The organism is Streptomyces sp. Wb2n-11 (genome assembly GCF_001049855.1).
GTDB lineage: Bacteria > Actinomycetota > Actinomycetes > Streptomycetales > Streptomycetaceae > Streptomyces > Streptomyces altiplanensis.
On the sequence record NZ_CVPB01000001.1, the window covers coordinates 5590172 to 5820033 of the forward strand.

Genomic DNA, 229862 nt, shown 5'->3' on the forward strand with positions numbered 1-229862 from the left:
TGGACGAAGCTGGAGAAGGCCGTCGGCGCGTTCGGCCGGAAGGCCGTACTGAAGAAGTCCGCCGGGGAGTTCAAGCCGCTCGTCGCGGGCGGCGACGCGATCCTCAGCGGCAGCGCGCGCTGTTCGCTCGGCTTCAACGTGGTCAAGGGCGGCGCACCGCACTTCATCACGGCGGGCCACTGCGGCAAGGCCGGCAGCCAGTGGGCGGACTCCAAGGGCGGCGCGCTCGGCACGACGGCCGTCTCGACGTTCCCCGGCAACGACTTCGCGCTCGTCAAGTACGACGACGGGGTGGAGCACCCGAGCGAGGTCAACCTCTACAACAGCAGTACGCAGCCGATCACCAAGGCGGGCGAGGCGATCGTCGGCATGGCGGTGCGGCGCAGCGGCTCCACCACCAAGGTGCACGACGGCAAGGTCACCGCGCTGGACGCCACCGTGAACTACGGCAACGGCGACGTCGTCAGCGGGCTCATCCAGACCACGGTCTGTGCCGAGCCCGGCGACAGCGGCGGCTCGCTCTTCACGGAGGACACGGCGATCGGCCTCACCTCGGGCGGCAGCGGCAACTGCACGGCGGGCGGTGAGACGTTCTTCCAGCCGGTGCCGGCGGCGCTGAAGGTGCTGGAGGCGGAGATCGGCTGAGCCCCGGGTCCTGGTACCGGCCCGGCCGGCCCGCCGGTGCCCCGTCCGGTGCGCGTGCGTACCGGACGGGGCGCTGCCGAGGGGCCGGTCCTCACGTGCCGGACGGGAGGGAGCCGCCCGTGTCCGGTCTGCGCAGCGAGGCCATGATCAGGGTGATGACGCTGCCCGCGATCGCCCAGATGCTGAGGACCTGAAGCGGTCCGGAGACCGTGTTGCCCCGGAAGTACGCGATCGAGCGCGCCGCCCAGGTGCCCGCGCCCGGCGGCAGGGCGGGGCCGATCGTCTCCCAGAAGGGAGGCAGCATCGGCAGCGGGAACGCCCCGCCCGCGCTCGGATTGCCCGCGATCACGACGATCAGCACAGCCAGACCGATTCCCACGACGCCGGTGAGCGCCTGGAGGGCGAGCGTGATCGCTCCGACGGAGAAGACGAGCAGGGAGCCGAGACCCCACAGGGCCACGATGCTGCCGGGCAGAGCGCCGAGGACCGGGCCGACGATGATCGCGCCGCCGAGCCCGCCCGCGACCGAGTAGAGCGTCATGGCGCCGAGCCTGATCAGCGCTCGCTCCCTGTTGGCGGGCCGGGAGCCCGCGCTGATCGCCAGGATCGAGGCGCAGAGGTAGCCCCCGACACACCACCCCACGACCAGGTAGAAGGCGGAGAGGCCGTTGAAGTCCCGGTCCGAGGCCGGGGCCACGTCCACGGTTTCCACGGTGCGCTGCTGGGACGCCTCGACCTTGGTGGTGAGCGCGGTCAGGGCCGAGGACAGCACGGTGCCTCCGCCGGAGGCGACCAGCAGGGTGTCGGTCTTCGAGGTGGGGGAGACGATCAGGGCGCCGTTGATCTCACGGTTCATGATCTGCCGGCGGGCGGTGGCCTCGTCCGTGACCCTGCGCGGGTCCAAGGGGTCGCCCGGGAGGCTCTGGAGCCGACCGACGAGGCGCGCGGCCGGCTGCTCGGGGGCGACGACGCCGAAGGGCACGTCCCGGAGTTTCGGGCTGTGCAGCGCTCCCACGTAGGACGTGATGAACAGCAGTTGCAGGGCGAGCACACCTATGACGAGCAGTGCGGCCCGTGGCGTGACGGCGGTCTTCACCTCGTCGACGAAGGTCATGCCCCCACGCTCGGGGGCACCCGGCGTTCGCGCAGGCGGAGCTGGGCCGATCGGCCGAGACCGGGACTACCGGAGCCGTCGCCCGACGGCTGCAGCGGAGCCGCCGCCCCCGCCCGGGAAACGAGGCGGGGGCGGCGGCAGTCGTACGGCCGACCGGGACCGGAACCGGGGCTGGTGTTGAGGCCGGGACCGGGGCTGGTACCGGGGCCGGGTCAGCGGCGGGCGGCCTTGCGGCGGACGGAGCCGAACATCACCGCGGCGCCGACGGCGAGGCGGCGGCGCCACCGATCGCGATGTACGGGGTGGTGCTGTCGCCACCGGTCTCGGCCAGGCTCTCACCGGCGGCGACCGGCCGCGCGGCGCCGGTGCCGTTCGCCTCCGGCGCGTTGACGGCGGGCTCGTCGGCGGCCCGGCCCGTGGCAGGCCGGGAGGAGTCTTCACCGGTGTCCTCACCGGTGTCCCGGCCCGCCTGGCCGGCGTCCTGGTCGGTGGCCCGGCCGGTGGCCCGGCCGGTGGCCCGGCCGGTGGCCGGGGCGGTCACCCCGGCGCCCGTCTCGTGGTCGTCGTCGCCGTGGCCGTTGTGCTCCACGGACGACTTGCCGGCACCGTCCGCGACCTCCTGATCGGTGGGGGCGGACGCGATCGGCGCCGGGGCGGTGCCCGACCCGCCGGTGTCCTTGCCGAAGACCACGCGTTGTAATGACGGGTTCTCAGGAGACCGCTCACCTCGGAAGAGCGAACCGATGCTGTACAGCAGCGACTCCGGAGGGCATGGGTAGTCAGTGGCTGAAATTGACTCTGACCCGCGCGAACGTAGGACTGAGGTCAAGAGCCGACGCATTTCACACGCGGGGGCGCCCAGTAGTGATCGATGCCCGCTGGTGCTGGGCGCGGACCAGTGCCCTTTCTGGCCCTGCTGCACACCACGGTTCACTGCTTGCGGGAGCGCGAACACTGTGGCCAAGCTGGCTACGGGTGTCGCGGACAACCAGGCACTCACACAGGTGGGCGAGGCGATCGGCACCCTGGACCTGCCGGTCGTCTTCTTCCCGCGCGTCAACGCTGCCCACGCCCGCCATCCCACGTGGCGGCGGCACATCGACACGCTTCGCGAAGCGGATGTCCGGCTCGTGTACGGGCCGGACGTCTGGCCGCTGTACGAGCCGCGCGAGGGAGCTGGTGGGCGCGGGCTGCCCTGGGATGCCGTTCTCGCCGCCGTCGACCCATTGACCCCCTGATGGGCCGCCAAGGGGCCTGGCCGGCATGGAAAGAGGACCCGGGCACTCTGTCCGGGTCCTTCGCGCTTCCCGGCCACATGCTCGTTCGCATACCAGGGATCAACGAGCGATCGAACGAGTGGGACGGTCTCACGCCCGCTGAAATCGCTCCGGTCAGAGCGGTTCGGAGTGAAGCACGCGTCACGGCCACACGGTCACTGCTCCGCGCGCATGACTTCATCGCGAAGTCGGCGACGGTTGAGAACCGTCAGCCGATCCACCGGTAGCGGCGCTCCGGCCGTCCCGTCCCGCCGTACCGCAGCGTCACCTCGGCGCGGCCCGTGTCCGCGAAGAACTCCAGGTAGCGGCGTGCGCTGACGCGGGACAGCGATCCGGACTCGGCGCACTCGGTGGCGGAAAGGCCCGAGGGGTGCTCGCGCAAGGTGCGCTCGACCAGCTCCGCCGTGGGCGCCGCGAGGCCCTTCGGCAGCTCGCGCGAGCCCGGTGGGCGGGGCCCGAAGATCTGGTCGACGTCCGCCTGGCGCGCCTCGCCCTGCTCGGCGAGTTCGTCGAAGCGGGTACGCACCGACGCCACGTGCCGCAGCTGCTCCTGAAGGGCCGCCCGGTTGAACGGCTTGATCAGATAGTGCAGGGCGCCGGCCCGCAGCGCGGCCCTGATGACCCCGGCATCGCGGGCGGCCGTGATGAACAGCGCGTCCACGGTGTGCCTGTCCTCCGTGCCGGCGACCCGCTCCTCCGCCGCGCGCAGCTCGCGCAGCACCCTGATCCCGTCCATGTCGGGCAGATACACGTCGAGCAGGACCAGATCGGGGCGAAGCAGTTCGGCCGCGCGCAGCGCCTCGGCACCGCTGTGCGCCACTCCGACGACCGTGAAACCGTCCATCGCGGACACGCAGCGGCTGTGCAGCTTCGCGACCATGAAGTCGTCGTCCACCACCAGCACCTTGGTCACCGCGCCAGGCTAGGGCGCGACCGCAACGACCACAACGTCCGTTGATTGCGGAAGGGAGACAGCTTGTTAACGTGCGGGCAACATGTGGGCCACTTCACGAATTTCCCTGAATTCCCAGTTCAAACGGACAGGTGGTGGCCCAGGTGCGCGTGCGCACTCCCCTCGCCCTGCTCGGGGCGGCACTGCTGGTACTGGTGGGGCCGCCGCTGCTCACGACAGGCAGCGGCGCCGACACCGGCACGCAGATCCCCGGCCTGCGCTTCATGGTTCCCAATACCCCCGGCGGCGGCTACGACATCACGGCCCGTACGGCCGCGAAGAACGCCGAGGACGCCGGCCTCACCCACAACATCGAGGTGTTCAACCTGCCGGGCGCCGGCGGCACCGTCGGTCTGACCCGGCTCGTCGGCGAACACGGCAACGGCAAGCTCGCCATGTCGATGGGGCTCGGTGTCGTCGGCGCCGTGCACACCAACAAGTCGCCCAGGACACTGGGCGACACGACACCGATCGCCCGGCTCACCGAAGAGCAGGACATCGTCGTCGTCGGCAAGAACTCCCCGTACAAGACCATCGACGACCTCGTCGCCGCCTGGAAGAAGAACCCCGCCAAGCTCCCCGTCGGCGGCGGCTCCTCGCCCGGCGGGCCCGACCACCTCGCCCCCATGCTGATGGCGAAGGCCGCGGGCATCGAGCCGAAGTCCGTCAACTACATCCCCTTCGACGGCGGCGGCGAACTCCTCGCCTCCATCCTCGGCAACAAGGTCGCCTTCGGCGTCTCGGGCGTCGGCGAGTACCTCGACCAGATCGAGTCCGGGGAACTGCGCCTGCTCGCCGTCACGGGCCCCGAGCGGGTCAAGGGCCTCGACGCCCCGACCCTGCGCGAGTCGGGCCTCGACACCGACTTCACCAACTGGCGCGGCATCGTCGCGCCACCGGGGCTCACCGACGCCGAGCGCGACAAGCTCGTCGCGCTGGTCGGGAAACTGCACGCCTCGCCCGAGTGGCAGGCGTCGATGAAGAAGAACGGCTGGGACGACGCGTTCCTGACCGGGGAGGAGTTCGGCGACTTCCTGGACGAGCAGGACGAGCGTGTGGACTCGGTGCTGAAGGAGCTGGGGCTGTGACGACCGGAACCGAAACCCCCGCGCCCGCCGGCCGCGGCGGATGGCTGCGCGAGCACTCCGAAATCGGCGTCGGTGTCCTGCTGTTGCTGCTCGGCGTTCTCGTCCTCACCGACGCCCTCACCATGGACGTCGACATCACCCAGCGCGGCCCCGTCGGACCGAAGACCGTCCCGGTCGTCGTCGGCGTCGCCCTGCTGCTCGTCGCCGTACTCCTCACCGTCGACGTCCTGCGCGGCGGCCGCGGCGAGGCCGAGGGCGGCGAGGACATCGACCTGAGCGAGCCGAGTGACTGGCGTACGGTCCTGCTCCTCGCCGGGGTCTTCCTCGGCAACGCCGTCCTCATCGGTCCGCTCGGCTTCCCCGTCTCGGGGGCCCTGCTCTTCTGGGGATCGGCGTACGCCCTCGGCAGCCGCCACTACGACCGCGACCCGCTCATCGCGGCCGGCCTCTCCCTCGTCACCTTCTTCGTCTTCAACAACCTGCTCGGAGTCCCGCTCCCCGGTGGCCCCCTGATGGAGGTGCTCTGAGTCATGGACTCCCTCAACTCCCTTATCGACGGCTTCGGTACGGCCCTCACCCCGGTCAACCTGCTCTGGGCCGCGCTGGGCGTCCTGCTCGGCACCGCCATCGGCGTCCTGCCCGGCATCGGACCCGCGATGGCCGTCGCCCTGCTGCTCCCCGTGACGTACGGGCTGGAGCCCACCGGCGCGTTCATCATGTTCGCGGGCATCTACTACGGTGCGATGTTCGGCGGTTCCACGACCTCCATCCTGCTCAACACCCCGGGTGAGAGCGCGGCCGTGGTGGCGGCCATCGAGGGCAACCCGATGGCGAAGGCGGGACGCGGTGCGCAGGCGCTGGCGGCCGCCGCCATCGGTCACTTCGCGGGCGGCATGATCGGCACGATCCTGCTGGTGGCGCTCGCGCCGACCGTCGCCTCGCTGGCCGTGGACATCGGCGCGCCGGACTACTTCGCGATCATGGTGCTGGCGTTCATCGCCGTGACGTCCGTGCTCGGCTCGTCCCGCATCCGGGGCGCGGCGTCGCTGCTGATCGGTCTGACCATCGGCCTCGTCGGCCTGGACCAGATGACCGGCCAGCAGCGTCTCACCTTCGGCTCGCTCCAGCTCGCCGACGGCATCGACGTGGTGATCGTCGCGGTCGGCCTCTTCGCGATCGGCGAGGCGCTGTGGGTCGCCGCGCACCTGCGGCGCACGGCCGCCGAGCCCATTCCGGTCGGCCGTCCCTGGCTCGGCGGGGCCGATCTCAGGCGCACCTGGAAGTCCTGGCTGCGCGGCCCCGTCATCGGCTTCCCGTTCGGCGCGATCCCGGCCGGTGGCGCGGAGATCCCCACGTTCCTCTCGTACGTCACCGAGAAGCGGCTCTCCAAGCACAAGGAGCAGTTCGGCAAGGGCGCGATCGAGGGCGTGGCGGGACCGGAGTCGGCGGCCTCGGCCTCCGCCGCCGGCACCCTCGTCTCGATGCTGACGCTCGGCCTGCCGACGACGGCCGTCGCCGCCGTCATGCTGGCCGCCTTCCAGCAGTACGGCATCCAGCCGGGGCCGCTCCTCTTCGAGCGCGAACCCGACCTGGTGTGGGGTCTGATCGCCTCGCTCTTCGTCGGCATGGTGCTGCTGCTCCTGCTCAACCTGCCGCTGGCGCCCCTCTGGGTGAAGCTGCTGCGCATCCCGCGCCCGTACCTCTACGCCGGGATCCTCTTCTTCGCGGCGGTCGGCGCGTACGCGGTGGGCGGCGAGGCGCTGGACCTGGTGATCCTGCTGGTCATCGGCCTGATCGGGTTCGGCATGCGGCGGTACGGGCTGCCGGTGCTGCCCGCGGTGATCGGCGTCATCCTCGGCCCGGCGGCGGAACAGCAGTTGCGGCGCGCGCTCCAGATCAGCGACGGAAGCGCGACGGGACTGGTCGACACCCCCTTCTCGGTGACGGTCTACGCCGTGATCGTGATCCTGCTGGCCTGGCCCTGGCTGAAGAAGCTGGTGACGAGCCGTCGCCGTAACGTGTCGGCATGACCGACGACACCGTCCGTCCCGCCGCCTCCGCCGACGTACCGGGGGTGAAGGCCGTGACCGACGCGGCCTACCACCACTGCATCGAACGGACCGGCGTCGTGCCGGCCCCGATGGAAGCCGGTCACACGGCGAACGTCGCGGCGGGGCGGGTGTTCGTGGCGGGCGACCCGGTGCGGGGCGTCCTGGTGCTCGTACCCGAGGCGGACCACCTCTTCCTCGACAGCGTCGCGGTCCACCCCGACGCCCACGGGCGGGGGGTGGGCCGCCGCCTGCTGGAGTACGTGGAGGCGCACGCGCTCCCGCTCGGGCTGCCGGAGGTGCGTCTCCACACGAACGCGAAGATGCGGGAGAACCAGAAGCTGTACCCCCGATTCGGGTACGAGCTGGTGGAGCGGCGGGTGGAGGGCGTGTACGACCGCTTCCACTACCGCAAGCGACTGCCGGCACCGACGGGACAGGAGCCACCGAACCCGGACGCCCGGGGCTTCGGCCACTGAGCCGGCCCGCCGGGCGCGGCGCAGGCGTCCCGGCCGGGCGCGGCCGGCTTCCTGGCGCGGGCCGCCCGCCTCGGTCCGGAACTGAACGCTCCGGTATTCGCGGCCCACGCGTCCCGCTGATCGTCAGCGATTGTCAGTGGTGGCTGCGACGATCGGACGCATGAGGACGACCGACTGGGACGCGACCGCGGACTCCTTCGACCAGGAGCCGGACCACGGGCTGCTCGACCCCGCCGTGCGCGGAGCGTGGGCGGCGAGGATGAGGGCGTGGCTGCCGCAGGACGGGCCGGCCGAGGTGCTCGACCTCGGTTGCGGTACGGGCGGCATGTCCCTGCTCGCCGCCGAGCAGGGACACCGGGTGACCGGGATCGACCGCTCGCCGCGGATGGCGGACCTCGCCCGGATCAAGCTGGCGGGAGCGGCAGAGGCCGAGGTCCTCGTCGGGGACGCCTTCCGGCCGCCGGTCGGGGAGCGGAAGTTCGACGTGGTGATGGCCCGTCATGTGCTGTGGCTGCTGCCGGACACGGGCGCCGCCCTGCGCCACTGGTGCTCGCTGCTGAGGCCCGGCGGGCGGCTGCTGCTGATCGAGGGGATGTGGGACGGCGTGGGTCTCCCCGCGCGCGAGGTGACCGACGCCCTCGCCCCGCTCGCCCCGCACGTCCGGTACTAACGGCTTTCCGCCGACCCGTCCCTGTGGGGCCGCACCGTCGACGACGAGCGTTACGCCGTGGTGGCCCGCCCGGCCCCGCGCCCCCGCCACACCGAAGTGGTCGACGTGCACCTGATCCTCCGCCGGGGCGACGAGGTGCTGCTCGCCCGCCGGGCCGGCACGGGATACGCGGACGGCCTGCTGAACGGGCCCTCGGGGCACGTGGAGGACGGCGAGGACGTCCGCGCGGCGATGATCCGCGAGGCGGAGGAGGAGATCGGCATCACGCTGGCCCCGGACGACCTGCGCGTGGCGCTGGTCATGCAGCACCGCGCGCCGGGCGGCCATCCCAGGACGGGCTGGTTCTTCGAGGCGCGGTACGGCGCAGGCGGCGAGCCGTACAACCGGGAACCGGGCAAGTGCTCCGAGCTCGCCTGGCACCCCCTGAGCGCCCTGCCCGCCGACATGGTCGCCTACTGCCGCGCGGGCCTCGACGCGTACCGGGCGGGGGAGCGCTTCGTCGTCCACTGGCACGAGGACGGTGACTCCATCGCCCACGAAGGGAAGGGCCGGTCGCGAGCGGTCCACCTTCCGGCGACGGGCACACCGGGTGTACCGGGAACACCGTCATGAGCAAGCGTGCGCGTGTGCTCGCCGCTCTGCTGCTTCCGCCGGTGCTCGCTGCCTGCGGTACGGAGAAGGCCGGTGCTCCTGCGTCCGCCGAACTTCAGGCGCGGGCCGGGGAGTCGGCCCTGGAGCTGATCTATGTGACCGAGGTGCCCGGGTACGAGCCGGCCGAGCAGTCCGTCGGCGTCATCGGGAACGACGGCTTCTCGGCCGCGTACTTCTCCCCGGGGACCGGCGGACGGATACAGCTGACAGTCGACCGGGGGAGGCTGGACGAGACGAACTGCGCCACAGTGCCCATGGGGACAGGGGCGGGGGCGCGGTCCGGGGCCGGTGAGGGAGGCGAGTGCGAGCGGGACGGGGACCACTGGTACCGCGCCTCGGGCACCTCGCACGAGTACGCGCGGGCGTACGACGGGCATGTGGTGCGGGTCGGCGCCGATCAGGGCGCCGTGGACCGCGAGACCTTGCGGCAGGCCGCCGAGAAGGCGCACCGGGCGGACAACCGGGAGCTGGACGCGGTGCTCCCGGAGCGTCCGGAGAGCGGCGAAGGCGTCGGCGCGGACGAGATGCCCGAGCGCGGCGACCTGCCCCCGGTGGGGGACGGCGCACCCGGCAATGACGTGGGGGCGACCGGCTGAGCCACCTCAGTGGCTGAGCGCCTCGGCGAAGCCCGGACCGCGGCGGGCGAGGGCTTCCAGGGCGTCGAGTGTGCGACGGGCCTCGGCCGCCGCCTGCGGATCGCGGTCCGCCAGGCCGCTCGCCTCGAACTCGCCCTCGTCCAGCCGCAGGACGGTGGAGCCGTCCGCCGACAGCCACAGGTCGAGGTCCAGGTCCTCGACTTCCACCCGGCCGTCACTCACGACCGCCGGGCGCGTCACGTCGCAGTACCAGCCCTTCAGCGTGCCGTCCGCCGTCCTGACCTCCTTGACGGCGTACCACCGGTCCCGCCAGTAGTGCTCCGTGAAGACGTCGCCGGGCTCGAACCGTACGAAGCCGAAGTCCCGTACCCCCGGCGCCGCCCACGGCGCCCGCACCACCAGGTGTGTGCCGTCGTCGAAGACCACGGACGCCGGGTAGCGGATCTTCGTACGGCCGGCCTTGACGAGGGCTATCTCAACCGAGCTTGCGGACATGGCGTACCTCCGAGGCGCAGATCTCGTATCCGAACCACTGGTTGACGGCGAGCATCGGACCGTTGTCCGCGTCGTTGCTCGTGTACGCGTCCGTGTAGCCGGCGGCGCGGGCGCGGTGCAGGGAGTCGGTCTTGGCCAGCTTCGCGAAGCCCCGGTTGCGGTGGGCGCGCAGGGTGCCGGTCATGCCGGACCAGTAGCGGGTGCGGCCGTCCGTGTGGACCGCCGTGAACGCCGCGACCTGTCCGTCGGCCACCACGACCGTGGAGAGGCGGTGGTCGAGGAGCGGGTTGTTCCAGGTGTGGCTGATCCAGTCGTCGTAATCGGTGAAGTCCGTGCTGATGTCGCCCGGCTCGTCGGAGGTGGTCTCCGCGTCGGCCTCGAACATCGGCCGCGGGTCGTCCAGGAAGTCCGCGGCGGTGCGGAGCTCCACCCCGGCGGGGAGCGGCTGTCGCTGGGGGAGCGGTTCTTGCGCCAGGTCGAGGTGTTGGAAGTGCAGGGAGCGGGTCGGCCGGTAGCCGCGCCTCTCGGCGAAGGCGCGCGAGGGGGGTGCGTCCACCACCCAGGCGTAGACCGACGTGGCGCCCTCCGCGTCGAGATGCTCCTCCGCCGCGCGCAGCAGCAGCGACCCCGCGCCCCGGCCGCGGTGGTCGGGGTGGATGTACGGGGTGACGTACGCCTGGCCCGGATCGGCGCTGTCGTACGCGATACCGGCGAAAGCCGTGCCGATGACTTCCCCGTCCCGCTCGGCCACCAGCATGCGCACCTTCTTGTCCGGATGGGCGGTGCTCCGCTCGAAGGCCACGGACTCCGGGGTCACGACCATGAAGGGGACGGCGGCACGGCGCACCCTGATCCAGGCGTCGGTGTCGGCGGGCACGAAGTCGCGAACGGTCAACGTCGTCATGGGGGGCAGGCTATGCGCGGGCCGATCCCCGGTGCCCCCCTTTTTTTCCACGCGTGGGGGACAATCGGATCGTGACTTTGAAGATCGCCATTGACGGGGACGCGGGTATCGCGCCGTACGAGCAACTGCGCGCCCAGATCGCGGAACAGGCCCGCGCCGGTGCGCTGCCGGTGGGCTGCAGACTCCCGACCGTACGTGGCCTCGCGGAAGAACTGGGCCTTGCCGCGAACACCGTCGCGAAGGCGTACCGCGCGCTGGAGAGCGACGGGGTGGTCGAGACGCGGGGGCGGAACGGGACGTTCGTCGCGGCGGCGGGGGATGCGGCGCGCAGGGAGGCGGCGGGGGCGGCGCAGGCGTACGCGGAGCGGGCCCGGCGGCTCGGTCTCAGCCGGGCGGACGCACGGGCGCTGGTCGAGGACGCGCTGCGGGCGGTGTACGAGGTGTAGTGCGGTGCCGTAGTGCGGTGCGCGGTGGGGGCGGGTGGCGCTGCGCGGGGCTTGTTTCCCCTCCGACCCCCCTCCCCGGCCCTTTCCGCCCCGGACTCCGGTCCTCGAACGCCGGACGGGCTGAGAGCTGCCGCCGCATCGAGCCCGTCCGGCGGTTGGGGTCAACGGCCGAAGGACGCCCGGGGCCCTGGGCGGACACCGGTCACGGGAACGGGCGGGGCGAGGTGGGGCAGGGTGGGGGAAACCGCCGGAGGCTACAGGTAAAGGCCCGCCTCCGAGCCCTCGTGCTGCGGCGGGACCGACGCCGGACCACTGCCGCGGCGCAGCGCGTACAGCTCCGCCAGCGTCGCACCGTCGCGGCCGACGGCTTCCTCCTGGCCGTGGGCCTCCCTGCCGAGCCAGTCCACCGCCTCCGCGCGCGTCAGCGGGCCGACTTCGATGCGCGCCATGCAGCGCCCGGGCCGCACCACCGCCGGATGGAGACGCTCCAGGTCCTCGTTGGTGGTGACGCCGACCAGGACGTTGCGGCCCTGGCCCAGCAGACCGTCCGTCAGGTTCAGCAGGCGGGAGAGCGCCTGGCCCGCCGTGTGCTTCGCCTCGCCCCTGATCAGCTCGTCGCAGTCCTCCAGCAGGAGCAGCCGCCAGCGCCCCTTCGCCGAGCCGTCGTCCTCGCCGATCGCGATGTCCATCAGGTAGCCGACGTCGTTGAAAAGCCGCTCCGGGTCCAGTACGCAGTCGACCTGGCACCAGTCCCGCCACGAGCGGGCCAGTGTGCGCAGCGCGGACGTCTTGCCCGTACCGGGCGGGCCGTGCAGCAGGAGCAGGCGGCCCGCGATGTCGTCCGGTGTCACCTTCATCAGCCGGTCCATGGCGTCGGCCACCGGCGCCGTGTAGTTGGACCGCACCTCGTCCCACGCACCGGCGGCGATCTGCCGGGTGGTGCGGTGCGGGCCCCGGCGCGGGAGACGTACCAGAAGCCCATCGTGACGTTCTCGGGCTGCGGTTCGGGTTCGTCCTGCGCGCCGTTCGTGGCCTGCTTCAGGATCTCCTCCGCGAGATCTGAGGTGACGGCGGTGACGGTGACGTCCGCGCCGCGTGTCCAGCGGGACACCAGCAGCGTCCATCCCTCGCCCTCGGCGAGGGTCGCGCTGCGGTCGTCGTCGCGGGCCGCGCGCAGGACCTTCGCGGACGGCGGGAGGAGGGTGGCGCCGGGTTTGACGCGGTCGATCGACTTGCTGTGGGAGTACGGCTGCTCGCCCGTCGCGAAGCGGCCGAGGAACAGCGCGTCGACGACGTCCGACGGCGAGTCACTGTCGTCGACGTTCAGCCGGATCGGCAGAGCGGCCTCAGGGGGTTCGGACATGGCGCCCATGATCCGGCACGGGGCCGCCCCGTGCACCCGGGTTTCACACGTTCATCCGTTCCACGGAAGGCCGTGCCGTTACATGCCCGTTCCTCTGGTGCCTGCCGGAATGCCACCCCCCGCCGATACGCTGGCCGGTGATGGGACGCCATGGGTGGGACTCCGGGGCAAGGCGGTGGCGGTTCACCGCGCTGATCGGCGTGGGCGTGGCCGCGATCGCCCTCGTACTGACGATGTGCGCGACTCTTCCCGACGGGGACAGCCGCGGCGGCGACGCCGGCACCACCACCGACGGCGACAAGGTGCACGGCACCCCCGTGGTGCCGTCGGCCGCACCGGAGTCCGCACTCGGCTGGGGCTTCACGCACACGCAGTACAGCGCCGACGAGGGCACCGCCGCCACCCTGCGCAGAGCCGAGGACACGCTGTCCGCGACGCCCCTGCCCCAGATCCAGCACATCATGGGGTGGGGCGCGGAGAACCCGGAGCCTTCTCCGGGCCGGTACCGGTTCGACGAGCTGGACAGCCGCGTCGACCTGATCCGCAGGACGGGCGGCATCCCGGTCATCACGCTGTGCTGCGCGCCCGACTGGATGAAGGGCGGCAGAGCGGGGGCGGACAACACCGACTGGAGCAAGAGGTCCCTGGAGACCGCGCCGAGCCCCGAGCACTACGAGGACTTCGCGAAGCTCGCCGGCACGGTGGCCAGACGCTACCCCGACGTACGGCACTTCATCGTCTGGAACGAGTTCAAGGGCTTCTTCGACGACGGCCGCGAACGCTGGGACTACGAGGGCTACACCGAGCTCTACAACCTGGTGTACGCCGAGCTGAAGAAGGCCGACAAGGAGAATCTCGTCGGCGGTCCGTACCTCGTCATGGACAGCTCCGAGCCGCGCGACACGACGTACGCCTCCGCTCTCAAGGGCCCCTGGGGCAGCGTCGACCAGCGGGTCCTCGACGCCTACACCTACTGGAACAAGAACAAGAGGGGCGCCGACTTCGTCGTCGTCGACGGCTCCAGCTACACCCGGGACGACGAGCTGCTGCCCGACGAGTTCCGGGCCACGGACAAGCTGACCGCGGTGAGCGAGTGGGTCCGCGACCGGTCCGGCGGGCTGCCGGTGTGGTGGGCGGAGTACTACGTCGAGCCGGGCGACGACGACGACGACCGCGACGGCTGGAGCGAACCGCACCGCGTCGCCGTGCACGCCTCGGCGCTGATGGCAATGGCCCGCGGCGGCGCGAGCACGGCCTTCTACTGGAATCCGCAGAACAGGGGAGCGCGGTGCGCCGGCTGTCTGTGGCGCCCCACCCAGCTGGCCGACGGCGGCGGGGCGCTGCCCATGCTGGAGCTGCTGTCGCGGTTCGCGAGGGAGTTCCCGCCGGGCACCCGGTACGACGACGCGGTGCGGGTCGCCGCCGACGACGCGTCCGACGTACGCGTCCTGGCCGACGACGAGACCGTCCTGGTGGTGAACACCCTCGGCCGGCCCGTCCAGGCCGAGGTCGACGGGAACTCCTTCGGCATGCGGGGCTACGAGGTGAGGTGGCTGGCGCGCTGAAGCCACGCCGGCCCGCCTTCCTCCGCCCTCACGCCATCGTCATGAAGCGCTGCACCAGCGAGGCCAGCAGTACGGCCAGCAGCGGCAGCGAGAACCAGAACGTGCTCTGCAGCCACCGCAGCTGCCGTACGCCCGGCGCCACCGCCACCCGCACGACTTCCCGCGCCGCCAGCAGCACGATCAGCGTCAGGGCGGCCAGCGCGCCCACCATCGACCACGGCGTCCAGGTGATCTTCGGACCCGGCGGGCCCGGCTGCGGCTTCTCGACCGGGCCGTCGGGCCGCTCGCGCAGCGCGTACATCGACACGCCCGCGTTCGACAGGACCTTCTCGAGCTCGGGCCGCTTGTCGAGATTGGCGGTCAGCCGCTTCTCCCAGGTGTCCGAGTAGCCCGAGTCGAGCCGCAGATAGGTCGACTGGCTCCGGTTGACCATGAGGTACGAGTTCGGGCCCGCCTCCTTGAGCGACTTGACCAGCCCGGCCACCAGCACCGGATCGACGGGGGCGAGCGTCGGCACGTAGGTGACCTTCTCCATGTCCCGTGCGCCCCAGGGGATCGCGGGTGTCACGCTGTTCAGGGTGTCGCTGCTCATCCACAGCAGCCGCACCGACGGGTCGTCGTGCGCGTACACGAACTCCATCGCCGCGACCTCGCCGCTCCTGGTCCGCTCGAAGGACTCGTTGCCCCAGCGGGAGACCAGGAAGCCGCCCATCAGGAGCAGCCCCGTCAGCAGCGCGGCGAGCGGCGCGAGACTCCGCCGGTCCGCCTCCCGCTCGGCGGTGGTGGCGCCGGTCCGCGGGAAGAGCGCGAGCCCGGCCAGCAGGGCCGCGCCCGGCAGCGCGAACATGAAGACGCGCAGGGCCATTTCACCGCCGTACGACTGCATGCCGAAGCCCAGGAACGGCACGAACGCCAGCACCAGGAGCGAGCGCTCGCCGTAGCCGGCGAAGCGCCGCCGCCACCAGCCCCAGCACGCCAGGGCCATCACACCGCCGGCCATCGCGACCCGGACGTACAGCACCAGCTTGTGCGTCGAACTCCCGCCCTCGATACGGCCGGAGACGGACGACGTCACATTGCTGCCGAGGCCGCCGACGCCGCCGAACAGCTCGTCGAAGTGCCCCGACCAGTACGGCTCGGCGAAGAAACCGATCCAGACCGCGACCATGACGGCGAACAGCACCGGCAGCCCGCGCAGCGTCGAGCGGCCCGCCACCACCAGGACGGTGAGCACTCCGAGCATCACGAACGGCGTGAGCTGGTGGGCCGGAACGGTGGCGGCGAAGAGCCCGATCAGCACCAGCAGCAGCACCGCCTTCTCGCGCCGCCCGGCCGGCCTGACCTCGGTCTCGCCGGGGCGCCGGCCGGCCCACAGCACCCGTGGCTCGCGGAACCAGACGAGCAGCACCGCCACGAAGGCGAGGTACATCCCGTATGTGAAGCCCTGCGGCGAGAAGTAGTCCTGGCCGACCCAGCCGCTCAGGACGAAGATCCAGGCCCCCGCCCACTTGGCCCGCCAGCTCGCCCGCATCGAGCGCGTCAGCAGGAACAGCGGCGGCAGGTAGAGCAGCTGCATGGCCAGGGGCCACCACCGGATCACCGGTGACATGTCGGAGACTCCGCACGCCTCGGCGACGAAGGTGGCCAGGGCGAAGAAGCCGGGCCAGCTCCAGCGGGCGTCGAGGTCGGGCGCCGCCGTGCCGGTCCGGTCGATGTAGTCCATGAAGCCCAGGTGCTGCCACGCCGTCGGGAACCGCGGCTCGGCCTCCAGCACGGCGGGCAGCGCGTGCAGCGACACCACCGTGGCGAGCAGTGCCACCGTCAGCAGTACGGTCCGCGGCCGGTCCAGCCACAGCAGCGAGGCGAAGGACAGCGCGAGCAGCCCCGCGCCGAGCAGGGTCGCCTGCGAAAGGACGGAGACCAGCCCGAGGCCGCCGATGTGCTCCAGGTCGTCCTCACCGATGCCCCGCGCGGGCAGCCAGTACAGGGCGAGCGCGGCCAGGAGCAGCAGTCCCACGCCCAGTTCGGGGGCGCGGAGGCGGAGCGGGGTGCGGCGGGGCGCGGGCGGTGCGTCCTGCGCCTGTGAGGCCGTCGCCCCGGCCCCCTCGCCCGCCGTGCGCTCCCCCCGCACCGCGAGTTTCTCACTCGCCTCGGGAGAGGGCGCGGGAGCCGGTACGGACGGGGCGGAGCGGGGTGACGGAATCGCTCCGGGCAGCGGGGGCAGCGGCGACCTGAGCGCCCATGTCGGCCGGTGGCCGCCGCTCCCGTCGGCCCCGCCCGCCCTGCCGTCCGCCTCGGCCGCTCCGCTCCCGCCGTTCACCGGCGCGGGCGTGCCGGCGGCCGGAGTCTCCGGTCCCGGCCGCACATCGGGCCTGCGCTCCGGGTGGTCGAAGTCCAGCCGTGCCCCGAGGGGCATCGTGGGCGGACCGAGCGCCGAGCGCAGCGCCCGGCGTGCTCCGGACTCGCCGCCGGACGGCCTTTCCCCGTCCGTACGGTCACCGCCGGGGGAGCCGGCCGCTTCGCCGCCGGCCTCCGGGCCACCGTCAGGAGTCCCCGCGTCCGCGACACCGGCAGCGGCGGGCGGCGCCGACCGCACCACCCGGTACAGCATCACGCCCGCGACCGAGGCCACGACCGCCAGGCTGGAGACCTCCGCGACACCCGCCCCCACGAGCCCCATGCGAGGCAGCAGCAGCAACGTCAGGCCGAGCACCAGGACGCACAGCCCGCCCTGGAGGTAGGCGAGCCCCGAGGTGCGGCTCTGGGCGCGCAGGACCGCGAAGTACACCTCTATGACGACGCGCAGCAGTGCGCCGACGGCGAACCAGCGCAGCAGCGGGGTCGCGGCGTCCGCGTAACCCTCGCCGAACACGCCCAGGATGTAGGGGGCGCCGAAGAACAGGACGGCCGCGACCGGCAGCATGATGCGTGCCATGCGGCGCAGCGCGGCTCGGCAGTTCTGGGCGAGGGCGGACGGGTCGTGCGCGCCTTCCACGGTCAGCGAGGCACCCATGTTGATCGCGAGCAGGTTGACCGTGCCGCCGATGGTCGTGGTGATGTAGAAGTACGCGTTGTCCTCGGAACCAACCTGCGAGGCGACGATCACCGGCACCGCGTAGACGACGGCCAGCGAGAACAGCGAACCGGTGTAGTCACCGGCCAGGAAACGTCCCATCTGCCGCAGCGTCGGCGGCCGCGCCGTGGCCTCGGTGGCCCTCACATGGCGCGGCACCAGGCGCCGGAAGACCAGCCAGCCCAGCGGGATCACGGACACGGCGATCGCCGCGATCCACGAGACGAAGACGCCCGCGGTCGGGACGGAGGCCGCGATCAGGATCAGCAGCACCAGCTTGACGGCGGAGAAGACGGTGTTGCCGACGGGCACCCACAGGGCGCTGCGCAGGCCCGTCAGCACCCCGTCCTGGAGCGTGAGCAACGACCAGGCGACGACGGCCACTACGAACCCGAGGCCGTTCAGCGGGCCGTGCAGGAAGCTGTACGAAGGGCCCCACAGGCCGAGCGTGGACAGGAAGACCAGGGCCGCGCCCGCGACCACCACGGAGCTGCCCGCGTACGTCTGGAGGACCAGCCGCCCGGTCCTGCGCCCCGCCACCGGGATGAAGCGCGCCAGCGCCCCGGTGAGCGTCAGCGCGGTCAGGCCGGCCAGCAGCTTCATCGCGGCGATGGCCGCCGAACCCTGGCCGACCGCGGACTCCGAGTAGTACCGGGCCGCGGCCAGCCAGAAACCCAGGCCGAGCAGCGCGCTGACCCCCGTGTTGAGCATCAGCGCGTAGGCGTTGCGGAAGAGCGGATTCCCATCACCCTTCCCCGGCAGGCGCAGACGGCGCCCGGACGGCGGCCGGTTCTCCGTCGCCGGGCTCCCGGCGCTCCCGGCCCGGGCGGTGGTCGTGTCAGACACGGATTCTGCTTACCTTCCGGCCGGCCGCCCGGGCCCTGCGGACCATGGCGTATCCCTTGGTGAGGATCCGGTCCCCGGCGAAGTCACGGGCGATCGACCGGCCCTCCACCAGCCGCTCGAACTCCTCGATACCGGTACTGCGCTGTACGGTCACCCGCTCCAGGGCGTAAGGCCCCTGGCGCCGCTCGGCGAGCGCGTTGCCCACGGCGAGCGACTGCGCGAACCCGGCCTCGCGCACCGTACGGCGCACGCGCCGGCTGGAGTAGCCGTACGGATAGGCGAAGGAGACGGGCCGGGTGCCCACCTCCTCCGCGACGATCTCCCGGCAGCGCCGCGTCTCGGACCACAGCTCCTCGTCCGTGAGCTGGTCCATCTGCGGGTGGGTGTGGCTGTGGCCGCCGATCTCGGTTCCGGCGGCCGCGAGATCCCGCACCTGGTCCCAGTCCAGCATGGTGTCCGGAGGCGGTCCCCCGTCGGCGTACGGACCGCGCAGCCAGCCCGTCGAGACGAACAGGGTGGCCGCGAAACCGTGCCGGGCGAGGGCGGGGAGGGCGTGCCGGTGCACGCCCTCGTAACCGTCGTCGAAGGTGATCAGCACCGGCCGCCCCGGCAGCGTGCCGCCGCCCCGCCAGGCCGCGCCCAGCTGCGCCGTGGTGAGCGGGGTGAAACCGCGCGCGTCGAGCAGTTCCATCTGCTCGGCGAACGCCTCGGGGGAGACCGAGAGGCCGTACGTCGCCTTCGCGGGCCGGTGCCCCACCGCGTGGTACATCAGGATCGGTACCGGCCCGTTCACCGTGTCTCACCTCGCGCATGCGGTCCTCCGGAGGCCGGGAGGGCTGCGGAGGGCGCACCCGGCACCGAGAACGAGCTCCCGTTCCTGCGGGCCCGGACGCTCCCGAGCACATACCCGCCCGCCGCGGCCGCCACTCCCGCCACGATGGCCCCGGCCCGGCCCGCGCCGCCCGGCCGGCCGAGGGCCGCGTCGCGCAGCCCCCGGGCGACACCGGCGGGCAGTACCCGTGTCGTGTAGCGGCGCTCGGACTCGAGTCCCTTGCCCGCGCCCACACTCCGCGCCACGAGCGCTTTCGACAGCCCCTCGGCGTAGGTCCGCGTACGGAAGTAGCCGAAGCGCTCCCGGGCGGCCGGAACCTTGTGGTGGATCACCGAGCGGTCGTCGATCAGCAACACCGCGTCCGGCATGGCCCGGGTGAGCCTGATGCACAGCTCCGTCTCCTCGCAGCCCAGCGGCCGCTTGTCGCCGTTCCTGCCGATGCCGGTGGCGAAGCCGCCCGCCACGTCGAACGCCGACTTGCGGAAGGAGGCGTTCCCGCCGAGGACGTTGCGGACCCGCACCCGTCCGGGCGGCAGACCCCTGTACGTACAGCCGACGACCCAGTCGAACTCCTCGGGGAACCAGTCCGGCCTGCGGCCGGACGCCCAGGTGGGCAGGGTCCGGCCCCCGACGGCCATCACGCGCGGATCGTCGTACCCCTCGGCGAAGTGCAGCAGCCAGTCGCGCTCGGCCACGGCGTCGTCGTCGAGGAAGGCGACGATCTCGCCGCGGGCCGCGGCGATGCCGGTGTTGCGGCCCGCGGAGAGGCCGCGGGGGCCCGCGTTGGCGAGCACCCGCACCTCCTCCAGGCCGTTCCCGTACTCCTTGCCGAGCCGCTCCAGCAACGCCGGGTTGTGGTCGACGACCAGCAGCGTCTCGGCGGCGGGCCGCGACTGGCGGCGCACCGAGCCGACCGCCGCGAGGATGTCCTCCCAGCGGTCCTCGGTGTACACGCAGATCACCACCGAGACGTCCAGGTGGCTCAAGACACCTCTCCCCGGCTGGCGCCGGGCGCGAAGGCCGGCGGGCGACGGCGTCCGGCGCGCCGCTTCCCCTGCTCCTTCAGGATCACTCTGAGGACGCGGAACCCGTCCCGCACGGCGCTGAGGTTGCTGATGCCGTGGATGCGGACGTACTCGTGGCTGGGGATCTCCTGCACCCGCAGGCCGGCCTTGACGACCCGGATGTTCATCAGGGTCTCGACCTCGAAGCCGGTGCAGTCGAGGTCGATCTTGTCGAGGCAGTGGCGCCAGAAGGCGTTGTAGCCGTAGCACAGGTCCGTGTAGCGGGCGCCGAACTTGGCGTTGACCACGGCGCACAGCACTCGGTTCCCGAGCTTGCGGACCGGCGTCATGTCGTCCGTGCCGCCGCCGTTGGCGAAGCGCGAGCCCTTGGCGAAGTCGGCCCCCGAGACGAGCGCCGACACGTAGCTGACGATCTCGTGGCCGTCGGCCGAGCCGTCCGCGTCGACCATCACGATGATCTCACCGGTGCTGGCGGCGAATCCGCTGATCAGTGCGTCGCCTTTGCCTTTTCCACGCTGCTTGACGACCTTGATTCCCGGCCAGAGGTCACGGGCCACCTGAACGGTGTCGTCGGTCGAATTCCCGTCGACCAGGATCACTTCGTGGATCCAGGCGGGAAGTGTCTTGAAGACGTACGGAAGATTCTTCGCCTCATTCATGGCGGGGATCACGACGCTCACGGGCGGCGTGATGGCGAGATGCGAAGAGATGGGCCGGTAGCTGCCGGATGTGAGTGGATCTTGCCCCTCGATCGCAGGGCGGAGGAATGAGCTCATGAGTCTTTTCCCTCTCCACCGGTGGACCGCCCGCCCCCGGGCGGTCCGGATGATTTTCCGGTTCGAAAGGGGGGTTCTCACTCGGCCCATGACGGCATGTCGCTCCGTACCGGACGAGCGAGTCGGTACTGCTGGGCGCGCGGCCCGCGACTCGGCACAGTTGTGGTCACCGAGCACGGCACCCCCCTACCGCGCTCCGCTCCGGTACCCATCGCGACGCTCAAGCCCTCCCCTGGAGCCGCTCTGCATGATGGACCGATGCGGGTGGATGTACGACGGTATTGATGAGGGGAACTGTAGGGCAAGACCGGGATCCCGGCCCTGCTTTTTGTGTTTTCGGCCACACAGTGAGCACTTCAGATCCACTGTGGGACGAGTGAAGATCGTTGGCGGTTGACAACGAAGACCGCGTGCGTGATTCCCGTGGCTTTGTTCGGGCTGATGCGGAGACGGTCGAGGACGCGCCACCGCTTGAGTTGGGCGAGGGGGTGCTCGGCTGCCGCCCGCAGCTTGGCGAGCGCGGAGTCGGCCTGCCGTTCCCAGCCGTTGTGTCCCTTCCCCTGGGGTGCTTGATCGGAGTGCGGACGGTGCCGCCGGCTCCCTGGTAGCCGGAATCGGCGGTGGTCTCCACGTCGGCTGCGGTGACCGCTTCGACGATGCCGTCGGCGCGGGCGGCGGTCAGGTCGTGGGTGGAGCCGGGCCGGGCCCCGCCCAGGAGGACCAGCTCGCCCTCGGGTGCCGTCAGGGCCTGGACGTTCACGCCGTGGTCGCGGTGCTTGCCGCTGTAGAGTGGGTCCGGGTTCTGCCCGGTGGCCACAGTGGTGCGGCGCCAGGCCGGGATCAGGGTGCCGTCCAGCAGCGGACGGCGCCGCTCGCCGGAGGCGGCGAGGACCTGCTCCAGGGTCGGGGTGAGCGCGGCCAGGGCCTCAACCGCTTCGTCGACGTAGCGCCAGGCGGTGTCGATGGAGGTGCCGAAGTGCTTTCCGAGCTGCTCAAAGGTGTCGCCCTTGGTCATCCGGACCAGCGCCGGGACCGTCTGGTCCCAGGGGGTGAGTATCCGCCAGGAGCCCTCGGCTTCATCCCTTCGGGCGGCGATCAGGTTCTCCAGCCAGGGAGCCAGGTCGGAGGGCACGTTCGGCGTGGCACGATAAGTGACCATCGAAACTCCCTGTTATGTACGGTAGTTGGCACTCCGCGCGACGACAGGGGGCTTCGCGCCGTTACGGCCGCACCCATCACCCGATCCGGTCACGATCGGAAAGGCTCAGTGACGGTCACATGCGGAACCGTCCCGATCGGAATTCACCGATCCGTTTGAGCAGTCTGTCCGCGGGTTCGAACAGTTCCGGCCGTTCGGCCACGGTATTGCGCAACGCCCGGACCGGAGCGCGGTGCGCCCAACGTCCGAGTGCGATGGGGTGACGGCGCATCACCCAGCCCTCCGAGACCGTTATTTCCCGGGTCTTGAGGGAATCCTTGTACTGTTTCTGGCCGCGTCCGAGATCGATGTACGCGATGCCTTCCGCGGCGGCGGCTTCGGCGATACGCAGGTGCATCAGCAGACCGGGCGAGAATTTCGCGAACTCCGGATCGTAGGCCGGGAACCAGCAGCTGATGATCCTCTCCGAACGCGGACCGAAATGCGCGGCGATCGGCCGTCCGTCCGCGTAGAGCACCGAGAGCAGGCCGCTGAAGGAGTCCGTCCGGGTGTGGAACAGATGTTCCACGAGCCCGGTGATCCAGGGCTGGGCGAAGCGGTCGCTGCGTCCGGTCCTGCGGTACTGCGCGGACTTCCAGCGCATCAGCGTGCGCAGTGCCGCCGGATCGCGCTCGTCGTGCACGTACCTCAGCTCGTCGACCGTACGCAGCAGTCTGCGCTCCTTGAGGAGGGTCGACTTGATGAACTTCGGCGAGTTCTTCCGCAGGTACGCGAGGTACGCCTCGTAGCCGTCCTGGACGTCGATCACGGGTGAGGCGAACGAGCCCGTGGCACCGGCCTCGAACGGCTCCTGCCCCTGCGCCAGATGGTCGAACTCCCACAGGGCGAGCCCGCACGCCCGCAGCAGCTCCTGCGCGTCCCACGTGAAGCCGGGTCCGTGCACCAGGCCCTGGCTGTCGGAGACCCCGAGGCCGACGGCCCGGCCGACGCCGGTGGCGGATCTCTGGTGCGGGAAGAAGGCCGCGGGCTCACCGCCTTCGCGTACGACGGCTATACGCACTCCGCGCCGGTACCGCCCGACGGCCAGTGCGAACTCCGGGGAGAGGAAGGGATTCGCCAGCTCCGGCGAACCGTGGAGGTGGGCCTTGGACTGCAGTGCGGTCCAGGCCGCCCGGTCGGCGGCGCTGAGCTCGCCGGGACGGTACACGTCGATGTCGAGGTCCATGTCAGGAGGTCCGCCTTCTCGCCGTGGGGCCGCCGGGGCGCCGTACCCGTATCCGTGCCCGGGCCGGTGCCAGGAGGAGGAGCAGGGCGCTGATCGCGGCGATCGCCGCGACCCCGGCCCTGATCGACCAGGTGTGCGTGGCCAGCATCGTCTGGGCGACCAGCAGGTTGAGCGCCACCGCTCCCGCAGCCGATGCCACCAGGCGGCCCAGTGGTTCAAGGCCCCGGAGTCCCGCGGCCACGGCACAGGCCGGCGCCACGATCAGGAAGAAGAGAGTGAACGGCGCGCGAAGCGGCGATGCCAGGTCGGCGAGCGCCAGGGCGGCGCCGACCGCCGATACGGCGAGCGCCGCGCCCGCGAGAACGGGCAGCGAGTCCGTGACAGCAGTTGATGGTTCGTTACCGATGGCCTGCATTGGCGACTTTGCCCCCCGACGCGCCGGATGCCGGGCTTCAATGTCGCTCAGTCCACTCGGGCGCGTCAAGGACGCGAAGGGATCGTGCGGAAGATCCTCCGCCAAAGTTCTTGGCATGGACACTTCCGATGAAGTAGGGGGACTGCTACGACAGTTGAGGCGGAAATCCTGCTAAGGGAGGTTCCATGAAACTGTCCCGAATCGTGGCGTTCTCATCCTCACTGCTGCTCGCCGCCGCGCTCGCCCTCACCGGGGCGAGCGCGGCGCACGCGGCCGAACAGGCCGAATCCCCGGACTACGTGGCTCTCGGCGACTCCTATTCCTCGGGTGTCGGGGCCGGCAGCTACGACAGCGCCAGCGGCGCCTGCAAGCGCAGCACGCGTGCCTACCCGGCCCTGTGGGCGGCGTCCCACTCACCCTCGACGTTCGCGTTCACCGCTTGCTCGGGCGCTCGTACGGGTGACGTGACAGCCGGTCAGCTCGGACCGCTCAACGCCTCGACCGACCTCGTCTCCCTCACCGTCGGCGGCAACGACGCAGGCTTCGCGGACGTCATGACGACGTGCGTACTCCAGTCCGAGTCCACCTGCCTGGCCCGGATCGCCGAGGCGCGCGCCTACGTCGACACCACCCTGCCCGGCAGGCTCGACTCCGTGTACTCGGCGATCCGGGCGAAGGCCACCGCGGCGCACGTCGTCGTGCTCGGCTACCCCCGCTTCTACAAGCTCAGCGGAAGCTGCATCGCCGGGCTCACCGAGAGAGAGCGCGCCGCGATCAACGGCGCCTCCGACCACCTCAACGCCGCCACCGCCAAGCGCGCGGCGGACCACGGCTACACCTTCGCGCAGGTGACCGAGGCCTTCACCGGCCACGAGATCTGCTCGTCGGCACCGTGGCTGCACAGCGTGAAGTGGTCCAACATCGGAGAGTCCTACCACCCCACCGCGGCAGGCCAGTCGGGAGGCTACCTGCCGGTCTTCACCTCCGCTGCCTGACCTGCTCATCCGCCGTCCCGCCGACCGGGTAGGAGGCTCCGTCCGTCGGGGCCGGGGCCTCCTGCTCGCAGGTCACCGAGAACGGCACGGTGTTCGAAGTGACCCGGACCGGGTCCCTGACCTCCACACCGATCCCGCCGTGGAGGGCCCCGTCCTCCTCGTACGTCAGCTCGGCGTGGTCCACCCGCTTCGACTTCTCCTCGTCCGCGCCGAAACTCAGCGTCCTCCAGCCGGGACCGGACGACTCGCCGCTCCCGGTCACCCACCGGTAGGCGCCCTCGGCCGGGACGCGGCCGACCGTGAACGTCGCCGTGAAGGACGGCGCCCGCGCCCCGGGCGGCGGGCAGACTCCGGAGTAACTGCCGTGCACCGCCGTGACGCCGACCCTCGCGGACTGCTGCGGCGGGGTGGCCGTACCCCCGTTGCCACCGCCGTCGCCTCCGGTCCCGGTTCCGGTCCCGCCTTTGTTCCCGGCTCCTCCGGTGTCGCCGCTGCCGTTGCCGCAGCCACTGCTACCGCTGCCGCCGCCGGAGCCGGCTGTACCGGAGGAGGCGCCGCACGAAGCCGCCCCCGGTTCCTCGCCGCCGTTCGTCGGCGCCCAGGTGATGCCCCCGACGGCGAGCACCGGCGCGGCCGCCCCCGCCGCCAGCACCGGGGCGGCCCGCCGCGGCCGGTCCTGTGCGGTGGCGGAGGAGCGGGCCGTCGCGGGGGAGGGCGCGGAAAAGGAGCCGGAGGAAGGAGACGCGCGCCCGCCCGCGCCTCGCGCTCCAGCCGTGCGTACAGCCGCCGTACGTCGGTGGAGCCGAGCCGGGGCGGCGCCCTGACCTCCTTGACCGCGACCTCGCGGCCCAGGACGTCGTCGCGGGCGCGCCATGCGACGCCCATGCCGCCCTTGCCCAGCGGTGCCAGCAGGCGGTAACGGCCCGCGACCACCCGCTGCTCGCTGCCCGGCTGTTCACTCACTGGCCGGCCCCCTGTCCGCAGGGGAGCGGCATCACGGCAGAAGCGCTCCAAGCTGGCTCAACCCAAGCCATATAAAGCCCTCTTGAACCTCAAGCCGCTCGTTCGAGGGGCCGCAGTGCGTAAACTGTCCAACTCGCCCTGGAATCAGATGTATTCGGAGAGTGACCGTCAACACCCTTGCTGCGGTGGTGAATCACATGGGCGGGATACATGTGTGTCCGGACGGGGGGATAGGGTTAACCTGCCCGGGCCGGGTGCCCTCGTACGGGTGGGGAGTGACATGGAACAGATAACGGTGCGCAGCAGGCCTCGAGTGCCTGCGATCACATGCGGGAGCAGCGCGACCAGCTCGCGCCTCGACCGCCATCTCGCGGTGCTCGGCGGACCAGCCGTACCGCACGGTGAAACGGCCGAGGCGACACTGTTGATGCGCGAGCTCACGTCACGTGATGTCGCGCACTCGCGGACGGGCAGGGGCGCGCGCGTCTCGCTCTTCGCCCCGCTGCGGCGGCTGCGTCGCTCGCTCTTCGGCAGCCGCCACTGACGCGGGCGGACCGGAGTGGCGGACGCGCTCAGGCGACCACACCGTCCCGGCGCAGCGCTGACACCTGTACGTCCGTCATCCCCAGGCCGTACAGCAGCGCGTCGGTGTGTTCGCCGAGCGCGGGAACCGGGCCCATCAGCGGGTCCGCCCCGCCCGGCATCGTGATCGGCGGCAGCATCGCCCGCAGCGGCCCCGCCGGTGAACCGATCTCCCGCCAGCGGCCGCGCGCCGCCAACTGCGGATGCGCCGCCACGTCGGCCACCGTGTTCAGCCGGGCACAGGCGATCCCGGCCGCGTCCAGCGCCGCGATCGCCTCCGGCGCACTCATCGCCCCCAGCGCCTCCGCGACCACCGCGTCCGTCTTGGCCCGGTTGTCCGTACGGGCGGTGTTCGTGGCGAAGGCGGGATCGTCCGCCAGCTCCGGCCGCCGGAGCACCTGCCCGGCCAGGCGCCGCCACTCCCGGTCGTTCTGCACCGACAGCAGCACCTGGCCACCGTCCGCCGTCGGGTAGGCGTCGTACGGCGAGATGACGGCGTGCGCGACCCCGGTGCGCGCCGGTGCCTCGCCCCCGTGCATCCCGTGGTGCAGCGGATGCCCCATCCACTCGCCGAGCGCCTCCAGCATCGAGACCTCGACCGGTCCGCCGAGCCCGGTCGTTCCGCGTCGCAGCAGCGCGGCCAGGACCCCGGAGAACGCGTACATCGCCGCCGCGATGTCGGCCGCCGGAATCCCCGCCTTGACGGGCTGCTCGGGCGTGCCGGTGACGGACACGAGCCCCGCCTCGCACTGGACGAGCATGTCGTACGCCCGCTTGCCGGCGTACGGCCCGTCGGCGCCGTAACCGGAGATGTCGACGGCGACCAGGCGCGGGTGCGCGGCGCACAGGGTCGCGGCGTCCAGGCCGAGCCTCGCCGCCGCGCCGTTCGCGAGGTTCTGCACGAACACATCGGCTCCGGCGACGAGCCGGCGCACCACGTCCAGGCCGCGCGGGTCCTTCAGGTCCACGGCGAGGGACTCCTTGCCGCGGTTGCACCACACGAAGTGCGAGGCGAGGCCCCGCGCGGCGGTGTCGTAACCACGGGCGAAGTCGCCGCCGTCCAGGCGCTCGATCTTGATGACGCGGGCGCCGAGATCGGCGAGCTGGCGGGTGGCGAAGGGCGCCGACACGGCTTGCTCGACGGCGACGACGGTGATGCCGTCCAGGGGGAGGGGCTGGGGCTGAGTGCTCATGACAGCACTGACTACCGTGTGCGTAACACCTTTGTCACTCGGACACGTTGGCGGAAAACCCGCCGGTGGTGGCGCGCGAACCGGCCGACTCGTACAACGGCGGGCAGCGGGCGGCCGTCCGGGGCCGGAGGCCGCCACTCACCGGCCGCTGTTCGCGTACGCGCGGACGGTGAGCGGCGCGAAGAGCGCCGGCGGTACCGGCGGCCAGGCGGTCGCACACGCCTCCGGGCGGGCCGCGGGCCGGGCGGAGTGCGCGCCCTCTGCGGGAACGCCGCGTCGGCCGCGGCGCATGCCGCCCGGGCGGGTGCGGGCGGGGCGGCCGGCGGCCCCGGTGGGTTCGAAGCGCTCCAGGAGTCCGTCGGTGCGGGCGGTGCCGGCCGCGCCGCTGATGTGCGGCAGCCGGGCGAAGGCGGGCTCGCCCGAGCGGCGGGGGCTTCGCCGTGTCCGGCCCCAACCGTGCCGCGGCCATGTGCTGTGGGTATGCTCGCCACATCTTTTGAACGCGTTCAAAGGGGAGCGGATCATGCCCGAGTCAACCGTGCCCGACCAGGCCGACACGCCCGCCGTCGCCCTGGGCCCCACCTCGCTCGTCCTCGGTGTCGTCTCCGCGGTATGGCCATGGGTGCCCCTGTTCCCGCCGGCGCTCATGGCCGGGCCCCTCGCCGTCACCTTCGGGGTGGCGGGCATGCACTGTGCCGGTCAGGGCGTCGGCCGTATGCGGACCGCCGTCGCCGGAACCGTCCTCGGTGCCGTCGGGTTCATCGGAGTGATCATCCTTTTCCTGCCCTAGCGCCGGGGCCCCGGCCGTCGCCGGGGGCTCGGCGACAGGGCGCCGGCCCGGGGCGGGAGCCCGCCGCGCAGTCCTAGAGCAGCGCGAACTGGCCCTCCGGGCCCTCCTCCTGGTGGTCCAGGACCGACGCCGGGCGGCGCGCCGCATCCGGCACCGGCAGCACTCCCGCCTCCGTCAGCTCGGCACGGGTGATCTGCTTCCCCTCCCGCAATTCCTCCCGGCCCGCGTCCAGTCCGGCCAGCAGGGCCAGGACCGTGACGAGTTCGAGGAGCTCCGACGTCCACTCCTGGGGCCACGCCGACGGGCGGATCGCCTCCAGCGTGCCCGGGCCGCCCCGCGCCGTACGCCGTTCGAACCACAGCTCCAGCATCCGTACCCCGCCCACCCGGAACTCCCAGGCGGTGGCCGGTACGGGCGAGACGCGGCCCTCCCCGACGTGCAGCACTTCCGCCTCGGCGTCGTACCGCAGTGCGGAGGGCCACGCCGGCACGGCCGCCCGTACGTACGGGCGGCGCCCGCCGGGCAGCTTCGGGCGCTCCCCGCCCCGGGCGCCCCGCAGCTGCACCGCCTTCATCCGGCGGCCCAGCTCCACACCCGCCGCCCAGACGTCCGGCTCCGCGGGCAGCGCGACCACCGCGCCCGGCGGTGACGCCTCCGCGCGGGCGACGGCCCACGCCAGTACGTCCTCCGCCGCGACCTCGTGTCCGTAACGGCCGCTCAGCAGCGGCAGCAGCCCCGGCGCCAGGTTGGGTTCGCGTCCGCCGGGGCGGCGGTGCAGCGGGTGGATGCGGCCGGGGCGGCCCGCCGGGGAGCGGCCGGCCGGGAGCAGGGCGCTGACCAGCAGCGCGGGCCCGGCCGCCGCCCCGGGCGCGTACCCCTGCTCGACGGCGAAGAGCTGGTCCGACCCGTCGGCCACCCGCCACAGCTCCGGCCGGGCTGCGTCGATCAGCCGGTGGTCCGGGATCAGCCACTGCTCGTCGAAGGGGCCGTGGAGGACCCGGACCGGCTCCGGGCAGGGGCCGCTCTCCCGTGCGAGGCGGCCCGTTCCGGTGGACTGGCCGGGCAGTGCCGCGACCGAAGTGCGCGTCGTGCGCGCCCGGGTGGGCCCGAACAGCTCCTCGCGCTCGGCGCCCCGGGCTCGTACCAGGGCGTCCCAGCGGGCCCGCAGCGTACGCCTGTCCGATGCGAGCACCCAGTCGCGGCCCAGCCGCAAGGGCGCCACCGACCAGGGCATCAGTTCGCCGAGCAGTGGGGCCGGCGGGTCCGGTGGGGTCTCGGGCCGCGTCGCCGTCATGCGGGCAATCATGCGGGCATCGTAGTGGCGCGGCCGGGGGGCGGGTCAGTGCGCGTCGACCGTCACGGAGAAGGAGAAGCGGTCGCCCCGGTAGCGGATGCGCGCGACGTCCACGACCCGTCCCTCCCGGTCGTACGTCACACCCGTGTAGTGCAGGATCGGACTGAGGAGGGGACCTTCAGCAGGTCCGCCGTGGCCGGGTCGGCCAGCCGCGCCTCGACCGTGTCCGTGATCTTGCTGATGCCGACCCCGACCACGTCGCGCAGCACCTTCGTCATCGGCCAGCGTTCGAGATCGGCGAGGTCGATGCCGGCGGCGACCTCCGGACGCACCGCGTTCTCCGCCCAGTTGGTCGGCTCGCCGCTCTCCCCGTCGCGGCGCAGCCGCTTGTAGGTGACGACCTCGTCCGTGTCCGGGAAGAACTCGACGAGTTCACCGGGTACGGGGGCGGGGCCGTGTCCCAGGATCGTCGTCAGCTCCCCGGACTGCTGGGCCACGATCGCGTCGATCGAGCCGAGCAGCCGGCGCGGGGCGCCGCGCCGGGCGCCCGGCTCGATGAACGTACCGCGCCGCCGGTGCCTGCTGATCAGGCCCTCGGCCTCCAGCTCCTTGAGGGCCTGCCGCATGGTGAGCACGCTCACGCCGTAGTGCGCGGCGAGCTGCTCCTCGGTGGGCAGCCGCAGCGCCGCGTCGGGCGTGCGGCCCAGTATGGAGGCGCGCAGGGACTGCGAGACCTGGTACCAGAGCGGCAGTTTCCGGTTCAGGACCAGCGAGTCGGGGGCGAATGCGGTCACGGTTTCATTTCTCCGTAGGTACTACGACCTGAAGTGGCGTTGCAGACCCTGCCACACGTCGTCGTACGCCGTCTGGAGATGGCCGGCGGAGGCCGCCTGCGCGGTCGCCGTGACCGGCCAGCGCGTCTCGAACATGAAGGCCAGGCCGTCGTCGATCTTCTGCGGCTTCAGCTCGGCGGCGCTCGCCCGGTCGAAGGTCTCGCGGTCCGGCCCGTGCGCCGACATCATGTTGTGGAGCGAGCCGCCGCCCGGGACGAAGCCTTCGGCCTTGGCGTCGTACGCGCCCTCGATCAGGCCCATGTACTCGCTCATCACGTTGCGGTGGAAGTACGGCGGCCTGAAGGTGTCTTCGCCGACCAGCCAGCGCGGCGCGAAGACGACGAAGTCGACGCCCGCCAGGCCCGGGGTGTCGGACGGCGAGGTGAGGACCGTGAAGATCGACGGGTCCGGGTGGTCGTAGCTGATGGTGCCGATGACGTTGAAGCGGCGCAGGTCGTAGACGTACGGGACGTGATTGCCGTGCCAGGCGACGACGTCGAGGGGGGAGTGGTCGTACGTCGCCGACCAGAGGTTCCCGCAGAACTTGTTGACGACTTCGACCGGGCCCTCGGTGTCCTCGTACGCGGCCACCGGAGCCAGGAAGTCGCGGGCGTTGGCCAGGCCGTTGGCGCCGATCGGACCGAGGTCGGGGAGCTGGAAGGGCTGCCCGTAGTTCTCGCAGACATAGCCGCGGGCGCTCTCGTCGAGCAGCTCCACGCGGAACCGCACCCCGCGCGGGATCAGCGCGATGTGCCCGGGGCCGCAGCGCAGCAGGCCGAACTCGGTGCGCAGGAGCAGGCCCCCGCGCTCGGGCACGATCAGCAGCTCGCCGTCCGCGTCGCTGAACACCCGGTCCGTCATGGAGGAGTCGGCGTGGTAGAGGTGAATCGCCATGCCGGTGCGCTGGGTCGCGTCGCCGTTGCCGCCCACCGTCCACAGGCCGGCCAGGAAGTCGGTGCCGGGCGCGGGCCCGGGCAGCGGGTTCCAGCGCAACCGGTTCGGGTCGGGGACGGTCTCGGTGAAGGGCGCGCTGCGCACCGCGCCGTTGTCGGTGCGCACGAACGGCGGATGCGCGGCCGACGGCCTGATCCGGTACAGCCACGAGCGCCGGTTGCGGGCGCGCGGCTCGGTGAAGGCCGATCCGCTCAGCTGCTCGGCGTACAGGCCGAGCGGTGCGCGCTGGGGCGAGTTGCGGCCGTGCGGCAGCGCGCCGGGGACGGCCTCGGAGCTGTGTTCGTTGCCGAAGCCCGAGGAGTGGGCCAGTCCCTCGGCCGTCTTCCTCGCCTGCTCGATGCCGCTCATCGTCCGCTCCCGGGGTGCCGTAGGGATCCTGCCGTGAATCCTATGCATGACAGTAGGATTTGGGAGCGCGCCCGTCAACGGGTGCCACGCCCGCGGGACTGTCGGCATCATGGGCCCGTGCCCCCGACGAACTCGCTCCGCAGACCCCCCGTGCAGCAACGCAGCGCCGACCGGCTCGCCCGGATACTGGACGCCTGCGCCCAGCTCCTCGACGAGAGGGGCTACGAACGGCTGAGCACCCGGGCCGTCGCCGCCCGCGCGGGTGTGCCCATCGGCTCCGTCTACCGCTTCTTCAGCAACAAGCGCGCCCTGGCCGACGCCCTGGCCCTGCGCAACCTCGACCGCTACGCCGAGCGGATCAGCGGCCGGATCTCCGCGATGCCGGGGGAGGACTGGCGCGGCGCCATCGACGCCGTGCTCGACGAGTACATCGCCATGAAGCGCACCACCCCCGGCTTCGCCCTCGTCGACTTCGGCGTCCAGATCCCGGTCGGCGAACCGGGCGCCGACATCGACTACCGCGTCACCGACCGCCTGACCGAGCTGCTCTGCGGCCACCTCGGCCGCACCCCGGACGCCGGCCTGCGCCGGACGGTCCTGGTCGCCGTCGAGGCCGCCGACGCCCTCCTCCAACTGGCCTTCCGCGTACGGCCGTCGGGCGACCCGGACCTCATCGGCGAGACCCGGGCCGTCCTGCACGCCTACCTGGCCAAGATCTTCGACTGATCTCTCCGGTCCGGCCCTCCCCGCCATGCGTACTGGTCGGTATGCTCGGCTGTGCTCCCGCGCCACCGTCGCCGCCGCCCTGGAGGGCCCATGCCCGGTCAAGACGAAGCCACAGCGTCCCGCACCGCCCTGCGCATCTGCCCGCTCTGCGAAGCCACCTGCGGCCTGACCCTCACCATCGAGGGCACCACGGTCACCGCGGCGCGCGGCGACCGTGACGACGTCTTCAGCCACGGCTTCGTCTGTCCCAAGGGCGCCGCCTTCGCGGACCTCGACGCCGACCCCGACCGGCTCACCGGACCCCTCGTCCGCGAGGACGGCGTCCTGCGGGAAGCCACCTGGAGCGAGGCCTTCGACCTCGTCGCCGCCCGGCTGCGGCCGCTGATCGAGGAGCACGGGCCGGACTCCGTCGGTGTCGTGCTCGGCAACCCCAACGTCCACACCATGGCCGGCGCCCTCTACCCGCCCCTCCTCCTCTCCCTGCTGCGCACCCGCAGCCTCTTCACCGCCAGCACCGTCGACCAGATGCCCAAGCACGTGTCCAGCGGCCTGCTCTTCGGCGACCCGCTCGCCATCCCGGTGCCCGACCTGGACCGCACCAGCCACCTGCTGCTCCTCGGCGCCAACCCCCTGGACTCCAACGGCAGCCTGTGCACCGCCCCCGACTTCCCCGGCAGGCTCAAGGCGCTGCGCCGCCGCGGCGGCACGCTCGTCGTCGTCGATCCGCGCCGCACCCGCACCGCCCGGCTCGCCGACCGGCACGTCCCCATCAGGCCCGGTACGGACGCGCTGCTGCTCGCCGCACTGGCCCAGGTCCTCTTCGAGGAGAAGCTGACCGCCCCGGGCGTTCTGGAGGAGTGGACCGAAGGGTTCGCCGAAGTACGGGAAGCCGTACGGGACTTCACCCCCGAAGCGGTGTCGGCGGCCTGCGACGTGCCCGCCGACGAGATCCGCCTGCTGGCCCGTGGGCTCGCCGCCGCGCCCACCGCCGCGGTGTACGGCCGGGTCGGCAGCTCCACGGTCGAGTTCGGCACCCTGGCCAACTGGCTCGTCGACGTACTGAACGTCCTCACCGGCAACCTCGACCGCCCCGGCGGCGCCCTCTTCCCGCTCTCCGCCACCGCCCCCGCGCCCCGCCCCGCCGGACCCGGCAGGGGGTTCGCGCTCGGCCGCTGGAAGAGCAGGGTGAGCGGTCACCCCGAGACCAAGGGCGAACTGCCGCTGGCCGCGCTCGCCGAGGAGATCGACACGCCGGGGGAGGGGCGGGTGCGCGCGCTGATCACCATCGCCGCCAACCCCGTGCTCTCCGCGCCCGACGGCCACCGCCTCGACCGCGCCCTGAGCGGGCACCTCGACTTCATGGTCAGCGTCGATCCGTACCTCAACGAGACCTCGCGCCACGCCGATGTCGTCCTGCCCCCGCCGCCCCCGTCGCAGAGCGCGCACTTCGACTTCACCTTCAACACCTTCGCCGTGCGCAACCAGGTGCGCTACACCCCGGCCGCCGTCCCCCTGGAGGACGGGCGGATGGACGAGGGCGAGATCCACGCCCGGCTGATCCTCGCGGTCGGCGGCATGCACGGCGCCGACCCCTCGGCCGTCGACGACCTCGCCGTCGAGCGCGCCCTCACCAAGGCCGTCGCCACACCCCACTCGCCCGTCCACGGGGGCGACCCCGGGCAGCTCGCCGCCGCACTCACCGGGCGCGGCGGACCCGAGCGGCGCCTCGACATGATGCTGCGCCTGGGTCCGTACGACCTCGTACTGGACGATCTCCTCGCGCACCCGCACGGTATCGACCTCGGCCCTCTGCGGCCGCGCCTCGCGCAGGTCCTCAAGACCCCCAGCGGGAAGGTCGAGCTGCTGCCCGCGCCCATCGCCGCCGACCTGCCCCGGCTGCGGCGCGCGCTCGACGGGCGGCCCGCCGCGCTCGTGCTCGTCGGCCGCCGCCACCTGCGGTCCAACAACAGCTGGATGCACAACATCGCGAAGCTCAACGGCGGCAGCAACCGCTGCACACTCCAGGTCCACCCCGACGACGCGGCGCGGCTCGGTCTCACCGACGGGGCGCCTGCCCGCATCAGCGCCGAGGGGGGCGGGCTGGAGGCCGTGGTGGAGGTGACGGACGCGGTACGCGCCGGAGTGGTGAGCCTGCCGCACGGCTGGGGACACGACCGGGAAGGCGCCCGCATGACGGTCGCCGCCGCCACCCCCGGCGTCAACGTCAACCAGCTGCTCGACGGGAGCCGGCTCGACCCGCTGTCCGGCACGGCGGTGCTCAACGGATTCCCCGTCGACGTAGCACCCATATCGTGACCTGGGGTTTTGCGCTTATTGCTCGCACGTCAACATCTTGTTAACGCCTCGCAGCGGGACCTAACGTCAACGAACCGCCTGGTCTGGTGGAAGTTCAAGGGCGAACGTGAGGTTTCCCATATGCTGACAATCCTCGGATTCGTCATGATTGCGACCTTCCTGGTCCTGATCATGATGAAGAAGATGTCGCCGATCGCGGCGCTGGTACTGATCCCGGCACTCTTCTGCGTGTTCGTCGGACAGGGCGCCAAGCTCGGGGACTACGTCCTCGAAGGCGTCGGCAACCTCGCGCCCACGGCGGCGATGCTGATGTTCGCCATCGTGTACTTCGGCGTGATGATCGACGTCGGTCTCTTCGACCCGATCGTGCGCGGCATCCTGCGCTTCTGCAAGGCGGACCCGATGCGGATCGTGGTGGGTACGGCCGTACTCGCCGCGATCGTCTCGCTCGACGGCGACGGCTCGACCACCTTCATGATCACGGTCTCGGCGATGTACCCGCTGTACAAGCGGCTCGGGATGAGCCTGGTCGTGATGACCGGCGTCGCCGCCACCGCGAACGGCGTCATGAACACCCTCCCCTGGGGCGGGCCGACCGCCCGCGCCGCCACCGCGCTGAAGCTGGACGCGGCCGACATCTTCGTGCCGATGATCCCGGCGCTCGGCGTGGGCCTGGTCTTCGTCTTCGTCCTGGCGTACGTGCTGGGCCGACGGGAGCGCAAGCGGCTGGGCTACCTCACGCTGGACGAGGCCGTCCAGGTGGAGGCGGACGCGGAGGTCCTGGTCACCGCCGGCGGCGGCGAAGAGCCGCGCAGGGGCACCGGCGGCACGGGGGACGCCGCCGACGCGGACGCCGGCCCGGCGTACTCCGCCGACGGCGACGGCTTCCAGGGGCTCGACCCCCACCGCGCCACCCTGCGCCCCAAGCTCTACTGGTTCAACGCCGGGCTCACCGTCGCGCTGCTCACTGCGATGATCATGCAGCTGATGCCGATCCCGGTGCTCTTCCTCATCGGCGCGGCCCTCGCCCTCACGGTCAACTATCCGAACATGGCCGACCAGAAGGCCCGTATCGCCGCCCACGCCGACAACGTCCTCAACGTCTCCGGCATGGTCTTCGCGGCCGCCGTCTTCACCGGCGTGCTCACCGGCACCGGCATGGTCAAGCACATGGCCGACTGGCTCGTCGGAGCGATCCCCCAGGGCATGGGCCCGCACATGGCGATCGTCACCGGTCTGCTCAGCCTCCCGCTGACCTACTTCATGTCGAACGACGGCTTCTACTTCGGCGTCCTGCCCGTACTCGCCGAAGCGGGCGCGGCGCACGGCGTCTCGCCGCTGGAGATCGCCCGCGCGTCCCTCGTCGGCCAGGCCCTGCACATGTCCAGCCCGCTCGTGCCCGCCGTGTACGTCCTGGTCGGCATGGCCAAGGTCGAGTTCGGCGACCACACCAGGTTCACCGTCAAATGGGCCGCGCTCACCTCGCTGGTGGTGCTCGGCGCCGGAATCCTCTTCGGCATCATCTGATGCCTGGCAGGGGGTGGTTGCTGCGCCTCGTCATCGCCTTCGGCTTCGCGCAGGCGGCGGTGTCGATGGCGCGCCCGGCCGTCTCGTACCGGGCCCTCGCGCTGGGCGCGGACGAGCGCGCGATCGGTGTGATCGCGGGCGTGTACGCGCTGCTGCCCCTGTTCGCCGCCGTACCGCTGGGACGCAGGACGGACCGCGGGCGGTGTGGTCCCCTGCTGCCCGTCGGCGTCCTCCTGATCGGGGGCGGGTGCGCGGCCGGTGGCACGGCGAACTCCCTTGCGGCGATGGCCGCCTGGAGCGGCGTGATGGGCCTGGGGCACCTGTGCTTCGTCATCGGCGCCCAGTCGATCGTCGCCCGCCAGTCCGCCCCGGCCGAACAGGACCGCAACTTCGGCCACTTCACCATCGGCGCCTCCCTCGGCCAGCTCGTCGGCCCCGTCGCCGCCGGGCTGCTGGTCGACGGGCACGAGGGCGCGATGGCCCGCACCAGCGCCCTCGCCCTGATCGTCTCGGCGGGCGTCGCGGCGGTCTCGCTCACCTCGCTCTGGCGGATCGAACACCGGGCGGAGCCCGCGGAGCGTACCGACCGCACCAAGGTTCCCGTCCACCGCATCCTGCGCACCCGCGGCGTACCGGCCGGGATCTTCATCAGCCTCGCCGTGCTCTCCGCGACCGACATCCTCACCGCGTACCTCCCGGTCATCGGCGAACACCGGGGGATCCCCCCTTCGGTCGTCGGCCTGTTGCTGAGCCTGCGGGCCGCGGCGACGATCGCCTGCCGGCTGGTGATGACGCCGATGATCCGGCTGCTCGGCCGCACCGCGCTGCTGACCGTCACCTGCCTGCTGGCCGGGCTGCTGTGCGCGGGCATCGCGCTGCCGGTTCCGGTGTGGGCCATGGCGCTGATGCTGGCCGTCCTCGGGTTCTGCCTGGGGGTGGGGCAGCCCCTGTCGATGACGACGGTGGTCCGGGCGGCCCCGCCGGAGGCGCGTTCGACGGCGCTCGCGCTGCGGCTGACCGGCAACCGCCTCGGCCAGGTCGCCGCACCCGCGTCGGCGGGTCTGGTCGCCGGGGTGGCGGGCACGGCGGCCCCGTTCGTGATGCTGGCGGTCCTGCTCCTGGGCGCCTCGGCCCTGGCGGTACGTGACAAGGGCCCCCGCCCCGCGCAGGCTGCCACCGAGACACCGGCCGCGCCCGTGCCTCGCCGTACCCAGGCGAAGTAGGGGCTCCCGAGGGGGTGCGGACGCTCCGGTCGCTCGGGCGGCGGACGGCTCCTGTCGGCCAGTCAGGTCATATCTGACATTTCCTCAGCGTTTCGACGCTTCTTCACGCCGGATATGTGACATCTAATCAGGCGATCGAGTGATCAGTACGACAATCATCTCGGCTTGAAGGAGCCCCGCATGACCACCTCGGCATCTCTCCGCTCCCACGGTGTCCGTCCGGGCACGGCCGCCCTCGCCACGCTGGCTCTCGCAGGGGTGTCCCTGTGGGGCGCGTCGGCGGCTCTCGCCGTGGCCGGCGACAGCGGAGAAATCAAGATCCACAAGGCTGGAACCAGCTTCTCCGACACCAAGGACCACTACGAGGTCTGCACGTTCAACCTGGCCGCTTCCAACTTCGAGACGGTGCAGCTGGTCAACTGGACGATCACCCCTCCGCAGCCGAAGGCGCCCGCCGAGCCCATCCTCACGGGAGGCATCGTCATGGTGAAGGGCGAGGGGCACACCGCGGACTTCTCGCTCCCGAACGGGCACTACCAGCTCAACTGGACGTTCCCGGGCGGCGTCTCCAAGCAGAAGATCTTCAAGGTCGACTGCGCGAAGAACGACGACAAGGCCGTGGAGAAGCCCACCGAGAGGTCCGCCGACAAGTCCACCCCGCGCGGCCCCGTTCCCGCGGGCGGCGGCGGAGCCTCGGGTACGGGCACCGGGTCCGACGCCGGTTCGTCGGGCGTCGCGGCACCCGCACTGGTCGCGGGCGCTGCCGGGGTGGCCGGGGTGATCTTCGTCCGACGGGCCCGCCGCCGCGCCCATGGCGCCGCGTAACACCCCCTACAGCCGTCGGCGCGGACCGAGCCGGGGCTGCCGCCTGGCGATGACGGCGGCCGCGACGGTGTCGCTGGTGGTCGGCGTCGTCCGGGGGTGCGGTGACACGCCCCCCGACGCTCCGGTCGCGGCCGCTCACGACACGACCGCCAAGAATCCGGCGCCGGAACCGGGTTCACCGAGTCCGGAGCCGCCGGTGCCCGAGCCGGCGGCTCCGACGCCGACGCCGACGGAAACGCCGCTGGAGAACCGGCCGGTCGCGACACTCGAGCCGTCCAAGCCGGTGACGCCTACGCCGACATCGACGCCGACGCCGACGCCGAGGCCGAGGCCGGCCCGGGCGTCGCATCCGCCGCTGCCACCCTCTCCCGTGGTCAGGGTGGCAGTGCCCGCCCTCACCATCGAAGCGCCCGTCGTCGGCCTCGGACTCGACCCGGGGGGCCGTCTGGCGACCCCGCAGGTGGACAACCCCCGCCTGGTCGGCTGGTACAAGGACGGCCCGACCCCCGGGGAGGCCGGGACGTCCCTGCTCGTCGGCCACCGGGACACCCGGACCGGCCCGGCCATCTTCCTGAACCTGAACGCACTCGACCCCGGCGACGTCATCAACGTCGCACGGGAGGACCGCCGGACCGCGGTGTTCACCGTCGACGCCGTGCGGACGTACAAGAAGGACGCCTTCCCCGACGGGGAGGTGTACGGCAACAAGACCGGACGCCCGGAGCTGCGGGTGCTGACCTGCGGCGGGGACTTCGACAAGAAGACCGGCTACGGCTCCAACGTCGTCGTTTTCGCCCACCTCACGGATGTGAAGTACGCCTGACGGCTCTGGTTCCGGTTCCGCGGTACGGGAAAGCCGCCGGTCCGGTCGGGGGCTCTCCCGTACCGCGGCTTTTGCCCGACCGAAGGGTTCCACCATGCCGTTCCGGACCGCATCCGCCCGCCTGGCCGCCACCGGCGCCGTACTCCTCGCCGCCGGCGCCCCCGCCGCGTACGCCGTGTTCGGCGACGAAGCCCCGGCCGCCGCTGTCCGGGGCGAGGCGTACGTGCAAACGCGGCTGTTCTTCGGGACCGGGCGCCCCGGCGGCGGCCCGGACGTCACCGACCGGCAGTTCATGGACTTCGTCGAGCGGCAGGTGACGCGCGGCTTCCCGGAGGGGCTCACCGTGCAGGACGGCCGTGGACAGTGGCGGAACGCCGACGGCACGATCGAGCGAGAGCGTTCGTACGAGCTGATCCTGCTGTACCCGGCGTCGCAGGCGAGGGCCCGCGACCCGCACATCGAGCGGATCCGCGACGCCTACGAGCGCGCGTACGCGCAGGAGTCCGTGGCGCGCCTCGACGATCCGGTCCGCGCCGACTTCTGATCACGGCCGGAGCGTCGCCCGCACCGGCCTGCCGGCCGGGGGCGCCCCACGTGCCGGCCGTCGCCCCTGCGGGCAGCGGGCCACGGCCGGTCTCCGGGCCGCTTCGTACTCAGGCGGTCTGTGCGACGGCGGACGCGGGGACCGGCTCACGGCGCGTTCCCGCCGCCCACCGCACCGCCGGCCCCATCGCGTACGACGTCACCAGGAGCAGTCCGCCGAGCAGCAGCCAGCCCGGCACGCCCATCCCCACCAGCAGCGCGGTGAGCAGCAGCGGACCGAGCGTGCGGGCGACGGTGACGCCGGTGCCGAAGAAGCCCTGGTACTCGCCGACGCGCCCCGCCGGTGCCAGATCGAAGCCGAGCTGCCAGGAGCCGGCCGACTGGAGCATTTCGGCGGCGACCGGGAGCACCGAGCCGCCGACCAGGGCGGTGACCGCGACCCAGAGCGGCCCCCGGCCGAGAGGGCGAAGACCCCGCAGGCCAGGAGCGCGAGCGCGCCGGACCGGCGGATGGCGCGGGCGGCCGTGGCGAGCCCGGTGACCGAGCGGGCGGTATGGACCTGGAAGAGCACCACGCCACCGGTGTTGAGCACGAAGAGCGCGGGGACCAGCCACTCGGGGCGTCGGTGCGCTCGGTGATCCACAGCGGCATCCGCAGCAGCACGGTGTTGAGGAGCGTGACGGCGGCGTACGGCCGGTCCCGCAGGACGTCGGACTTCGCGCCCCGGACGGCGGGCACGGGAGCGACGGCCGGCAGCCGCAGCAGGACGAGTGCGCAGAGCAGGAAGCTCGGGGCGTCGATCGCGAAGACCGCGAGATACGCCGGCCCGGTCCCGGCGGACAGTGCGAGCCCGCCGAGTGCGGCCCCCACGGCGAGGCCCGCGTTGAGCGCCGACTGGAGGTGGGCGAGCGCACCGGTGCGCTCCTCCTTGGACATCAGGCCCGCCAGCAGTGCCTGCCGGGCGGCGGCGAGGCCCGACTGCGCGGTGGCGTAGAGGCAGGCGGCCGCGAGGAACGGCAGGAAGTCCCGTACGGCCAGGAAGGACGCGACCGCGGCGCCGGTCGCGAGGGCGAGCAGCACCGCCGTGCCGCGCGGGCCCCGGCGGCCCGCGACCCGGCCGAGCGGCACACCGACGACCGAGCCGACCGCCCGGGCCACGGTGAGGCCGAGACCGATCCGGGCGGGTGCGAGACCGGCGACACGGGTGAAGCAGAGGGCCGAGGTGACGTAGTACGCGCCGTCGCCCAGGGAGTTGCTCAACTGGGCCAGGGCGAGCGTGCGTCGGGGGCCGGCGGGCGGGAGCAGGTTCGGGATGGTTTCGACGCTACGCAGGGACCGGCTCCCCCCTGTAGGACAATGAGGCGCCTCGGGACTGGGCCACTCCGGACGGGGAAGGCCCCCGCTCCCGGGCGCCGCCGAACACGCCGGCGCTCCGGTGGGAGCATTGGGCCGCTCGGGTCCCTGGCGCCTAAAAACTAACAGCGCTAGTTTGGGGCGTGGACGCCAACGCCACCCCTGGAGGAATGCGATGAAGCCCCGCGACGCGATGTACATCGACGGCCAGTGGCAGAAAGCCGCAGGCCAGGACACGATCGCGGTCGTGAACCCGGCCGACGAGCAGGTCATCGGCCACGTACCGGCCGGCACCGCCCAAGACGTCGACGCGGCCGTACGTGCCGCACGCGACGCCTTCCCCCGCTGGGCGCGGACCCTGCCCGCCGAGCGCGCCGCGAGGATCGCCGCGCTGCGCGACGTGCTCGTGGCCCGCAAGGACGAGATCGCCGAGACGGTCACCGCCGAACTGGGCGCGCCGCCCGCCTTCTCGCAGGCGGTGCACGCGGGCGTGCCGGTCCTGGTCGCCGGCTCGTACGCCGAGCTGGCCGCGACGTACTCCTTCGAGGAGAAGATCGGGAACTCCACCGTGTTCCTGGAACCGGTGGGCGTGGTCGGCGCGATCACGCCGTGGAACTACCCGCTGCACCAGATCGTCGCGAAGGTGGCCCCCGCGCTCGCGGCCGGCTGCACGGTCGTCCTCAAGCCCGCCGAGGACACCCCGCTGACCGCCCAGCTCTTCGCCGAGGCCGTGGACGAGGCGGGCATCCCCGCCGGTGTCTTCAACCTGGTCACCGGCCTCGGCCCGGTCGCCGGCCAGGCGCTCGCCGGGCACGAGGGCGTGGACCTGGTGTCCTTCACCGGATCCACCGCCGTGGGCAGGAAGATCGGCGCGACGGCGGGCGCCGCCGTCAAGCGCGTCGCCCTGGAGCTGGGCGGCAAGTCGGCGAACGTCATCCTGCCGGGCGCGGACCTGGCCAAGGCGGTCAATGTCGGCATCGCCAACGTCATGGGCAACTCCGGCCAGACGTGCAGCGCCTGGACCCGGATGCTGGTCCACGAGGACCAGTACGACGAGGCGGTGGCCACGGCCGCCGCCGCCGTGACGAAGTACACCGTCGGCGACCGCGTCGGCCCGCTGGTCAACGCCAAGCAGCAGGCGCGCGTGCGCGGCTACATCGAGAAGGGCGTCGAAGAGGGCGCGCGCCTGGTCGCGGGCGGCCCCGAGGCCCCGCTCGACACGGGCTACTACGTCGCCCCGACCGTCTTCGCGGACGTCACCCCGGACATGACCGTCGCCCAGGAGGAGATCTTCGGCCCGGTCGTCTGCATCCTGAAGTACGCCGACGAGGACGAGGCCCTGCGGGTCGCCAACGGAACCGTCTACGGTCTCGCCGGCGCCGTCTGGGCGGCCGACGAAGCGGAGGCCGTCGCCTTCGCCCGCCGCATGGACACCGGCCAGGTCGACATCAACGGCGGCCGCTTCAACCCGCTCGCCCCCTTCGGCGGTTACAAGCAGTCGGGCGTCGGCCGCGAACTGGGACCGCACGGCCTCTCCGAGTACCTCCAGACCAAGTCCCTCCAGTTCTGATCGGAGCAACGCACACCATGGTCCGCGTCCGTGCCGCAGTCCTGTCCGCCGTCGGTGCTCCGCTGGAGATAACCGACATCGAGCTACCGGAGACCGGCCCCGGCCGGGTGAGGGTCCGGCTCGCCGCCGCAGGGGTCTGCCACTCCGACCTCTCCCTGTCCAACGGCACCATGCGCGTGCCGGTCCCCGCCGTACTCGGCCACGAGGGCGCCGGCACCGTCGTCTCCGTCGGCGAGGGCGTCACGCACGTCGCCCCCGGCGACCGCGTCGTCCTCAACTGGGCTCCCTCCTGCGGCAGCTGCCACCACTGCTCCATCGGTGAGGTGTGGCTGTGCGCCAATGCCCTGTCCGGCGCCGGCGGCGTCCACGCCCGTGCCGCCGACGGCACCGACCTCCATCCCGGCCTGAACGTCGCGGCGTTCGCCGAGGAGACCGTCGTCGCCGCAAACTGCGTCCTGCCGGTCCCCGACGGCATCCCGCTCACGGACGCGGCGCTGCTCGGCTGCGCGGTCCTCACGGGTTACGGAGCCGTCCACCACAGCGCACGGATCCGCGCGGGGGAGTCGGTCGCGGTCTTCGGAGTCGGCGGGGTCGGTCTCGCCGTCCTCCAGTCGGCCCGTATCGCGGGGGCGGGACAGATCGTCGCCGTCGACGTCTCGCCGGAGAAGGAGGAGCTGGCGCGGGCCGCCGGGGCCACCGACTTCGTCGTCGCCTCGGAGACCACCGCGAAGGAGATCCGCAAGCTGACCGGCGGCGCGCAGGGCGTCGACGTCGCGATCGAGTGCGTGGGGCGGGCCGTCACCATCCGCACGGCCTGGGAATCGACCCGCCGCGGCGGGCGCACCACGGTCGTCGGCATCGGCGGCAAGGACCAGCAGATCACCTTCAGCGCCCTGGAGATCTTCCACTTCGGCCGTACGCTCTCGGGCTGCGTCTACGGCAACTCCGACCCGGCGCGCGATCTGCCCGTACTGGCCGGACACATCCGCGCCGGCCGCCTCGACCTGAGCAGCATGGTCACCGAACAGATCGGCCTCGACGGCATCCCCGCCGCGTTCGACAACATGCTGGCGGGCAAGGGGGGCCGCGCCCTGGTCGTCTTCTAGAGCGGGCTCTTCCGGCACGCGGACCCCCCACGGGCACCCCCACGAGCACCCCGGCCGCTTCCACGCGGCCGGGGCGCTCGTGCTGCCCGCACGCGGTTCCGTACGGGTGGCGCGGCGGGGGAAAGTCCTGCCGCCGGACCCGTTGACCTCCGTACCATCCGGTCGGTACGGTCCCGGCACATCACGGCGCCACCCCCTCTTCCACCCCCGCACCCACCGGAGTGTGCACCGCATGGACACGGCACCTTCCCCGCTCGCGGACGCCACGGCAGCCGCACCGGCCGACCGCCACCGGCGCAAGGTGGCCACCGCGGCCGCCCTCGCCTCCGCCGTCGAGTGGTACGACTACTTCGTCTTCGGCATCGCCGCGGCCCTCGTCCTCGGCGACCTGTACTTCCCGTCCGGCAGCTCGTCGGCCGGCGTGCTCGCCGCCTTCGCCACCTTCGCCGTCGGCTTCCTCGCCCGCCCCGTCGGCGGCGTCATCGCCGGGCAGCTCGGCGACAAGCACGGCCGCAAGCCGATGCTGGTCCTGGCCCTGACGATGATGGGCCTCGCGACCACCGGCATCGGCCTCCTGCCGACGTACGAGACGATCGGCATCGCCGCCCCCGTCCTGCTCGTCCTGCTCCGCGTGGTGCAGGGCATCGCCGTCGGCGCCCAGTGGGGCGGCGCGATGCTGATGGCCACCGAGTACGCCCCCGAGGGCAAGCGCGGCCTGTACGGCAGCCTGGTCCAGCTCGGCGTCCCCATCGGCGTGGTCACCGCGAACACGGTCTTCCTCGTCGCGGGCGCCACGACCAGCGAGAGCGCCTTCGCGTCCTGGGGCTGGCGGGTGCCGTTCCTCGTCGGCGTCCTCGTGCTCGTACTCGCCTGGTACATCCACACCCGCGTCGAGGAGACCCCCGCGTTCCGCGAGGCCGAACGCGCCCTGGCCGAGCAGGAGAAGGGAGCGGCCCGCTCGCCGCTCCGTACGATCCTGACCAAGCACCTCGGCACGGTCTTCCTGGCCGGCGGGTCCTTCGCGGTCAACACCGCGACCTTCTACATCATCATCACCGGCGTCCTGGACTACGCGACCCGTGAACTCGACATGGAGCGCAGCGCGGTCCTCACCGTCTCGCTGTGCGTCAGCCTCACCCAGCTCGTCCTGATCCCCGCCTCCGCCGTCCTCTCCGACCGCATCGGCCGGCTGCGGATCTACGCGGCGGGCGCGGTGGGGCTGCTGGTGTGGGCGGTGCCGATGTTCCTGCTCATCGACACGAAGTCACTGCTGTGGCTGGCCGTCGGAACGTTCGTGACCAGCTGCTTCCTCAGTGTCATGTACGGCCCCCAGGCGGCCCTCTTCGCCGAGCTCTTCACGGCGGAGATGCGCTACACGGGCGCGTCGCTCGGCTACCAGATCGCGGCCGTGTTCGGCGGCGGGCTCGCCCCGTTCATGATGGTGCTGCTGCTGGAGGCGACGGGTACGTCGATGGCGGTGTCGGCGTACATCATCGGCCTCGCGGTGATCGCCCTGATCTCCATCAGGATCCTGGCGAACCGGGCACGGGCGGCGGCCGCCGACTAGGGCCGGGGCGGGGGCCCGGCGGAGTCCGCGAGGGCCCCGAAGCCGTACGCGCGCAGCGCCCGACGCGTGGACCTGCGTGACGCGGGCCCCGGGCCCACCCGGGTGACGTCAGGAACTCGTGAGGACGACGAGCTGCCGGGTCGCCCGGGTCATCGCGACATAGCGGTCGACCGCCCCTTCGACGCCCTCGCCGAACGCCTCCGAGTCGACGAGGACGACCAGGTCGAACTCGAGCCCCTTCGACAGCTCCGGGGTCAGCGACCGGACGCGGGACGTCGTCCGGAACGCGGGGTCGCCGATGACGCAGGCGACCCCCTCGGCATGCGCGGCGAGCCAGGTGTCGAGGATCCGGCTCAGCTCCGCAGCGGGCCCGTGTACGACCGGGACGCCGCCGCTGCGGATGGAGACCGGCACGTTGGCGTCCGGGAGCACGGCCCGGATGACCGGCTCGGCTTCCGCCATGACTTCCTCGGGCGTCCGGTAGTTGACGCTCAGGGAGGCGAGGCCGACCCGGTCGAACCCGACCCGCTCCAGCCGTTCCCGCCACGACTCCGTGAACCCGTGCCTGGCCTGGGCGCGGTCCCCGACGATGGTGAAGCTCCGGGACGGGCAGCGGAGCAGCAGCATCTGCCACTGGGCGTCGGTCAGTTCCTGCGCCTCGTCCACGACGACGTGCGCGAACGGGCCGGCGAGCAGGTCCGGGTCGGCGGCGGGCAGTTCGGACTCGTCGACCAGACTGACCCGGGCGTCCTCGCCGCGCAACATCGTCACCAGCCCCTCGCCGTCGTCACCGTCGGCGCCGGAGTCGGCCGCGGCCTCGATCAGGTTGTCGACGACCTGCGCCATGCGCTCGCGCTGGGCGGCGAGGACGGCCTCGTGCCGACGCTTGCGCCGGGCCGTCTCGGGGTCGCCGAGCCGCTGCCGTGCCGCGTCCAGGAGCGGCAGGTCGGACACCGTCCAGGCCTGGGGGGCCTCCCTGCGCTGCAGCTTCCCGACCTCGTCGGGGCTGAGCCAGGGAGCGCACTTCCGCAGGTAGGCGGGGACCGACCACAGGTCCGAGACGAGGTCGGCCGCTTCGAGCAGTGGCCACGCGCGGTCGAAGGCCGTGAGCAGCTCCCTGTTCTGCCGCAGCGACGTGCGGAGCGGGCCGGCCGGGACGTCGTCGTCGTGCTTGTCCACCAGGATCGTGAGCAGCTCCTCCCGGACCTGGTCGCGCGCCTCGTTGTGCGGGGTGCCGGGTTCCGCCGCTTCGAACGCCGCGGCCCAGTCGTCGGCGCTCAGCCAGACGTCGGACCAGTGGGTCCCGACCGTCATCCCCTTGGCGGGCGGCTCCTCGTAGAACCTGATGGCCGCCTCGACCGCCTTCACCAGGTTCGCGGACGACTTCAGACGGGCCACGTCCGGATCGGCCTCGATCACCGCCGAGGCTCCCTCGGCGACGAGGTCCCGCAGGGTGCAGGTCTGCACGCCCTCCTCTCCGAGGCCGGGGAGGACGTCGGCGACGTAGTTCAGGTAGGGCCGGCTCGGACCGACGAACAGTACGCCGCCCCGGCGGTGACCGAGCCGGGGGTCGGAGTGGAGGAGGTAGGCGGAGCGGTGCAGGGCGACGACGGTCTTGCCCGTACCCGGACCCCCGTCGACGACGAGGGCGCCGCGGGATCCCGCGCGGATGATGGCGTCCTGGTCGGCCTGGATGGTGCCGAGCACGTCCCGCATCCGCGGCGACCGGTTGCTGCCCAGGCCGGCGATGAAGGCGGACTGGTCGTCGAGCGCGGCGTGCCCGGCGAACCCGTCCGGGGTGAACACCTCGTCCCAGTAGTCGCTGATCCGGCCGCGGGTCCAGCGGTACCTGCGGCGGCTCGCCAGCCCCATCGGGTTGGCGTGGGTGGCTCCGAAGAACGGCTCGGCCGCCGGGGAGCGCCAGTCGACCAGCAACCGGCGGCCCGCGCTGTCCGTCAGGCCGAGCCGTCCGACGTACACGGGCCCGGAGCCGTCCGCACCGGCCATGTGCCCGAGGCACAGGTCCAGGCCGAAGCGGCGCAGTGCGCGCAGACGAGTGGTCAGCCGGTGGATCTCCGTGTCCCGGTCCATCGCCTGCCGGCCCAGGCCGCCGGGCGCCCTGCGCTCGGCGGCGAGGCGGTCGGACAGGTCGGCGATCGTCTGCTCGAGGCACTCCGCGATGGCCGCGAAGTGCTGCTCGTCGCCGGCGATCAGCGTCGGGTCGGCCTTGGGGGAGAGACGGTCGGGAAGGTCGAACGCACTGGTGGTCAGGGGGTTCACGTCATCAGCTCCGATGAGAGGCCGCTCGCGGCCATGGCGCGCGTCAAGACGTCCGGACCGCGTGACGAACCCGGTGACCACGTCGGGCAGCACGCTGCCCGACGTGGTCACCACGGCCGTGGTCGGTTCCGGTCGCCAGGGTGTACGGGTTCTCGTGTTCCGGGCCCCGGCCCGTGCCCGCGTGTTCCGGGCCCCGGCCCGGCGGGCCCGCGTGGCGCACGCGGGCCCGGGCGGCCTTTCTCAGCCGATCGCGTCGAGCAGCAGCTTCGCGGCCACCGTCGCCCCGTCGGTGCGGATGGTTCCGGCCACGGCCCTCGCCCGTGCGCCGGTCTCGGGGGCCAGGGCCGTCCTGAGCGCGGCCGACAGGGACTCGAAGGTCGGCACCGGACCGTCGTGCGCCGCGCCGGTGCCCAGAGCGGCCACCCGGCCGGCCCAGTACGGCTGGTCCACCCCCTGGGGCACCACCACCTGCGGCGCGCCGGCCCCGGCGGCCGTCGTCGTGGTGCCCGCGCCGCCGTGGTGCACGACGGCGGCCACCCGGCCGAACAGGGCCTGGTGGTTGGCCTCACCGACGCCGAAGCAGTCGTCCCGGTCGTCGATCAGGCCCAGGCCGGCCCAGCCGCGGGAGACGACTACGCGGCGGCCCTGCGCGCGGACCGCCTCGACGGCCACCTGGGCGGCGTCCTGCGAGGCGCGCATGGGCATGCTGCCGAAGCCCACGTACACCGGTGGTTCGCCGGCCTCCAGGAACGCCACCAGCTCGGCCGGCAGCGGGCGTTCGTCCGGCAGGATCCACGCGCCGGTCTGCACGACGTCGAGGCCCGGCGTCTCCAGCCACGGGTCCAGGACCGGGTCCGTCGCCAGCCACGGCCGGTCACCGATGACGTAGTCGCGGACGTTGTCCACCGGGGGCAGGCCGGCCGACGCCCGGTTCGTGTTGAGCGCCTCGCCGAACAGCGCGTCGATGCTCCGGGCGTCCAGGTCCCACAGCACCCGGTTGTCGGTCACCTCCGGCGGGAACGGCCGGCCCGGATACGCCAGCGGCGGGTGGTGCGGCGAGGGCAGGGTGAGCTGCTGGAAGGTCACGGACACGGAACGGATGCCCAGTTTCTCGGCCACCGACCGCGCGCCGGCCGCGGCCGGCATCGCGCCGGTCGCCACCAGCACGTCACACCCCTCGGCCGCCGCGGTGACCACCTCGAACTGGCCGGCGATCAACTCGGCCGCGCGCTGGGGCAGGTTCGCCGGCGACGGCGGTGCCCCGGTCATCAGCGCGCGCGCCGACCGGCCGACCGGCACCAGTTCCACGCCGGCACCGGCCAGCAGCTGCGCGAAGTCCTCGTCCGGCGGCGCGCACACCCGCACCTCCGCGCCGAGTTCCCGCAACCGCACCGCGAGTCCCACCAGTGGTTCGACGTCCCCGCGCGACCCGTACGTAGACAACAGCACACGCATTCAGAGACTCCCGTTCCCGCAGATCCTGGCTTCGGCCGATGATTCTGCGGCACGACGGGGGCCTTGCCGCAAGCCCCCCAGTGCGCTATAAATTAAGAGTGGCAAGGAGTGGGTAATCTCCTTGCCTTTTCCTTTTGCCGGTACCGGAGGCTGTCAGGCCGTCGCCGTTGCCCTTGCCGTCGGTTCGCGACGCGAGGGCAGGGCGGTGAACGTGACGTCTGCGGCGTGAGCGATGATCTCGACCTCGCTGCCGAGGGCCCATTCGGCAACCCGCGCGACCATGGCGGCAGGGACCCCGTCGCTGATTCCGGGCGCCGCGGGGATGTCGTGCGTCGCGTGGGCGTCGTGCGGGACGACGACCCGGTACCCCAGTTCCAGGGCCGTGCGGGCCGTCGCCTGGACGCACATCTCGGACATCAGGCCGCAGACGGTGAGCGCCCCTGCCCCCGCGCCGTCCAACAGGCCGCGCAGAGAGGTCTCTTCGAAGCCGTCGTCGTGGGCCTTGCGGATCACGGTCTCGGCGGGGCCGGCCTCGACGGGGTGGTGGAGTTCCCAGCCGGGCGTATGGGGCTCGTCGTCCGCTCCGGCCGGCCCGTCGTTCTGAAGGTGGACGACGAGCGCCCCGCTCCTCCGTGCCCGTGCGATCAGGTCCGCCGTCCGGTCCAGGAGCAGGGCGGCCCCGGGCACCGCCCCGTCACCGGAGACGAAGGCGGACTGAACGTCCACAACGATCAGGGCTTCCACGGGAAGCGTGCGATTGCTCATGCGGCCATCATGACCGTCGGCGCCGCGTACCTCCACATGGATGCGCACGCCCCGTCCTGCCCCCCCGCACGCCCCCGCCCGCGCTACGTGCCGAGCGCGTCCAGTGCCACGTCCGCCTCCTTCAGGGCGTCCGCCCCCGCCTTGAGCGAGTCGTACACGAAGTGCACCTCCGCGTCCTCGATGCCGCAGTACTCCGAGATCCCGACCCGCAGTTGGCGGCCGACCAGCTCGTCCCACCCCGCCTCCGTGAACGCCTCCTCCTCGTAGGCGGCCAGAGCGAGCCACAGCATCCGCTTGCCGCGCAGGCGGGGGACGGGCCGCCCGTACGCGAAGCCGTGGTTCCACACCCGGTCGATCCAGCCCTTGAGGACGGCCGGCAGCCCGAACCACCACAGCGGGAAGACCACGACGACCGTGTCCGCCGCTTCGACGCGGCGCATGTGGACCCGTACCTCGGGGAGTACACCTTGTCCTGGTCCGCCCAGTCGGGCTCGTCGGCCGGGGTCATCCGCGGATCGAAGTCCTCGGCGTGCAGGTCCAGTACGTCGACGCCGTACCCGTCCGCCGCGAGACGGACGCGGGCCTGCTCCGCGAGCTGCGCGGTGAGGGAACCGGGCCGGGGGTGGGCGACCACCAGCAGTGCGTGCTTGCTCATCGCCGGCCGCCCTCGAGACGGACCAGCATCTTGCCGGTGTTCACACCGCGCATCATGCCGAGGAAAGCGGCCGGCGCCTGCTCGATGCCGTCGGCCACGGTCTCCTCGGTGTGCAGCGAACCGTCCGCGAGCCAGCCCGCCGCCTCGGCGGTCCACTCGGGGAAGAGCGGGAAGTGGCTGCTGACGAGCATGCCGCGCAAGGTGACTTCCCGGGCGGCGGCCCGGAAGAGGTTGTCGGGGCCCGGCACCGGTCCGGTGGCGTCGTAACCGCTGATCGCGCCGACGAGCGCGATCCGGCCGCCGGTGCGCATCGCGCCGATCGCGGCCTGGAGGTGGTCACCGCCCACGCTGTCCAGATAGACGTCGATGCCTTCGGGGGCGGCCTGCGCGAGCTGCTCGGCGACGGCGCCCTGGCGGTAGTCGACGGCCGCGTCGTAACCGAAACCGTCGAGCAGCTTCTTGGTCTTGGCCGGGCCGCCCGCCGAACCGATCACCCGGGACGCGCCGAGCTTTCTCGCCAGCTGCCCGGCGACACTGCCGACCGCCCCCGCCGCGGCGGAGACGAACACCACGTCGCCCTCGCGGACCGGGGCGGTCCGGGTGAGCGCGGCGTACGCGGTCAGGCCCGTGGTGCCCAGTGCGCCCAGATAGTCCTGCGGACGGGCCAGGGACAGGTCCACCACGGTCGCGGCCGCCGCGTCGAGGACGGCGTGCTCCCGCCAGCCCAGGAAGTGCGAGACGGTCGCGCCGACGGGGACGGAAGCGTCGTGGGAGGCGGTCACTTCACCGATCGCGCTGCCGTCCATCGCGGTGTCCAGCGCGAAGGGCGGGATGTATGAGGGGACGTCGTCCATCCGGCCGCGCATGTACGGGTCCACCGACATCCAGGTGTTGCGGACGAGGACCTGGCCCTCGGCGGGCTCCGGAACGGGAGTGGTGACGAGGGCGAAGTCCTCGGGGAGGGGGGCGCCGGCGGGGCGGGAGACGAGCCGGATCTCCCGGGAGACGGGGGCGGTGTCGGACATGGTGTCTGCTTCCTCTTCGGCCGGTACTGCTTCGGTCGGGTTGGTGTGACCACCTTGGAGCGGGCCGCGCACGGACCGCTGACGGACCGCGCACGGCGGCGCACGGCCCGCCCCGACTCCGGTGCCGGCGCGCGCATTGGCGTGGGCGCCATGCGATTCGAAGTGCTGGGCCCGCTGAACGTGGCGACGGACGACGGCTCACCCGTCGTCATTCCCGAGCCCAAGGTCCGCGCGCTGCTCGCCCCTCTGCTGGTGCACCACGGGCGGCCCGTTCCGGTGGACCGGCTGATAGACGACCTGTGGGGCGAGGGCGCCGTGCCGGGCAACCCCGGCAACACCCTCCAGACCAAGGTCTCGGGTACTGGTTCCTGCGCGGGCGCCTCGGCGAGGCGTGCCGGGCGCTGGATCTCGCGCTGGGATGCGCGGGCGGACCGGCGGGGGCCCGGGCCGGCGCCGGGGCGAGACGCGCGGCCTTCGCCCTGCTCACCGGGGACGATTCACTGCTGGGCGGAGACCTGGACGGGCCCTTCGGCGCGGCGGACCCGCGGGCCCGTCTGCTGCTGGAGTTCGCACGGTGCGGCTTCGACAGCGTGGAACTCCGGGACGGCGGACTCGGCGCGGTACTGGAGGAGTTCAGGGCGGCCGGCGACCGCTGGGGCGTGGCGGCGGTACTGGTCGCCCGCGCCACCAGGGCCGGCTACCGGGGCGACCTGCCCGCGATGCGCGCCAGCGCGGAGGAGAGCGCGGCGCTGTTCGGTGAACTGGGCGACCGCTGGGGTCAGTTGCGCTCTTCGGAGCACCTGGGCGTACTGGCGGAGAACGCCGGATCGTACGAGGAGGCGGCCCGCCTGCACCAGGAGGGCGTACGCAGCACGCAGGAACTCCAGCTGTGGACCGACGTGTCCTACCTGCTGGCCCGCCTCGGCCGGCGCTTCGGGCACGAGGAACCGGGGGGCACGGAGCACGGCACGTGGGTTCGGCGCGGGCGTTGTCATGTCCCCGAACGTAACGCCGTGGCAGTTCGGCGCCCACCGAAGAGTGCGGGAGCTCTTCCCCGCCCGCCGGGGCGGCCGGGACCTGTGCGGGGATCCGCGTCGCCCCGGAGGTCCTCGGCGCGAACGCGCAGTGCCCGCAGCCGGCGCCCGGGGACATGGCCGACGCGCCCTGCGCCCGCGTGCGGTCGGGCCCGGCCCGCCTCAGTCGCGGACCGGCGTCCGCAGGAGCGTCCCCGGCTCGATACCCAGCGCTTCGTGCAGCGCCCGGTCCCCCTTGGGCGTCACCCTCACCGCCCGCTCCGAACCGATCCGTACGCACCACCCCGCGTCCAGCGCATGACGGCACAGCGCCGCTCCCGCCACCCCCGCCAGGTGCGGCCGGCGCTCCGTCCAGTCGAGGCAGGCGCGCACCAGCGGCCGTCGGCCCGTGCGCTCCAGGCCGATGCCCAGCGCGCCGAACCAGCCCACTCCGCCGTCCGTGAGGGCGAAGCCGGCGTCCTGCCGCAACAGGCCGCGCGTGGTCATCGCGTCCACGATCACGGTGCCGATCCGCCCGGCCAGGTGGTCGTAGCACGTGCGCCCGCGGGCCATCGCGCTGCTCGCACCCGCCGCCCGCAGCGAACGGGGCGGGTCCGGCCGCTCGTCGGCCGGTGGCGCCGCCTGTGCGGCGAGGTCCTCGACGAGGTGTGCCGCCCGCGCGTCGGCGAGCCGGACGTACCGGTGCCTGCCCGGCCGCTCCTCGGCGAGGAGCCCGCCGCCGACGAGCCTGCCGAGGTGCTCGCTCGCGGTCGAAGCGGCCACCCCCGCATGGCGCGCCAGTTCGCCGGCCGTCCAGGCCCGCCCGTCGAGCAGTGCCAGGCAGAAGGAGGCCCGGGTCTCGTCGGCGAGGAGGGCGGCGAGCGCCGCGAGGCGGGCGGCGGGGGAGGGGGAAGAAGCGGGGGAGTCGTGGTGCGCCATGGTCCCAGGGTGCGTCAGGGACGGTTCGGCGAGGACCGAACCGTCCCCAACTGCGCGTACTGGAGCGCCAAGCCGTCGACGAGCGCGCGCAGCCCCGTCTCGAAGGCGCCCTCGTCGACCTTCTGCCGCCGCTCGGCGAGCAGATGGGCCTGGCCGAGGTGCGGATAGTCCGCCGGGTCGTACGCCGTCTCGTCGTCGACGAAGCCGCTCGCGAACGAGCCGAGCGCCGAGCCGGTGATGAAGTACCGCATCAGCGCACCGATGTACGTCGCCTGGGCCGGCGGCCACCCCGCCCTGACCATCGCGCCGAACACGGCGTCGGCGACCCGCAGCCCCGCGGGCCGCCGCCCCGGCCCCCGGGCCAGCACCGGGACGATGTTGGGGTGCTCGGTGAGTGCCGCGCGGTAGGAGACGGCGTAGTCGTGCAGCGCGGTCCGCCAGTCGCGGCCGTCCTCCGGGTCGAACATCGACAGGTCGACCTTGGCGCTGACCGTGTCGGCGACCGCGTCGAGGATCTCGTCCTTGTTGCGGAAGTGGTTGTAGAGGGACGGCCCGCTGACCCCGAGCTCAGCGGCGAGCCGGCGCGTGGAGACCGCGTCGAGCCCTTCGGAGTCCACGAGCGCACCTGCCGCGCCCACGATGCGGTCACGGCTGAGGAGGGGCTTGCGCGGTCGGGCCATGCGGCACATAGTAGGCGTGCCAACAAGAAACTAGCAGTGCTAATTAAAGGCTCATGAAAAGTGGGGTGCCGGGATGAATCTGGAGCTCAGCGAGGAACAGACCGCGGTGCGGCAGCTCGCCAAGGACTTCACCGACCGCGAGATCGCACCGCACGTCGTCGCCTGGGACCGGGCCGAGAGCGTCGACCGCGCAGTCGTGAAGAAGCTCGGCGCCCTCGGCTTCCTGGGCCTGACGATCCCCGAGGAGTACGGGGGCTCCGGCGGCGACCACCTCGCGTACTGCCTCGTCACCGAGGAGCTCGGTCGCGGCGACTCCTCGGTGCGCGGCATCGTGTCCGTATCGCTCGGTCTGGTCGCCAAGACCATCGCGCACTGGGGCACCGAGGAGCAGAAGCAGCAGTGGCTGCCCGGCCTCACCTCCGGCGATCTGGTCGGCTGCTTCGGGCTCACCGAACCCGGCACGGGCTCCGACGCGGGCAGCCTCGTCACCCGCGCCGTGCGCGACGGCGACGCGTACGTCATCAACGGCACCAAGACGTTCATCACCAACGGCACCTGGGCCGACGTGGTGCTGCTCTTCGCCCGTTCCACCGACGCCCCCGGCCACAAGGGCGTCTCCGCGTTCCTGGTGCCCACCGGCACCCCGGGCCTCACCCGCCGCGAGATCCACGGCAAGCTCGGCCTGCGCGGCCAGGCCACCGCGGAGCTGTCCCTGGAGGACGTACGGGTCCCCGCCTCCGCGATGGTGGCGCCCGAGGGCAAGGGCTTCTCGGTCGCCATGTCCGCCCTCGCCAAGGGCCGCATGTCGGTCGCGGCGGGCTGTGTCGGCATCGCGCAGGCGGCCCTGGACTCGGCGGTGAAGTACGCGACCGAGCGCGAGCAGTTCGGCAGGACCATCGCCCACCACCAGCTCGTCCAGGAACTCATCACCGACATCGCGGTGGACGTGGACGCCGCCCGCCTGCTGACCTGGCGCGTCGCCGACCTGATCGACCGCGGCGAGCCGTTCGTCACCGAGGCGTCCAAGGCGAAGCTCTTCGCCTCCGAGGCCGCCGTGCGCGCCGCGAACAACGCCCTCCAGGTCTTCGGCGGTTACGGCTACATCGACGAGTACCCCGCCGGCAAGCTGCTGCGCGACGCCCGTGTGATGACGCTCTACGAGGGCACCAGCCAGATCCAGAAGCTCGTCATCGGCCGCGCCCTGACGGGGGTCTCCGCCTTCTGAACCGGCGTACGTTCCAAGCTCCGTGACGGAGGGACGACGATGAAACTGCGCTGTGCCGTGCTCGACGACTACCAGGGCGTCGCGCTGTCCACCGCCGACTGGTCCCGGGTGGCCGGCGCGGTCGAGGTGACGTCGTTGCGGCGGCACTTCGCCGACGAGGGCGAACTGGCCGAAGCGATCGGCGACTGCGAAATCGCCGTCGTGATGAGGGAGCGCACACCGTTCACCGCCGGGCTGTTCGCCCGGCTGCCCCGCCTCAGGCTTCTGGTCACCTCGGGAATGCGCAACGCCTCCATCGACCTCGGCGCCGCCGCGCTCCACGGAGTCACGGTGTGCGGGACGGCGAGCAGCTCCGAGCCGCCGGTCGAGCTCACCTGGGCGCTGATCCTCGGACTGGCCCGGCAGGTGGTCCGGGAGAACACGGCCCTGCGCGAGCACGGCCCGTGGCAGAGCACCGTCGGCACCGACCTGTACGGCCGCCGCCTGGGACTGCTGGGCCTCGGCAGGACCGGCGGCAGGGTGGCGCGGATCGGCAGGGCCTTCGGCATGGACGTGACGGCCTGGAGCCGGAACCTGACCGCCGAGCGGGCCCGGGCCGAGGACGTCCGGCTCGCGCCCACCAAGGAGGAACTGCTCGAAACCAGCGACTTCGTCTCGGTCCACCTGGTGCTCGGCGACCGGACCCGCGGGCTGCTCGGTCCGGACGAGCTGAAGCGGATGCGGCCCTCGGCCTACCTCGTCAACACCTCGCGCGCCGCCGTCGTGGACCAGACCGCGCTCGTCCGGGCGCTGCGCGAGGGGTGGATCGCCGGCGCCGGCGTGGACGTGTTCGAAACGGAGCCGCTCCCCGACGGCGACGCGCTGCGCTCGCTGCCGAACCTGCTCGCCACGCCGCACCTCGGCTACGTGACCGAGCGCAACTACCGCACCTACTACGAGCAGGCGGTGGAGGACATCGCGGCCTTCCTGGAGGGGAACCCGGCCCGGCGGCTCTGAGTACGCGAAGTGAGTACGGGAGCGGATGCGGCCCGCGCCGCCCCCGCCCATGCTGGCGGGCATGAGCGACACACCGGTGAAGCAGCAGAACACGACGGCGTACTACGGGCAGGCCGTCGCCGCCTTCGTGACGGCCCTGGGCGCGGTGTCCCTGGGCATCCTCTACATGGACGCCGACCCCTGGGTGCGCGCCTTCCTCGGCGTGGGCATCCTGTACCTGGTGACCTCCGCCTTCACCCTCGCCAAGGTGGTCAGGGACCGGCAGGAGGCCGGGCAGATCGTGAGCCGCGTCGACCAGGCCCGCCTGGAGAAGCTCCTCGCCGAGCACGACCCGTTCCAGAAGCTCTGAGCCCGGGCGATCTCTAAGCGCTTGCTCACCTTCGGGGTATGGTGTGCGTTCCTGCGGGACGGAAGACGGAAGGGGCGAGCCATGAGTGCGGCGGACGAGACGGCCGGCGAGACGGCCGACGGCGTGGACAAGCCGTGGGGCGAAGTCACCCCCGAGGCGGCCAGGAAGCTGCTGGTCGCCGCTGTCGAGGCGTTCGCCGAGCGGGGCTACCACGCGACCACGACCCGCGACATCGCGGGCCGCGCGGGGATGAGCCCTGCCGCGCTCTACATCCACTACAAGACGAAGGAAGAGCTCCTTCACCGGATCAGCCGCATCGGGCACGACAAGGCCCTGAAGATCCTCCAGGCCGCGGCGGAGGGCCCCGGCACGGCCGCCGAGCGGCTCGACGGCGCCGTGCGCTCCTTCGTCCGCTGGCACGCGGAGCGGCACACCACGGCGCGCGTCGTCCAGTACGAGCTCGACGCGCTCAGCGAGGAGCACCGCACGGAGATCGTCGAACTGCGCCGCCGTAGCGACGCCGCCGTACGCCGGATCCTGAACGACGGTGTGAAGGCGGGGGAGTTCGACGTACCGGACGTCCCGGGCACCACCCTCGCCGTGCTGTCGCTGTGCATCGACGTGGCGCGCTGGTTCAACGCGCAGGGGCGCAGGACGCCCGACGAGGTCGGCGCGCTGTACGCCGACCTCGTCCTGCGGATGGTCACCGCCCAGAAGTAGTTCAGAAGTAGTAGCGGGACACCGACTCCGCCACGCACGCGGGCTTGTCCCCGCCCTCGCGCTCCACCGTGACGACGGCCGTCACCTGTACGCCGCCGCCCGTCTCCGTGACCTCCTTGAGCACGGCCGTCGCGCGCAGCCGCGAGCCGACCGGCACGGGGGACGGGAAGCGCACCTTGTTGGTGCCGTAGTTGATGCCCATCCTCGCGCCCTCGACCCGCATGATCTGCGGGACGAGCGCCGGCAGCAGCGACAGCGTCAGGTAGCCGTGCGCGATCGTCGTCCCGAACGGGCCCGCCGCGGCCTTCTCCGGGTCCACGTGGATCCACTGGTGGTCGCCGGTGGCCTCGGCGAAGAGGTCGATCCGCTTCTGGTCGACGTCCAGCCACTCGCTGTGCCCCAGCTGCTCGCCCACCCCGGCGCGCAGCTCCTCGGCGGAAGTGAAGATCCTCGGCTCTGCCATGTCCCGGCCCCTGCCTCTCATGCGGCTGCGTACTCGCGTTCCGACGGCTTGTCTAAGCGCTTGCTCAGCATGGTTCGGCTCCAGTGTTCTGTCAACGACGGGGCCAGTAGGGTTCGAGGAGTGCCGCAGATACCAGAGAAGATCCACGAACTCACCGTCGGCCAGCTGTCAGCGCGCAGCGGCGCCGCCGTGTCCGCCCTCCACTTCTACGAGTCCAAGGGCCTGATCACCAGCCGTCGGACCACGGGCAACCAGCGACGCTACAGCCGTGACGCGCTGCGCCGCGTCGCCTTCGTGCGCGCGGCGCAGCGCGTCGGCATACCACTCGCGACGATCAGGAACGCCCTGGCGGAACTCCCCGAGGAGCGCACCCCCAACCACGAGGACTGGGCACGGCTCTCCGAGGCGTGGCGCTCGGAGCTGGACGAGCGGATCAAGCAGCTCGGCCGGCTCCGCGACCACCTCACCGACTGCATCGGCTGCGGCTGCCTGTCGCTGGAGACCTGTGTGCTGTCCAACCCGGACGACGTCTTCGGCGAGCGCATGGCCGGCTCCCGGCTGCTCCCCGAACACCGGAGCGCGTCGCAGGACTGCAGGGAGCAGCCGAGCGCCTGAGCCGCGGCAGCGCCGTCGGCGGCGGGGCGGGCGGCGACGCGACAGGCGGCGGCGACGCGGTGGAGGGCGGACGCCGGTACGGGCGCCGCGCCCCCGCGCGCTCACGCCACCGACGCGAGTTCCCGGCGCCGTATCCTCTTGGACTCCGCCAGGGCCTCGGGCGTCAGCACGGGCTGCGGCACCAGAATGCCGCAGCCCGTGCAGACCGGCCCGAACCACGGCTCATGGACCAGCCCCTGCTCCCACACGATCTCGCTCTCCGCGCACACGGGGCAGTTCGCCCCGGGCCCGCTCTCCAGGGCGGAGATCAGGCGGCGCAGTACGTCGCCGAGCGGCGCCACCGGATGGACCGAGGGATCGTCGCACCAGGCCACCCCGCACCCTCCCCAGGTGCGGCGGTGCCAGTCGTCGAAGGAGCCGGGCCGCCGCAGCCCGTCGTGCTTCTCGCGCTTGCGGCGCCGGGCGAACTCCGCTTCGTACGCGAGCCAGACGGCCCGCGCCTCCTCCAACTCGTCGAGCGCGGCCACCAGCCGCGCCGGATCGGGTGCCCTGTCCTCGGGTTCGATCATGTGCCGTGAGCACAGATGGTCCCAGGTCGCCCGGTGCCCGTAAGGGGCGAACCGTTCCAGGCATTTGCGCAGCGAATACCGCCGCAGTGCCAGATCGCACCGCGGGTCGCGCACCTGTCTTGCAAGACTCCGGAAACCGGCCATTGCACTTGCCACCTCCGTCGCTGGTACTTCGGCGTCACAGAGTGGACGTACGGGTGCCCCGTTCGGCTCCATCGAAAATTGAATGGGCGTCATCAGCGGAGAAAAACACCAGAACGGGCCGGCGCACCGGGTCGGCCGTCAGCCCAGTTCGCGCTCCCGCGTCTCCGGCAGAGCCAGCACGCACAGCAGCGACACGACGGCCATGGCGCTGACGTACCAGCCGACCGAGGCCGAACCGAACCCCGCCTGCAGCCGGGTCGCGATCAGCGGGGACACCGCCCCGCCCAGGACGCCGCCCAGGTTGTACGCGAGCGAGGCACCGGAGTAGCGGACGCGGGCGCCGAACAGTTCGGGCAGGTAGGCGCCCATCGGGCCGTACACCACGCCCATGCAGAACAGCGCGCCGCCGAGCGCCAGCGCGATGAGCACGGGCTGTCCGGTGTCGAGCAGCGGGAAGAGCACCAGGCCCCAGACGACCGCGAGTCCGCTGCCCGCGAGGACCAGCCGGCGCCTGCCCGCCCCGTCCGAGCGGGTGGCGGCCAGCCACGTGCCGGCCGCGAGGAAGAGGCAGGCGACGAGCGACAGGCCCAGCATGGTGCCGCGGTCCAGGCCGAGCGTGGTCGTCGCGTACGCGAGGCAGTAGGTCGTCGCCGTGTAGAAGAGCCCGTACGCGACGACCATGCCACCCGCGCCCAGCAGCAGCTCCCTGGGGTGCCGCCTGAACACCTCCAGGGCGGGTGCCCTGCTGGCCTCCTGCTGCTTCATGACCCGGGCGAACACCGGGGTTTCGCTGATCTTCAGCCGTACGAACAGACCGACCGCGACCAGCAGGAACGACAGCAGGAACGGGATCCGCCAGCCCCAGCTCGCGAACGCCCGGTCGTCCAGCACGGCCGACAGCAGCCAGAAGAGGCCGGTCGCCGCGAAGAACCCGACGGAAGGGCCGAGCTGGGGAAAGGCCGCGTAGAGCCCGCGCCGTCCGCGTGGCGCGTGTTCCACGGCGAGCAGCGCGGCCCCGCCCCACTCACCGCCGAGGCCGATGCCCTGGAGGAAGCGCAGGAACACGAGCAGCAGGGGCGCCCAGACCCCCAGCGTGCTGTAGCCGGGAAGCAGGCCGACGCACGCGGTGGACAGGCCCATCAGCAGGAGCGAGGCCACCAGTACGGACTTGCGGCCGACGCGGTCGCCGAAGTGGCCGAAGACGAGCGACCCGATGGGGCGGGCGGCGAAGGCGACCGCGTAGGTGGAGAAGGAGGCGAGGGTCGCGTTGAGGGGCGAGAGGTTCGGGAAGAACGCCTCGTTGAGCACGAGCGCGGCGGCCGTGCCGTAGATGTAGAAGTCGTAGAACTCGATGGCGGTCCCGACGAAGCTGGCGACGGCCACCCGGCGCAGGCTCTCGGAACTCTCGTCCCCCGAGGGCGCGTCGGGGGCCGGGGCCCGCTTCGCCGCTGTGTTCATGATGTCGTCGGTCACGACCGGCACTTTCACGTTTCGTGTACTGTGCAGTCAATCCGCGGGACGGTTGGTCCCGCATGCTGAGACCGGCTGTCAGCGGTACAGCAGGTACTCACGGCGCACCGAGTCGAACGCCGCGAGGCCGGACCGCCAGGCGTCCACCACCTCGTCCGCCCCGGCGCCCGCGTCGATCATCGTGCGGACCCGTGTGCTGCCCGTCAGCTTGTCGATCCAGTTGTCGGCCCGCCACGCGAAGCCGCTCCAGCTCTTCTTCGCCGTCACGAGCAGCGCGATGCCCGTGCGCACCGGGTCGTACGCCGCCCGGTCGTGCACGTGCAGCTGTACGCCGCCGACGGTCTTCCCCTGGAACTTGGAGAAGGTCGGCGTGAAGTACGCCTCGCGGAAGTGCACACCGTCCAGTCCGGCGGCGTTCGCGGCCCGGGCCCACCCGTGGCCGACGCCCTCCGCGCCCAGCAGTTCGAAGGGCCGGGTCGTGCCCCGCCCCTCCGACAGGTTCGTGCCCTCGAAGAGACAGGTGCCGGAGTACACCAGCGCGGTGTCGGGCGTCGGCATGTTGGGGCTCGGCGGCACCCACGGCAGACCGGTCGCGTCGAAGAAGTCGCCGCGCCGCCAGCCCGTCATCTTCACCGTCTCCAGCGCCACGGGCCGCGCCAGGAACTCGCCGTTGAAGAGCCGCGCCAGCTCACCGACCGTCATGCCGTGCGCCTGGGCGATCGGTTCACGCCCCACGAACGTCGCGAACGCCTTGTCGAGCACGGGCCCGAGCGCGGCGCGCCCCGACACCGGGTTCGGCCGGTCGAGCACCACGAACCGCTTGCCCGCGAGCACGGCGGCCGCCATGCAGTCGTACAGCGTCCAGATGTACGTGTAGAAACGCGCGCCCGCGTCCTGGATGTCGAACACGACCGTGTCCACGCCCGACGCCGTGAAGACGTCGGCGAGCGGCTGCCCGCTCTTCACGTACGTGTCGTACACGGGCAGCCCGGTCGCCGGATCGTCGTAGCGACCCTCGGAGCCGCCCGCCTGCGCGGTGCCGCGAAAACCGTGCTCGGGTCCGAAGACGGCGGTGAGGTTCACCCGGTCGTCGGCGTGCATGACGTCCACGATGTGGCGCAGGTCCGAGGTGACGCCCGTCGGGTTGGTGACGACGCCCACCCTCTGCCCGGCGAGGAGGGCGTACCCGTCGGCGGCCAGCCGGTCGAAACCGGTGCGCACCCGGAAGCGTCCGCGGCGGCCGGCGGCGGCCGAGGGGGCCGCGGCGGCGAGCGCTCCGGCGGCCCCCGCCGCTCCCGCCGCCCCCGTGGCGGCCAGCAGTCCGCGTCTGGACAGGCTCATCCCGTACCTCCGTGATCGGCGCCGTCTGTCATGGCCACGCACGCTAGCGCGCGGGGCGGCCCCGGGGAACGAGGCGGGCACGGCGGGTTCGGACCTTCTCACCCCTTCCGCCGGTCCATACCGACTGGTTAGTCTGCTGAGGTTGTCGGCAGAGAGGCGGGCCTCAGGGATGAGCCAGTTCCAGGACGCGGGAGTCGTCGTCACCGGTGCGGGAGGCGGCATCGGAGCCGCGCTCGCGCGCAGATTCGCGGCCGGGGGCGCACGCGTCGTCGTCAACGACCTCGACGCGCGGAAGACCAAGGCGATCGCCGACGAGACCGGCGCCACCGCCGTAGCGGGCGACGCCTCCGCGATCGTCGAGGAGGCCCGTGAGGCGCTCGGCGGCACGGTCGACGTGTACTGCGCCAACGCGGGCCTCGCCTCGCCCGGCGACGCCTTCGCCGACGAGGCGGTCTGGGCCGCCGCCTGGGACGTCAACGTGATGGCCCACGTCAGGGCGGCCAGGGCGCTGCTGCCCGGCTGGCTGGAGCGCGGCAGCGGCCGGTTCGTGTCCACCGTCTCGGCGGCCGGCCTGCTGAGCATGGTCGGCGCGGCCCCGTACAGCGTCAGCAAGCACGGCGCGCTGGCGTTCGCCGAGTGGCTCTCGCTGACCTACCGCCACCGCGGGGTCAAGGTCCACGCGATCTGCCCGCAGGGCGTACGCACCGATATGCTGACCGCCGCGGGCTCGGCCGGCGAACTGGTCCTCGCGCCCACCGCCGTCGAGCCGGAGGACGTCGCCGAGGCGCTCTTCGACGGCATCGCGGCCGACCGTTTCCTGATCCTGCCGCACCCCGAGGTCGCCGGGTACTACCAGGCACGTGCCGGGAGCCCCGACCGCTGGCTGGCCGGAATGAACCACCTGCAGCAGAAGTGGGAAGAGGCCGGCCGATGAGCGGGACGACCAGTGAGCAGCCGACGAGCGAGCAACCGACGGACGAGCGGCCGACGGGGGCGTCGGTCTACGCGGCCAAGCCCTGGATCGCCCAGCTCAGCGAGGCCCAGCGGATGCCCGTGGACCCGCCGGCCACTCTGCTGCACGCCTTCGCCGACGCGGTGGACCGCGCACCGGACCACCCCGCCCTCGCCTACTTCGACGGCCGGCTGACCTACCGCGAGACCGACGCGCTCTCGGACTCCGTCGCGGGCCACCTGGCGGCCAGGGGCCTGCGGCGCGGCGACCGGGTCGCGGTCATGCTCCAGAACAGCCCGCACTTCGTCCTCGCGCTGCTCGGCGCCTGGAAGGCCGGCGCCACCGTCGTACCCCTCAACCCGATGTACAAGTCGGCCGAGGCCGGCCACGCGCTCGGGGACGCCGAGGCGACCGCGCTGATCTGCTCGGACCGCGCGTGGGAGGCGTACCTGCGCAGCGCCGCCGCGGACTCGCCCGTACGCATCGCCCTCACCGCCTGCGAGCTGGACCTCCAGACCAGGAACGACACTCGGGTCCTGAACTTCGAGCGGGTGGCGCCGCAGGCCCCGGACGCCGACGACCTGGTGACCGTCGCCCGCCAGGGCCTCGCCGCGCCCGCGGACCGCGCACTCACCGCCGGCGACGTGGCGCTGATCAGCTACACCTCGGGCACCAGCGGCACCCCCAAGGGCGCCATGAACACCCACGGCGGGATCATGTACAACGCCGAGCGCCAGCGCACCGGGCATCCGGTGGCCGAGGGCTCGGCGTACTTCGCCCTGGCGCCCCTCTTCCACATCACCGGCATGGTCTGCGAACTGGCCGCCTGCACCGCCAACGCCGGCACCCTGGTCCTCGCCTACCGCTTCCATCCGGGCGTCGTCCTCGACGCGTTCACCGAACACCGCCCCGCCTACACCGTCGGCCCCTCCACCGCCTTCATGGCGCTCGCCGCCACGCCGGGCGTCACCCGCGAGCACTTCGCGTCCTTCCAGGTGATCTCCTCGGGCGGGGCCCCGCTGCCGCCCGCCCTGGTGGAGAAGTTCCGGGCGGGCTTCGGCCCGTACATCCGCAACGGCTACGGACTCACCGAGTGCACCGCGCCCTGCGCGTCCGTGCCGCCCGAGAAGGAGGCCCCGGTCGACCCGGTCTCCGGCACGCTCTCCGTCGGCGTACCGGGTCCCGACACCGTCGTGCGGATCGTCGACGAGAAGGGCGAGGACGTGCCCTTCGGCGAGCAGGGCGAGATCGCCGTCAGCGGCCCGCAGGTGGTCCCGGCTACTGGCGCCGCCCGGAGGCGACCGCCGAGGCGTTTCCCGGCGGGGAGCTGCGCACCGGCGACATCGGCTTCATGGACGAGGACGGGTGGCTCTACGTTGTCGACCGCAAGAAGGACATGATCAACGCGTCCGGCTTCAAGGTCTGGCCGCGCGAGGTCGAGGACGTGCTCTACACCCACCCCGCGGTGCGCGAGGCGGCCGTGGTCGGCGTCGCCGACGCGTACCGGGGGGAGAGCGTCAAGGCGTACATCAGCCTGCGGCCCGGGGCCGAGGTGGCGCCGTCGGAGATCTCGGCGTACTGCGAGGAGCGGCTGGCCGCGTACAAGTACCCGCGCGAAGTGGAGATCCTGCCGGAACTTCCCAAGACGACGAGTGGGAAGATCCTCAGGCGGGAACTGCGTTCCCGCTCCTGAACCCTCAACCGGTTGTTTCGACGAAAGGCAGGTGGCGGCAATGGCCAGGACGACGGACGGGAGCGGTGTCCCCGTCCCCCAGCGGCTGCTGGCCGCCGCCACCCGCCTGTTCGCCGAGCGCGGCTACGACCGCACGTCGGTGCAGGAGATCGTCGAGGCGGCCGGAGTCACCAAGGGCGCGCTCTACCACTACTTCGGCTCCAAGGACGACCTGCTGCACGAGGTGTACGCCCGTGTCCTGCGCCTCCAGCAGGAGCGCCTCGACGCGTTCGCCGACGCCGAGGCGCCGGTGGAGCAGCGGCTGCGGGACGCGGCGGCGGACGTGGTGGTCACGACCATCGACAACCTGGACGACGCGTCGATCTTCTTCCGCTCCATGCACCACCTGAGCCCGGAGAAGGACAAACAGGTACGGGCGGAACGCCGCCGCTACCACGAGCGGTTCCGCGCGCTGGTCGAGGAGGGCCAGAAGACGGGCGTCTTCTCCACGGCGACCCCGGCCGACCTGGTGGTGGACTACCACTTCGGCTCGGTCCACCACCTGTCGACGTGGTACCGCCCGGACGGCCCGCTTACGCCGCAGCAGGTGGCGGACCACCTGGCGGACCTGCTGCTGCGGGCGCTGCGGCCGTAGGGACGGCGGGGCCCTCCCGGCCGCGGGGGCCCTACCGGCCCGCCCGGGGGCTCGGGGGCTTGTCCCAGTGCGGGAAGGTGCGGGGGCGGAAACCCGCCGCGGGCGCACCGCAGGCCCCCGCCCCCGCCCGCAGGCCCTACACGTACTTCTTCAGCTCGCGCCGCGCCAGCGACCGCTGGTGCACCTCGTCCGGCCCGTCCGCCAGCTTCAGCGTCCGCGCCCCCGCCCACAGCTCCGCCAGCGGGAAGTCCTGGCTGACCCCGCCCGCGCCGTGCAGCTGCACCGCTTTGTCGAGGATGTCGACGACCGCCCGCGGCGTAGCGATCTTGATCGACTGGATCTCGGTGTGCGCCCCGCGGTTGCCCACCGTGTCCATCAGCCACGCCGTCTTGAGCACCAGCAGCCGCAGCTGCTCCACCGTCACCCGCGCGTCCGCGATCCAGTTGTGCACGACGCCCTGCTGGGCGAGCGGCTTGCCGAAGGCCGTACGCTCCACCGCCCGGCGGCACATCAGCTCGATCGCCCGCTCCGCCATGCCGATCAGCCGCATGCAGTGGTGGATCCGGCCGGGGCCGAGGCGGGCCTGGGCGATGGCGAAGCCGCCGCCCTCCTCGCCGACGAGAGCGGAAGCGGGCACGCGCGCCCCGTCGAAGACGACCTCGGCGTGACCGCCGTGGGAGTGGTCCTCGTACCCGTACACCTGCATGGCGCGCCGGACCTCGACCCCCGGCGTGTCGCGCGGCACCAGGATCATCGACTGCTGACGGCGGACGTCCGCACCGTCCGGGTCGGTCTTGCCCATCACGATGAAGATCCCGCAGTCCGGGTTCATCGCCCCGGAGATGTACCACTTGCGTCCGGTGACGACGTACTCGTCACCCTCCCGCTCGATCCGGGTCTCGATGTTCGTGGCGTCCGACGAGGCGACCTCCGGCTCGGTCATCGCGAACGCCGACCGGATCTCGCCCGCGAGGAGCGGCTCCAGCCACTGCTTCTTCTGCTCGTCCGAGGCGAACTGGGCGAGCAGCTCCATGTTCCCGGTGTCCGGAGCCGCGCAGTTGAGTGCCGTCGGCGCCAACTGGGGGCTGCGGCCGGTGATTTCCGCGAGCGGAGCGTACTGGAGGTTGGTCAGCCCGGCGCCGTGCTCCGCGTCGGGGAGGAAGAGGTTCCACAGGCCCTGCCGGCGCGCCTCCGCCTTGAGGTCCTCCACCACCTGCGGGGTGTCCCACGGCGAGGCGAGCTGCGCGCGCTGCTCGTGGGCGACGGCCTCGGCCGGGTACACGAACTCGTCCATGAAGGCGAGGAGTCTGACGCGGAGCTCTTCGGTCCGGGCGTCGTATGCGAAATCCATGAGGGTGTCTCAGCCTTCCTGGAGGGTGGTCAGACCGTGCTCGATGAAGACGGGCACGAGGTCGCCGATCCGGTCGAAGCCGGCGCCGACGGTCTGCCCGAGCGTGTAGCGGTAGTGGATGCCTTCGAGGATCACGGCGAGCTTGAACCAGGCGAACGCCGTGTACCAGGCGATGCCGGAAGTGTCCCGGCCGGACCCGGCGGCGTAGCGCTCGACGATCTCGCGCGCCGACGGGTGGCCCGGGGCGCCGGACGTCGTGGAGACGGGGGAGTCGGGCAGGCCCAGCTCGGAGCTGTACATCACGAGCAGCCCCAGGTCGGTCAGCGGGTCGCCGAGCGTCGACATCTCCCAGTCGAGGACGGCGTTGATCCGGTCGTCCGGGCCGCCGATCAGGACGTTGTCGAGCCGGTAGTCGCCGTGCACGACCGTGGGCGCGGGGGATCCGGGCAGCGAGCGCCCGAGTGCGGCGTGCAGTTCGTCGATGCCCGCCAGTTCGCGGTTGCGGGAGGCGTCGAGCTGCTTGCCCCAGCGGCGCAGCTGCCGGTCCAGGAAGCCCTCGGGGCGGCCGAAGTCACCGAGGCCCACCTCCTCCGGGTCCACGGCGTGCAGGACGACGAGGGTGTCGACGAGTCCCAGCACGGCGCCGCGGGTGCGCTCGGCGCCCAGCGCGGAGAGCTCGTCGGCCGTGCGGTAGGGAACGCCCTCCACGAACTCCATGACGTAGAACGGCGATCCGAGGACCGACTCGTCCTCGCACAGCAGCACCGGCGCGGGCACCGGCACGTCCGTCGGATGCAGGGCGCTGATCACCCGGAACTCGCGCTTCATGTCGTGCGCGGTCACCAGCACGTGGCCGAGCGGCGGTCGCCGCACCACCCACCGGGAGGCGCCGTCCGTGACGGCGTACGTCAGGTTCGAACGGCCCCCCTCGATGAGCCGTGCGCTGAGCGGTCCGCGCACCAGCCCCGGCCGCTCGCGGTCGAGATGACCGCGCAGCCGGTCGGGATCGAGACCTGGCGGGTGGACTGCGCTCACTGCGCTCATGGGGGCACCTCCGGGGGCGGACAATCGTCGCGCCTCATCATGCCGACCAGTCGGTATGCCGTCCAGTGTGCCGACGTGCCCGAGACGGGGATCACGCGTGGCAGGCGACCGGCTTCCCTCCGTTCATGACCGCCATGTCACCGAAGACGAGCACCGGATCGAGCGGCGAGCCCTCCGGCAGGCCGTCCAGTTCCGCGTACGCGCGGTGCAGATTGGCGACGAGCCGCTCGCTCTCGCGCAGTTCGGCGAAGGCCCCGGGGCCGGCCTCCCGGGCGGTTTCCAGCGGCGTACGCCCCTTGGCGTGCCCGGCCTCGGCGAGCTCGGCGACGTACCGCAGATAGCGTTCGGTCGCGTCGTACGCCGACGGGTCGGTGACGGGGCCGTGGCCGGGCACGACGGTGTCGGCGCCGAGCGAGCGGAGCAGGTCGAGCGCGCGCAGGGAGCCGCTGAGCGACCCCATGGGGAGGAAGGGCGTGCCGCCTTGGAAGACCAGGTCGCCGGTGAAGACGATCCCGTACTCCGGCAGGTGGACGACCGAGTCGCCGGTGGTGTGCGCGACGCCCGGGTGGAGGATCCGCACCTCGGTGCCGCCCGCGTGGACGGTGAGCCGCTCGCTGTAGGTGAGGGCGGGGGCGGCGACGGTGATGTCGCCGAAGTCGTGGTGCGGCCACACCTGGTGCAGCTGGAGCCCGGCGGCCAGGACCTCGGCGCGGCAGGCGTCGTGCCCGACGACGGTGGCCCCGGGCAGGAAGACGCCGTTGCCGTAGGTGTGGTCGCCGTGGTGGTGGGTGTTGACGACGGTGCGGGGGAGCGGCGCGCCGGTCGCCAGGAGCGCTTCGCGCAGTGCGTGCGCGCGGCGCTCGGTGGCGGCGGTGTCGACGAGGAGGGTCGAGGCGCCGTCGCTGACGAACCCGGCGTTGTTCAGGCACCACCCGCCGTCCGGCTGGATGTAGGCGTGCACGTGGGGCGCGAGTCGGACGGTGTACGGGGCGGTGGCGGGCAATGGGGTTCCCCCGGTCGGTGGCCGAACTGGTCGGACCGAGCCTGCCAGCCCGTGCCCGCCCGGGGGAAGGGAGCCCGGGGGCCGGACCGCGATCCCGTGCTCAGTGATCGTCCCAATGGCCGCCGTGAGCGGCGTGGCGGTGGCCGTCGTGGACGTAGTCGAGGTGGTCGCCGTGGGTGACGGCGCTGTGCCCGCAGTCCTGGCCGTGCTGATGCGTGTGGCTGCCGTGCGTGATGTGGTCCGCGGACTCGCACTCGTCCCAGTGCCCGGAGTGCTCGCGGTGCATGTGCCCGTTGTGCGCGTAGTCGGTGTGGTCGCCGTGCGGCACCGCGGTGTGTCCGCAGGCCGGTCCGTGCGTGTGCCCGTGGGTGGCGTGCTCCTGGTGGAGGGGGGTCATCACATTCACCTCTGGTGCGGTTCCGGGTGCTTTGCGGTACTTCAAGGCTAATCCCGAACGCCCGCTTCACCCGGGTCCGGTCCGGGTCCGGGTCCGGGTCCGGGTCAGACCACGATCGCCACGGCGAACCCGGCGAGGGCGATCGTGCAGGCCGTCGCCGTCAGCGCGGCGCGCACCGGCATCGGGGCCGGCCGTGCCGTGCCGCCGACAGCCTGGATGCGGCGGTGGGCGACCCGCAGGAACCCCAGCCAGACGAGCGCGCAGAGCGCCGCGGCGACCACCGGGACCACGCCGGTCCCGTCGTGGAGCGCCTGCTTCGCCGCGAGTACGGCCACCACCGTGCAGGACAGCGTGGTCCTGCGCCAGGCCAGCCGGGTCCGCTCCGGCTGGAGGCCGGGGTCCCTGGCGGGGGCGGGGGCGGTCAACGGCTGCCTCCCCAGCCGAAGAGGACCACCACCACCATGGCGACCGCGACGACGGCGACCACGAGGCTCAGCAGCGTCGGGAAACGGGTGACGGGAAGATCCTCGCCGCGCCGCATGGCCCCCTCGCAGCGCACCCAGTGGTTGACCGCCCGCAGCGCGCACAGCACCCCGGCCGCCAGCAGCCCGAGCGCCATGCCGGCGCGGACCTCCCAGACCAGGTCCGGCAGGAACTGGTCGACCGCGAAACCGCCGCCGATGAGAGCCAGCGCGGTACGGATCCAGGCGAGGAAGGTGCGCTCGTTGGCCAGCGAGAAGCGGTAGTCGGGGGTCTCGCCCTCTTCCCTGATGCGCTGCGGCGCGAACCACAGCCGCAGACTCCGCACGAACTCGATCACCCATCGCACCCTACCGGCCGGATTCGGTCGAACCGTCCCTGAAGGCGCGCAGCCGTTCCCACGCCGCCAGGCCGTCCGGCACCCACTCCCACCCCGGGCCGGCGAGCCGCCGCTCCAGCTCCGCCCGGGTCAGGAAGGCGTGCCACGCCACTTCCTCCGGCTGCGGGCTCACCGGCGGATCGCAGCGCACCTCGTAGACGTACGACCACCAGGTCCGCGTGGCGTCGCCGCTCTCGTACAGGAACTTGAACAGCGGCACGGGCGCGGGCAGCCCCGGGACGCCCAGCTCCTCCTCCGCCTCCCGCAGCGCCGCCTCGTCGTACGACTCGCCCGCGCCGACGACCCCGCCCACGAACATGTCGTACATCGAGGGGAAGACCAGCTTCACCGGCGTCCTGCGGTGCACGAAGTACCGGCCCTCGCCGTCCCGCGCCAGGACGAAGACGCAGCGGTGGCGCAGACCGCGCGCGTACGCCTCACCGCGCGGGGCCTGCCCGGTCACCTCGTCGTTCTCGTCGACGATGTCCAGGATTTCGTCAGCGGGGTTCACCGGACTCGCCGGACTCACAGGATTCATACGGCCATCCAATCCCACCCTTGTGGACCTGTTGACGCTCCGCCCACCGCTGCCGAAGATCTGACGCACGAGTAACTTCCCGCTCGGATCGTTCCACTCGCCCCGGCAAGGACGGAAACCATGGCGTACGACGCTGATGTGATCGTGATCGGGGCGGGCCTCGCCGGCCTGGCGGCCACCGCGGAACTCGTCGACGCGGGCCGCAGGGTGATTCTGCTCGACCAGGAGCCCGAACAGTCCGTCGGCGGCCAGGCGCACTGGTCCTTCGGCGGGCTCTTCTTCGTCGACTCTCCCGAGCAGCGCCGCATGCGCATCAAGGACAGCCGCGAGCTGGCCCTCCAGGACTGGCACGGCACGGCCGGCTTCGACCGGGAGGAGGACCACTGGCCGCGCAAGTGGGCCGAGGCGTACGTCGACTTCGCCGCCGGTGAGAAGAGGGCCTGGCTGCACGGGCAGGGCGTGCGCTTCTTCCCGGTCGTCGGCTGGGCCGAGCGCGGCGGTTACGACGCCACCGGACACGGCAACTCCGTACCCCGCTTCCACATCACCTGGGGCACCGGCCCGGGCATCGTCGCCCCCTTCGAGCGTCGCGTGCGTGACGGGGTGGCGCGCGGCCTGGTCCGGCTGAGGTTCCGCCACCGCGTCACCGGGCTCGCCCGCAGCGCCGGATCGGTGGACACCGTCACCGGGGAGGTCCTGGAGCCCTCGGCCGCCGAGCGCGGCGCCGCCAGCAGCCGGGAGGTGACCGGGTCCTTCGAGCTGAGGGCCCAGGCGGTGATCGTCACCTCGGGCGGTATCGGCGGCAACCACGATCTCGTACGCGCCAACTGGCCCCAGCGGCTCGGCACGCCGCCCGCCTCGATGCTCTCCGGCGTACCCGCGCACGTCGACGGCCTGATGCTCGGCGTCACGGAGGCGGCCGGCGGCCGCATGATCAACCGCGACCGGATGTGGCACTACACCGAGGGCATCCAGAACTGGAACCCCGTCTGGGCCAGGCACGGCATCCGCATCCTGCCGGGCCCCTCGTCCCTCTGGTTCGACGCCCGCGGCAGGCGGCTGCCCGTGCCCCTCTTCCCCGGCTTCGACACCCTGGGCACGCTCGACCACATCATGAAGACCGGGTACGACTACACCTGGTTCGTCCTCGACCAGAAGATCATCGGCAAGGAGTTCGCGCTCTCGGGGTCCGAGCAGAACCCGGACCTGACGGGGAAGTCGGTGCGCGACGTCATCGGCCGGGCGCGGGCGGTCGTACCGGCGCCGGTCAAGGCGTTCATGGACAGGGGCGCGGACTTCGTCGTCGAGAAGGACCTGGCCTCACTGGTGCGCGGCATGAACGCGCTCACCGGGGAGCCGCTGATCGACGAGGCCGCGCTGCGCCACGAGATCACCGCCCGCGACCGCGAGATCACCAACACCTTCACCAAGGACCTCCAGGTGATGGCGATCCGCGGCGCCCGCAACTACCTGGGCGACAAGCTGATCCGTACGGCACCGCCGCACCGCATCCTCGACCCCCAGGCGGGCCCGCTCATCGCCGTACGCCTGCACATCCTCACCCGCAAGTCGCTCGGAGGGCTGGAGACCGACCTGTCCTCGCGGGTGCTCACGGAGGGCGGCGGCGCGCTGCCCGGCGTGTACGCGGCGGGCGAGGCGGCGGGGTTCGGCGGAGGCGGCGTGCACGGCTACCGCTCCCTGGAAGGCACCTTCCTGGGCGGCTGCCTCTTCTCCGGCCGCGCGGCGGGCCGCGCGGCGGCGAAGGCGGTGGCGTAGGCGGGGGCACGGGTGGCGGCGAAGGCGGTGGCGCAAGGAGGCGGTACGGGCGGCGGCGCAAGGAGGCGGCGCGGACGGCGGCGCAGACGGAGAGCCGCCGCGAGCGCACCGCCTACGCCGGCTCCGCCCCGTCCAGCCGCTCCACGACCCGGAAGCGCTCGGCGACGACCGGCGTCGTGTCGTCGACCGTGAACTCCGGGTCGCCCAGCGCCTCCCGCATCTCCTCGCTGTGCCAGAACCTCTCGTGCCCCGCGCGCCAGGCGGCGACCGACGTGTACCCCTCGCCCTCGTCCAGCGCGTGCTGGAGGTCCACGTCGCCGAGCGCCAGCACCCGCACCTCGGTCAGCTCGACCACCGCGACCTCGCGGCCGTCCGAGTCGATCACCACGGAGCGCTCACCGGCCGGCGGCAGCTCCTCCTTCTCCGCCTCGTACTCGGCGAGCAGACCGGTCGTCGACACTTTCTCGCCGGCCAGCACGGCGGCGACCAGCCGGTCGCGCAGCGGGCCGGGAAAGGCGAACAGGCACGGCGGCAGCGGTGAGCGTTCAGACATGCGACAAGACTAGGTGCCGGGGCAAGCGGGGCGCGGGAGATAGGGCTGAGTTCAACTACCGCGCCGCAGCTCAAAGTTGGTCCAGACCGGCCTTGACGTGAAGCGCCCCCTACCGCTTTGCTGTGCGCGATCAGATGCTCGCACTCTGCGCCGTGGAGGACCCGCGGATGCCCCCACCTCCGCCACCCCTCGGCCGCTCCCGCCGCCGGACCGACCACTCCTTCGACCCCGCCCTCGACGACACCGAACTCGTCGCCGTACGTGCCCAGTTGTCCCAGGGCCGTTGGACCAGGGCCCGTTCCCTGATCGCCGCGACCGGTGACGACTGGGACCGCCGGGGCCACCGCCTCGTCGTGCTCGCCCAGGCCGCCGGCGCCGCCGCCTGGGCCGGGGACTGGGTGCTCGCCGAGCCCGAGAGCGCCGACGCCGTCACCCTCGTCGCCTGCGCCGCCGTCCTCGGCGCACTGCGCGGCAAGGAGCCCGAGGCCCTGGCGCGCGAGGCGTGCCGCCGCGCCGCCGCGCACGCGCCCGCCGACCCGACTCCCTGGCTGGCCCTGCTGCTCCTGGCCCGTTCCCTCGGCACGGAGGAAGAAGTCACCCAGCTCTTCGACCAGGTACGGCTGCGCCACCCCGAGCACCACCACGCCCACCACCTGATGGCGGCCCGCCTCGCCGAACGCAGGCCGGACACCGGCAGCGACCCGCTCCACGAGGTGTACGACTTCGCCGCCTGGGCCGCCGAGCAGGCCCCGGCCGACTCCCCGCTCGCCGTACTCCCCGTGGTCGCCCACGCCGAGCGCTACCGCGCCCTCGCCGTCGCGGGCCGTGAGTCGAAGGACCCCGGGGCATCCGGCCACTGGACGGGCCGCCGCGCCCGCCAGGTGATGAAGACGGCGTTCGACTGGTGGCTGGAGTGGGAGCACGAGGGGCACCCGCGCCGCCTCGTCGACCTCAACTTCCTGGCCCACGCGAAGCTCTGCGAAGGCAGGTCCGCCGAGGCGGCCGCCCTCCTCAACCGCATCGGCCCGCACGCCACCGAAGCCCCGTGGTCGTACCCCGACCGGGACCCGCAGCGGGCTTTCCGCGCCGCGCGCCGTGCCGCGCTCGGCATCGCATGACTCCGCACGGCACGTCACCGAATCACATGACTCCGCACGACACGTCACCGAAGCGAAGGGACAACCCCGCCATGTCGACGGGCAGTTCGAGCACGAGCGAGAAGAGCAGAAGCGCCGGCGCAAGCGGCGAGATCCGTACGTACAAGGGGCAGGAGCGCGCGCTGCGGGCCGGCCGCCTCGGCACGACGGGTCTCCTGCTGTCCGTGCTGGCCGCGAGCGCCCCGCTCATGGTCGTCGCAGGTGTCATGCCCACTACATACGGCGTGATGGGCGTCGTCGGACAGCCCCTCCTCTTCGTCATCCTCGGCGTGGTCCTGATGCTGTTCAGCGTCGGATACGCCGAGATGAGCCGCCACGTCCACAACGCCGGCGCCTTCTACGCCTACATAGCCCGCGGCCTCGGCCCGACCGCCGGCGCCGGAGCCTCCCTGGTCGCCCTCGTCGCGTACAGCGCCATGCAGGTCGGCATCTACGGCATCCTCGGCTTCGAGATCTCCGGGATCTTCGCCACCTACCTCGACATCACCCTCGCCTGGTGGATCCCCGCACTCCTCGCCGTGCTGGTCGTCGGCGCGCTCGGCTGGCTCAAGATCGACCTCAACGCCAAGGTGCTCGGCGTCCTGCTGGTCGTCGAGTGCGCGCTCGTCGTGATCTTCGACGTGGCCGCGATCGCCGACCCGGCCAAGGAGGGCCTGTCCCTCCAGGCGTTCAACCCCGAGACCCTCACCGGAGCCGGACTCGGTACCGCGCTCTGCTTCTGCATCGCCGCCTTCGTCGGCTTCGAGCAGGCCCCGGTGTACGCCGAGGAGACCAGCCGCCCGCAGATCGTCGTCTCCCGCGTGATGTTCCTCGCCGTCGGCTACGCCGCGCTCTTCCTGGCGCTGAGCGCCTGGGCGCTCAGCGTCGCGGCCGGCCCAGGCCAGATCGTCAAGGTGGCGGGGGAACAGGGACCCGGCCTCCTCTTCGCCCTCACCGAGAGCAGGCTCGGCCCCACCTTCACCGACGTACTCCACATCCTCTTCGTGACCGGCATGTTCGCGGCGCTGCTCAGCTTCCACAACGTCGTCGCGCGGTACGCCTTCGCGATGGGCCGCGAGGGCCTGTTGCCCGCATCCTTCGGACGTACGAACAAGACGAGCGGCGCGCCCGCCGCCGGCTCCCTGCTCCAGTCCGGTGTGTCCGCGGCCGTCGTCCTCGCCTTCGCGCTCACCGACGACACACCGGCCGGCGACCCGACCGTGCCGGTGCTGCACCTGTTCACCTGGATGGGCAACGTCGGCGCGCTCGGCGTCATCGTGCTGATGGCCGCCGCGTCGCTCGCGGTCATCACCTTCTTCGTACGCCGCGGGGCCGGCCGGGCGCAGGCGGGACGCCTGGTGGCCTCCGGCACCGCCGGGGCGGCCCTGCTGGTCATCGCGTTCTACACGGTCAAGGACTTCGGCGTGCTCGTGGGCGCGGGCCCGGGCTCCGCACTGAACTGGGTCCTGCCGGGCGTCATCGGCGCCGCACTCGCCGCGGGCCTGGTGTACGGCGCCGTACTGCGCCGCGCGAAGCCCGAGGTGCACGCCCGGATCGGCCTGGGCAACGAGGCGTTCCAGCTGGAGAAGCAGGCCACCGAAGCCTGACGGCGTCCGGGGCGGGTCGGACGGAAGTCCGACGGGCACCCGCGGTCCCCGGCCCCTGCGGCCGCGGGTGCTCGAATCGTCCTGTGACTCCTCAGCCAACCGGAGGCCCGGACGGCGGCGGCGCTCCCGTCGGCCGCCGCCCCGTCCCCGGTACGTGCAGCGGGAGCCGCACCCTCCGGCAGGCCCGCCGGGCGGACGTACCGCTCGCGCTGCGCGCGCGGGTCAAGCCGCTCGGCCACGCGCACGGCGGCCCGGTGCAGCCACCTTCGTTTGCGGCCGGCCCGACTTCGCCATGGGGGCGGCGGTCGCCGGACACATGGGGACGGCCCTGATGCGCCGCAGTCCCGGCGCGGCATGCGCACCGGGACTGCGGACCGTCAACGGGCGGAACGGGAAAACCCGTTGGGGGCGGCGGAGCACAGGGCCCCGCCGGCCAGGGCCTAAAGGACGAGTGACAACAGCAGCACGAAGACCAGCGAGACCACCGAGATGATCGTCTCCATCACCGACCAGGTCTTGACGGTCTGGCCGACGTCCATCCCGAAGTACTCCTTCACCAGCCAGAACCCGGCGTCGTTGACGTGGCTGAAGAAGAGCGATCCCGCCCCCACCGCGAGCACCAGCAGCGCCGTGTGCGACGTCGACATGTCGGCCGCGAGCGGGGCGACGAGACCGGCCGCCGAGATGGTGGCCACGGTCGCCGAGCCCGTCGCGAGCCGGATGGCGACGGCGATCAGCCAGGCCAGCAGCAGCGTCGGGATCGCCCAGTCCTCGGAGAAGTCCAGGATCATCTGGCCGACGCCCACGTCGATGAGCGTCTGCTTGAAGCCGCCGCCCGCGCCGACGATCATCAGCACGCCCGCGATCGGGGCGAGCGACTTCTCGACGGTCGAGGAGAGGCGGTCCTTGGTGAACCCGGCGGCGCGGCCCAGCGTGAAGAGTCCCACCAGCACGGCGGCGAGCAGCGCGATCAGCGGCGAGCCGATGACGTCCGTGACCCGCTGGACGACGTTCTCGGGATCGTTGACCACGATGTCCACGAGCGCCTTGGCCAGCATCAGCACGACCGGCAGCATCACCGTGGCGACGGTTGCGCCGAAGCCGGGACGGCGCTCCAGGTCCTCGGACGGACGCTGAAGGACCATCTTCTCGGGCACCGGTACGTCGACCCAGCGGGCGGCGTACTTCGAGAAGAGCGGCCCCGCGATGATCACGGTCGGAATCGCGACGAGCACACCGAGCGCCAGCGTGACGCCCAGGTTGGCGCCGATCGCGTCGATCGCGACCAGCGGGCCGGGGTGCGGCGGGATCAGCCCGTGCATCACGGACAGACCGGCCAGCGCCGGGATGCCGATCCGCATCAGCGAGTAGTTGCCGCGCTTGGCGACCAGCAGCACCACCGGGATCAGCAGCACGATGCCGACCTCGAAGAAGAGCGGCAGGCCGATGATGCTCGCGATCAGCACCATCGCCCAGGGCATCGCCCGGCCGCTCGCCTTCGCGAGGATCGTGTCGACGATCTGGTCCGCGCCGCCGGAGTCGGCGAGCAGCTTGCCGAGGATCGCGCCGAGCGCGATCAGTACGCCGACGCCCGCGACCGTGTTGCCGAGGCCGGTCGAGAAGCTGGAGATGGCCTTGTCGAGGGGGGCACCCGCGAACGCCCCGAGCGCCAGCGACCCGATGGTCAGCGCCAGGAAGGCGTGGAGCTTGAACTTCGTAATGAGCAGGACGATGACGGCGATGCCCGCGAGGACTGCTATCCCCAACTGGCCGTTGCCCGCCGAGGTGATCGGCTCGACGGCGTCCGCTGCCAGCGTCTCGACGCTGAGACTGGTCACGGTCTTCTTCTTTCTGAAGTTCTTCCTGAAGTCTTACTGGCCGCCGTCGAGCCGGCGCAGGGCCGCGACGGCTCGCTCGGTGATGTCCTGGGGGGTGCCGGAGACGTCCACGGACACGCCCGCCTCGTCCTCCTGGAGCGGCTCCAGGGTGGCGTACTGCGAATCCAGCAGGGCGGTGGGCATGAAGTGGCCCTTGCGCTCCCGCATCCGCTCCTCGATCAGTTCCCGGTCGCCCGTGAGGTGCAGGAACACGGCGCCGGGGGCGGCCGCCCGCAGCCGGTCGCGGTAGGACCGCTTGAGCGCGGAGCTGCTCACGACGCCGCCGAGCCCGGCCCTGCCGTGCGCCCACCGGCCGATCGAGTCGAGCCAGGGCCACCGGTCCGAGTCGTCCAGCGGGGTGCCGGCGGACATCTTGGCGATGTTGGCAGGGGGGTGGAAGTCGTCACCCTCGGCGTACGGAACGTCGAGCCGTTCGGCGAGCAGGGGACCGATGGTGGTCTTGCCGGTCCCTGCCACGCCCATCACCACGACGACGTGGGGGCTGTTCATGAGTCGAGTGCCTCGCTGTCTTCTTCGACATCGGTCCGTCGCGCTACTGAAACCTATTAGGTACGACGTATTCAAGAGGCTGTGACATAAACGTCGTACTTTTTGTTTCCGCAGGGTGCCCCGTACGCTGACCCCATGACCAACCAGGCCCGGGGACTGCACGCCCAGCTGCTGGAAAGCCTCGGTCCCGCGATCACCGCCGGTGAGTACCCGCCCGGCAGCGTGCTGCGTACGGACGAGCTCGCCCAGCGCTTCGACGTCTCGCGCACGGTGGTCCGTGAGGCGGTCCGGGTCCTGGAGTCGATGCACCTGGTGGAGTCCCGGCGCCGGGTGGGCGTGACCGTGCGCCCCACCGAGCAGTGGAACGTCTACGACCCGCAGGTCATCCGCTGGCGGCTGGCCGGCGCCGACCGCCCCCGCCAGCTGCGCTCCCTGACCGTCCTGCGCTCCGCCGTGGAGCCGGTGGCCGCCGGACTCGCCGCGCAGTTCGCGACCCCGGAGCAGTGCGCGGAGCTCACCGAGCGCGCACTCGGCATGGTCGCCACCTCGCGCGGTCGGCAGCTCGACGCGTACCTCGTGCACGACATCGCCTTCCACCGCGTCGTACTGCGTGCATCAGGCAATGAGATGTTCGCCCGGCTCGGCGACGTGGTGGCGGAGGTCCTCAGCGGGCGTACCAGGCACCAGGTGATGTTCGAGGACCCGGACCCCGCGGCCGTCACGCTGCACGTCCAAGTCGCCGAAGCCGTAAGGGAGGGCGACGCGGTACGGGCCGAACGGCTCACCCGCGAGATCGCCGTCGGCGCCCTCCAGGAGCTCGACGTTCTCGCCCCGTGATACGCCCTTAATGTCCGCCTCGTTATCCTTTTCTTTGCTTCAAATCAACTCTCTGGTCACTCTTGACGCTTGTATGTCCGACCTCCGAGCATTCTCCGCATGGTCTTGTCAGACAGCCGGACAGGTGGCGGCGCACCCCGGCGCATCAGCGCGATGGAAGCCGTCCTCACCCACCTCCGGGACGCGATAGAGCGGGGAGAGCTCGCCGTCGGTGAGAAACTTCCGACGGAGGCGGAGCTCGGCAAACGCTTCGAGGTCAGCCGCTCCGTCGTGCGGGAGGCCCTGCGCGCCCTCCAGGCGCTCGGCCTCACGGTCTCCCGGGCCGGCAAGGGCACGTACGTCGCGGCGAGCGGGCCCGACCAGAATCCGGTCTTCGGCGCGTACTCCTCCCGCGACCTGCTCGAAGTGCGGCGGCATGTCGAGATCCCCGTCGCGGGTTACGCTGCTCTTCGGCGGACGCAGGACGATGTCGACCTGCTGACGCATCTGATCGGGAAGATGGAGCAGGAGTCCGATCCCGCCGCCTGGGTGACGCTGGACACGCTCTTCCACACCTGTGTCGCACAGACTTCGGGCAATCCTGTCTTCCGCAAGATCATCGAAGAGATCAGGGACGCCCTCGCCCGGCAGTCCACCTTCCTGAACCAGCTCGGGGACCGGCGACGCCAGTCGGATCTCGAGCACCGGGCCCTCGTGGACGCCATCGTCCGCGGCTCCGAGGGGGCGGCCGTACAGGCGATGGCCGCCCACCTCGAACACGTCGAGATCACTCTTCACGCGATCGTGCGGCCCGGCGCCGCACTCCCCCCAAATGAAGGCGAAAAAATTCATGAGTGACCGCACTCTGTCTGCGGCCCCGGCCGGTCCCGCCGACCCTGTGCCGACATCCCCACATGTCGACGCGGGTGACGAGGGTTACAGCAAGGACCTCAAGTCCCGCCACATCAACATGATCGCCATCGGCGGAGCGATAGGCACCGGCCTGTTCCTGGGCGCGGGCGGACGCATGGCAGGCGCGGGCCCGTCCCTGGCCATCGCCTACGCGATCTGCGGCGTCTTCGCCTTCTTCGTCGTCCGTGCGCTGGGTGAGCTGGTCCTCTACCGCCCGTCCTCCGGCGCCTTCGTGTCGTACGCCCGTGAGTTCATGGGGGAGAAGGGCGCCTTCGCGGCGGGCTGGCTGTACTTCCTCAACTGGTCGACCACCGCTGTGGCCGACATCACGGCCGCCGCGACCTACGCCCACTTCTGGGCCATGTTCAGCGACGTGCCCCAGTGGATCCTCGCCCTGATCGCCCTCGCCGTCGTCCTCACCGCGAATCTGATCTCGGTGAAGTACTTCGGCGAGATGGAGTTCTGGTTCGCGATCATCAAGGTCGCCGCCCTGGTGGTCTTCATGGCCATCGGCATCTACCTCGTCGTCACCCAGCACCAGCTCGACGGCCACACTCCGGGCTTCTCCACCGTCAGTGACGGCGGCGGCCTGTTCCCGGTCGGCATGCTGCCGATGCTCCTGGTCATCCAGGGCGTCGTCTTCGCATACGCCTCGGTCGAGCTGTGCGGCGTCGCCGCGGGTGAGACCAAGAACCCCGAGAAGATCATGCCGAAGGCGATCAACTCGATCATGTGGCGCGTCGGCCTGTTCTACGTCGGCTCGGTCGTCCTGCTCGCGCTGCTGCTCCCGTACACGGCGTACTCCGGCGACGAGAGCCCCTTCGTCACCGTCATGAACAAGCTCGGCGTCCCCGGCGCCGCCGACGTGATGAACCTCGTCGTGCTGACGGCGGCCCTCTCCAGCCTGAACTCCGGCCTGTACTCCACCGGCCGCATCCTGCGCTCCATGGCGCTGGCGGGCTCCGCGCCGAAGTTCACGGGCCGCATGAACAAGGGCCAGGTCCCGTACGGCGGCATCCTGCTCACCGCCGGCTTCGGCGTCCTCGGCGTCGGCCTCAACTACGTCATGCCCGGCGAGGCCTTCGAGATCGTCCTCAACTTCGCGTCGATCGGCATCCTCGGCACCTGGGGCATGATCATGCTGTGCTCGCTGCTCTTCTGGCGCCGCGCCCGGGAGGGCAAGGTCACCCGCCCCTCCTACCAGCTGCCCTGGGCCCCGTACACGCAGATCGTCACGCTGGTCTTCCTCGCCAGCGTCGTCGTCCTGATGTGGTGGGGCGGCGGCATCGGCCGGACGACCGTGATGTGCCTCCCGCTGATCGCGGCGGCCCTGGTCGGCGGCTGGTTCGTGGTCCGCAAGCGGGTGGCCGTGCTGGCGGCGGACCGCAAGCACGTCTAGCCCGCCCGCTCCGTACGACGCGGAGGGTGGCACCCCACGGCGGGGTGCCACCCTCCGTGCGTTGCCGCGCACACGACTCCTGGAGCCGCGCCGCGGCCGCCGCACGCCGGCGCGACGGCCGCGGCACGAGGCCACCACCGGGGCCGCCGATACGTACGGCGCGGTCGTGGCCGGAGCACTCACCCCACGAACACGACCGCATCCGCCGGAGGCACCGCCGAGGCCCCGGCACGCAGCGTCGCCCGGGAGGCGGGCGCGCACCGCTCGGCCCCGGGCGGGGCCCGGGGCCGCACAGTCGGCCCGAGAGCCCGCCCATCGCGGCGGTGCCTTCGCGAAGATCCCTGCCGGACGGGCCACGTGCGCGTCCCGGCTGCCCCACGGCCGGCCGCGGCACCGGCTTCGCCGCCCCGCCGGACTGCGCCGGTACGTCACCGCACCGGACGCCCCCGGCGTCCAGGCCTCCTTCCACGCCCCCGGCGGCCGCGCCGTACGCGAGGCGCTGGACCACGTCCCGTCGCGGCGCCGCCCGGGAAGACCGCCGGGACCCGCCGGCACCCGCGTGGGCGGACAGCGGGTCTGCGACGCCGGTCCGCGGAGCGGGTACGGTGCGGAAGCGGTCCCCGTACTCCATGCGTGAGGAAGGAAGTCCACCTATGACACAGCAGGTCCAGGGGGTAATCGCCCCGGGGAAGAACGAGCCGGTGCGGGTGGAGACGATCACGATTCCCGATCCCGGTCCCGGCGAGGCCGTCGTGAAGATCCAGGCGTGCGGGGTCTGCCACACCGACCTGCACTACAAGCAGGGCGGGATCAACGACGACTTCCCCTTCCTCCTCGGCCATGAGGCGGCGGGCATCGTCGAGACGGTCGGCGAAGGCGTCACCGGCGTCGCCCCCGGAGACTTCGTCATCCTCAACTGGCGTGCGGTGTGCGGCCAGTGCCGGGCCTGTCTGCGCGGCCGCCCCCAGTACTGCTTCGACACCCGCAACGCGAAGCAGAAGATGACCCTGTCCGACGGCACCGAGCTGTCCCCGGCACTCGGCATCGGCGCGTTCGCCGAGAAGACCCTGGTCGCGGCCGGCCAGTGCACCAAGGTCGACCCCGCCGCCTCGCCCGCCGTCGCCGGGCTGCTGGGCTGCGGCGTCATGGCGGGCATCGGCGCCGCCATCAACACCGGCCGGGTCACCCGCGGCGACTCGGTCGCCGTCATCGGCTGCGGCGGCGTCGGCGACGCGGCGATCGTGGGCGCCCGGCTCGCGGGCGCGTCGAAGATCATCGCGGTCGACATCGACGACCGCAAACTGGCGACCGCCCGCACCATGGGCGCCACCCACACCGTCAACTCCCGCTCCACCGACCCCGTGGAGGCCGTCCGCGAACTCACCGGCGGCTTCGGCGCCGACGTGGTCATCGAGGCGGTGGGCCACCCCGAGACGTACAAGCAGGCGTTCTACGCCCGCGACCTGGCCGGCACCGTCGTCCTCGTCGGCGTCCCCACCCCCGACATGACCCTGGAACTCCCCCTGATCGACGTCTTCGGCCGCGGCGGAGCCCTCAAGTCCTCCTGGTACGGCGACTGCCTGCCCTCCCGCGACTTCCCGATGCTGATCGACCTGCACCAGCAGGGCCGCATCGACCTCGCCGCCTTCGTCACCGAGACCATCGGCCTGGGCGACGTCGAGAAGGCCTTCACCCGCATGCACCAGGGCGACGTACTGCGCTCGGTGGTGGAATTCGCATGACCTCCGCACGCATCGACCACCTGACCACCTCCGGCACCTTCTCCCTCGACGGCGGCACCTGGGAGGTCGACAACAACGTCTGGATCGTCGGCGACGACACCGAGGCGATCGTCATCGACGCCGCCCACGACGCCGGTGCCATCCTGGCCGCCCTCGGCGGCCGCACCCTGCGCGCCATCGTCTGCACGCACGCCCACAACGACCACATCGACGCGGCACCGGCCCTCGCCGCCGCCACCGGCGCGCCGATCCTCCTGCACCCCGACGACCTGCCCCTGTGGAAGCACACCCACCCCGGCCGCGCTCCCGACGGCGAGCTCACCGACAACCAGACCCTCACCGTCGCCGGCACCGCACTGACCGTCCTGCACACCCCGGGACACGCCCCCGGCGCGGTCTGCCTGTACGCCCCGGAGCTGGCCACCGTCTTCACCGGCGACACCCTCTTCGCCGGCGGCCCCGGCGCCACCGGCCGGTCCTTCTCGGACTTCCCGACGATCATCGACTCGATCCGCGACCGGCTGCTCGCCCTGCCGCCGGACACGGCCGTCCGCACCGGCCACGGTGACGGGACCACCATCGGCGCGGAGGCCCCGCACCTCCAGGAGTGGATCACCAGAGGGCACTGAAAACAGAAGAACCCCCAGTTCCACTGGGGGTTCTTCGCTGGTGTCCGAGGGGGGACTTGAACCCCCACGCCCGATAAAGGGCACTAGCACCTCAAGCTAGCGCGTCTGCCATTCCGCCACCCGGACAAGGTGTCTGTCTCGCGGCCCTGGGCCGTTCCGACGTGGAAAACCATAGCAAACATTCAGACCCCCTGATCACACCCCCTGACCGGCAGCGGGAGGATGAGGGCGACCACCAGCAACGCCAGTGGGAGGAAGCAGCGTGAGCGAGTCGAAGACGGACCGGACGGTTCCGGGCGAGGACGAGGTCGTCGATCTCTGCCGTGACCTGATCAGGATCGACACCAGCAACTACGGAGACCACTCGGGGCCGGGGGAGCGCGCCGCGGCGGAGTACGTCGCCGAGAAGCTCGCCGAGGTGGGGCTCGAACCGCAGATCTTCGAGTCCCACCCGGGACGGGCCTCCACCGTGGCCAGGATCGAGGGCGAGGACCCGTCCAAGCCCGCACTGCTCATCCACGGGCACACCGACGTCGTACCGGCCAACGCCCAGGACTGGACGCACCACCCCTTCGCGGGCGAGATCGCGGACGGCTGCGTGTGGGGCCGGGGCGCGGTCGACATGAAGGACATGGACGCGATGACCCTCGCGGTCGTGCGCGACAGGATGCGCAGCGGCCGCAAGCCCCCGCGCGACATCGTGCTGGCCTTCCTCGCCGACGAGGAGGCGGGCGGCACGTACGGGGCCCGGCACCTCGTCGACAAGCACCCGGACCTCTTCGACGGCGTCACGGAGGCCATCGGCGAGGTCGGCGGCTTCTCCTTCACCGTCAACGAGAACCTGCGGCTCTATCTCGTGGAGACGGCGCAGAAGGGCATGCACTGGATGCGGCTCACCGTGGACGGCACGGCCGGCCACGGCTCGATGACCAACAGCGACAACGCGATCACCGAGCTGTGCGAGGCCGTGGGGCGGCTCGGGCGGCACACGTGGCCGGTGCGGGTCACCAAGACCGTGCGGTCCTTCCTGGACGAGCTCTCGGACGCGCTCGGCACTCCGCTCGACCCCGAGGACATGGACGCGACGCTCGCCAAGCTCGGCGGCATCGCGAAGATGATCGGCGCCACGCTGCGCAACTCCGCCGCCCCGACCATGCTCGGCGCGGGCTACAAGGTGAACGTGATCCCCGGGCAGGCGACCGCGCACGTCGACGGACGCTTCCTGCCCGGGTACGAGGACGAGTTCCTCGCCGACCTCGACCGGATCCTCGGCCCGCGCGTACGGCGCGAGGACGTGCACGGCGACAAGGCCCTGGAGACCAGTTTCGACGGGGGCCTCGTCGACGCGATGCAGGTGGCGCTCAGGGCCGAGGACCCCATCGCGCGCGCCGTCCCGTACATGCTCTCCGGCGGCACCGACGCCAAGTCCTTCGACGACCTCGGGATCCGCTGCTTCGGCTTCGCGCCGCTGAAGCTGCCGCCCGAGCTGGACTTCGCCGGGATGTTCCACGGCGTCGACGAGCGGGTTCCGGTGGACGGGCTGAAGTTCGGCGTGCGCGTCCTGGACCGTTTCCTGGACAACTGCTGAAACGAAAATCCCAATAATCGGCCGAGTGTGCTATTCAACCGAAAAGAGTGAATGCGACCATACGCTAGTAGCCCAATTGCTTTCCCTTCGTTACGAGGGGTGTGGTTCGCGGCTGAACCGCATTTGCCAACAAGGAGGAAAAGTAATGATCAAGAAGGTCGTCGCTGCTGCGGCTGCTACTGGTGGTCTGGTTCTGGCCGGCGCGGGCATGGCCGTTGCCGACGCGGGTGCCAAGGGTGCTGCTGCCGGTTCCCCCGGCGTGCTTTCGGGCAACGTCGTCCAGGCCCCGATCCACGTGCCGGTGAACGCGTGCGGCAACACGGTCTCCGTGATCGGGCTGCTGAACCCCGCCTTCGGCAACACCTGCATCAACAAGTGACGTTGGGCATGCACCCGTAAGGGTCTGAGCCCGGGCGGCCCCGGAGTGCGCGCCACGCACTCCGGGGTCGCCGGGCGTTCGACCTGCGGTCGGCAACGTCCCGTGGGTATTCGGTGAAGGCAAGAGGCAGGGGAACGTACGAATGCGTCAGGTAACGAGAAACAGCCTGATCACCATGGCGGCCGCGAGCGGTCTGCTGGCTGTGGGGGGCGGAAACGCGCACGCCGGCTCGGGGGCCGAAGGATCCACTTCGGATTCCCCGGGCGTACTGTCCGGGAATTCCGTACAGGCTCCGGTGAACGCCCCGATCAATGTGTGCGGAAACACCGTGAATGTCATCGGGGTGCTCAATCCCGCCGTCGGCAATCGCTGCGCCAATGACTCGAAGGGCTCGAAGCCCGGCAAGAACCACGACGGGGGCGGAGCGGCGGCCGAAGGGCACGCGAGCAACTCCCCCGGTGTCGGCTCGGGCAACCACGTCCAGGTGCCGGTCGACGCCCCCGTGAACGTCTGCGGAAACAGCGTCACCGTCGGCGGCCTCGCCAACCCCGCCGCGGGCAACGACTGCGGCAACGACTCCACCGGGACTCCGCCGGGACCGGGCACCGAGGAACCGCCGGGCGAGCCGGAGGAGCCGGGCGATCCCGGAGAGCCGGAGGAGCCGGAGGAGCCGGGCAACCCCGGAGAGCCGGAGGAGCCGGGCAACCCGGGCTCGCCGGAAACCCCCGAGAAGCCGGACGCGCCCGCGGAGCCGGAGGAGCCGGCGACGCCCGGCAAGCCGGGAACCCCGAACGAACCGGACACCCGGACCATCACCCAGCCCAAGGGCACCGAAGCGCTGGCCGAGACCGGTGCCGGCACTCCGCTCGGCGTGATCGTCCCGGCCGGGGCGGGGCTGCTGCTGGCCGGTGCGGTGCTGTACCGCAGGGCGCGTTCCGCGGCGTAACGCGGGAAAGCGCCGGCAGGAATGGATCGGGCCCCGCGATCGCGGGGCCCGATCCGTCTTCACCAGGTGGCGCGAAGCTGACGGATGATCCGCCTGCGCAACCGCACGCGGCGGCTGCCGTCCCGGTGCAGACTCAGTCGGTCCAACTCCCAGTGTCCGTACTCGGCATGGTCGGTCAGCAGACGGGTCGCGTCCTTGCGGGAGACCCCGCGCGGTACGTACACGTCGACAAATTCGTATTCCGGCATCGCATCTATTGTGCGGGCAGAGCCCTGGTACGGATAGCGTCTGCACTATGTCTGATGCTGCGCATCCCACCGCTGCCGAGGTACGCGCCGCCGCCGAGGCGGTCAAAGTCGCGCTCGACCGTCACCTCGACGCGGTCGAACGCCGCACCGGGGACGACGACCCGGCCGTCTACGACGCGTTCAACGAGCTCGCCGCGGCCGCCGAGGCGTACGACGAGCGGCTCTACGACCGGTACGACGAGGTCACGCCCTTCGAGATCCCGGGGTCGGACGACTCCATGCCGCCGTACACCGGGCCCGAGGAGCCCAATGCGGTGACCGTCCTCATCCGTCGCGACTACGCGGTGGTGGGGACGCAACGGCTGCTCGCCCAGGCACAGCGGATCGCCGATCTCGACCCGGACGTCGACGGCCCGGTGATCGACGCCGACACCGATCTCGACACCGACGAGCGGAGCGGTACGGCGGCGGTCGTCGGCGGCAGTGTCCATGCTGCCCTGGGCGTGCTCTTCGGCGAGTACGAGCCGGACGAAATCGCCTCCCGGCACAAGGAGTTCGGGCTGGAGGAGGGCGACTCCACCCTGTGGGTCGCCGCCGCGGAGGACCTGCCCGAGCCGGGGGAGTGGCTGAACGCCCCCTTCGAGCAGGCCGATCCGCAGCGGGTCGTGTGCCGTTTCGACGTCAGCTCCGTCTTCGACGACGAGCTGGACGAGGCGGACGGCCACGACCAGCGCTGACCGTCCGCCTCCGCAGCCCTCCTAAGGGGCGGGCTGCTCGCCCTGCTGCTCGTCCGGCCGTGCGGCGAGGGGCTGGAGCAGGGTGCGCAGCCGCGTGGTGCGGGGCCGGTCCGGGATCTCGGCCACCGCGCGGGGCAGTGCCTGGTCGACGCCGTGGACCACGGACAGGTGCCGCTCCCCGCGACTGAACGCGGTGTAGATCCACGGGCGGTCCAGCGCCGGGGCGGCGTCACCGGGCAGGACGACCACGACCGCGGGCCACCGCATCCCGGTCGCCTGGTGTGCGGTGAGCGCCCAGGCGTGCCGTACCTCGGTCTCCACCCGGTCCTTCGGTACGACGACGGGCGTGCCCTCGCAGTCGAGGTGCAGGCCGTCGGCGTCCGCCGAGACGACCGTGCCGGGCAGCGTCCTGCCGGGCGCCGGGACGTGGGCGACCCGGTCTCCCGGGTCGAAGCCGCCGAACCGGCCCGGGCCGGGGTTGAGTCGCTGCTTGAGCGCCGCGTTGAGCGCGCGGGTGCCCGCAGAACCGCCGTGCCCGGGGGTGATCACCTGGGTCTGCGCGGCGGACACCCCGAAGGCGCGCGGCACCGAGTCGGCGACCAGCTGGACGGTCCGGTGCACGGCCTCCCCGGCGTCACGGACCGGAACGATCACCACCTCCCTGCCGGGCGCCTCGACCTGGTTCAGCTCGCCGATCGCGATACCGGAGACCAGCTCACCGATCGGGCCGGGGTCGGGCGTACGCGAGACGATGTACGGGCACGCGCGGGAGGCCAGCAGGTCCGCGAAGACCCGGCCCGCGCCCGCGGACGGCAGCACGTGGGGATCGCCGCTGAGGACGAGCCGGGTGCCGTCCGCCAGCGACTCCACGAGGACCGCGGCGCTCTCCACGTCCAGCTGCGGGGCGTCCAGCACGACCAGCAGATCGAGGGCGAACGCGCCGTCCTCGTCCCGGCCGGGGCCCTCGGCCCCGGCGAGCAGGCCGGAGACGGTGACCGAGGCCGACGCGTCGTCGAGCGCGGCGGCGAGACGCCGGCGGCCGTCGGCGCTGTGCGACGCGGCGTACGCCCGCAGGCCGAGGCGGCGTGCCGTGGCGACCAGCGCGGCCGGTTCGGCACGGGCGGCCTCACCGCCGCTGTGGGCGACCAGGCCGTTCGCGGCGACGGCGCGGATCACTTCGGCGGCGGAGGGCGAGACGCCGCCGGCGTCCCAGTCGGCCGTTTCCGCCGCGTTGCCGAACGTACTGGCCAGCCGGGCGAAGCCCTCGGCGAGGCTTTCCTCGGCGAGGGCGTACCGGTCGAGCCCCAGCAGGACCTCCACCGGCTCCTCGCTGTCGGACTCGTCGGCCGCGCCGTCCTGCGCGCCGTCCTGGAAGGCCAGCACCACGCCCTCGGCGACCGCGTTCCGAACGGCCTCGTCCGGGTCGGGCACCTTGTGCTCGGTCAGCGCCTTGCGGACGGCGCCGGACTCCAGGACGGTGTGGCCCCGGACCGCCGCCCGCTCCAGGAGCCATCCGACGAGCGCCGCCGTCCGGCGCTCGTCGCCGGGACCGCACTCGGCGCCGAGCAGTGCGCGCGCGAATCCGTCGGCCTGTTCGGGCCGCACCCCGGGCACGGACAGCAGCTGCCACGGGTCGTCGCGCAGCACCTGCCCGGCCTGCTCCCCGAGTACGCCCGCGACCGGCCCGGCCAGCGCCTCGGGGGCGCCGCCCTCGGTCAGTACGGCCCGTACGGACGCCACGGCCTCCGGCGCGGCGGGGGCGGGGGCGGCAGCCCGTGCCGGCGCGGCCGGGACAGGAGCGGGCTCGGGCGCGGCGCGGCGCGGCGCGGGCGCCGGGGAGGCGAAGAACGCGTCCCCGGACTTCGCGCCGCTCTCCACGGCCCGTACCGCCGCGAGCAGCTCGGCGGCCTGCCCGCTCAGCTTGGCACCGGCCTCGACGGGCGCGGTCTTCTCGGCCTTGCGCTGCTCGATCCGCTCCCGCAACGCCCGCTGGGCGGCGAGCTCTGCCTCGGCCTCCGACAACTGCGGCGCACCGCCGGCCTCAGCAGCGGCCTCGCCACCGCTCGACGGCCCTTCGTCGTCCACCGTGCTTTCACCGTCACCGTCGCCGGCACCATCACTGTCACGGTCCGCCGTCCCCCCGGCGCCGGCCCCCGCGTCCTCGCCGGTGAGCTCCGGACGCCTCTCGGCGTCCGTCACGTCGTCCACCGGGCCGCCCACCGCGGCTTCTGGCGCCGTGTCGGCAGAACCTGTGGTCGGGTCGGCGCCGTCCGCCGCGGCGGTGTCGCGGTCTTCGGCCGGGGGTCCGGGGGTTGCCCCCGGGGAAGCGCAGTCACAGCGTGCTCCAGTCCTGGTCGGGGTAGCGGTGCATGGGCGCCGACACATCGTCGAGCGCCTGGCAGATCTCATCCGGAAGACTAAGCGTCTCCACTGACAATGCCTCCCTGAGCTGCTGCGCGTTGCGCGCGCCCACGATCGGGGCCACCACGCCCGGCCGGTCCCGGACCCAGGCGAGGGCCACCTGGAGTGTGGTCGCGGCGAGCCCGTCCGCGGCCGTCGCGACCGCGTCCACGATCCGGCCCGACGCGTCGCCGAGGTACGGCGCGACGAACCCCGACAACTGCTCCGACCCACCGCGCGAGTCGGGCGGTACGGTATGCCGGTACTTGCCGGTGAGCACGCCCCGGCCGAGCGGCGACGACGGCAGCAGCCCGACCCCCAGATCGAGCGCGGCCGGCAGTACCTCCCGCTCCACACCGCGCTGGAGCAGTGAGTACTCCATCTGTGTGCTGGCGAGCCGGGTGCGTACACCGGGCGCGGCGAGCTGCCAGGTGGCGGCCTTCGCCAGCTGCCAGCCGGAGAAGTTGGACACCCCCGCGTACCGCGCCCGGCCGCTGCCGACCGCGATGTCGAGCGCCTGGAGCGTCTCGTCGAGCGGCGTCGCCGCGTCGAAGGCGTGCACCTGCCACACATCGACGTAATCCGTACCGAGCCGCTCCAGCGACGCGTCGAGCGCCGCCAGCAGATGGCCGCGCGAGCCGTCGAAGCGCCGGTCGGGGTCGGGCACGCTGCCCGCCTTGGTCGCGATGACCATGTCCCGCCGCGGAACGAGCCGTTCCATGAGGTGTCCGAGCAGGTGCTCCGCGTCTCCGTCGCCGTACACGTCCGCCGTGTCGACGAGCGTGCCGCCCGCGCGCCAGAACGCCTTCAACAGATCGGCGGCGTCGTGCTCGTCGGTGCCCCGCCCCCAGGTGAGAGTGCCGAGCCCGATCCTCGATACGCGCAGGCCCGTGCGGCCGAGATGCCTCTGCTCCATGGGCGCGAGATTACTGGCCGGGGGCCGTCGCGCAGGTGACCTGTGGACAACCCGCACCCGAGTGCCCGCCCTTCGCGCCCCTGACGGATGGGGGCCTCGCGCGCTAGAGTCCCCGCACAGGTACGTTACTGATCAGTAAGGGGAGTGGCATGCGGCTCGGCATCAACCTCGGTTACTGGGGCGCGGGGGCGGACGGCGACAATCTGGCCGTCGCCCAGGAAGCGGACCGGCTCGGCTACGACGTCTGCTGGGCCGCCGAGGCCTACGGTTCGGACGCCGCCACCGTGCTCTCCTGGGTCGCGGCCCGGACCGAGCGCATCGACGTCGGCTCCGCGATCTTCCAGATCCCGGCCCGTACGCCCGCCATGACGGCGATGACCGCCGCCACCCTCGACTCCCTCTCCGGCGGCCGCTTCCGCCTCGGACTCGGCGTCTCGGGCCCGCAGGTGTCCGAGGGCTGGTACGGCGTGAAGTTCGACAAGCCGCTGGCCCGCACCCGTGAGTACGTCGAGATCGTCCGCAAGGCCATGACCCGCGAGCGCCTGTCGTACGAGGGGCGGCACTGGACGCTGCCGCTGCCCGGCGGCCCCGGCAAGCCGCTGAAGCTCACCGTCCACCCGCAGCGCGAGCACATCCCGCTCTACATCGCCGCGATCGGCCCCAAGAACCTGGAGCAGACCGGCGAGATCGCCGACGGCGCCCTGCTGATCTTCCCCTCCGCCGAACACATCGAGGACACGGCGATCCAGTACCTGCGCGCGGGCCGGGAGAAGGCCGGCAGGACCATGGAGGACTTCGACATCTGCCCCACGCTGCCGCTCGCGGTCGGCGACGACGTGAACGCGCTGGCCGACCTGTTCCGTCCGTACACCGCGCTGTACGTCGGCGGCATGGGCAGCCGCGAGCAGAACTTCTACAACCGGCTCGCGCAGCGCATGGGCTACGAGAAGGAAGCCGCCGAGATCCAGGACAAGTACCTGTCCGGCGACAAGGCGGGCGCCGCCGCAGCGATCCCGCACCGGCTGATCGACCAGACCACCCTGCTGGGCCCCGTGGAGCGGATCGCCGACCGGATGGCGGCGTACGCGGCCGCCGGAGTGACGACGCTGACGCTGGCCCCCGCGGGGTTCACGCTCGACGAGCGGATCACGGCCCTGCGCGCCGGCACCGAGGCTCTGGAGCGCGCGGGTCTCGCGTAACCCGGCGGGGCGGGGCGGCGGAAGGAAAGTCTGCGGCCGTGGTGGGGGCTCGGGGGTCTTCCCCGCCACGGCCGTCATGCACAACAACGCCGTACGGGCCGGTGGGGTTACGCGTCCGCGCCGCCCCGGGGCCCATCCTTCCGGCCGAGTTGACGGGCGCAGCTGTTGCCTGCCCTCCCGTGCCGCATTTGACGTGCTCTTTGCGGATGTCTGCATGGAGGTGCCAGTGGTGCTCTCGCCCCGGAGTCTTTTCCAGGAGATCCTCGACAACGACGATTCCTTCCGGCTTTTCTGCTCCATAGCCGCCGGCGGCGAGACCCAGGGCGGCTGGGAGAACGGCCGGATCGCGGCCCTGGTGCCCGGGAGCACGAGGTCCCTCGCCCCGAAGATCACCCGGCACGGCGCCGACGAGGACAAGCACGGCCGGATCTTCAACGCCCTGCTCAGGAAGCGGAACCTCGAACCGGTTCCGGTCCCGCCGTAGACCAACTACACGATGCTGCTCGAACGGCGGGGCAGCGGCCTCGCCCACGACAAGCCGCGCCGCGACGAGCCGCTGACCGGGAAGGACGTCCTCGTCCACCTCTCGCACAGCCGGGTGACCGAGCAGCGGGCCGCCGGTCAGATGGACATGCTGGTCAAGTACTTCGGCGACCACCCCGAAGTGGGCAGGCCGTTCGGGACGACCAGCCACGACGAGGAGGACCACCTCGCGTACTGCCACGAGGAACTGCTCCGGCTGGCCCGCGCCGGACACGGCCGTACGATCCAGCGGGTCCTGCGCGAGTGCGCCGTGGCGGAGAGCCGTGTCTACCGGGACGTCAGCCTCGCCGTCATGGCCCACACGGGGCGCGTCCTGAAGTGGCCCGGGTCCAAGTTCGCCGCTCCGACGGCGGGGATCCACGCCGGGTACGCGTACGAGCGCCTCGGCGGCCGGCGGCGCGTGGTCGGCCTGACGATGCCGCGACGGCGCGACGCGCTGGGGGGCCCGGCGGGAGACCCGGCGACGTCCGCCGCCGGAATCCTCTGACCGGCACGGCGGCCGTCCGTCAGAGCCAGCCCCGGCGCTGGAACAGGCGGTACAGGCCGACCTCGCACACCACCATCAACAGGATCACCGCGGGGTAGCCCCACACCCACTTCAGCTCGGGCATGTGCTCGAAGTTCATGCCGTAGACGCCCGCGACCATCGTGGGGACGGCCGCCATCGCGGCCCACGCCGAGATCTTCCTCATGTCGTCGTTCTGCCGCACGCTCATCTGTGCGAGATGCGCGGACAGGATGTCGGACAGCAGCCGGTCGAGCGCCTCCACCTGCTCGTTCGCGCGGGTGAGGTGGTCACTGACGTCCCGGAAGAACGGCTGCGCGTGGTCGTCGACGAACGGCAGGCCAGGACTCGACAGCCGCAGCATGGGCTGGGCGAGCGGCACGGTCGCGCGGCGGAATTCGAGTACCTGCCGTTTGAACGTGTAGATCCGCGAAGCGGTGTTCCTGGACTCGCCGCCGTCCGGCGCGAAGACTTCCGCCTCCAGTTCCTCCAGGTCGGTCTGGAGCTCCGCGCCGACGTCTATGTAGTGGTCGACGACGGCGTCGCTCACGGCGTACAGGACGGCGGTGGGGCCGTGCCGCAGGACGCCGGGGTCGGCTTCGAGGCGGTGGCGTACGGCGGCCAGCGGCGCCCCCTCGCCGTGTCGCACCGTCACCACGAACGAGTCGCCCACGAAGACCATCAGCTCGCCCGTCGTCACGGTGTCGCTCTCCGGTTCGTAGATCACCGGTTTCAGCACCGCGAAGAGCGAGTCGTCGTACACCTCCAGCTTGGGCCGCTGATGGGCGCGCAGGGCGTCCTCGACGGCCAGCGGGTGCAGGCCGAACTCACTGCTCACGAGGTCGAATTCCTTCTCGGTGGGCTCATGCAGCCCGATCCACAGGAAAGCGTCGCCGGTGGCCCGCGCTTCGGAGAGGGCGTCGGAAAAATCGGAAGGGCCCTCGGTGCGGCACCCTTCCCGGTAGATGGCACAGTCGACGATCACGGCGCGCATTCTCCCCCGGTACGGCCCCGGGCGCACCCCCGGGCCCTCCTCCGCCTAGGCTGGCCCTCATGGCCACGCTGATCCTCGTACGCCACGGACGCTCCACCGCCAACACCGCCGGGCTGCTCGCCGGCTGGACACCAGGTGTCACGCTCGACGAGCGCGGCGCCTCCCAGGCGGCCGCCCTTCCCGGTCGGCTGGCCGGACTGCCGCTGGCCGCCGCCGTCAGCAGCCCCCTGGAACGCTGCCGGCAGACCCTCCGGCCGCTGCTCGACGCGCGGCCCGGTCTCCCGCTGCACACCGACGAGCGGATAGGGGAGTGCCACTACGGGGACTGGTCGGGCCGCAAGCTCGCCGAGCTCGCCGACGAGCCGCTGATGGCCGCCGTGCAGCAGCACCCCTCCTCCGTCACGTTCCCCGGCGGGGAGTCGATGCGCGCCATGCAGGCGCGCGCGGTCGACGCCGTACGGGACTGGAACGCGCGCATCGAGGCCGAACACGGCGAGGACGCCGTCTACGTGATGTGCTCGCACGGCGACATCATCAAGTCCGTCGTCGCGGACGCATTGGGCCTTCATCTCGACCTCTTCCAGCGGATTCACGTGGATCCGTGTTCCCTGACGGCCATCCGGTACACCGGGCTCCGCCCCTTTCTCGTGCGCCTCGGCGACACCGGGGACCTCGCCCCGCTGGTGCCGCGGGAGAGCGGCAATGACGGGGACGCGGCCGTAGGGGGCGGCGCGGGCGCACCGTGATCGCTCCGCGCAGTAGGGTGGACGCGCCCGAGACCGCGCGTACAGACGATTTCAAGGGAGACAGAACGTGTCCCGTCAGGTGTTCCTCTACGACCCGCCGGACCGCTTTGTGGCCGGTACGGTCGGGCTGCCTGGACGCCGTACGTTCTTCCTGCAGGCATCCGCGGCCGGCCGTGTCACCAGCGTCGCCCTGGAGAAGGCCCAAGTGGCCGCGCTCGCCGAACGGATCGACGAGCTGCTCGACGAAGTGGTGCGCCGCACCGGGGGCAGCGCCCCCGTGCCGGCCGTGGCCCCCGCCGAAGTCACCGACAGCGCGCCGTTGGACGCACCTGTCGAGGAGGAGTTCCGCGTCGGCACCATGGCGCTGGCCTGGGACGGCCAGGAACAGCGCATGATCATCGAGGCGCAGGCCCTCGTCGAGCTGGACGTGGAGACCGACGAGGATCTCGCGGAAGCCGAGGAGCGTCTGCTCCAGGACGAGGAGAACGGCCCGCCGATGCTGCGGGTCCGGCTCAGCGGTGCGCAGGCCAGGGCCTTCGCCAAGCGTGCCCTCGACGTTGTCAACGCGGGCCGGCCGCCGTGCCCGCTGTGCAGCCTGCCGCTCGACCCGGAGGGACACGTATGCCCGCGTCAGAACGGATACCGCCGCGGAGCGTGACCTCCGTGGACGACCTCCTCACCGTGCTGGTGAAGGGGCAGCTCACGGTGCGCGGACGCGTCCGTGAAGCGTCCAACGCGGTGCTCCACTGCGGCATCGAGTACGAGGGCGTGACGGCGTCCTGCGTGTACAAGCCGGTCGCCGGCGAGCGGCCGCTGTGGGACTTCCCCGACGGTACGCTCGCCCAGCGCGAGGTCGCGGCGTACGAGATCTCGCAGGCGACGGGGTGGGGCCTGGTGCCGCCGACCGTGCTGCGCGACGGTCCGTACGGCGAGGGCATGTGCCAGCTGTGGATCGAGACGGACCCGGAAGGGGCCGACGGCGGCCTGCTGGCCCTTGTCGAGGACGACGAGCCGGCCGAGGGCTGGAAGGCGATCGCCTTCGCCGAGGTGGGGGAGGGGCGCACGGCGCTTCTCGTCCATGCCGACGATCCGCGCCTGCGCCGCCTCGCGGTCCTCGACGCGGTCATCAACAACGCCGACCGCAAGGGCGGCCACCTGCTGCCGGCCGCGGGCGGGAAGCTGTACGGCATCGACCACGGCGTCACCTTCCACGCGCAGGACAAGCTCCGAACCCTGCTGTGGGGCTGGGCGGGGGAGCCGCTGACGGCGGAGGCCGTCGAGGTGCTGGCCCGGTTGTCGGAGGAACTGGCTCCCGGGCGCCCGCTCGCCACCCGTATGGCCGAACTGATCACCCCGGTGGAGGCGGAGGCGCTGCGGGAGCGGGTGGCGGCACTGCGCACGACGGCCCGCCACCCGGAGCCGGGCGGCGACTGGCCGGCCATTCCGTGGCCACCGGTGTAGCCGTTCGGCGCGCCTGCGCAAGAGTGGCTTACCGGACGCGTTTCCGTATCCGGTTCGTATCCGGAACCTGCATCCGGTTACGCTCAAGGCATGCATGCCTGGCCCGCTTCTGAGGTCCCCGCCCTGCCTGGCAAGGGCCGCGACCTCCAGATCCACGACACCGCGACCAGTGGGTTGATCACCCTCGACCCCGGTCCCGTCGCCCGTATCTATGTCTGCGGCATCACGCCGTACGACGCGACCCACATCGGTCACGCGGCGACCTACAACGCGTTCGACCTCGTACAGCGCGTGTGGCTCGACACCAAGCGGCAGGTTCATTACGTCCAGAACGTCACGGACGTAGACGATCCGCTGCTGGAGCGGGCGATCCGCGACGGACAGGACTGGACCGAACTCGCGGAGCGCGAAACAGCGCTGTTCCGCGAGGACATGACCGCCCTGCGGATGCTTCCGCCGCAGCACTACATCGGCGCCGTCGAAGCGATACCCGGCATCGTGCCGCTCATCGAGCGGCTGCGGGACGCGGGCGCGGCGTACGAGCTCGAAGGGGACGTGTACTTCTCCGTCGAGGCCGACCCGCACTTCGGCGAGGTCTCCGGGCTCGACGCCGACGCGATGCGGCTGCTGTCCGCCGAGCGCGGCGGCGACCCCGAGCGCTCCGGCAAGAAGAACCCGCTCGACCCGATGCTCTGGATGGCCGCCCGTGACGGCGAGCCGAGCTGGGACGGCGCCTCGCTGGGCCGCGGCAGGCCCGGTTGGCACATCGAGTGCGTGGCGATCGCCCTGGACCACCTGGGGATGGGCTTCGACGTGCAGGGCGGGGGGTCGGACCTCGCCTTCCCGCACCACGAGATGGGGGCGTCCCACGCCCAGGCGCTGACCGGCGAGTACCCGTTCGCCAAGACGTACGTCCACGCCGGGATGGTCGCCCTGGACGGCGAGAAGATGTCGAAGTCCAAGGGGAACCTGGTCTTCGTGTCGAAGCTGCGCCGCGACGGTGTGGACCCGGCCGCGATCCGCCTCACCCTGCTCGCCCACCACTACCGGGCCGACTGGGAGTGGACGGACCAGGTGCTCGAGGACGCCCTGGAGCGGCTCGGGCGCTGGCGCGCGGCCGTCTCCCGCCCCGACGGGCCGTCCGCCGACGCCGTGGTCGAGGAGATCCGCGAGGCCCTCTCCCACGACCTCGACGCCCCGGCCGCACTCGCCGCCGTGGACCGCTGGGCCGCACGTCAGGCGTCCGAGGGCGGTACGGACGAGGGTGCCCCCGGCGTCGTGTCGCGCGCCGTCGACGCGTTGCTGGGCGTGGCCCTGTAGTCGCTTTCCGGCCCTGCCGCCCCCGGCCCTCTCCCGGAGAGGACCGGGGGCGGTTGCGTCGTGGCCTCGGCTCTTTGCGCGTTTCTGCGCCGGACACGCTGCGCGCGGGGGTCACCATGCCTCGCGGCGGCGGCAGTTGGCGGCCGGAGAGCCGGGCGGGCTGCTCGCCGCTGCCCGGCTACTCCTCCGAGGAGTCTTCCGCGCCGTCCGCGCCGTCCGCGCCGTCCGCGCCGTCCGCGCCGTCCGGGCCTTCCGCGGTGCCGGGCTCCGCGCGCGGCGGCCTGGGGGGCCGCGTACGGCCGCCGGAGTTCTCCCGCAAGTACGTACCGCCGCCCTCGCCGCCGTCCGTGGCGTGCCCGGGGCCGGTACCGGGACCCGCGCCGGGACCGCCGTCGCGCCGCCGCAGGTACCGCTCGAATTCCCGGGCGATGGCCTCGCCCGACGCCTCGGGAAGCTCCGCGGTGTCCCGCGCCTCCTCCAGCGACTGCACGTACTCCGCGACCTCGCTGTCCTCCGCGGCCAGTTGGTCCACGCCGACCTGCCAGGCCCGTGCGTCCTCGGGCAGTTCGCCCAGCGGGATCCGCAGGTCGAGGAGGTCTTCGAGGCGGTTGAGGAGCGCCAGCGTGGCTTTCGGGTTCGGCGGCTGCGAGACGTAGTGCGGCACGGCGGCCCACAGGCTCACCGCCGGTACGCCCGCGTGCGTACACGCCTCCTGGAGGACTCCGACGATGCCCGTGGGGCCTTCGTACTTGGTCTCCTCCAGGTCCATGGTCCGCGCCAGGTCCGCGTCCGACGTCACGCCGCTGACCGGCACCGGCCGCGTGTGCGGGGTGTCGCCGAGCAGCGCGCCCAGGATCACGATCATCTCGACGCCCAGCTCGTGCGCGAAGCCGAGGATCTCGTTGCAGTACGAACGCCAGCGCATGGAGGGCTCGATGCCGCGCACCAACACCAGGTCACGGGGCTTGTCACCGCCGATCCGCACCACCGAGAGCCGGGTGGTGGGCCACGTGATCTTGCGGACCCCACCCTCCAGGAACACCGTGGGCCGGTTGACCTGGAAGTCGTAGTAGTCCTCGGCGTCGAGTGCCGCGAAGACCTCGCCCTTCCACTCCCGGTCCAGGTGCGCGACCGCGGTGGAGGCGGCGTCGCCGGCGTCGTTCCAGCCTTCGAACGCGGCCACCATGACCGGGTCGATCAGCTCGGGTACCCCCTCGAGCTCGATCACCCAGTGCCTCCTTCCGAAGTTCTCTTGTGCACGTATCAACCTTACGGCGTCCAGCAGGTCCGGCCGCAGCCCTTGTAAGGCCGGGCGGACCCGGTGGCGACTGCCGCACCCGCGGGAAGCGTGCCCTGCGCCCGTCGAATCATTCGAAATCGGCCGGGCGGAGGAGATCCGACGTACGGGAGGACGTACTAGAGAGTGGAGCGCAGCCACTGCTCGACGCTCGCGATGTGCGCCGTCGCCCACGCCCTGGCCGCCTCCGCGTCCCGGTCGCGCAGCGCCGCGAGGATGGCGCGGTGCTCGTGCAGGGTCCGGCTGATCGCGTCCTCCTGGGTCAGCCCGCGCCAGATCCGGGCCCGGGTCGTCGGGCCGGAGAGCCCGTCGAGCAGGGAGCACAGCACCGAGTTGCCGGAGCTCTGCACGATGCGGCGGTGGAATTCGAGGTCGCTCGCGACCAGCTCCTCGACCGATGGGGCCGGCCCCAGGCCGTCCAACTGGCTGCCCAGCTCGTCCAGTTCCGCCCCGGTGATCCGGGAACAGGCCATCGCGGTGGCGGCGGGCTCCAGAACGCGGCGTACGGCGAGGAATTCCAGCACGGTGTCGTCCCGGTGGAAGTCCACGACGAAACTCATCGCTTCGAGCAGCAGTTGCGGATCGAGACTCGTGACGTACGTGCCGTCGCCCTGCCGTACGTCGAGGATCCGGATCAGCGACAGCGCCCGCACCGCCTCGCGCAGCGAATTGCGCGACAGACCCAGCTCGGCGGCGAGCTCGCTCTCCTTGGGGAGACGGTCGCCGGGGCCCAGAGCCCCCGAGACGATCATTTCCTTGATCTTTACGATCGCCTCGTCGGTGACGGCCACGCTGGGGCTCCTAGTCGCTCAGACATCCGATGTCTGAGCCCATTATGTGGCCGTGGCCGTGGCCGTGGCGGACAAGATACGTGAGCGAGGGGTGGCCGTCCATGACGGCCGCCCCTCGCCGCCCACCGCGGAGGAGAGCGCGGTCAGGCCTTCTTGCCCAGCACGTCCTCGACCTTGGCGCGGACCTCGTCCGTGGCCAGGCCCCGGATCGTCAGCGTCGTACGGCGGCGCAGCACGTCGTCCGCCGTCTCGGCCCACTCGTGGTCGCGGGCGTACACGACCTGCGCCCAGATCTCCGGCGCGTCCGGGTGGATGCGCTCGGCCAGCGCCTTGTCCTCGTTGGCCAGGCGCGCGATGTCGAAGGCCAGCGAGCCGTAGTGCGTGGCCAGGTGGCGGGCGGTGTCGGCGGACATCCGGGGGCCCGGCGTACCGCCGTCGACGAGCAGCCGGTGGGCGACCGCGTTCGGGTTGGAGATGCCGGGCAGCGGCAGCTTCCTGGGCAGGCGCGAGACCGGCTCCATGTCCTCGCCCAGCGGGTGGCCGGGCAGGGCGGCGAGCTTGTTCATGACGGTGCGGCCTATGTGGCGGAACGTCGTCCACTTGCCGCCCGCGACCGACAGCATGCCGCCGCGGCCCTCGGTGACGACCGTCTCGCGCTTGGCCTTGGAGGTGTTGCCGGGACCGCCGGGCAGAACCCGCAGACCCGCGAAGGAGTACGTGATGAGGTCGCGGGAGAGCTGCTGGTCGCGGATCGAGAAGGCGGCCTCGTCCAGGATCTGGGCGATGTCCTTCTCGTTGACGGAGACGTCCCCGGGGTCGCCCTCGTACTCCTCGTCGGTCGTGCCGAGCAGGAGCTGGTCCTCCCACGGCAGCGCGAAGGTGATGCGGTACTTGTCGATCGGAGTGGCCAGAGCCGCCCGCCAGGGGGCAGTGCGCTTGAGGACCAGGTGCGCGCCCTTGGAGAGCCGGATGGAGGGGGCCGCGTCCGGGTTCTCCAGCTTGCGCAGGTGGTCGACCCACGGGCCGGTGGCGTTGAGCACCAGGCGGGCGTTGACGCCGAACTCCGAACCGTCCAGCCGGTCCTTGAGCTCGGCGCCCGTGACGCGGCCCCGGGTGAAGCGCAGGCCGGTGACCTCGGCGTGGTTGAGGACGGTCGCGCCCGACTGGGCGGCGGCGCGGACCGTCATCAGCGCCATGCGCGAGTCGTTCATCTGGTCGTCGCCGTACACGGCGACGGCCCTGAGGTTGTCCGTACGGAGTTCCGGAACGTCACGCGCAGCCCTCGACGGGCTGATGACGTGGCCGACCCCGTCCCCGAAGGCGGACAGCGCCGAGTAGGCGAAGACGCCCGCGCCGAGCTTGGCCGCGCCGTGCGGACCGCCCTTGTAGACGGGGAGGTAGAAGGTCAGCGGATTGGCCAGGTGCGGCGCCACGTCGCGCGAGACGGCCCGGCGCTCGAAGTGGTTCTCCGCGACCAGCCTGACCGCGCCCGTCTGGAGGTAGCGCAGTCCGCCGTGGAGCAGCTTGGAGGAGGCGGAGGAGGTGGCACCGGCGAAGTCGCCGGCGTCCACCAGGGCCACCCGCAGCCCGGACTGCGCGGCGTGCCAGGCGGTGGAGATGCCCAGGATGCCGCCGCCGATCACCAGGAGGTCGTACGCCGCCTTGGAAAGCTGGTCCCGGGTCTCGGCTCGGCTCGCCGTCGAACCGTCGGCCGGGTGCGTCCCGAGGGCCGGAACGCTCTGCAGGATGGTCATGGTGGGTAACTCCTCGTCAGCTCTCGTCGTCGAGCCAGCCCATGGACCGCTCCACGGCCTTGAGCCAGTTCTTGTACTCGCGGTCCCGCGTGGCCGCGTCCATGCGGGGGGTCCACTCGGCGGCCCGGCGCCAGTTGGCGCGCAGCTCGTCGGTGCTGGACCAGAAACCGACGGCCAGGCCGGCGGCGTAGGCGGCGCCGAGGCAGGTGGTCTCGGCGACCATCGGGCGCACGACCGGTGCGTCCAGGAAGTCGGAGAGCGTCTGCATCAGCAGGTTGTTGGAGGTCATGCCGCCGTCGACCTTGAGGGCGGTCAGCTCGACGCCGGAGTCCTTGGTCATGGCGTCGCTGATCTCGCGGGTCTGCCAGGCGGTGGCCTCCAGGACGGCACGGGCGATGTGCGCCTTGGTGACGTACCGGGTGAGGCCGGCGATCACACCGCGGGCGTCGGGGCGCCAGTACGGGGCGAACAGGCCGGAGAAGGCCGGCACGAAGTACGCGCCGCCGTTGTCCTCGACCGAGGAGGCCAGCGTCTCGATCTCGGCGGCCGACTTGATCAGGCCCATCTGGTCGCGCATCCACTGGACGAGCGCGCCGGTGACGGCGATCGAGCCTTCGAGGGCGTAGACGGGCTTCTGCTCGCCGATCTGGTAACCGACGGTCGTCAGCAGGCCGTTGTAGGAGTTGACGGGCTTGTCACCGGTGTTCAGCAGCATGAAGGTGCCGGTGCCGTACGTCGACTTGGCCTCGCCCTCGGAGAAGCACGTCTGGCCGAACAGCGCCGCCTGCTGGTCACCGAGCGCGGAGGCGACGGGCACGCCCGCCAGCGGCCCCGCCTTGGCGACGCCGTACACCTCGGCGGAGGAACGGATCTCCGGCAGCACGGCGGCCGGGATCTCCATCGACTGGAGGATCTTCTCGTCCCACCGCATCTCGTGCAGGTTCATGAGCAGGGTGCGCGAGGCGTTCGTGACGTCGGTGACGTGTACGCCGCCGTCGGTGCCGCCCGTCAGGTTCCAGATGACCCAGGAGTCCATGGTGCCGAAGAGGATGTCGCCGGCCTCGGCACGCTCGCGCAGGCCCTCGACGTTGTCGAGCAGCCAGCGCACCTTGGGGCCCGCGAAGTACGACGCGAGGGGCAGGCCGGTCTGGCGGCGGAAGCGGTCCTGGCCGACGTTGCGGCCGAGCTCCTTGCAGAGCGCGTCGGTGCGGGTGTCCTGCCACACGATGGCGTTGTGGACGGGCTCACCGGTGTTCTTGTCCCACAGCAGCGTGGTCTCGCGCTGGTTGGTGATGCCGATCGCCTTGACGTCGGCGGGCGTGATGCCCGCCTTCTCGATGGCGCCGGCGACGACCTCCTGGACGTTGGTCCAGATCTCGGCCGCGTCGTGCTCGACCCAGCCCGGCTTCGGGAAGATCTGCTCGTGCTCCTTCTGGTCGACCGAGACGATCCGGCCGTCCTTGTCGAAGACGATGCAGCGGCTGGACGTGGTGCCCTGGTCGATGGCCGCGATGAAGGGGCCGGTGGTGTGTGCGTCGGTCACGGTGTGCTCCATGAGGTCTGTACGGCTCGGTACGGGCTCTGTCCGGCAGGGGGCTCAGGCGAAGGCGATCCGGTAGATGCCGCCGGCGACGGCGCCGCCGATCAGCGGACCCACGACCGGGACCCACGCGTAGCCCCAGTCCGACCCGCCCTTGTTGGGCAGCGGGAGCAGAGCGTGCACGATCCGGGGGCCGAGGTCACGCACCGGGTTGATCGCATAACCGGTCGGGCCGCCGAGCGAGAGGCCGATTCCGACCACGAGGAGGGCGGTGACCAGCGCGCCCAGCGTGCCGAGGCCGTCGCCCTCGTTGTTGAGGCCCTGCGTGAGGATCGCCAGGACCAGTACGACGGTCGCGATGACCTCGGTCATGACGTTCTGTACGGCGTTGCGGATCTCGGGGCCCGTGGAGAAGATCCCGAGCACGGGGCCGGCCTTGGGCGCGGTCTTCTGGTCGACCAGGCCCTCCTGCGCGGGCTGCGCCGCGATGACCTCGGGGTCGGTGAGGTGGGCGCGGAACTGGCCGTAGTACGTCAGCCAGACGAGCACCGCGCCGATCATGGCGCCGAACAGCTGGGAGGCGAAGTAGAGCGGTACGTCGCTCCACTCGGTCCCGCCCTCGATCGCGAGGCCGACGGTGACCGCGGGGTTGAGGTGCGCGCCGGAGACGCCGCCGGCCAGGTAGGCGCCGGTCAGCACGGCGAAACCCCACCCGAAGGTGATAGCGAGCCAGCCCGCGTTCCGGGCCTTCGAGCGCTTCAGCGTGACGGCGGCGCAGACGCCGCCACCCAGCAGGATGAGCACGGCGGTACCGATGGTCTCGCCGATGAAGATGTCGGAGCTGGACACCCGCGACTCCTTTGTCCTTCGTCCAGGGGAAAGGCGAACTCCGGGTCCCTCCGGTGGTTCGCGCCCTCATCGAGGGCCTAGCCGGTCCCATGGCGTTGCCACACCCTAACGCGTATTGCCGGTAGGTGTTCGACAATGCCGACCGATGAACGGCAGTTTTGTCCCCGGCATCACACACGTCAAGGGTTCTGAGGCCGGTATCGCGATCGTTACCGGCGTGACAGGTGGAGGCGGTACGCGCCTCAGAAGCGCCCGGCGCCCAGATCCCGGGACACCGCGCGCGCGCAGTCCCGTACGGCGGCCACGAGGTCGGCGCGGAGCTCTCCGCCCGCGCAGATCCGTTCGACGGCGCCGGTGACGCCGACCGCGCCGACGGGCATCCGCCGCCGGTCGTGGATGGGGGCGGCGATCGAGGCCACCCCGTCCCAGGTCTCCTCCACGTCGGCGGCCCAGCCGCGCGCCCGGGTCAGGTCGAGCACCGCCTCGAAACCCTCCGGATCCGTGATCGTGCGCGGGGTGAAGGCCTCGCGCTCGTTCTCGAGGGCCTCGTTGTGGGCCACCGGGTCGTACGCCGAGAGGACCTTGCCCAGGGCGGCGGAGTGCAGCGGCTGCATCGCGCCCACCTCCAGCACCTGCCGGCTGTCGTCCGGGCGGAAGACGTGGTGGACGATCAGTACGCCCTTGTGGTGCAGGACGCCGAGGTAGACGCTCTCTCCGCTGGAGCGGGCCAGGTCGTCGGTCCACACCAGCGCGCGGGCGCGCAGCTCGTGCACGTCCAGATAGGTGCTGCCGAGGCGCAGCAGTTCGGCGCCCAGCTGGTAACGGCCGGAGGCGGGGTCCTGCTCGACGAAACCCTCCGTCTGGAGGGTGCGCAGGATGCCGTGCGCCGTACCCTTGGCGAGGCCGAGGGACGAGGCCACCTCGGTCAGTCCGAGCCTGCGCTCGCCACCGGCGAGCAGGCGCAGCATCGCCGCCGCCCGCTCGAGCGACTGGATGTTCTTCGCCACGATCGGGCACCTCCACCTCGGTTCGACAATGCTGAACACTATCGGCTCATGTCGACCTGACGTCACCGTCGGCGGCTGCCCCGGTGGCCGGGAGCCATCAGAACACGGCGTCCGTCCGCCCCGTGGGACACCTTCACACCGCGGGCGGGGGCACGGTTAGGCTGGCCGCGTGCCCCTTCCGCCGGGAAGGGGCAAAGCCGACAGCCGTCGCACCCCAGGGAGCAGACCCATGGCCTCGTTGCCGACCCCCACGCCTGCCAGTCACAGCAGCCGCGCAGACGCCCTCCGCGAAGCGCTCGCCAGCCGAGTCGTCGTCGCCGACGGAGCGATGGGCACCATGCTCCAGGCGCAGGACCCCAGCCTCGAGGACTTCGAGAACCTCGAAGGCTGCAACGAGATCCTCAACATCACCCGCCCGGACATCGTGCGCTCCGTGCACGAGGAGTACTTCGCGGTCGGCGTGGACTGCGTCGAGACCAACACCTTCGGCGCGAACCACTCGGCGGCGAACGAGTACGAGATCGCCGACCGGATCTTCGAGCTGTCCGAGTCGGGTGCGCGCATCGCGCGTGAGGTCGCCGACGAGTTCGCTGCCAAGGACGGCCGCCAGCGCTGGGTGCTGGGGTCGATCGGCCCCGGCACCAAGCTGCCCTCGCTCGGCCACATCGCGTACGACGTGCTGCGGGACGGCTACCAGCAGAACGCCGAAGGGCTGCTCGCCGGCGGTGCGGACGCCCTGATCGTGGAGACCACCCAGGACCTGCTCCAGACCAAGTCGAGCCTGATCGGCGCGCGCCGCGCGATGGACGCCCTGGGCACCGAGGTGCCGCTGATCTGTTCGCTCGCCTTCGAGACGACCGGCGTCATGCTGCTCGGCTCGGAGATCGGCGCCGCGCTGACGGCCCTGGAGCCGCTGGGCGTCGACCTGATCGGCCTGAACTGCTCGACGGGTCCGGACGAGATGAGCGAGCACCTGCGCTATCTGGCCCGCCACTCGCGTACGCCGCTGATGTGCATGCCCAACGCGGGCCTTCCCGTGCTCACCAAGGACGGTGCGCACTTCCCGCTCGGCCCCGACGGCCTGGCCGATGCGCAGGAGACGTTCGTACGCGACTACGGGCTGTCCCTGATCGGTGGCTGCTGCGGTACGACGCCGGAGCACCTGCGTGCCGTCGTCGAGCGGGCCCGCGGTCTTGCCCCGGCGCCGCGCGAGCCGCGCCCCGAGCCGGGAGCGGCCTCCCTCTACCAGTCGGTTCCCTTCCGTCAGGACACCGCCTACCTGGCGATCGGCGAGCGCACGAACGCCAACGGGTCGAAGAAGTTCCGCGAGGCGATGCTGGAGGCCCGCTGGGACGACTGTGTGGAGATGGCGCGCGATCAGATCCGTGAGGGCGCGCACATGCTCGACCTGTGTGTCGACTACGTGGGCCGGGACGGCGTGGCCGACATGGCGGAGCTGGCCGGCCGGTTCGCCACCGCCTCCACCCTGCCCATCGTGCTGGACTCCACCGAACTGCCCGTCATCCGGGCGGGTCTGGAGAAGCTCGGCGGACGGGCGGTCATCAACTCGGTCAACTACGAGGACGGCGACGGACCGGAGTCGCGTTTCGCCCAGGTGACCGCGCTCGCCAAGGAGCACGGCGCCGCGCTGATCGCGCTGACCATCGACGAGGAGGGCCAGGCCCGCTCGGTCGAGCACAAGGTCGCCGTGGCCGAGCGGCTGATCGCCGATCTGACCGGGAACTGGGGCATCGAGGAGTCGGACATCCTCATCGACTGCCTCACCTTCACCATCTGCACCGGGCAGGAGGAGTCCCGCAAGGACGGCATCGCCACGATCGAGGCGATCCGTGAGCTCAAGCGCCGCCACCCGGACGTCCAGACCACCCTGGGCCTGTCGAACATCTCCTTCGGCCTGAACCCGGCCGCCCGCGTGGTGCTGAACTCCGTCTTCCTCGACGAGTGCGTCAAGGCCGGACTGGACTCGGCGATCGTGCACGCGAGCAAGATCCTGCCCATCGCCCGTCTGGAGGAGGAGCAGGTCAAGGTCGCCCTCGACCTGATCTACGACCGCCGCGCCGAGGGCTACGACCCGCTCCAGAAGCTGATGGCCCTCTTCGAGGGCGTCAACATGAAGTCGATGAAGGCAGGCCGTGCCGAGGAGCTGATGGCCCTGCCGCTCGACGAGCGGCTGCAGCGCCGCATCATCGACGGGGAGAAGAACGGCCTGGAGGCCGACCTCGACGAGGCCCTTCAGTCCCGTCCGGCCCTGGACATCGTCAACGACACGCTGCTGGAGGGCATGAAGGTCGTCGGTGAGCTGTTCGGCTCCGGGCAGATGCAGCTGCCGTTCGTACTCCAGTCGGCCGAGGTGATGAAGACCGCGGTGGCGCATCTGGAGCCGCACATGGAGAAGACCGACGACGAGGGCAAGGGCACGATCGTGCTGGCCACCGTCCGCGGGGACGTGCACGACATCGGCAAGAACCTCGTCGACATCATCCTGTCCAACAACGGCTACACGGTCGTCAACCTCGGCATCAAGCAGCCGGTCTCCGCGATCCTGGAGGCCGCGGAGGAGCACAGGGCCGACGTCATCGGCATGTCGGGCCTGCTGGTGAAGTCCACGGTGATCATGAAGGAGAACCTCCAGGAGCTCAACCAGCGCAAGATGGCCGCGGACTTCCCGGTCATCCTCGGCGGCGCCGCCCTGACCCGGGCCTACGTCGAGCAGGACCTGCACGAGATCTACGAGGGCGAGGTCCGCTACGCCCGCGACGCCTTCGAGGGGCTGCGCCTGATGGACGCCCTGATCGGTGTCAAGCGCGGTGTCCCCGGCGCCAAACTCCCCGAACTCAAGCAGCGCCGCGTGGCCAGGCGGGACACCCCCCTCCTCGAGGTCCAGGAGCCCGAGGGCCCGCCCCGCTCCGACGTCTCCACCACCAACCCGGTCCCCGAGCCGCCGTTCTGGGGCACCCGCGTGGTCAAGGGCATCGGCCTCAAGGAGTACGCCTCCTGGCTGGACGAGGGCGCGCTGTTCAAGGGCCAGTGGGGCCTCAAGCAGGCCAGGGCCGGCGACGGACCGACGTACGAAGAGCTCGTCGAGACCGAGGGACGTCCCCGGCTGCGCGGCTGGCTGGAGCAGCTCCACACCAAGAACATGCTGGAAGCCGCCGTCGTCTACGGCTATTTCCCCTGCGTGTCCAAGGGCGACGACCTGATCCTCCTGGGCGAGGACGGCAGCGAGCGCACCCGCTTCTCCTTCCCGCGCCAGCGCCGCGGCCGCCGCCTGTGCCTGGCCGACTTCTTCCGCCCCGAGGAGTCCGGCGAGACGGACGTGATCGGCCTCCAGGTCGTCACCGTCGGATCGAAGATCGGCGAGGCCACGGCCGAGCTGTTCGAATCGAACTCCTACCGCGACTACCTCGAACTCCACGGCCTCTCCGTCCAGCTGGCCGAGGCGCTCGCCGAGTACTGGCACGCCCGGGTCCGTTCCGAGCTGGGCTTCGCGGCCGAGGACCCGGCCGATGTCGAGGACATGTTCGCCCTCAAGTACCGCGGCGCGCGCTTCTCGCTCGGCTACGGCGCCTGCCCGGACCTGGAGGACCGAGCGAAGATCGCCGACCTGCTCCAGCCCGAGCGGATCGGGGTGCACCTCTCCGAGGAGTTCCAGCTCCATCCGGAGCAGTCCACCGACGCGATCGTCATCCACCACCCCGAGGCGAAGTACTTCAACGCGCGCTAGCGAGCCCGACGGGTCGTACACTGGTCGGTCCAGTGCAGGCCGGTCGCCTTCCCCCTGGGGAGGCGGCCGGCCTTCTCGTCCCTCCAGGAGGTGTGCCCGGATGACCAGTACCGTCCCCGCGCCCAGTACCCGTACGGCCGAAGGCTCCGCTCTGCAGGCCGTTTTCCTCGACATGGACGGCACCCTGGTGGACACCGAGGGGTTCTGGTGGGACGTCGAGGCGGAGGTCTTCGCCGACCTCGGGCATGTGCTGGACGAGGCGTGGCGCGACGTGGTGGTCGGCGGGCCCATGACACGCAGTGCCGGCTACCTCATCGAGGTGACCGGCGCGGACATCACCCTGCCCGAGCTCACCGTGCTGCTCAACGACCGCTTCGAGAAGCGCATCGGGCGCGGCGTGCCGCTGATGCCGGGCGCGGCGCGGCTGCTCGCCGAACTGGCGGCGCACGAGGTGCCCACCGCCCTGGTCTCCGCCTCGCACCGGCGCATCATCGACCGGGTGCTGGAGACGCTCGGCCCGGAGAAGTTCACGCTCACGGTCGCGGGCGACGAGGTGGCCCGTACGAAGCCGCACCCCGACCCGTACCTGCACGCGGCGGCCCGGCTCGGCGCCGACCCCCTGAGATGCGCGGTCGTCGAGGACACGGCGACCGGGGTGGCGGCCGCCGAGGCGGCAGGCTGCCGGGTGGTGGCCGTGCCGTCCGTCGCGCCGATCGCGCCCGCGCGCGGCCGGGTCGTCGTGGGATCGCTCGAAGAAGTCGATCTCGCCTTTCTCCGGACGTTGATCACGCGAATGAACTGACCCGTGCACCGAGCGTACTTCCGCTAATGGCTGGAAACTCTCGGCATTGGGCCGTGCATTTTCCGTGACGCGCGGAACGGGAAATGCGCAGTCGATCAAATGGCTCGGACGGGTGACGTTTGTCACCACCCGGGCTGTCGCGGTGGCCATCCGGGGGCGCCAAAGTGCCTCCGGGGGGCCGTATTTGACGCCCTTGTGTCCGCATTGGTGAGGTGGTGTACGAATCATTCCCACCCTGCGGTGCCGGCGCTCCGGGTTTCATGATCACCGGCCGATAACGGGTCGGCATGCCTCCGGTCCAGGATTCCCGACGTTTCCCACTAATCTCAACGCGAGAACTTCGCCGCATCATCACGTGCCTCAGCGCCCAACCAGTTGCTGGGACCACGTACCCGATCGCTCTGATCCCGGCCCGATCGCTCCGCCCCGACCGGGCGGCCGCGGCGGAGTGTCCAGTACACCGCTGAAACTCAGTGCCGGATGAGGGAGAACGTCCAGGATGAACCGCAAGACTTTGGTGCTGCCGGCCATGGTTGGCCTGCTCGCGCCCGTGCTCGCCGCGTGCGGCGGCTCGGACGGCGGCGGCAGGGGCGGTGAGGCCATAGTCGTGGGCACCACGGACCAGTTCGTTGCCACGAAGGAGGCCCCCGCGCCCTTCGACCCTGCGTTCGCCTACGACGCGGGTGCCTGGAACGTCCTCCGGCAGACCCTCCAGACGCTGATGCACGTCCCGCGCGGCGGCGGCGAGCCGGTGCCGGACGCGGCCTCCAAGTGCGGTTTCACGGACACCCAGAACGAGAGCTACCGCTGCACCCTGCGCGGCGGGCTGAAGTTCTCCGACGGCGACGCGATCACCGCCGAGGACGTCAAGTTCTCGATCGAGCGCGTGCTGAGGATCAACGACGACAACGGTCCGGTCGCACTGCTGTCGAACATCGACACGATCGAGACCAACGGCGACAACGGAATCGTCTTCCACCTGAAGACGCCGGACGCCACGTTCCCGTACAAGCTCGCGACGCCCGCCGCGGCCATCGTCGACCCCGACGCGTACAAGGCGGACAAGCTCCGGGCCGGAGTCGACGCCGACGGCTCGGGCCCGTACACGCTGAAGACCGAGACCGAGGGCGGCCGGGTCGTCAAGGCGGTCTTCAGCCGGAACCCCGAGTACAAGGGCGACCTGAACCTCCAGAACGACAAGGTCGAACTGCGGTCCTTCAAGGACACCGCGTCCATGGAGAAGGCGCTCAGGGACGGCGACATCAGCATGATGACGCGCACCCTGCAGCCCGGTCAGATCAAGGACCTGCTGGAGAACCCGCCCGAGGGCATCGACCTCGTCGAGATGCCCGGCCTGGAGATCCGCTACCTCGGCTTCGACATCGAGGACTCCACCGTGAAGAGCAAGGCGGTGCGCCAGGCCCTGGCCTCCGTCGTCGACCGCGGACAGCTCGCGAGCACGGTCTACCCGGCCACGGCCGAGCCGCTCTACTCGCTCATTCCGAACACCATCCCCGGGCACCAGAACGCGTTCTTCAACAAGTACGGCGAGCCGAACGCGCGCAAGGCGGCCGGAATCCTGAGCGCGGCGGGCATCAGCACGCCGGTGAAGCTGACGCTGAACTACACGACCGACCACTACGGCTCGGCGACGAAGAAGGAGTTCGAGGTGCTCCGGGAGCAGCTCAACGCCACGAAGCTCTTCGACGTCAGCATCAAGGGCACCGAGTGGTCGAAGTTCCGCGACAACCAGAAGCGCGGCGAGTACGCCGTCTACGGCATGGGCTGGTTCCCCGACTTCCCGGACGCCGACAACTACGTCGCGCCGTTCCTGGGCAAGGACAACTTCCTCAACACCCCGTACGCGAACAGCGAGATCAGGAACAGGCTCATCCCCGAGTCGCGCCGTGCCGCCGACCGGAGCACGGCCGCGGAGACGTTCGAGCGGATCCAGGAGATCGTCGCCAACGACGTGCCGGTGCTGCCGCTGTGGCAGGGCAAGCAGTACGTCGCCGCGCGCGACGACATCACCGGCGTCGAATGGGCCATCAACTCCTCGGCGGACCTGCAGCTGTGGGAGTTGGGCCGCGGCGTCTCCTGACGCCGGCAGTACCCGGCAGTACCCGGCCGCGAAGACCGCGTCGCCGGTGGTTAATTCATCGAATCTGTGAGGCAAGGATCCGTGAAAAGGCGTAACCAGTGGCTGACGGCCCCGCTCGCGGCGGGACTCGCGGCGGGTCTGCTCAGCGGTTGTGGCACCGAGGAGGGCGGCTCGGGGGGCACGGGTGACGCGGTGGTCGTGGGCATGTCGGACGAGGTGCTGGCCACCGATCCGGCGTCGGGCTACGACCCGGGCTCCTGGCTGCTGTTCAACAACGTCTTCCAGTCGCTGCTGGCCTTCCCGAAGGGCAGCTCGGTGCCGGAGCCCGAGGCCGCGGAGGAGTGCGGCTTCGACGACGGCGCCAGCAAGGTCTTCCGCTGCACGCTGCGCGACGGCCTGAAGTTCAGCAATGGCAACAGCCTGACCTCCAAGGACGTCAAGTACTCCTTCGAGCGCTCGCTGAAGATCAACGACAAGGCCGGCCCGGCGGCGGTCATGCTCTCCTCCATCGACACGATCGAGACGCCGGACGACCGGAGCGTCGTCTTCCGCCTCAAGGTCCCGGACGCCACCTTCCCGAGCAAGATCGCCTCGGGCGCCGGCTCCATCGTCGACCACCGCGAGTACGCCTCCGACAAGCTCCGCACCGACCAGCAGGCGGTCGGCTCGGGGCCGTACAAGCTGGAATCCTTCGACCAGGGCGAAGCGGTCTTCTCCGTCAACGGCGAGTACAAGGGCACCGCCGAGGTGAAGAACTCCGGCGTCACCGTGAAGTTCTTCCACGGCGACCAGAAGGCGCTGGCCGAGTCCCTCAAGGCACGCGACGTGGACATCGCCTACCGCGGCCTCACGATCGGCGACATCACCGAGCTGGAGAACGCGACGGACGGCGGCACCGACGGTGTCGAGGTCGTCGAGGGCTCCAGCGCCGAGGTCCAGCACCTGGTCTTCAACATGAAGGACCCGGTCGCCGGCAAGCCCGGCGTCCGCAAGGCCATGGCGTACCTCATCGACCGCGACGCCCTGGTGCGGGACATCTACCAGTCCACCGCGACCCCGCTGTACTCGATCGTCCCGGCCGGTATCGGCGCCCACAACACGGCGTTCTTCGACACCTACGGGGGCAGCCCGCAGCCCGGCAAGGCCGAGGCGGCCCTGCGCGACGCGGGCATCACCGGCAAGGTGAAGCTGACCCTCTGGGCCACGCCCAGCCGCTACGGACCCGCCACGGTCCAGGAGTTCGAGGCGATAGCCAAGCAGCTCAACAAGAGCGGCCTCTTCGAGGCCAAGGTCGAGTCCGTCGAGATCGAGCAGTACGAGAAGGACATCGCGGCCGGCAAGTACGGTGTGTACGTGAAGGGCTGGGTCCCCGACTACCCGGACCCGGACAACTTCACCCAGCCGTTCTTCGGCAAGGACAACGTCCTCGGCAACAACTACGAGAACAGCCAGATCACCGGCCGGATCATCCCGGACACCGCCGCCTCGGCCGACCGCACCAAGGTCGACAAGGACTTCGGCAAGCTCCAGGACATCGTCGCCGACGAGCTGCCGGTCATTCCGCTGTGGCAGGGCAAGCAGTACGCCGTCGCCCACGACGACATCTCGGGCCTGGAGTGGACCCTGGACGCGTCGACCGTCTTCCGTTTCTGGGAGATCAGCAAGGGCTGAGGGCTGAGGGCGGGGTCCGGCCGGCGACGACCGGACCCCCGCCGGGCCGGGTCCGGCGTCGCTACTGGGCGCCGGGCCTGACCAGGCCGCTCTCGTACGCGTACACCGCGGCCTGCACGCGGTCGCGCAGCCCGAGCTTCGTCAGCACATGCCCCACATGCGTCTTCACCGTCGTCTCGCTCACGAAGAGGTCGGCGGCGATCTCCGCGTTGGAAAGCCCCCGGGCCACCAGCTTCAGCACCTCGACCTCGCGCTCGGTCAGCGTGTGCAGCGTGTCCGGAACCTGCTCCTCGCCGGACGGCAGGTGGTCCGCGTACTTGTCGAGCAGCCGGCGCGTGATGCTCGGCGCCAGCATCGCCTCGCCCGCCGCGACCACCCGGATCGCCTGCACGAGTTCGGTGGCGGGCGCGTCCTTCAGCAGGAAGCCGCTGGCCCCGGCGCGCAGCGCCTCCACGACGTACTCGTCGAGGTCGAACGTGGTCAGCACGAGCACCTTCGCCGGACCGTCCTTGCCGGGACCGGTGATCTGGCGGGTCGCCTCCACGCCGTCCATCCGCGGCATCCGGATGTCCATCAGGACCACGTCGGGCTGCATCGCCCGGACCTGGTCGATCGCCTGCAGACCGTCTCCGGCCTCACCGACGACCGCGAGATCCTGCTCGGCCTCCAGAATCATCCGGAAGCCGGTGCGCAGCAGCGGCTGGTCGTCGACCAGTAGGACGCGGATAGCCACGGAGTCTCCTTCGCTAGACCGGGCCCATTCTGCCCTGGTCCTCCCGGGGCGGATCGGTCGGGCGCACCGTGAGGGCGACGGGCAGCGGGTACGCCGGGGGAGTGCCGCCGAATTCCGGACAGACCGCACGGTGGTCGCACCATCCGCAGAGCTTGGTCGGGCGCGGCCGCCAGTCACCCGTCTCGGTGGCTTCCTTGATCGCGTCCCACAGCGCGAGCAGTTTGCGCTCCACCCGCTCCAGGTCCGCCACGACCGGGTCGTACGTCAGCACGTCACCGCTGCCGAGGTACACCAGCTGCAGCCGGCGCGGAACGACGCCCTTCCACCGCCAGATCACCAGGGCGTAGAACTTCATCTGGAACAGCGCGCCCTCGGCGTACTCCGGCCGCGGCGCCTTGCCCGTCTTGTAGTCCACGATCCGCACGTCGCCGGACGGAGTCACGTCCACCCGGTCGATGATGCCGCGCAGCCGCAGGCCCGACTCCAGCTCCGTCTCGACGAAGAGCTCCCGCTCGGCGGGCTCGAGACGGGTGGGGTCCTCCAGCGTGAACCACCGCTCGACCAGCTTCTCGGCCTCCGCCAGCCAGCGCGACAGCCGCTCGCCCTCCGGGTCCTCGGCGAACAACTCCATGAGCTGGGGCTTCGACTCCAGGAGTCGCTCCCACTGGCCGGGCACCATCGCCCTGGCCCGCCCCGCCGTGCGCTCCGTCGCCGGATCGTCGAAGAGGCGCTCCAGCACCGCGTGGACCAGCGTGCCCCGGGTCGCCGCCTCGCTCGGCTTCTCGGGCAGCTTGTCGATCACCCGGAACCGGTAGAGCAGCGGACACTGCATGAAGTCGCTCGCCCGTGAGGGGGACAGCGACGTGGGGCGCTGGGCAGTGTCGTCCCGACCGGAACTCGTAGTCATGTCCAAGACCCTACGACCCGCCACTGACAGCTGTCCGCATACCATCGACGGCAGACCCTCTCGCGCTGCCCGGCCGGCGGACCGCCCGGTGCAGCGGCGAGTGAAGCCTGCGAACGAAGGGCCCCTGTGAACGAGAGCGGCGAGCGCGACAAGCGCGGCGGGAGCGACGGGCACGGCGACAAGCCGCAGCGCCCGCGCGAGCCGGGCGGCGGCCTCCTCATGGGCCGCCCGTTCGGTGTGCCGGTCTACGTCGCCCCCAGCTGGTTCCTCGTCGCGGCGCTCATCACCTGGGTCTTCGGCGGCCAGCTCGACCGCGTACTCCCGGAGCTGGGCAACATCCGCTACCTGGTCTCGCTCTTCTTCGCCGTCGCCTTCTACGCCTCCGTACTGGTCCACGAACTGGCCCACACCGTGGCGGCGCTGCGCTTCAAGCTGCCGGTGCGCCGCATCCAGCTCCAGTTCTTCGGCGGCGTGTCCGAGATCGAGAAGGAGTCGGAGACCCCGGGGCGCGAGTTCGTCCTCGCCTTCGTCGGCCCGCTGCTCTCGCTCGTACTGAGCGGCGTCTTCTACGCGGGCATGCGGGCCGTGGAGCCCGGCACCGTGCCCGGCGTCCTGCTGGCCGGCCTGATGATCTCCAACCTCATCGTGGCCGCCTTCAACCTCCTGCCCGGCCTGCCGCTGGACGGCGGCCGGATGCTCCGCGCCGTCGTCTGGAAGATCACCGGCAAGCCGATGAGCGGCACGATCGCCGCGGCCTGGGTCGGCAGGGCGCTCGCCGTCGCCGTCCTCATCGGCCTCCCGCTGCTCACCCACACCGGCGCCCTCGGCAACTCCACCGAGGACATCGGCGGCATGGAGACCGTCACCGACGCCCTGCTCGCCGCCATCCTCGCCGCGATCATCTGGACCGGCGCCGGCAACAGCCTCCGCATGGCCCGGCTGCGCGAGCACCTCCCCGGACTGCACGCCCGTACGCTCACCCGGCGCGCCGTCCCCGTCGAGCCGGAGACCCCGCTCTCCGAGGCCCTGCGGCGCGCCAACGCGGCGGGCGCCCGCGCCCTGGTCGTCGTCGACGGGCAGGGGGAACCCACCGGCGTCGTCCGCGAGGCGGCCATCGTCGCCGTACCGGAACACCGCAGGCCCTGGGTGGCGGTGAGCGGCCTCGCGCAGGACCTCACCGAGGACATGAAGATCGCGGCCGAGCTGGCGGGCGAGGCCCTGCTGGAGCACCTGCGGGCCGCCCCGGCCACGGAGTACCTGGTGCTCGAGGAGACGGGCGAGATCTACGGCGTCCTGTCCACCGCCGACGTGGAGCGCGCCTTCGTGTCGGCCATGGCCCGCCCGCAGTAGACGGCTTCGGTCCCTCCGTCGCCGTACCGCGGCGAAGTCGGCCCCGAAAAGACCGGTAGGCTGGTCACATGTCCGAACCGACCGGTGCCGCCCGCCGTCGCGGCCCCTTCCAGGTCGGGGACCAGGTCCAGCTCACCGACCCCAAGGGACGCCACTACACGTTCACGCTCGAGGCCGGGAAGAATTTCCACACCCACAAGGGTTCCTTCCCCCACGACGAGCTGATCGGTGCTCCCGAGGGCAGTGTTGTCCGTACCACGGGAAACGTCGCCTACCTCGCGCTGCGCCCCCTGCTCCCCGACTATGTCCTGTCCATGCCCCGCGGTGCCGCCGTGGTCTACCCCAAGGACGCGGGGCAGATCCTGGCCTTCGCCGACATCTTCGCCGGCGCCCGCGTCGTCGAGGCGGGGGTCGGCTCCGGCTCGCTGAGCAGCTTCCTGCTGCGCGCCATCGGCGACCAGGGCATGCTGCACTCCTACGAGCGCCGCGAGGACTTCGCCGAGATCGCCACGCAGAACGTGGAGCGCTACTTCGGCGGCCCGCACCCCGCCTGGCAGCTCACCGTCGGCGACCTTCAGGACAACCTGAACGACACCGACGTCGACCGCGTGATCCTCGACATGCTCGCCCCGTGGGAGTGCCTGGACGTCGTCCGCAAGGCGCTCGTCCCCGGCGGCATCCTCTGCTGCTACGTGGCCACCACCACGCAGCTCGCGCGCACCGTCGAGTCCATCCGCGAGATCGGCTGCTTCGCGGAGCCGACCGCATGGGAGTCGATGATCCGCAACTGGCACGTCGAGGGCCTGGCCGTCCGCCCCGACCACCGGATGATCGGCCACACCGGCTTCCTGCTCACCGCCCGCCGCCTCGCGGACGGCGTGGAGCCCCCGCTGCGCCGCCGCCGCCCCGCCAAGGGCGCGTACGGCGAGGACTACACGGGTCCCGGAAGCGAGAGCGGGTCCGCCTCCCGAGGCTGACCCGGCAACGAGCAGGCGCCGCCGTCGAGTTCCCCGACCGACCGGGGAACTCGACGGCGGCGCTTTTCCGTTCCCGGCACGGACCCCGGCGTTCCGCCGGGCTGTGACGTGTGGCACGATGCTCGCCACCCCACCGGCACAGCCCCAGGAGACACCCCGCGTGCAGACCTCCGCCGCCCTGGACCTCGCGCACACCCGCCCCCGCCCGGTGCACTGGCTCGCCACCGCCGCCGCCATGGCCGCGGTCGTGGCCGGGGCCGCCCTGTTCCAGCCGGAAGCCGCTACCGCCACGCAGTCCGCCCCCGGTACCGGACCTGCCGCGCCCGCCGCCAGGACCACCGCCGCGCCCGACGCGTCGAGCGCGGTGTACCCGCTGGAGTGCCGCGGCGGGAAGCCCGCCGTGGTCGAGAAGGGCTCCGGCGACCTCGACGGCGACGGCCGGCCCGAGACCGTGGCGGTCGTACGCTGCGCGTCGGGAATCGGCACCCCGCCCAGTGGCGTCTTCGTGCTCACCGGCCCTTCACGCGTCGTGGCGACCCTGGTGGACCCGGCGGACGGGATGGGCGTCAGCGATTTCGCCGTACGGGCCGGCGCCGTCTCGGCGACCCTGCTCGGCTACTCGTCGCCGGACGTGGCCCGCTGCTGCCCGGACGTGACGGAGAAGGTCAAGTGGCAGTGGCGGGGCGGAAAATTCGCCCGGACCGCCCTGCCGGACGCGCGCGGTATGTGATCCGTCACTCCGCGTCAGGGCCGTAGACCTCGACCCTGTCCGAAACCCGACGTACGTGAATGCAGTCGCCCGGGCACTCCTTCGCGGAGTCGACGACGTCCCGGAGAAGCGGCAGCGGTACGGGCGTTGTGGCCCCCGGGCTCTGCAGCAGTTCGTCGTCGGAGCTCTTCACGTACGCCAGGCCGTCGATGTCGAGCTCGAAGACCTCGGGGGCGTACTGCACGCAGATGCCGTCGCCGGTGCAGAGGTCCTGGTCGATCCACACCTCGAGCGGGTCGCCCGTCTGCGCACCGTCGGCGGTGGGAGCCTTCTCCTGCACGGTCATATCTCCTGCCGTTTCCTGCGCGGTTGTAGCAATTGAAGCCAGCCCTGACGGGTGTTGAACGCTTCGACGATACAACCGCCCGCTTTCCGATGTTGATGGGTGGGTATTCCCCTGGTGTGAGGGAGTACGCAAGGGTGAAGATCGGACACACCCCGCAGTCTTTGTGATCTAGGGGTTTCAACCCGCACCCGCCCAGGTAGGGTCAGGAAGCGTCCAGCTCCCCTTGGAGGAGGTGAGGACCGTGGCAGCCCACGACGACGACATCAACCGCGGCATCCGGCCGGGGCGAGGGTCTGAGGACCCCGCCGGCCAGGTTGCCTATCTCGAGCAGGAAATCGCCGTCCTGCGCCGCAAGCTCGCCGACTCTCCGCGTCATACGAGGATTCTCGAAGAGCGGATCGTCGAGCTGCAGACCAACTTGGCAGGCGTGTCCGCGCAGAACGAGCGGCTCGCCAATACGCTCCGTGAGGCCCGCGACCAGATCGTGGCCCTCAAGGAGGAAGTCGACCGGCTCGCGCAGCCGCCGGCCGGCTTCGGTGTCTTCCTCATGGCGAACGAGGACGGCACGGCCGACATCTTCACCGGTGGCCGCAAGCTACGGGTGAACGTCAGCCCCAGCGTGGAGCTCGAAGAGCTCAGGCGCGGCCAGGAAGTCATGCTCAACGAAGCGCTCAACGTGGTCGAGGCCATGGAATTCGAGCGCGCCGGGGAAATCGTCACCCTCAAGGAGATCCTCGAGGACGGCGAGCGCGCCCTGGTGCTCGGGCACACCGACGAGGAGCGGGTGGTGCGGCTCGCCGAGCCGCTGATGGACGTGACCATCCGCCCCGGCGACGCCTTGCTGCTGGAACCCAGGTCCGGCTACGTCTACGAGGTCATTCCCAAGAGCGAGGTCGAGGAGCTCGTCCTCGAAGAGGTCCCGGACGTCGACTACGACAAGATCGGCGGTCTGGGCAACCAGATCGAGCTGATCCGCGACGCGGTCGAGCTTCCGTACCTCTACCCCGACCTCTTCAAGGAGCACGAACTGCGGCCGCCGAAGGGCATCCTGCTCTACGGTCCGCCCGGCTGCGGCAAGACGCTGATCGCGAAAGCCGTCGCCAATTCCCTCGCCAAGAAGGTGGCCGAGGTGACCGGCCAGCCCGCGGGGAAGAGTTACTTCCTCAACATCAAGGGCCCCGAGCTCCTCAACAAGTACGTCGGTGAGACCGAGCGGCACATCCGCCTCGTCTTCCAGCGTGCCCGGGAGAAGGCGAGCGAGGGCACCCCCGTCATCGTCTTCTTCGACGAGATGGAATCGCTCTTCCGCACCCGTGGCTCGGGTGTCAGCTCGGACGTGGAGAACACCATCGTTCCGCAGCTGCTCGCCGAGATCGACGGCGTGGAGGGCCTGGAGAACGTCATCGTCATCGGCGCCTCCAACCGTGAAGACATGATCGACCCCGCGATCCTGCGGCCAGGCCGGCTCGACGTCAAGATCAAGATCGAGCGTCCGGACGCCGAAGCGGCGAAGGACATCTTCGCGAAGTACCTTCGGTCCACGCTGCCGCTGCACGCGGACGACCTGGCCGAGCACACCGGCTCCAAAGAAGCCGCGGTGCACGGCATGATCCAGTCGGTCGTCGAGCAGATGTACGCCGAGTCCGAGGAGAACCGATTCCTCGAGGTCACGTACGCGAACGGCGACAAGGAAGTCCTGTACTTCAAGGACTTCAACTCCGGCGCGATGATCCAGAACATTGTCGACCGGGCCAAGAAGATGGCCATCAAGGCATTCCTCGACCACAACCAGAAAGGTCTTCGGGTCTCCCACCTCCTCCAGGCTTGCGTGGACGAGTTCAAGGAGAACGAGGACCTGCCGAACACTACGAACCCGGACGACTGGGCCCGTATCTCCGGGAAGAAGGGCGAGCGGATTGTATTCATCCGCACGCTCGTCACCGGAAAGCAGGGCGCGGACACCGGACGCTCCATCGACACGGTGGCGAACACCGGTCAGTACCTGTAGACAGCGGACTGGCTGCGGGTGCCCGTACGGGTATCCGCAGCCGGTTGTTTTCTCCACCGCGGTCGCCGCCGCGACGGCCGTCACTTCGACGACACCAGAGCAATGACGGAATTGATCTCCCCACCAGCGCAGAGGCGTTCTAGGCTCTTCGGTACCGCCGAGTCGCGCAGTGCGGGATCGGGCACCGCGCACGCACCGGAGAACCAGCGGTACTTGAGTGCCGCCCCCGTCCGGGGGCGACGCCGGGCAAGGAGGGCCGCATGACCGTACGGCGAGTAATGGGCATCGAGACGGAGTACGGCATCTCCGTCCCCGGCCATCCCAACGCCAATGCCATGCTCACCTCGTCCCAGATCGTCAACGCCTACGCGGCGGCGATGCACCGGGCGCGGCGGGCCCGCTGGGATTTCGAGGAGGAGAACCCACTGCGGGACGCGCGAGGCTTCGACCTCGCGAGGGAAGCAGCCGACAACAGCCAGCTCACCGACGAGGACATCGGCCTGGCCAATGTCATCCTCACCAACGGCGCGCGGCTGTACGTGGACCACGCGCACCCCGAGTACAGCTCGCCGGAGATCACCAATCCGCTGGACGCGGTGCTCTGGGACAAGGCCGGCGAGCGGATCATGGCGGAGGCGGCGCTGCGCGCGGCCCAGCTGCCGGGCGCCCAGCCGATCCACCTCTACAAGAACAACACCGACAACAAGGGCGCGTCGTACGGCACGCACGAGAACTACCTGATGAAGCGGGAAACCCCCTTCTCGGACATCGTGCGCCACCTGACGCCGTTCTTCGTGTCCCGGCAGGTCGTCACCGGCGCCGGCCGCGTCGGCATCGGCCAGGACGGCCACGAGCACGGCTTCCAGATCAGTCAGCGTGCCGACTACTTCGAGGTCGAGGTCGGCCTGGAGACGACCCTCAAGCGCCCCATCATCAACACCCGCGACGAGCCGCACTCCGACGCCGAGAAATACCGCAGGCTGCACGTGATCATCGGCGACGCGAACCTTTCCGAGATCTCGACGTACCTGAAGCTGGGTACGACGGCCCTGGTGCTGTCGATGATCGAGGACGGCTTCATCAACGTGGACCTGGCCGTCGACCAGCCGGTGCGCACCCTGCACCAGGTCTCGCACGACCCGGCGCTCCAGCAGCTGATCACACTGCGCAGCGGCCGGACACTGACCGCTGTCCAGCTTCAGATGGAGTACTTCGAGCTGGCGCGCAAGTACGTCGAGGAGCGGTTCGGCGCCGACGCGGACGAGCAGACCAAGGACGTCCTGGGACGCTGGGAGGACGTGCTGAACCGGCTGGAGAACGACCCGATGAGCCTGTCGGGCGAGCTGGACTGGATCGCCAAGCGGGAACTCCTGGAGGGTTACCGCAAGCGTGACGGCCTGGACTGGGACGCTCCCAGGCTCCACCTGGTCGACCTCCAGTACGCCGACGTACGCCCCGAGAAGGGCCTGTACAACCGTCTGGCGACCCGCGGCAAGATGAAGCGGCTCCTGGACGAGGCCGCGGTGCAGCAGGCCCGCACGCAGCCTCCTGAGGACACGCGCGCGTACTTCCGCGGCCGCTGCCTGGAGCAGTACGCGGACGACGTCGCGGCGGCCTCCTGGGACTCGGTCATCTTCGACCTGCCGGGCCGGGACTCGCTCCAGCGGGTCCCCACACTGGAACCGTTGCGCGGTACACGCAACCATGTCAAGGAGCTCCTGGACCGCTGCCGCACGGCGGAGGAGCTGGTCCGGGTGCTCTCCGGGGGCTGAAAGGGGCGGCGGGTGGGAATCATCGAGGTGATCCCCACGCGTTGTGAAAGTACGGCGCGGATGTCAGACCCCGCTTGTAGGGTCTGATCAAGGACATCGAACCGAGCGAGCGGGGTGAGGCAGAGATGGCGACCAAGGACACCGACGGCGGACAGCAGAAGGCCACGCGTTCCACCGAGGGGACCGAGGAGACGGCGCAGGAAGCGCAGGGATCCGAGGACCTCAAGGAGCGGCAGGAGAAACTGTCCGACGACGTCGACTCCGTACTCGACGAAATCGACGACGTGCTCGAGGAGAACGCGGAGGACTTCGTGCGCTCCTTCGTTCAAAAGGGCGGGGAGTAGCGCCCATTGCCCTCGTCGTCCGCCCCGGCGCCGTGATCCAGATCCGGCACACCGGGGCGGGTGACCGGCGACCGCACGGGTATGGTCCGTGCACAGTTCGAAAGATCGGCCCGGCCCCCAGGGGCGGGCCGCCGCCTATCCGGAAGGAAACGCGTGGAAGCCAACCCTCGTAGCACCGGGCGTCTGCCGGCAGCCTTCCTGACGCCGGGCTCGTCGTCGTTCATGGACTTCCTGGGCGACCACGCCCCCGAGATGCTGCCGGGAAGGCGTGTCCTGCCGCCCACACAGGGTGTCGTGGAGGCGCCGCACGGCACGACGATCGTCGCTGCCGCGTTCCCCGGCGGTGTGGTGCTCGCCGGTGACCGGCGGGCCACCATGGGCAACATGATCGCGCAGCGCGACATCGAGAAGGTCTTCCCGGCCGACGAGTACTCGGCGGTGGGCATCGCCGGCACCGCCGGTCTGGCCGTGGAGATGGTCAAGCTCTTCCAGCTGGAGCTCGAGCACTTCGAGAAGGTCGAGGGCGCCCAGCTCTCCCTGGAGGGCAAGGCGAACCGGCTCTCCACCATGATCCGCAGCAACCTGGGCATGGCGATGCAGGGGCTGGCCGTCGTCCCGCTCTTCGCGGGCTGGGACGTCGACCGCGACAAGGGCCGCATCTTCTCGTACGACGTGACGGGCGGCCGCTCCGAGGAGCACGGCTTCGCGGCCACGGGCTCCGGGTCCATCTTCGCCCGCGGGTCGATGAAGAAGCTCTACCGCGACGACCTGACGGAACAGCAGACGACCACCCTGGTCGTCCAGGCGCTGTACGACGCAGCCGACGACGACTCGGCGACCGGCGGCCCGGACATGGCCCGCCGTATCTACCCGATCGTCACCGTGATCACCGAAGAGGGGTTCCGGCGGCTCAACGAGGCGGAGTCCTCCGAGCTCGCCCGCTCGATCCTCGAGCGGCGGATGGAACAGCCCGACGGTCCCCGGGCCGCGCTCCTCTGACGGCCCCTGTCTTCCGAACCCACGTGCCACTGACAGAAAGGGACGGATAACCGGTGTCGACGCCGTTCTATGTCTCACCCCAGCAGGCCATGGCCGACCGGGCGGAATACGCCCGGAAGGGCATCGCCCGCGGTCGCAGCCTTGTCGTGCTGCAGTACGCCGACGGCATCGTATTCGTCGGCGAGAACCCGTCCCGCGCGCTGCACAAGTTCAGCGAGATCTACGACCGGATCGGCTTCGCGGCCGCCGGCAAGTACAACGAGTACGAGAACCTCAGAATCGGCGGCGTCCGGTACGCCGATCTGCGCGGATACACCTACGACCGTGAAGATGTGACGGCCCGTGGCCTCGCCAACGTCTACGCGCAGACGCTGGGCACGATCTTCTCCAGCAACGGGGAGAAGCCGTACGAGGTGGAGCTGGTCGTCGCCGAGGTGGGCGCCCGGCCCGAGGGCGACCAGATCTACCGGCTGCCGCACGACGGGTCGATCGTGGACGAGCACGGCTCGGTCGCGGTCGGCGGCAACGCGGAGCAGATCAGCAGCTTCCTCGACCAGCGCCACCGGGACGGGATGACGCTGGCGGAGGCGCTCAAACTCGCCGTGCAGGCGCTCTCGCGGGACACCAACGGAAGCGAGCGGGAGATCCCCGCCGAACGGCTCGAGGTCGCGGTCCTGGACCGTACGCGACCGCAGGAGCGGAAGTTCAAGCGCATCGTCGGCCGTCAGCTGGCCCGCCTGCTGGAGGCGGACGGCGACGCGGCCGCGCCCACCGACACCCCTTCGGACACCGAGGACGCCGAGGGCGCGGGGGAGTAACCGCTCCGGACGTCCCGGCCTGTGCCCCGGACCGCCCGGCGGCCCGGGGCACAGGCGTGCCGGAGACCTGTCAGGCGCGTGCGGTGGAGCCGCGGACCATCAGTTCCACCGGGAGGTCGCCGCCCTCGGGCCTGCGGCCGTCCAGGACGGCCAGCAGCGCCGCCATGCCCCGCTCCCCGACCTGCTCGGCGGGCAGCCGCACGGTGGTGAGCTCGGGCTCCACGGCGGTCGCGAGGGCCAGATCGTCGAAACCGGTGACCGAGACGTCCTCGGGCACTCGCAGTCCCAGCCGCCGCAGCGCCTTGCAGGCGCCCGCCGCGAGGATGTCGTCGTCGCAGACGAGCGCCGTCGGCCGGGGCCCGGGGCCGGTGAGCGCCAGCTCGGCGGCGCGCCGGGCGCCGTGCACGTCCAGGGGTGCCGGCACCGTGCGTACGACGGCGTCGGGGGCCCGGCGCAGCGCGTCGCGGAGCGCTCCGCCGCGCACGTCGAAGGTCCAGGAGTCCACGGCCGACGCGAGGTGGACGAACCGGCGGTGGCCGAGGACGAGCAGATGCTCTGTCACCTGGCGCATCCCGTCGGCGATGTCGAGGTTGACGTGCGCGGCGGCGCCGGGGTCCGCCGGATCGCTGTCGAGCATCACGAGCGGCAGCCCCGCGCCCCGGATCGCCCCCAGGGCGCCGGCCGCCATGGAGGACGCGATGACGCCGTCCAGCGCGGCCCGGGCCGAGGCGAAGGGGTCGCGGGCGGGCCCCGTCCCGTCGGGGGAGGGGTAGAGGACGACGCCGAAGTCGTGCTCGGCGGCCGTGCGGGCGGCGCCCGCGTAGACCCGGGCGAAGAACTCGTTGGTGAGCGCGGGCACGACGAGCAGGGCGGTCCTGGTCCTGCCGAGCCGCAGGTTCCGGGCGGCGAGGTTGGGCCGGTACCCGAGCTCCCGGGCCGCCTCGCGCACCAGGCCCGCGGTGCGCTCCGAGACCCGCCCGCGCCATTTGTCGCCCAGCACGAGCGACACGGTGGCCTGCGAGACCCCGGCGGCGCGGGCGACGTCCCTGCTGGTCGGCGTCGTGGCGGGCGCCGCCGGGCGGTCGGCGTCGTGGGTGTCGTCCGGGCTGGTCACTCGTGCCTCCGCAGCAACGGCTTTCCGCCGCGAGGTGGACCCGCGGCCTGGCTCATGGTACGTATGACACAGGACGTTATACGTAAAACTTCGGTGTGTGCCGGAGCGGAGAGGGGCAGACATGGCCGCGGGATACGCGGAACTCCTCAGGACGCGGCACGCCGCGCGCCTGCTGGCGGGCACCCTGGTGGGCCGGCTCCCCAACGCCACCGCGCCCATCGCGATCGTGCTCTTCACCCGCGCCGAGGGCGGCAGCTACTCGCTGGCCGGCGGTCTCGCCGCGGTGTACGGGCTCGGCAACGCCGTCGGGCAGCCGCTGCTCGGCCGCGCCGTGGACCTCCACGGGCAGCCGCGCGTGCAGCTCCCCGCCGCCGTCCTGTCGGCCCTCGGCATGGTCCTGCTCACCTTCGCCGGCATCGACCCGCTGCCGCTCGCGTACGCCGCCGTGGCGTTCGCCGGGCTCCTCACCCCGCCCCTCGAAGGGGCCTGCGGGCCCTGTGGCCGAACGTGCTCGGCCGTGAGGACCGGGTGCACCGGGCGTACGCCATGGACGCGGTGGCGCAGGAGATCATGTTCACCGTCGGTCCCCTGCTCGTCACGCTGCTCGTGGCGCTCCGGTCGCCGGCGGCCGCACTCCTCGTCATCAACGCGGTGGGCGTGCTGGGCGCGCTCTCGGTCGTACTCTCCGAGCCCTCGCGTGCCTGGCGTTCGGCGCCCCGCGAGGCCCACTGGCTGGGCGCCCTGCGCTCGCCGGGCCTGCTGGCCCTCCTCGGTTCGTTCTTCTTCGTCGGTCTCGCCCTCGGCTCGATCACCGTCGCGGGTGTCGCGTACGCCGACGACCACGGCCGGGAGGCGGTGTACGGCTGGCTGATGGCGGCGCTCGGCCTCGGCGCGCTCGCGGGCGGCATGGTGTACGGCGCCCGGCAGTGGGCCGGAGCCCCCGAGCGGCGGCTGCGGTTCCTCGTCGCGCTGCTGGCGGCCGGCTACCTGCCGCTGATGCTCACCCCCGGCATTCCCCTGATGGTCTTACTGGCCGCGGTCTCCGGGGTCTTCCTCGCACCCGCGCTCGCCTGTGCCTTCATCGTCGTCGACCGGCACGCCCCCCGCGGTACCGTCACCGAGGCTTTCTCCTGGCTGGTCACCACCTTCGGCGTAGGGGCGGCGGTCGGAACCGGCGCCGCGGGACCGGCCGTCGAGCACGGCGGCACCGCCGCGAGCTTCGCCGTCGCGGCGGCCGGCGGAGTCGCCGCGCTGCTGGTCCTGCTGGCCACCCGGCGGGTTCTCACGATTACCCCTGCCGGGCCTCTTCCCACGGACTCCGTCGTAATGCCTTCCGAAAATGATCGAATCGGTGCGGCCGAACCCGGTTTCAGGACAGGCCATCAGGCGTAATGTTCAGTCATGGACCGCCGCATTTTCGGGCTGGAGAACGAGTACGGCGTCACGTGCACGTTCAGGGGACAGCGCCGACTGTCTCCTGACGAAGTGGCGCGCTACCTCTTCCGCCGTGTTGTGTCATGGGGCCGCAGCAGCAATGTCTTCCTGCGGAACGGCGCCCGCCTCTACCTCGACGTGGGATCGCATCCGGAATACGCAACTCCTGAATGCGACAACGTGACCGAACTCGTCACCCACGACAAGGCCGGCGAGCGCATTCTCGAAGGTCTGCTCGTCGACGCCGAACGCCGCCTGCACGAGGAGGGAATCGCGGGCGACGTCTATCTCTTCAAGAACAACACCGACTCTGCGGGAAACTCCTACGGCTGCCACGAGAATTACCTGGTGGCACGCCATGGAGAGTTCTCCAGGCTCGCGGACATCCTCATCCCGTTCCTCGTCACCCGGCAGCTGATCTGCGGAGCCGGCAAGGTGCTGCAGACCCCGCGTGGCGCGGTCTTCTGCGTCAGTCAGCGTGCCGAGCACATCTGGGAGGGCGTCAGCTCCGCGACGACCCGCTCCCGGCCGATCATCAACACCCGCGACGAGCCGCACGCGGACGCCGAGCGCTACCGCAGGCTCCACGTCATCGTCGGAGACTCGAACATGTCCGAGACGACCATGCTGCTCAAGGTCGGTGCCACCGACCTCGTCCTGCGCATGATCGAGGCGGGCACGGTGATGCGCGACCTCACCCTGGAGAACCCGATCCGGGCCATCCGCGAGGTCAGCCACGACACCACCGGGCAGCGCAAGGTGCGTCTGGCGAGCGGACGTGAGGCGTCCGCCATAGAGGTACAGCGCGAGTACTACGAGAAGGCCGTGGACTTCGTGGACCGCCGCGGCATCCGTACGGGCACGGTCGAGCAGGTCCTCGAACTGTGGGGCCGCGCGCTCGACGCGATCGAGGCGGAGGACCTCGACCGGATCGGCACCGAGATCGACTGGGTCATGAAGTACAAGCTCATCGAGCGCTACCGGGCCAAGCACAACATGACCATGTCTCATCCCAGGGTCGCCCAGATAGATCTCGCGTACCACGACATCCACCGCCGGCGCGGGCTCTACTACCTGCTGGAGAAGAAGGGGCAAGCCACCCGCATCTGCAACGACTTGAAGATCTTCGAAGGCAAGTCGGTGCCTCCGCAGACCACCAGGGCACGGCTGCGCGGCGACTTCATCCGCAAGGCCCAGGAGCAGCGGCGGGACTTCACCGTCGACTGGGTGCACCTCAAGCTCAACGACCAGGCGCAGCGCACCGTGCTGTGCAAGGACCCCTTCCGGTCGGTGGACGACCGGGTGGAGAAGCTCATCGCCGGCATGTGATCCGGCCGTCGCGAACCCGGCGGGAACGCAATCCGGGCCCCGCACGTTCCTCGTGCGGGGCCCAGCCACGCCTTAGAGTGGCGGGCACTACTGTGCCGTCTGAGATCTGAGGAACACGTGCGCCGACTTGCCGGCCTACTTGTCGTCCCCCTGCTGCTGCTCTCGACAGCGGCGTGCGGCAGCGACGACGACAAGGGCTCCGACTCCACCTCGTCGAAGAACGGAGTGCCGGCGATCACCGCGGGCGCCAAGTTCGGCGAGAAGCCGACCCTCGCCAAGGGGGAGGGCGACCCGCCCAAGGAACTCAAGACCGAGGTCCTCAGCAAGGGCAAGGACGACGCTGCGACCCTCAAGAAGGGTGACGCCATCGAGGTGAACTACCTCGGCCAGCAGTGGGACTCCACGAAGCCCTTCGACAACAGCTTCGACCGCAAGCAGCCGTTCCCGCTGACCCTCGGCGCGGGCATGGTCATCCCCGGCTGGGACAAGGGCCTGGAGGGCCAGAAGGTCGGCAGCCGCGTCCAGCTCGTCATCCCGCCGGAGGACGGTTACGGCGCGCAGGGCCAGCCCCCCACGATCAAGCCCAACGCCACCCTGGTCTTCGTCGTGGACATTCTGAAGGCCAAGTCCATTCCCACGTCCGCCAAGGGCAGCGAGGTCGCGCAGGACAACATCGACCTGCCCAAGATCGGCACCAACACCGACGGCAAGGCGCCGAAGGTCACCGTGCCGAAGAAGTCCGACCCGCCGAAGAAGCTGGTCTCCAGCTACGTGCTGGAGAGCGACGGCGCGAAGGTCAAGGACACCGACACGGTGTCCGTCGCCTACCAGGGGCTGATCTGGAAGGACGGCAAGCTCTTCGACAGCACCTACGCCCAGGGCAAGACCCAGCAGTTCGCGCTCCCGCAGGTCACCCTGAAGGGCCTCAAGGACGGCCTGGTCGGCAAGAAGGCCGGCAGCCGTCTGCTCCTCGTCATCCCGCCGGACCAGGCCTTCGGCGACAAGAAGCAGGACACCATCCCCGCGAACTCGACGCTGGTCTTCCAGGTGGACATTCTCGCGGTGATGTAAGACTGTCCAGGTTGCCCAGTTCGTAGTACAGAGGAGCATTTTCCGTGAGCATCGAAAAGCCCGAGGTCGACTTCCCGGGTGGCGAGCCGCCGAAGGACCTGCAGATCAGGGACATCTGGGAGGGCGACGGCGCGGTGGCTCAGGCGGGCCAGAACGTCAAGGTCCACTACGTGGGCGTGTCCTTCTCCACCGGTGAGGAGTTCGACTCCAGCTGGAACCGCGGCACGCCGCTGCAGTTCCCTCTCGGTGCCGGCCGCGTCATCGCCGGCTGGGACCAGGGCGTGCAGGGCATGAAGGTCGGCGGTCGCCGCGAGCTGATCATTCCCCCACACCTCGCGTACGGCGACCAGGGCGCCGGCGGCGCCATCAAGCCGGGTGAGACGCTGATCTTCGTCTGCGACCTCGTCGCGGTCTGATCAGGCACGAGCGGTACGAGGTACGAGGGTCCATGCCGTCCGGCATGGACCCTCGGCTTTTGTCGGGACACCCCGGAGCGGTACGGTCGAGGGTCGTAGAGCAAGAGAGAGGGTGCCGATGGCGATTGCCAAGGCCGAACGGTTGATGAATCTGGCGTTGTGCCTGCTGGGGACCCGGCGCCCGCTCAGCAAGCGGGAACTGCGGGGGTCCATCGAGGCCTACCTGGAGGCCGGCACCGACGATTCCTTCAACCGGATGTTCGAGCGCGACAAGGACGATCTGCGCGAACTCGGTCTGGTCATCGAGACCGTCGAGAACCTCGACGGCGACGTCGGCTACCTGGCCCGCCGCGACAGCAACCGGCTCCCTCCCATCACCCTCGACGCCGAGGAGGCCGCCGCCCTCGGCCTCGCGGCCAAGGTCTGGCAGCAGGCCCGCCTCGCCGGCGCCGCCAGCGGTGCGCTGCAGAAGCTGCGCGCAGCGGGCATGCCGGAGGCGGAGGACCCGTACGAAGGCCACCACAGCGCCCTCGAACCGCGGATTCCGGTGCACGAGACGGCCTTCGAACCGCTGATGCTGGCCTGCCGTGACCGGCGCCCCGTCGTCTTCGACTACCGCAAGGCGAACGCCGCCCGCGCCGAGACCCGGCACGTGGAACCGTGGACGCTGGAGTGCTGGCGCGGCCACTGGTACCTCGCGGGGTGGGACCGCGAGCGCGGTGCCGAGCGCGTTTTCCGGCTCTCCCGGATCACCGGCAAGGTCCGCTCCCGCGCGGGGTCCTTCACCGCCGAGGTGCCGGACGTCGTGACCGTGCGCGAGACCGTCGAGAGCTGGGCGGGCGAGACCGCCACCCGCACGGCCCGGATCAGGCTGCGCTCGGGTTCCGGCTATCCGCTGCGGGCCAGGGCCACGGCCGTGCGGGACCTGGGCGGCGGCTGGGACGAGCTGGAGATTCCGTACGGCCACGGGCTCGACGCGGGGCTCGTCGAGCTCGGCCCCGAGGTCGTCGTACTGGAGCCCGCTGACCTGCGGGCGGACGTCGTGGACCGGCTGCGCGCCGTGGCCAAGGACTGAGGGGACCACGACTCATGGTCACGAACGCGATCGACCAGACCCGGCGGATGCTCTCCCTGGTGACGTACCTGCGCGAGCGCCCCGGCGCGCACGTCAGTGATGTCGCCCGCGCCTTCGGGATCACCGAGGACGAGCTGATCTCCGACCTCGACGTCCTGCCCATGTGCGGAACGAGCTTCCGGGGCGGCGACCTGCTCGACATCGACACCGACGGCGACCGGATCTGGTGGCACAACCCCGACGACGTCGCCGAGCCGCTGCGGCTCGCCGCCGACGAGGCCACCGCCCTGCTCGTCGCCGCCCGCGCCGTCTCCACCCTTCCCGGCCTGCGCGAGGGCGACCGGCAGGCGCTGCTGCGTGCCACGGCGAAGCTGGAGGCCGCCGCGGGCGAGGCGGCGGGCGCCAGCTCCAGGCTGTCGGTGACCTTCGAGTCCGAGGGGGGCGTCTTCGCCGAGGTCGACCGGGCGATCTCGGAGCGGCGCCGGCTGTGGCTGCGCTACTACTCTCCGGCGCGCGACGAGCTCACCGAGCGCGAGGTGGACCCGATCCGGCTCTTCGCCGTGGGCCACACGTACATGGAGGCCTGGTGCAGGCACTCCGAGGCGCGGCGTACGTTCCGGCTCGACCGGGTCGCCGAGATCAGACTGCTCGACGAGCCGTCCGTACCGCCGGAGATCGAGCTGCGGGACCTGTCGGAGGGGCTGGTCCAGCCTTCGGCGGACGACCCCGAGGTCGTGGTGGAGGTCGGGCCCGGTGGCCGCTGGGTCGCCGAGTACTACCCGCACGACAGCGCGGAAGAGCTGCCCGACGGCGGTCTGCGGATCACCCTGCGCACACCGGAACCGGCCTCGCTGCGACGGCTGGCGCTGCGCCTCGGCGGGGACGGGCACATCGTGTCGCCCCCGGAGCTTGCGGCCAGCGCGCGGGAGGCGGCCCGTGAGGCGCTCGCGGCGTACGAGGGTCCCGGCCAGGCGTAAGGAGATTGGTGGACATGTCGCTACTGCCCGGTATCCCCACCCAGGTGGGGCCGGTCCTCTTCAAGGCCGGCTGCCCCGACTGCGGCGCCCGCTTCGAACTGTCCGCGGGTTCACTGCGCCTCGCGATCGGCGCCAGCCGCCGTACGACCTTCTACTCCTTCACCTGCCCCGAGTGCGAGGCTGCGGTCCGCAAGCCGGCGGGTGAGCGGATCGTCGAGCTCCTCACCGGTGGCGGCGTGCGGACGCTGCGACTCCACTCCACCGTCTGACCGTCTAGGCTCTGCGCATGCTCTGGCCCATGCTCGCAATCGCTCTTGGTTTCTGTGGTCTCGCCGTACTCGGCGTCCTGGCGGTCAGGGTGTTCCTGGAGGTCCAGCGCCTGGGCCGCCAGGTCGCCGACACCTCGGCGGAGATCAACGCAGCCGCGGAAAACCTGGAGCGCGCGGCCGGGAACCTGGCGCGCAGTGGCGAATCCTGGCGGTAGGAAGCGCGGTCTCCACCGGTGATCGGCCGGGGCGTACGCTGGTGGAGCGGCTCCATGAGCGAGGCGCGGGCCGCAATTCGAAGTACGCATGGGCATTGCCCTGCGTTTACTCCTACGGGTTACGATCGCTTCCAGTACGAAGGGCGGACGCCTGTCCAACCGGAAGGACAGCCCGCAGCTCCACCCCAGCCGCCTCGGTGAGAAGGAAGTCGCACATGATCGGCAATTTGAAGCCCCTCGAGATCGTTCTGATCCTCGCCGTCATTCTGTTGCTGTTCGGCGCCAAGAAGCTTCCCGACATGGCGCGTTCGCTCGGCAAGTCCGCTCGCATCCTTAAGAGCGAGGCCAAGGCGATGAAGAAGGACGACGAGGCTGCGGCTGACTCTGCCACCCCCACCACGCCCGACTCCCAGGTAGCGGCGCCGCGTACGATCAAGGCTGCGCCCGGCGACGTGACCAGCGCCCGCCCGGTGAACGACCCGAGTCACACCACCCAGAGCTGATGAGGTCGACCGACCTCGTTCACTGACAGCTGCCGCACGAGACAAGGGGCGTGGGTTGCTCAAGTCTGCCCGCAAGCAGGTCAAGGATGATGAGGGGCGTATGCCCCTGGCCGAGCACCTGCGTGAGCTGCGTAACCGACTGCTGAAGTCTGTGCTGGCCATCGTGATCGCGGTGGTAGTCGCAGCCTTTTACCAGCGGGAAATCTTCCGGTTCCTGATGCAGCCGATCCTGTCTTCGGTAGGTTGCGTGGACGGCGCTACGACCATGGTCAACGGCAGGCCGTGCGCGTCGATGACCACCAATGGCTTGCTGTCGCCCTTCACTATCGCGCTCAAGGTTTCGCTCATGGCGGGCGTGCTGGTCGCCACTCCGGTGTGGCTCTACCAGCTCTGGGCATTTGTCGCACCGGGTCTGCACCGCACGGAGAAGCGCTACTCGATGGCCTTCGTTGCGGCGGGGGTCCCTCTCTTCGCCGGCGGCGCTTACCTCGCGTACGCGATCCTCCCGCAGACCGCTGAGATCATGCTCAGCTTCACGCCCGACGACGCTCAGAACCTGCTGCCGCTCGACGACTACCTTGACTTGATCACCCGCATGGTGATCGTTTTCGGGTTGGCGTTCGAGTTGCCGCTCCTGCTTATCCTGCTCAACATCACCGGGGTTCTCAGCGGAGTACGCATGCTGCACTGGTGGCGTGCAATGCTCATTGGCCTCACTGCCTTTTCGGCCATTGCCACCCCGGGCGGTGAACCCATTTCCATGCTGCTGCTGGCGGGACCGCTGGCTGTCCTCTACTTCGTCGCGGTCGGCTTCTCTCTCCTCAACGACCGGCGTCGGTCGCTCAGCAACCCTGACCGTGACTTGAGCGACAACGAGGCCTCCGAGCTCGATCTCACCCCTGAAGACATCGGTGAGATCGATGCCGTTCCGGTTGCCAAGGCGCTCCCCGAACAGGCGAGCGAGGCGGGAGAGGGAGTGCAGATGACCAGGTTGAATGGCTACGACGACGCAACCTGATACACACGGCCCTTGAATGATGCCCCGGCGCCGACACCGACGAAAAGAAGGCCCACCAGTAAGACTGGTGGGCCTTCTGCTGTGTAGAAGGATCAGATGGAGGACGTACCGCCCAATGGCCATGTCATGTCACCGGCGGCGCCATCGTTATTGATGTTGCACCAGCCTTGGCGTCGACGGTCTACCCACCGGTGCTGCTGTGGTATGAGTCCGTCGAGTGAGTGATATTTCCGCGCTTGGACATGTTGGTGGCTGCCGCGTAGTTGTATGTTTTGATTCGGTAATCCGAGTCGTTGCGCTGAAGGTGCAGCTCGACATCAATCTTTTCCATACCGGCGCTGGCCCCGCCGCCATCGTCGGACCAGCGGACCTTCGTGTGCGCCTTCAGGTTGTTCGAGTTGTCGCGCGTAACACAGAGTGTGATGCAGAGGTCGAGGTTGGGTCCGATCGTGTCGACCTCTTTGTGCTGCTCACCGGTGCACTTGGTCGCGGCTGCGGCTACTGCGGGGGTTGGCATTGCGGCCATGTCTGTAAGGGCGAGAGCGACGGCGGCGGCCGGTGTAGCGATACGACTGGCTCGAATCTTCAGATATCCCCGACGCGAAGGGCGGCACAACGCCGTGTGATCAGTATATTGCTTTCCGTACACACCCTCCTGATGTGCGCTCGTCAAGAGGTGTTGACGGGCAGGTGAAGGAGCCTTCAGCTTCTGGAGTTACGGAAATGCCGCCCGTGCGTGCAGGGTGTCTGCCGGGTGACCGACGAGGTCATCCTCTCCGTCAATCCCACCCGAGGGAGCTGCCAGGTGCTCCGTGGTCCCGCGGTTGTCGATTAAAGATCCGGCTGACTGTCATACGTGGCGGGTAGGCTCGAAGACAAGATGACAGAGGACCTTTCCCCAGCTGAGCGATACGCCGCTGCCCGGATCCGCGCCGCCGAGCAGGCCACCGCGCTTGCGCCTTTCCGTGAGCTGTACGACTTCGAGCTGGATCCGTTCCAGATCGAGGCATGCAAAGCCCTTGAGGCCGGCAAGGGCGTGCTCGTGGCCGCCCCGACCGGCTCGGGCAAGACCATCGTCGGCGAGTTCGCCGTGCACCTGGCCCTCGCCGAGCGCCGCAAGTGCTTCTACACCACGCCCATCAAGGCGCTGTCCAACCAGAAGTACCAGGACCTGGTCAGGCGCTACGGCGCCGACAAGGTCGGGCTGCTGACCGGCGACAACAGCGTCAACGCCGACGCCCCGGTGATCGTCATGACCACCGAGGTCCTGCGGAACATGCTGTACGCGGGCTCGCAGGCGCTGCGCGGGCTCGCCTATGTGGTGATGGACGAGGTGCACTACCTCTCCGACCGCTTCCGCGGCGCCGTCTGGGAAGAGGTGATCATCCACCTCCCCGAGTCGGTGACGCTGGTGTCGCTGTCGGCGACCGTCTCCAACGCGGAGGAGTTCGGCGACTGGCTGGACACCGTCCGCGGTGACACCGAGGTGATCGTCTCCGAGCACCGGCCCGTGCCGCTGTGGCAGCACGTGCTCGCCGGGCGCAAGATGTACGACCTCTTCGAGGAGTCCGACGACGGCAGGGGCGGCAGGCGCGAGGTCAACCCCGACCTGGTGCGCCTGGCGCGGATGGAGAACAGCAGCCCGTTCGCCCGCGGCCGCGGCCGCGGGAACATGCGGGAGGCGGACCGGGAGCGGGAGCGCAGGCAGCGCAGCCGCATCTGGACGCCCGCCAGGCCCGAGGTCATCGAGCGGCTTGACAGCGCGGGGCTGCTGCCCGCGATCACGTTCATCTTCAGCCGGGCCGGCTGCGAGGCCGCCGTACAGCAGTGTCTGTACGCGGGCCTGCGCCTCAACGACCAGGACGAGCGCGAGCTGGTGCGCGAGATCGTCGAGGAGCGGACGGCGTCCATCCCGGGCGAGGACCTGAACGTCCTCGGGTACTACGAATGGCTCGAAGGCCTGGAGCGGGGCATCGCCGCGCACCACGCAGGCATGCTGCCGACCTTCAAGGAGGTCGTCGAAGAGCTGTTCGTGCGAGGGCTGGTCAAGGCGGTCTTCGCGACCGAGACGCTGGCGCTCGGCATCAACATGCCGGCCCGCTCGGTGGTGCTGGAGAAGCTGGTCAAGTGGAACGGCGAACAGCACGCCGACATCACCCCCGGCGAGTACACCCAGCTGACCGGCCGGGCCGGGCGGCGCGGCATCGACGTCGAGGGGCACGCGGTCGTCCTGTGGCAGCGCGGCATGGACCCGGGCGCGCTCGCGGGACTGGCCGGGACGCGGACGTACCCGCTGCGCTCCAGCTTCAAGCCGTCGTACAACATGGCGGTCAACCTGGTGCAGCAGTTCGGGCGGCACCGCTCGCGCGAGCTGCTGGAGACCTCCTTCGCGCAGTTCCAGGCCGACAAGTCGGTCGTCGGGATCTCGAAGCAGGTCCAGCGGAACGAAGAGGGCATCCAGGGTTACCGGGAGGGCATGACCTGCCACCTCGGAGACTTCGAGGAGTACGCGCGGCTGCGCCGTGAGCTCAAGGACCGCGAGACCGAGCTGGCCAAACAGGGCGCCACGCAGCGGCGGGCCGCGGCGGCCGCGTCGCTGGAGAAGCTCAAGCCCGGTGATGTCATCCATGTGCCCACCGGCAAGTTCGCGGGACTGGCGCTGGTGCTGGACCCGGGGCTGCCCGCCGGGCGTGCCAACGGGCACCGCGGATTCGATCAGCACGACGGACCGCGGCCCCTGGTGCTGACCGCCGAGCGGCAGGTCAAGCGGCTCGCGTCGATCGACTTCCCGGTGCCGGTGGAGGCGCTGGAGCGGATGCGGATTCCGAAGTCCTTCAACGCGCGCAGTCCGCAGTCGCGCCGTGACCTGGCTTCCGCGCTGCGGACCAAGGCCGGGCACATCGCGCCGGAGCGGCACCGCAAGCAGCGCGCGGTGGCGGCCGACGACCGTGAGATCGCGCGACTGCGCGCCGCGCTGCGCGCGCACCCGTGCCACGGCTGCGACGAGCGCGAGGACCACGCCCGCTGGGCCGAGCGCTACCACCGGCTCCAGCGCGACACCAAGCAGCTGGAGCGGCGCATCGAGGGACGGACGAACACCATCGCCCGTACCTTCGACCGGATCTACGCGCTGCTGACCGAGCTCGACTATCTGCGTGGCGACGCGGCCACCGAGCACGGCAAGCGGCTCGCCCGGCTCTACGGCGAACTCGACCTGCTGGCGTCCGAGTGCCTGCGCGAGGGCGTGTGGGAAGGGCTGAATCCGGCCGAACTGGCCGCCTGTGTCTCGGCGTTGGTCTTCGAGGCGCGTCAGGCTGACGACGCGGTCGCACCGAAGGTGCCCAGTGGGGCGGCGAAGAACGCGCTGGGCGAGATGGTCCGCATCTGGGGCAGGCTCGACGCCCTGGAGGAGGACTTCAAGATCAATCAGGCGGAGGGGGTCGGGCAGCGCGAGCCCGATCTCGGCTTCGCCTGGGCGGTGTTCATGTGGGCCTCCGGCAAGGGGCTCGACGAGGTGCTGCGCGAGGCGGAGATGCCTGCGGGCGACTTCGTCCGCTGGTGCAAGCAGGTCATCGACGTCCTGGGGCAGATCGCGGCGGCCGCGCCGTCCTCGGCCGAAGGCAGTACGGTCACGAAGAACGCGCGCAAGGCGGTGGACGCCGTGCTGCGGGGCGTTGTCGCGTACTCGTCGGTGGGCTGACGGCCCCGTCCGGTCGGTCTGTCTCCGCCATGGTGCGCCGCTCCTCTTGAGGGGGGCGGCGCATTCGTGCGTATGGGGCCAACGTGGCTTGTGAGGCGTGTGGTTGGGAGTTATCCACAGGGGTGGTGCGGTGTCGGAGCTGTGCGCTTCCATGGGGTCATGCACAGCGCACGACACGACGCGCGCCGTCCGAACAGGGGAGACCGTCATGACCAAGGGCACGGGTGCGGCCGCCGACGCGCGGGAGCGGGGGCAGGGGCCGACCCAGCGGCGGGGGCCGGGGCGGGAGAAGGCCGTGTCGACCGTGGAGGGGCCGCGCGGGGTGCCGGTCCTCGGCAATCTGCCGCAGTTCGGGAAGGATCCGCTCGCCTTCTTCGAAAGGCTGCGGACGCGTGGCGACATGGTGCGCTGGCGGTTCGGGCCCACGCCGTCGCTGTTCCTGGCCGATCCGCGGCACATCGGCGAGCTGATGACGGAGACGGAGCGGACCTTCGACCAGCCGGACCTCGGGATCGCGTTCCGTACCGTCATGGGCAACGGGGTGGTGGTGGCCCGGAGGCCGGACTGGCGGCGGAAGAGGTCGCTGGTGCAGCCGTCGGTGCGGCCCAAGCAGGTGCGGTCGTACGCCTCCACGATGGCGGGGTGCGCGAGGGAGCTCGCCGACCGGTGGTCGGACGGTGAACGGATCGACATCAAGCGGGAGATGGCGGCTCTCACGCAGCGGATCGCGGTCCGCACCATCTTCGGCGCGGACACCGACGCCGACGCCGGGGCGATCGGGCGGGCGATGGATGTCGCGCAGCGGGAGATAGGCGCGGAGTTCAGCGGCATCGGGGCGCTGCTGCCGGACTGGGTGCCGACGCGCGGGCGGTCCCGGATCAGGCGGGCCGCCGCGGTCATCGACGCGGAGGTCGCCCGGGTCGTCGCGGAACAACGGCAGGGCGACGGGCAGCGCCCCGATCTGCTGAGCCGGCTGCTCGCCGCGCGGGACGGGACCGGGGCGCGCCTTTCGGACGAGGAGATACGCGACGAGACGGTCACCCTGTACATCGGAGGGCACGAGACGACCAGCAGCACGCTGGTGTGGGCCTGGTACCTGCTCGCGCGCAGTCCCGGGGTGCGGGAAGCTCTCGCCGGCGAACTGGACCGGGTGCTCGGTGACCGCGAGCCGGGCTTCGACGACTACGCGCAACTGACCTACGCGCAAGCGGTGGTGAAGGAGACGCTGCGGCTCTATCCGACGATCTGGCTTCTCACCGGGGTCGCCAAGGAGGGCGCGCGGATCGGCGGGCTGCCGCTGCTTCCGGGGACGCGGGTGTGGAGCAGCCAGTGGGCCACTCACCGGGACGCCCGGTGGTTCCCGGAACCGGAGGAGTTCCGGCCCGAGCGGTGGGGCCCCGATGGCGGCGACCGGATACCGGAGTACGCGTGGTTTCCGTTCGGGGGCGGGCCCCGGGCGTGCCTCGGGGCGCGGTTCGCCATGGTCGAGGCCGTGCTGGTACTGGCCGTGCTGGCGCGGCGCTTCGACCTGGATGTCGACCCCGGCGAGATACGCCCGGTGCCGGCGCTCACGCTTCAGCCGGACCGGGAGGTGCTGGCCACGGTCCGGGCCCGGTAGGCGGGCGGGCCACTGTCCCGTGTTACCTCGTGTCGCGGTACGGCGACTTGAAGGCGGCGGATGAGCGCCGGGTCCTGTGTCCGTTCCTGCCGGGAACAGGAACGGACACAGGAGACAGGGTGCCCGGACGGCGTGACGCACCCGAGCCTTCCTGCTGCCGGTTTACTTGGGCATCAGGACGCTGTCGATGATGAAGACGGTGGCGTTGGCGGTGGGGACGTTGCCGCAGACGACGTTCGCGGAGTCGTTGACCTTGTAGGACTCGCCGGAGCCGGCGGTGGTCAGCTTGCTCTTCTGAAGCGTGTCGTAGGAGCCGTTCCCGAGCTGCTTCGAGGTGAGCTTCTCGCCCACGACGTGGTAGGTCAGGATCTTGGTGAGGGTGTCCTTGTCGTTGAGGACCTTGTCGAGGTCGGCCTTGGGGATCTTCGCGAAGGCGTCGTTGGTGGGCGCGAACACCGTGAGGTTCTCGGCGTTGTTGAGCGTGTCGACCAGGCCGGCCTTCTTCACCGCGCTCACCAGGGTGGACAGCGCCGGGTTGTTCGACGCGGCCGTCGCCACCGGGTCCTTGGCCATGCCCTCGAAGCTGCCCGCGCCGTCCTTCGGGACCGTCGCACAGGCGGGGCCGAACGGCTGGTCCATGGTCGACGCGTTGCTGCCCGCCGCGGAGTCCGACGCGTCGGAGGTCTGCTCCACGGTCGGCGAGGCGGCGTCACTGTCCTTGCCGTCGTCGCTGGAGCACGCGGTCAGCGAAAGGGGCAGCAGCGCCGCACCGGCGACGACGACGGCGATGCGCTGGAAGCGGGAGGTGTTCATGGTGTGCTCCTTCAAGGGATACGTACTACGTACGAAGAGGGGGTGAGGAAGAAAACGGCGTGAAGAGGGGCGGGGGCGCGCAGTGCCGGGGCGGAGCACCGGTTCGCCGGCGGTCCGGGAGGTCCGTACGACGCAGTCCTTCGCGACCGGGGGAGTGCGGTCGGTGACCGCGCTGCCGACGGCTGTGACAGGGCCCGCTTCAGGCCGTACGGCCCCCGGGACGAGTTCGGTGACGTAGAGCGCCGGGAACCCTGAGTCCAGTCCGCCGGGAGCGGCAGGGCGGACGCGCACCGGGCGCGCTGCCCCGCGCGGGCCTCGGTCCCGCGCTGCCGTTGCTCCCTGATCTCTGCTCACACCCGGTATTCGGTGCCACGGGAGCTGCGGATTGGTCGTTCGGCCGATCTGATTGATTCCCGTACGGACGACCGATGCGCGGGGGTGTGACGCGGTCAGCCCAGGCCGCGTGCCCGCTCGAAGCGGGCGCGGCCCTCAGCGAGGTCCACGACCGGTTCCGGGTAGTCGATGCGGGCCCGTTCCGGTCCCGTCCACCGTCCACGGCCGGTGGACGGCCGCCCCCGCGATGCCGGCGAGTTCGGGCACCCAGCGCCGCACGTAGTCGCCCTTGGCGTCGAAGCGGGCGGCCTGCGCCAGCGGGTTGAGCAGCCGGTTGGGGCGTGTGTCGGTCCCGGTGCCGGCCACCCACTGCCAGTTGAGCTGGTTGTTGGCGACGTCTCCGTCCACCAGCAGGTCCAGGAAGTGCCGGGCGCCCACACGCCAGTCGACGTACAGCGTCTTGGCCAGGAAGCTCGCCACCAGCAGCCGGCCGCGGTTGTGCATCCACCCCTCGTGCAGCAGCTGGCGCATGGCGGCGTCCACCACGGGATATCCGGTGCGGCCCTCCCGCCAGGCGGCGATCTCCTGCCGGTCCGTACGCCAGCGGTCGCCGCGCGTGCGGTAGTCGGTCCACGAGGCGGCGGGACGGGCCGCGAGGACCTGGTGGTGGAAGTCCCGCCAGGCCAGCTGGCGTACGAACGCGTCCCCGCCCGGACCGCCCTTGCGCCGTGCGCGGTGGATCAGTTCGGTCGCGGAGAGAGAGCCGAAGTGCAGATGTGCGGAGAGCCGTGAAGTGGCGTCCCCCGACAGGTCGTCCTGGCGTTCCCCGTACGCTTCGATGCCGTCCGCCAGCCAGGCGCGCAGCCGTTCACGGCCTTCCTTCTCACCGCCCTTGGCGAGGCCGGGCGACGTTCCCGTGACAGTCCGGGGCGACGGCAGCGGATCGCCGGTGACCGCGTCCGGAACCCGCACCGACCGGGGCGCCGCCATCACATCGCGCACACCGGCCGCTTCCCACTTGCGCAAGTACGGCGTGAAGACAGCGAAGTGGTCCTTGCCGGCCGGCGTGACGTGCCCGGGGGGAACCGCCGTGACCACGGCGTCGTGGACGTGCAGCGCGCACCGCACGCTCCCGAGAGCGGCACGCAGCCGTTCCTCCCTGCGTGCCGCGTAATGGCTCGCGCCACCCGCCAGGTGCACCTCCCGGGCCCCGGACCGGGCCACCACCCGGCCGACCTCTTCCACCACGTCTCCGGTACGGATCACCAGGCGTCCGCCCCGCTCCCGCAGTCCGGCGTCCAGGTCGGCCAGGCAGTCGGCCAGGAACGCGCGGCGGTTGGGTACGTCGAAGCCGGACCGGGCCACGCCCCGGTCCAGGACGAACAGGGGGACCACCTCGTCGGCCCGGCGCAGCGCCGCGCGGAGTACCGGCTGGTCGTACAGCCGCAGGTCCGAGGTGAACAGCACGACGGCAACAGCACTCATGCGGGTGTTCCCTGTCCTTGTCCTGTGCGTCCTTGTGTCCTTGTGTCCCTGCGCCTTGTGTCCCTACATGTTCTTGCACGTCCCTGCACGTCCTCGGGCGGCGCTCTCAAGCGGTCCGGAAGTTCATCAGGGCCAGAGGGGCCGTGGTCGGCTGCGTTGAGCCGCCCGCCGGTTCGACGGTGATGCCCATTCCGCGGGCCGTGCCGACCGGGCCCTCCATCAGTACCGCCGTCGCGGACCCCGAGAGCGCGGACCGGTCCATGAGCCCGGCGGACCGCATCGTGCCGTCTTCGAACCACAGCTGGTAGACCTTGCCGCGCGGCGGCTCCGGCATCCCGGAGGCGAGGAAGACCGCCTTGTCACGCTCACGCGAGACGACCACCGTGCCGGTCGCGCCGTCCGCGATCCTTCCCGTGGTGACCTTGGCGTCGGGTGCGGCGAGCACCGCGGCAAGTGCTTCGGACCGCTGCTGCGCCCGCTGTGCCTGCTCCCGGGCGTCCTGCGCCTCCTGGTGCTGCCACACCGCGACCCCGCCGAAGGCGGCGGCCGCGGCCAGGCAGGCGGCGAGCACGAGGCGCGGCAGGGCGCGGCCCCGGCGCCCGGGGGGCGGCACCCGGGCGGACAGGGGAACCTCGGGCGGGTCCTGGCGTTCGGTGGTGATCCGCCGCATCACCTCCTCCTTGAGGACGGCGGGGGGTGTCACGGTCATCGCGAGCCCCAGCCGCGCCGCGGTGGCGGTGAGTTCACGCACCTCCTGCGCGCAGGACGGGCAGTCCTTGAGGTGCCGCTCGAACTCGGCGCGCTCCTCGGCCGTCAGGGCGTGCAGCGCGTACGCCCCGGTCAGCGTGTGCAGCTCCGCGGTGCTCATGTGCCGACCCCCAGGCAGTCGCGCAGCCGGATCAGTCCGTCGCGCAGGCGTGTCTTGACCGTGCCGAGCGGTACGGCCAGCAGTTCGGCCACCTCGCGGTAGGCCAGTCCCCGGTAGTAGGCGAGCGTCACCGACTGCCGCTGCAGTTCGGTGAGGGTGCGCAGACAGCGCCGTACCTGCTCCCGTTCGAGCCGGCTCTCCACCTCCTCGGTCACCTCGTCGAAGGCGGGCGTGTGCTCCAGCAGCGCCGCCTTCCGTTCGCGGTCCGACGAGGCCTGGGCGGACCGTACCCGGTCCACCGCCCGCCGGTGCGCCAGCGTGAGGACCCACGTCATGGCCGAGCCGCGGGAGGGCTGGAAGCGCGCGGCGCCCCGCCAGACCTCGATCAGCACCTCCTGGGTGACCTCCTCCGACTGGGCCGGGTCGCGGAGCACCGCGCGCACCAGGCCCAGTACGGGGCCGCAGACCGCGTCGTAGACCTGACCGAAGGCATCCCGGTCGCCGCGGGCCACCCTCCCCAGCAACTCCTGGAGGTCGGGTGGCGCCGGGGTGATCCCCCGATGTGCACGACTTCGTTCACGCGGTTTTCCTCCACGGTGCGGACCGGGCCGGGCCCGGGACGGGCTCCACCGCGTATTCGGAGCCGTCGTCCCGCCGGATTGGTCCGGTGCGCAGGCAAGTTCCCTCTCCCCTGGTCGCCTCGGTCTCCACCGGCCGCAGGACAACGAGAACCGGCAAGGCCCCCTGCCGACCGGTGTCGGCAGGGGGCCGGGGCGCGGTGGTCCGTACGGACCGGGGAATCCGTCCGTACGGACCGCCGCGCCGGGGGAAGGCAGTGGGGTCAGGCGGCGGGCTCCTGCTCGCGCTCGACCTGCTCGTTCCACTCGCGCTTGACCGCGCGCCAGGCGTCGTCGTCCTGGCCGAGCCGCCAGTAGCCCGAGACGGAGAGCCGCTCGCGCGCGATCCCGCGGTCCATGCGCAGGTGGCGGCGGAGGTCCTTCACGAAACCCGCCTCGCCGTGGACGAAGGCGTGGACGTCGCCCGCGGGGAAGTCGAGGCCGCGCACGGCGGCGATCAGGGTCTCGCCCACCGGGTTGCCGCCGCGGTGCAGCCAGGTCACCGCCATCCCGTCGGGCGCGGCGATCCTCTGCTCCTCCTCGGGGCCCGCCACCTCGACGAAGGCGTGCACGACGGCGCCCTCCGGCATCCGCTCCAGAGCGGCGGCGATCGCCGGAAGCGCGCTCTCGTCCCCCACCAGCAGGTGCCAGTCGGCCGCCGGGTCCGGCGCGTAGCCACCACCGGGACCGAGGAAACGCACCGCCTCCCCGGGCCGCACCCGCGCCGCCCACGGCCCGGCCAGGCCCTCGTCGCCGTGCACCACGAAGTCGACGGTCAGCTCGCGCTGCACGGCGTCCCAGGCGCGCACCGTGTACGTCCGGGTGACAGGCCACTGCGCGGCCGGGAACTCCTCCCGGATGCGGGCCATGTCGAACGGCTCCGGGTACGTCACACCCGCCGCGGGGAACAGCACCTTGATGTAGTGGTCGGTGAACTCGTCGGCCGCGAAGCCGGCCAGCCCGTCGCCGCCCAGGACGACGCGCACCATGTGCGGCGTGATCCGCTCGGTGCGCACCACCCGCGCCTCGCGGGCCTGCGGTGTCCTACGGACCGGTCGTTCCACCACGGCGCTCTCCCTGACTTTCGATGCTTAGGCTTACCTAAGTTAACACCCTGGCGAGCTAGCGAGGGAGGGCACCGAGCAGCCGCTGCAACGAGCCGCCCAGTCCCCACCGCGCCGCCAGCTCGTCGAGCGTCGCCGGATCCCGCGGCTCGGACGGCAGTGCCGGGTCGAAGTCCGGCAGCGGTACGTCGGTGGCGACGCGCACCACCTTCGGCGCCACGGCGATGTAGTCCCGCGCCTCGTCCAGCCGCTTGCGCTGCGAGGGCGTCAGCTTCGACGCCGGGTCGTCGACGGCGGCCATGATCCCGGCCAGGTCGCCGTACGCGTCGAGGAGTTTGGCGGCCGTCTTCTCGCCGATCCCGGGAACGCCCGGCAGCCCGTCGCTCGGGTCGCCGCGCAGGAGCGCCAGATCGACGTATCCGGGGCCGTTCACGGCGTACTTCCCGCGGAGCCACGCCTCGTCGGTGACCTGGAGCGAACCGACGCCCTTGAGCGGGTACAGCACCCGCACCCCACGGGCGTCGTCGACCAGCTGGTACAGGTCGCGGTCGCCGGTGACGACGTCGACGGGCCCGGCGGCGAGGCCCGCGAGCGTCCCGATCACGTCGTCGGCCTCGTACGGGTCGACGCCCACCCGGGCGATGCCGACCGCGTCGAGCACGTCCTCGATGACCGGCACCTGGGGCGCGAGCGTGTCCGGGGTCTCCTCCGCGTCGGGTCCGGCGGCGGATTCCTGTGCGACGCGGTGCGCCTTGTAGGAGGGGATCAGCTCGACCCGCCAGTGCGGCCGCCAGTCGGCGTCCATGCAGGCGACGAGGTCGTCGGGCCGGTGGTCCTGGACCAGCCGTGCGACGAAGTCGAGCAGGCCGCGTACGGCGTTGACCGGCGTACCGTCCGGGGCGCGGACGGAATCCGGGACTCCGAAGTAGGCGCGGTAGTAGAGGGAAGCGGTGTCGAGGAGCATCAGGCGTCGCGTCACACCCCGATCATGCCGTACGCCGCGAAAGCGGCCGGAAGGTGAACTGGATCACTCTTGTGTTTGTCCTATGCGGATAGGGGCAGGTGCCGCCTCGGAGCAGACCCCATTTCGGATTCAACTTCTTGATGGGTGAAACGGACCGAATCCGTACTGCTCCACGGCTCGCCTGCCGGGGGTGTGGTGAGCCGTTTTCGGTTCAACGCGTGAGGTGTATGTGTCCAGGCTGCAAGCCGATCACTTGTACAAAGTGTTCGGCACACGACCCGAAGAGGCGGTACGCAAGCTCGAAGGCGGGGCCGGCCGTGACGAGCTGCGCGCCGACGGGACGACGGCCGCCGTGATCGACGCCTCGTTCACCGTCGAACCTGGACAGATCTTCGTGGTCATGGGACTTTCCGGATCCGGCAAGTCCACGCTGCTGCGGATGCTCAACGGCCTGCTGGAGCCGACGGCGGGCAAGGTCCTCTTCGACGGCCAGGACCTCACCGCACTGAGCCCCGCCGCCCTGCGCGCGGTGCGCTCCTCGAAGATCAGCATGGTGTTCCAGCACTTCGCGCTCTTCCCGCACCGGAGTGTTCTCGAGAACGCCGGATACGGCCTCGAAGTACAGGGCGTCCCGCGCGCCGAGCGCGAGAAGCGCGCCACCGAGGCCCTGGAGCTCGCCGGCCTGAAGGGCTGGGAGAAGTCCTGGCCCGACGAGCTGTCCGGCGGCATGCAGCAGCGCGTCGGCCTGGCCCGCGCGCTCGCCACCGACGCCGACCTCCTGCTGATGGACGAGTCGTTCAGCGCCCTCGACCCGCTGATCCGCCGCGACATGCAGGACCAGCTCCTCGAACTCCAGAAGCGGCTGAAGAAGACCATCGTCTTCATCACCCACGACCTCAACGAAGCCATGCGCCTCGGCGACCGCATCGCCGTCATGCGCGACGGACGCATAGTCCAGCTGGGCACCGCCGAGGACATCCTCGTCACCCCGGCCAACGACTACGTCGCCTCCTTCACCCAGGACGTGGACCGCTCCCGGGTGCTCACCGCGGGCGCCGTCATGGACGCCCCCGAGACCGTCTTCGGTACGGAGACGGACGACGGCCGGCAGCTGCGCGACGCGCAGGACGTGCTGGACGCCGCCCCCGCGGCCGTCTCCGAGGACACTCCGGTCATCGAGCTCTTCACCCCCTGCTCCACCAGCGGTGCGCCCGTCGCCGTGACCGGCACCGACGGGAAGCTCGTCGGCGTCGTACCGCCCGCCCGGCTGCTCGCGGTGCTCGGTGAGCCCATGACGTCGGCGGAAACCCCCTGGGACACAGCGCCCGGCGACCCCACGAGCAAGGTGGTCACCGGTGCCTAGGATCCCCATGGGCGAGTGGGTCAACAGCGCCGTCGACTGGCTCCAGACCCACCTCTCCCCGGTCTTCGACGCGGCCAGCACCGTCATCAGCGGCATGCAGGACGGCATCTACTCCGTCCTCGCCGCCCCCGAACCGCTGCTGCTCGCCGGCGTCCTCGCCGTCGTCGCGTGCTGGCTGCGCGGCCTGACCGCCGGCGTCCTCGCCTTCGCCGGCTTCGCGCTGATCGACTCGATCGAGATGTGGGACGACGCCATGTCGACCCTGTCGCTCGTGCTCGTCGCGACCATCATCACGCTCGTGATCGCCGTTCCCCTGGGCATCTGGTCCGCGCGCTCCAAGACGGTCAGCACCGTGACGCGTCCCGTCATGGACTTCATGCAGACCATGCCGGCGATGGTCTACCTGATCCCCGGCGTGCTCTTCTTCGGCGTCGGCGCGGTCCCCGGCATCATCGCGACGATCATCTTCGCGCTGCCCCCGGGCGTCCGTATGACCGAGCTCGGCATCCGCCAGGTCGACGGCGAGCTCGTCGAGGCCGCCGAGGCGTTCGGCACGAGCCCGCGCAACACCCTGCTGCGCGTGCAGCTCCCGCTCGCGCTGCCGACGATCATGGCCGGCGTCAACCAGGTCATCATGCTGGGCCTGTCCATGGTGGTCATCGCCGGCATGGTCGGCGCGGGCGGCCTGGGCGGCGCGGTCTACCGCGCGCTCGGCAACATCGACGTCGGTCTCGGCTTCGAGGCCGGTCTGTCCATCGTCGTCCTGGCCATGTACCTCGACCGGATGACCGGCGCCCTGGGCCACCAGGTCTCCCCGCTCGGCCGCCGTGCGCTCGCCAAGGCCATGGCCGTGAAGGGCGGGCTGAAGATCTGGAACTACCGCCCGCAGCCGGTCGTCGCGATCACCGGTGTCGTCGTCCTCGCCCTCGTCGCGGGCGGCCTGAGCATGTTCGGCGGGACCACGTCCGCCACCGCCGACGACGACCCCATGAACGTCGGCAAGGGCAAGAAGATCTCCATGGGCTACATCCCGTGGGACGAGGGCATCGCCTCCACCTTCCTCTGGAAGGAACTGCTGGAGCGGCGCGGCTACGAGGTCGACGCCAAGCAGTACGAGGCGGGCTCGCTCTACACCGGCCAGTCCACCGGCCAGATCGACATCCAGACCGACGCCTGGCTGCCGGTCACCCACGAGAAGTACTGGGCGAAGTACCAGGACAAGCTGGAGGACATGGGCTCCTGGTACGGCCCGACCTCTCTTGAGCTGTCCGTCCCCTCGTACATGAAGGGCGTCGACTCCCTCGAAGACCTCAAGGGCCGGTCGGAGAAGTTCAAGGGCCGCATCATCGGCATCGAGCCCAGCGCCGGAATGATGGGCCTCCTCAAGGACAAGGTCCTGGGGGAGTACGGCCTGGAGGACGAGTACGAGGTCGTCGACGGCTCCACGCCCGGCATGCTCGCCGAGCTGAAGCGCGCGTACGCCAAGAAGGAACCCGTCGTCACGACCCTGTGGTCCCCGCACTGGGCGTACAGCACCTACGACCTGAAGAAGCTCAAGGATCCGAAGGGGGCCTGGGGCAAGGGTGACGGCGTGCACACGCTGACCCGCAAGGGCTTCTCCGACGAGAACCCGGCCGTCGGCAAGTGGCTCAAGAACTTCAAGATGACCGAGAAGCAGCTCACGGACCTCGAAGCGAAGATCCAGGCGGGCGGCAAGGGCAAGGAGCAGGACGCCGTCCGCGCCTGGCTCGGGGAGAACCCGGGCCTCGCCGACAAGTGGGCGCCCGTCGCCAAGACCTCCAAGGCCGCCAACGGCAAGGACGAGCGCGACCGCGCGATCGAGATGGCCTGGTTCCCGTGGGAGGAGGACATCGCCGCCACGTACCTGTGGAAGGAAGTCCTCGAGGAGCGCGGCTACACGGTCAACCTCAAGCAGTTCGAGGTCGGCCCGATGTACGCCGCGATGGCCCGCGGCCAGGTCGACGTGCAGCTCGACGGCTGGCTGCCGTACACGCAGAAGAACTACTGGGACAAGTACGGCGACAAGCTGACCGACATCGGTTCCTGGTACAGGCCGACGTCGATCGAGGTCGCGGTCCCCTCGTACGTCAAGGACGTCAGGACCCTTGAGGACCTCAAGGGCAGGGGCGAGAAGTTCAAGGGCCGCATCATCGGCATCGAGCCGGGCACGGCGACGATGGAGAACCTCAAGGAGAACGTCCTCCCCGGCTACGGCCTGGACGAGGAGTACGAGGTCGTCGACGGCTCCACGCCCGGCATGCTCGCCGAGCTGAAGCGCGCGTACGCCGAGAAGGAGCCCGTCGCGGTCCTCCTGTGGACCCCGCACTGGGCGTACAGCGAGTACCCGATGACCAGGCTGAAGGACTCGAAGAAGCTCTTCGGCGAGGGCGACCGGCTGCACATCGTCGGCAGCGCGGACTTCCCGGCGAACTACCCGCGGCTGACCGAGTGGTTCACGGACTTCAAGCTGACCGAGAAGCAGCTCGGCGGCCTGGAGAACGAGATCCGGAAGCGCGGCACGGGACATGAGGAAGAAGCCGTGAAGGCCTGGATGAAGGAGAACCCGGGCATCGCGCAGAAGATGGCGCCGACCGCGGGCTGATCCGCGGCAGCCATATCATCGAGGGGTGGGCATCGCCTTGTGGCGAAGCCCACCCCTTGGTGCTGTCCTGGACAGAGAGCCTTGTCTGACGTATGTACGAAACCGGCGAGTGAAGCTGCGTAGGCTGCACTCAGTGTCGACAGCCACGAGACAGGGAGGGAGCCGGAGCGATGGACGACAAGGAAACTCTTCGGGTCGGTACGGCCGTCCGGAGGCGTCGCAAGTCGCTGGCCCTCACCCTGGCCACGGTCGCGGCCCGCAGCGGACTCTCGGTGCCGTTCCTGAGCCAGATCGAGAACGAGCGTGCCAGACCCAGCACCCGCTCCCTCGAGCGGGTGGCCGAGGCGCTGGAGACCACGGCGGCAGAGCTGACGGCCGCCGCCGACCTGGGGCGTACGGTCGATGTCGTACGGGCCGGGGAGGACGACGGTGGCGGCGCGGGCGTGCGGTGCGTGGTGCGCGGCAGGCACCAGCTGCGCGCCACCGAGTACACCGGGGAGCAGGACACCGGGCGCGAGTTCCAGCACCACGGCGACGAGCTGATGTACATCGCGGAGGGCGCCGCCGAGGTGGAGGCGGAAGGCCGGGCGTACCGGCTGGAGCGCGGTGACACGCTGTTCCTGTCCGGTGGCGTACCGCACCGGTGGCGGGCGACCGAGCCGGGCACCCGGATCCTCGTCGTCGCGGCGGCCGGCACCGTCGGGCACGAGGGCGACGGCCCCGACGGCCGGCCCGGCCACGACGGCTGACGGAGGCGGCACCCCATGCGCGTCGTCTCCCTCGTGCCGTCCCTCACGGAAGCCGTGGCCGTCAGCGCGCCCGGCCTGCTCGTCGGGGCGACCGACTGGTGCAGCCACCCGGCGGACCTCGACGTCGTACGGATCGGCGGCACCAAGAACCCGGACGTCGACGCGATCCTGCGGTTGCGTCCCGACGTGGTCGTCGCCAACGAGGAGGAGAACCGCGAGCCCGACCTCGCCGCCCTGCGGCAGGCCGGGACCACCGTCATGGTCACCGTGGTCCGGGACCTGCCCGGGGCCTTCGCCGAGCTGGAACGCGTGCTGGCCGACGGCTGCGGGCTGAGTGCCCGCCCCGCCTGGCTCGACGCGGCGCAGGAGGCATGGGACGCGGTCCGGCCCGGGACCCCGCGCCTGAAGGCGGTCGTGCCCGTCTGGCGCAGGCCGTGGATGGTCCTCGGCCGCGACACCTTCGCCGGGGACCTGCTGGCCCGGCTCGGCGTCGACCACCTCCACGCCGGCCACCCCGAGCGCTATCCGCGCGTCCCCCTCGGCGAACTGCGCGCGGCCGGGGCAGACGTGGTCGTCCTGCCGGACGAGCCCTACCGCTTCACGGCCGACGACGGGCCCGAGGCGTTTCCCGGGCTGCCCGCCGCGCTCGTCAGCGGGCGTCATCTCACGTGGTACGGGCCGTCGTTGGCCGAGGCGCCCCGGGTGCTGCGAGCAGCGCTCCGCTGACCAGGCCGCGCAGCGTACGGAATCCGGCCACCGCCCAGGCGACGACGAGTGCCGCGTACAGGCCGGCCGCCAGCCAGCCGAGGGCGTCGAGCCCGGTGTGGCGGGCGAGCCCGGCGGCGCCCGTCACGCAGGTACCGACGGGGAAGGTGAACGCCCACCACGTCATGGTGAACGGCATGCCGCCGCGGGCCGCCCTGACCACCATCGCCGCGGCCAGCGCCAGCCACAGCAGGGCGAAGCCCATGACGGGCACGCCGTAGAGCACGGCGAAGGCGCCGAGCGCGCGTGCGTACGGCGCTCCGATCGCGTCCGGGGCCACGTCCGCGAGCGAGTCGACCGCCGTGGTGGACTGGCCGAGCGGCCCGAGGACGAGGAACAGCGTCGGCGTCAGCGCGAGCGGCAGCGGGCCGTGGTGGAGGAGGCGGGCGAGGACCAGCGGCAGCATCAGCAGTGTGGCGAGCAGGCTGAGCCCGAACATCGCGTAGCAGGCGAGCAGCATCGCCTCCCGCCACTGGCCCTCGGGCAGATGCGGCACCAGCTGCGGGCCGAGCGCCGCCGAGACCATCGGCGCCACCACCGGCAGCAGCCACACGGGGGAGGCGCTGCCGGGCTCGACCCGGTGGCGTACGACCATCAGGTACGGGACCGCGACCGCGGCCGCCAGACCGACGGCCGTCCCCACGCACCACAGCGTCGCTCCGGCGGACAGGGCGGCTCCGGCGCCGACGACGTCCCCGCCGACCGTCACGGTGGCGCCGCCGACCGCGAGCAGCGCCATGGACAGGCAGCCGTAGAAGGGAGCGACGGCGGGGTCGAGGAGATGCGCCTCCGCCTGGTCGCGGTGGTACGCCCAGTGACCGGCGCGCGCGGCGAGCAGCGTACCGAGCAGCACCGCGGACAGCCCCCAGGCGAGGGCGCAGGCCGCGCGCAGACCGGGGACGGAGAGGGGGAGGGCGGCGCCGGCGTTGGCGACGACGGCAGTGCCCATCACCGTGGCGTACCAGTGGGGGCCGAGGTGGCGCAGCGCGGGCAGGCGCGGGGCGGCGAGGAGGGGGCGCGGCTGCGCACAGGTGGCCATACGCCCACCCTGACCGTAGGGAACGGCCCCCACCAGGGACGACAATCCTATGAGGCCATAAGCTGAGGTTATGAGCGTTCACGCCCCCGCCCCCGGCGACAGACCACCGCTCGCCCACCGGGTGCCCGATCTCGGGGCCATGGAGCTGCTGCTCGCCGTCGCCCGGCTCGGCAGCCTGGGGCGCGCGGCGCGGGAGCTCGGTATCAGCCAGCCCGCCGCGAGCAGCCGTATCCGTTCCATGGAACGGCAGCTCGGGGTCGCCCTCGTCGACCGCTCGCCGCGCGGCTCGCGCCTCACCGAAGCGGGCACGCTCGTCACCGACTGGGCGCGCCGGGTCGTGGAGGCGGCCGAGGCCTTCGACGCGGGGGCGCAGGCGCTGCGCGGCCGACGCGACTCGCGGCTACGGGTGGCGGCCAGCATGACGATCGCCGAGTACCTGCTGCCGGGCTGGCTGATCGCGCTGCGCGGACAGCGCCCCGGCACGGCGGTCTCGCTGCTCGCCGGCAACTCCGCCGCCGTCGCGCAGCGGCTGCTCACCGGCGAGGCCGACCTGGGCTTCGTGGAGGGCCTGGCGGTACCGGACGGGCTCGACGGCGTCGTCATCGGCCACGACCGGCTCATCGTGGTCACGGCCCCGGCCCACCCCTGGGCGCGCAGGCGCCGTGCGGTGGGCGCGCGGGAACTGGCCGAGGCCCCCCTCATCCTGCGCGAGCAGGGCTCCGGCACCCGGCAGGTCCTGGACGCGGCGCTCGCCGGGTACGGCGGCCTCGCCGTACCCCTCCTCGAACTCGCCTCCACCACGGCGGTGAAGGCGGCGGCCGTCAGCGGCGCGGGCCCCAGCGTGCTCAGTGAGCTGGCCGTGGGTGAGGAGCTGGCCTCCCGCCGCCTCGTCGAGGTCCCGGTCGAGGGCGTCCCGATGCGCCGCGATCTGCGCGCGGTCTGGCCGACGGGCCCCCGGCCCACGGGACCCGCGAGGGACCTGCTGGCGCTGGCGCGCCCCGCTCCGGGCAAGGGCTGACTGTTTGTCACGGCTGTGAGCGGATACCCGAAAGCCATGACTGAACAGGACAAGAACGCGAAGACCAGGACGACCACAGCCCGTACGGCCAACGGTGCCACCGGAAAGGCCGCGGACACCGCCGGTTCCGCCAAGGCCGCCGCCACCGGCGCCGCCGGCAAGGCGGCGGACGCCGCGGGCACCGCGAAGGCGGGCGCGGGCGACGTCACGGGAAAGGCCGCCCAGGTGGCCGGTTCCGCGAAGGTGGCCGGCGTCAAGGGAGTCGAAGTGAGCCGCCAGGCTCTGGAGTCCACGGCCGGCAAGGTCGCGTCGACCGCGTCCACCGCGTGGGTGCTGCTCAACGCGCGCAAGGCCGTCATCGCGGGTGCCGGCGCGGGTGCGGTGGCCATCGGGGCCGCCTCGTTCGTGGCGGGCCGCAAGGCCGAACAGCGCACTCTGGGCCCGATCAGCCGTATGCTGGCCGGCCGCATCTGACCCCGGCCGGGGAACTCGTCCACAGGGCGGGGCCATTCGGGCCGCCGGGCCGGGAGGAACACCGGGCAACGGCCCCGAAGGCCCCGCTCTCGGCGCCCGTTTCGTGCGCGCGCCCCGCGAGGGCCCGTCGCCGCCGTCAGGCCCGGAGCTGTGGCTCGCGGAGCGACGACGGCCGGCCGGCGGCGGCCGCCACCAGTGCCTCCATCACCCGGAGGTCGTCGCCCATCTCCGGATGCCACTGGACGCCGAGCACCCACGCCCCGCCGGGCAGTTCGACGGCCTCCGGCGTCCCGTCGGCGGCGTACGCCGACACGACCAGGCCGTCGCCGAGCCGGTCGACCGCCTGGTGGTGGTACGTCGGCACGCCGCTCTCCTCCGGTACGACCGACGCGTAGCGCGTGCCGGGCACCGGCTTCACCGCGTGCTCGCCGAGGACTCCGGGCCCCGCGGTGTGGCCGTCCAGGTGCTGGACGAGCGTGCCGCCGAGTGCGACGTTCAGCAGCTGCATGCCCCGGCAGATGCCGAGCAGCGGCGTACCGGACGTCAGAGCGGCCTCGATCAGGGCGATTTCCCACGCGTCCCGCTCCCGGGCCGGCGGCCCGGTGCGAGGGTCCGGCTCGGCCCCGTACCGTACGGGCTCGACATCGGCGCCGCCCGCGACGACCAGGCCGTCGAGGCGGGCCACCACACCGGCGGCGTACGACGGCGAGTCGGGCGGCACCATCGCCGCGAGGCCGCCCGTCGCCTGCACGAGGCGCGGATAGGCGGCCGGGAGCAGCGCGGCGGGCATGTCCCAGACACCCCACCGGGCGGGCTGCAGGTAGGTGCTGATGCCGATGAGCGGCTTGGACACAGATCCTCCGGTCGGTCGTGCTCGGGGTCGGTCGTGCTCAGGAACGGTCGCGCTCGAGTTCGGCCTCGGCCTCGGCGAGCGCGGCGAACTCCTCCTCGGGAGCCGCGGCGACCAGCCGGTGCCGACTGTAGAACGCGAAGTAGGCGAGAGCGACGGCGTACACCCCCAGCGCGATGAACGCCGCGTCCTTGTCCACCAGGAACGTCGCCACCAGCGCGGACAGCGCCAGTACGAAGGCCACGGACGAGGTGAGGACGCCGCCCGGCGTGCGGTAGGGGCGGTGGAGCCCGGGCTCGCGGCGGCGCAGCACGATGTGGGAGAGCGCCATCAGCGCGTACGAGATGGTGGCGCCGAAGACCGCGATGTTCAGCATCCGGGCGCCGTCACCGGTCCCCGCCGCCAGCGCGAAGCCGATCGCGCCGGGGATGAGCAGCCCGAGGTACGGGGCCTTGCGACGGCTCGTCAGCGACAGGAAACGGGGCAGGTAACCGGCGCGCGAGAGCGCGAAGAGCTGGCGCGACCCGGCGTAGATGAGCGAGAAGAAGGACGCGACGAGCCCGGCCAGGCCCGCGTAGTTGACGAAGCGGCTGAGCGGCGTCGGGCCGCCGTCGCCCTGGAGCGCCACGACCAGCGGATTGCCCGCGTCCTGGACGGCGGCCGAGCCGCGCGCGCCGGTGGCGGCGAAGAAGGTGACCAGGGCGAGGAGCGCGAGGACGGCCATGGAGGTGGCCAGGGCGCGCGGCATGGAGCGCACGGGGTCCTTGGCCTCCTCGGCGGCCAGCGGCACCCCCTCGACGCCGAGGAAGAACCACATGCCGAAGGGGAAGGCGGCCCAGATGCCCAGCAGCCCGAACGGCAGCCAGGAGTTCGCGCCGAACGCGTCCTCGTCGATCGGGATGTCGTTGAGCCCGTCCGCACCGAACTCGGTGAACGCGCCGACCGCGAAGATCAGCAGCGCCGCCACCGCTATGGCCGTCACCACCAGGCTGAAGCGCAGCGCCTCGCCGACGCCCCACAGGTGGATGCCGATGAAGACGGCGAAGCAGGCCAGGTAGACCGGCCAGCCCGCGGTGAGCCCGAAGAGGCCCAGCGACTCGACGTAGTCGCCGATGAAGATGGAGATCGCGGCGGGCGCCAGGACGTACTCGATGAGGATCGCGGTGCCGGTCAGGAAGCCGCCCCAGGTGCCGAGCGCGCGCCGGGCGAAGCCGTAACCGCCGCCCGCCGTGGGCAGGATGGCGGACAGCTCGGCGAGTGCGAAGACCAGGCAGGCGTACATCACACCCATCAGCAGGGTGGCGATCGCGAGCCCGCCGAAGCCGCCCTCGGACAGGCCGATGTTCCAGCCGGAGAAATCGCCGGAGACGACGTACGCGACGCCGAGTCCGGTGAGCAGCAGCCAGCCGGCGCTGCCGCGGCGCAGCGTCCGCCGTTGCAGATAGCCGGCGTCGGCGGACGGGGGCGCGGGCGTGGGCGGTGGGGTGCGCGAGTCGGTGCTGTCGGCCATGAGCCGCTCCTGCCTCGGGTCAATGGTGGGATGCCATACCTTTGTGGTGCGGCCGGTCCCGGCGCAAGACCTGTGCGTAAAGCCGGTGTTACGGATCTTCCGCCTCCGGCGTCACATGAGGAAGCCGCGCAGCAGGGCGGCCGTGCCCGAGCAGTGCTCGCGCATCACCTCGCGGGCCCCGTCCGCGTCGCCGTCGAGCACCGCCTCGACCAGCGCGGTGTGCTGCTGCTGCGAGTGCTCCAGGTTCCGTACGAGCAGCGGGATGCAGTCGAGCAGACCGTTGACCGCGGCCCGTACGGCGGCGTACTGCGCGGTCAGGGACGGCGACCCGGACAGTTCGGCGAGCGTGAGGTGCAGCAGGGTGTCCCGCCTGCGGTAGTCGGCCAGCGGCGCGTCGTGCGTCGCGGCGAGCGCCGCCCGCAGCCGCCGTGCGCCGTCCTCGGCCAGCCCGTGCGCCGCGCACAGTCCGGCCGCGCCCACCTCCAGCACCTCGCGGAAGCGCAGCGCGTCCTCGACGTCGACCGACTCGACGCGCCGGCGCAGTTCGCCCTCCCCGGACGCGTCCGGGTGCGGCAGCACGAACGTGCCGCCGTACCTGCCCCGCCTGCTCTCGACAAGGCCCTGGTCCTGGAGGACCTTCAGGACCTCGCGCAGGGTGACCCGGCTGATCCGCAGGCGGTCGGCGAGCTCGCGCTCGGCGGGCAGCCGCTCCCCGACGGGCACCAGCCCCAGGCGCAGCACCTGGAGGACCTGCTCCAGCGCCTCCTCGAATCCGTTCCCCGCCCGCACCGGCCGCAGGACGGGCGTCAGGCGGTCCGCCGAACCGATTTCATCCGCCACCTCGCGGTTCCCCCTTCCCAATCAATGGTCTTCGGCAATACCTTATGGCTTCCGGCTGACCGAAGGAGGGAATTTCCGTGGCAGACCGCACACCCCCGCTCTCCCTGGAGGAGCTCCGCGCCCTCGTGGCGAGCGGTGAGATCGACACAGTCGTCCTGGCCTTCCCCGACATGCAGGGGCGTCTCCAGGGCAAGCGGTTCGCCGCCCGGTTCTTCCTCGACGACGTCCTGGACCACGGCACCGAAGGCTGCAACTACCTCCTCGCCGTCGACACCGAGATGAACACCGCCGACGGATACGAGATGGCCTCCTGGGACCGCGGCTACGGCGACTTCGCCATGCACGCCGACCTCTCCACGCTGCGCCGCGTCCCCTGGAACGACGGAACGGCCCTGCTCATCGCCGACCTGGCCTGGAACGACGGTTCACCCGTCGTCGCCGCGCCCCGTCAGATCCTGCGCCGCCAGCTGGAGCGTCTCGCCGACCTCGGCTACACCGCCCACGTCGGCACCGAGCTCGAATTCATCGTCTTCAAGGACAGTTACGAACAGGCCTGGGACCGCGGCTACAAGGACCTCGTGCCCGCGAACCAGTACAACATCGACTACTCGGTCCTCGGCACCGGCCGCGTCGAACCCCTCCTGCGCCGCATCCGCAACGAGATGACCGCGGCGGGCCTGACCGTCGAGTCCGCCAAGGGCGAGTGCAACCCGGGCCAGCACGAGATCGTCTTCAAGTACGACGAAGCCCTCGTCACCTGCGACCAGCACGCCGTCTACAAGACGGGCGCCAAGGAGATCGCCGCCCAGGAGGGCGTCTCGCTCACCTTCATGGCGAAGTACAACGAGCGCGAAGGCAACTCCTGCCACATCCACCTCTCCCTGCAGGACGCCGGGGGCCGCAACGTCATGGCGGACGACGACACCCCCGACGGAATGTCCTCCGTCATGCGGCACTTCCTCGCCGGGCAACTGGCCGCCCTCCGCGACTTCTCGCTCCTCTACGCCCCCAACATCAACTCCTACAAGCGCTTCCAGCCCGGCTCCTTCGCCCCGACCGCCGTGGCATGGGGCCACGACAACCGCACCTGCTCGCTGCGCGTGGTCGGCCACGGCCGCTCGATGCGCTTCGAGAACCGGCTGCCCGGCGGCGACGTCAACCCGCACCTCGCGGTCGCCGGTCTGGTGGCGGCGGGTCTGTACGGCATCGAGCACAAGCTCGAACTCCCCGGCCCCTGTACGGGCAACGCCTACACCGGTGACCACGCACACGTGCCCACGTCGCTGCGCGAGGCCGCCGGGCTGTGGGAGAACAGCCCCATCGCCAGGGCCGCCTTCGGCGACGAAGTCGTCGCGCACTACCGCAACATGGCGCGGGTCGAACTCGAAGCGTTCGACTCCGCGGTGACCGACTGGGAGCTCCGCCGCTCCTTCGAACGCCTGTGAGGCCCGCCTTGTCCTCCTTCCCCCCCGAATCCCCCCGCGAGCACCAGATCCTGAACCCGGCCACCGAAGAGGTCGTGGCCACCGTCGCGGCCTCCACCGCCGTCGACGTCGACGCGGCGGTCGTACGGGCCGCCGCGGCGCAGCGCGCCTGGTCGGCCACAGCCCCCGCCGACCGTGCCCGCCTCCTGCGCCGCTTCGCCACCACCGTCGACGAACACGTCGAGGAACTCGCCCGGCTGGAGGTCCGCGAGGCCGGCCACACCCTCGGCAACGCCCGCTGGGAGGCGGGCAACGTACGCGACCTGCTCGACTTCGCCGCCGGGGGAGTGGAACGCCTCAGCGGCCGCCAGATCCCGGTCGCGGGCGGCCTGGACATCACCCTCCTCGAACCGCTCGGCGTGATCGGGGTCATCGCGCCCTGGAACTTCCCCATGCCGATCGCGGCCTGGGGCACCGCCCCCGCGCTGGCCGCCGGCAACGCCGTCGTCCTCAAACCCGCCGAGACCACGCCGCTGACCGCCCTGCGCCTCGCCGGACTCGCCCTCGAAGCCGGGCTCCCCGAGAACCTCTTCCAGGTCCTGCCGGGAGCGGGCGACGTGGCGGGCGACGCCCTGGTCGGGCACCCCGGCGTGGCGAAGATCGTCTTCACCGGCTCCACCCGCGTCGGCAAGCAGATCATGGCCAAGTGCGCCGACCGGGTGAAGCGCGTGACCCTCGAACTCGGCGGAAAGAGCCCCAACATCGTCTTCGCCGACGCCGACATCGAGGCCGCCGTCGCCGCCACCCCCATGTCCTTCCTGGACAACTCCGGCCAGGACTGCTGCGCCCGTACCCGCATCCTCGTCCAGCGCACGGCGTACGACCGCTTCCTGGAACTGCTCGCACCCGCCGTCGAGAGCGTGGTGGTCGGCGACCCGTCGGACGACAGGACGCAGATGGGCCCGCTGATCTCCAAGGCCCAGCTGGAGCGGGTGCGTTCGTACGTCCCCGAGGGCGCGGAGGCGATCCGCGGCAGCGCCCCCGAGGGCCCCGGCTTCTGGTTCCCGCCGACCGTCCTCACCGACGCGGGGCCTGACTCGGCCGCCGCGACGGAGGAGGTCTTCGGCCCGGTCGCCGTCGTCCTCCCCTTCGACGACGAGGCCGACGCGGTCCGCCTCGCCAACGCCACCGACTACGGCCTGTCCGGCTCCATCTGGACCCGTGACGTGGGCCGCGCCCTGCGCGTCTCCCAGGCGGTCAGGGCGGGCAACCTGTCCGTCAACTCCCACAGCAGCGTCCGCTACTCGACCCCCTTCGGCGGCTGCAAGCAGTCGGGGCTCGGCCGCGAACTGGGACCCGACGCCCTCACCGCTTTCACCGAAACCAAGAACGTCTTCATCAGCACGGAGGCCTGAGACCATGACCGACACCGAGACCGCCGGGAACGAGACCGCCGGGAACGAGACCGCCGGGAACGAACCCGCCGTCTGCCGCCGCCTGGTGGGACGCACCGCCGTCATCACCGGCGCCGGCAGCGGCATCGGCCTCGCCGCCGCGCGCCGTCTGGCCTCCGAGGGCGCGCGGGTCGTCTGCGGCGACATCGACGAGAGCGCGGGCAAGGCCGCGGCCGACGAGGTGGGCGGCACGTTCGTACGGGTCGACGTCACCGACGCCGAGCAGGTCGAGGCGCTCTTCAAGGCGGCGTACGACACCTACGGCTCGGTCGACATCGCCTTCAACAACGCCGGCATCTCGCCGCCCGAGGACGATTCGATCCTGACCACGGGCCTGGAGGCGTGGAAGCGCGTCCAGGACGTCAACCTCACCTCCGTCTACCTCTGCTGCAAGGCCGCCATCCCCTACATGCAGCGCCAGGGCCGCGGTTCCGTCATCAACACCGCGTCGTTCGTCGCGATCATGGGCGCGGCCACCTCCCAGATCTCGTACACGGCGTCCAAGGGCGGCGTTCTCGCCATGTCGCGCGAGCTGGGCGTGCAGTTCGCCCGCGAGGGCATCCGCGTGAACGCGCTCTGCCCGGGGCCGGTCAACACCCCGCTCCTCCAGGAGCTGTTCGCCAGCGACCCGGAGCGGGCCGCGCGCCGGCTCGTCCACATCCCGGCCGGCCGCTTCGCGGAGGCGGACGAGATCGCGGCGGCGGTGGCCTTCCTGGCCAGTGACGACTCGTCGTTCGTCAACGCCACCGACTTTCTGGTCGACGGAGGCATCGCGGGCGCGTACGTGACCCCTCTCTAAACCGGTGGCCCGGGGCCGGGCCGACGACCTCGTCCCGGCCTTCCGGTCCAGAAGGCCTGCACGCCAGAAGGTCTACAGGAACGTGCGGCCCTCGCCCCGGTACGTCGGTACGGTCGCCGTCACCGCATCGCCCTCGATCAGGTGAAGCGCGTCGAACCGCTCGCACATCTCGCCCGCCTTCGCGTGCCGGAACCACACCTTGTCGCCGATCAGCAGGTCGTCGGCGGGCGAGCCGAGCAGCGGTGTCTGCACCTCACCGGCCCCCTCCCGGGGGTCGTACCGCAGTCCCTCCGGGAGGTACGGGACGGGCACCCGGTCGGGGCCCGCGGCTCCCGAAGCGGGGTAGCCGCCACCGAGCACCGTCACCACGCCCACGCCCGGCCTGCGCACGACGGGCTGCGCGAAGAGCGCGGCCGGCCGGCCGGTGAACGAGGTGTAGTTGTCGAAGAGCCGCGGTACGTACAGCCCGGAACCGGCCGCGATCTCGGTCACCGCGCGCTCGGCGGCGGTGTGCTGGACGCTGCCGGTACCGCCGCCGTTGACGAACTCCAGGTCCGGCGCCACGGCCCGTACCGCCCGCACGACGGCCGCCCGACGGGCCGCCAGTTCCCTGCGCGCCGCCCCCTGCATCACCCTGATCGCCAGGGAACGCACCGGCCGCCCCGTGACCGCGTCCCCGACCCCGGCCACATGTCCCTCGTACGCCATGACGCCCACCAGCCGGAAGCCGGGCCGGCGGACCACCGACCGGGCCAGCTCGGCCAGCTGGGCGGGCTCGCGCAGCGGCGACCGCAGCGAGCCTATCCGGACGCGGCCCCCGAGCAGCCGCAACGACGTGTCCAGTTCCAGGCAGACCCGGATCTCCTCCCGGCCGCCCTCCCTGGCCCGGTCGATCAGCTCCAGCTGCGCCGGATCGTCGACCGTCACGGTCACGGCGGCGGCCAGCTTCGCGTCCCCGGCCAGCTCGGCGAACGCCGCGCGGTCCGCCGACGGATAAGCGAGCAGCACGTCCTCGAACCCCGATCGCGCGAGCCACAGCGACTCGGCCAGCGTGAACGACATCAGCCCCGCGAACCCGTCCCGTGCCAGCACCCGTTCCAGCAGTGCCCGGCAGCGTACGGACTTGCTCGCCACCCGGACCGGCTTGCCCGCCGCCCGGCGGACCAGGTCGGCTGCGTTGGCGTCGAACGCCTCCAGGTCGACGACGGCGACGGGAGCGTCGAGGTGGGCGGTGGCCCGGTCGTACCGGACCCGGTCGGCAGCGCGCGGTGTCATGGCCAGAGCTTGCCAGAGCGGATTACCGCTGGGTAGAGGAATCATCATCCGGTCAGATCCCCACGAGTCCCTACGAGTTCCCACGCGCCCGGGGACTGATTGTCACCCGGCCCGCGCCAGCCCGTAGAGTGACGCCCACGCGGTGAGGACACGAACGGACCTGCCCCGAAAGGCGATTGTGCATCGCGGGGTGACAGGCCGGGTGAAGCACGAACAGGGGGGCGGATGAGCACCGAGGCACACCGTGCCCCTCTTCCCCCCGCCCCACCACGCCACCCCTCCCGGCCACCTGGCACACCCCGCCGCCCCCGGCCGCGCCGGAGCCCGCAGCCCCGGCTTCTCCCCCCGCGCCGAGCACCCCTGCCCCCGCTCCCGGCGCATCCGGCCGGGCCGCCCCCGTGCCGTGTCCTCCCGCCTCCGCGCCGGCGCCTTCGCCCGGTGCCGCCGGCCGGGCCGCTCCCGTCCCCGCGCCGCGTCGCCCCGCTCAGGCGCCCGCTCCCGGCACGGGCGGTCACCCTGCCCCCGCCCCGGCGCAGGCCCCCGGTGCGGGCAGCCAGGCCGGGCCCGCTCCGGCGACCGCCCCGCCCCGTCCCGCCCCCGCGCCGGGCGGGGGTGACGCGAGGCCGGCCGAGACCACCGCGCGGTTGCGGCCCGTGCCCGCCGGCCGTCCCGCCGTCCCGCCGGGAGCCCTGCCGCCCGAGGTCCCCCCGTCCGCGGCCCCGCCCGCCGACGCCGCACGGCACGGCGCCGTGGGTGCCGTCGGCGTGTCGCCCGGGCCCGGCATGCCCCGCCCCGCCCGGTTCGCGGCGCCCCGGCACTGGGCGGCGCCGGAGGCACCGGCCGAGACCACCACCCGGCTGCGGCCCGTCCGTACCCGCCGCCCCGCCCGCGTCGTGGCCGCCGCGGCCTGCCTCGTACTCGGGCTCGGACTCATCGGCGGTGCCGTCACCGGGAGCTGGCTCACCGGCGGCGCGGACGCCGAGGACGGCACCCCCTCCGGGTACGCCGAGGCGCGGGACCTCTGGCACAGCGTGCCCGTCGACACGCTCTTCCCGCGCACCCTCGACGGCAACGGCGCGGGCCCCGGAGGCGCCGACCGCGTCTGGACGCGCGTCGCCGTCGCCCCCGAGAGCGGCTGCGCGAAAGCCCTCGACCCGCTGCTGCTCAAGGCGGTGCGGCCGGTCGGCTGCCTGCGCCTCCTGCGCGCCACCTACACCGACGCCACCACCAGCAGTGTCACCACGGTCGGCATGGTCTTCACCGAGGCGGACGCACCGGCCATGAAGGCCCTGCGCGCCCGCTTCACCCACGAGGGCCTCGCCGACCGCACCGACCTGATGCCCCGTACCTACCCCGCCGAGGGCACCGTCGCCGAGGGATTCGGCGACCGGCAGCGCGCGAGCTGGACGGTGAGCGTGCTCACCGACGTCCCCGCCATCGTGTACGCCGTGTCCGGCTTCGCCGACGGCCGCACCGTTCCCGACCCGCAGCCCGCCCGCCGGGCCACCGCGAGCGGCGCGACGACCGCCCCCGCCCAGGCGGGGCTGGGCCACGAGGCGAAGGGCGTCGCCGACCGCGTCGAACGCGGCCTCCGCACGACCGCACGACCGGCTCCGGAGACCACCCGATGAACCGACCGAACCGCCCGTCCCGCACAGCCCGCCGCGCCCTCGCCGCCACCCTCGCGGCCACCGCCCTCGCCCTGCTGCCCCCGCCCCCGCCCACGCCGACACCATCCGGGCCCAGCAGTGGGCGCTCGACGCGATGCACACCGACCAGGCCTGGCGCACGACCAAGGGCGAGGGCGCCACCGTCGCCGTACTGGACACCGGCGTGGACGGCAGCCACCCCGACCTCGAAGGCCGGGTCCTGGAGGGCAAGGACCTCATAGGCTTCGGAGCCCGCAAGGGCGACCGCGCCTGGGCCCGGCACGGCACCGCCATGGCCGGGATCATCGCCGGGCACGGAAACGGCCCCGGCCGCGCCGACGGCGTGGTCGGCATCGCACCCGAGGCGAAGATCCTCCCGGTCCGCGTGATCCTCGAAGGCGCCGACCCCGCCCGCAAGAGGTCCCGGTCCACCCGTGGCCACGCCCTCGCCGAGGGCATCCGCTGGGCGGCCGACCACGGCGCCGACGTCATCAACCTCTCCCTCGGCGACGACAGCAAGTCCGCCCACCCCGAAGCCGCCGAGGACGCCGCCGTCCAGTACGCGCTCGCCAAGGGCGCCGTCGTCGTCGCCTCCGCCGGCAACAGCGGCGAGGAGGGCGACCACATCTCGTACCCCGCCGCCTATCCCGGTGTGATCGCGGTGGCCGCCGTGGACAGCTCCGGCACGCACGCCTCCTTCTCCACCCGCCGCTGGTACGCGACCGTCAGCGCCCCGGGCGTCGACGTGATCATCGCCGATCCCGACCGCCGCTACTACGAGGGCTGGGGCACCAGCGCCGCCGCCGCCTTCGTCTCCGGCGCGGCCGCCCTCGTACGCTCCGCATACCCGGAACTGACTCCCGCCCAGGTCAAGAAGCTCCTCGCCGACACCGCCCGCGACGCGCCCGAGGGCGGCCGCGACGACGCCCGAGGCTACGGCTTCGTCGATCCGGCCGCCGCGCTCGAGGCCGCCGCCGAGCTGCGTCCCGCGGACCTCCGTCCGGCCTCCGCCCCGTACGGCAGGAAGTTCTTCGGCACGGGCCCCGAACCGGCCCCCGAGGACGACGGACCGGCCGGCTGGCTCGCCCCCGCCGCAGGCGGCGCCGGCGTGCTGCTGCTGGCCGCGGCGGTCGTCCTGTGGCGCGCCGGCCGCGTCACGGGCGCCCGCCGGTTCTCCTGACGGCCGCCCCGACGGCCGCCCGCGCCACCTCCTCCACCACCGCGATCCCCGCCTCCCTGGTGGCGTGCCCCTCCGACAGAACGGCGACCAGCACACCCCGCCCGTCCACCTCCACCCGCCCGATGCTGTGCACGGCCCACAGCCCGGTGGCGTCCCGCGGCATCCACCCGTTCTTGAGCGCGGCGCCGGAACCGGCCGCGGACACCCCCCAGTCCTGACCGGCGGCGACCTGCCCCATCAAGGCCCCGATGTACGTACGGGACCCCTCGTCCAGCACACCGGGCCCGGCCCCGAACACCGCCCGCAGCAGCGCCACCTGATCCCTCGCGGTGGTCCGCGTACGCCCCCACGCCCGGTCCGCCACCGTCTGTGTGAGCCCGAGCCGGGCCTGCGCCGCGTCCAGCCCCGCCGCGCCGCCGATCACCGCCCACAGCGCCGACGCCGCGTCGTTGTCACTGCGCCGGATCATGGCCTCGGCGCACCGCCGCTCCTCCCGCGCCAGAGCCCGCCCCTCGTCCCGCGCCCGGAGCAGCAGCGCCGCGAGGATGCCCACCTTGACGACGCTCGCGGCGGGGAAGCGGCCCTCCCCGTACACGGCGCACCGCCCGCTCCCCGGCCCGGACACGGCGAAGGACACCTCCATGGCAGGAGCGGTGCCCGCGGGCCCCGTGGGAAAACCCCCGCCGGCCGGCGGCTAGGCTCGGGGCGTGGCGCTCAAGAACATTCCGGACCCCGGTTTCTCCGAAGACGACGGCACCGCCGACCCGCGGCTGACCGCGGCGCTCGCCGCCTGGGCCGAGGATCCGGCGGCGGAGCCGCAGGTCCTCGAAGCGCTGACCGGCGCCCGCCTCCTGGTTCCGGTCGTCGCCGTACTCGGCGAGGTGGAGACGGACGAGAACGGCCTGCGCCGCGAGAAGACCAGCGACATGGCCGTGCCGACCCTCCAGGCCGGCGAGCGCCGCGCCCTGCCCGCCTTCACCTCCACCGAGGCCCTGGCCCGCTGGAACCCCGAGGCGCGCCCCGTCGCCGTACCCCTGGGCCAGGCGCTCCAGGCCCTCGCCCACGAGCGGGCCGACACGCTGGTCCTCGACCTGGCCGGGCCGGTCCCGTACCAGCTCACCGGTTCCGCGCTGCTCGCCGCCGCCGAGGGCCGCAGCAGCGCGGCGCCGCTCGACGACCCGGCCGTCACCGAGGCGGTACGCGCCGCTGTGGCCGCGGAGCCCGCCGTACTGCGCGCCCACCTCGGTCCGGGCAGCGCGGACGGCACTCTGGCCCTGGTCCTCGACCCCGGTGCCGAACCGGCCGGGGCGGCCCGCCGCGTCGCCGGGGCGCTGGCCGCCGACGAGACGCTGAGGGCCCGCCTGGTGCGCGGCCTCGACCTGGCCCTGTTGCCGCCCGGCGCGGTCCCGCCGGGCGAGCCCCTCTTCACGCGCTGAAGGCCGTACGCGCCGAGGCCCCGGCCCCCACGAGCGGGGGACCGGGGCCTCGGCGTTCTGTCCGCGGGCGTCCGCGGGTCAGCCGTAGACCGGGCCGGTGTACTTCTCGCCGGGGCCCTGGCCGACCTCGTCCGGCACGGCCGACGCCTCGCGGAAGGCCAGTTGCAGGGACTTCAGCCCGTCCCGCAGCGGCGCCGCGTGGAAGGAGCTGATCTCGGTCGCGCTCGCGTCCAGCAGACCGGCCAGCGCGTGCACCAGCTTGCGGGCCTCGTCGAGGTCCTTGTGGGCGTCGCCGTCCTCGGTGAGGCCGAGCTTCACGGCGGCGGCGCTCATCAGGTTGACCGCCACCGTCACGATCACCTCGACTGCCGGGACTTCCGCGATGTCGCGCGTCATGGCGTCGAAGTCGGGGGATTCATTGGGGGAGGTCGCGTCACTCATGACGCACACGATATGCCCCGGTCGGCAGCGCTCCGGCTCCGGTCCGGCCGGGTTCGCCCGTTCCGCAGAGAGCTGCTAACCTTGCGTAATGACCGGCCGGACACCTGTGTGCCCGGCCCACAAGTGGAGGCTCCGATCTCCCACCCGACTGTCCTCGCGGACTGCGGGTCACCGGTCAGGCGGCCCCATCGTTCCGTACGGACGATGGAGCCGCTCGATGCGCCCCGTGGTGGTAGATGCACGGTGGTGTTCCGGTATTTCCAGGAGCCCCGCCTGTGTTCCCGTCCGGGGCATTTTTCATGGCTCCCTTCGGTTGGTCTCACGAAACAGACGTTGCGCGGCTGTCTGCCAGACAGTCGTGTGGTGCTACTGAGGAGGATCCATCAGCGCTGAGCCCCGCATTAACGACCGGATTCGCGTTCCCGAGGTGCGACTCGTCGGACCCAGCGGCGAGCAGGTCGGCATTGTGCCCCTTGCGAAGGCCCTGGAGCTTGCGCAGGAGTACGACCTCGACCTGGTCGAGGTCGCGGCGACCGCCCGTCCGCCCGTGTGCAAGCTCATGGACTACGGGAAGTTCAAGTACGAGTCGGCCATGAAGGCCCGTGAGGCGCGCAAGAACCAGGCGCACACGGTCATCAAGGAAATGAAGCTCCGGCCGAAGATCGACCCGCACGACTATGACACCAAGAAGGGTCATGTCGTCCGGTTCCTCAAGCAGGGCGACAAGGTCAAGATCACAATCATGTTCCGTGGTCGTGAGCAGTCCCGCCCCGAACTTGGTTTCCGACTGCTTCAGCGTCTGGCTTCGGACGTCGAGGACCTTGGCTTCATTGAGTCGAGCCCCAAGCAGGACGGCCGAAACATGATCATGGTTCTCGGCCCGCACAAGAAGAAGACCGAGGCCATGGCCGAGGCTCGCGAGGCCCAGGCGGCCCGCAAGGCCGAACGCCAGGGCGGTGCCACCGACGAGGCCGAGCAGGCCGAGCCGGCGGACGAGGTCCAGCCCGAAACCCCTTCCGAAGCGTGATTCACGGGGCTGCCATCCAGGCGGCCCCGGATTCCGCCCGGAAGTCCACACCAACGATCTGACGCTCCCGCTGTCCGGCCGTACGCGCCGGGGGAACGCCACTGACGAGGAGAGAACGGCGCCATGCCGAAGAACAAGACGCACAGCGGTGCCAGCAAGCGCTTCAAGCTCACCGGCTCCGGCAAGGTCATGCGCGAGAAGGCCGGCAAGCGCCACCTCCTGGAGCACAAGTCCTCCAAGAAGACCCGCTCGCTGACCGGCGCCACCGTGGTGTCCCCGGCGGACGCCCCGAAGATCAAGAAGCTTCTCGGCAAGTGATGTCGCGGCTCCGGGTGACCGGAGCGCGACGTCAGGGCGACCGAGACCAATTCGTTTCCGGGCCGTGTGAGTTCCACCGCGGCCCCGCTACAAGGAGTTAACAAGTGGCACGCGTCAAGCGGGCAGTCAACGCCCACAAGAAGCGCCGGGCAATCCTCGAGGCGGCCAAGGGCTACCGCGGTCAGCGTTCGCGCCTGTACCGCAAGGCCAAGGAGCAGGTCACCCACTCCCTGGTCTACAACTACAACGACCGCAAGAAGCGCAAGGGCGACTTCCGTCAGCTGTGGATCCAGCGCATCAACGCCGCTGCCCGCCAGAACGGCATGACGTACAACCGCCTCATCCAGGGTCTGAAGGCCGCCAACATCGAGGTGGACCGCAAGATCCTGGCCGAGCTCGCGGTCAACGACGCCAACGCGTTCGCCGCGCTCGTCGAGGTCGCCCAGAAGGCGCTCCCGAGCGACGTCAACGCCCCGAAGACCGCCGCCTGATCTCAGGCAGCACCTCTTCGTCCACCGGACCCGCAGGCGTTCGCCGCCTGCGGGTCCGGTGCGTTGTACCCCACGCGCACGACCCCTTTCGTACGCAGAGACCCGTACGCAGAGATACGCAGAGAAGTGAGCCGCCGACCATGGGCACCCCCGAGCTGATCTCCCCGCGATCCCCGCGCGTCGCCGCCGCCAAGCGGCTGGCCAAGCGGAGCTTCCGCGGCAAGGAGCGCCGGTTCATCGCCGAGGGGCCGCAGGCCGTGCGCGAGGCCGTCGAACACCGCGGCGACAGCGGCGAGGCGACCCTGATCGAGCTCTTCGCCACCGTCGAGGCCGCCGAGCGGTACGCCGGGATCGTCGACGCCGCCCGTGCCGCCGGCGCCCGCGTGCACCTGGCCCCCGACGAGGTGCTCGCCGAGGTCTCGCAGACCGTCACCCCGCAGGGCATCGTCGGCGTCTGCCGCTTCCTGGACTCGCCCTTCGAGGAGATCCTCGCGGCGAAGCCCCGGCTGGTCGCCGTCCTGGCGCACGTCCGCGACCCCGGGAACGCCGGTACGGTGCTGCGCTGCGCGGACGCCGCCGGCGCCGACGCGGTCGTCCTCACGGACGCCTCCGTCGACCTCTACAACCCCAAGTCCGTGCGCGCCTCGGTCGGTTCGCTCTTCCACCTGCCGGTCGCCGTCGGTGTCCCCGTCGAGCAGGCCGTCAGCGGGCTGAAGAGCGCGGGCGTACGCATCCTGGCGGCCGACGGCGCGGGCGACGACGACCTCGACGACGAACTCGACGCGGGCACCATGGGCGGGCCCTCCGCCTGGGTCTTCGGCAACGAGGCGTGGGGCCTGCCGGAGGAGACCCGCGCTCTCGCGGACGCCGTGGTGCGCGTCCCGATCCACGGCAGGGCCGAGAGCCTCAACCTCGCCACGGCCGCCGCCGTGTGCCTCTACGCCTCCGCGCGTGCGCAGCGTGCTTCCGGAGGGTGCCGCAGCGTCACCTCCAGCTAGTAGGGTGGCGGGCTCGGGGACCCTCCCCCGAGCTCTCGGCTTCGCCTGGACTCTCGGTTTCGTCCGGGCAGGGAGGGGCCCCTGAGCAGGGAGGTATCTCCTCCGCCATTCGGAAGAGGTGGGATACGGGGATGGCTGTCGGCACGAGCGGTCCGTCGAAGGCGAGCGGTTCCCTGCCGCGTCCGTCCGCGGGGACGGACGGTCACGGGATCGATCCCGACGACCTCCCCGACGGCCTCGCCGTCGCCGACGAGAGCGGCCGCGTCATCTGCTTCAACGCCGCCGCGTCGCGGATCACCGCCATCCCGAAGGACGCCGCGCTCGGCAGGCCCCTGGAGACCGCGCTGCCCCTCGAAGACCTCGAAGGCCGCCGCTGGTGGAGCCTGACCGATCCGTACGGCGGACTCGCCATCCGGGCCGGGCAGCCCGAGCGCAACCTGCTGCTGCCCGGCGGCCGCGAAGTCCTGGTCTCCGCCCGGTACGTACGCCACGAGCCCACCGGACCCGTCCGGCGGGTCGTGGTCTGTCTGCGCGGTACGGAGGCCAGGCGCCGCACCGAGCGCAGTCACGCCGAGCTGATCGCCACCGTCGCCCACGAGCTGCGCTCCCCGCTGACCTCGGTCAAGGGGTTCACGGCGACGCTGCTCGCCAAATGGGAACGCTTCACCGACGACCAGAAGAAGCTGATGCTGGAGACCGTCGACGCCGACGCGAGCCGGATCACCCGGCTGATCGCCGAGCTGCTCGACATCTCCCGCATCGACTCCGGACGCCTTGAGGTCCGCAGGCAGCCCGTGGACATCCCGACGGCGGTCGGCCGCCACGTCCAGGCGCACATCTCCAACGGCCAGCCGCCGGACCGCTTCCTCGTCCGTGTCCGGCAGCCGCTGCCCGATCTCTGGGCAGACCCGGACAAGATCGACCAGGTGCTGGGCAACCTGCTGGAAAATGCGGTGCGGCACGGGGCGGGAACGGTCACCATCGAGGTGGGAACGGCCCTGATGAGGACCGGCGACCATCCGACGAAGGGAACAGCCGTGACCGTGAGCGACGAAGGCCCCGGCATTCCCGAGGAGTCGATGGGCCGCGTCTTCACCCGGTTCTGGCGGGGCAGCAAGCGCGGTGGCACCGGTCTCGGCCTGTACATCGTCAAGGGCATCGTCGAGGCGCACGGCGGTTCGATCACCGTCGGCCGCGGTCCCGGCGGCGGCGCCGAGTTCCGATTTATTTTGCCCGTCGGCGCCCCGGCCTACCTGAAATAGGCAAGTTTGCGAAGCAATCAGGCAGGCCGGTGGCGGGCGACGGGCGGGCCTGAGCAGCCCACGGGTTTCTTCACCCTTCACGGCCTTTAGACTCGACCTTTGGCACCTTTGCGTCCTCAGTCGTCGAGCGGGGGCCACGCCACCAGCCAATCGGAAGTACGGGAAGAGATGTCCGCACCCAATAAGTCGTACGACCCTGTTGAGGTCGAGGCGCTGAAACCGGAAGAGATCGAGCGCATGCGGGACGAGGCGCTCGCCGCCTTCGACGCCGCGGCGGATCTCGACGCGCTCACCCACGCCAAGACCGCGCACACCGGCCCCGCCTCACCGCTCTCGCTCGCCAACCGTGAGATCGGCGCGCTGCCGCCGGCCGCCAAGGCCGAGGCCGGCAAGCGCGTCGGGATGGCCCGCGGCGCCGTGAACAAGGCCCTCGCCACCCGCCTCGCCGCCCTGGAGGAGGAGCGCGACGCGCGCGTGCTGGTCGAGGAGGCGGTGGACGTCACGCTGCCGTACGACCGCGTCCCGGCCGGCGCCCGGCACCCGCTGACCACGCTGATGGAGCGCGTCGCGGACGTCTTCGTGGCCATGGGCTACGAGGTCGCCGAAGGCCCCGAGGTCGAGGCGGAGTGGTTCAACTTCGACGCCCTCAACTTCGTGCCCGACCACCCGGCGCGCCAGATGCAGGACACCTTCTTCGTGCAGGGCGCCGACGGTGCCAGGAACGACGAGTCCGGTGTCGTGCTGCGCACGCACACCTCCCCGGTCCAGGCCCGCGCGCTGCTCGACCGCGAGCCGCCCGTGTACGTCGTGTGCCCCGGCCGCGTCTACCGCACCGACGAGCTCGACGCCACGCACACCCCGGTCTTCCACCAGATCGAGCTCCTCGCCGTCGACGAGGGCCTCACCATGGCCGACCTCAAGGGCACCCTCGACCACATGGTCCAGGCGCTCTTCGGCGAGGGCATGAAGACCCGGCTGCGCCCGAACTACTTCCCGTTCACCGAGCCGTCCGCCGAGATGGACATGGTCTGCTACGTCTGCCGCGGCGAGTCCGTCGGCAACCCGGACCGTCCCTGCCGCACCTGCGGCAGCGAGGGCTGGATCGAGCTGGGCGGCTGCGGCATGGTCAACCCGAAGGTGCTCACCGCCTGCGGCGTCGACCCCGCGAAGTACAGCGGATTCGCCTTCGGGTTCGGCATCGAGCGGATGCTCATGTTCCGCCACAACGTTGAAGACATGCGAGACATGGTCGAGGGTGACGTCCGGTTCACCCGGCCCTTCGGGATGGAGATCTGATGCGGGTCCCGCTTTCCTGGCTGCGGGAGTACGTCGATCTCCCCGCCACCGAGACCGGCCGTGACGTGCAGGCCAAGCTCGTGTCCGCCGGCCTGGAGGTCGAGAGGGTCGAGCAGCTCGGCGCCGGCCTCAAGGGCCCCCTGGTCGTCGGCAAGGTCCTCACCATCGAGGAACTGACGGAGTTCAAGAAGCCCATCCGCTTCTGCACCGTCGACGTCGGTACGGCCAACGGCACCGGCGAGCCGCAGGAGATCGTCTGCGGCGCCCGCAACTTCGCCGTCGGCGACAAGGTCGTCGTCGTCCTGCCCGGCGCGGTCCTGCCCGGCGACTTCGCGATCGCCGCGCGCAAGACGTACGGCAAGACCTCGCACGGCATGATCTGCTCCGGCGACGAGCTGGGCATGGGCGACGACGGCAGCAACGGCATCATCGTGCTGCCGCCCGAGTACGAGCCGGGCACCGACGCCATCGAGCTGCTCGAACTCGTCGACGAGGTCCTCGACATCGCCGTCACGCCCGACCGCGGCTACTGCCTGTCGATGCGCGGCGTCGCCCGCGAGGTCGCCACCGCGTACGGGCTGCCGCTGCGCGACCCGGCGCTGCTCGACGTGCCGGCCCCCAACTCGTACGGCTACCTCGTGAAGGTCGACGACCCGCGGGGCTGCGACCGCTTCACCGCCCGTACGGTCGTCGGCCTCCAGCCCGAGGCCCGCTCCCCGATCTGGCTGCGGCGCCGGCTGCAGAAGGCCGGGATGCGTCCGGTCTCGCTCGCGGTCGACGTCGCCAACTACGTGATGCTGGAGCTCGGCCAGCCGCTGCACACCTACGACCGGTCCCGCATCGACGGGCCGATCGGGGTGCGCCGCGCGGAGCAGGGCGAGAAGTTCACGACGCTCGACGGCACGAAGCGTGTCCTCGACGCCGAGGACCTGGTGATCACCGACAACCGCGGCCCCATCGGCCTCGCGGGTGTCATGGGCGGCGCCAACACCGAGATCGCCGACTCCGAGACCGACCCCGAGACCGGCGCCGTCAACGGCACCACCGAGGTCGTCATCGAGGCCGCGCACTTCGACGCGCTCTCCGTCGCCCGTACCGCACGGCGGCACAAGCTGTCGTCCGAGGCGTCCCGGCGCTTCGAGCGGGGCACCGACCCCGAGGCCACCTCCGCCGCCGCCCAGCGGACCGTCGACCTCCTCGTGCTGCTCGCGGGCGGCACAGCCGAGGCCGGCGTCACCGAGGTCATCGCGCCCTCCGCGCCCCGCACGGTCTCGATGCCCGCGAACCACCCCGACCGGGTGGCGGGTGTCGACTACGGCCGCGAGACCGTCGTACGCCGCCTCCAGGAGGTCGGCTGCGACGTGTACGGGCAGGACGAACTGGTCGTGACCGTGCCGTCCTGGCGCCCCGACCTGGCCTTCCCGAACGACCTGGCCGAAGAGGTCATCCGGCTGGAGGGGTACGAGAACCTCCCGTCCACCCTGCCGACGCCCCCCTCGGGCCGCGGGCTCACCGACCGGCAGCGGCTGCACCGCCGCATCGGCCGTGCGCTGGCCGGCGCGGGTTACGTCGAGGCGCTGAACTACCCGTTCATCGGCGAGACCGTGCTCGACCAGCTGGGCCTGGACGCCGACGACGCCCGCCGCCGTACGGTCAAGCTGGTCAACCCGATCTCCGACGAGGAGCCGGCGCTGCGCACCACGCTGCTGCCGGGCCTCCTCGGCGCGCTGCGCCGCAACGACGGCCGCGGCTCGCACGACCTGGCGCTCTTCGAGGCCGGTCTCGTCTTCCGGCCGACCGGGGAAGAACACAAGGCCGCGCGGCTGCCCGTCGACCGCCGACCGACCGACGAGGAGATCGCCGGTCTCAACGCCACGCTGCCGCGTCAGCCGCATCGCGCCGCCGTCGTCCTCGCGGGCGCCCGCGAGCAGGCCGGCTGGTGGGGCAAGGGCCGTCCGGGCACCTGGGCGGACGCCGTCGAGGCCGCTCGCCTGCTCGCCCGCGAGGCCGGTGCCGAGCTGATCGTGCGCGCCGACCGGCACGCGCCGTGGCACCCCGGCCGCTGCGCCGCGCTGTACGTCACGGTGAACGGCGAGGAAGTCCTCGCCGGGCACGCCGGTGAGCTGCACCCGCGCGTCATCAAGGCGCTCCACCTGCCGGAGCGCACCTGCGCCATGGAGGTCGAGACCGGCGTGCTGGAGCAGGCCGGCGCCGGAGCCCTCCGGGCGCCCCGGATCTCCACCTTCCCGGTGGCGACCCAGGACGTCGCACTGGTCGTCTCCGCCGACGTGCCCTCGGCGGACGTCGAGGCCGCGCTGCGCGAAGGAGCCGGTGAACTCCTCGAATCGCTGCGGCTGTTCGACGTGTTCACGGGTGAACAGCTCGGCGCCGGCAGGAAGTCGCTCGCGTACGCGCTGCGCTTCCGCGCCGCCGACCGCACGCTGACCGTCGAGGAGGCCTCGGCCGCCCGCGACGCCGCCGTCGCGCTCGCCGGCGAGCGCACGGGCGCGGTGCTGCGCGGGGCGTAACACCTGGTGAAGCGGTACTGAGGGGCGTATTCGGGGTTACGGATACGCCCCTCACTCATTTGGGTGAGAAGTGTGGGCAGGGTGCGCAAACCGGTACGGACGGTCGGCACAATCATTCCGGCTGCGAGGGCCGCGCGTCGTACGTCGTACAGGGCCAGCGCCTAGGGGGCCGTCGGGATGATCCGTACCAAGACCTGGCGGGGTGCGTGTGCGGGGGCGCTCTCCGTGCGGGGCGTCCTCGTCTTCGGACTCCCCGCCGTCTGGCTCGTCGCCGCGACCGTCTGGGAGCTGGCCTGCCCGTTCGCCTCCCACGGGGGGATGGCGCCCCGCTTCGTGACGTGCGCCGCCTTCCTGGCGCTGGTCGCCTATCTGCTGACGAGCGTGAGGCTCGGTCCGGTCCGGGAGCTGCGCCGGGTCCGCGAGGTCGCGCGCGCCGCCCAGCAGGTGCTGCTGCGCCCGCTGCCGCCCCGGCTCGACGGGCTCGCCGTCGCCGCGGGACAGCTCTCCGTGAGCCGTGGCGCGACGGTCGGGGGCGATCTGTACGAGGCCGTGGCCACCGCCGGGGGTGTGCGGGTCGTCATCGGTGACGTACGGGGCCACGGGCTGGCCGCGATCGGGGCGGTCGCCGCGCTGCTCGGCAGCTTCCGGGAGGCGGCGCACGACGAGGCCGACCTCGCGGGCGTCATGCGCAGGCTGGAGCGGGCGCTGCAGCGGCATCTGCGGGAGCGGTCGCGCTCCGAGCACCCGTCGGTGAGCAGTACCGATCCGGACAGTCCGCTGGCCGAGGAGTTCGTCACCGTACTCCTGCTGGAGATCCACGAGGACGGCGAGGTACTGGCGCTCAACTGCGGCCACCCGTGGCCCTACCGGCTGCGCGAGTCCGCCGAACCGCTCGCGGGCGGGGACCCGCTGCCGCCGCTCGGTCCGTTCCCGCTGCCCGACGGCCTGTCCGCACACCGCTGCACGCACCTGCTTCCCGGTGACACGCTGGTCCTGCACACCGACGGCGCCGAGGACGCCCGCAACGCCGACGGGACGTTCTTCTGCCTGCGGACGGCGCTCACCGAGGCCGCCGCCGCGGGCTCGCCGGTCTCACCCGCCGTGGTGGTGCGGCGCGTGCACACGGCGCTGCTGCGGCACACGGGCGGGCGGCTCACCGACGACGTCGCCCTGCTCGTCCTGCGCAAGGACCGCAGCCGGTCGCCGGCGGCTCCCGGGGATCAGGAGCCGCGCCGCTTACGCGCGGAGCCCTCCCACCGCTGACCGGCCGTCGCTCCGGAGCCCGGGGCCCGCTCCGTTCGCCCTGCCGTGGAGTGTCGGGCAGACCAGCGGGACGGACGGAGCGGGATCGGGCCGCCGCACTGTGATGAGGGGGGAGCCGACGGCCCGGCCGCCTCGTGGAGAGGCGCTTGAAGTCAAGCGGTCGCGGTGTGCGCGCGGGAGAGCACGCGGGGCACGAACGCGGGCATTCGGTTCACACCCCGTGTGAAAGCAGCTCCACTACGCTGGCGTATTGCGCCCGTACCGAGCCACCGGAGAGGCCATGCAGCCCAATACCCTGCTCGACGCCCTGCTCGACGAGGCGGGCATCTCCAACGCAGGCCTCGCCGCCCATGTGAACCAGGCGGGCAGCGCGAGAGGTCTGGCGCTGAGGTACGAACACACCGCCGTGGCACGGTGGTTGAAGGGCCAGCGCCCGCGCGGCCAGGTGCCCGACCTGATCTGCGAGGTCCTCGCGGCCCGGCTGCACCGGCCGATAACGCTGGACGACATCGGGTTCGGCTCGCCGGGCGGAACGGGCATGCCGCACGGCTCCCCGCTGACGGGCTTCGTGGAGCGCGCCACCGCGCTGTGGCGCTCCGACGAACAGCAGCGGCCCCACATCATCGGAGCGCCCGCGGTGACCGGGACACCGGCCGTGATGCCCGTGTGGGAGTGGGAGAACCCGCCGGAGGACGCGGACGTCTCGCGCAAGGGGCAGACGCGCGTCAGCGTCGCCGACATACAGATGCTGCGCGCGGCCCGGGCGCACTACGAACTGATGTACCGCAAGGCGGGCGGCATCGCGACGCGCTCGCGCATCGTCGGCTTCCTCAACGCGGAGACCGCCCCTCTGCTGCGCGGCAGCTACTCCAACGCCGTGGGGCGTCACCTGCACCGGGCGACGGGCGGTCTGGTGGCGGTGGCCGGCATCTGCGCGTACGACTCGGACGCCCAGGGGCTCGCCCAGCGCTACTTCCACCAGGCCCTGCGGCTCGCCAAGGCCAGCGGGGACCGGGGGCTGGGCGCGTACATCATCGCGCTGCTCGTCAACCAGTCGCTGTTCATGGCCGAATACCGGCAGGCGGTGGCCTTCGCGGAGGCGGCGCTGCGCACGGCGGGCACGCAGATCACCCCGGCGCTGGCCGCCGACCTGCACGCGATGCAGGCCAAGGCGTACGCCCACCTCGGCGACGGCAAGGGCGCCCTGTCCTGCATCCGGCGCGCGGAGAGCGAGGCCGAGTGCATCAGACCGGGCAGCGAACCGGACGAGACGGGGTACGTCCAGCCGGGCCTGGTGAACGTCCAGGTGGCCGAGGCCCTGTTCAGCCTGGGTGATCTGCCCGCCGCACGGGAACACGCGACGGCGGCGGTCGGCTCTCCCGCGACGCACGACCGGGGGCGGGTGCACCGGCTCGCCATGCTCACCCACATCGAGCTGCGCCAGGGCAGGGCGGACCGGGCCGTGGAGATCGCGACGGAGATGGCCGAACGGGCGCAGGGAATGGAGTCGCAGCGGCTGCGCGACCGGTTGCGGGCGGTGCGCGAGCATCTGGTGGGAAGCGGATGCGCAGGCGCCGACGAGGCGGCCGAACTGATCGACGGGGCTCTGCGCGTTCCGCTGTGACCGTGCTGCTGCTGCGATGTTGTCACCTACTTGTCGAAAGGTGGCACAACAGTGCAGTGGACGAACTTAAGCGAACAGAACGTCTACAAGAACCGCTGGTTCCGGGTCAACCTCGCGGATGTCGAACTCCCCGACGGCCGGCATCTCGACCACTTCGTCATACGGCTGCGTCCGGTGGCCGTGGCGACGGTGGTCAACGAGGCCAACGAGGTGCTGATGCTCTGGAGGCACCGCTTCATCACCGACAGCTGGGGCTGGGAACTCGCCGCGGGAGTCGTCGAGGACGGCGAGGACGTCGAGGCCGCCGCGGCGCGTGAGATGGAGGAGGAGACCGGCTGGCGGCCCGGGCCGCTGCGCCCCCTCCTGACCGTCGAGCCGTCCAACGGCCTCACCGACGCCCGGCACCACCTCTACTGGGCCGAGGAGGCGACGTACACCGGCCACCCCGAGGACGACTTCGAGTCCTCGCGGCGCGAGTGGGTCCCGCTCAAACTGGTTCCCGACATGGTGGCCCGCGGTGAGGTCCCGGCCGCCAACATGGCGGCCGGGCTGCTGATGCTGCACCACCTGCGCCTGGGCTAGAACCGCGGGCCCGGGCTCACGGCCGGAGGGCCTAGCGGCCGACGGCCTGCCAGACGGTCACCGCGAGCGCTCCGGCCGCGGTGAGTGCCGAGACGGTGGGCAGCGGCCAGCGGTTGTGCTCCAGGGCCGTCACCCGCGCGGCCAGGTCGGCCAGGTCACTGCCGGCCTGGTCGCCCCGGTGGGCCAGCAGCGCCAGATGTCCGTCGATCCTGGTGAGCCCCACGTCGAGGCAGCGACGTAACTCGGCGTACTCCTCTGCGACCACGGTCTGGTCGGGGTCGATACTCACGGTCCGCTCCTTCTTCCGACAGGGCCGTCCGACGGCCCGTGCATGTGACACAGAGCCAACTCGCCCTGTGCCCATGGCGGGAGCGTGTGTGCGGGGCATATGCGTGTACGCCCCGCACACTCCGTGCGAATCGCGGACCAGGAGGGCTCAGGCGTACGGGTAGAAACCGGATCCCGTCTTACGCCCCAGCCTGCCCGCGTCCACCATGCGCTGGAGCAGCGGGGGAGCGGCGTACAGCGGCTCCTTGTACTCGGCGTACAACTGGGCGGCGCTGCGTACAGCCCTGTGACCTGCGCTTTCGTTGGTTGTGCGGCGGCTTTTCCGGCGCCAGGGACTTCTCGGGGACTTTCGATCCTGCATCACACGAGCCATGTATCCATCGCGGCCAGCCCGCGCTTGCCTGCGCCAGGCATGAAGTGAGCGTAGTAGTCGAGCGTGACCTTGGGGGAGGAGTGGCCCAACCAGGTTGCCAGGCTCACGATGGACTCGCCGGCCTCCAACTGCACGCTCGCGAAGGTGTGGCGCAGGACGTGGAACATGTCCGGCCGTGAGCGCTCGTATACGGGGTGGAGACGGACGCGGGAACCGTAACTCTCCGCCTTCTCGCCCACCTGGCGCAGAACCCCTGCGGCTACGAGAGCGGGCTTCCAGCTGCGCTCGTTCCAAGTCCCGGGATTGATCCGAAGCCCGTGGGAGGTGCTCAGCACGAGTCGCACGGTGATCGGCTTGCGCTGACGCTCTTCCAACTCGGTCGCCGGCGTCTCAGGATTACGCCACGGCAGGGTGCACTCGACCGGCGGGAAGAGCTGGAAGTGGAGCCGAACGCGGCGGGCGAGGTTCGGCGGAAGGGGAACATCACGGGTCTTTCGGCCCTTGGGGAGGCAGAAGTACGGCCGCCCTTTCCCGTCCCAGCGGAGCTGGCGCCGTATGTGGACCACCTCCGCCCCGAAGTCGAAGTCCTCTTCCGCGAGGCCGAGCGCCTCGCCTTGGCGAACTCCGAGTGCGAGCCCGAGGTCCACGGCGATTCGGTACCGCTCCTGTAGTCCGTCCCGCACCGCGTCGACCGTGGTTCGAGACCACGCTTTCGCCTTCTTGCCGACCGGCTTGGGCCGCTTGATCGATCGGTGGGCAGCGACGGGGCTCTTCAGCAGGCGCTTGTCATCAACCGCGGCATTCAGGATGGTGGTGAGGTGTATCCATATGATCTCGGCGGAAGACTCCTCGACTCGAGAGAGCAAGTCGGCCTTGAACCGGCGAAGGGCCGAGGCGTCGATCTCGCGCAGAGGATACGAGCCGAGCAGGGGAATCAGGTGGTTCCAGATCCGGCTCCGCATGGGACCCGCAGTTGACGGCTCATCCGTTCGACTGGGCCACCAGTGGTCGGCGATGTAATCGGCGAGCAAGATGGCACCATTCCGCGGGTCGACGAAGTCGCCCCTGCTGGAGTCCGTCTGGGCCTCCGCGAGCCAGCGCTTGGCGTCTTCGCTCGTGTCGAAGGACCTGTCCTGGATACCAGGAATGCCCTTGACACGGTACCGCTTCCCCTTCCCCCAGATGGAAGTACGCTCGCGCTTGCCAGTCGTCTTGTCCGGCCTCTTCTTGAGCCAACGATCCTCGATGTAGCCCGCCATGGGGCCTCCTGCCTGTGCGAATGATGCGTTCCGAGTGCTTGACGGTGTTGGGAACGCTTCTTCGCGACAGGTCATATCCCGCTGCGGCAGTTTGAATTGATGTCGGGTTGGTGTCGATGCTCTGTGCTGCCGTGGACGTCACGATGCGCGACGCAGCGGCTTGCGGTTCAGTGGATTCAAGGCAGGATTCGATCGAGAGTCCGCCCTTTCTTGCCGGTCCACCCACTCGTCAAGCGCGGAGATCCTGTACATCACGCGTCGGCCCATCTGGAAGCTGGGCGGCCCTTGTCGGCGATGGCGCCACACGTAAAGGGTGTTGGGAGAGATGCCGAGATAGACCGCCGCCTTGTGCAACGTGAGGAATGCCATTTCGGGTATGCAGTTCTTGCTCTCGTCCATGGTGCGCACCTGCCTGTCGAATCGACCGACTGCAAGAGTCCCTGACGAGTCGCGGTTTGGGCGTACCGTGCTTTTGTGGTAAGCGGGGGTCTCGTATTTCTAGTTCGATGCGGTTTACATGCTTCGCCCAGGCGTCGAGCAAAGTCCTGCCCAGCATCGTTACGCCTGGGCCCTGGCGAACTCGACCGTTTTCCGCGCCTTGGATCGCCGCCGGCCGCTCGGCCACGAAGGGGACCGGCGGGTCGTTCCACCTGGGCACCGACGATGTACTCGCTATATCGACGCGCACGGTCTGGTTCCCGGCGATGCCCAGCCACAGCCCGTCCGCGCGCAGGGCGGCGAGGCTGTCGCGGACGTCGGGGTACTCGGGCTGCCCTGCCGCGGCGCGCGTCTCGCGCTCGGCGTTGAGATCGAAGCCGGGCCGGAGCTCCTGGAACACCTTCCGGTAGTCCAGCCCGCGCGTGATCACCGCTGTGAACGTGTGTGCCGAGGCATCCCCAGCCAGTCCGCCCACGTCCCGTACTCCCGTGTCGCGTCCACCAGACGCTCACCGACGTCGAAGACCACCGCACGAATCATGGGGCGTTCATATTTGTCGGCCGAAACCTGGCCCGACGCGCGGGCCGCCCCCGTGGGAGACGGCCGCCGGAACGAACTGGCGCTCAGGACGACATGCAGCATCGGGCCGTCCTGGAGCCAAGTCCGTTCCCGTGGCTGAGAGGGGAACACTCCGGCCCCGGCCTACCGATGCCGCCAGATCTGCCGGAGTTTCAGGACCTCCCGCGCCCAGTGGGCCGCCAGCTCCTCTTCGGGGATCCGCGGACGGTGGAGGCTGAACCGGACGTGCGGATACAGCCAGTGCTGCGAGATGTCCGCACTCGCCATGAGCGTGGTCAGCAACGGCTCATCCTGTGGCGTGTCCCGGTCGACCGCGACAAGGAGTTCACCCTGGTCATCGGGGTGCAGATGGGGCAGCGGCTCCTTCAGCCGCGCTCGCAGGTCTCCCCAGGTCAGAACCGCACCTCCTGCGCGAGCGGCGTCCATCAGGACCTCGCGGGCCGGAGCGGCCAGCCGCTCGATCGCCGCGAGAGACAACCGTCCTGGCCGCGATGAAGCCTGGCCAGCGACGGCGTCGGGACGCCGTCTGGCCGTACGGTCCGGCGCGGCTTCACGACGGGCCGCAGTTCGCTCTCTCAGCGATCGCTGCCGCAGGCGCGCTTCCCAACCCACGAGGCGCTTTTCATCCTCTGAGGGTAGGGGTGCGTTCATCTTGTGCTGCAGTACTCGCACCGTGTCGAGTACAAGCTTGATCTCCGACACCGTCGCCGTGGTACGGGTCATATCCAGTTTCGTGAACAACTGTCTGATCATCTTCAGTACGGGAACGGTTTCCGGGCGCGACCGGTGCGCGCCGCACCAAGCCTTGACGTCTCGCATGAACGGGGTGAACCGCTCCCGGTCCTCCGGAGCGAGGTGGCGTGCGTACAGCGGGCCAGCGAGTCTGCGCGCGGCTTCGACCGATTCAAGGTCGTCTGCCTCCCGCGCTGCCTCGATCTCGCTGACCAGCCAGATGAAATCGGCGAGTGCCGCAGTCTGATCGCTGCCGTTGTCCTTCAACCTCTCTGCTTTTACCTTCGTAGGGGCAGGTCGGGCCGATTGCTCCGCAGCCGTCTGCGCAGCGTGCAAACGATGTTCGAGATCGCTGAAGCTGTCTGATAGGTCCTGTGTCAGCGCTTCGGAAGACAGCCGGCGAAGGGCGTTGACATGCTCCAGGGCGCTCCGGAGCCGCTCCGCTTCTCTGGGATCGCCGGGGGAGGGCAAGGTCTCGAAGACTGTGCGCATGGATTCGAGCGCTTCCTCGGACTCCCGTGCCTTGATCCAGGTACGCATCTCGTCCCTCAGGACCCGTGCCCGCAGTTTCGTCTGCGCGGACGCCTTGCTGCCAGCGAGAGCAATCGCCTCCCGCTCGAAGCGGCGTACAGAGGTGATGTCCCCGGACGCCTTGGCTGCGATGAAGGATTCACTCATTCGCGGCAGGAGTGATGCTGACTGATCCGTGCTGTGCCCTGCCTCGAGATGTTCGGTCGGAGGAGGCTCGGGCCGCTCCGGTGGGTGAGGGGCGGCAGACGGTGAGGGAGTAGGAGGATGAACAGCTGAAGCCTGAAGCTCAGGGCCTTGGCCGACCAAGTCTTCAAGATTGCGCAGCAACTGCCTGCTGGTCTCGCGCCATCGGCGGAGTGCGTGGGCGTCCTTGCAGGCGTCGGTGTAGTGATGGAGATGGGCCGCCCCCGCTTTGAGGGAAGTGGTGAGGCGTGCGGCCCGATCTCCTTCCCCACGAGCTGCGATTTGGCGCACCTCCTCGATCTTCTCGCGCAGGAGCCGCATCTTCTGGCTCGCGTCTTCCCGATTGGCTTCATTCGGCGGACGCGTGATCATGGGGGAGCCGGGGGGAGATTCCGCGTTCAGGGGCGAGGTGTTGCGTTGCTCGTAGGAGGTATGGATTCGGCGGATCGCTTCCGTACTCCATCGCTGAAGCTCGGCTTCAGACACAGGGGCATCAATACCGAGGGCCCGTAGAACCGCACTTAGGTAAGGCAACTTCTTCTGCCCCCCGGGTGCCAGGACCAGTACGCTCAAGGGCACCGCGTTCTCGCTCACCGGGTGATCTGCTTCCACGAGCAGATTGCGCAGTGAGTTGTCAGAGAGATGACGCAGCCCAGGGTCGATCCGTTGGGCGAGTTGTTGCCACGTGGTCGTACCGCCCCTGCGTGCGACCATGACTAACCCCTTACGGAGAGCCGTCGCCTGCCGACTGCGTACACCTCTTATTTGTGGTGCGGAGGCGGCAGGGGGCCTCCTCTCGCTGGCTTGCCGCTGCGCGGGGGCGGGCGCAGAGACGGGCGCGTCGAGCGCGACGCTCGGGCGCCACAATCCGGTGCGCTCCGCGTCCAGGCCGTTCAGCTGCGTTACCACGTCGGCTCGGACCGCCCAGTAGGCCTGCGCGGTTCCGATGGGGTCGGTGAGCAGGAGGCGTACGGCACCGGAGAGCTGGTAGACGAAGTCGTCGGACGGCGGTGGCGTGTCGGCGGGGAGCGAGAGCAGCCCTCGGATGATCCGTTTGGCGGTGGGCTTCAAGTAACCGGCGTAGAGACGGCGGCCCTTCTCCTCGAACGGTGAATCCGTCGGTTCCGCTGCCTCGCCGTCGACAGCGAAAACGATTTGGGCTGCGGTCATGGGAAGACTCGTGGGGAGCGGGGCGTTGCGCATACCGCCAATGCGTATCTTTCCGGCGGAACGCAGATTCTCCAGGGCCGGGGTCACAATGCCGTCCCTGGTCATCCGGCACGTGGCGAGAGGGTCCCACACGACCGGCCGGTCCGCGGTGATGGTCCCGATGAGAACCCGCCGATCGGTGCCCTTTGTCTCACATCGCACCCGCAGCGCGTATCCCTGGCGCGCGACCATGTCGTGGGTGATTGTGTTCTCCGGTCCGAAGACCCACTCCACATGTCCTTCGCGGGCACCCAGGCTCTCAGCGGCCTTGCGCCAGCTCCGGTAGTCCTCGGGCCGGAGCTCGAAGCGCAGGTGTTGCTCCGTGGCCCGCAGCCAGAAATCGACGGCGTCGCCAGGTCCCGTGCCGAGGGTGCGGAGAGATGCTTCGGCAGCGTGGCCCTGTCCGGTGAGCCAGTCCTTCACGTGCTGCTTGATGAACAAGTGGTCGGCGCCGTCGGCACCTTCGGAGGTCCTGTGGCACTCGGCGCTGGTGCCGTAGCGGTCCGGGTGGTGGGCGAAGTGGCAGACCTTGGTCTCGTACCTCTTGGTCATCAGCTTCTCGCCGCAGCCACCCAGGAGCGTGCCGCACCAGAAGTTCGTCTGGCCGTACTGACGGCGGAACTCGTCGAGGTTGTGTGCCTCCTCAGGGAGGATCACGGGGCGATCGCCGTCCTTGCCGCCCATGACCGCGGTCTGTATGAGTCGGGTGTCGATCTGGGGCATCTGCGTTCCTCCGGCGGCAGCTCGTGCGGTTCGTGGAGATCAGGGCGGTCGTCGCGAGAGCACGGGTGGTACGGCGTCGTGAAGTCCGTACCACCCGGTCCCGTCGGCGGACTCAACGATGGACGGGCGCGTCGGCCAGGAGGTCAGGCGCCGGCGTTTCCGTCGGCGGCCCACTCGTTGGCGAAGTGCTCCATCTGCTTCAGGACGAGGTCGATGGCCGCGGGGGCCTGAGCCGGCGGGTAGCCGTGCCTGGCCAGGAGGCGCTTGATGGTGCTCCGGAGCTTGGCGCGGACCGGCTCGCGGGCGATCCAGTCGGGCTTGAGGTTTTTGCGAATCTGCACGACGAGATCGCGGGCAATGCCGGAGAGGACCTCGTCGCCCATCAGCTCACGCGCGGAGCCGAGGTCGGCAACGGCGTCGTAGAAAGCGAGTTCGTCGTTGCTCAGGCGGGGGTCGAACTGGTCGCCGCGCTTTGCGTCGTTCGCGATCTCCTTGGCCATCTCGACCAGCTTGGCGATGATTTCCGCGCTGGTGAGCTGCTGCCGCATGTACTTGACCATGAGGTCTTGGAGGCGGTCGGAGAACGCGGTCTGCCGGACGACGTTGTGCCGGGTGACCTCGCGCATCTTCTGCTCGACGAGGCGACGCAGCGCTTCGGCGGCCAGGTGAGGCGTGTCGCTCTTCTGGAGCTGAGCGACGAGGGCGTCGTTGAGGTGGGTCAGGTCGGCCGTCTCCAGGCCGGCCTCGGCGAAGAGGTCGGTCACTCCGCCGGTCTCGACGACGGCCGAGGTCAGCTGGGCGAGGTACAGGGCTACGTCGCGGGCCACCGGCAGGCCGCGCGCCTCGCGGTCCATGGCGTCGAGCTTGGCCATGTAGGCGCGGACCTCGACGAGGAACTGGATGTCGCGCTTCCACTGCGGCTGGTCCGGGAACCGAGAGCCGATGTCGGCGGAGGAGCCGGCGAGCGCGAAGAAGCGCTCCAGGCGGTGGGCGTGCTCGCGGAAGCGGCGGCTCAGGGTCTCGTTGGGGTTGTCGAGCGTCTCCGGATTGTTGCCAGGAGTGCGCGGGTCGCGGAGGTGGTTCGCGGTGCTGAGCGCCGCTTCGATGAACGCCCGCTGCGAGGGCTTGGCCAGACGGCCGCGCCAGTCCCAGCCGTGCAGGATGCCGTCGAGGATCTCGTACTCGTTGCGCAGCTCGTCCAGCGCCCGGTCGATGTCCTGACCGAGTGTCCGGTCTTCCTGGTCGGGCTCGGAGTACTCGGCGATCGCCCGCTGGAGGTTCTCGGTGAGCGGGGCGTAGCCGACGAGGAGGCCGTCCTGCTTCGAGCGGAAGCGCCGGTTGACCCGGGCCAGGGCCTGCATCAGGTTGGCGCCCTTGAGCGGACGGTCCAGATACATGGTGTGGATCGGCGGTGCGTCGAAGCCGGTCAGGAGCATGTTGTTGACGATGAGGAGTTCCAGCGTGTCGTCGGGGTCCTTGGCCCGGTTGATGACGGCCTTCCGCTGGGATCCGCGCAGGGCGTGCGTGCGCAGGCGTTCGGGGTCCTTGCGGGAGTCCGAGGAGAAGACGATCTTCATGGAGCCCTTGTCGACCTCATCGCTGTGCCATTCGGGCCGCAGCTCGCGCAGGGCGTCGTACACGCTGACGCAGATGTCACGGGTGGCACAGACGATCATCGCCTTGCCGGCCGCGCCGCCGGGCTCCTCGGACACCCCGACGAACGCCTTCATGCGCTCGCGGCGTGCCTCCCAGTGCTCGACCAGGTCGGCGGTCAGATCGCGGATACGGGCCGGCGCGCCGTACATCGCGTTCATCGTGGCGACGAGCTGCTCGACGCGCTGGCGCTCGGTGTCGTCCAGGCCGTCGGTGATGCGGTCGGCCTCAGCGTCGATGGTGGTGGGATCGACGTCCCGGTCGAGTACGAGCTGGACGACGCGGCTCTCGTGGTAGACCTTCACGGTCGCGCCGTCGTCGGCGGCCCGCTTGAGGTCGTACACGTCGATGTAGTCGCCGAAGACATCGCGGGTGTCGCGGTCGGCTTCGGAGATCGGGGTGCCAGTGAAGGCGAGGAGCGTGGCGTGCGGGACCGCGTCGCGCAGGTGGCGGGCGTAGCCGTCGAGGTTGTCGTAGTGGCTGCGGTGGGCCTCGTCTACGACGACGACAATGTTGCGCCGGTCGGAGAGGAGTGGGTGGTCGGTTCCCGACTCCTTCTCCTGCTTGGTCCTGCCGAATTTCTGGAGCGTGGTGAAGAGGATGCCGCCGGTGCGCTTGGCGGCGAGTTCCTCGCGCAGCTCGGCACGGGTGGTGATCTGCCGCGGGGCCTCGGGCAGGACCTCGCTCTCCAGGAAGGTGGAGTACAGCTGGTCGTCGAGGTCGTTCCGGTCGGTGATGACCACGACGGTGGGGTTGTGCAGGAGGGGATCCCGGCTGACGAGGTTCGTCGTCAGCACCATCTCCTCGGACTTGCCCGAGCCCTGGGTGTGCCAGACCACGCCTGCCCTGCCGTCACTGGCCGCGGCGTCGCGGACGGCGCCGGCGGCGCGGGTGACCGCGAAGTACTGGTGGGGCTTGGCGATCCGCTTCATGCGCTTGGCGGGCACGAAGTTGATGAAGGACTTCACGAGCAAGAGGAACCTGGGCTGGGCGAAGAGCCCGTGCAGCGCGAGGGACTGACCCGTCTCGGCCAGGCCGTCGCTCTCCAGCGTCTCCACGCGGGCCCCGAACTCGTCGGTGTTCCACGGGGCGAAGTGCTCGTACGGCGTGAAGGGGGTGCCGTACTTGGCGGTTATCCCGTCTGAGAGGAGGACCACCGCGTTGTACCGGAACGCGGTCGGGAACTCCTCGGCGTACCGGCTGATCTGCGCGTGCGCGGTTTCGAGGGTGGCGTCCTCGTCGCCGGCCCGCTTCAGCTCGATCACGGCGAGCGGCAGGCCGTTGATGTAGAGAACGAGGTCGAAGCGACGGTTGCGCTCGCCGTCGATGACGGTGACCTGGCGGACGGCGCGGTAGGTGTTAGCGTCCGCGTCGTCGAGGTCGACGATACGGATCGTCGGGTTGTGCTCGGCTCCGAGGGCGTCGACGTACGTGACGGAGCGAATGCCGCCGGTCAGGAAGCCGTGTGCGGTCCGGTTCTCCTCGTACGCGTCCTGGGAGGCCGGCGTCGCGGTGGTCGCCACGGCGTCGCGCACGGCGTCGGGGGAGAGGGCGGGATTCAGCCGTTCGATCGCCTCGCGGAGATCGGAGTACAGGATCAGGTCGTCCCAGGACGCGCGGTGACCGGAACCGGGGGCAAGCTCGTTGCCTTCGGCCTTCGGCCAGTCGAGCTCCAGCAGCTCTTCGAGTGCGAGATGCTCCCAGTCGATTTCGAGCGGACGGAAGCGGAAGTTGTCCGTGCCGTGGTCGTGCTCACCGTGTCCTGTCATACCTGGTCCTCGACAATCTTCTCGGCGTCCTTGACGCGGAGGCGGCCGGACATGAGCTGGGGGAGGAGCGTGTCGCGGAGGGTAGCGAGGTTGCGGTTTTCACCCTCGCGTGTGCATTGCAGCTCGAATAGGGTGCGCGCTTCGGCAGTGAACCGCTGAATTTCTTCGGCGGCAGGAAGGTTTACAGGAACAGCTAGCGCCCTGTCCCGGTTAAGCCCTGGTACGGCCGAATCGGAATTCATGTGCTCCAACCCCAATCCCCTAAGAGCGAAGTACGCATACTCCATAGAGATCCCCTTCATGCGGCACACCACATAAAATGTGGTATCAATCGGAAAGAAGTCCGACTCCGACCAATAGATCGCTCCTACCGTCCCCTTGCGGCCGACGATAATTCCCGGCCCCTTCACCAAAGACTCATTGTGGGAGCCGCTAATCCCACCGCTGCCAAAGACAGGGACATCTCCGACGATGCGGCGTGTGGCGGGAAGCGATTTACCATACTTAAGCTCGATGACGTCGCCGAGCGTGACCCTTTCTTCCGCAATCAAGGAAGCCTGCGAAAAGCGAGCCTCTCCCAAATCCATCCCTGTGGCCACGATGCGCTCGTTAACGGCGATCTTGTCGTCCAGCGCGCCAAGGATTTTTGCAATTTCCTGCTGTTCGGGAAGTGACGGGCAGGAGATCTCAACTTTTCGCAGCTGAGTCAGATTAAATCCCGGAACCGAGCTCCCGATTGCGTCTCCTTGGACCTGCGCTACTGCACTTGGATTTGACAGGGCATAATAGAGGAAAAGTGAGTCCACGGTTTGCGGGTTCGGTGTGAGCTTCATCTGCTTGTTGGATACGATGTATCGATCAAACCGAGACCTTTCGTCCACCAAGCCAATTTGTCCGATCGTTCCCCAGCACGTAAAAATAAGGTCTCCCTTACGTGCGATGCTGCGCGGAAATTCTACCGCCTTGCTCTCGTCAACGAAAATAATTCCGTCATCAATCAAGCGGCTTCCGATATCGAGACTCAGATTGCTTCCTCGGATCACCGGAACTCCTGACTCCTGGAAGAAGCGAGACCCGATGGCAGATCCGAAAGGCCCTGTAGCTAGAGAATTTTTACCCGGGGCAGCAAGATCCGCTACTGAAACTTTCCGCCACTCAGACATTGACCCTCCCCAGCTGCTCGCGCACTGTCTTCGCCAGCGCGTCCGACTTGTCGAAGAGCCCGTACAGCTCCTCCGTCAGCTTTGCGATCCTCTCCGCAACCGCCTCCGCGCCCTCTTCCTCCACGTCGACCGCGCCCACGTACCGCCCCGGCGTCAGGACGTACCCGTGCTCGCGGACCGTCTCCAGGTCCGCCGAGGCGCAGAATCCCGGCTCGTCCTCGTATGAAAGCCCCTCCTCACGCGCCGACTGCGTCCCGCGCCACGCGTGATAGGTGCCAGCGATCTTCGCGAGGTCGGCTGCCGTCAGGTCGCGCTCGGTACGGTCGATCATCTCGCCCAGGCCGCGTGCGTCGATGAAGAGGATCTCGCCGCGGCGGTCGGTCAGGCGCTTTGGGCCCTGCGGGCCCTTGTCCTTGGCCAGGAACCACAGGCAGGCGGGGATCTGGGTGGTCCGGAACAGCTGCGACGGCAGGGCCACCATGCACGCCACCTGGTCCGCCTCGATCATCGCCCGGCGGATCTCGCCCTCGCCGCTCTGCTGGCTGCTCATCGAGCCGTTCGCGAGGACGACGCCACCCGTACCGCGCTCACCGAGCTTGCTGAGGATGTGCTGGAGCCACGCGTAGTTCGCGTTGCCCTTCGGCGGCACCCCGTACTTCCAGCGCGGGTCGTTCTCGTTTCGCGACCAGTCCTTGATATTGAACGGGGGATTGGCCATAACGAAGTCGGCCTTGAGGTCCGGGTGCCGGTCCTGGTCGAAGGTGTCGCCCCAGCGGGTGGAGAGGTCCCCATCGATGCCGTGGATGGCGAGGTTCATCTTGGCCAGGCGCCAGGTGCGCTCGTTGAGCTCCTGGCCGTAGACCGCGATGTCGGACTTGTGGCCGCGACCGCGGTGCGCCTCGATAAATTTGCCGGCCTGGACGAACATGCCGCCGGAGCCGCAGGCCGGGTCGTACACCCGGCCCTCGTACGGTTCCAGGATCTCGACGATGAGACGGACCACGCTGCTCGGCGTGTAGAACTCACCGCCGCGCTTGCCCTCCGCGCGGGCGAAGTTACCGAGGAAGTACTCGTAGACCTCGCCGAGCACGTCCTGGGCCGGCTTGTCGTCGTTGCCGCCGCCGAAGCGGGCGTCGCTGATGAGGTCGACGAGCTCGGCCAGCCGCTTCTGGTCGACGTTGTCCCGGTTGAAGATCTTCGGGAGGACGGCGGTCAGCGAGGGATTCGCTCGCATGATGACGTCCATGGCCTCGTCGAGGAGGAGACCGACGCCCTTGCTCTTGGCATTGGCCGCGATCCAAGACCAGCGGGCGGTCTCGGGGACCCAGAAGACATTGTGGCCGGTGTACTCGTCCTGGTCCTCCAGGAACTCCGCGAGGCGGTCCTCGGAGATCCCGTCGTCAGCGAGCTCCTTGGCGAGCTGCTCGCGGCGCTCGTCGAAGGCGTCGGAGATGTACTTGAGGAAGATCAGGCCGAGGACGAACTCCTTGTACTGGGCGGCGTCCATGGAGCCGCGCAGCTTGTCGGCCGCCTTCCAGAGGATGGCCTGGATCTCTTTCGCGGTCGAGGCGGTGAACAGTTCCACCTGGTCGACGGGCTTCTTCTGCCGGGGGGCATGGGGTCTCGGGTCTCCTTGAGAGAGGTCAGGAACGGAAGGATGCGGGCGGTTCGATGAGCGTAAGGGTGCCGTCGGTGAGGCCGGCGGCGGTCAGCGCGGCGAGGTCGTCCAGAGCCGCGGTCTGCTGCCGGAGCAGGGTAGTGCGGCGGCCGATCTCGGCGAGGAGGGCCTCGTACCGGTCGGCTTCCTCCTGGTCGAGGTCGGGGATGGGGAAGTCTTCTAAGCGGCGGGCCGCCCGGACCGCGCCGCCTACCCGCGCGTATTCCGCCGCAGCGGCCCGGAGTAGCGCTGCGAGCACGCGCGGCCGTACGGGGCGCTCGGCGTCGGGTCGTACCCGCAGCACGCGCGCCGGGAAGGCGACCACCGATAGGCCCTCCTCGTCCACGCACGCGCCGAACGACGGGGTGGCTGTGACCACCACGTCGCCGGGCTGGGTGAACTCGGCGTGCTCGTAGGCGGTGAGGAGCACCCCGCGATCGATACGGCGGGCTCCTCCGGCGCCGAAGCCGGTGATCTCGTCGGGGTCAGCACGGCGTAGTGGCCGTCGACGGTCAGATGCTTGGGGGCGATGCGGTGACCGGGCAGCCGACGCAGACGTCGCTGCTTGACGAGGACCGACACACTCGTGCGCCGGAAGGGACGCTCCTCGGGACGCAGGACGGCGTGCGCCTTGAGCTCGGCCGTGAGGGAGAGTTCGAGGCGCGTCTTGTCGGCGAGCTGGGCCAGACGCAGTTCCAGGTCCGAGATACGGGCCGGACGCTCCACGACCGCGCGCGTATAGCGACGGGCGGCCGTGCGGTGCTGGGGGCGAAGGCGGTGCCGGGCCGATCACGGAGTTCGGTCGCGGCGAGGATCTCGCCGTTGCGGGGCTCGTGGCGTCCGTCGGCTCTCCAACCAGCGGTGCGGAAGATGTCGAGGTCCTCGACCAGGGCGTCCAGGGAGGGCGCCGTGAGCGGCTTCGAGGAGAGGTCGGCGAGCAGGATCTGACCGCGCCGCTCGTCCTTCGGCGTACGGCATAGGACCCAGATCGCTGTGCGGTAGGCGGGACGGTATGGGATAGCGCCCTCGGGGAGGCTGACGGCAGCCTTGAGGAGGCCCTCGGTGAGAAAGGAGCGCCGCAGGCGGTCGGCCTCCTCCCGCAGGGGAGCGCGTGGACGAGAGCGTCGGAAGGGCCGAGGACGACGGCCGCGCAGTGGTCGGTCAGCAGATCGGTGAGGTCCTGGACCTGCTGGAGAACGGCGAGCGGGCTCCGTGCCTCGGCCGCCCCGTAGGGAAGGACGCAGACGATGACGCGGGGTACCCCCAGTCGTCGGTCGCCAGGTGCTGACCGTCGGCCATGTCCAGCTCGTACTCCTGGACGCCGCGGACGAGCATGCGGCGCCGCGCGAGACGGGCGAAGTCCTGGGTGGGTTCGGCGGCCAGGAAGAAGGGGCGAACCTCGGGGTCGGTCTGCGCGTGCAGGGCTACCAGGAGGTCGCCGCTGTTCGCGTAGGGAACGGCGACGATGAAGTCCTCCGCGTCCTCGTCCAGAGCGGCGATGCCGGAGAGACGGGCCAGAGTCGTGGTGACGGCGGATGCAGGCTCGTCCATGGCGAGGTCGTGACAGCCCAGCCGGCGGCGGGCCTCCATGACCCACTCGACGGCCTCGGCGGGGAGTAGGCCGCTTCGATGAGCTCGTCGGCGAGGCCTGAGAGAGCTGGCCCGGCCGCGTCGTCGGCGGTGAGCGCGAATACCTCCCGGCGGATGTACGTGTCCTCGAAGTCGATTTCGTCGGCCCGTTGTAGGAGCGCGTCCCAGCCGAGACCGGCCAGGGGCTCGTCCAGTTCGTGCCGCAGGTGGATCAGCGCCGTCACTCCGTCGAGCATCGTCCTGGCGGGCATTCGCCGGCACCAGGAGGACAGGGTGTGCAGAGCCAGTTCGGCCCGGAGCTGGCGAGCGTCGGTGTTGCCCCGGCCAGTGGTCAGGAGCCATTCGACGACAGCACGACCGTCGAAGACCGGACTGCCGCCCTCGTTACCTACGGGCTGCGGGAAGTCGGCGTGCCGGCGGGCCCAGGTGGTGACGACGGGCCGCTTGACCTGCGCGAGTGTTCCGATTTCCGCGTAACTGATCCGCCCGGACATAACCTCCGGCAGGATGGGAGCAGCCGCTCCATGCGCACCGGTCATTTCGCTCCGCTCCCTCCTCATGGACGCTCCCGACACCCTTCGCGGATGCGGCACCTCAGAACTCTGCACACAGTACTTGCGGAATCACTCATTCAATTTTAGAGATCTGATAACCCGGGTTATCAGCTTTCCGGGGCATCGTGTGCCTTGAGTTCTGCCACTTTGGTCCCTGTCAGCACGACGACATCGATTGGGACACCGGCCTCATGCGAGTCCGGCACCGAACTGGCAGACCTGGAGACCGACATGACCTTCCCCCGCTCCCTCAGCAGCCTGGCCCGACCCAGGCCCCGGCTTCATGGACGTGCCGGGCGCGCCGATGAAGGCGAGCCGTCGCAAGGCGTGGCTCACATACGGAGCGACAGCCCTCGTTTCGCTCCTGATCGGGGCCGGGATAGGTGGGCAGGGCGAATCGGGAGCGAAGGCTGCTCCCGGCTCCACCGGCGCCTCGCCGGTGCCCGCCGTGACGGTGACCGAGACAGCAGAGGCGGAAGCCGCTCCGGCGGTCACCGAGACCGTAGTGGAGACCGTCACCGCGGAGCCGGCCGGCCCCGCGACCAGCGTCAGCGGCGAAGGCGAGTACCTGGTCGGCGAGGACGTCAAGGCCGGGACGTACAAGAGCGCCGGCCCCTCCGGTGACTTCGGCTGCTACTGGGCCCGCCTCATGGACGCCAGCGGCGAGTTCGACGCGATCATCGCCAACAACAACCTGAGCGGCCCCGGGCGGGTGACGCTCAACAAGGGCGAGTACTTCCAGACCAAGATGTGCCAGGAGTGGACGCGCGTCGGATGACGCTGCACGCCCTTTCGTGGTCCCCGTCGCCGCCGCCGTCTTCGACGGCGCTCGCTTCCGGCGAGCAGTGCGCGACAAATGCGGACGACTCAATTCCGCTTTCTCCAACCGCAGATGGCCGGATGCCCGACTTCGCACACCCGTCCTCCGCCTGCCGCCCCCGTTCTCCGCTCTCGATTCGAACCTCGTCCTTCCGCCTGTCTCCCGCACCCCGCTGATCGCCCGACCTGAAAGGAATGTGTGCCATGGTCCGAACCAAGAGCCTCGCGCAGCACCTGGCCGACGACTTCACGGCTCTCCAAGAGGCAGTGCTGCGGCGCATGAACGGCACCGCGGACGCGGTGACGCTGGAAACGCTGGCTGACCCCGGTCTCGCCGAGCCGATCGCCGTCGCGCTCACCCACGCGTACACCCGGGCCCGCGGCGCGGTACGGCGGGCGGAACTCGGGCCCGGCCCGTCCGATCGCCTGCGACCGCTGCGACGGGAAGCCCGCAGGCTGGCCGCGGCCCGCCGCGAAGCCGAAGCCGTCTGCGGCCGAGTGCGCGGGCAAGCACACGCCGTGCTGAGCCGCCCCCCGGAGCGACTGGACGTCCGCGTCACCCGAGTGGTACTGCCCTCCGTCCACCAGGACTGCCTGCGGACCGCCTGCGCCAACCTCAGGCTCCCTGAATCGGTCCTCAGCGTGCCCACTGGCGCTGCTGGCGCGTGGGCCCGCGAGCACGGTGTCCTCACCGGCGAAGTCCCGGCCCCGGTAAGAGAACTGGTCGAGTGCGACGACGCGGTCTTCGTCGCCGCCCTACTGCGGGACGCGCGGGAGCAGGAGGACGGCAGGCTCGCTCACGACGCGGTCGTCGAACGATGGCACCGGCTCGCCTCCGCGGCCCTCGCCTGGGGCCGCTACGCGATCGCGCAGGCGGAACTCCGCGCCCTCGTCCGCCCGCCCCACGCGCGCCACGGGACACTCGACGCCCTGGAGGACGCGTACGAGGACCTGGCCGTGCTGGCTTGCCGAGCACGAGAGGCCAAGTACCTGACCTTCCGGCTCTCCTGCCGGATTCGGCGCCTGGCATCGATCGGTGACCTCGGCGCCAAGATCACCGCAGCGCACGTCACGGCATACGCGCTGATGGCCGACCTCCGGCCCGAGGTGATATCGGCGGTACAGGAGGCGGTCCAAGCCCATCAGGTTGGATGCGCGGACCGCCCTGCGAACTGCCCGCGATGCCACACCGCACTCGTCGGCACGCTGGTTTTGGCGGACCCGCCGAAGGAGGCAGGGGAGGAGGACGTTCCGCCTGCCGTGGAGGACACGGACACGGCTTCGCCCCTTCCCGAAGCCGACGACCGGTACGCGCTCCTCGCCGACCTGCCGCCCGGTGTCCGCGTCGTGGTCGCCGACGCCGCTCTCGGAGAAGACTCCGCCGTGTGCGGATACGGCTGGGCCGCCGAGGACGGTACCACCGGCCTCGGCATCTCCATGGCCGCCAGCAGCGGCGAAGCCGAGATCATTGGCATCTGTGAAGCGGCGCTCTCGTCCCTGCACGTGGACGACGAAGCGCAGGTCGTCGTCCTGTGCGACAGCAAGCAGGCCGTCACCTGCCTCCACACGGCCCTCGCCGAGGGATCGCCCGACCCCGCACACCGGGCCCTGCTCTTCCCCGAAAGCGGCAGCCTTCTCGAACGGCTCCTCCCGCACGCCGGACGCGTCGACGTCCGCTGGCTCAAGGGCCACATAGGCCACGAACTCAACGAGACCGCCGACACCCTCGCCAACCTCGCTCTGCGCCGGGCGACCGGCCGCATCGCGGAGCGCACCGCCCGGCGTGCCATCGACGATGCAGTCAGGAAGCTGCCCAACGCCCCGACCGTCACCGCGGCCTGAACCTACCCTCCCGGCCGTCTCCTTCCACCGCGTTCTCCTCGTAAGGCCCGATCTCTTGTCCACCGCATGCGTTTCACGCGCCCTCAACACTCCGGAGGCCCCTCATGGCACCCACCACCGTCTCGCGCACTCTTTACCGGCTTCACGGCGTGGCCCCCACCAGGGAAGCCATGTACGACGCCCTTGATCACGACTACCTGAGCGCACTCGGCGCGGAACTGCACACGCCGGACGGCCTCGGAGTGCCGGCGGTCTACCTCACCTGCGGCATGGAGCAGGATGAGGCCGGCTGGTGCGAGCAGATGGCCCGCACCACCGGCATCCCCGTCACCGAGGCTGTACGTCGCACCGCCGCCTTGCTGCTGCTCGCCGTCGACGGCCAGGTGTACGCCATCGGCTGTGACCAGGGGTACCGGCTCATCCCCGAGCGGCTCAAGGACAAGCGGTTCGGCCTGTCCTTCGCGATCCGGGAGATCGACCCGACTCTCGTCCGCGGTGCCGTCTCCGGAATTCTCGGTCAGGCCCGCACGGACATCTCTCTTGTTCCCAACGGTGCTCCCGTGCCCGCGCTCGGCCTCAGCGATCACACCCGGATCGTGCGCAGTCTCGGCGGCTACCTCAACGACGCCCCGCTCACGCGGACCCTCAAGGGCAGGGCCGGAGGATTCACTGTCCTGGGCGGCTGCGGACTGCGCCTGCCCCTTGGAGTCGAGCCGGCGGACCTGGTCTCCGACATCCGCCAGATCGCCCGCGCCTGCACCGAACGCCTGCCGCATCAGGACCTCGAGTTCGTCGAGCACATCGTCCCGGTCAAGGACGTGACCGTCCTCACCGAGCTCGAGCGGGCGCTGGACGACCAGCTCGGCCTGCCCGCCGACGGCCGTATCGCCGAGACCGTGCCCTTCGACCACCTGCGCAACGACGCGGAGGCCGCCACCTACCGCACGCGGATCAACAGCGACGGGAGCTTCGAGTCGGACGCGTTCGACCTCGGCTACGTGCTCGGCCGCGTCCGGTATCTCCCCTCAGGGAGCCGCCTCGAAGCCCTCAAGGCCGGCACCGTCAAGCTCCTTCGGGAGCGCCGCAGGCGGAGCGCGCCGGACGACGTGATCGCCACCGTCGGAACCCTGCGCTGGATCGAGGCCACCGTCTCCCTCGACTCCCACGTGTTCTGCCTGCTGGACGGGGAGTGGTACGAGTTCGGGGCCTCGTACCTGGCCTCCCTCCACAGCGAGGTGCAGCGGCTGTTCGCTCCCGTTCCTTCTGTCGTCCTGCCGGCCTGGCCTCGCGGAATGTCGGAGACGCCCTACAACAAGAAGACGGCCCGGACCGTCGGCTGGGAAGACTGGGTTGTGCTCGACTGCAAGACCATCCCCAACCCGGCGAAGCCCAGCGACCAGATCGAGATCTGTGACTTCCTGACGCAGGACGACACGCTCGTCCTCGTCAAGCAGGCCCGTGGTTCCGGTGCCCTCAGCCACCTCTACAACCAGGCCCGGGTAGCCGTCGAGGTTCTGTACGACTCCGCGGTCGCCCGCGCGAACTTCGCCCAGCGCGTTCGCATCGCGAGCGACGGCCGGCACACGCTGCCCGACGACTTCCTCCCCAAGCGCCTCGTCCTCGCCATCCACCTGAAGACCGGAGCCGAACTCACCCCTGATTCCCTCTTCGGTTTCTCCCAGATCACCCTCGCTCAGACCGCGAAGGCGCTGGCCGCGCGCGGCGTCTCGCTTGAGGTCGTTGGCATCAGCGCGGCCGGATCGGCCGCTGACGGCGGTCTTGCCGACGCCGCGTAGGCAGTGCCCCGGGGATCTACCCGACGGCAGACCGCGCCCTGGCGGAAGGTGACAGCCCTCCGCTGCTAGAACCACGGACCGGCCTCACGCAGCTCCCTGTACAGGCCCCAGGGTCCGCAGCGGAACCGTAGCCCGGACGGAGTGATCGTGGCCTCGACGAGGCCCTTCACGCTCGACGACCGTAGACCCTGAGCCCGTACGCCCGGCGTGCCGGGCGTCGGCTCAATGAGAGGAAGAACGCCGATGAAGACCACAGACCAGCACGCAGTGGACACCGACATGGACGCGGTGCTGTTCACCGCCCGACTGGCCACTGTCGGAGTCTTGCTCCTGGCCGCGCTGTGCGCACCCCGTGAGACCAGCGAACGCGCATTCCGGCTGCTGGACTTGGTGAAGGACAGCCCCGAGCCCCCGCCACCGGCGCCCGCGCCTTCGGTCCGGCGCCGCGCCCAGCAGGGAGGGCGCTGACGGACCATCCCCCGCCCCTTCCAGCGCAGAGCCGGGGACCGACCTATCGCGCGACCACGACGCCCGAGTCCTGTTCGTCGCCGCTCCCACGTCTCGTTGCCCGATCTCGATCGTTTTGCGGAAGAGCGTTGGTGGCACGCCCTATTGTCGGTCTTCCAGGCACCACTGTGCGGGGCGTATGGGTGTGGGGTCGAGGGAATTCAAGGGGAGCGGGTACCACTGTGCAGGCCAAAGAGACGCTGTTCGCCGACCTCGTGCAGGGGCGGGCTCAACAGTTCCAGGTGCCGCTCTACCAGCGGACGTACTCCTGGACAGAGAAGCAGTTGGCTCAGCTGTGGAGCGACATCCTCGATCAGGTGGACCTGCTGGAGACCGGGGAGAAAGCGAGCGCGCACTTCCTCGGCTCCGTGGTGCTTGCCCCGTCCCCGCAAAACGAGGCGACGTTCCCTCGCTGGCTGGTGGTCGACGGCCAGCAGCGGCTGACCACGATCTCCCTCGCACTCGCCGCCATCCGGGACCACCTCGCCCAGAGCCGGCCGGACGAGGCCGAGCGGATCGACGAGGAATACCTGATCAACAAGCGGAAGAACGAGAACGACCGGTTCCGCCTCCTGCCCACCCAGGCCGACCGGCCGCACTACGCCGCGCACATCCGCGGCACCCACGAGGGGCAGGCGGCGGGGAACAACGTGTCGGTCGCCTACCGCTTCTTCCGCCGCAAGCTCGTCGAGGCGGAGGGCCCCGTCGACCCGCAGGACGTCCTCCGGATCGAGCAGGCGATCACCTCCCGGCTCACCCTGGTCGCGGTGACCGCCGAGGCCGGTGACAACGTCCACCGCATCTTCGAGTCCCTCAACAACACCGGCCTCAAGCTCAGCCAGGCCGACCTGCTGCGCAACTACCTCTTCATGCGGCTGCCGACCCGTGGCGAACTGGTATACGAGACGTACTGGCTGCCGCTCCAGGCCAGCCTGAGCAACAAAGAGCTCGAACAGCTCATGTGGCTGCAGCTCGTGCTTGACGGCGACGACCGGGTCCGCCGCCAGGACCTGTACGCGGCTCAGCAACACCGCTTCGAGCAGACCGAGGTCAGAGAGGCGGACATCGAGGCGTACGTGAAGGAACTGCACCGGCGGTCCATGCACTTCCGCAAGGTGGTTCGCCCCGATGAGGAGGGCGATCCGGCTGTCCGTGCCCACCTTCGCCGACTCGACGCCTGGGAGGCCGCGGCTACGTACCCGGCGCTGATGCTGCTGCTCGACCGTCGCGAACGTGGAGAGACCGACTCGGCGGAGACGGCCCGCGCCCTGTCGTACATCGAGAGCTTCCTGGTACGCCGCACCGTGTGCCGCGTACCGCCAAACAACCTCAACCGGATCTTCCAGTCGGTTCCCGCCCAGCTTCCGCTGGACGTCCCCGTCGCCGACGGTCTGCGCCAGCTCCTCTCCGCCAGCAACCGCTACTGGCCCGACGACGACGAACTGCGCGAGAAGTTCAGGACCGTGCCCTTCTACCTGTACGGCCGGCCGGAGCAACGCAAACTGGTCCTCCAGCGGCTGGAGGAGAGCTACGACCACCCCGAGCCCGTGGACTTCGCCGCCGCGAAACTCACCATCGAGCACGTCCTGCCGCAGTCGGCGGGCGACGACTGGCTCCAAGTTCTCGCCGAGGACGCCACCGACGGCGAGACCCCGCAGGACGTGCACGCCCGACTCCAGCACACCCTGGGCAACCTGACCCTCACCGCCCAGAACTCCGAACTCTCCAACCACCCCTTCGACCGCAAGCAGGACCTGCTGCACAGCAGCCACCTGGAGATGAACCGCCGCATCGCCGCCACCGACCGCTGGGGCGCCCGCGAGATCGGCGCGCGTGCCGACGAGTTGGCCGAGCGGGCGCTCGCGCTCTGGCCGTCCCCGCTGCGCGGGGTGGGCCGGGCCGAGCGGAGCCGCGACTGGCAGCTCGTCCACCAGGTCCTCGCCGCCCTGCCGCACGGCACCTGGACCTCGTACGGTGACCTCGCCGCGTACATCGGCTCCGGCGCCCAGGCGGTGGGCAACCACCTTGCCCAGACCGCGGGCGTCGTGCAGGCCTACCGCGTCCTCAATGCGGAGGGCCGGATCGCCGACGGCTTCCGCTGGGCTGGCCCGCAGCCGGAGGGTGAGGACGTACGGGCGCGACTGAGCGCCGACGGCATCCACTTCACCCAGACCGGGGCAGCCGACCCCGCACAACGCTTGACCAGTACCGACCTGGCACTGCTGCTGGCCGATCCCGACCAGGAGGAGTCCTCGGAGGGCGTGGTGGCGGCGGGGCGCGATGGAGCGGAGCCAGAGGGGGAGACCCGGGCCGAGCGGTTCTTCCGCCAGCTTGCCGCGGACGACACCCCCGAGACTGTGGGCGCGGTGCGTACTCTTCTCGCCCGGTGGGAGGAGCTGGGCGGCTGGGTCGGCTATGGGGCCGGCCACGTCACTACCAGCGCCTTCCTGATGCTGGGTGCGGCAGGTCTCCCCGGCGCTGGGATCTGGCCGCTGGTGCTCTACCCCGGCGGTGGACGCGGTGGTTTGGCGGAGGTGGTCTTCCAGTACCTCGCCACCCGCGAGCCCTTCACCGATCGTCCGCTGCGTGCGGAGCTCCTCGGCCGCGTCAACGGCTTGGACGGCGTCGACATCCCGGAGGGGAAGCTGGACTTGCGTCCCAACTTCCGGTTGGCCTTGCTGGAGAAGGACGGGAACCGCGACGCGCTGGCCGAGACCCTGACCTGGTTCCGGGACCGATGGATCGGCCGGGACATGTCCTGAGCTCCGACTCCGGCCCCGGGACTGGTGGACTCGCATATTGAGGTGTCGAGTATTCAGGCTGAGATGCGGAACTCTGCCACTGAGCTCTTTCAGAGTGGCCACTGATCGGGTGACGGGCCAGTGTTCCGCAACGCACGAGGCTCCCGTGCCGTTGAGAGAGGTGTTCGACATCCCAACTCCTCAACACAGGAGCCTCGTTGGTTCCCCGCCCTGCCGCACTCGACCTGCCGCACGCCCTGGTTGAGTGGGTATCCATGCTCATCGTCACCCGTGAGGGTGACCGACGCTGCAAGCTACCGCCCCACCAGCGCGCTCTCGTCGGCCTGGTCTACCTGCGCCGCCACGACACGCTCGCGCAGATCGCCGTCGGCTTCGGCATATCCGTCGGCACCGCCCACGCCTACGTCACGGCCGTCGTCGATCGCCTGTCCCGACGGGCGTCCGGCCTGCTGCGTGTCCTACGCGAGACTGATCCTGATCACGTCCTGCTCGACGGGACGCTCGCCGAGTGCGACCGGGTCGGCGACAGCCGGAGCGACTTCTCGCAGAAGCACCGTCGCCACGGCGTGAACGTGCAGGTCATCGCCGGCCCCGCAGGCAAGCTGCTGTGGATCTCACCCGCGCTGCCCGGCCGCACCCACGACCTGACCGCTGCCCGAACCCAGCACAGATCCGCATCGCGCACTCCGCGGTGCGCCATCTCCTGCAGACGGAAGGGAACTGGGACACGGCCAAGTGGGGGGGCGCCACTGAGCCAGCTGGGCATGTTCGCGGAGTGGAACCTCTTCAGCAGCTACCTGGCCGACCACCTCTACCGGCTCAACGTGCACCCCACTGAGCAGCAAGCGGCGGACTGCCTGCACATGTGGCGGGTGTGGGGGCATCTGCTGGGGATGCCGGACGACAGCATGCCCGAGACCGTGGAGGCGGCCCGTACGCGGGCTGCGGCAGTGGACGCGCTGTACGCGCGAGTGACGCCGAAGTCAGCGACGTACGTGAAGGCGACGATCGAGTATTTCGCCTCCCTGGCCGGCCCGAAGGAGACAACCGTTCCCCCCGCGACGGCCCTGGTGCGCTACATGATCGGGGACACGGATGCCGATGCCTTCGGCCTCGACCGCTCCTCGTGGGACGCGGTGGTGCCGCTGGCCGTCAAGGGTTTCTTCACCGGGACCCAGGCCGGCGGGCTTCCGACACCGTCGGTGACGATGACGCGGATCGCGACCGACATGGTTGGCCGTGCCATGAACGACGGCAAGAAGGCCCACCTGACGATGCCGCTGCACCTCTACGGGCACCGGTAACCACCTCCCGCCGGCATTCGTCTTCGCCTGCTGAGACACGTACCCATGGCAGCGGCCGGCACCTCCTTGGCCGACGCGGCGGCCACCGCGTTTATGGGACACCGCTTAGCTTGACGTTTATGGTCTGTCGTCGAACACGGCCTCGAACTTGCTGATGGGTTTGCCTAAGTTCCGGACGTAAGAGCGGCCTTCGCCTGATCCTGTGCTCCGTCACAGAGGCATGGGATCAACACGAAGGCCGTAGCTATGAGTCTGCTGCAACGCGGCGCCCCGCGGGATGCGTTTGCCGAACTGTCACGCTTCCGGACGGAGCTCTACGCCTGTCTGGTCAGGCGGGGCGATGCACTGTTCGAGCTCAGTGATGCCTTGTTGTGCGCGGATGGTCCGGTGAGGACGTTGGTCGAGCTGTTGTTGGAGCCTGAGCACCGGCGTGGGCATGGCGCCTTGTACGGCGGCCTGAACTGCGGGAATCTGGATGTGGCACGGCTGCGCAGGACGCTGGCAGGGCTGCCGCTTCCCCGCACGGCGTCGGGGCGGCTGGTCCTGGCGGTCGATGTGAGCAACTGGCTGCGGCCGGACGCGAATACCAGCCCGGACCGGATGTTCTGCCACACATACGGACGAGGCAGAAGCTCGGCCCAGATGATCCCCGGTTGGCCCTACTCCTTCGTTGCCGCTGTGGAGCCGGGCCGCACCTCGTGGACGGCTGTGCTGGACGTGCTCCGGCTGCGGCCCTGGGACGACGCGATCGCCGCCACCGCCGACCAGGTCCGAGAGGTGTTCCAACGGTTGTATGTGGCAGGCCAGTGGCGGATCGGCGACCCGCCCGTTGTGGTCGTCTTTGACGCCGGCTACGACGTGACCCGCCTGGCCTTCCTGCTCGCGGACCTGCCCGTGGAGTTACTGGGCCGGATGCGTTCAGACCGCGTCCTGTACTTTCCGCCTCCGCCCCAGCCGGCGGGCAAGCGCGGTCGCAAACCCAAGCACGGGGCAGAGTTCACCTTCGAGGATCCGGCCACCTGGCCGGTCCCGTCCATCACCACGGTGACCGACACCACTCACTACGGGCAGGCCGTCGCCGCGGCGTGGGACCGACTGCATCCACTGCTGACCCGGCGCTCGGCCTGGGCCGACCATCCCACAGGCGAGTTGCCGATCATCGAAGGCACCGTCATCCGTCTACAGGTCGACCACCTTCGCGGCGACCGCGACCCCCGGCCGATCTGGCTGTGGTGGTCGGCCATCGATGCCACCGCCGGGGACGTCGACCGGCTCTGGCAAGCCTTTCTGCGCAGATTCGACCTGGAACACACCTTCAGGATGTTCAAGCAGACGCTGGGCTGGACGACTCCCAAACTCCGCGAGCCGGCCGCCGCCGACCGCTGGACCTGGCTGGTCATCGCCCAATGCCACGAAGTTAAGAGCTCAGCGGGGATGTCAAGGCGGGTGAGATTCAGTGAAGCCTCTGCTATCCAGGGGATCGACCAAGATCTTCCTGAGAAAGCAGAGGCCCAGTGGCCAAGTCTGTCACGGGCGGAACTATTGACGTGTTCGCGCCTGGTCACATCGGTGAGTTAACGCAGGTCGTGCCCTCGGAGCTGGTTGACGCGGTTCTGGAGGAGACCGGAGCACGGGAACGCAGGCTGCGGTGTCTGCCCTCCAGAGTCGGAGTGTATTTCGTTCTGGCTTTGGGACTGTTCGAACATCTCGGCGCCCGACTTGTATGGACAAAGCTCGTCGCGGGGCTGGCAGGACCGGTGGCTGAACCCTCCGAGAAAGCACTTCGTGACCTGCGCCGACGGATCGGCTCCGCCCCGGCCCGGAGACTGTTCGAGGTGCTGGCAGGGCCGCTGGCCCAGCCGTCCACTCCCGGGGTGAGTTACCGACGCTGGCGAACAGTCGCCTTCGACGGGTGCAGCAGCCTGATCGTCCCCAGCCATGAACGGAACTGGTGCTGGCTGGGCCGCCCCGCCAGCCGCCTCGGCGAAGCCGGGTACCCCAGACTGATGCTGATGACGCTGTGCGAGACCGGCACTCGCGGCCTCATCGCGGCAGCCTTCGGGCCGGTGGCCAGGGGCGAAACGTATTACGCGCAACAGCTGGTACCGGATCTGACCCCGGACATGCTGCTCCTTGCGGACCGTGCCTTCCACACCAACGATCTGCTCAGCCAGGTCGCACGCCAAGGCGCGCAGTTCCTGGTGCGCTGCACGAGCCGCCGGCACCCTCCCGTACTAACCCTGCTGCCAGACGGTTCTTACCTCACGCGTGTCGCTGGCCTCGTCCTGCGCGTCATCGAAGCCGAGATCCGCACACGTGCCGCCGACGGCAGTACCTTCGGCGAGACCTACCGGCTGTTGACCACGCTCACTGACCACCGCACCGACCCCGCCCATCAGCTCGTCCGCCTCTACCACGAGCGCTGGGAGATCGAGTGTGCCTACCTGGCGCTGCGTCACACGCTCCTCAAGGGCCGCGTTCTGCGTTCGAAGGATCCCGCCGGTCTCACACAGGAACTATGGGGACTGCTCGCCCTCTACCAAGCCCTGCGATCGGTCATGGTCACGGCTGTGGAGACCCGGTCCTGCACTGATCCGGACCGAGCCTCCTTCATCATCGCTCTGGAGGCCGCACGCGACACCGTCGCCATCATCGCTGGCCCCATGGCGGCCCACAGCCCCGGCACCCAGGCCGACCTGGTCGGACACATCGGAACCCGGCTCTTGCACACCATGCTTCCCAAACGTCGTCCGCGGACCTCCGCCCGCGTGGCGAAGCGCGGTATCTCCCGCTACCACACCTGGAATCAGGATCACCGACCCCGCGACAGCAGCCCTATCACTGCCATCGACATCACCATCCGTGCCCCTGCTCTCCCAACGTCACTGGACCCGGCTCGCAAGCCGTCCAGTCCCTGGGAACAGCTCTGCCAGATCTTCACCGCGCGCGCCAACCAACCCCTGCACGCTCGCGATCTGGCCGACCACATGGGACTCACAGTGCCTCGGGCCCGCAAGAACCTCACCTCCCAGCTCTGCCTCTGGACTCGCAACAGCCTGCTGACCCGCACCGCACCGAACACCTACAAGATCACGCTGCCCGACACCTTGACACCATCTCCTAGCCCCTAACTTCGTGGCATTGGGTCATCGCCGCCCACACCCAGCTCCGCCTGGCCCGGCCCCTTGCCGAGGACCTTCGCAGACCCTGGGAGCGGCCCGCACGCCAAGGACGTCTCACCCCTGCACGGGTCCGCCGAGGATTTCGCCGCCTCCACGGCAAGGCCCCCCAACCAGCCGGTGCACCGAAACCCAGCACGGCAGGCCCAGGCCGGCCAATCGGCGTGAAGAACAAGCACCGTGCACGCGAACGCACCGTAGGGAAACAGGGCCAACCGGACCTCGCGGCAACCATTACAAGCAGCAGAGCTGGATAAACGTCAAGCGTACGTCCAGCAGTCCGGGCGTCATCGCAGCTCAGAAGGGATGCAAGTGATGTAACCGGTCGTCAAGCTCAGGATAGCCAGCCGGTGTAAGTCCGGTCCGGGGAGACGCCAGGGTCCCCGGTAGCTGACTCCCGGCGTCACTCGAAATGGTGGCGTCGAAGTGGAGTGACAAGCGCCCTTCGGGGGCGTGCAACCGACCAGTCCGCAACATGAAGTGAAGCCTGCAGCGTCGTCATTTAACCCCCGCCCGCAGGCGGGCCAAGGAGGAGCCGAGCCTGTGCTTGAAGGGCGAAGGCCACGGAAGGCGATGGCGTCCCGCGGAGTGGTGTAACGGATCTTGGCTGGGAAGTGCGCCGTTTCCGTGCCCTCGCGTGCATCGACTGCCTGTGAACGCTCCCTGAGAACGGGGCAGGCCACCGTGCAACTGTCCTTGGTGAACTGCCAGTTCGCTCCAAGGGGGTGCCCGGTGGCCTTGTCCCAGCATGACCTACTTCGCCTGCTTGAGTCACTACGTTCGGCAGATGGTCTTGAACTCGTCCGCGAGGTCGCTGAGCGGCTGCTGCAGGAACTGATCGAGGCCGAGGCCACCGCCCGGATCGGTGCGGAGTGGGGCGAGAGGACCGACACCCGCACTACCTGGCGCAACGGGCACCGGGAGAAGACCGTGACCACGCAGGCCGGCGACCTGGAGCTCGCGATCCCGAAACTGCGGGCCGGCAGCTTCTTCCCGAGCCTGCTCGAGCGTCGGCGCCGGATCGACCAGGCCCTCTACGCGGTCGTCATGGAGGCATACGTCCACGGCGTCTCCACCCGCTCGGTCGACGACCTGGTCAAAGCCCTCGGCTCGGACACCGGCATATCGAAGAGCGAGGTGTCCCGGATCTGCGCGGACCTCGACGAACAGCTCGACGCGTTCCGCACCCGGCCGCTGGATCACACCCGCTTCCCCTATGTCTATCTCGATGCCACCTACGTCAAGGCGCGCGTGAACCACCAGATCGTCTCCCAGGCCGTCGTCATCGCCACCGGCGTCACCGAGGACGGCGGCCGTGAGGTCCTGGGCGTCATGGTCGGCGACAGCGAAACCGAAGCGTTCTGGACCGAGTTCCTGCGCTCGTTACGGGAACGCGGCCTGACCGGTGTCCGTCTCGTCATCTCCGACAGCCACAGCGGCCTGGTCAAGGCCATCCGCAAGGTCATGCTCGGCGCCGCCTGGCAGCGCTGTCGTGTCCACTTCGTCCGCAACGTCTTCTCGGTGATCCCGAAGGGAGCCGCGGAGATGGTCGCCGCGACGATCCGCACGCTCTTCGCCCAGCCCACCGCCGAAGCGGTCCGGGCCCACCTCGACACTGTCTCGGACATGCTCGGCCAGCAGTTCCCCAAGGTCAAAGAGATGCTTCTCGACGCGAAGGAGGACCTGACCGCGTTCGCGGACTTCCCCCACCAGCACTGGAAGAAGATCCAGTCGACCAACCCGCTCGAGCGGCTGAACCGGGAGATCAAGCGCCGTTCCGACGTCGTCCAGGTCTTCCCGAACACCGGCGCCGTCGACCGGCTCGCCACCGCCGTCCTCGTCGAACTCCACGACGAGTGGATCGCCTTCCCCCGCCGCTATCTCTCCATCGAGAGCATGGACAGCCTCTATCCGGACAACACCACCTGCCTGCCCGGCACTGCCGAATGATCAGCTACACCACACCACGGGACACGACCCGGAAGGCGATCCAGAACCTGGAGCGGTCGCCGAGGAACCTCCCGGCGTAAGGGGCGTGGAATGGTTGGAAGGTTGTCCTGGGAACTGGAGAGAGCCTCCTCGGCCCCGGGTTTGCGGCCCGGGAAGCGTGGCTCGCCTATAACCGGCAGAACCGGGAAATGGCGGGTTGCCGAGAGGCAGTCGGAGGGGGTCGTAGTAGTGGTGATCGACGGGACAACACAACCCGCCGGGAGCGAAGGGCCCCTGCTTCATCGATGCGGATCGCGAACAGGGAGGGACCCGGATGAGTGCCGTATCGGCTAATTCCATCCGCCGGGAGGAAAGGGCTACAGGACCGGGCCGTCGTCCTCTGGACAAGGTCCGAGCCTTGCAGCGGACGCTTTACCGCTGTGCCAAGCAAGAACCTGAACGCCGGTTTCATGCCCTGTATAGCCATGTCCACCGCATGGACGTTCTTCGGCGGGCGTGGGCCGGTGTGTGTGCGAACCGGGGAGCCCCTGGCGTGGACGGCGTGACCGTCGACGCGGTGGCGTCCTCGGGGGTGGATGTGTTCCTCCAGGACCTGTCGGAGAAACTGCGGACGCATGTGTATCGTCCGTCGGTGTTGCGGCGGGTCCAGATTCCCAAACCGGGGCGGCCGGGGGAGTTGCGGCCGCTGTCGATTCCCACAGTGGCGGACCGGGTGGTGATGTCGGCAGCGAAGCTGGTCCTGGAACCGGTCTTCGAGGCCCAGTTCACCGGGGCGAGCTACGGATTCCGGCCCAAGCGGTCCGCGATCGACGCGTGCGAGGCTGTGCGCGTGGCCGCGAACCAGCGGCGGGAATGGGTGTTCGAGGCCGATATCCGGGACTGCTTCGGGACGATCGATCACGACGCGCTGATGGCCCGAATGGCCCGGCATGTAGTGGATCGATCGATGCTGAAGCTAATCCGGGCCTGGCTGCGGATGGGAGTTTTGGAGGGCGGGGCGACCTCTCCGACCGGGGCGGGAACCCCGCAGGGCTCACCCATCTCCCCACTGCTGGCGAATATCGCTCTGCACGTTCTCGACGAGGCGTGGCAGGACGAGGGCAGCCGGCTGGGAGTGCTGGTGAGGTACTGCGATGACTTCGTTGTCCTGTCGCCGACCAAACAACGGGCGGAACACACCCGGGAATTGGCGGCTCGGGTGCTCGGACGGCTGGGGATGCGATTGCATCCGGAGAAGTCCGGCATCACCTGCCTCACCCGGGGCGGGCAGGGCTTTGATTTCCTCGGATTCCACCACCGGAAAGTCGAGTCGTGGAAATGGCGGGGCAGGTTCTACTTGCAGCGCTGGCCTTCGGCCAGAGCGATCCGGGTGCTGCGGGAGAAGATCCGCACAGCCACCGGCCGCTCGAAAACCGAACGGCCCGTGTCCGCTGTGGTCGCCGACCTCAACCCGGTCCTGCGGGGCTGGGCCGCGTACTTCCGCAACGGGAACTCCGGACGGAAGTTCAACGCTGTCGACGGCTACGTCCATGAACGGCTGGCGATCCTCACCAGCCGGAAACACGGCCGAGCGGGCCGGAATTGGGCCACTCGCTACACCTATGAGTGGATCACCCGGCTCGGGGTCTATCGCCTCACCGGAAACGTACGCAGGACGACGGCGCATGCCAGTCGGTGAACGATGTCGGAAAGCCGTGTGCGGGAGAACTGCATGCACGGTTTGAAGCGGCGGGGACTGGAAACGGAGCGGAAGCCACCGCGCCAGTCCCCGACCCTACTTAGAGGCGACAGAGTCCTTCACTTCGACCTGCACGACGAAGGCCCCCGACAGGTGTCGGGGGCCTTCGCCTTCAGCCCTTGTACGGGCCGGTCAGCGGGATTACCTACGAGGCGCTCGTCCGGATGAGCGCGCCATGATCGTTCCGTCCATACGTACGGCCCGCGTTCTTCTCGATCTTCCGGGCGACCTCGGAGCCCAGGTCCACATCATTCATCTGCGCCAGGGCTGCCAGGTAGAGGAAGACGTCGGCCAGTTCCTCCCCGAGGTCTGGCAGCCCCTTGCGCCAAGCAGTGAAGGCTTCACCCACCTCAGCGTTCAGAAGGCCGAACTCCAGGGCCACATCGGTGGTGTTGAACCCCTTGAGTTCCTTGTTCTCCCAGGCGAGCTTCTGGGCGTCTCCGATGTCCAAGGCTCCTCCAGCGGCGGTACAGCAGGTGCCCTAGAAGCGTAGCGGGAGCGGTGTGTCGATCGGGTCGGCTTCGGCGAGCCGTCACCCTGCCGAGGGGAGCTCAAGGAGCGAGGTGTCGAGCTTGAGTACATGGGTGTAGTCCGCGAGGGTGGAGAAGACCCTGTCGTAACCCGTCACCAGTTCGGCGATTTCCTCCAGGCTGATCGCCTCGCCATCGCGTGACAGGAGCCGCTTGTGGATGACGGTGGGGGGTGCGGTCAGGTGGACGAGCACGCCGGAGCGTTTGATGACGCTCTCGGCCAGGTCGATCGCCTGGGACCAGTTGATCCGGGAACGGCCCCGGTGAAGCGGGCCATACACCAGCTCGCTGATGAAGCACCGGTCGAAGAGGATCTTTCCGTCCCCGGCGAGGATGGTCCTGTAACGACTGGCCAGGTCGAGATGGTCGGGAGTCCTTGGAGAATGGACCATGGTGAAGCCGTGGTGTGTCGACAGACGCTCGCCGAGCGTGCTCTTGCCGACTCCGTCGCAACCCTCCAGGACCACGGTCTGATAGCCGGCGATCTCGTCGGGGTTCATGCGGCCAGCCAGGACAAGACGGCTTCTTCGTTGTCGAGGTGAGCATCGACGGCGTACTGGATCATGAGGTTCCGCCAGTTGGGCTCGCGGCCGTGAGCGTGCGTGAGTGTCGGGCGCGGCTGGAAGGCCGCGGTCCGTACGCCGCTGGCCAGGGCCGCGCCGATGAGCAGGGCGGCGCCCGGTGGTGTCTCGGGGCCAGAGACGTCGGCCAGCAGTCGGGAAGCCGAACGAACCGCAGCCAGGTCGGCCAAGGCCCCCGTGATCGGGTCCGACGCCGTGAAGCGCTGGGGCACCACCACGGTGTGGCCGGCGTCCGCACAGGCTTCGGCCAGGTGGTCTCGGTCCCATGCCGTGTACGGCGACGCCTCGACGTACACAGGCGTACCTATGGCCGAAGGCGAGCCTGCAGGGAGGGGAGCACGACCCGGAAGGTCGAGCACGGCGTCGACGGCCGCGTCGAGGGCCGTGTTCGTCTGGGCCACGTTACGTGCTTGAAATTCCTGGAACCGCGACTGACCCGGGGCGGGTGACAGGGGCGGCGGTCCGAGCTTGGCCACGCGCACGATGCGGGTGGCCACGGCCTGGAGGAGGGGGTCGGGGAATTCGAGGTGGGTGCCGGCCTCGGTCATCGAGTAGGTCTGGAAATCGGTGGTGAGCACGACGACGGGAACGCCGGAGGCGGCGGCGTACCCGATCTCCATGCAGACCCCGTCGTCGAGGCTCGGGCCGTGCAGGACGGCGACCATGGCGTCGAGGCGTCCGAGGCGTTCGCGGTCCAGCTCGAACAGGCGGCGTCCCTTGACCTCGGCGACGAGGTCCTCCTCGTCGGTGTCGCAGAACGGCAGGAAGATGCGATCTGGGCCCACCTTCCTGGCGATTCGATCGGCGAAGTCGGCGGCGAGAGAGCGGTCGTGGGCGGCGAAGAGACGGTGGGCTATGTAGACGGTCACGGAAAGAGGTCCCCCAGTCGGTAGGTCAGCCGTGTCGGGGCGCGGGGATCGGAAGGGACGGTACTGCGACGTACCTGGCTGCGGCTGCTGTCGCCTCGGCCAGGGCTCGGGCGGTTGTCGTGCCGCGCGAGCGGTGGGCCAGGTAGGTGCCGGCGAGGGTGTCGCCGGCGCCGGAGACCTCGTGCGCAGGATGTGGCGGCGGAACGGCAGAGGCGACCTGACGCCCGAAGGCGCGGACCACGGCGGCCCGGGGACCGTCGGTGACGACCACCTCCGACAGCGTGTCGCAGTCGACCGCCTGGTCCAGGAGCCGGTACTCAGCGGCGTTGACAAACAGGGTGGTCGCCGCCGGCAGCCAGGGTGCGGCAGCGTGGATCATCGCCTCCGCGCTCGGCAGGAAGAAGTCCACGCTGAACTGGGCCGTGGTTTCCGCGAGTCGACCGAGTACCGCCTCGACATCCAGCGGGCGGCGGCAGCAGACGTGAAAGGTGGCGTGCGGGTACGTGCTCACGTGCCCCAGCGCGTGCTCGGTCAGAGCCTCGGCCACACCGTAGTCCGTGCGAGCCTCCACCAGTTCGCCTTGCAGGTCGTACTCCAGGTCGAAGGTCGTTGACGTGCCTTCCGCCTGGAGCCGTGCCGACCAGTCGAGCGCATCCAGGCCCGGTGCCCCGGGGAGGTGGGCAAGATCGTCCCCGAGGACGCAGACGGGGGTCGCCCGGCGGCCGGCCTTCGTCGCCGCCAGCGATACGAACAGGGCCGCGCCGCCGAGCCGCGCCCCACCACGATGGTCGGGATAGCGCGTCAGGTCCCGGCTGATGTTGCCGATCACGTCGAGCCGTTCCACGTGCTCCCCCAAGGGGTCAGGCAATCCGGGTGGGGTGTGCGCAGCCGACGACCTTCGTGCAGACCGGTCGTCGGCGGCAGAGCTGCGGGGAGGGGCCGTTGAGGTACAGGCGTTTGAAATAGATCAAGACGAGGTGCACCCACCACGTCGGCTCCGTCCCCTCTGGGATGGTGACCTGGTACTCGTTGGCGGTGACCAGGGAGCGGAACTCGTCCGCGCGGGCGTGAACGACCGCTTCGAGGACATGCCGCATCCGTTCGTGCGCCACGGCGCCCGACGGCAGGGTGATGCCCAGAACGGGTGCCAGCTTGGTGACCATGCCGGAATCCACCGGGATGATGCCGCAGTGGCACCCGCGGGCGGTGAGCAGTGCGCACTGAGCGACCTTGTAGGACGCGCCCCGCACTCGCATGGCGAAGTCGAGGACCAGGGCGTCCAGATCCGCCGACTCCGCCGTCGGATCGACCCCCTCCTTCTCCCAGCCCTGGAGCAGCTCGGCGAGGGAGCGCACGTAGTCGATCCGGGCCTGCGGCAGGCCGATGGGGCGCACCAGCGAGGTCAGCTCGGCGTCCGTGCTCGCAATGAGGTCGTCGAAGCCACGGGCAGCCGCCGATGTGATCACTCCGGCGTACGTCTCCACCATCCGGTAGGAGACCCGGGTGGACCAGCCGGCGGCGAGCATCCGTACCCGCGGGTCACTGATCGTCGCCGGCCACCACCGGTTCTCGTCGTGATTGGCCTCTACTTCGGCCCGCACGTCCGGCAGGCCGGCGGCACGAGTAACCAGCCGGTGGACACGACGGACCTCGATCGGCTTCGGCTTCACGCGTTTGACCGTCATGAACCGACTCCAGCAGGAACTCGGGCAGCCAGCAGCGCCATGGCGAGATTGGACGACAACACCGGCTTCCCGAACCGGTGCTCCAGTTCGTCGATCACCGGCAGGGTGTGCCACCCGGTGCACGACAGGACCACCGCTCCGGAGGCTTCCACGGCGGCTTGCGGTAGCTGCTCCACCAGGGCAAGGATCTGGTCGGGGGTGACCTCGGGGTAGCCGTCGGTCAGGCCCAGACTCGCGTGGGCCAGGATCTCCACGCCGGTCTCGGTGAATGCCGCAGCTTCCGCTTCGGTCACCGGGTCGGGGTAAGGCGTGACGAGGACCACACGTGCCACGGCCGCCTCGGTCAGAGCCCGCACGAGGGCGTCGAAGGCGGTGAACATGCCGCTCGGCAGCGGCGGGCCGCCCGTGAAGTGCGCCGACGTGCATGCCAGCATCACCACGTCGAGCGGGACGTGCGACAACGAGTCCAGCGCCTGAGCCGATGCCTCGCGCAGCCCGTGCCAGAAGGAGGCGTCGATCGCCGTCGTCCGGGACGCGGGCACGAGCCGTGCGTGGTGGAAGGCGGTGTGGCGCAGGCCGAGGCGGGACAACTCGGTCTCCACGGCGACGTTGGCCCAGGGCAGCAGCAGACCCGCACGGATAGTGCGGTCCGCCGCCGCGTCCATGGCCGCCAGCGTCGCGAGCGTCCCGTCAGGAAGCGGACGCAACGCGCTCTCCGAAGATCATGCGGGGCGAGTGGCCGGTGACCACCAGGTCACCGGTGGTACCGAGCGGCACCGCCGCGCCACGCTCGACGACCTGAATGGAGTACGAGCCCAGCCGCCGCCAGTAGGTGCCCTCTTCGCTGATGAAGTAGGAGTGGAGTCCGGGCACTCGCAGACCGGTCGGATAGACGCGCTCCTTCATCGGCTGATCCCAGGTGAAGTCGATGTCCGCCTTCCACGACGCGAAGTGCTCGGCCGACGGCAGCGGCTCCCGCTCACCGAGTGCGGCGAGCGGGGTGCCGGGGAACGCCCTCGCCAGGCGCACGTTCGTTCGGTGGCACAGCAGGCCAGCGTCGAGAATCCCGGCCAGGCCGCGAAGGTTCGCCACGTGGGTCCCGTGGGTCTCCCCGGGGAGACCGTAGATCAGGTTCAGGCCCGGGAGGAGCATCGGCAGACCACCGGGGCCGCGAGCGGCACCCGCCGTGTTCACGTGCTCGACGGCGCGCACCAGGATTTCGGGCGTGCAGGTGAGGGTGTTGCGCTCGATGACGGCCGGGTCGAAGCTCTCGATGCCCATCGGCGCGCAGTTGCCCTCGGTGCAGAAGTCCGCCACCAGCTTGGCGATGCGTAAGCCGACGGGCGCGGCCACGGTCAACGGATCGGCGTTGTCGATGTGGAGCACCTCCAGCTCGGGGCAGTGCTCGCGGATGCCGCTGAGCAGGGCGCGGATCGCGTCCTCGTCCCGGTTGCGGTAGGAGAAGAAGCAGGTCTGCTGGCCGAGTCGGAAGTTGCGGACGCCGGCGGCGTAGAGCTGTGCCGCCTCGGCGACGACATCGTCGACCTCGCGGAAGGCGACGAGGGGCGCCTTCGTCGGCTCGTTGCAGAAGTCGCAGAACCTGCGTCGGGTGCAGCCGCGGTACAGCTCCAGCTCGGCGATCGGACGCCAGGGCATCTGCTCGACGAGGCCGGTGAACGATTCGCGTTCGCGTCGCATCTGCGCGTAGTCGGCCGGGCGTCGACTGCCGAGCAGAAGGTCGCCGGACGTCACGGTGTGGGTGTGGACGGCGTCGAACAACCCGGCGTACTCCGCAGGGGCGGCCAGGGCGTAGGCGGACAGCGGGCCGAGCAGGTACCGGCGGCCTCGCGTGCAGGCGAGCGCGCGAGCGATCTCCTCGAACGACCCGTTCAGGGCGTGCAGATGGACGGACGGAACCGCGTCTCCGGCGATGACGATCACGATCTCGGCGTCCCGCAGGAGCTGAACGGCGGCGTCCCGGTTGACGGTGGCGGAGTAGGTGAGCCGATCACTCTGCGGCGGTTCGATGGTGGGCTTGCCGCCAGCCAGACACCAGCGGACGTCGTCGATGGTCACGTACCGGACGTCAGCCTCCGGCCGAGCCTGCCGCAGCGCCGACCAGGCGTTTCGGACGTAGGTCGACAGGTAGGGCGGTACGCCGAGGCCACTCGGCTCGACGGTGAAGCAATCCAAGATCACTACAGGCTGCATTGGTTCTCCCTCCCGTGCTGAGGGCGCCGGCGGCGTTCCAACGGCGTCCTCGCCGGGAAGGGCCGTGGGCCCCACAGCCCTCTCAGTGTCAGTGCTGGCAGGGTTCGGGAGGAGGGGGTGACGGGGTTGTTCGGTTGTACAGGGGTTGCATTTCCGTGGCTCTGTGTCCGAAGGCTGGGACGCAGGGTGATCCACAAGGCATCATCTGCACATGGGCAGTTCAAGGGCGAGCGGTGAGGCCAACGCCGTATTCGCGGCTGTGCTCGAGGAGGCCGGCTGTTCGCACGCCGCTTTGGCGCGCAAGGTCAACGAACTGGGCGCGTTGCAGGGCGAGGTCTCCCGCTACGACAAGGCATCGGTGACCCGATGGCTACAGGGGATGACCCCGCGAGGCCGCGCCCCGGAGTTCATCGCCGCTGCCTTGGCAGGGTTCTTAGGCCGCTCTGTTTCTCCCGTGGACATCGGCTTCGCTGAGCAGTCCCAAAAACCCGTAGTTTCAAGGTCCTTGACGTACCGTGAAGATGTGGGTGAAACACTTCATACGCTCGCGGAGCTTGGTTCGACCGACATCTCGCGGCGCAGTCTCCTCGGCGCGGTGCCGTATGTCGCGTCTGCTCTCCTGGACCCCCAACGGCAGTGGCTGCTGTGGCTCTTGGAAGACGACCAGGCCCCCCGGCTCGCTGTAGTTGCCAGCAGCGGCCCTGCGCAGCAGGTCCAGGCGATGATCGAGATGTTCGACGAGATGGACAACCGCTTCGGCGGCGGTGGAGTCCGAGCGAGCATCGTGCACTATCTGAGCACCGAAGTCGCCCCCAAGCTGCAGCAGCGCAACCTGCCCCAGCACCAGCGCCGCCTCCTGTACACCTCGGCTGCGAAGTTGGCAGCTACGGCTGGGTGGTGCTCGTACGACTCAGCCGAGTACGGGCTCGCGGAGCGCTACATGATCCAGGCGTTGAGGCTGTGCGCCGAGGGCGGCGACCGCGTACTCGGCGGGCAGATCCTGGCCGGCATGTCGCACCTCGCCACCAGCCTCGGCAACCCCGCCGAAGGAGTCTCGCTGGCGAGAGCGGGCATTGCGACCGCCAAGTCGACGGGAAGCCCCCTCGGGCTCATGCGCTTGCACGCCATGGCCGCCCGCGGGTATGCCGTCCTGGGCGATTCCCAGCGCGCGACAGCCTCCCTTCTGGCGGCCAGCAGGGACCTGGAGGCCAGCCGGGGCCCTGCCGAGGAATCGCCGTGGGTTCGCTTCCTGGACCACCACTATCTGGAGGCCGAAGCCGCCCTGGTCCATCGCGATCTCAGCGAAGCGGGGCAGGCCGAGCGCCTCGCCCTGGCTTCCGTCGAGGCCAACGGGGACCGTCGTCGTCGGCAGGCCATCAGCCGCTCGGTGCTCGCGACGGCGTTCCTCCAGCAGAACAGGCTGGACGAGGCGGTCGACACCGCGAGCAACGCCGTGGACCTGCTCGCCGGAGTCCACAGCGAGCGGTCTGTCCAAGCGCTTCGCGACTTCCGTGCACGTCTTGCTCCTCACCGAGGCGAAGCTGTTGTCCGCGACTTCGAGCGGAAAGCCCGACCGATACTCGGCACAGCCGCCTGAAGGCGCCGGTCAGTACCCTTCCGGCGTCGGCGCGTTCTGGCCCTTGTCGACGGGCAGATTGATCCCGGTTACCGCACGCGACTGGTCCGAGAGCAGGAAGGCGATCACGTCCGCCACCTCCTCCGGTCGCACCAGCTCACCCCCCGGGAACTCCGAGCGGAATCGGTCGTAGGCCGGTGGGTCCTCCTGGCGCATCCGGTCCCACCGCTTGCCGGGGATGAGCATCGATCCCGGCGAGACCGCGTTCACTCGGATGCCGTCCGGGGCCAGCTCCCTGGCCAGGGACGACACCATGTGGATCTGAGCCGCCTTCGCCGAGCCGTACTGAGCCTGCGGTCCCGGCTTCCACCCGGATACCGAAGCCACCACGACGACCGATCCGCCGCCGGTTTCCCGCAGATGCGGGGTACTCGTCGCGACCAGCCGGGCGACGTGGCCGACGTTCATCTCCCACGTCGCCGACCAGTCCTCGGCAGATGCCTGGGTGATTCCCCGCCCCCGCGCACCGCCCGCGCACGCGACGACACCATCCAGCCCGCCCAGCGCTGAGGCGGCGTCTTCTACGAATTGCCCCAGCAGCTCCGGCACGGATACGTCCAGAGACCGGACGAACAGAGCAGCCGGCATGTCCAGCGAACTGCGAAGCGCTTCCAACGGCTCGGACTTCCGGGCGCACGTCGCCACCTGCGCTCCTTCGGACAGGAGCAGGCGCACCACGTGCTCGCCCAGTCCTCTGGAGCCTCCCGTCACCACAATGCGGCGGCCCGCGAACCGCCCTGTCGCCCCTTGCTGTCCGCGGTCATGCCCTGCGTCCGTCATCTGCGCACCCCTTAAACAACCGTGCCAACCCGCGTGGTCGAAGACATCCTGCATGCCCCCTTTCTGACCAGGGCGCCGCAGCGGTTCTCTTATGGGCGTACCCGACCCAGGGCCAATCGTGCAGCGGCGACCAGCCGGCATCGGCGCTACGGACCCGGGTGACGACAAGAACCCGGAACGGCAATTCACCATCGCTCAACCGTCGAACCCGGGTCAGGCAGTCCCCAACACGAAGCGAGAGCCAGCGGCACCCCGCGCTCCTCTCCCGACTCGGGAGGCACCATGTCCCAGACACCACACCCGCGAGACACGCTCACGCTGGCCGACACGCCCAACGCTGTGGGCCTGGCACGGCTGCACGCGGCTCACGTTCTCTCCCGCTGGGGCGTGCCGGCCGAGGTCGTGGAGACGGTAAAGCTCATCGTCTCGGAGCTGACGACCAATGCGGTACGGCACCCCAAGAAGAAGGAGGGCGAGGAGGTCTCTCTGCTCTCCTCGCAGTGCGACGTGCAGACCTTCGAGCTGGCGCTGGAGATAGTGCGTGACGCCGTCAGGGTGTCCGTGTGGGACCGCGACGCGAGGCCGCCCGTGCTGACGGAGCCCGGGTTCGAGGCGACGAGAGGGCGAGGGGTCCTCATCGTCGCGATGATGAGCAGTCGCTGGGGTCATTACCCGGCTCGGGGCAGGTCCGGCAAGGTGGTGTGGGCCGAGGTCGGCCTCAGCTCCATGAGCCGTGTCGGTGAGAGCGAGAGCCTGGAGCGGCCCCCGGGGCGGCCTCCGTCGACCGGGCGTAGACGGCCCCGGCCCGACCCGCACCTGCTCGGCCGTGTGCTCGTCGGCGTCAGGGAGCTCTGAGCCGTGGACGCGGTAAACGGCGTCGGGTCGCAGAGCGCCGAAGCGACGTATAAACAGCTCCGGTCGGAGCTGGACGCGCTGTGGCGGATCGGAAACCGGTACGACTACACCAGCAACGACGTCGAGGCCGTCCGGCAACTCGTAGAGCCCTGGTTGCCGATCGCCAAGGCCCGGCTGGAGGCTGCCACCGGCTCCCCCTCCGATCAGGCCCGCTGGCAGAGCCTCGTCGCGGCGGTAGAGAGGCCCAGCGACGAGGTCGAGCCCAAGTTCACCACGGTGAGCACGCCAGCGCGCGGCCTGGTGCGTGCCTTGATGGACTTGATGGAAGCGACTCGACCGGGGCCGAGCGCCCGAGAGATCACGGATCGCCTGCGCGCTGCCATCAACGATGGCACCCATCCGCCCGGGAGCATGTTGTCGCGGATGCGCATCACGGCGGAGGCCGGCCTCACGCCGGCTTCCGCAGAGCGGGTCGAACTCGCCCTCCAGGACCTGGCGGCGATGGGGCTGGTCACCGTCCTCCCCTCGAAGCGGATCCGAGTGGCAACACCGGTCCGGGCAACCTGACCTGCATTCCCACCGCAAAGGGCAACGAACCGCCCCTTGCCCCTGGTCACGGGTCTCCGGCAGCCGTGAGGGACCAGCAGGAAGCGCTGGATCCGAGGCTGGTCGGAGGTGGCGCCGATCGCGCCCCGGCTGCTCTCCGTGGGGAAGTCGGCGGCCAGCCCGTTCTCCCATCGCCGTTCTCACTCGACGCCACGGCGTACGGGGCCGGCATGGCTCCCCAGCACTCGTTTTCCACCGTACGAAAGGGCATCACGCCATGAAGCTCTCCACCACCATCCTCGCCGCCACCGTCGTGGGAGGTGTCGGTGTCGCTCTGGCCGAGCGGCGTCACCGGCAGCGCCTCGACTTCGATTCGACGGCGCTCCACCAACGGCTGTGCTCGGACATCACCACTGACGAGCGGCAGTTGGCGCTGTGGGACGTGAACGGTCTGACTCCCGAGCAGTTCGCCCGTTCGGTCGCCGTGAACCGGCAGATCTCCTACACCCAGATGAAGTACCGCCTGGGCCTGCTGAACAAGAGGACGCTGGTCGTGCAGATCCGGCACCTCATGGAGCGGCCCGGTGTCCGGGAGTACTGGCAGCGGCACCACGCCTTCCGGTTCGCCGAGGCGACAGACCGCCGGGACATCGAGTTCCTCACGCTCCTCAATGAGGAGTACGACCTCGCGACCCGCCACGAGGATTCGCAGCTCGCCACTGCTTCCTGACGTACCCGGACGGTCTCCAGACCACCCTCCCCGTTGCTGCCCACCGAGGCGCGATCGGGAGGGCACCTAGCCGGGCCCCTCAATGAATGGCCTGCCGAACGCATCGGCGGCCGGGGGGCGGCACTGCGCCCGACATGAGGGCGCGGTGCCCCGGCCGCCGAGTGGTCCCGTTCACGACCCGAACACGGCGGCCGGCCCGCTTCCTCCGCCGGGTGGCCCCGGTGACGCGAACCCCCGCGCGAGGCCGCCCGCCCGGCGGAGGACCCACCCACCACTACAAGAGAGGTCCCAGGTGAATCAGACCGCCGCCGAAGTGCACACGTCGGCGTTCGTTTTTGCGGGATCGCTCGCGCTCCGGCAGAACGGCTTGCGCACCCAGATGCTGCGGGAGGCGCGGTGACCACCGCCCTTCGCCAGCCCCGGCTGCTTCCGGTACCCGCCGTCGCCCTGTGGTCGTACCAGAAGGTCCGCACCCCGTCCCTACGGATCGGTCCTGATGGCATCTACCACGAGGGGACTGAAAACCGGGATGAAGAAGGCCAGTTGTGGCCCCAGGTTCGCGGTTCCCAGACCGGTGCACCGCAGTACGCGGTGATGAACCCTCTCAAGCAGCGCCAGGCGATGAAACGGCTGCTGTGCCAAGTCGGCATGGGGCCGGCCACCCGCACCGAGTATGGCGTGCTGTGGGTGCTGCCCCGGCCGACCGGCTCGCCCGAAGATCCGGAGTACGACTGGGACCAGGGCGTGACGACGACCGAGCCGCCCGTGTGTCGCTTCCATGCCCGGGTCTCGGCGTACCAGTGTCCCCGGCTCAGGACGAGGGGGCACGTGGCGGTCTTCGTCCGCGAAGCGGAGCTGGTGGCGGTGGAGGGCACGTACTACCCGCCTCCGTCGATCGGGGTCCGCCCGATCAAGACAGCTTTGCCTATCGACTCCCCGGATACGCGCCTGATGGTCGCCGACCGTCTCGTCCGTCGTCTGCGGGCCACCACGCCGGTCGACCTCACCGACCGAATCCTCGCCCGTGGCGCGCTCCCCTGCACTCGCCGCACTCCGGCCAAAAGCCGGTGAGCACGAAGAGGCCAGCCGCCTTCTCACCCGCGCCACTCGCTGATTACCCCTATTTACAAGGACATTCCCTATGTGTCAGCATCAACCGGCCTGTCCCGGCGCCAATTCCGCCGACCGTGAGGCGGCCCGCCTCACCGCCCACCACCCCGAGCAGGGGTGGAGCCTTCTGTGCAACGGTGTCCTGCTCTTCGAGGACACCGGAGAGCTGCTGCCGGACGGGCAGATCGTTGCCCCGCACCGCCCCACGAAGGCGGTGGCCGCGTGAGCGCCCGCGCCGCCACCAGCGAACTCTCCCGGCAGAGAGACCTTGCCGTGGCACGTGCAGCGCTGCGCGACACCGTCGCCCCGCTTCCCTGCGACGCCACGCTGCCGCCGGCCGAGGAACTGGCCCGCTCCATAGGCCAGACGGTGAAGCTCACTCGCCAGGCGCTGCGCGAGCTGGACGCGGACGGCGATATTGCCCTCCCGCGTCGGGGCGAGGCACGGCGCCTGCGCCCGGGCGAAACGCACCCCAAGGACGAGGAGGTCGTGCGGGAGATCCGTGCCGGGATCCTCTCCGGGCACTACCGGAGCGGCACGCCACTGCCGACCGGACTGCTGGCTCGTCGGCACAGCCTCGGGGCCCGCCGGATGGCACGGGTGTGCCGCCCCCTGCTCGGCACCGGACTTCTCGTCCACCGCGACGAGCCCGATGGCCCCGTCTCTACGTTGCCGTACCCGAACCGGGCGTGGGCGGCCCCGGGCTGATCGAGGATTACGCCCTGCTCAGTGACCAGCGAGGCTCGGCGCTGGTCCGGCGGGATGGCAGCATCGACTGGCTGTGCCTGCCCCGGTTCGATTCCTCCGCTCCCTTCGCCCGCCTCCTGGGCACGGCCGAGCACGGCTTCTGGCAGCTCGCCCCCGCCACCTTGTCCGGCGCCGCCTCCGCGCCCGTCCCGGTACGCCGGTACAGGGGCGACACCATGGTCCTGGAGACCGAGTGGGTCACCGAGACCGGCACGGCGCTCGTCACCGACTTCATGGCCCCGGGCAACGAGGCGCCCCAGGTCGTCCGCATCGTGACCGGCCTCCAGGGCGAAACGCCGATGCGGACCCTGCTGCGGGCCCGGCCCGAATACGGACGCGACCTGCCCCGCCTCGACCGCGTCGACGATCGGTGTGTGGCCGTCGACCTCGGCCAGGACGGTACCGGACGGCTGTGGGCGCAGGCCACCGTTCCCCTCCAGGCGGACGGCGGCGACCTCCACGCCGCCTTCACCGTCACCGAGGGTGAGACGGTCGCGCTCACCCTGGCGTGGTGGGAGGGAGCCGACAGCCCGCCCCCACAGCCGGCCTTCGACGCCATGCTGAAGGCGACCCTCGACCACTGGTCGGAGTGGAGCGACCGGTGCACCTACACCGGCCCGAACCGCGAGGCTGTCGTCCGCTCCCTGCTGACCCTGGCCGCCCTCATCTACACCCCGACCGGCGCGATGGTAGCTGCGGCGACCACATCTCTGCCCGAGGAGATCCTCGGCTTCCGCCAGTGGGACTATCGCTACACGTGGCTCCGCGATAGCGCCCTCGCCTTCGCCGCTCTCTTGCGCTGCGGGTACCGGCGCGAGGCCCTTGCCTGGATCGACTGGATGGTCCGAGCATGCGCCGGCACCCCCGGGCGCAGGCAGATCATGTACCGGATCGACGGCGTGCCGGACCTGCTGGAGGAGGTGCTGCCCCACCTTCCTGGGTATGAGGGCTCGGCGCCGGTGCGGATCGGCAACGGCGCGGCCGGCCAGCTCCAGCTCGACGTGTACGGCGAGCTCGCCGACTTCCTCTACTGGGTCGCGCTCGCCTGTCCGGAAGAAGCCTCCCGCATCGCCGCCCTCGTCGTCGAACTGGGCACGGAGCTGGAGCCGCTCTGGGACCAGCCCGACATGGGCATCTGGGAGATCCGTGGTCCGCGCCGTCACTTCACCCACTCCAAGGTGATGGCCTGGACCACCTTCGACCGGGCGGTCAAGATGATCGAGCGCGGCTGGACGACTGGCCCGCTGGAGCGGTGGCGGGTACTGCGCGAGACGATCCACCAGGAAGTCTGCGAGAAGGGCTACGACCCCGAGCGCAACACCTTCACCCAGTACTACGGGGGGACCGCGCTCGACGCCTCCCTCCTGCACGCCATGCTCGCCGACGGGTTCCTGCCCGCCGACGACAAGCGGGTCATCGGCACGATCGAGGCGATCCAGCGCGCCCTGGGGACGGACAGCGGGCTGCTGCTGCGCTACCCGACCGAGGGCGAGCACGTCGGCGTCGACGGGCTGCCCGGTGACGAGTCGCATTTCCTGATCTGCACTGGGTGGCTTTCACGGGCCCTCGCCCGGATCGGCCGCACCGACGAAGCCCACGCGGTCTACGAGCGTCTGCTGTCCCTGCGCAACGACGTCGGCCTCCTCGCCGAGGAGTACGACCCGCACGCCGGTCGCCAGCTTGGCAACTTCGCACAGGCGTTCAGTCACTTGGCCGTCGTCGAGGCGGCCCTGGGAGCCAGGTTCGTGCTGGCCACCGACGAGCGCGCCATTGTTCTGGCCGCCGACCCCGCCGGGACGGCGTCATGAGCCTGGCGCGCTTACCGATCAGCCGGGCGAACAGTCACCGGCGGCGGGCACCGGAGGGCCGTACTGCTGGTCTCGTCCTGCTCGGTGCGAATGTGATCGGTTTCACCTTGATTGGGCACATGGTCGCGCACGAGACCGATGCTGCCCGCAGCCTCAGTTCAGCCGCTGAGGTCCCGGACCAGATGTCTGCCGAAGAGCAGCCGCTCAGTGCGGCCAACGCCACGGCAGCACCTGAATCTGGTGGCCCCGGGTCGGGGCGGACGGCGTGACCGTTCCTCTCGCCATCTGCCCGCGCCGTATGGCTCGATTCTTCGCTCGTCAGCCACGGATGCGGGGTGTGGAGGAGCCGACCGCAGTCGATATGTGATCGCCGTACCGGGTGGACCGTGCCGCTGAGGGCCGCCGTCCCGTCCGGTAGCAACCTTCCCTTGGATCCACGACAGTTGGAGCCTTCATGCCGCATCTCTCCAAGAGCCAAGCCATATCCTCGGACGGTGCCGTCGGTGCCGCACGCCTGCTTCACCTGGAGCGGGTCGCCCTGGCCAACGGGGTGCCCGTCGAGGACGTGCTGCTGATCGCCGTCAACCTGTACGGGATCACCTCGGACCAGGACCGTCACCGGGCCCGGGTCAGCCTCCGCCTCGTGCGCCGTCCTGACGTCCCCTGGCAGATCATCGTCCCGCTGAACCGGCCGGCCAGCCCGTTCCGGCTCCGGCGCGACGAGCTGTCGCTGAACGGTGAGCTGATCGCACACGTCGAGCGCATCGACGCCGACGAGGCGGTCGGAGGGTACTTCCGCAATGACGGCCGGGCCGCGACCCTCAATCCCAACGCCCGCAGCCGGTGCGTCGGGTGCGGCTGGTGCCCCAACACCCTGGAAGCCGCTGCCGACCCACGGCTGCAGGAGGAGCAGGGGCTCGACGACCTGCTGCGCGCCCTCGGCGAGCAGCACCCCCGCCGCAACCTGGCCGAACTGAGCGAGGTCACCGTCTCCACCGGTTGCTTCGAGCGGGAGGAGGCCGCGGTCGCTCACCTGACCGCCCTGCGGCCCGCTCTGGAGCGGGCCGGCGTCACGGCCCGGATCGGCTTTCTCACTTCCGTGCTGCGCAGCGACGAGGCGTTCGCGACCATCGCGTCGCAGGTATCGCCGTTCGTGCTCAGGCTGACGGCCGAGCACTTCACCCGGCGAGCGGCCTTGATGAAGTCCACCAAGGCCGGCCTGCGGCCGGAGCAGATGCCGGACCTGCTGGCGCGGGCGCGGGCGGCGGGGCTGGGCACTTCGTACACGTACATCGTCGGACTGGACCCGATGGAGGACCTCGTGCGCGGGGTGAACGCGCTGGCGAGCGTGGTCACCGCGTTCCCGAACTTCCAGGTCTTCCAGGCGCACACGGTGATGATGCAGGGCATGCGGACACCGGACGCGGAGCGCCTGGAGTACTACCTGCAGGCGCGTACGGCCATCGAGCGGGCCATGGCGCCGACCGGGCTGCGGCCGATGGGCTGGGAGTGCTACCGGCCGCTGTGGTACTTCACCTACGCGGGAGAGGACCTCGTCGATGGACCTCGCTGACACGGTCATCGAACGGGTGCGGGTCGAACGCCTCGACGAGAGCGCGGCGGGCCCGTGGGAGGCAGGCGACAGCCGGTTCGCGGTAGTGGTCGAGGCCCGCGGGGTGACCGGGGTCTTCGCTCCGGTCGACGAGCTGCCCGCCGCGCTCGTCGCCACCCGGCTCGGGCAGAGCGCTCTGCGGCACCCGGTGGTCGACCACAAGGGTCTGCTGCGCAGGCTCCTGGCCGAACTCGGTCCACACGCGGCAGGGCTGGGCCGCTGGGCGGTCGGGGCGCTGGACTGCGCAGTGTGGGACCTGCACGGCCGTCTCGCTGACCTCCCGGTCGCGGCCCTGCTCAGCGACCGGCCCGCGCGGCGGGTGCCGGTCTACGCCTCCTGGCTCTCCCTGGACCTGACCTCCGCTTCGGCCGCCGAGTCGGTCAAGGCCACCGCCGGCGAGGGGTTCGCCTTCACCAAGTGGGCGCTGCGTGACGCGGAAGTCGGCGAAGTGGCGCTGCTGGCCGAACGGGCGGCGGCGTGGGCGAGGCAGAGCGTGGCGGTGGACGCCCTGGGCACATGGGGTCACCTGCGGACCATGGAGGTCGGGCCGCTCCTCGCCCCGGAGGCGGTGCGCTGGGTGGAGGACCCGCTCGCGCGGACCGACCGGGCCGCGTACACGCATCTGCGCGCTCAGGCGGAAGGGCTGAGGGTCGCGTTCGGCGAGCGGCTGGCCCATGTGGAAGACGCCAGGGCCCTACTGGATCACTGTCGGCCGGAGGCGTTCACGTTCGACGCGGTGTGGTGCGGCGGCATTACCGAAGCGCGGGGCTGGCTGGGCGTTGCCCACGACGCGAGGGTGCCCGTCCACCTGCACGGCCGGGCGTTCCTGCCCGCCGTGCACCTGGCTGCCGCCTTCCCTCACGTGGCGGGCGCGGTGGAGTACCAGGTGATGTGGGAGCCGCGACGTCAGCGGGCGCTGGGCGGCACGCTCCAGCCGGACGGCGGGCACGTCGTGCTCCCCGATCGGCCCGGTCTCGGGATGGAGGTGCGCCGGTAATGCCCATGCACACGGGCGAGCTGGTGGTCCACGGCCGCCTGGAGCAATACGAGGGAGCGGTGTTACTCGTCGTGGACGAGCGGCTGAGCGGACACGACACCTTCCTGTCCGCGACCCTGCACCTCGACCAACCGGTGCACCTGCCCGAACTCAAGGTCAGGATCATGACGTTCGACGACGTCACCGTCCTTTCGCCCCTCGGCCCGGACCTGCCGCTCACGCAGGTCGGCAAGGAGTGGAGCGGCACGCTGCTGATACCGCACGGCTCGCGCCCGCCGACGATCCCCGACGACCTCGCCCAGGCGGCTGCCGAGGCCGGTGTCGACACCAGCGGCTGGTCGCCGGCCGAGGCCCGGCAACTGCTGACCTTCCTTGGCGAAGCCGGCCCCGGTCCCGTACGCACCGAGCGGATCGGCATGATCATCGCGACCCTGGCGGGTCGTTCGTGAGCCCGGCGGCCCTCGTGCGGCTGGTGAGCCTCGACATCGGATACACCCTGGGAGAGCCGTCCGGGATGACGCTGACGCAACGCCTGGTGGAGCTGTCCCCGCTACCGGTCCAACAGGCGAAGCAGATCGCCCAGCAGATCCTGCACGCCCTGGACCCGCGCAGCGATGCGACGGGGCCGCAGACGGTGTGCGCCGCCCTGGGGATCGCACTGTCCGCCTTCCCCCACGACCACCGTCCGCCCGGCTTCGTCCTGTGGGCCGGCGCGGTGGAGGCGGTGGCACGGATCGCCCGGGTCGTGCCGGTGGTCACCCTGTCGAACGTGAGCCACTGGGACGAACAGGAGACCAACGTCGCCGCCCTCCTCACCCCCCATCTCCGAGCCCATCACCCCTCGTGGCAGCTCGGGTTCGCCAAACCCGATCCGGGCGCCGTGCAGACTGTCGCTCGACTGCATGGCCGCAACCCCGCGGAGGTGCTGCACGTCGGCGACAGCTTCGACTACGACGTGCGCGGCGCCCTCGCCGCCGGAGCCCAGGCTCTGTGGATCACCTCGTGCCCGCCGTCGGCCGAAGAACTCCGGCTGCTGGCCGAGCACCCCGGCCGAGTCACGGTCGTGCCGGACCTTGCCCGCGCGGTCCGGCACATCGAGCAGACCCTCCTCCCATCAACCTCTTCCACTAGGAGTGCTACCCCGTGAGCCAGTTCGACACCACCGCCCCGTTTTACGCCGCCTACCGGCCCGGCATCCCGAAGGAAGCCGTCGAGCTGCTCGCGCGGCGGGTGGCCGGCAAGGAGCACCGGATCCTGCTCGACTTGGGATCCGGCACCGGGCAGGTTCCCCTGGCCCTGGCCGGGAAGATGACGGAGATCGACGTCGTCGAGCAGGACGCGGGCATGCTCGGCGAGGCCGACAAGGCGCTCGCCGGGCTGCCGGTCGCCGTCCGCCTGTACAACGCGTCGGCCGAGGAGTTCACCCCGCCCGCCTCTTACCGGGCCGATCTCGTCACGGTTTGCCGCGCCTTCCACTGGATGAACCAGGACGTGGTGCTGTCGCGCCTGGAGGGCATGACCGCACTGGACGCGACCGTCGCGGTCATGGGGGACGGCAGCTTGTGGACCGCGCGCACCGAGTGGACCGACGCTCTGCGGGCCCTGATCCAGGAGTACCTGGGAGAGGAGCGGCGTGCCGGGGTGGGCAAGAAGTACGCGGCGCACAACCGGCCGTACAGCGAGATCCTTGCCGAGTCCGCGTTCGGTCAGGTCGAGGAGCACACCATCGCCGTCGAGCGGGAGTGGAGCACTGAGACGGTGATCGGCTATCTGTACTCGACCTCCTTCGCCGCCCGGCCGCTGTTCGGCGAGCAGATCGAGGACTTCGAGCGCCGTGCCCGCGCCCTGCTCGACGAGCATGCCGCCGCCGGCGGCCTGATCGAGCACGCCTCCTTCCAGGTCGTCCTCGGTCGGCGCGGCTGATCCGCCCCTCCCTCTTCGCTGGGGCGGCCCCCCTTCCCGCCCCGGCCCTGTCCCCGTCCTTCCGGAAGGAGATCCACCATGCCCCGACCTATGACATGGAGCGACGAAGAGCGGCGTCGGTTCGTCGACGACGGCGTCCTCATACGCCATGGCCTGGTCCACGGCAGCGTCCTGTCCCGGGCCCGTGACCTCGTCGGCGGCTGGCTGGCCGAGGCGTACGACCCCGCACGGCTCACCGCCTACACCGAACGCAGCTTCGCCCCAGAGCTGGAAGAACACCCCGACCTCCTCGCCCTCTACCAGCGAAGCGGCCTCGCTGAACTGGCCGGAGACCTGCTGCGGCCCGCGACCACCGCCCCGGTCACCCGGGCGCAGATCCAGGTCCGGCTGCCGCACGGTGCACAACAGCCCGTGAAGCGGATGCACGTCGACGGCGTCTCCTGCCCGCACCTGGAACCCCGCGACCTGCGCACGTTCACCTTCATCGTCGGCGTCGTCTTGGACGGCAGCGCCACCGCGGACGCCGGCGCCATGCACTACGTACCCGGCGGGCACCACCGGATGGCCCGTTACTTCGCCACGGACTGGGTCCTGGGGCAGCCGGCCCAGACACCCAAGGACATCGACGCCCAGGACGGCACCGCCCTCACCGCCGAGCCCGGCGACGTGGTCGTGATGCACCACCTCGTCCCGCACCGGGTCGGCATCAACACCAGCAGCACGCCCAGGGTGATGGCGTACTTCCGCGTCAGCCACACCCAGCACCCCGACCTAGCCCTCCGCGCTCTGTCGGACCCGTGGCTGGAGTACCCGGCGTTCACCGCCCTCGCTCGCCCCGGAACCGAGTGAGAGGGGATGGCCGTGGACGTCCTCACTCCCAACCAGCTCCCCGACGCGGCCCGGCTCCTGGCCGCCGGGCAGATGGTCGCCGTACCCACGCCCCGCTGGTACATGCTGTGTGCCCGCGCCGCCGACCCCGCCGCCACCAGCGCGGTCTTCCGCGCCAAGCAGCGCCCCGGCACCAAGCCGCTGCTGCTCCTGCTCGACTCCCCGGCCACGGCCGAGACCCTGTTCGACCTGAGCGACGACGCCCACCTGCTGACCGGCGGCCTGTGGCCGGGGGACCTCGCGCTGCGCCTGCCGTGGAAGCCCGGCGTCGAGCCCGTCGAGGCGGTCGGCTCCCCGGCGCTCGTCGGCTGCCCCGACGGGGTCCTGGGACAGCTGGTCGCCCTGGCTGGCAAGCCGCTGGCCGCCGCCGTGTGCAGCATCTCCACCTCCGCCGCTGGCGACGAGGACCACCCGGCGCTCACCGCCGACCAGGTCATCGCCTTCGACCGGACCACGAGGGCCGGGATCGCCGCGGTCGTCGACGGCGGGATCTGCCCGCACGGCCGGCACATGACCATCGTCGACTGCCCCGCAGGCGCCGCCGCGCGCCTGCACCGGGAGGGCACCGTCCACGCCCGCGCCGTCGAAGCCGCTCTCGCCCCGGCAGGAGGACCGCATGTGGGCTGACCTCGCCCGCCGGACGAACCGCCTGGTGCCCGACGCGTCGGTGGCCGCCGTCGCCGACGCGCTCGACTACCTCTGTCTCGCCCAGCTCTACCTGCGCGACAACCCGCTCCTGGCCCGGCCCCTGACCCCGGCCGACGTCAAGACGCGACCGGCCGGCCACTGGGGAGTGTGCCCGCCCGTCAACCGGATGCTCGCCGCCCTGGGCCCGCTCCAGGCAGCCGTCCCCGGCGGCTACGAGCTGCACGTCCTGCACGGCGCCGGGCACGCCGGGCCCTCCGCCCTCGCCCACGCCTACCTCACCGGCCAACTCGGCCATGCTCACCCCGCCCTGCGCCAGGACGCGGCCGGGCTGCGCGAACTCGTCACGGGTTTCCCTCAACCCGACATCGGCGGGGAGATCACCCCGATGATCCCTGGCCACCTGCACACCGGAGGCCAGCTCGGCCCCGCCCTCGCGATCGGGCAGGGCACCGTCCTTGACGCGCCCCACCGGCTGACCGTGGTCCTGATCGGCGACGGGGAGTGCGAGACCGGGACAACCGCCGCCTCCTGGCTCGCCACCCGCGCGCTGCACGGTACGGGCGACCACGGCACCGTCCTTCCCGTCGTCCTGCTCAACGGGATGCGCATGGGCGGGCCGAGCGTGCTGTCCACCCTGAGCCGCGCCGAACTGACCGCGTACTTCAGCGGCCTTGGTCACCGGCCCTTCTACAGCGACGGGCGCGACGTCGCCCAGCTCCGCCAGGCGGTGGCCGAAGCGCTCGGCGCCGCCCAGCCCCTGGGCATTCCGGGGCTGTCGAGCGTCTTGGTGCTCACCCTGGACAAGGGCCACGGCGCCCCCGTACACCTCGCTGGCACCCCGGCGGTCCACAAGACGCCGCTGCGCGATCCGGCCGGTGTGCCCGCCGAGTTCGGCGCGCTCGCCGACTGGCTGGCCTCCTACCAGCCCGACCAGCTCCTGGCCTCCGGCGGCCGGCCCCGGCCGCACCTGCTGCCCGCGCTCCCTCTGCCCCGGCCCGAGCCCGAGGGTCTCCCGGCGCCGCGCGGCTGCGTCGCCGCCTCCGCCCAGGTCGCCGGCCACGCCGTCGGCCGCCCGTTCGCGCAGGTGGTCCCCGAGGTCCTGCGGGCGCGCGCGGAGCAGGGGCCGTTCCGCGTGTTCAGCCCCGACGAGCTGGCCTCCAACCGCCTCGGCCTCACCGACGAGCACGGGCGCCCGGTGCCGTGGGCGGTGGAAGTGCTGAGCGAGGAGCTGTGCCACGCCTGGGCGCAGGGCTACACGGAGACCGGACGGCACGCGCTGGTCGCCACCTACGAGGCGTTCGCGCCGATCACCCTGAGCCTCATCCAGCAGCAGCTCAAGCACCGCGCGGTGCGCCGTCACGCCGGGCGCGCCCCGCTGCCCAGCCTGGTCTACCTCCTGACCAGCCTGGGCTGGCACAACACTCTCACCCACCAAAACCCCAGCCTCGCCTCGGCGCTCCTGGCCGACGGCGATCCCACGCTCCACGTTCTCACCCCCGCCGACCCCGCGCGCACCGCCGCCGCGCTTACCTTCGCCCTGCGCAAGCTCGACCGGTGCACGCTCGTCGTCGCCGACAAGCACACGACCGTCCACCACCCGCTGGAGACCCGCGACGAGGAGCTGCGGCACGGCATCGCGATCTGGCCTCACCTCAGCCATCCCGGCCCCGACGAGCCCGACCTGATCCTCGTCTCCGCCGGCGACCTGCCCGCCGAGGCCCTGACCACCCTGGCTCAACGGCTACGCGCCGAACGCCCGGACCTGCGCCTGCGGTACGTCCACATCCACGACCTCACGGCCCTCGCCGAGGACGGCACCCGCCCTCTCGCCCTCACCCCGGACGCGTTCGCCCGCCACTTCGGCACCCGGGCGTCGATCGTCCTGGCCACCAGCGGGCACCCGGCCGACATCCACGCTCTCCTCGGCCGCCGCCACCCCGGGCCCCGACTCACCGTCCTCGGTTACCGCGACCCCGGCCGCCCCGTCTCCCAGGGCCACCTTCGTCAGCTCTGCGGCCTCGACGACGCCAGCCTGTGGCAGCTCGCCACCACTCTCACCGACGCCCCGAAGGAGATACCGGTCCCATGAGTATGCTCCCGCCCGTCACCCTCGGTGCCGGCACCATCGACGCCTTCGA

General features: G+C 70.9%; 198 protein-coding genes, 1 tRNA gene and 16 pseudogenes (2 of these 215 running past the window's edge). 125 read left to right on the forward strand and 90 right to left on the reverse strand.

Going from position 1 to position 229862, the window contains the following annotated elements:
- Positions 1-645, forward strand: the 3' portion of a protein-coding gene (locus tag BN1555_RS25445; RefSeq protein ID WP_093801552.1) for a S1 family peptidase. Its footprint begins 438 nt before the window's first position; 645 of the gene's 1083 nt are visible here — the last part of the coding sequence; its start codon lies beyond the left edge, outside the window; it ends in the stop codon at positions 643-645.
- A 91-nt stretch (positions 646-736) separates the two neighbouring features.
- On the opposite strand, the gene BN1555_RS25450 is transcribed toward BN1555_RS25445, so the two are convergent.
- Together BN1555_RS25450 and BN1555_RS25455 are read right to left on the reverse strand one after the other, a co-directional pair.
- Entirely contained in the window at positions 737-1759 is a 1023-nt protein-coding gene (locus BN1555_RS25450; protein WP_093801553.1) for a DUF3533 domain-containing protein, read from the reverse strand.
- A gap of 250 nt (positions 1760-2009) precedes the next feature.
- Positions 2010-2450, reverse strand: a complete 441-nt coding sequence (locus BN1555_RS25455) for a hypothetical protein (protein WP_093801554.1) — start codon at positions 2448-2450, stop codon at positions 2010-2012.
- 265 nt (positions 2451-2715) lie between these two features.
- Between BN1555_RS25455 and BN1555_RS25460 the strand changes: the two genes are divergently transcribed.
- Positions 2716-2997, forward strand: a complete 282-nt coding sequence (locus BN1555_RS25460; RefSeq protein ID WP_255306156.1) for an HFCD family protein — start codon at positions 2716-2718, stop codon at positions 2995-2997.
- Positions 2998-3244: 247 nt separating this feature from the next.
- Here the strand turns inward: BN1555_RS25460 and BN1555_RS25465 are convergent, their stop codons facing one another.
- Complete coding sequence (locus BN1555_RS25465) at positions 3245-3949, reverse strand: response regulator (protein ID WP_093801555.1); 705 nt, start codon at positions 3947-3949, stop codon at positions 3245-3247.
- A gap of 143 nt (positions 3950-4092) precedes the next feature.
- Here BN1555_RS25465 and BN1555_RS25470 point away from each other — a divergent pair, with 143 nt between their 5' ends.
- The 6 genes and pseudogenes from BN1555_RS25470 (at position 4093) to BN1555_RS25495 (ending at position 9520) form a co-directional block, all read left to right on the forward strand.
- On the forward strand, positions 4093-5076 hold the full coding sequence (locus BN1555_RS25470; protein WP_093803640.1) for a Bug family tripartite tricarboxylate transporter substrate binding protein: 984 nt from the start codon (positions 4093-4095) through the stop codon (positions 5074-5076).
- Entirely contained in the window at positions 5073-5603 is a 531-nt protein-coding gene (locus BN1555_RS25475) for a tripartite tricarboxylate transporter TctB family protein (protein WP_093801556.1), read from the forward strand. Before BN1555_RS25470 ends, BN1555_RS25475 begins: the two co-directional genes overlap by 4 nt.
- Before the next feature lie 3 nt (positions 5604-5606).
- Positions 5607-7106, forward strand: a complete 1500-nt coding sequence (locus tag BN1555_RS25480; protein WP_093801557.1) for a tripartite tricarboxylate transporter permease — start codon at positions 5607-5609, stop codon at positions 7104-7106.
- Positions 7103-7603, forward strand: a complete 501-nt coding sequence (locus BN1555_RS25485; RefSeq protein ID WP_093801558.1) for a GNAT family N-acetyltransferase — start codon at positions 7103-7105, stop codon at positions 7601-7603. Before BN1555_RS25480 ends, BN1555_RS25485 begins: the two co-directional genes overlap by 4 nt.
- Positions 7604-7763: 160 nt before the next feature.
- A pseudogene (locus tag BN1555_RS25490) lies at positions 7764-8855 on the forward strand (methyltransferase domain-containing protein); the annotation flags it as partial.
- Positions 8856-8881: 26 nt separating this feature from the next.
- Positions 8882-9520: a hypothetical protein gene (locus BN1555_RS25495; protein ID WP_093801559.1), complete on the forward strand. Its 639-nt coding sequence runs from the start codon at positions 8882-8884 to the stop codon at positions 9518-9520.
- Between the two features lie 6 nt (positions 9521-9526).
- On the opposite strand, the gene BN1555_RS25500 is transcribed toward BN1555_RS25495, so the two are convergent.
- Complete coding sequence (locus tag BN1555_RS25500; RefSeq protein ID WP_093801560.1) at positions 9527-10015, reverse strand: ribonuclease FAU-1 family protein; 489 nt, start codon at positions 10013-10015, stop codon at positions 9527-9529.
- Positions 9996-10919: a GNAT family N-acetyltransferase gene (locus BN1555_RS25505; RefSeq protein ID WP_093801561.1), complete on the reverse strand. Its 924-nt coding sequence runs from the start codon at positions 10917-10919 to the stop codon at positions 9996-9998. The genes BN1555_RS25500 and BN1555_RS25505 overlap by 20 nt, the downstream gene beginning before the upstream one ends.
- Before the next feature lie 71 nt (positions 10920-10990).
- Here BN1555_RS25505 and BN1555_RS25510 point away from each other — a divergent pair, with 71 nt between their 5' ends.
- Entirely contained in the window at positions 10991-11365 is a 375-nt protein-coding gene (locus tag BN1555_RS25510) for a GntR family transcriptional regulator (protein WP_093803641.1), read from the forward strand.
- A 254-nt stretch (positions 11366-11619) separates the two neighbouring features.
- Here the strand turns inward: BN1555_RS25510 and BN1555_RS25515 are convergent.
- Positions 11620-12728 (reverse strand): annotated as a pseudogene (locus tag BN1555_RS25515) (DUF5925 domain-containing protein).
- Between the two features lie 140 nt (positions 12729-12868).
- Between BN1555_RS25515 and BN1555_RS25520 the strand changes: the two are divergent.
- Entirely contained in the window at positions 12869-14293 is a 1425-nt protein-coding gene (locus BN1555_RS25520; protein WP_093801562.1) for a glycoside hydrolase family protein, read from the forward strand.
- 28 nt (positions 14294-14321) lie between these two features.
- On the opposite strand, the gene BN1555_RS25525 is transcribed toward BN1555_RS25520, so the two are convergent.
- The 7 genes from BN1555_RS25525 to BN1555_RS25555 form a co-directional block, all read right to left on the reverse strand.
- Positions 14322-18212 carry a polysaccharide biosynthesis C-terminal domain-containing protein gene (locus BN1555_RS25525; protein WP_093801563.1) on the reverse strand — a complete coding sequence of 1297 codons (3891 nt, stop codon included), beginning with the start codon at positions 18210-18212 and terminating at the stop codon, positions 14322-14324.
- Entirely contained in the window at positions 18205-18981 is a 777-nt protein-coding gene (locus BN1555_RS25530; RefSeq protein WP_093803642.1) for a polysaccharide deacetylase family protein, read from the reverse strand. Before BN1555_RS25530 ends, BN1555_RS25525 begins: the two co-directional genes overlap by 8 nt.
- Positions 18982-19001: 20 nt before the next feature.
- Complete coding sequence (locus tag BN1555_RS25535) at positions 19002-20030, reverse strand: glycosyltransferase family 2 protein (protein WP_093801564.1); 1029 nt, start codon at positions 20028-20030, stop codon at positions 19002-19004.
- The gene (locus BN1555_RS25540; protein ID WP_093801565.1) at positions 20027-20845 is read right to left on the reverse strand and encodes a glycosyltransferase family 2 protein; all 819 of its coding nucleotides are present in this window, start codon (positions 20843-20845) and stop codon (positions 20027-20029) included. Before BN1555_RS25540 ends, BN1555_RS25535 begins: the two co-directional genes overlap by 4 nt.
- Before the next feature lie 220 nt (positions 20846-21065).
- Complete coding sequence (locus BN1555_RS25545) at positions 21066-22004, reverse strand: transposase family protein (protein ID WP_093801566.1); 939 nt, start codon at positions 22002-22004, stop codon at positions 21066-21068.
- 115 nt (positions 22005-22119) lie between these two features.
- The gene (locus BN1555_RS25550) at positions 22120-23229 is read right to left on the reverse strand and encodes a GNAT family N-acetyltransferase (protein ID WP_093801567.1); all 1110 of its coding nucleotides are present in this window, start codon (positions 23227-23229) and stop codon (positions 22120-22122) included.
- 1 nt (position 23230) lies between these two features.
- Positions 23231-23644 (reverse strand): hypothetical protein, encoded by a 414-nt coding sequence (locus BN1555_RS25555; protein WP_093801568.1) that lies wholly within the window; start codon positions 23642-23644, stop codon positions 23231-23233.
- A gap of 185 nt (positions 23645-23829) precedes the next feature.
- On the opposite strand from BN1555_RS25555, the gene BN1555_RS25560 reads away from it, so the two are divergent.
- A complete protein-coding gene (locus BN1555_RS25560) occupies positions 23830-24639 on the forward strand; it encodes an SGNH/GDSL hydrolase family protein (RefSeq protein ID WP_093801569.1) in 810 nt (269 codons plus the stop codon).
- Here the strand turns inward: BN1555_RS25560 and BN1555_RS25565 are convergent.
- A complete protein-coding gene (locus tag BN1555_RS25565; RefSeq protein ID WP_255306485.1) occupies positions 24623-25291 on the reverse strand; it encodes a hypothetical protein in 669 nt (222 codons plus the stop codon). The two genes, BN1555_RS25560 and BN1555_RS25565, sit on opposite strands and share 17 nt — an antisense overlap.
- A gap of 591 nt (positions 25292-25882) precedes the next feature.
- On the opposite strand from BN1555_RS25565, the gene BN1555_RS25570 reads away from it, so the two are divergent.
- The gene (locus BN1555_RS25570; protein ID WP_093801570.1) at positions 25883-26146 is read left to right on the forward strand and encodes a hypothetical protein; all 264 of its coding nucleotides are present in this window, start codon (positions 25883-25885) and stop codon (positions 26144-26146) included.
- A gap of 28 nt (positions 26147-26174) precedes the next feature.
- Here the strand turns inward: BN1555_RS25570 and BN1555_RS25575 are convergent, their stop codons facing one another.
- Positions 26175-27377, reverse strand: coding sequence for a CaiB/BaiF CoA transferase family protein (locus BN1555_RS25575; protein ID WP_093801571.1), 1203 nt, complete (start codon positions 27375-27377; stop codon positions 26175-26177).
- 523 nt (positions 27378-27900) lie between these two features.
- Here BN1555_RS25575 and BN1555_RS25585 point away from each other — a divergent pair.
- Positions 27901-28167, forward strand: coding sequence for a hypothetical protein (locus BN1555_RS25585; protein WP_093801573.1), 267 nt, complete (start codon positions 27901-27903; stop codon positions 28165-28167).
- A gap of 73 nt (positions 28168-28240) precedes the next feature.
- On the opposite strand, the gene BN1555_RS25590 is transcribed toward BN1555_RS25585, so the two are convergent.
- The 3 genes and pseudogenes from BN1555_RS25590 to hmgA all read right to left on the reverse strand — a co-directional run bounded on the left by BN1555_RS25590 (position 28241) and on the right by hmgA (position 31596).
- Positions 28241-29473 carry a type ISP restriction/modification enzyme gene (locus BN1555_RS25590; RefSeq protein WP_255306157.1) on the reverse strand — a complete coding sequence of 411 codons (1233 nt, stop codon included), beginning with the start codon at positions 29471-29473 and terminating at the stop codon, positions 28241-28243.
- Between the two features lie 33 nt (positions 29474-29506).
- Positions 29507-30255 (reverse strand): annotated as a pseudogene (locus BN1555_RS25595) (GntR family transcriptional regulator).
- 21 nt (positions 30256-30276) lie between these two features.
- Entirely contained in the window at positions 30277-31596 is a 1320-nt protein-coding gene (gene hmgA, locus BN1555_RS25600; protein WP_093801575.1) for a homogentisate 1,2-dioxygenase, read from the reverse strand.
- A gap of 117 nt (positions 31597-31713) precedes the next feature.
- Here hmgA and BN1555_RS25605 point away from each other — a divergent pair, with 117 nt between their 5' ends.
- The 7 genes from BN1555_RS25605 to BN1555_RS25635 all read left to right on the forward strand — a co-directional run bounded on the left by BN1555_RS25605 (position 31714) and on the right by BN1555_RS25635 (position 39580).
- Positions 31714-32322 (forward strand): TetR/AcrR family transcriptional regulator, encoded by a 609-nt coding sequence (locus BN1555_RS25605; RefSeq protein WP_255306158.1) that lies wholly within the window; start codon positions 31714-31716, stop codon positions 32320-32322.
- Between the two features lie 90 nt (positions 32323-32412).
- Positions 32413-34638 (forward strand): molybdopterin-dependent oxidoreductase, encoded by a 2226-nt coding sequence (locus tag BN1555_RS25610; RefSeq protein WP_093801577.1) that lies wholly within the window; start codon positions 32413-32415, stop codon positions 34636-34638.
- Positions 34639-34758: 120 nt separating this feature from the next.
- Positions 34759-36165 carry a CitMHS family transporter gene (locus BN1555_RS25615; protein ID WP_093801578.1) on the forward strand — a complete coding sequence of 469 codons (1407 nt, stop codon included), beginning with the start codon at positions 34759-34761 and terminating at the stop codon, positions 36163-36165.
- On the forward strand, positions 36165-37388 hold the full coding sequence (locus BN1555_RS25620) for an MFS transporter (protein WP_093801579.1): 1224 nt from the start codon (positions 36165-36167) through the stop codon (positions 37386-37388). Before BN1555_RS25615 ends, BN1555_RS25620 begins: the two co-directional genes overlap by 1 nt.
- A 180-nt stretch (positions 37389-37568) precedes the next feature.
- Positions 37569-38213, forward strand: coding sequence for a hypothetical protein (locus BN1555_RS39125; protein ID WP_093801580.1), 645 nt, complete (start codon positions 37569-37571; stop codon positions 38211-38213).
- A gap of 49 nt (positions 38214-38262) precedes the next feature.
- A complete protein-coding gene (locus BN1555_RS25630) occupies positions 38263-39036 on the forward strand; it encodes a class F sortase (RefSeq protein ID WP_093801581.1) in 774 nt (257 codons plus the stop codon).
- Between the two features lie 94 nt (positions 39037-39130).
- Positions 39131-39580, forward strand: a complete 450-nt coding sequence (locus BN1555_RS25635; protein ID WP_093801582.1) for a DUF3574 domain-containing protein — start codon at positions 39131-39133, stop codon at positions 39578-39580.
- Positions 39581-39689: 109 nt separating this feature from the next.
- Here the strand turns inward: BN1555_RS25635 and BN1555_RS25640 are convergent.
- Positions 39690-40893: pseudogene (locus BN1555_RS25640) on the reverse strand (MFS transporter).
- Positions 40894-41107: 214 nt separating this feature from the next.
- On the opposite strand from BN1555_RS25640, the gene BN1555_RS25645 reads away from it, so the two are divergent.
- The 3 genes from BN1555_RS25645 (at position 41108) to BN1555_RS25655 (ending at position 45175) form a co-directional block, all read left to right on the forward strand.
- Complete coding sequence (locus tag BN1555_RS25645; protein WP_093801583.1) at positions 41108-42502, forward strand: aldehyde dehydrogenase family protein; 1395 nt, start codon at positions 41108-41110, stop codon at positions 42500-42502.
- A gap of 17 nt (positions 42503-42519) precedes the next feature.
- Positions 42520-43608 carry a Zn-dependent alcohol dehydrogenase gene (locus BN1555_RS25650; RefSeq protein WP_093801584.1) on the forward strand — a complete coding sequence of 363 codons (1089 nt, stop codon included), beginning with the start codon at positions 42520-42522 and terminating at the stop codon, positions 43606-43608.
- Positions 43609-43840: 232 nt separating this feature from the next.
- Entirely contained in the window at positions 43841-45175 is a 1335-nt protein-coding gene (locus BN1555_RS25655; protein ID WP_093801585.1) for an MFS transporter, read from the forward strand.
- A 108-nt stretch (positions 45176-45283) separates the two neighbouring features.
- On the opposite strand, the gene helR is transcribed toward BN1555_RS25655, so the two are convergent.
- From helR to BN1555_RS25695, 9 genes and pseudogenes are all read right to left on the reverse strand, one after another.
- Positions 45284-47455: an RNA polymerase recycling motor ATPase HelR gene (helR, locus tag BN1555_RS25660; RefSeq protein WP_093803643.1), complete on the reverse strand. Its 2172-nt coding sequence runs from the start codon at positions 47453-47455 to the stop codon at positions 45284-45286.
- Positions 47456-47695: 240 nt separating this feature from the next.
- Positions 47696-48910: a glycosyltransferase gene (locus BN1555_RS25665; RefSeq protein ID WP_093801586.1), complete on the reverse strand. Its 1215-nt coding sequence runs from the start codon at positions 48908-48910 to the stop codon at positions 47696-47698.
- 153 nt (positions 48911-49063) lie between these two features.
- Positions 49064-49675 (reverse strand): isochorismatase family protein, encoded by a 612-nt coding sequence (locus BN1555_RS25670; protein ID WP_093803644.1) that lies wholly within the window; start codon positions 49673-49675, stop codon positions 49064-49066.
- An 83-nt stretch (positions 49676-49758) separates the two neighbouring features.
- On the reverse strand, positions 49759-50115 hold the full coding sequence (locus tag BN1555_RS41680) for an NAD(P)H-dependent oxidoreductase (protein ID WP_369688995.1): 357 nt from the start codon (positions 50113-50115) through the stop codon (positions 49759-49761).
- A gap of 92 nt (positions 50116-50207) precedes the next feature.
- A pseudogene (locus tag BN1555_RS41685) lies at positions 50208-50330 on the reverse strand (NADPH oxidoreductase); the annotation flags it as partial.
- The gene (locus tag BN1555_RS25680; protein WP_093801587.1) at positions 50327-51355 is read right to left on the reverse strand and encodes an NADP-dependent oxidoreductase; all 1029 of its coding nucleotides are present in this window, start codon (positions 51353-51355) and stop codon (positions 50327-50329) included. The gene BN1555_RS25680 and the pseudogene BN1555_RS41685, both read right to left, overlap by 4 nt.
- Positions 51356-51852: 497 nt before the next feature.
- Positions 51853-52350 carry a hypothetical protein gene (locus BN1555_RS39130; protein WP_176710132.1) on the reverse strand — a complete coding sequence of 166 codons (498 nt, stop codon included), beginning with the start codon at positions 52348-52350 and terminating at the stop codon, positions 51853-51855.
- Positions 52351-52551: 201 nt separating this feature from the next.
- On the reverse strand, positions 52552-53307 hold the full coding sequence (locus BN1555_RS25690; protein WP_093801588.1) for a winged helix-turn-helix domain-containing protein: 756 nt from the start codon (positions 53305-53307) through the stop codon (positions 52552-52554).
- A 14-nt stretch (positions 53308-53321) separates the two neighbouring features.
- Complete coding sequence (locus BN1555_RS25695) at positions 53322-53987, reverse strand: TetR/AcrR family transcriptional regulator (protein ID WP_093801589.1); 666 nt, start codon at positions 53985-53987, stop codon at positions 53322-53324.
- 73 nt (positions 53988-54060) lie between these two features.
- Between BN1555_RS25695 and BN1555_RS25700 the strand changes: the two genes are divergently transcribed.
- The 4 genes from BN1555_RS25700 (at position 54061) to BN1555_RS25715 (ending at position 57277) form a co-directional block, all read left to right on the forward strand.
- Complete coding sequence (locus tag BN1555_RS25700) at positions 54061-55212, forward strand: acyl-CoA dehydrogenase family protein (RefSeq protein ID WP_093801590.1); 1152 nt, start codon at positions 54061-54063, stop codon at positions 55210-55212.
- Positions 55213-55251: 39 nt separating this feature from the next.
- A complete protein-coding gene (locus tag BN1555_RS25705; RefSeq protein WP_093801591.1) occupies positions 55252-56208 on the forward strand; it encodes a D-2-hydroxyacid dehydrogenase family protein in 957 nt (318 codons plus the stop codon).
- A gap of 61 nt (positions 56209-56269) precedes the next feature.
- Positions 56270-56557: a YiaA/YiaB family inner membrane protein gene (locus BN1555_RS25710; protein WP_093803645.1), complete on the forward strand. Its 288-nt coding sequence runs from the start codon at positions 56270-56272 to the stop codon at positions 56555-56557.
- Between the two features lie 81 nt (positions 56558-56638).
- On the forward strand, positions 56639-57277 hold the full coding sequence (locus tag BN1555_RS25715; RefSeq protein ID WP_093801592.1) for a TetR/AcrR family transcriptional regulator: 639 nt from the start codon (positions 56639-56641) through the stop codon (positions 57275-57277).
- A 1-nt stretch (position 57278) separates the two neighbouring features.
- Here BN1555_RS25715 and BN1555_RS25720 read toward each other — a convergent pair whose 3' ends face one another.
- Complete coding sequence (locus BN1555_RS25720; RefSeq protein WP_093801593.1) at positions 57279-57740, reverse strand: MaoC family dehydratase; 462 nt, start codon at positions 57738-57740, stop codon at positions 57279-57281.
- A gap of 120 nt (positions 57741-57860) precedes the next feature.
- On the opposite strand from BN1555_RS25720, the gene soxR reads away from it, so the two are divergent.
- Entirely contained in the window at positions 57861-58355 is a 495-nt protein-coding gene (gene soxR / locus BN1555_RS25725) for a redox-sensitive transcriptional activator SoxR (protein ID WP_093801594.1), read from the forward strand.
- 101 nt (positions 58356-58456) lie between these two features.
- Here soxR and BN1555_RS25730 read toward each other — a convergent pair whose 3' ends face one another.
- The 3 genes from BN1555_RS25730 to BN1555_RS25740 form a co-directional block, all read right to left on the reverse strand.
- Complete coding sequence (locus tag BN1555_RS25730) at positions 58457-59068, reverse strand: hypothetical protein (protein ID WP_093801595.1); 612 nt, start codon at positions 59066-59068, stop codon at positions 58457-58459.
- A 138-nt stretch (positions 59069-59206) separates the two neighbouring features.
- Positions 59207-60526: an MFS transporter gene (locus BN1555_RS25735; protein ID WP_093803646.1), complete on the reverse strand. Its 1320-nt coding sequence runs from the start codon at positions 60524-60526 to the stop codon at positions 59207-59209.
- 90 nt (positions 60527-60616) lie between these two features.
- Positions 60617-61879, reverse strand: a complete 1263-nt coding sequence (locus BN1555_RS25740; protein ID WP_093801596.1) for an exo-beta-N-acetylmuramidase NamZ family protein — start codon at positions 61877-61879, stop codon at positions 60617-60619.
- A gap of 169 nt (positions 61880-62048) precedes the next feature.
- On the opposite strand from BN1555_RS25740, the gene BN1555_RS25745 reads away from it, so the two are divergent.
- The 3 genes and pseudogenes from BN1555_RS25745 to BN1555_RS25755 all read left to right on the forward strand — a co-directional run bounded on the left by BN1555_RS25745 (position 62049) and on the right by BN1555_RS25755 (position 65158).
- Positions 62049-62813, forward strand: a complete 765-nt coding sequence (locus BN1555_RS25745; protein WP_093801597.1) for an SDR family oxidoreductase — start codon at positions 62049-62051, stop codon at positions 62811-62813.
- Between the two features lie 113 nt (positions 62814-62926).
- Positions 62927-64524: pseudogene (locus tag BN1555_RS25750) on the forward strand (class I adenylate-forming enzyme family protein).
- A 40-nt stretch (positions 64525-64564) separates the two neighbouring features.
- A complete protein-coding gene (locus BN1555_RS25755; RefSeq protein ID WP_093801598.1) occupies positions 64565-65158 on the forward strand; it encodes a TetR/AcrR family transcriptional regulator in 594 nt (197 codons plus the stop codon).
- A 136-nt stretch (positions 65159-65294) separates the two neighbouring features.
- Here BN1555_RS25755 and BN1555_RS25760 read toward each other — a convergent pair whose 3' ends face one another.
- The 7 genes from BN1555_RS25760 to BN1555_RS25790 form a co-directional block, all read right to left on the reverse strand.
- Positions 65295-66509, reverse strand: coding sequence for an acyl-CoA dehydrogenase family protein (locus BN1555_RS25760; RefSeq protein WP_093801599.1), 1215 nt, complete (start codon positions 66507-66509; stop codon positions 65295-65297).
- A gap of 9 nt (positions 66510-66518) precedes the next feature.
- Positions 66519-67544, reverse strand: a complete 1026-nt coding sequence (locus BN1555_RS25765) for a phosphotransferase family protein (protein ID WP_093801600.1) — start codon at positions 67542-67544, stop codon at positions 66519-66521.
- 100 nt (positions 67545-67644) lie between these two features.
- The gene (locus BN1555_RS25770) at positions 67645-68556 is read right to left on the reverse strand and encodes an MBL fold metallo-hydrolase (protein ID WP_093801601.1); all 912 of its coding nucleotides are present in this window, start codon (positions 68554-68556) and stop codon (positions 67645-67647) included.
- A 100-nt stretch (positions 68557-68656) separates the two neighbouring features.
- The gene (locus tag BN1555_RS25775; protein WP_093801602.1) at positions 68657-68953 is read right to left on the reverse strand and encodes a hypothetical protein; all 297 of its coding nucleotides are present in this window, start codon (positions 68951-68953) and stop codon (positions 68657-68659) included.
- Positions 68954-69057: 104 nt separating this feature from the next.
- Positions 69058-69378 (reverse strand): DUF202 domain-containing protein, encoded by a 321-nt coding sequence (locus BN1555_RS25780; RefSeq protein WP_093801603.1) that lies wholly within the window; start codon positions 69376-69378, stop codon positions 69058-69060.
- Entirely contained in the window at positions 69375-69773 is a 399-nt protein-coding gene (locus BN1555_RS25785; RefSeq protein WP_093803647.1) for a YidH family protein, read from the reverse strand. The genes BN1555_RS25780 and BN1555_RS25785 overlap by 4 nt, the downstream gene beginning before the upstream one ends.
- 10 nt (positions 69774-69783) lie before the next feature.
- Complete coding sequence (locus tag BN1555_RS25790; protein ID WP_093801604.1) at positions 69784-70323, reverse strand: NUDIX domain-containing protein; 540 nt, start codon at positions 70321-70323, stop codon at positions 69784-69786.
- Positions 70324-70470: 147 nt separating this feature from the next.
- Between BN1555_RS25790 and BN1555_RS25795 the strand changes: the two genes are divergently transcribed.
- Positions 70471-72126, forward strand: a complete 1656-nt coding sequence (locus tag BN1555_RS25795) for an FAD-binding dehydrogenase (RefSeq protein WP_093801605.1) — start codon at positions 70471-70473, stop codon at positions 72124-72126.
- A 112-nt stretch (positions 72127-72238) separates the two neighbouring features.
- Here BN1555_RS25795 and BN1555_RS25800 read toward each other — a convergent pair whose 3' ends face one another.
- Complete coding sequence (locus tag BN1555_RS25800; RefSeq protein ID WP_093801606.1) at positions 72239-72679, reverse strand: ASCH domain-containing protein; 441 nt, start codon at positions 72677-72679, stop codon at positions 72239-72241.
- Between the two features lie 167 nt (positions 72680-72846).
- Between BN1555_RS25800 and BN1555_RS25805 the strand changes: the two genes are divergently transcribed.
- A complete protein-coding gene (locus BN1555_RS25805) occupies positions 72847-73797 on the forward strand; it encodes a hypothetical protein (RefSeq protein WP_093803648.1) in 951 nt (316 codons plus the stop codon).
- A gap of 71 nt (positions 73798-73868) precedes the next feature.
- Positions 73869-75422: an APC family permease gene (locus BN1555_RS25810; RefSeq protein ID WP_093801607.1), complete on the forward strand. Its 1554-nt coding sequence runs from the start codon at positions 73869-73871 to the stop codon at positions 75420-75422.
- 440 nt (positions 75423-75862) lie between these two features.
- Here the strand turns inward: BN1555_RS25810 and BN1555_RS25815 are convergent, their stop codons facing one another.
- Together BN1555_RS25815 and BN1555_RS25820 are read right to left on the reverse strand one after the other, a co-directional pair.
- Entirely contained in the window at positions 75863-77260 is a 1398-nt protein-coding gene (locus BN1555_RS25815) for a GntP family permease (protein ID WP_093801608.1), read from the reverse strand.
- Between the two features lie 33 nt (positions 77261-77293).
- Positions 77294-77809: a gluconokinase gene (locus BN1555_RS25820; RefSeq protein WP_093801609.1), complete on the reverse strand. Its 516-nt coding sequence runs from the start codon at positions 77807-77809 to the stop codon at positions 77294-77296.
- A gap of 135 nt (positions 77810-77944) precedes the next feature.
- Between BN1555_RS25820 and BN1555_RS25825 the strand changes: the two genes are divergently transcribed.
- From BN1555_RS25825 to BN1555_RS25845, 5 genes are all read left to right on the forward strand, one after another.
- Complete coding sequence (locus BN1555_RS25825) at positions 77945-78646, forward strand: FadR/GntR family transcriptional regulator (protein WP_093801610.1); 702 nt, start codon at positions 77945-77947, stop codon at positions 78644-78646.
- A 99-nt stretch (positions 78647-78745) separates the two neighbouring features.
- Entirely contained in the window at positions 78746-79483 is a 738-nt protein-coding gene (locus BN1555_RS25830) for a FadR/GntR family transcriptional regulator (protein WP_093801611.1), read from the forward strand.
- Positions 79476-80936: an amino acid permease gene (locus tag BN1555_RS25835; protein WP_093801612.1), complete on the forward strand. Its 1461-nt coding sequence runs from the start codon at positions 79476-79478 to the stop codon at positions 80934-80936. The genes BN1555_RS25830 and BN1555_RS25835 overlap by 8 nt, the downstream gene beginning before the upstream one ends.
- A 653-nt stretch (positions 80937-81589) precedes the next feature.
- Positions 81590-82678 (forward strand): S-(hydroxymethyl)mycothiol dehydrogenase, encoded by a 1089-nt coding sequence (locus BN1555_RS25840; RefSeq protein WP_093801613.1) that lies wholly within the window; start codon positions 81590-81592, stop codon positions 82676-82678.
- Positions 82675-83307 (forward strand): MBL fold metallo-hydrolase, encoded by a 633-nt coding sequence (locus tag BN1555_RS25845; protein ID WP_093801614.1) that lies wholly within the window; start codon positions 82675-82677, stop codon positions 83305-83307. Before BN1555_RS25840 ends, BN1555_RS25845 begins: the two co-directional genes overlap by 4 nt.
- A gap of 38 nt (positions 83308-83345) precedes the next feature.
- Here BN1555_RS25845 and BN1555_RS25850 read toward each other — a convergent pair.
- Positions 83346-83433: transfer RNA gene (locus BN1555_RS25850), tRNA-Leu, on the reverse strand.
- A gap of 136 nt (positions 83434-83569) precedes the next feature.
- On the opposite strand from BN1555_RS25850, the gene BN1555_RS25855 reads away from it, so the two are divergent.
- The 3 genes from BN1555_RS25855 to BN1555_RS41350 all read left to right on the forward strand — a co-directional run bounded on the left by BN1555_RS25855 (position 83570) and on the right by BN1555_RS41350 (position 86220).
- Positions 83570-84895 (forward strand): M20/M25/M40 family metallo-hydrolase, encoded by a 1326-nt coding sequence (locus tag BN1555_RS25855; RefSeq protein WP_093801615.1) that lies wholly within the window; start codon positions 83570-83572, stop codon positions 84893-84895.
- Between the two features lie 145 nt (positions 84896-85040).
- Positions 85041-85274 (forward strand): chaplin ChpH, encoded by a 234-nt coding sequence (gene chpH, locus BN1555_RS25860; RefSeq protein ID WP_093801616.1) that lies wholly within the window; start codon positions 85041-85043, stop codon positions 85272-85274.
- A 175-nt stretch (positions 85275-85449) separates the two neighbouring features.
- Positions 85450-86220, forward strand: a complete 771-nt coding sequence (locus tag BN1555_RS41350; RefSeq protein WP_369689036.1) for a chaplin — start codon at positions 85450-85452, stop codon at positions 86218-86220.
- Between the two features lie 59 nt (positions 86221-86279).
- On the opposite strand, the gene BN1555_RS25870 is transcribed toward BN1555_RS41350, so the two are convergent.
- A complete protein-coding gene (locus tag BN1555_RS25870) occupies positions 86280-86468 on the reverse strand; it encodes a DUF5703 family protein (protein ID WP_093801618.1) in 189 nt (62 codons plus the stop codon).
- Between the two features lie 47 nt (positions 86469-86515).
- Here BN1555_RS25870 and BN1555_RS25875 point away from each other — a divergent pair, with 47 nt between their 5' ends.
- On the forward strand, positions 86516-87205 hold the full coding sequence (locus tag BN1555_RS25875) for a hypothetical protein (protein ID WP_093801619.1): 690 nt from the start codon (positions 86516-86518) through the stop codon (positions 87203-87205).
- Between the two features lie 21 nt (positions 87206-87226).
- Here the strand turns inward: BN1555_RS25875 and BN1555_RS25880 are convergent, their stop codons facing one another.
- Together BN1555_RS25880 and BN1555_RS25885 are read right to left on the reverse strand one after the other, a co-directional pair.
- Positions 87227-89404 carry a helix-hairpin-helix domain-containing protein gene (locus BN1555_RS25880; RefSeq protein ID WP_255306455.1) on the reverse strand — a complete coding sequence of 726 codons (2178 nt, stop codon included), beginning with the start codon at positions 89402-89404 and terminating at the stop codon, positions 87227-87229.
- A gap of 133 nt (positions 89405-89537) precedes the next feature.
- Positions 89538-90521 carry an aldo/keto reductase gene (locus BN1555_RS25885; RefSeq protein ID WP_093801621.1) on the reverse strand — a complete coding sequence of 328 codons (984 nt, stop codon included), beginning with the start codon at positions 90519-90521 and terminating at the stop codon, positions 89538-89540.
- A gap of 149 nt (positions 90522-90670) precedes the next feature.
- Between BN1555_RS25885 and BN1555_RS25890 the strand changes: the two genes are divergently transcribed.
- Positions 90671-91720 carry an LLM class F420-dependent oxidoreductase gene (locus tag BN1555_RS25890; RefSeq protein ID WP_093801622.1) on the forward strand — a complete coding sequence of 350 codons (1050 nt, stop codon included), beginning with the start codon at positions 90671-90673 and terminating at the stop codon, positions 91718-91720.
- A 229-nt stretch (positions 91721-91949) separates the two neighbouring features.
- Positions 91950-92750 (forward strand): annotated as a pseudogene (locus BN1555_RS25895) (ferritin-like domain-containing protein).
- A 19-nt stretch (positions 92751-92769) separates the two neighbouring features.
- On the opposite strand, the gene corA reads toward BN1555_RS25895, so the two are convergent.
- Positions 92770-93762 (reverse strand): magnesium/cobalt transporter CorA, encoded by a 993-nt coding sequence (gene corA / locus BN1555_RS25900; RefSeq protein ID WP_093801623.1) that lies wholly within the window; start codon positions 93760-93762, stop codon positions 92770-92772.
- 59 nt (positions 93763-93821) lie between these two features.
- On the opposite strand from corA, the gene BN1555_RS25905 reads away from it, so the two are divergent.
- The 4 genes from BN1555_RS25905 to mshC all read left to right on the forward strand — a co-directional run bounded on the left by BN1555_RS25905 (position 93822) and on the right by mshC (position 97289).
- Positions 93822-94508, forward strand: a complete 687-nt coding sequence (locus BN1555_RS25905) for a histidine phosphatase family protein (protein ID WP_093801624.1) — start codon at positions 93822-93824, stop codon at positions 94506-94508.
- 67 nt (positions 94509-94575) lie between these two features.
- Positions 94576-95166, forward strand: a complete 591-nt coding sequence (locus BN1555_RS25910; RefSeq protein ID WP_093801625.1) for a DUF3090 domain-containing protein — start codon at positions 94576-94578, stop codon at positions 95164-95166.
- Positions 95130-95969, forward strand: coding sequence for an SCO1664 family protein (locus BN1555_RS25915; RefSeq protein WP_093801626.1), 840 nt, complete (start codon positions 95130-95132; stop codon positions 95967-95969). The genes BN1555_RS25910 and BN1555_RS25915 overlap by 37 nt, the downstream gene beginning before the upstream one ends.
- A gap of 90 nt (positions 95970-96059) precedes the next feature.
- Positions 96060-97289, forward strand: coding sequence for a cysteine--1-D-myo-inosityl 2-amino-2-deoxy-alpha-D-glucopyranoside ligase (gene mshC, locus BN1555_RS25920; RefSeq protein ID WP_093801627.1), 1230 nt, complete (start codon positions 96060-96062; stop codon positions 97287-97289).
- 178 nt (positions 97290-97467) lie between these two features.
- On the opposite strand, the gene BN1555_RS25925 is transcribed toward mshC, so the two are convergent.
- The 6 genes from BN1555_RS25925 to BN1555_RS25950 all read right to left on the reverse strand — a co-directional run bounded on the left by BN1555_RS25925 (position 97468) and on the right by BN1555_RS25950 (position 104527).
- Complete coding sequence (locus BN1555_RS25925; protein ID WP_093801628.1) at positions 97468-98517, reverse strand: PAC2 family protein; 1050 nt, start codon at positions 98515-98517, stop codon at positions 97468-97470.
- 188 nt (positions 98518-98705) lie between these two features.
- Entirely contained in the window at positions 98706-99377 is a 672-nt protein-coding gene (locus tag BN1555_RS25930; RefSeq protein ID WP_093801629.1) for a FadR/GntR family transcriptional regulator, read from the reverse strand.
- A gap of 143 nt (positions 99378-99520) precedes the next feature.
- Entirely contained in the window at positions 99521-101131 is a 1611-nt protein-coding gene (locus BN1555_RS25935) for a glycerol-3-phosphate dehydrogenase/oxidase (RefSeq protein WP_093801630.1), read from the reverse strand.
- 16 nt (positions 101132-101147) lie between these two features.
- Positions 101148-102674: a glycerol kinase GlpK gene (gene glpK, locus BN1555_RS25940; RefSeq protein ID WP_093803649.1), complete on the reverse strand. Its 1527-nt coding sequence runs from the start codon at positions 102672-102674 to the stop codon at positions 101148-101150.
- Positions 102675-102728: 54 nt separating this feature from the next.
- Positions 102729-103520 (reverse strand): MIP/aquaporin family protein, encoded by a 792-nt coding sequence (locus BN1555_RS25945; RefSeq protein WP_093801631.1) that lies wholly within the window; start codon positions 103518-103520, stop codon positions 102729-102731.
- 242 nt (positions 103521-103762) lie between these two features.
- The gene (locus BN1555_RS25950) at positions 103763-104527 is read right to left on the reverse strand and encodes an IclR family transcriptional regulator (RefSeq protein ID WP_093801632.1); all 765 of its coding nucleotides are present in this window, start codon (positions 104525-104527) and stop codon (positions 103763-103765) included.
- A gap of 229 nt (positions 104528-104756) precedes the next feature.
- Here BN1555_RS25950 and metH point away from each other — a divergent pair, with 229 nt between their 5' ends.
- The 4 genes from metH (at position 104757) to BN1555_RS25970 (ending at position 112846) form a co-directional block, all read left to right on the forward strand.
- Positions 104757-108272, forward strand: coding sequence for a methionine synthase (gene metH / locus BN1555_RS25955; protein ID WP_093801633.1), 3516 nt, complete (start codon positions 104757-104759; stop codon positions 108270-108272).
- Positions 108273-108372: 100 nt separating this feature from the next.
- Positions 108373-109074 (forward strand): HAD family hydrolase, encoded by a 702-nt coding sequence (locus BN1555_RS25960; RefSeq protein ID WP_093801634.1) that lies wholly within the window; start codon positions 108373-108375, stop codon positions 109072-109074.
- A 499-nt stretch (positions 109075-109573) separates the two neighbouring features.
- Positions 109574-111175 (forward strand): ABC transporter substrate-binding protein, encoded by a 1602-nt coding sequence (locus BN1555_RS25965; RefSeq protein ID WP_093801635.1) that lies wholly within the window; start codon positions 109574-109576, stop codon positions 111173-111175.
- A gap of 81 nt (positions 111176-111256) precedes the next feature.
- Entirely contained in the window at positions 111257-112846 is a 1590-nt protein-coding gene (locus BN1555_RS25970) for an ABC transporter substrate-binding protein (protein ID WP_093801636.1), read from the forward strand.
- Positions 112847-112907: 61 nt separating this feature from the next.
- Here the strand turns inward: BN1555_RS25970 and BN1555_RS25975 are convergent, their stop codons facing one another.
- Together BN1555_RS25975 and BN1555_RS25980 are read right to left on the reverse strand one after the other, a co-directional pair.
- Complete coding sequence (locus BN1555_RS25975) at positions 112908-113579, reverse strand: response regulator (protein ID WP_093801637.1); 672 nt, start codon at positions 113577-113579, stop codon at positions 112908-112910.
- Between the two features lie 13 nt (positions 113580-113592).
- The gene (locus BN1555_RS25980; protein ID WP_255306161.1) at positions 113593-114486 is read right to left on the reverse strand and encodes a RecB family exonuclease; all 894 of its coding nucleotides are present in this window, start codon (positions 114484-114486) and stop codon (positions 113593-113595) included.
- Between the two features lie 126 nt (positions 114487-114612).
- On the opposite strand from BN1555_RS25980, the gene BN1555_RS25985 reads away from it, so the two are divergent.
- From BN1555_RS25985 to BN1555_RS25995, 3 genes are all read left to right on the forward strand, one after another.
- On the forward strand, positions 114613-115836 hold the full coding sequence (locus BN1555_RS25985) for a site-2 protease family protein (protein WP_093801639.1): 1224 nt from the start codon (positions 114613-114615) through the stop codon (positions 115834-115836).
- A gap of 68 nt (positions 115837-115904) precedes the next feature.
- Positions 115905-116813, forward strand: coding sequence for a tRNA (adenine-N1)-methyltransferase (locus BN1555_RS25990; RefSeq protein ID WP_093801640.1), 909 nt, complete (start codon positions 115905-115907; stop codon positions 116811-116813).
- Positions 116814-116973: 160 nt separating this feature from the next.
- Positions 116974-117543, forward strand: coding sequence for a hypothetical protein (locus BN1555_RS25995; protein ID WP_093801641.1), 570 nt, complete (start codon positions 116974-116976; stop codon positions 117541-117543).
- A gap of 4 nt (positions 117544-117547) precedes the next feature.
- Here BN1555_RS25995 and BN1555_RS26000 read toward each other — a convergent pair whose 3' ends face one another.
- Positions 117548-117868 carry a ferredoxin gene (locus BN1555_RS26000; RefSeq protein WP_093801642.1) on the reverse strand — a complete coding sequence of 107 codons (321 nt, stop codon included), beginning with the start codon at positions 117866-117868 and terminating at the stop codon, positions 117548-117550.
- Positions 117869-118109: 241 nt separating this feature from the next.
- On the opposite strand from BN1555_RS26000, the gene arc reads away from it, so the two are divergent.
- The 5 genes from arc (at position 118110) to prcA (ending at position 123809) form a co-directional block, all read left to right on the forward strand.
- Positions 118110-119876 (forward strand): proteasome ATPase, encoded by a 1767-nt coding sequence (gene arc / locus BN1555_RS26010; protein WP_093801643.1) that lies wholly within the window; start codon positions 118110-118112, stop codon positions 119874-119876.
- Between the two features lie 260 nt (positions 119877-120136).
- The gene (gene dop / locus BN1555_RS26015) at positions 120137-121648 is read left to right on the forward strand and encodes a depupylase/deamidase Dop (protein WP_218058201.1); all 1512 of its coding nucleotides are present in this window, start codon (positions 120137-120139) and stop codon (positions 121646-121648) included.
- A gap of 125 nt (positions 121649-121773) precedes the next feature.
- Positions 121774-121992 carry a ubiquitin-like protein Pup gene (locus BN1555_RS26020; protein WP_093801645.1) on the forward strand — a complete coding sequence of 73 codons (219 nt, stop codon included), beginning with the start codon at positions 121774-121776 and terminating at the stop codon, positions 121990-121992.
- Between the two features lie 183 nt (positions 121993-122175).
- Positions 122176-122991: a proteasome subunit beta gene (prcB, locus tag BN1555_RS26025; protein ID WP_255306456.1), complete on the forward strand. Its 816-nt coding sequence runs from the start codon at positions 122176-122178 to the stop codon at positions 122989-122991.
- Positions 122992-123044: 53 nt separating this feature from the next.
- Positions 123045-123809 carry a proteasome subunit alpha gene (gene prcA, locus BN1555_RS26030; RefSeq protein WP_093801647.1) on the forward strand — a complete coding sequence of 255 codons (765 nt, stop codon included), beginning with the start codon at positions 123045-123047 and terminating at the stop codon, positions 123807-123809.
- 70 nt (positions 123810-123879) lie between these two features.
- Here the strand turns inward: prcA and BN1555_RS26035 are convergent, their stop codons facing one another.
- Positions 123880-124923: a LacI family DNA-binding transcriptional regulator gene (locus BN1555_RS26035; protein WP_255306163.1), complete on the reverse strand. Its 1044-nt coding sequence runs from the start codon at positions 124921-124923 to the stop codon at positions 123880-123882.
- A 121-nt stretch (positions 124924-125044) separates the two neighbouring features.
- Here BN1555_RS26035 and BN1555_RS26040 point away from each other — a divergent pair.
- From BN1555_RS26040 to tatC, 10 genes and pseudogenes are all read left to right on the forward strand, one after another.
- Positions 125045-126315 (forward strand): annotated as a pseudogene (locus tag BN1555_RS26040) (MFS transporter).
- A 9-nt stretch (positions 126316-126324) separates the two neighbouring features.
- Positions 126325-127686, forward strand: a complete 1362-nt coding sequence (gene pafA, locus BN1555_RS26045) for a Pup--protein ligase (protein ID WP_093801649.1) — start codon at positions 126325-126327, stop codon at positions 127684-127686.
- A gap of 117 nt (positions 127687-127803) precedes the next feature.
- Positions 127804-128757 (forward strand): FKBP-type peptidyl-prolyl cis-trans isomerase, encoded by a 954-nt coding sequence (locus tag BN1555_RS26050; RefSeq protein WP_093801650.1) that lies wholly within the window; start codon positions 127804-127806, stop codon positions 128755-128757.
- A gap of 44 nt (positions 128758-128801) precedes the next feature.
- Positions 128802-129173, forward strand: a complete 372-nt coding sequence (locus BN1555_RS26055) for an FKBP-type peptidyl-prolyl cis-trans isomerase (RefSeq protein WP_093801651.1) — start codon at positions 128802-128804, stop codon at positions 129171-129173.
- Between the two features lie 118 nt (positions 129174-129291).
- The gene (locus tag BN1555_RS26060; RefSeq protein ID WP_093801652.1) at positions 129292-130248 is read left to right on the forward strand and encodes a helix-turn-helix transcriptional regulator; all 957 of its coding nucleotides are present in this window, start codon (positions 129292-129294) and stop codon (positions 130246-130248) included.
- 14 nt (positions 130249-130262) lie between these two features.
- The gene (locus BN1555_RS26065) at positions 130263-131225 is read left to right on the forward strand and encodes a helix-turn-helix transcriptional regulator (RefSeq protein WP_093801653.1); all 963 of its coding nucleotides are present in this window, start codon (positions 130263-130265) and stop codon (positions 131223-131225) included.
- A gap of 14 nt (positions 131226-131239) precedes the next feature.
- Positions 131240-131494, forward strand: coding sequence for a hypothetical protein (locus tag BN1555_RS26070; RefSeq protein WP_176710134.1), 255 nt, complete (start codon positions 131240-131242; stop codon positions 131492-131494).
- A gap of 17 nt (positions 131495-131511) precedes the next feature.
- Positions 131512-131709: a hypothetical protein gene (locus tag BN1555_RS26075; RefSeq protein WP_093801655.1), complete on the forward strand. Its 198-nt coding sequence runs from the start codon at positions 131512-131514 to the stop codon at positions 131707-131709.
- A 215-nt stretch (positions 131710-131924) separates the two neighbouring features.
- The gene (gene tatA / locus BN1555_RS26080; protein WP_093801656.1) at positions 131925-132212 is read left to right on the forward strand and encodes a Sec-independent protein translocase subunit TatA; all 288 of its coding nucleotides are present in this window, start codon (positions 131925-131927) and stop codon (positions 132210-132212) included.
- 55 nt (positions 132213-132267) lie between these two features.
- Positions 132268-133230 (forward strand): twin-arginine translocase subunit TatC, encoded by a 963-nt coding sequence (gene tatC, locus BN1555_RS26085; RefSeq protein ID WP_093801657.1) that lies wholly within the window; start codon positions 132268-132270, stop codon positions 133228-133230.
- 181 nt (positions 133231-133411) lie between these two features.
- On the opposite strand, the gene BN1555_RS26090 is transcribed toward tatC, so the two are convergent.
- A complete protein-coding gene (locus BN1555_RS26090; RefSeq protein ID WP_255306166.1) occupies positions 133412-133756 on the reverse strand; it encodes a hypothetical protein in 345 nt (114 codons plus the stop codon).
- 354 nt (positions 133757-134110) lie between these two features.
- On the opposite strand from BN1555_RS26090, the gene BN1555_RS26095 reads away from it, so the two are divergent.
- Both BN1555_RS26095 and BN1555_RS26100 read left to right on the forward strand, forming a co-directional pair.
- On the forward strand, positions 134111-136930 hold the full coding sequence (locus BN1555_RS26095) for a DEAD/DEAH box helicase (protein ID WP_093801658.1): 2820 nt from the start codon (positions 134111-134113) through the stop codon (positions 136928-136930).
- A 208-nt stretch (positions 136931-137138) separates the two neighbouring features.
- Positions 137139-138548, forward strand: a complete 1410-nt coding sequence (locus BN1555_RS26100) for a cytochrome P450 (protein ID WP_093801659.1) — start codon at positions 137139-137141, stop codon at positions 138546-138548.
- Positions 138549-138710: 162 nt separating this feature from the next.
- Here BN1555_RS26100 and BN1555_RS26105 read toward each other — a convergent pair whose 3' ends face one another.
- The 6 genes and pseudogenes from BN1555_RS26105 to BN1555_RS26130 form a co-directional block, all read right to left on the reverse strand.
- Positions 138711-139361: a fasciclin domain-containing protein gene (locus BN1555_RS26105; RefSeq protein WP_093801660.1), complete on the reverse strand. Its 651-nt coding sequence runs from the start codon at positions 139359-139361 to the stop codon at positions 138711-138713.
- 449 nt (positions 139362-139810) lie between these two features.
- Positions 139811-141179 (reverse strand): annotated as a pseudogene (locus BN1555_RS26110) (deoxyribodipyrimidine photo-lyase).
- A gap of 106 nt (positions 141180-141285) precedes the next feature.
- Positions 141286-142047, reverse strand: coding sequence for an anti-sigma factor (locus BN1555_RS26115; protein ID WP_093801661.1), 762 nt, complete (start codon positions 142045-142047; stop codon positions 141286-141288).
- Entirely contained in the window at positions 142044-142601 is a 558-nt protein-coding gene (locus BN1555_RS26120; RefSeq protein ID WP_093803650.1) for a sigma-70 family RNA polymerase sigma factor, read from the reverse strand. Before BN1555_RS26120 ends, BN1555_RS26115 begins: the two co-directional genes overlap by 4 nt.
- Before the next feature lie 287 nt (positions 142602-142888).
- On the reverse strand, positions 142889-143731 hold the full coding sequence (locus tag BN1555_RS26125) for a siderophore-interacting protein (RefSeq protein ID WP_176710135.1): 843 nt from the start codon (positions 143729-143731) through the stop codon (positions 142889-142891).
- Positions 143732-143786: 55 nt separating this feature from the next.
- Positions 143787-144692 (reverse strand): 5'-3' exonuclease, encoded by a 906-nt coding sequence (locus BN1555_RS26130; RefSeq protein ID WP_093803651.1) that lies wholly within the window; start codon positions 144690-144692, stop codon positions 143787-143789.
- 262 nt (positions 144693-144954) lie between these two features.
- On the opposite strand from BN1555_RS26130, the gene BN1555_RS26135 reads away from it, so the two are divergent.
- From BN1555_RS26135 to BN1555_RS26150, 4 genes are all read left to right on the forward strand, one after another.
- Positions 144955-146055: a quaternary amine ABC transporter ATP-binding protein gene (locus BN1555_RS26135; protein ID WP_255306167.1), complete on the forward strand. Its 1101-nt coding sequence runs from the start codon at positions 144955-144957 to the stop codon at positions 146053-146055.
- Positions 146048-148678, forward strand: a complete 2631-nt coding sequence (locus BN1555_RS26140) for an ABC transporter permease/substrate binding protein (RefSeq protein ID WP_093801664.1) — start codon at positions 146048-146050, stop codon at positions 148676-148678. Before BN1555_RS26135 ends, BN1555_RS26140 begins: the two co-directional genes overlap by 8 nt.
- A 170-nt stretch (positions 148679-148848) precedes the next feature.
- Positions 148849-149427: an XRE family transcriptional regulator gene (locus BN1555_RS26145; protein ID WP_093801665.1), complete on the forward strand. Its 579-nt coding sequence runs from the start codon at positions 148849-148851 to the stop codon at positions 149425-149427.
- A gap of 15 nt (positions 149428-149442) precedes the next feature.
- Positions 149443-150153, forward strand: coding sequence for a helical backbone metal receptor (locus BN1555_RS26150; protein ID WP_093801666.1), 711 nt, complete (start codon positions 149443-149445; stop codon positions 150151-150153).
- On the opposite strand, the gene BN1555_RS26155 is transcribed toward BN1555_RS26150, so the two are convergent.
- A complete protein-coding gene (locus tag BN1555_RS26155; protein ID WP_107081101.1) occupies positions 150092-151231 on the reverse strand; it encodes a TDT family transporter in 1140 nt (379 codons plus the stop codon). The genes BN1555_RS26150 and BN1555_RS26155 overlap by 62 nt on opposite strands.
- A 70-nt stretch (positions 151232-151301) precedes the next feature.
- Here BN1555_RS26155 and BN1555_RS26160 point away from each other — a divergent pair, with 70 nt between their 5' ends.
- Complete coding sequence (locus tag BN1555_RS26160; protein WP_093801667.1) at positions 151302-152249, forward strand: LysR family transcriptional regulator; 948 nt, start codon at positions 151302-151304, stop codon at positions 152247-152249.
- A 36-nt stretch (positions 152250-152285) separates the two neighbouring features.
- Entirely contained in the window at positions 152286-152723 is a 438-nt protein-coding gene (locus BN1555_RS26165; RefSeq protein WP_093801668.1) for a hypothetical protein, read from the forward strand.
- Positions 152724-152859: 136 nt separating this feature from the next.
- Here the strand turns inward: BN1555_RS26165 and BN1555_RS26170 are convergent, their stop codons facing one another.
- The 3 genes from BN1555_RS26170 to BN1555_RS26180 all read right to left on the reverse strand — a co-directional run bounded on the left by BN1555_RS26170 (position 152860) and on the right by BN1555_RS26180 (position 155923).
- On the reverse strand, positions 152860-153576 hold the full coding sequence (locus BN1555_RS26170; RefSeq protein WP_093801669.1) for a gamma-glutamyl-gamma-aminobutyrate hydrolase family protein: 717 nt from the start codon (positions 153574-153576) through the stop codon (positions 152860-152862).
- A gap of 37 nt (positions 153577-153613) precedes the next feature.
- Entirely contained in the window at positions 153614-155083 is a 1470-nt protein-coding gene (eat, locus tag BN1555_RS26175; RefSeq protein ID WP_176710136.1) for an ethanolamine permease, read from the reverse strand.
- 111 nt (positions 155084-155194) lie between these two features.
- Entirely contained in the window at positions 155195-155923 is a 729-nt protein-coding gene (locus tag BN1555_RS26180; protein WP_093801670.1) for a FadR/GntR family transcriptional regulator, read from the reverse strand.
- 77 nt (positions 155924-156000) lie between these two features.
- Here BN1555_RS26180 and BN1555_RS26185 point away from each other — a divergent pair, with 77 nt between their 5' ends.
- The 3 genes from BN1555_RS26185 to BN1555_RS26195 are packed head-to-tail and all read left to right on the forward strand — an operon-like array spanning position 156001 to position 159600.
- On the forward strand, positions 156001-157368 hold the full coding sequence (locus tag BN1555_RS26185; protein ID WP_093801671.1) for a glutamine synthetase family protein: 1368 nt from the start codon (positions 156001-156003) through the stop codon (positions 157366-157368).
- A gap of 8 nt (positions 157369-157376) precedes the next feature.
- Complete coding sequence (locus BN1555_RS26190) at positions 157377-158762, forward strand: aldehyde dehydrogenase family protein (protein ID WP_093803654.1); 1386 nt, start codon at positions 157377-157379, stop codon at positions 158760-158762.
- Between the two features lie 4 nt (positions 158763-158766).
- On the forward strand, positions 158767-159600 hold the full coding sequence (locus BN1555_RS26195; protein WP_255306168.1) for a 3-oxoacyl-ACP reductase: 834 nt from the start codon (positions 158767-158769) through the stop codon (positions 159598-159600).
- Positions 159601-159672: 72 nt separating this feature from the next.
- Here the strand turns inward: BN1555_RS26195 and BN1555_RS26200 are convergent, their stop codons facing one another.
- Complete coding sequence (locus BN1555_RS26200; RefSeq protein WP_093801672.1) at positions 159673-160875, reverse strand: amino acid deaminase/aldolase; 1203 nt, start codon at positions 160873-160875, stop codon at positions 159673-159675.
- Between the two features lie 782 nt (positions 160876-161657).
- Between BN1555_RS26200 and BN1555_RS26205 the strand changes: the two genes are divergently transcribed.
- Both BN1555_RS26205 and mycP read left to right on the forward strand, forming a co-directional pair.
- Positions 161658-162506 (forward strand): hypothetical protein, encoded by an 849-nt coding sequence (locus BN1555_RS26205; RefSeq protein WP_093803656.1) that lies wholly within the window; start codon positions 161658-161660, stop codon positions 162504-162506.
- Positions 162503-163704, forward strand: a pseudogene (gene mycP / locus BN1555_RS26210) (type VII secretion-associated serine protease mycosin). The gene BN1555_RS26205 and the pseudogene mycP overlap by 4 nt, the downstream one beginning before the upstream one ends.
- Here mycP and BN1555_RS26215 read toward each other — a convergent pair.
- The gene (locus BN1555_RS26215) at positions 163679-164347 is read right to left on the reverse strand and encodes a serine hydrolase (protein ID WP_093801673.1); all 669 of its coding nucleotides are present in this window, start codon (positions 164345-164347) and stop codon (positions 163679-163681) included. The pseudogene mycP and the gene BN1555_RS26215 overlap by 26 nt on opposite strands.
- Positions 164348-164411: 64 nt before the next feature.
- Here BN1555_RS26215 and BN1555_RS26220 point away from each other — a divergent pair, with 64 nt between their 5' ends.
- Entirely contained in the window at positions 164412-165140 is a 729-nt protein-coding gene (locus tag BN1555_RS26220) for an SseB family protein (protein WP_093801674.1), read from the forward strand.
- A gap of 78 nt (positions 165141-165218) precedes the next feature.
- Here the strand turns inward: BN1555_RS26220 and BN1555_RS26225 are convergent, their stop codons facing one another.
- Positions 165219-165581 carry a DUF1844 domain-containing protein gene (locus tag BN1555_RS26225; RefSeq protein ID WP_093801675.1) on the reverse strand — a complete coding sequence of 121 codons (363 nt, stop codon included), beginning with the start codon at positions 165579-165581 and terminating at the stop codon, positions 165219-165221.
- A 382-nt stretch (positions 165582-165963) separates the two neighbouring features.
- On the opposite strand from BN1555_RS26225, the gene infC reads away from it, so the two are divergent.
- The 10 genes from infC to BN1555_RS26275 all read left to right on the forward strand — a co-directional run bounded on the left by infC (position 165964) and on the right by BN1555_RS26275 (position 176970).
- The gene (gene infC / locus BN1555_RS26230; RefSeq protein ID WP_255306457.1) at positions 165964-166608 is read left to right on the forward strand and encodes a translation initiation factor IF-3; all 645 of its coding nucleotides are present in this window, start codon (positions 165964-165966) and stop codon (positions 166606-166608) included.
- A 123-nt stretch (positions 166609-166731) separates the two neighbouring features.
- Positions 166732-166926 carry a 50S ribosomal protein L35 gene (gene rpmI, locus BN1555_RS26235; RefSeq protein WP_093801676.1) on the forward strand — a complete coding sequence of 65 codons (195 nt, stop codon included), beginning with the start codon at positions 166732-166734 and terminating at the stop codon, positions 166924-166926.
- A gap of 104 nt (positions 166927-167030) precedes the next feature.
- Positions 167031-167417, forward strand: coding sequence for a 50S ribosomal protein L20 (rplT, locus tag BN1555_RS26240; protein ID WP_028815427.1), 387 nt, complete (start codon positions 167031-167033; stop codon positions 167415-167417).
- Positions 167418-167557: 140 nt separating this feature from the next.
- Positions 167558-168415, forward strand: a complete 858-nt coding sequence (locus tag BN1555_RS26245) for a TrmH family RNA methyltransferase (RefSeq protein WP_093801677.1) — start codon at positions 167558-167560, stop codon at positions 168413-168415.
- Between the two features lie 131 nt (positions 168416-168546).
- A complete protein-coding gene (locus BN1555_RS26250) occupies positions 168547-169677 on the forward strand; it encodes a sensor histidine kinase (protein WP_093801678.1) in 1131 nt (376 codons plus the stop codon).
- 168 nt (positions 169678-169845) lie between these two features.
- Complete coding sequence (gene pheS, locus BN1555_RS26255; protein ID WP_093801679.1) at positions 169846-170973, forward strand: phenylalanine--tRNA ligase subunit alpha; 1128 nt, start codon at positions 169846-169848, stop codon at positions 170971-170973.
- On the forward strand, positions 170973-173501 hold the full coding sequence (gene pheT, locus BN1555_RS26260) for a phenylalanine--tRNA ligase subunit beta (RefSeq protein ID WP_093801680.1): 2529 nt from the start codon (positions 170973-170975) through the stop codon (positions 173499-173501). Before pheS ends, pheT begins: the two co-directional genes overlap by 1 nt.
- A gap of 177 nt (positions 173502-173678) precedes the next feature.
- A complete protein-coding gene (locus tag BN1555_RS26265; protein WP_093801681.1) occupies positions 173679-174764 on the forward strand; it encodes a PP2C family protein-serine/threonine phosphatase in 1086 nt (361 codons plus the stop codon).
- A 280-nt stretch (positions 174765-175044) separates the two neighbouring features.
- Positions 175045-176388 (forward strand): tetratricopeptide repeat protein, encoded by a 1344-nt coding sequence (locus BN1555_RS26270; protein ID WP_093801682.1) that lies wholly within the window; start codon positions 175045-175047, stop codon positions 176386-176388.
- A gap of 51 nt (positions 176389-176439) precedes the next feature.
- The gene (locus BN1555_RS26275; RefSeq protein ID WP_093801683.1) at positions 176440-176970 is read left to right on the forward strand and encodes an NUDIX hydrolase; all 531 of its coding nucleotides are present in this window, start codon (positions 176440-176442) and stop codon (positions 176968-176970) included.
- Between the two features lie 31 nt (positions 176971-177001).
- Here the strand turns inward: BN1555_RS26275 and BN1555_RS26280 are convergent, their stop codons facing one another.
- The 10 genes and pseudogenes from BN1555_RS26280 to BN1555_RS40595 form a co-directional block, all read right to left on the reverse strand.
- On the reverse strand, positions 177002-177259 hold the full coding sequence (locus BN1555_RS26280) for a hypothetical protein (RefSeq protein WP_093801684.1): 258 nt from the start codon (positions 177257-177259) through the stop codon (positions 177002-177004).
- A 147-nt stretch (positions 177260-177406) separates the two neighbouring features.
- Positions 177407-177520 (reverse strand): annotated as a pseudogene (locus tag BN1555_RS26285) (3-hydroxyacyl-CoA dehydrogenase family protein); the annotation flags it as partial.
- Positions 177521-177618: 98 nt separating this feature from the next.
- Positions 177619-178890, reverse strand: a complete 1272-nt coding sequence (locus BN1555_RS26290; RefSeq protein WP_255306170.1) for a tyrosine-type recombinase/integrase — start codon at positions 178888-178890, stop codon at positions 177619-177621.
- Between the two features lie 138 nt (positions 178891-179028).
- On the reverse strand, positions 179029-179289 hold the full coding sequence (locus BN1555_RS26295; RefSeq protein ID WP_093801685.1) for a helix-turn-helix transcriptional regulator: 261 nt from the start codon (positions 179287-179289) through the stop codon (positions 179029-179031).
- A 283-nt stretch (positions 179290-179572) separates the two neighbouring features.
- Positions 179573-179868, reverse strand: a pseudogene (locus BN1555_RS40590) (haloacid dehalogenase); the annotation flags it as partial.
- 162 nt (positions 179869-180030) lie between these two features.
- Positions 180031-183285 (reverse strand): hypothetical protein, encoded by a 3255-nt coding sequence (locus BN1555_RS26305; RefSeq protein ID WP_093801686.1) that lies wholly within the window; start codon positions 183283-183285, stop codon positions 180031-180033.
- A 143-nt stretch (positions 183286-183428) separates the two neighbouring features.
- Positions 183429-186707, reverse strand: a complete 3279-nt coding sequence (locus tag BN1555_RS26310; RefSeq protein ID WP_093801687.1) for a type I restriction endonuclease subunit R — start codon at positions 186705-186707, stop codon at positions 183429-183431.
- Complete coding sequence (locus tag BN1555_RS26315) at positions 186704-187750, reverse strand: restriction endonuclease subunit S (RefSeq protein WP_176710138.1); 1047 nt, start codon at positions 187748-187750, stop codon at positions 186704-186706. Before BN1555_RS26315 ends, BN1555_RS26310 begins: the two co-directional genes overlap by 4 nt.
- Before the next feature lie 112 nt (positions 187751-187862).
- Positions 187863-189455 (reverse strand): class I SAM-dependent DNA methyltransferase, encoded by a 1593-nt coding sequence (locus tag BN1555_RS26320; protein ID WP_093801689.1) that lies wholly within the window; start codon positions 189453-189455, stop codon positions 187863-187865.
- 58 nt (positions 189456-189513) lie between these two features.
- On the reverse strand, positions 189514-189957 hold the full coding sequence (locus BN1555_RS40595) for a hypothetical protein (RefSeq protein ID WP_255306171.1): 444 nt from the start codon (positions 189955-189957) through the stop codon (positions 189514-189516).
- A 68-nt stretch (positions 189958-190025) separates the two neighbouring features.
- Here BN1555_RS40595 and BN1555_RS40600 point away from each other — a divergent pair, with 68 nt between their 5' ends.
- The gene (locus BN1555_RS40600) at positions 190026-190475 is read left to right on the forward strand and encodes a hypothetical protein (RefSeq protein ID WP_255306172.1); all 450 of its coding nucleotides are present in this window, start codon (positions 190026-190028) and stop codon (positions 190473-190475) included.
- A 213-nt stretch (positions 190476-190688) separates the two neighbouring features.
- Here the strand turns inward: BN1555_RS40600 and BN1555_RS40605 are convergent, their stop codons facing one another.
- Complete coding sequence (locus BN1555_RS40605; protein ID WP_255306173.1) at positions 190689-191078, reverse strand: hypothetical protein; 390 nt, start codon at positions 191076-191078, stop codon at positions 190689-190691.
- An 876-nt stretch (positions 191079-191954) separates the two neighbouring features.
- Here BN1555_RS40605 and BN1555_RS26330 point away from each other — a divergent pair.
- The 12 genes and pseudogenes from BN1555_RS26330 to ltrA all read left to right on the forward strand — a co-directional run bounded on the left by BN1555_RS26330 (position 191955) and on the right by ltrA (position 207508).
- Complete coding sequence (locus BN1555_RS26330; RefSeq protein ID WP_255306174.1) at positions 191955-192449, forward strand: Rv1352/Rv1906c domain-containing protein; 495 nt, start codon at positions 191955-191957, stop codon at positions 192447-192449.
- Between the two features lie 245 nt (positions 192450-192694).
- Positions 192695-194332 carry an RNase H family protein gene (locus BN1555_RS38035; protein WP_176710139.1) on the forward strand — a complete coding sequence of 546 codons (1638 nt, stop codon included), beginning with the start codon at positions 192695-192697 and terminating at the stop codon, positions 194330-194332.
- A gap of 104 nt (positions 194333-194436) precedes the next feature.
- Complete coding sequence (locus BN1555_RS26340) at positions 194437-196128, forward strand: TIGR04141 family sporadically distributed protein (protein WP_093801691.1); 1692 nt, start codon at positions 194437-194439, stop codon at positions 196126-196128.
- 243 nt (positions 196129-196371) lie between these two features.
- Positions 196372-196596, forward strand: a complete 225-nt coding sequence (locus BN1555_RS26345; protein ID WP_093801692.1) for a hypothetical protein — start codon at positions 196372-196374, stop codon at positions 196594-196596.
- A gap of 221 nt (positions 196597-196817) precedes the next feature.
- Positions 196818-199397, forward strand: coding sequence for a GmrSD restriction endonuclease domain-containing protein (locus tag BN1555_RS26350; RefSeq protein ID WP_093801693.1), 2580 nt, complete (start codon positions 196818-196820; stop codon positions 199395-199397).
- A 197-nt stretch (positions 199398-199594) separates the two neighbouring features.
- Positions 199595-200068, forward strand: a pseudogene (locus BN1555_RS40610) (transposase family protein); the annotation flags it as partial.
- A gap of 87 nt (positions 200069-200155) precedes the next feature.
- Positions 200156-200701, forward strand: a pseudogene (locus BN1555_RS40615) (oxygenase MpaB family protein); the annotation flags it as partial.
- Between the two features lie 246 nt (positions 200702-200947).
- Positions 200948-202123: pseudogene (locus BN1555_RS26360) on the forward strand (NF041680 family putative transposase); the annotation flags it as partial.
- A 92-nt stretch (positions 202124-202215) separates the two neighbouring features.
- Complete coding sequence (locus BN1555_RS26365) at positions 202216-203832, forward strand: IS4 family transposase (RefSeq protein WP_093803659.1); 1617 nt, start codon at positions 202216-202218, stop codon at positions 203830-203832.
- A 5-nt stretch (positions 203833-203837) separates the two neighbouring features.
- A pseudogene (locus tag BN1555_RS41355) lies at positions 203838-204056 on the forward strand (transposase); the annotation flags it as partial.
- Between the two features lie 556 nt (positions 204057-204612).
- The gene (locus tag BN1555_RS26375) at positions 204613-205830 is read left to right on the forward strand and encodes an IS256 family transposase (protein WP_093801695.1); all 1218 of its coding nucleotides are present in this window, start codon (positions 204613-204615) and stop codon (positions 205828-205830) included.
- 475 nt (positions 205831-206305) lie between these two features.
- Positions 206306-207508 carry a group II intron reverse transcriptase/maturase gene (gene ltrA / locus BN1555_RS26380; RefSeq protein ID WP_176710141.1) on the forward strand — a complete coding sequence of 401 codons (1203 nt, stop codon included), beginning with the start codon at positions 206306-206308 and terminating at the stop codon, positions 207506-207508.
- Between the two features lie 205 nt (positions 207509-207713).
- On the opposite strand, the gene BN1555_RS26385 is transcribed toward ltrA, so the two are convergent.
- From BN1555_RS26385 to BN1555_RS26415, 7 genes are all read right to left on the reverse strand, one after another.
- Positions 207714-208019, reverse strand: a complete 306-nt coding sequence (locus tag BN1555_RS26385; RefSeq protein WP_093801697.1) for a MazG nucleotide pyrophosphohydrolase domain-containing protein — start codon at positions 208017-208019, stop codon at positions 207714-207716.
- 81 nt (positions 208020-208100) lie between these two features.
- Positions 208101-208598, reverse strand: a complete 498-nt coding sequence (locus tag BN1555_RS26390) for a nucleoside/nucleotide kinase family protein (RefSeq protein ID WP_093801698.1) — start codon at positions 208596-208598, stop codon at positions 208101-208103.
- Positions 208595-209548 (reverse strand): nucleoside 2-deoxyribosyltransferase, encoded by a 954-nt coding sequence (locus BN1555_RS26395; protein ID WP_093801699.1) that lies wholly within the window; start codon positions 209546-209548, stop codon positions 208595-208597. The genes BN1555_RS26390 and BN1555_RS26395 overlap by 4 nt, the downstream gene beginning before the upstream one ends.
- Positions 209549-209573: 25 nt before the next feature.
- On the reverse strand, positions 209574-210404 hold the full coding sequence (locus tag BN1555_RS26400; RefSeq protein WP_255306176.1) for a PfkB family carbohydrate kinase: 831 nt from the start codon (positions 210402-210404) through the stop codon (positions 209574-209576).
- A gap of 4 nt (positions 210405-210408) precedes the next feature.
- On the reverse strand, positions 210409-211233 hold the full coding sequence (locus BN1555_RS26405) for a hypothetical protein (RefSeq protein ID WP_093801701.1): 825 nt from the start codon (positions 211231-211233) through the stop codon (positions 210409-210411).
- Positions 211230-211940, reverse strand: a complete 711-nt coding sequence (locus tag BN1555_RS26410) for a maleate cis-trans isomerase family protein (RefSeq protein ID WP_093801702.1) — start codon at positions 211938-211940, stop codon at positions 211230-211232. The genes BN1555_RS26405 and BN1555_RS26410 overlap by 4 nt, the downstream gene beginning before the upstream one ends.
- Positions 211924-213444 carry a radical SAM protein gene (locus BN1555_RS26415; RefSeq protein WP_093801703.1) on the reverse strand — a complete coding sequence of 507 codons (1521 nt, stop codon included), beginning with the start codon at positions 213442-213444 and terminating at the stop codon, positions 211924-211926. The genes BN1555_RS26410 and BN1555_RS26415 overlap by 17 nt, the downstream gene beginning before the upstream one ends.
- A gap of 211 nt (positions 213445-213655) precedes the next feature.
- On the opposite strand from BN1555_RS26415, the gene BN1555_RS26420 reads away from it, so the two are divergent.
- The gene (locus tag BN1555_RS26420; protein WP_176710142.1) at positions 213656-215041 is read left to right on the forward strand and encodes an NsdA family TPR-like regulatory protein; all 1386 of its coding nucleotides are present in this window, start codon (positions 213656-213658) and stop codon (positions 215039-215041) included.
- A 9-nt stretch (positions 215042-215050) separates the two neighbouring features.
- Here the strand turns inward: BN1555_RS26420 and BN1555_RS26425 are convergent, their stop codons facing one another.
- Positions 215051-215860 (reverse strand): SDR family NAD(P)-dependent oxidoreductase, encoded by an 810-nt coding sequence (locus tag BN1555_RS26425; protein ID WP_093801704.1) that lies wholly within the window; start codon positions 215858-215860, stop codon positions 215051-215053.
- Positions 215861-216142: 282 nt separating this feature from the next.
- On the opposite strand from BN1555_RS26425, the gene BN1555_RS26430 reads away from it, so the two are divergent.
- The 16 genes from BN1555_RS26430 to BN1555_RS40620 form a co-directional block, all read left to right on the forward strand.
- The gene (locus BN1555_RS26430; RefSeq protein WP_093801705.1) at positions 216143-216715 is read left to right on the forward strand and encodes an ATP-binding protein; all 573 of its coding nucleotides are present in this window, start codon (positions 216143-216145) and stop codon (positions 216713-216715) included.
- A gap of 3 nt (positions 216716-216718) precedes the next feature.
- Positions 216719-217282, forward strand: a complete 564-nt coding sequence (locus BN1555_RS26435) for a GntR family transcriptional regulator (RefSeq protein WP_093801706.1) — start codon at positions 216719-216721, stop codon at positions 217280-217282.
- Between the two features lie 256 nt (positions 217283-217538).
- A complete protein-coding gene (locus BN1555_RS26440; protein WP_093801707.1) occupies positions 217539-217991 on the forward strand; it encodes a DUF6082 family protein in 453 nt (150 codons plus the stop codon).
- Between the two features lie 396 nt (positions 217992-218387).
- A complete protein-coding gene (locus BN1555_RS26445; protein WP_218058202.1) occupies positions 218388-219062 on the forward strand; it encodes a hypothetical protein in 675 nt (224 codons plus the stop codon).
- A gap of 70 nt (positions 219063-219132) precedes the next feature.
- Complete coding sequence (locus BN1555_RS26450; RefSeq protein WP_093801708.1) at positions 219133-219327, forward strand: DUF5999 family protein; 195 nt, start codon at positions 219133-219135, stop codon at positions 219325-219327.
- Positions 219324-219809 carry a hypothetical protein gene (locus BN1555_RS26455; RefSeq protein WP_093801709.1) on the forward strand — a complete coding sequence of 162 codons (486 nt, stop codon included), beginning with the start codon at positions 219324-219326 and terminating at the stop codon, positions 219807-219809. Before BN1555_RS26450 ends, BN1555_RS26455 begins: the two co-directional genes overlap by 4 nt.
- Complete coding sequence (locus BN1555_RS26460; RefSeq protein WP_093801710.1) at positions 219791-221656, forward strand: glycoside hydrolase family 15 protein; 1866 nt, start codon at positions 219791-219793, stop codon at positions 221654-221656. The genes BN1555_RS26455 and BN1555_RS26460 overlap by 19 nt, the downstream gene beginning before the upstream one ends.
- Positions 221657-222110: 454 nt before the next feature.
- On the forward strand, positions 222111-223229 hold the full coding sequence (locus BN1555_RS26465; RefSeq protein WP_255306178.1) for a hypothetical protein: 1119 nt from the start codon (positions 222111-222113) through the stop codon (positions 223227-223229).
- A complete protein-coding gene (locus BN1555_RS26470) occupies positions 223216-224265 on the forward strand; it encodes an enolase C-terminal domain-like protein (protein ID WP_093801711.1) in 1050 nt (349 codons plus the stop codon). Before BN1555_RS26465 ends, BN1555_RS26470 begins: the two co-directional genes overlap by 14 nt.
- Positions 224265-224714 (forward strand): hypothetical protein, encoded by a 450-nt coding sequence (locus BN1555_RS26475; protein ID WP_093801712.1) that lies wholly within the window; start codon positions 224265-224267, stop codon positions 224712-224714. The genes BN1555_RS26470 and BN1555_RS26475 overlap by 1 nt, the downstream gene beginning before the upstream one ends.
- On the forward strand, positions 224711-225412 hold the full coding sequence (locus tag BN1555_RS26480) for an HAD family hydrolase (protein ID WP_255306179.1): 702 nt from the start codon (positions 224711-224713) through the stop codon (positions 225410-225412). Before BN1555_RS26475 ends, BN1555_RS26480 begins: the two co-directional genes overlap by 4 nt.
- Positions 225409-226188, forward strand: a complete 780-nt coding sequence (locus BN1555_RS26485) for a class I SAM-dependent methyltransferase (protein ID WP_093801713.1) — start codon at positions 225409-225411, stop codon at positions 226186-226188. The genes BN1555_RS26480 and BN1555_RS26485 overlap by 4 nt, the downstream gene beginning before the upstream one ends.
- A 78-nt stretch (positions 226189-226266) precedes the next feature.
- The gene (locus BN1555_RS38040) at positions 226267-227037 is read left to right on the forward strand and encodes a phytanoyl-CoA dioxygenase family protein (protein ID WP_255306180.1); all 771 of its coding nucleotides are present in this window, start codon (positions 226267-226269) and stop codon (positions 227035-227037) included.
- 6 nt (positions 227038-227043) lie between these two features.
- Complete coding sequence (locus BN1555_RS38045; protein WP_255306181.1) at positions 227044-227703, forward strand: L-threonylcarbamoyladenylate synthase; 660 nt, start codon at positions 227044-227046, stop codon at positions 227701-227703.
- The gene (locus BN1555_RS26495) at positions 227693-229813 is read left to right on the forward strand and encodes a phosphoketolase family protein (RefSeq protein ID WP_107081105.1); all 2121 of its coding nucleotides are present in this window, start codon (positions 227693-227695) and stop codon (positions 229811-229813) included. Before BN1555_RS38045 ends, BN1555_RS26495 begins: the two co-directional genes overlap by 11 nt.
- Positions 229810-229862 carry the beginning of a phytanoyl-CoA dioxygenase family protein gene (locus tag BN1555_RS40620; RefSeq protein ID WP_255306182.1) on the forward strand. It continues 415 nt past the right edge of the window, so the window shows 53 of its 468 coding nt (coding positions 1-53); its start codon is at positions 229810-229812; its stop codon lies off the right edge, out of view. The genes BN1555_RS26495 and BN1555_RS40620 overlap by 4 nt, the downstream gene beginning before the upstream one ends.

What these genes read in the sequence shown, in the direction of transcription:
- BN1555_RS25450 (WP_093801553.1), bottom strand. Translation starts at nt 1,759, where the DNA reads ATGACCTTCGTCGACGAGGTGAAGACCGCCGTCACGCCACGGGCCGCA.
- BN1555_RS25480 (WP_093801557.1), top strand. Translation starts at nt 5,607, where the DNA reads ATGGACTCCCTCAACTCCCTTATCGACGGCTTCGGTACGGCCCTCACC.
- BN1555_RS25485 (WP_093801558.1), top strand. Translation starts at nt 7,103, where the DNA reads ATGACCGACGACACCGTCCGTCCCGCCGCCTCCGCCGACGTACCGGGG.
- BN1555_RS25495 (WP_093801559.1), top strand. Translation starts at nt 8,882, where the DNA reads ATGAGCAAGCGTGCGCGTGTGCTCGCCGCTCTGCTGCTTCCGCCGGTG.
- BN1555_RS25500 (WP_093801560.1), bottom strand. Translation starts at nt 10,015, where the DNA reads ATGTCCGCAAGCTCGGTTGAGATAGCCCTCGTCAAGGCCGGCCGTACG.
- BN1555_RS25505 (WP_093801561.1), bottom strand. Translation starts at nt 10,919, where the DNA reads ATGACGACGTTGACCGTTCGCGACTTCGTGCCCGCCGACACCGACGCC.
- BN1555_RS25520 (WP_093801562.1), top strand. Translation starts at nt 12,869, where the DNA reads ATGGGACGCCATGGGTGGGACTCCGGGGCAAGGCGGTGGCGGTTCACC.
- BN1555_RS25530 (WP_093803642.1), bottom strand. Translation starts at nt 18,981, where the DNA reads ATGTACCACGCGGTGGGGCACCGGCCCGCGAAGGCGACGTACGGCCTC.
- BN1555_RS25540 (WP_093801565.1), bottom strand. Translation starts at nt 20,845, where the DNA reads ATGAGCTCATTCCTCCGCCCTGCGATCGAGGGGCAAGATCCACTCACA.
- BN1555_RS25545 (WP_093801566.1), bottom strand. Translation starts at nt 22,004, where the DNA reads ATGGTCACTTATCGTGCCACGCCGAACGTGCCCTCCGACCTGGCTCCC.
- BN1555_RS25550 (WP_093801567.1), bottom strand. Translation starts at nt 23,229, where the DNA reads ATGGACCTCGACATCGACGTGTACCGTCCCGGCGAGCTCAGCGCCGCC.
- BN1555_RS25555 (WP_093801568.1), bottom strand. Translation starts at nt 23,644, where the DNA reads ATGCAGGCCATCGGTAACGAACCATCAACTGCTGTCACGGACTCGCTG.
- BN1555_RS25560 (WP_093801569.1), top strand. Translation starts at nt 23,830, where the DNA reads ATGAAACTGTCCCGAATCGTGGCGTTCTCATCCTCACTGCTGCTCGCC.
- BN1555_RS25570 (WP_093801570.1), top strand. Translation starts at nt 25,883, where the DNA reads ATGGAACAGATAACGGTGCGCAGCAGGCCTCGAGTGCCTGCGATCACA.
- BN1555_RS25575 (WP_093801571.1), bottom strand. Translation starts at nt 27,377, where the DNA reads ATGAGCACTCAGCCCCAGCCCCTCCCCCTGGACGGCATCACCGTCGTC.
- BN1555_RS25585 (WP_093801573.1), top strand. Translation starts at nt 27,901, where the DNA reads ATGCCCGAGTCAACCGTGCCCGACCAGGCCGACACGCCCGCCGTCGCC.
- BN1555_RS25590 (WP_255306157.1), bottom strand. Translation starts at nt 29,473, where the DNA reads ATGATTGCCCGCATGACGGCGACGCGGCCCGAGACCCCACCGGACCCG.
- hmgA (WP_093801575.1), bottom strand. Translation starts at nt 31,596, where the DNA reads ATGAGCGGCATCGAGCAGGCGAGGAAGACGGCCGAGGGACTGGCCCAC.
- BN1555_RS25610 (WP_093801577.1), top strand. Translation starts at nt 32,413, where the DNA reads ATGCCCGGTCAAGACGAAGCCACAGCGTCCCGCACCGCCCTGCGCATC.
- BN1555_RS25615 (WP_093801578.1), top strand. Translation starts at nt 34,759, where the DNA reads ATGCTGACAATCCTCGGATTCGTCATGATTGCGACCTTCCTGGTCCTG.
- BN1555_RS25620 (WP_093801579.1), top strand. Translation starts at nt 36,165, where the DNA reads ATGCCTGGCAGGGGGTGGTTGCTGCGCCTCGTCATCGCCTTCGGCTTC.
- BN1555_RS39125 (WP_093801580.1), top strand. Translation starts at nt 37,569, where the DNA reads ATGACCACCTCGGCATCTCTCCGCTCCCACGGTGTCCGTCCGGGCACG.
- BN1555_RS25630 (WP_093801581.1), top strand. Translation starts at nt 38,263, where the DNA reads ATGACGGCGGCCGCGACGGTGTCGCTGGTGGTCGGCGTCGTCCGGGGG.
- BN1555_RS25635 (WP_093801582.1), top strand. Translation starts at nt 39,131, where the DNA reads ATGCCGTTCCGGACCGCATCCGCCCGCCTGGCCGCCACCGGCGCCGTA.
- BN1555_RS25645 (WP_093801583.1), top strand. Translation starts at nt 41,108, where the DNA reads ATGAAGCCCCGCGACGCGATGTACATCGACGGCCAGTGGCAGAAAGCC.
- BN1555_RS25650 (WP_093801584.1), top strand. Translation starts at nt 42,520, where the DNA reads ATGGTCCGCGTCCGTGCCGCAGTCCTGTCCGCCGTCGGTGCTCCGCTG.
- BN1555_RS25655 (WP_093801585.1), top strand. Translation starts at nt 43,841, where the DNA reads ATGGACACGGCACCTTCCCCGCTCGCGGACGCCACGGCAGCCGCACCG.
- BN1555_RS25665 (WP_093801586.1), bottom strand. Translation starts at nt 48,910, where the DNA reads ATGCGTGTGCTGTTGTCTACGTACGGGTCGCGCGGGGACGTCGAACCA.
- BN1555_RS25670 (WP_093803644.1), bottom strand. Translation starts at nt 49,675, where the DNA reads ATGAGCAATCGCACGCTTCCCGTGGAAGCCCTGATCGTTGTGGACGTT.
- BN1555_RS41680 (WP_369688995.1), bottom strand. Translation starts at nt 50,115, where the DNA reads ATGCGCCGCGTCGAAGCGGCGGACACGGTCGTCGTGGTCTTCCCGCTG.
- BN1555_RS25680 (WP_093801587.1), bottom strand. Translation starts at nt 51,355, where the DNA reads ATGTCCGACACCGCCCCCGTCTCCCGGGAGATCCGGCTCGTCTCCCGC.
- BN1555_RS39130 (WP_176710132.1), bottom strand. Translation starts at nt 52,350, where the DNA reads ATGACAACGCCCGCGCCGAACCCACGTGCCGTGCTCCGTGCCCCCCGG.
- BN1555_RS25690 (WP_093801588.1), bottom strand. Translation starts at nt 53,307, where the DNA reads ATGGCGCACCACGACTCCCCCGCTTCTTCCCCCTCCCCCGCCGCCCGC.
- BN1555_RS25695 (WP_093801589.1), bottom strand. Translation starts at nt 53,987, where the DNA reads ATGGCCCGACCGCGCAAGCCCCTCCTCAGCCGTGACCGCATCGTGGGC.
- BN1555_RS25700 (WP_093801590.1), top strand. Translation starts at nt 54,061, where the DNA reads ATGAATCTGGAGCTCAGCGAGGAACAGACCGCGGTGCGGCAGCTCGCC.
- BN1555_RS25705 (WP_093801591.1), top strand. Translation starts at nt 55,252, where the DNA reads ATGAAACTGCGCTGTGCCGTGCTCGACGACTACCAGGGCGTCGCGCTG.
- BN1555_RS25710 (WP_093803645.1), top strand. Translation starts at nt 56,270, where the DNA reads ATGAGCGACACACCGGTGAAGCAGCAGAACACGACGGCGTACTACGGG.
- BN1555_RS25715 (WP_093801592.1), top strand. Translation starts at nt 56,639, where the DNA reads ATGAGTGCGGCGGACGAGACGGCCGGCGAGACGGCCGACGGCGTGGAC.
- BN1555_RS25720 (WP_093801593.1), bottom strand. Translation starts at nt 57,740, where the DNA reads ATGGCAGAGCCGAGGATCTTCACTTCCGCCGAGGAGCTGCGCGCCGGG.
- BN1555_RS25730 (WP_093801595.1), bottom strand. Translation starts at nt 59,068, where the DNA reads ATGGCCGGTTTCCGGAGTCTTGCAAGACAGGTGCGCGACCCGCGGTGC.
- BN1555_RS25735 (WP_093803646.1), bottom strand. Translation starts at nt 60,526, where the DNA reads ATGAACACAGCGGCGAAGCGGGCCCCGGCCCCCGACGCGCCCTCGGGG.
- BN1555_RS25740 (WP_093801596.1), bottom strand. Translation starts at nt 61,879, where the DNA reads ATGAGCCTGTCCAGACGCGGACTGCTGGCCGCCACGGGGGCGGCGGGA.
- BN1555_RS25745 (WP_093801597.1), top strand. Translation starts at nt 62,049, where the DNA reads ATGAGCCAGTTCCAGGACGCGGGAGTCGTCGTCACCGGTGCGGGAGGC.
- BN1555_RS25755 (WP_093801598.1), top strand. Translation starts at nt 64,565, where the DNA reads ATGGCCAGGACGACGGACGGGAGCGGTGTCCCCGTCCCCCAGCGGCTG.
- BN1555_RS25760 (WP_093801599.1), bottom strand. Translation starts at nt 66,509, where the DNA reads ATGGATTTCGCATACGACGCCCGGACCGAAGAGCTCCGCGTCAGACTC.
- BN1555_RS25775 (WP_093801602.1), bottom strand. Translation starts at nt 68,953, where the DNA reads ATGACCCCCCTCCACCAGGAGCACGCCACCCACGGGCACACGCACGGA.
- BN1555_RS25795 (WP_093801605.1), top strand. Translation starts at nt 70,471, where the DNA reads ATGGCGTACGACGCTGATGTGATCGTGATCGGGGCGGGCCTCGCCGGC.
- BN1555_RS25800 (WP_093801606.1), bottom strand. Translation starts at nt 72,679, where the DNA reads ATGTCTGAACGCTCACCGCTGCCGCCGTGCCTGTTCGCCTTTCCCGGC.
- BN1555_RS25805 (WP_093803648.1), top strand. Translation starts at nt 72,847, where the DNA reads ATGCCCCCACCTCCGCCACCCCTCGGCCGCTCCCGCCGCCGGACCGAC.
- BN1555_RS25810 (WP_093801607.1), top strand. Translation starts at nt 73,869, where the DNA reads ATGTCGACGGGCAGTTCGAGCACGAGCGAGAAGAGCAGAAGCGCCGGC.
- BN1555_RS25820 (WP_093801609.1), bottom strand. Translation starts at nt 77,809, where the DNA reads ATGAACAGCCCCCACGTCGTCGTGGTGATGGGCGTGGCAGGGACCGGC.
- BN1555_RS25825 (WP_093801610.1), top strand. Translation starts at nt 77,945, where the DNA reads ATGACCAACCAGGCCCGGGGACTGCACGCCCAGCTGCTGGAAAGCCTC.
- BN1555_RS25830 (WP_093801611.1), top strand. Translation starts at nt 78,746, where the DNA reads ATGGTCTTGTCAGACAGCCGGACAGGTGGCGGCGCACCCCGGCGCATC.
- BN1555_RS25835 (WP_093801612.1), top strand. Translation starts at nt 79,476, where the DNA reads ATGAGTGACCGCACTCTGTCTGCGGCCCCGGCCGGTCCCGCCGACCCT.
- BN1555_RS25840 (WP_093801613.1), top strand. Translation starts at nt 81,590, where the DNA reads ATGACACAGCAGGTCCAGGGGGTAATCGCCCCGGGGAAGAACGAGCCG.
- BN1555_RS25845 (WP_093801614.1), top strand. Translation starts at nt 82,675, where the DNA reads ATGACCTCCGCACGCATCGACCACCTGACCACCTCCGGCACCTTCTCC.
- chpH (WP_093801616.1), top strand. Translation starts at nt 85,041, where the DNA reads ATGATCAAGAAGGTCGTCGCTGCTGCGGCTGCTACTGGTGGTCTGGTT.
- BN1555_RS41350 (WP_369689036.1), top strand. Translation starts at nt 85,450, where the DNA reads ATGGCGGCCGCGAGCGGTCTGCTGGCTGTGGGGGGCGGAAACGCGCAC.
- BN1555_RS25870 (WP_093801618.1), bottom strand. Translation starts at nt 86,468, where the DNA reads ATGCCGGAATACGAATTTGTCGACGTGTACGTACCGCGCGGGGTCTCC.
- BN1555_RS25875 (WP_093801619.1), top strand. Translation starts at nt 86,516, where the DNA reads ATGTCTGATGCTGCGCATCCCACCGCTGCCGAGGTACGCGCCGCCGCC.
- BN1555_RS25885 (WP_093801621.1), bottom strand. Translation starts at nt 90,521, where the DNA reads ATGGAGCAGAGGCATCTCGGCCGCACGGGCCTGCGCGTATCGAGGATC.
- BN1555_RS25890 (WP_093801622.1), top strand. Translation starts at nt 90,671, where the DNA reads ATGCGGCTCGGCATCAACCTCGGTTACTGGGGCGCGGGGGCGGACGGC.
- corA (WP_093801623.1), bottom strand. Translation starts at nt 93,762, where the DNA reads ATGCGCGCCGTGATCGTCGACTGTGCCATCTACCGGGAAGGGTGCCGC.
- BN1555_RS25905 (WP_093801624.1), top strand. Translation starts at nt 93,822, where the DNA reads ATGGCCACGCTGATCCTCGTACGCCACGGACGCTCCACCGCCAACACC.
- BN1555_RS25915 (WP_093801626.1), top strand. Translation starts at nt 95,130, where the DNA reads ATGCCCGCGTCAGAACGGATACCGCCGCGGAGCGTGACCTCCGTGGAC.
- mshC (WP_093801627.1), top strand. Translation starts at nt 96,060, where the DNA reads ATGCATGCCTGGCCCGCTTCTGAGGTCCCCGCCCTGCCTGGCAAGGGC.
- BN1555_RS25935 (WP_093801630.1), bottom strand. Translation starts at nt 101,131, where the DNA reads ATGACCATCCTGCAGAGCGTTCCGGCCCTCGGGACGCACCCGGCCGAC.
- metH (WP_093801633.1), top strand. Translation starts at nt 104,757, where the DNA reads ATGGCCTCGTTGCCGACCCCCACGCCTGCCAGTCACAGCAGCCGCGCA.
- BN1555_RS25960 (WP_093801634.1), top strand. Translation starts at nt 108,373, where the DNA reads ATGACCAGTACCGTCCCCGCGCCCAGTACCCGTACGGCCGAAGGCTCC.
- BN1555_RS25965 (WP_093801635.1), top strand. Translation starts at nt 109,574, where the DNA reads ATGAACCGCAAGACTTTGGTGCTGCCGGCCATGGTTGGCCTGCTCGCG.
- BN1555_RS25980 (WP_255306161.1), bottom strand. Translation starts at nt 114,486, where the DNA reads ATGACTACGAGTTCCGGTCGGGACGACACTGCCCAGCGCCCCACGTCG.
- BN1555_RS25990 (WP_093801640.1), top strand. Translation starts at nt 115,905, where the DNA reads ATGTCCGAACCGACCGGTGCCGCCCGCCGTCGCGGCCCCTTCCAGGTC.
- BN1555_RS26000 (WP_093801642.1), bottom strand. Translation starts at nt 117,868, where the DNA reads ATGACCGTGCAGGAGAAGGCTCCCACCGCCGACGGTGCGCAGACGGGC.
- dop (WP_218058201.1), top strand. Translation starts at nt 120,137, where the DNA reads ATGACCGTACGGCGAGTAATGGGCATCGAGACGGAGTACGGCATCTCC.
- BN1555_RS26020 (WP_093801645.1), top strand. Translation starts at nt 121,774, where the DNA reads ATGGCGACCAAGGACACCGACGGCGGACAGCAGAAGGCCACGCGTTCC.
- pafA (WP_093801649.1), top strand. Translation starts at nt 126,325, where the DNA reads ATGGACCGCCGCATTTTCGGGCTGGAGAACGAGTACGGCGTCACGTGC.
- BN1555_RS26060 (WP_093801652.1), top strand. Translation starts at nt 129,292, where the DNA reads ATGGCGATTGCCAAGGCCGAACGGTTGATGAATCTGGCGTTGTGCCTG.
- BN1555_RS26065 (WP_093801653.1), top strand. Translation starts at nt 130,263, where the DNA reads ATGGTCACGAACGCGATCGACCAGACCCGGCGGATGCTCTCCCTGGTG.
- BN1555_RS26070 (WP_176710134.1), top strand. Translation starts at nt 131,240, where the DNA reads ATGTCGCTACTGCCCGGTATCCCCACCCAGGTGGGGCCGGTCCTCTTC.
- BN1555_RS26075 (WP_093801655.1), top strand. Translation starts at nt 131,512, where the DNA reads ATGCTCTGGCCCATGCTCGCAATCGCTCTTGGTTTCTGTGGTCTCGCC.
- tatA (WP_093801656.1), top strand. Translation starts at nt 131,925, where the DNA reads ATGATCGGCAATTTGAAGCCCCTCGAGATCGTTCTGATCCTCGCCGTC.
- BN1555_RS26090 (WP_255306166.1), bottom strand. Translation starts at nt 133,756, where the DNA reads ATGGCCGCAATGCCAACCCCCGCAGTAGCCGCAGCCGCGACCAAGTGC.
- BN1555_RS26095 (WP_093801658.1), top strand. Translation starts at nt 134,111, where the DNA reads ATGACAGAGGACCTTTCCCCAGCTGAGCGATACGCCGCTGCCCGGATC.
- BN1555_RS26100 (WP_093801659.1), top strand. Translation starts at nt 137,139, where the DNA reads ATGACCAAGGGCACGGGTGCGGCCGCCGACGCGCGGGAGCGGGGGCAG.
- BN1555_RS26105 (WP_093801660.1), bottom strand. Translation starts at nt 139,361, where the DNA reads ATGAACACCTCCCGCTTCCAGCGCATCGCCGTCGTCGTCGCCGGTGCG.
- BN1555_RS26115 (WP_093801661.1), bottom strand. Translation starts at nt 142,047, where the DNA reads ATGAGCACCGCGGAGCTGCACACGCTGACCGGGGCGTACGCGCTGCAC.
- BN1555_RS26130 (WP_093803651.1), bottom strand. Translation starts at nt 144,692, where the DNA reads ATGCTCCTCGACACCGCTTCCCTCTACTACCGCGCCTACTTCGGAGTC.
- BN1555_RS26145 (WP_093801665.1), top strand. Translation starts at nt 148,849, where the DNA reads ATGGACGACAAGGAAACTCTTCGGGTCGGTACGGCCGTCCGGAGGCGT.
- BN1555_RS26150 (WP_093801666.1), top strand. Translation starts at nt 149,443, where the DNA reads ATGCGCGTCGTCTCCCTCGTGCCGTCCCTCACGGAAGCCGTGGCCGTC.
- BN1555_RS26155 (WP_107081101.1), bottom strand. Translation starts at nt 151,231, where the DNA reads ATGGCCACCTGTGCGCAGCCGCGCCCCCTCCTCGCCGCCCCGCGCCTG.
- BN1555_RS26160 (WP_093801667.1), top strand. Translation starts at nt 151,302, where the DNA reads ATGAGCGTTCACGCCCCCGCCCCCGGCGACAGACCACCGCTCGCCCAC.
- BN1555_RS26165 (WP_093801668.1), top strand. Translation starts at nt 152,286, where the DNA reads ATGACTGAACAGGACAAGAACGCGAAGACCAGGACGACCACAGCCCGT.
- eat (WP_176710136.1), bottom strand. Translation starts at nt 155,083, where the DNA reads ATGGCCGACAGCACCGACTCGCGCACCCCACCGCCCACGCCCGCGCCC.
- BN1555_RS26195 (WP_255306168.1), top strand. Translation starts at nt 158,767, where the DNA reads ATGACCGACACCGAGACCGCCGGGAACGAGACCGCCGGGAACGAGACC.
- BN1555_RS26200 (WP_093801672.1), bottom strand. Translation starts at nt 160,875, where the DNA reads ATGACACCGCGCGCTGCCGACCGGGTCCGGTACGACCGGGCCACCGCC.
- BN1555_RS26205 (WP_093803656.1), top strand. Translation starts at nt 161,658, where the DNA reads ATGCCCCGCCCCGCCCGGTTCGCGGCGCCCCGGCACTGGGCGGCGCCG.
- BN1555_RS26215 (WP_093801673.1), bottom strand. Translation starts at nt 164,347, where the DNA reads ATGGAGGTGTCCTTCGCCGTGTCCGGGCCGGGGAGCGGGCGGTGCGCC.
- BN1555_RS26225 (WP_093801675.1), bottom strand. Translation starts at nt 165,581, where the DNA reads ATGAGTGACGCGACCTCCCCCAATGAATCCCCCGACTTCGACGCCATG.
- rpmI (WP_093801676.1), top strand. Translation starts at nt 166,732, where the DNA reads ATGCCGAAGAACAAGACGCACAGCGGTGCCAGCAAGCGCTTCAAGCTC.
- BN1555_RS26245 (WP_093801677.1), top strand. Translation starts at nt 167,558, where the DNA reads ATGGGCACCCCCGAGCTGATCTCCCCGCGATCCCCGCGCGTCGCCGCC.
- BN1555_RS26250 (WP_093801678.1), top strand. Translation starts at nt 168,547, where the DNA reads ATGGCTGTCGGCACGAGCGGTCCGTCGAAGGCGAGCGGTTCCCTGCCG.
- pheS (WP_093801679.1), top strand. Translation starts at nt 169,846, where the DNA reads ATGTCCGCACCCAATAAGTCGTACGACCCTGTTGAGGTCGAGGCGCTG.
- pheT (WP_093801680.1), top strand. Translation starts at nt 170,973, where the DNA reads ATGCGGGTCCCGCTTTCCTGGCTGCGGGAGTACGTCGATCTCCCCGCC.
- BN1555_RS26265 (WP_093801681.1), top strand. Translation starts at nt 173,679, where the DNA reads ATGATCCGTACCAAGACCTGGCGGGGTGCGTGTGCGGGGGCGCTCTCC.
- BN1555_RS26270 (WP_093801682.1), top strand. Translation starts at nt 175,045, where the DNA reads ATGCAGCCCAATACCCTGCTCGACGCCCTGCTCGACGAGGCGGGCATC.
- BN1555_RS26290 (WP_255306170.1), bottom strand. Translation starts at nt 178,890, where the DNA reads ATGGCGGGCTACATCGAGGATCGTTGGCTCAAGAAGAGGCCGGACAAG.
- BN1555_RS26295 (WP_093801685.1), bottom strand. Translation starts at nt 179,289, where the DNA reads ATGGACGAGAGCAAGAACTGCATACCCGAAATGGCATTCCTCACGTTG.
- BN1555_RS26305 (WP_093801686.1), bottom strand. Translation starts at nt 183,285, where the DNA reads ATGCCCCAGATCGACACCCGACTCATACAGACCGCGGTCATGGGCGGC.
- BN1555_RS26310 (WP_093801687.1), bottom strand. Translation starts at nt 186,707, where the DNA reads ATGACAGGACACGGTGAGCACGACCACGGCACGGACAACTTCCGCTTC.
- BN1555_RS40605 (WP_255306173.1), bottom strand. Translation starts at nt 191,078, where the DNA reads ATGGACGAGCCTGCATCCGCCGTCACCACGACTCTGGCCCGTCTCTCC.
- BN1555_RS26330 (WP_255306174.1), top strand. Translation starts at nt 191,955, where the DNA reads ATGGACGTGCCGGGCGCGCCGATGAAGGCGAGCCGTCGCAAGGCGTGG.
- BN1555_RS38035 (WP_176710139.1), top strand. Translation starts at nt 192,695, where the DNA reads ATGGTCCGAACCAAGAGCCTCGCGCAGCACCTGGCCGACGACTTCACG.
- BN1555_RS26340 (WP_093801691.1), top strand. Translation starts at nt 194,437, where the DNA reads ATGGCACCCACCACCGTCTCGCGCACTCTTTACCGGCTTCACGGCGTG.
- BN1555_RS26345 (WP_093801692.1), top strand. Translation starts at nt 196,372, where the DNA reads ATGAAGACCACAGACCAGCACGCAGTGGACACCGACATGGACGCGGTG.
- ltrA (WP_176710141.1), top strand. Translation starts at nt 206,306, where the DNA reads ATGGACGTTCTTCGGCGGGCGTGGGCCGGTGTGTGTGCGAACCGGGGA.
- BN1555_RS26390 (WP_093801698.1), bottom strand. Translation starts at nt 208,598, where the DNA reads ATGAACCCCGACGAGATCGCCGGCTATCAGACCGTGGTCCTGGAGGGT.
- BN1555_RS26405 (WP_093801701.1), bottom strand. Translation starts at nt 211,233, where the DNA reads ATGACGGTCAAACGCGTGAAGCCGAAGCCGATCGAGGTCCGTCGTGTC.
- BN1555_RS26415 (WP_093801703.1), bottom strand. Translation starts at nt 213,444, where the DNA reads ATGCAGCCTGTAGTGATCTTGGATTGCTTCACCGTCGAGCCGAGTGGC.
- BN1555_RS26420 (WP_176710142.1), top strand. Translation starts at nt 213,656, where the DNA reads ATGGGCAGTTCAAGGGCGAGCGGTGAGGCCAACGCCGTATTCGCGGCT.
- BN1555_RS26425 (WP_093801704.1), bottom strand. Translation starts at nt 215,860, where the DNA reads ATGACGGACGCAGGGCATGACCGCGGACAGCAAGGGGCGACAGGGCGG.
- BN1555_RS26430 (WP_093801705.1), top strand. Translation starts at nt 216,143, where the DNA reads ATGTCCCAGACACCACACCCGCGAGACACGCTCACGCTGGCCGACACG.
- BN1555_RS26440 (WP_093801707.1), top strand. Translation starts at nt 217,539, where the DNA reads ATGAAGCTCTCCACCACCATCCTCGCCGCCACCGTCGTGGGAGGTGTC.
- BN1555_RS26450 (WP_093801708.1), top strand. Translation starts at nt 219,133, where the DNA reads ATGTGTCAGCATCAACCGGCCTGTCCCGGCGCCAATTCCGCCGACCGT.
- BN1555_RS26465 (WP_255306178.1), top strand. Translation starts at nt 222,111, where the DNA reads ATGCCGCATCTCTCCAAGAGCCAAGCCATATCCTCGGACGGTGCCGTC.
- BN1555_RS26470 (WP_093801711.1), top strand. Translation starts at nt 223,216, where the DNA reads ATGGACCTCGCTGACACGGTCATCGAACGGGTGCGGGTCGAACGCCTC.
- BN1555_RS26475 (WP_093801712.1), top strand. Translation starts at nt 224,265, where the DNA reads ATGCCCATGCACACGGGCGAGCTGGTGGTCCACGGCCGCCTGGAGCAA.
- BN1555_RS38040 (WP_255306180.1), top strand. Translation starts at nt 226,267, where the DNA reads ATGCCCCGACCTATGACATGGAGCGACGAAGAGCGGCGTCGGTTCGTC.
- BN1555_RS38045 (WP_255306181.1), top strand. Translation starts at nt 227,044, where the DNA reads ATGGCCGTGGACGTCCTCACTCCCAACCAGCTCCCCGACGCGGCCCGG.
- BN1555_RS26495 (WP_107081105.1), top strand. Translation starts at nt 227,693, where the DNA reads ATGTGGGCTGACCTCGCCCGCCGGACGAACCGCCTGGTGCCCGACGCG.